Source organism: Streptomyces sp. NBC_01618 (assembly GCF_045209435.1).
GTDB lineage: Bacteria > Actinomycetota > Actinomycetes > Streptomycetales > Streptomycetaceae > Streptomyces.
This window is the reverse complement of sequence record NZ_CP109297.1, coordinates 4,690,095-4,918,130: the sequence shown is the minus strand read 5'-3', so window position 1 is coordinate 4,918,130 and position 228,036 is coordinate 4,690,095. Positions and strand designations below refer to the sequence as shown.

Below are 228,036 nucleotides of genomic sequence, written 5' to 3'. Positions count from 1 at the left end.
GCGGCTGCGGGCCCCGCGGCTCCATCGCCCGGGGCCTCGGCCGGGCCCACGGCGACGCCGCGCAGAACGCGGGCGGCTCGGTCCTCGACATGACCGCGCTGAACCGGATCCGCACCATCGACGCCGGGGCCGGGCTGGCGGTCTGCGACGCCGGGGTCAGCCTGCACCGGCTGATGGAAGTCCTGCTGCCGCTCGGCTGGTTCGTCCCCGTCACGCCGGCCACCCGCCAGGTCACCGTGGGCGGCGCGATCGGCGCCGACGTCCACGGCCGCAACCATCACTTCTCCGGCTCCTTCTCGCGGCACGTCCAGGAGCTGGAGCTGCTGACCGCCGACGGCGAGATCCGTACGGTCCGGCCCGGCACCGATCTCTTCGAAGCGACCACGGGCGGACTGGGCCTGACGGGCGTGATCCTCTCGGCCACGCTGCGGCTCCACCGCGTCACCAGCTCATGGATGTCGGTCGACACCGAACGGGCCGTCGACCTGGACGACCTGCTGGCCAGGCTCTCCGCCGGGGACCACCGCTACCGCTACTCGGCCGCCTGGGTCGATCTCCTCGCCCGCGGCCGGGCGACGGGGCGCTCCGTACTCACCCGGGGGGAGCACGTACCCCGGTACGCGCTCCCGCCGCGCGCTCGGCGCGCACCGCTCGCGTTCCGCCCGGGGCAGCTGCCGGCGGCACCCGCCCTCGTACCGGAGGGGCTGCTCGGCCGCACGTCCGGCGCCCTCTTCAACGAGTTCCGGTACCGCAGCGCCCCCGCGTACCGCATCGGCGAACTCCAGGGACTGTCCACGTTCTTCCACCCCCTGGACGGCCTGCCGCACTGGAACCGGATCCACGGCCGCGGTGGATTCGTGCGGTACCAGTTCGTCGTCGGGCACGGCCAGGAGGAGGCGCTGCGCCGGATCGTGCGCCGGCTCTCGCAGCGGCGCTGCCCGTCGTTCCTCGCCGTCCTCAAGCGGTTCGGCGCGCAGGACCCGGGCTGGCTGTCGTTCCCGATGCCCGGCTGGACGCTCGCGCTCGGTCTGCCCGCCGCGCTGCCCGGCCTGGCCGGGTTCCTGGACTCGCTGGACGAGGAGGTGGCGGGGGCGGGGGGCCGGGTCTGCCTGGCGAAGGACTCCCGGCTGCGGCCTCAGATGCTGGCCGCGATGTATCCGCGGCTGGCCGAATTCCGGTCGCTGCGCGCCGAGTTGGACCCGAACGGGGCGTTCCGCTCGGACCTGTCACGCCGCTTGGAGCTGTGACGGCGGTGCCGCCGCTGTGACCACCGGGACGGCCGCGACCACTGCGGCCGCTGCCGCCTTCTCTGTCTTCCGCCCTCCTGTTCCCTCGTCTTCCCCTGGTCTCCCCTCGTCTTCCCCTCGTCTGCAAGGAGCGTTCCGTGAAGGACGCCTTCGGTGCCCCGCAGTCCCTGCTCGTTCTCGGTGGCACATCCCGGATCGCGCTCGCCACCGCACGCCGGCTGATCGCCCGCCGGACCCGTACGGTCCGGCTCGCCGGCCGCCCCTCCCCCGCCCTCGACTCGGCCGCCGCGGAACTGCGCGCCCGGGGCGCCGACGTCCGTACGGTCGACTTCGACGCCCTCGACTCCGCGTCCCACGAGACCACCCTCGGCAAGATCTTCACCGAGGGTGACATCGACATGGTGCTCCTCGCCTTCGGTATCGCGGGCGACCAGGAGCGCGACGAGGAGGAGCCGCTCTCCGCGGTCCGGGTCGCGCAGACCAACTACACGGGGGCCGTCTCCGCCGGGCTGGTGTGCGCCGGCGCGCTCCAGGCGCAGGGTCACGGCTCGCTGGTGGTGCTGTCCTCGGTGGCCGGTGAACGCGTCCGCCGGGCCGACTTCATCTACGGCTCCAGCAAGGCGGGCCTGGACGCGTTCACGCAGGGTCTGGGGGACGCGCTGCGGGGCACGGGGGTGCATGTGATGGTCGTACGTCCCGGAGTCGTCCGGCCGGCAACGGCGGTCCGCCCCGCGACGCTGCGGCTCGCCGCGGCACGGTTCGCCGCCGCGCCGCTGGAGGCGTCGCCCCTCGTCACGACCCCGGACGAGGTCGCGGCAGCGATCGTGACGGGGCTGCGGCGGCGTTCGGAGACGGTGTGGGCGCCGGGGTCGCTGCGGGTGGTGATGTCGGCACTGCGGCATGTGCCGCGCCCGTTGTTCCGGCGGCTGCCGGTCTGAGCGGGCGGCCGCCGGGGCTCGCGGCGAAAGCGCGGGAGCCCAAGGAGCGGACAGGGCCCGCTCAGGGCTGCAGCGAGGGCTCGTCCACGGAGGAGCCGCCCTGCACGGGCACGGCGGGCGCGTCGTCCCCGGCGCGGAACGGGAACTCGTTGATCTTGCGCCAGACGCTGTCCCGGCCCTGCTCGTACAGCGCGAAGGAACCGCAGGTCCAGGCGGCCTCGTAGTCGGCGAGCTCCTCGTACGCCCGGTCCATCGCCTGCTCGGAGATGTCGTGCGCCACGGTGACATGCGGGTGGTACGGGAACTGGAGTTCGCGCACCAGCGGCCCGGAGTCGTCCCTGACCCGCTTCTGCAGCCACATGCAGGCCGAGGCCCCTTCGACGACCTGGACGAAGACGACCGGCGAGAGGGGGCGGAAGGTCCCCGTGCCGGACAGCCGCATCGGGAAGGGGCGGCCGCCCGTCGCGATCCGGGCGAGGTGCGCCTCGATCGCGGGCAGGTCGGCCGCCACGGCCTCGGTCGGCGGGAGGAGCGTGACGTGGGTGGGAATGCCGTACGCGGCAGGATCCCCGAAGCTCGCGCGCCGCTCCTGGAGCAGGCTGCCGTAGGGCTCCGGGACCGCGATCGAAACGCCGAGCGTTACGGTCCCCACGTCGTTCTCCTCAATCCTCGATGTCGGTGGTCCCCGGTGGTCATGGTCCGGGGGCCGATGGTCCTCGATGATCGATGGCCTGTTCTCGGCCATCCACCGGATGAACTTCCCGTCGCCAGTGTGACGCCTTAGACCGTGAAACCGCCAGGGTCCTTGGACTCAGTGCTTCGCGGGCAGAAAGCCCATCCGGTCGTACGTCCGGGCCAGGGTCTCGGCCGCGACGGAGCGGGCCTTCTCCGCGCCCTTGGCCAGGATCGAGTCCAGGGTCTCCGGGTCGTCCAGGTATTCCTCGGTGCGGGTGCGGAACGGTGTGACGAACTCGACCATGACCTCGGCGAGGTCGGTCTTGAGCGCACCGTAGCCCTTGCCCTCGTACTTCTGCTCCAGATCCGCGATACCGGTGCCGGTGAGCGTGGAGTAGATGGTCAGCAGGTTGCTGACACCGGGCTTCTCGACCCGGTCGAAGCGGATGACCGTGTCGGTGTCGGTGACCGCGCTCTTCACCTTCTTGGCGGTGGCCTTCGGCTCGTCGAGCAGGTTGATCAGGCCCTTCGGGGTGGCCGCCGACTTGCTCATCTTCGCCGACGGGTCCTGCAGGTCGTAGATCTTCGCCGTCTCCTTGAGGATGTACGGGTCCGGCACGGTGAACGTGTCGCCGTAGCTGCCGTTGAACCGCTCGGCGAGGTTACGGGTCAGCTCCAGGTGCTGGCGCTGGTCCTCGCCGACCGGGACCTGGTCGGCCTGGTACAGCAGGATGTCGGCGACCATCAGCATCGGGTACGTGAACAGACCGACCGTGGTGCGGTCGGCGCCCTGCTTGGCGGACTTGTCCTTGAACTGCGTCATCCGGGACGCCTCGCCGAAGCCGGTGAGGCAGTTCATCACCCAGCCGAGCTGGGCATGCTCGGGAACATGGCTCTGGACGAAGAGCGTGCAGTGCTCCGGGTCGAGACCGGCGGCGAGGAGCTGGGCGACGGCGAGCCGGGTGTTCGCGCGCAGCTCCGCGGGGTCCTGCGGAATGGTGATCGCATGCAGGTCCACGACCATGTAGAAGGCGTCGTGGGTTTCCTGCAGCGCCACCCACTGGCGGACCGCACCGAGGTAGTTGCCGAGGTGGAACGAGCCTGCGGTGGGCTGGATTCCGGAGAGCACGCGGGGGCGTTCAGAGGCCATGGGACCCATTGTCTCAGGTACGGAACCGTTCCCCGGCAGCCGGTGGGGAAGGGGTGCCCACGAGGTGGGGAGGGCGGCCGGAGCCGTACCGGGCGGCGGCCGGGGCCATACCGGCGGCGCTCGGATCCGGACCGGGCGGCGGCCGGGGCCATACCGGCGGACGGGCGCGCCGTGATGTGAAGGTTTCCTCGCCAGGGTTGCGACCGACGATACAAAGTGGGCACCATCCCCCGCCCACGCCGCACGACGAACGGAGATCCCGTGTCGATCACGGAAACTGCCATCGCCTCCGCCGAGGCGCACAGCGCGCACAACTACCATCCGCTGCCCGTCGTCGTCGCCACGGCGGACGGAGCCTGGATGACCGATGTCGAGGGCCGGCGCTATCTCGACATGCTCGCCGGATATTCGGCGCTCAATTTCGGTCACGGCAACCGGCGTCTGCTCGACGCGGCCAGGGCCCAGCTGGATCGGGTGACCCTCACCTCGCGCGCCTTCTACCACGACCGGTTCGCCGATTTCTGTACGCAGCTCGCCGAGCTGTGCGGCATGGAGACGGTGCTGCCGATGAACACCGGCGCGGAGGCCGTGGAGACCGCGGTGAAGACCGCCCGCAAGTGGGGCTACCGGGTGAAGGGCGTCCCGGACGGCATGGCGAAGATCATCGTCGCCGCGAACAACTTCCACGGCCGGACGACGACGATCATCAGCTTCTCCACGGACCCGGAGGCGCGGGAGGACTTCGGCCCTTACACGCCGGGGTTCCAGATCGTGCCGTACGGGGATCTGACCGCGCTCGCGGAGGCGATGACCGAGAACACCGTGGCGGTACTGCTGGAGCCGATCCAGGGCGAGGCGGGGGTGCTGGTGCCGCCGCCCGGCTATCTCCCCCGGGTGCGCGAGCTCACCCGCGAGCGGAACGTGCTGTTCATCGCGGACGAGATCCAGTCGGGCCTGGGCCGGACCGGGAAGACCTTCGCCTGTGAGCACGAGGGTGTCGTGCCGGACATGTACGTGCTCGGCAAGGCGCTGGGCGGTGGTGTGGTGCCGGTGTCGGCGGTCGTCTCCTCGCAGGACGTGCTCGGGGTGTACCGGCCCGGTGAGCACGGTTCGACGTTCGGCGGGAATCCCCTCGCGTGCGCGGTCGCGCTGGAGGTCATCGCGATGCTCCGTACCGGCGAATTCCAGCAGCGGGCGACCGAGCTCGGCGAACACCTCCACCAGGAGCTGGGGCTGCTGCTGAGCGGGGGCGCGGTGACGGAGGTACGGGGACGCGGGCTGTGGGCGGGCGTCGACATCGCGCCGAGCCACGGCACCGGCCGGGAGATCTCCGAGAAGCTGATGGACCGTCGGGTGCTGGTCAAGGACACCCATGGCTCGACGATCCGGATCGCCCCGCCGCTGGTGATCAGCAAGGAGGACCTGGACTGGGGGCTGGAGCAGCTCCGCGACGTCCTGCGCGGCTGAGCCCGGCGCCCGGGCCGCCGGGCCGGGGTCTAGAGAGGATGACGTGGGGCAGGAAGTGGGCGTACTCGTCCGTGACCAGCCCCGCCGATTCCCGGATGCCGAGCCCGGCCGCCTCGTCCTGGACGACCCACGCCCCCAGCACCACCCGGTTGCCGTCGTAGTCCGCCAGCGCCGCCAGTTCCTGGTGACAGCACGGCTCGTCCCGCAGCACGGCGGGGCTGCCCGGCTCATGGATCGTGACCCCGGCCCCCTCCCGGCCGAGCAGCGGCTTGGCGACACAGCCCGCGCCCTTCCCCGCACCCGCACCCGTCGCCGCGAGTTCGCGCGGGCCGTCCAGGCAGGCGGGGAGCAGGTCCACCGAACGTCCGAAAGTAGAGTCCTTGATGTGCTCCTCGGGATGATCTGCGCGCTCGGCGCCGCTGTCTGCTTCGGTACGGCCTCCGTCCTGCAGGCCGTCGCCTCGCGGGCCGCCGCCGAGCCGGGGTCGGGCGCGGGGGTCGATCCGGCGCTGCTGCTGCGCGCCCTGCGTCAGTGGCGCTATCTCGCCGGACTCGCCCTCGACGGCTGCGGTTTCATCCTCCAGATCATCGCGCTGCGGTCCCTGCCGATCTACGTCGTGGGCGCCGCCCTGGCGGCGAGTCTCGCGGTGACGGCGGTGGTCGCCGCCCGGCTTCTCGGCGTGCGGCTGAGCGGCGTCGAGTGGACCGCGGTCGGGGTCGTCTGCGCGGGCCTGGGCATGCTGGGGCTCGCCGCCGGCGGCGAGGGCCACGCGGCCGGTCCGGCGGCCCTGAGCTGGTGGATGCTGGGGATCTCGCTGGGCATTCTGCTGATCGGCGCGGGGGCCGGACGCCTCCCGGACAAGCCGCGGGCGCTCGTCCTGGGGCTCGGCGCGGGGTGCGGTTTCGGAGTGGTGGAGGTCGCCGTCCGGCTGATCGACGACCTGTCCCCGACGGCGCTGCTCGCCAATCCCGCGGTGTACGCGCTGCTGCTGGGCGGCGGTTCGGCGTTCCTGCTGCTCACCTCGGCGCTGCAGCGCGGTTCGGTGACGACGGCGACGGCCGGCATGGTGATCGGCGAGACGATCGGCCCGGCGCTGGTGGGCGTCATCTGGCTCGGAGACCGTACGCGTGCGGGCCTCGGCGGACTGGCGGTCGCCGGTTTCGTGGTGGCGGTGGCGGGTGCGCTGGCCCTGACCCGGTTCGGCGAGGCCCCGGCGGACACCGCCGAACCGGACAGGCCGACGGTCCCGCAAAGTCCGTGATGTCCGGGGCGTCGGCGAGCGCATACCAGCGACGGCCAGGACGGGATCGTCATCGCCGTCCGCAGCTGGAGACTGGGGCGCCTACGCCGCCGAAATCAGCCGCCGACCGATAGGGAAGTAGCTCACGTGGACATCCGGCCGTGTTTGGAAGGCGATCTCGAAATCCTGGAGAGGGACGGGACCTCGAACAGGCGGTGAGCCCTGATCACGGATCGACGCCTGGAGCCTGACGGATCTCCGTCCGGCAGGTTGGATGCGCTCATGCATTCGGTAAGACAGACCCTGGCTGGGCTTTGCGGGCGAGCAGTTGAATCTCCTGGAACTGCCGCCGGTCGGTGGGCTGAGGTTCGCGAACCATCCGGGCCACCTCGGCCAACCCGGACCTGCGCAGCATCGCGGCGAGGTGATCAGGCCACCACCGATAGGCCGGCGCGACCGCGTGATCGAAGACCTGCGTCGGGTGAGACGGGTCATCGCTTGCCGAAAAGCCGACCAGAAGGTGGCCGCCAGGTGCCAGCACACGATGGAACTCCGCCAGGATGACGGGGAGTTCCTGCGGCGGAGTGTGGATGATGGACCAACGTGAGAGTACGCCGCCCAGCGCGCCGTCAGCGATGTTCGACGCGGCCATCGAGCCCACGTCGAACCGCAGGCCCGGATAGGCCTGTCGAGCCAACTCGATCATCGCAGGAGAGGCGTCGACGCCGAACGCCGCCAGCCCCAACTCGTCCAGATGAGCGGTGATATGGCCGGGCCCACACCCCAGGTCCGCGACCTGACCGTCCCCACTCGCACGTACGACCTCGGCGAAGGCACCCAAGATCGCGCGGTCCAGGGGACTGTCACGCAGCGTGTCGCGGAACAGCTGCGCATAGGTGGCGGCAGCAGCGTCGTAAGCCTCGCGGGTGGCGCTGAGGGCATCGTGTTCGACCATGCTCGCGACAGTAGTTCCCGGCCCCGGGGCGAGCCGAGAGAATCACGAACTTCCCTCCCGCCCGTTCGCCCACGGCCCCACCGAGAACCCGAGTGCCGGCGGCGCGAGCCGACGCCGGTACCCGCCGGCTGCGAACCCATCACTCGGTGTCGGTGACCAGGCAGACGAGGCTTCCGCGTTCCCGACCGACCTCATGGCAGCACTCGCAACAGTGCCTCCAGCGCGCCCGCCCAGGCGCTGTCGGTCGGCGTCCCGTAGCCGATGACCAGCGCGTCGCGCACCGGCGCCGCGTCCGGGTGCCGGAAGCGCGAGAACCCCTCCAGTGCCAGCCCCTGCCAGGCGGCCGCCCGCAGCACCGACGCCTCGCTGCCCTCCGGGAGTTCGAGCACGGCATGCAGCCCGGCGGCGATACCGCTGATCCGGACACCGGGGGCCTGTTCCGCCAGCGCCGCGACGAGTTGGTCGCGACGCCGGCGGTAGCGCAGCCGCATCGAGCGCACATGACGGTCGTACGCGCCCGACTCGATGAACTCCGCGAGCGTCAGCTGTTCCAGCGCACTCGACGACCAGTCGCTCAGCCCCTTCGCCCCGGCCACCTCCCCCACCAGGTTCGTCGGGAGCACCATCCACCCCAGCCGCAGTCCCGGCGCCAGCGACTTGCTCGTCGTCCCCAGGTGCACGACGTGTTCGGGGTCGAGGCCCTGGAGCGCGCCGACCGGCTGCCGGTCGTAGCGGAACTCGCCGTCGTAGTCGTCCTCCAGGATCAGTCCGCCCGTACCGCGCGCCCAGTCGACCGCCGCGGCCCGCCGGTCGGGGTGGAGCGGCACCCCCGTCGGGAACTGGTGCGCGGGCGTCATCAGGGCCGCGCCCACACCGCGCAGCCCGGCCAGTTCCCCCGTCCGGGCCCCGAGTCCGTCGACCGGCAGACAGGGCATGCGCAGCCCCGCGTCCGCGAGCAGCCGCCAGTGCACGTCCAGTCCGTACGACTCGACGGCCACCTCCCGCACCCGCCGCTTGCGCAGCACCGCCCCCATCAGCTTCAGCGCCTGCACGAAACCGGCGCAGACCACGATGCGCTCCGGTTCCGCGTACACACCGCGGGCGCGGGCCAGGTAGTCGGCGAGTACGGTGCGCAACTCGATGCGCCCGCGCGGATCTCCGTACCCGAAGGCGTCGTTGGGCGCGGCGGTCAGGGCGCGGCGGGCCGCCTTGAGCCAGTCGGCGCGCGGGAACGTCGAGAGGTCGGGCGATCCCGGCAGCAGGTTGTGGGCGGGCCGGGACCGCGCCGGCCGGGACCGCGCCGGCCTCCTGGCCGCCGGGCGCGGCTCGGCCCGCTGCGCCACTCTGGTCCCCGAACCCTGCCGGGCGGTGAGCCAGCCCTCGGCGACCAGCTCCGCGTACGCGTCGGCGACGGTGTTCCGGGCGATGCCGAGGTCGACGGCGAGGCTGCGGGAGGAAGGCAGCCGGGTGCCGGGCGCCAGCCGCCCCGTTCGTACGGCCTCGCGCAGCGCGTCCATCAGCCCGGCCCGCAGCCCTGCCGAGCCGGTCGTTTCGAGATGCAGGTCGGCACCCAAGGTGGCCCAGGAATCCGTCATGGAAATGGACCATACCGATGCGCCACCTGCGCCGTAACGTCGTACCCATGACGACCAACGAACACAGCCACCCGACGTCCGAACTCAACCCCGAGCACACGCCTCGTACGCGCTGGGCCGAGCTCGCCCCCGATGTCTACAAGGCCATGGTCCGGCTGGACGCGGCATCCCGCAGGGGCCTCGACCCGGTGATCGGGGAGCTGGTGAAGATCCGCTCCTCGCAGCTCAACCACTGCGCGTTCTGCCTCGACATGCACACCAAGGACGCGCTCGCGGCGGGCGAGTCCATCGAGCGGATCGTCCAGCTCAGCGCGTGGGAGGAGTCGCGGCACTTCTACACGCCGAAGGAGATCGCGGCCATCGAGCTGACCGAGGCCGTGACCGTGCTGACCGACGGTTTCGTGCCGGACGAGGTGTGGGAGAACGCTGCCAAGCACTTCGACGAGACCGAGCTCGCCCACCTCGTCGCCGCGATCACGACGATCAACGCGTGGAACCGGTTCGCGGTGACCACCCGCATGGTCCCCGGCCACTACAAGCCGGGCGACATCAAGCACTGACCCGACAGGCCCGTACCCACGCCCCGCAACCGCTCGACACCCCCACAGGAGCCCCGCCATGACCGCATCCGTCCTCCGCGCCCTGCACCACGACCGCGCGCCCGGCGACCCGCTGGTCCTCCCCGGCCCGTGGGACGCGGCGAGCGCCCGCGTCTTCGCCGAGGCGGGCTTCCCGGCGCTCGCCACACCCAGCGCCGGAGTCGCGGCCTCGCTCGGCTACGAGGACGGGGCAACGCCCGCCGCCGAGATGTTCGCGGCCGTCGCCCGGATCGTGCGCGCCGTCCCGGCCGGCGTACCCGTCTCGGCGGACATCGAGGGGGGTTACGGACTGGCCCCGAAGGAGCTCGTCGAGCGGCTCCTGGACACCGGGGCCGTCGGCTGCAACCTGGAGGACTCGGCCGGGGGCACCCTCGTCGACGCCCAGCGGCAGGCGGACCGGCTGGCGGAGGTACGGGCGGTCGCGGGCGACCGGCTCTTCGTCAACGCCCGCGTCGACACGTACGTCCACGGCGTGCCCGACGGCACGGACCAGGAGGCGGAGACGGTGCGCCGCGCCCTGCTGTACGTGGCGGCGGGCGCGGACTGCGTCTACCCGATCATGGCCCCGCCCGAGGCCCTGCCCCGGCTGTCCGCCGCCGTCCCGGGCCCGCTCAACGCCCTCGCCCGGGCCGACGGCCCCACCCCGCGCGAGCTCGGCGCACTGGGCGCCACCCGGATCACCTTCGGCCCCGGACTCCAGCGCCGGGCCATGGCGGCCGTACGCGAGATCGCGGACGAGCTGCGGAAGGAATAGGCGCTGCGGGGTTCGGCACGATCGGGCAGCCGCCCGGTGCGGCCGCGCTCGCGGTCGGGCCCGTCTGCCGCCGAAGGCCGCCAGGGTCCGTTCCAGCATCGGCATGGCCCGCACCACGTTGCGGTTGAGCGGCGGGAAGAGCGAGTACTTGATGGGCCAAAACAGCGGGCTGGTCGCCTCGGTCAGTGCTGGAAGGATCATCGTCACGCGCATGACAGCCGAGACTCGGGAAGGGGCGCGGTCGGTTCCCGGCCACGGCCGTACGGACGCCGCCGCCCCCGGCAGCGGCTGCTGACAGGGGCGGCGGGGTACGCGTCGAAGGCGTACGGATCAGATCAGGCTGATCAGATGAGGCCGAGCTCGCGGACCGCGTCGCGCTCCTCGATGAGCTCCTGCACCGACGCGTCGATGCGCGTACGGGAGAACTCGTTGATGTCCAGGCCCTGGACGATCTCGTACTTGCCGTCCTTCGTGGTGACCGGGAAGGACGAGATGATGCCCTCGGGCACGCCGTAGGAGCCGTCCGACGGGATACCCATGGAGGTCCAGTCGCCGGCGGCGGTGCCGTTGACCCAGGTGTGGATGTGGTCGATGGCGGCGTTGGCGGCGGAGGCGGCCGAGGACGCGCCACGGGCCTCGATGATCGCGGCGCCGCGCTTGGCGACGGTCGGGATGAAGGTGTCGGCCAGCCACGTCTCGTCGTTGACGAGCTCGGCGGCGTTCTTGCCGGCGACCTCCGCGTGGAAGATGTCCGGGTACTGGGTCGCCGAGTGGTTGCCCCAGATCGTCAGCTTCTTGATGTCGGAGACGGCGGCACCGGTCTTGGCGGCCAGCTGCGAGATCGCGCGGTTGTGGTCGAGGCGGGTCATCGCGGTGAAGCGGTCGGCCGGTACGTCCGGGGCGGCGGCCTGCGCGATGAGCGCGTTGGTGTTGGCCGGGTTGCCGACGACGAGGACCTTGATGTCGTCCGCGGCGTTGTCGTTGATGGCCTTGCCCTGCGGCTTGAAGATGCCGCCGTTGGCGGAGAGCAGGTCGCCGCGCTCCATGCCCTTCGTACGCGGGCGGGCGCCGACCAGCAGGGCGACGTTGGCGCCGGCGAAGCCGACGTTGGCGTCGTCGGTGATCTCGATGTTGCGCAGCAGCGGGAACGCGCAGTCGTCGAGCTCCATCGCGGTGCCTTCGGCGGCCTTGAGACCCTGCGGGATCTCCAGGAGACGCAGGTTGACCGGCACGTCCGGGCCGAGCAGGTGGCCGGAGGCGATGCGGAAGAGCAGCGCGTAGCCGATCTGACCGGCTGCGCCGGTGACGGTGACATTCACGGGAGTGCGGGTCATGGCGATCTCCGTTAGACAGCTGGCGGTGGGGGCTCCTGGCCCCTGGTGCTGGACGTCTCTGAATCTTGATGTGAAGAGATATCCAGCGATCAGGCTATCCGACCCGGATCCTCCGGGCGGCCCGGCCCCCTGTGGCACCGCACACAACCCGTCACACAGCGCTCACGCGGCCGAATCACGTCACCCGGGAGGCGGTAGCTCGACGGCGAGGCGTTTGCGCCGTTGCAAGGTGGTGGGGACGTTTGCTCCGCTGCCCGGTGGTGAGGCGTTCGCGCCGCATCGGGCCGAGGGTGGGCGCGTTACCGCTGCAGGAGCGTTACATCGTTGCGGAAGCGATCACGCCGTTGCGTAGCGATCACACCGTGGCGGAATGGTCACTTCCGTGCCACAGGCCACAGGGTTCCCTTGTACCGGTCTTCGCCGTCCACAAGGCTGAACGCAGGACGAGGGCAGGGCCGCTCACGTCGTCACGTTCCGGAGCGGCTGCGTTCCGGTGGCCCCGTCCTCGGGTGTCCGTCCCTTCTCGGGGGAGGGGACGGACACCATCCGTCGGCGGCGCGGCCGTACGGGCGGGCTCAGCGGATCGCGAAGTGGACCGCGTCCTCCAGGAACGGGATGTCCAGCCACGGCTTGGGCTGCGCCACCAGCGCGAGCATCACGATGAGGAAGCCGAGCAGTCCGTACGTCACCAGGTCGGTGAAGCGGGAACGGACCGCCAGCATGCCCACCGACGGGACGACGATCCGCAGCACGGCGCCCCCGATGAGGGCCACGCCGATCAGCATCGTGCCGATCCTGAAGGCCTCGGCGAACGGGTCGACGGCCACGATCAGCAGCCCGATCCCGGCCGTGCAGAGCACGGCGAGCAGCGGCCACTGCCGGGCCGGGGCGGGCGCGTTCCCGGACGCGGCCCGGCCACCGCCCTCGGGGCGCGCGGTGTCCCGGGTGAACAACGGGAACCTCCGCGACGGGCGTGCGGCCGGGGCGACCGCCGGGGCGCTGTTACCGGTGCCGGCGTCCGCGTCACCGGCGTCATCACCGGCAGCCGCTGCCGCCTTGCCACGCGCCGCCGCGGCCTCGTCCGCCGTACCGTCACCGGCGTCGGCTCCCGCACCGGCCACGTCCGCCCCCGCCTTCGCGTCCGTGTCCGTTTGCACCTCCGACGGCGCCGGAGGCGTCCGGTCAGCCGCGGCGGCCGGGTCGGCCGGACTCGTACCAGCACCCATGACGTTCCTCCCGGATCGGGTCGGCCGACTCAGACGGCGTCGGCCGCGTTGCGCTCGGCCGCCTCGACCACGTTGACGAGCAGCTGGGCGCGGGTCATCGGGCCGACACCGCCCGGGTTCGGGGAGATCCACGCGGCGACCTCGGCGACGCCCGGGTGGACGTCCCCGACGATCTTGCCGTTCTCGTCCCGGCTGACGCCGACGTCGAGCACGGCCGCGCCCGGCTTCACGTCCTCGGGCTTGATGATGTGCGGCACTCCGGCGGCGGCGACGATGATGTCGGCCTGCTTGAGCTGGGCGGAGAGGTCACGCGTACCGGTGTGGCACTGGGTGACGGTGGCGTTCTCGGACTTACGGGTCAGCAGCAGCGGGATCGAGCGGCCGATGGTGACGCCGCGGCCGACGACCACGACATGCGCGCCGTTGATCTCCACGTCGTGGTGGCGCAGCAGCTGGACGACGCCCTGCGGGGTGCAGGGCAGTGGGCCCGTCTCGTTGAGCACGAGGCGGCCGAGGTTCATCGGGTGGAGGCCATCGGCGTCCTTGGCCGGATCCATCAGTTCCAGGACGCGGTTGGTGTCGATCCCCTTGGGGAGGGGGAGCTGCACGATGTAACCCGTGCACTCAGGGTTGGCGTTGAGCTCCCGTACGACGTCCTCGATCTCCTCCTGGGTGGCGGTGTCGGGGAGTTCGCGCTGGATGGAGCCGATGCCGACCTGCGCGCAGTCTCGGTGCTTGCCGTTCACGTACCACCGGCTGCCCGGGTCGTCCCCGACGAGCAGGGTTCCCAGGCCAGGGGTGATGCCCTGCGCCTTGAGGGCCGCCACGCGGACGGTGAGATCGGACTTGATCGCGGCTGCGGTGGCCTTGCCATCGAGAATCTGGGCAGTCATGTCCCCATACTCGCGGATGACCCCGCCCGCATACCAATTCCGGGTGCCGTGGATGGCCGGCAGATTGCGCTTGCACAACACATTCGGCAATCGGCTGGACAAAAAGCCGATGTCAAGACAACGATGAGCCGCGCAGTACCGCGGACAGTGTCGGGGGGACAGACCGTACTCATTGCGCATGATTCCTCCGCCCGGACCGCATCGTCCCCGCACTTTCGCAACGGAGGAATTTCGCCATGAGCAACGGCGACCCGAACAACCCCTACGGTCAGCAGCCGGGCGGGCAGCCGGGCTACGGCTACCCTCAGCAGACCCCGCAGGGCGTGCCCCAACAGGGCTACGGCTACCCCTCGGCTCCGCCCGTCCCGCAGTTCGGCGCCGCAGGCTTCGGCGGGGGCCCGCTGGAGATGCCGGGCGGCGTCAAGGCCGCCCGCGTCATGCTCTACGTGATCGGCGGCCTGCAGCTCATCGGCGCGATCCTCTTCGTCCTCTCCGCCGTGGCCGTGAACGCCGCCAAGAACGACGCGACGCTCCAGGACGACGTCCAGTTCCAGCAGCTCGCCGACTACTCCGGCGGCGCGCTGTGGGGCCTCTCGGTCCTCGTGCTGCTGTGGGGCGTCCTGGCCGTGTTCCTCGCCGTGAAGTTCGGCAAGGGCGGCAACGGAATCCGCATCACCGCCATTGTCTTCGGTTCGATCACCGCGCTTCTCGGTATCTACCCGTTCATCGTGGTCGGCCTCGTCCACACGGTTCTGTCGATCCTGGTCATCGTCTTCGTGGCGCGCGCCGACGGCAGCGCCTGGTTCAACCGTCAGCAGCAGCCGCAGTACTGAACCTGCCGGTCTGTCGTTCCCGCACGGGAACAGGAAGGCCGTAAACCCGCACGCGCGTGGGTTTACGGCCTTCGGCGTTTTCCGGGTGCCGACCGACCCGCTCCGGGCGCGGCTCCCCGAACGGTCAGCGGTCGGCGCCGAGGGCGCCCCCGGAGACCGGCTCCGGAAGACGCCCTCGGCGTTCGTTCACGCCGCTCGTTCGTTCACGCTGCTCAGTGGAAGAAGTGCCGCGTACCCGTGAAGTACATCGTCACGCCCGCCTTCTTCGCGGCCTCGACGACCAGCTCGTCACGGACCGAACCGCCGGGCTGCGCCACGGCCTTGATGCCGGCCGCGGTCAGGATCTCCAGGCCGTCCGGGAACGGGAAGAACGCGTCCGAAGCGGCGTACGCACCGCGCGCACGCTCCTCACCTGCCCGCTCGACGGCGAGCTTCGCGGAGTCGACGCGGTTGACCTGGCCCATGCCGACGCCGACCGAGGCGCCGCCCTTGGCGAGCAGGATCGCGTTGGACTTGACCGCGCGGCACGCCTTCCACGCGAAGGCGAGCTCCTTGAGCTCGTCGGCACAGAGCGCCTCACCCGTGGCCAGCGTCCAGTTGGCCGGGTCGTCGCCGTCGGCCTGGAGGCGGTCGGTCACCTGAAGCAGCGCGCCGCCGTCGATCGGCTTGACCTCGACCTCGGCGGACGGGGCGTCGGGGCAGCGCAGCACGCGGATGTTCTTCTTGCGGGCGAGCACCTCGACGGCGCCGTCCTCGTACGCCGGGGCGACGATGACCTCGGTGAAGATCTCCGCGACCTGCTCGGCCATGGCCACCGTCACCGGGCGGTTGACGGCGATGACGCCGCCGAACGCCGACAGCGGGTCGCAGGCGTGCGCGTTGCGGTGCGCCTCGGCGACGTCGTCGGCGATCGCGATGCCGCACGGGTTGGCGTGTTTGATGATCGCGACGCACGGCTCGGCGTGGTCGTACGCGGCCCGGCGCGCGGCGTCGGTGTCCGTGTAGTTGTTGTACGACATCTCCTTGCCGTGCAGCTGCTCCGCCTCGGCCAGGCCGCCGGCGCCGGAGGTGTAGAGCGCGGCGGGCTGGTGCGGGTTCTCGCCGTACCGCAGGACGTTCTTGCGCTCGTACGTGGCACCGAAGAAGTCGGGGAAGCCCGAGTCGTCGGCGGCGGCGTAGTCGTCGGCGAACCAGGAGGCCACGGCCACGTCGTACGCGGCGGTGTGCTGGAACGCCTCGGCGGCCAGCCGCTTGCGGGCGGTCAGGTCGAAGCCGCCTGCCTTGACCGCGGCGAGGACGTCGGCGTACCGCTCGGGGCTGGTGACGACGGCCACGGACGGGTGGTTCTTGGCGGCGGCGCGGACCATGGACGGGCCGCCGATGTCGATCTGCTCCACGCACTCGTCGGCGGACGCGCCGGAGGCGACGGTCTCCTTGAACGGGTAGAGGTTCACGACCACCAGGTCGAACGGCTCCACGCCGAGTTCGGCGAGCTGCTCGCGGTGGGCGTCCAGGCGCAGGTCGGCGAGGATGCCGGCGTGTACGCGCGGGTGCAGCGTCTTGACGCGGCCGTCCAGGCACTCGGGGAAGCCGGTGAGCTCCTCGACCTTGGTGACCGGCACTCCGGCGGCGGCGATCCTCCCGGCGGTGGAGCCGGTGGAGACGAGCTCGACACCCGCCTCGTGCAGACCGCGGGCGAGGTCTTCGAGCCCCGTCTTGTCGTAGACACTGACCAGGGCGCGGCGGATGGGCTTATTCACCGACATGACCGAGATGAACCTTTCGTCCCTCAATGCGATAGCCGTCACGGGCGAGCCGCCCCACGGCCTCGACGAGCAGCTTGCGCTCGACTTCCTTGATGCGTTCATGGAGAGCGGCTTCGCCCTCCGTCGTGTCCTCTTCGGTCACCTCGACCACGCCCTGCGCGATGATCGGACCGGTGTCGACGCCGTCGTCGACGAAGTGGACGGTGCACCCGGTGACCTTCACGCCGTACGCGAGTGCGTCACGCACCCCATGGGCACCGGGAAAGCTGGGGAGCAGGGCGGGGTGGGTGTTGATGATCCGGCTGCCGAACCGGGCGAGGAACTCTCTGCCGACGATCTTCATGAATCCCGCGGACACCACGAGGTCCGGGCGGTGCTCGGCCGTCGCGGCCGCGAGGGCCGCGTCCCATTCCTCGCGGGTGGCGTAGTCCTTGACCCGGCACACGAAGGTCGGCAGTCCGGCGCGCTCCGCCCGTTCCAGACCGACGATGCCGGAGCGGTCGGCGCCGACCGCGACGACCTGGGCACCGAAGCCCTCGGGGTCGTCGCCGATGGCGTCGAGCAGGGCCTGAAGGTTCGTACCGGAGCCGGAAACCAGGACGACCAGACGGGCCGGTGCGGGGGAAGGGGGCGGGGAGGCCACGGCTGGGCCCTTTCTCGCGTGCTGAAGCAGAGTGACGCTGATTTGTATGGTCGTACGAAAGAATCGAGCCCCGTGATAGGGGAACTCTACGAACGAGCCGACCGTCAGCAACGATACCGGCACCTCTGGGGACCCCCACGGGACGGGGGTGAGGGGCCATGGGGCGGCCACGGATCGGTTGGGGCCGGTGGCCGATCGGGGTGTGGGTCGGCGGGGCGATCGGCCGGGGACCGACTGCGGAATGCGTGGGAGTGTCCGGGGGACGGGTATCGGCCGCCCGGCGCAGCCGCTCCCAGCTTTCGGCCCCTCCTGGCCGGGAGGTAGCGTCAGGGGACAGGGAACCGTCCGCAGGGCGGAAATGACGAGATGGGGAAGACGTTCACCATATGCAGGACCGACGCCGCCGCACCGCCTTCCGCCACCCGCTGCCCGAGCGGACCTCGCTGCTGCTGCGAGAGCGCCAGTCCCCTACGGGCCCTTCCTCTCCTTCCGGTTCTTCACCTTCCGGTTCTTCATCTTCCGGCGCTCCTTCCGATGACAACCCGTTCGCCGCGCCGCCGGAGAACCGGCCCGATCAGCCCTGGCAGCCCCGCCATCCTTCGAACACCGGCAACGGCGGGAACGGCCGGGGGAACGGAGGCCGGGGCAACGGCGACGGGTCGCCGGAGGACGGTTCCTCCGACGACCGGCCGGTCTGGGGCAGCCAGTGGAGCAGCCGGCAGCCCGGTCGCCAGAGCGGCGGCTTCGGCGGTCGCCCCGGAGGCCCGGGCGGGCCGAACGGCCGGGGCGGGCCGAACGGCCGGGGCGGCCCCGAGGACAAACCCGGCGGACTGCGCTGGGATCCGACCGACCCCGCCCAGCGGCGCGCCCGCTACGCGCTGCTCTCCGGTATGTGGGCCTTCTTCTTCGCGCTCTTCGACTTCCCTGAGATCGCCCTGCTGCTCGGCGTGCTCGCCGTGTACTGGTCGATCAGCTCCCTCCGGGCGAAGCCGAAGGGGGCATCCGCACCGGGCGGCGCCACCAGCGCCCCGGTGGCGGGCGCGGCGTCCGGTGCGCCGGCTGCCGGTCCGCTTCAGGGTTCCGGTTCCGGGCATGTCCCCGCGGCCGGCGCACCCGGCGCGCCCGCTCCGGGCTACGGCAGGCAGCAAACCACGGCCGCGGTCAGCGGGCTGGTGACGGCGCTGCTCGCGCTCTCGATCGTCGCGACGACGTTCACGGTGCAGCTGGTCTACCGCGACTACTACACCTGTGTGAACGACGCCCTGACCAAGTCCGGCCAACTGGCCTGCAACGACCAGCTGCCGAAGCCGCTGGAGCCCTTCTTCGGCGTCAAGAAGTGACACCTCGCGTGATTCACGACGGTCCGGTCTCTTCGGGAGGCCGGACCGTCGTCCGTTCGTGCCAGGGATCGGTCGGCAGGAAGTCGTACGACTCGGAGTCCTCGGCCTTCCCGCCGCCCGCCGCGGCGGGAAGGCCCCCGGGGGCCCATCCGGGGGTGGGCGGCGTTCCCGGCGTGGACACCGGCTCGGCCTTCTCGCCCGCTTCCCCGGGCCCGGACCGTGTCCACCACCGCCGTCGGCCGCCGTCCGTCCGCCCAGGCGCCTGCTCGAGCACCTCCGCAGGCGCCTGGGCGACGGGTGCCTCTTCCGTCGCCCCGTCCGTCGCCCCTTCAGCCGCCTCTGCCGCCGTCCGCTCCGCCGCCTCTGCCGTCTCCTCCTGCGCCGGACCCCGCCGCCACCACCGACCCCCGTCGCCGCCCCGCAGCCGCCAGGCCCGCACCAGGAGCGCCCCGGGGACCCCGAGCAGCGTCGTCCACGCCAGGGCCGCCGCACCGGTCAGCCACCACACCGGGCCGAACTCCGCCAGCGTCCGGGTGCCGAGCGGTCCTCCCGCGGCCGCGGCCAGCACCGCCGTACCCACCCCGCACCCCAGCGCCCCCAGCCCGGCCGTCAGCGCGGTCTCCCGCAGGCCCCACGCCTCGTCCCGTGCGGCGTGGGCGGGCGCGGCCCGCCGCACCGTGAACCAGGCGACCGTCACCCCGGCCGCGACCGGCACCGCCGCGGCCGCCCAGTTCGGGGCCGCCCCCGGACCCTGGTCCGGCACCGCGGCGAGCAACGGGAAGACGGGCAGCGCCGGGCGCCCCGAGAACGCGAGCGGGGTGACCGTGGACGCCGTACCGAGCGCGAAACCCGGCCCGAGTCCGTACGCGGCACCCCACACCGCCGCGTTCGGCACCAGCACCAGCGCGAGCAGCACCACCGAGACCCGGCCCACCCAGTCGCCCGAGAGCTGGACGAACGACTGCTGAGCCGCCGGACCGTGCCAGACCAGTCCCACGGCTACGAGCAACGCCCCGCCGCCCAGCAGCACCGCCACCCCGGCCGCCGCCGACCGGCACACCGTGTCGGCACGCTTCCTGCACCCGTCACGCGCCAGCTCCTCGTGCAGGCGCACCGGCGCCCAGGACGGCGGCCCGATCGGGCGCCCGGATGCCGTCCAGACCCCGGCCGCCGCGGCGCCCGCCACCACAACGGCGGACGGGAAGAACAGCGAGGGCGCGTGCACGGTCAGCGAACCATCCCGCGCGTAGAGCGCCACAGCGGCCCCGACCAGCAGATATCCGCCGACGACCAGGGCGAACGCGGCCGCCGCCGAGGGCGCCGGACGCCCCTCGTCCGGCTCCAGGGCATCCCGGGCCGCCCGGTGCACCAGCCACACCGGCGCGACGGCGAGCAGCAGCGGAACGAGGCCCACCGGAGCGGGAACTCCGCCGAGCGTGTCGGTCCTGATCAGCTCGGCGCCATGGGCGAGCAGCCAGAGCCCGGCCGCCGTGTGGAGGGCGCCGCCGGGGCCGTCGTCGGGGGCCGGAGAGCTGATCCACAGCACCATGACGAGCACGGTGAGTGCACCCAGCCCCAGCCCGGCCGCGAGAACCCCACGCAGGAAGGTGAACGCCAGCACGGCGGACCGGCCCTGCTCTGCCGACAACGACGGGCTTCCTTCGGTCACTTGGGTCACCCCGTCATGCTCCCAACGACACGCGCTTATTCCGTGTAACAGGCGAACAGCCGCTGTGTCGCTCAATATGCGTTTATGTACTTTTTTGCTCAGCGCAGGTCCACGGGGGTTCATTCATGACGCAGAGCTCGACCGATGTGGCCGCCGCCCCTCCGCTCCCCCCCAAGGAGCGCCGCAGACTGCGCGAGGCGAAGTCGCTGAGTGAAGAGCAGGTCGCGATGGCGGTGGGCGTCACCCGGGCCACGGTCCGGTCCTGGGCGACGGGCCGCACCACGCCCCGCGGGCGAAAGGGTGCGGTGTATGCCAGGCTGATCAGCGGCGGCCGGAAGGGTCGGCAGGCCACGCCTTCGAGCGCCCGGACCAAGTCCACCGCGTCGAGCACCCGGCCGAAGGCCGCCGTCAAGCGGGTGGCCCGTCCGGCGATGCCGACGACGGTCGCGAGGCTGTCCAAGCTGTCCAAGCCGGTGACGTCCACGAAACCGCCGTCCCGTCCTCCGACCCCCGTCGAAGCCACCGGGAGCTCCGCCATGGCCCCGACCGAGCCCGGCACCACCCCCGATCTGCCCGGCACCCCCGACGCGTCCGGCGCGAGTGAAGCACCTGGGGCGACAGCACCGGCAGTTGAGGCACCGGCAGAGGCCGCGGTCGAGGCAGAGACAACGCAAGGGACAACGGCGGCTGAGACAGCAGCGGTGGCAGCGGCTGAGGCAGCAGCGGTGGCAGCGGAAGCCGCGGCGATCGAGGGATTCGATGCCTTGTACAAGCACTGCGCTGCCGCCCTTTTCCGGCAGACGTTCCTGCTGACCGGGCGCCGGAGTCTCTCCCAGGAGTCCGTCGCGCGGGCCTTCGCGCTGGCCTGGGACCGCTGGCCCGAGGTCGCGGCGGACCGGGATCCCGTGGGGTGGGTACGGGCGGCTGCGTACGAGTACGCGATGTCGCCCTGGCACCGGCTGCGACGCACGCACCGCGAGCTCGCCCCGCCGCCCGCCGAACCCGGTGCGCGCGTACTGCTCGACGCACTGCTCGACCTGCCGCCGTCGTACCGCCGCACCCTGCTGCTCCACGACGGTGTCGGCCTGGGCCTGCCGGAGACCGCGGCGGAGACCGAGGCCAGCACTCCGGCGACGGCGAGCAGGCTGATGAACGCCCGTGCCGCGGTCGCCGAGCGGCTTACCGAGCTGGCGGAACCGTCGTCCCCCGCCGAGCAGTCGGCGCTTCTGCACCAACAGCTCGGCACGCTCGCCGAGGCCCAGATCCCCGACTCGCTCCCCTCGCCCGACGTGATCCGTACGGACAGCGAGCACCGGGCCCAGCTGTGGACCAGGGCGGCCATCTCCTTCGCGGTGCTGCTCGTCGGGGCGACACTGTTCACCCTGGCGACGGCTCCGACGCGGTACGAGACCCCGGAATCACCCGCCCTGCAGGTCGAGGGGGTGCCGCCACGAAGTGGCCCGCAGAAGCTGACGCCGCAGGACCTGAACCTACGGAACCAGCTGCGCGGCGAAGTCGTACAGGGCCCGGCCCGGCTCCTCCCCCACCCCGGCTGAACACGAAGCGGACCGAGCAGCGGCCGCGGAGAAACGAAACGGCGCGGGCCCGTATCCCTGACCGGGGTACGGGCCCGCGCCGTCTGTGCGGGTGAGGCGATACTGCGGTACTGCTCCGACGCGGTGAAGCGATCAGGCGCCGAGGATCTCGCGCGCCAGCTTGGCGGTCTCGGTCGGCGTCTTGCCGACCTTGACACCGGCGGCCTCCAGGGCCTCCTTCTTCGCCTGCGCGGTGCCGGAGGAGCCGGAGACGATGGCGCCGGCGTGGCCCATGGTCTTGCCCTCGGGGGCGGTGAAGCCCGCGACGTAACCGACGACCGGCTTGCTGACGTTCTTCGCGATGAAGTCCGCCGCACGCTCCTCGGCGTCGCCGCCGATCTCGCCGATCATGACGATCAGGTCGGTCTCGGGGTCGGCCTCGAACGCCGCGAGGGCGTCGATGTGCGTCGTACCGATGACCGGGTCGCCACCGATGCCGACGGCGGAGGAGAAGCCGATGTCACGGAGCTCGTACATCATCTGGTAGGTCAGCGTGCCCGACTTCGACACGAGACCGATGCGGCCGGGCTTGGTGATGTCGCCCGGGATGATGCCGGCGTTGGACTGACCGGGGGTGATCAGGCCGGGGCAGTTCGGGCCGATGATCCGGGTCTTGTTGCCCTTCGAGCCCGCGTACGCCCAGAAGGCGGCGGAGTCGTGGACGGCGATGCCCTCGGTGATCACGACGGCCAGCGGGATCTCGGCGTCGATCGCCTCGACGACAGCGGCCTTGGCGAAGGCCGGCGGCACGAAGAGAACCGACACGTTCGCGCCGGTCTTCTCCATCGCCTCGGCGACGCTCCCGAACACGGGAACCTCGGTGCCGTCGAAGTCGACGGACGTGCCGGCCTTGCGCGGGTTCACGCCGCCGACGATGTTGGTGCCGTCGGCGAGCATGAGCTTGGTGTGCTTCATGCCGGTGGCACCGGTCATCCCCTGGACGATGACCTTGCTGTCCTTGGTGAGGAAGATTGCCATGGTGTTGGAGTCCCTCGTCCTTTACTTCGCAGCCGCGGCGAGCTCGGCGGCCTTGTCGGCCGCGCCGTCCATGGTGTCCACGCGCTGCACGAGCGGGTGGTTGGCGTCGGAAAGGATCTTGCGACCCAGCTCCGCGTTGTTGCCGTCGAGGCGCACGACCAGCGGCTTGGTGACTTCCTCGCCCTTGGACTTGAGCAGCGCAAGCGCCTGGACGATGCCGTTGGCGACCTCGTCGCAGGCGGTGATACCACCGAAGACGTTGACGAAGACGGACTTGACGTCCGGGTCGCCGAGGATGATCTCCAGGCCGTTCGCCATGACCTCGGCGGAGGCACCGCCACCGATGTCGAGGAAGTTGGCGGGCTTCACGTTGCCGTGGTTCTCACCGGCGTACGCGACGACGTCCAGCGTCGACATGACCAGACCGGCACCGTTACCGATGATGCCGACCTCGCCGTCGAGCTTGACGTAGTTGAGGTTCTTGGCCTTGGCGGCAGCCTCGAGCGGGTTGGCTGCGTCCTTGTCCTCGAGGGCCTCGTGGCCGGGCTGACGGAAGTCGGCGTTCTCGTCGAGAGACACCTTGCCGTCCAGCGCCAGGACGTCACCGGAGGCGACCTTGGCGAGCGGGTTGACCTCGACGAGGAGCGCGTCCTCGGCGACGAACGTCTCCCACAGCGTCACCATGACCTCGGCGACCTTCTCGGCCACCTCGGCCGGGAACTTCGCCTGGGCGACGATCTCGCGGGCCTTCTCGATCGTGACACCGGTGTTGGAGTCGACCGGGACCTTCGCGAGGGCCTCGGGGGTCTTCTCCGCGACCTCCTCGATGTCCATGCCGCCCTGCACCGAGGCCATGGCCAGGAAGGTGCGGTTGGTGCGGTCGAGGAGGTACGAGACGTAGTACTCCTCAAGAATCTCCGGCGCGGTCTCGGCGATCATCACCTTGTGGACCGTGTGGCCCTTGATGTCCATGCCGAGAATGTCGGTCGCCCGGGCGACCGCCTCGTCGGGGGTGGCGGCCAGCTTGACGCCGCCGGCCTTGCCGCGGCCGCCGACCTTCACCTGCGCCTTGACGACCGACTTGCCGCCCAGCCGCTCGGTCGCCTCGCGGGCTGCCTCAGGCGTGTCGATGACTTCACCGGCCAGCACCGGTACACCGTGCTTGGCGAAGAGATCCCTCGCCTGGTACTCGAACAGGTCCACGCGCGTCCGTCCCTTAATCAATGGTCTCGCGGTTCGATTTCTGCGTGGGCGTGCCGCGAGGGGCAATGTGACTGCTCTGTCACTAGGAAGGCGCACAGGGTGACCCGGAGTACGCGGCATGTCCATCTCGCAGGTTATCCCCGCGCTCCGCATGACCCTAAATCGCAGGTCACACCTGAGCGGTGATTACGGTCACAGACCAGGCCGGTCACCGGGTCGCAGTGGACAACTCCGCACGGCCGTGGTCCACGGGGACGGCCCCCCGAACAGGCCGGGAACGCCCTCCCCGCGACTCCCGGCCCCGCTCGCGAGCCCCCCTCCCCGACGGGGCTCACTGCTGGGCCTCCTTGTCCGGTACGGGAAGCGGCCTCTTCTCGATCGCCGCGGCCATCACCTCCGGGAAGAGATCCGGGGTGCATGCGAACGCCGGCGCCCCCAGGGCCCCGAGGGCCGCCGCATGGTCACGGTCATAGGCGGGGGCACCCTCGTCGGACAGCGCGAGCAGCGTCACGAACTGCACGCCGGAGGCCTTCATCGCGGCGACCCGCTTCAGCATCTCGTTGCGTATGCCGCCCTCGTACAGGTCGCTGATGAGCACGACGACGGTGTCGGCCGGGCGGGTGATCCGCGACTGGCAGTAGGCGAGCGCGCGGTTGATGTCCGTGCCGCCGCCGAGCTGGGTGCCGAAGAGGACGTCGACGGGGTCGTCGAGCTGGTCGGTGAGGTCGACCACGGCCGTGTCGAAGACGACGAGCCTGGTCCGCAGGGTGCGCATGGAGGCGAGCACCGCGCCGAAGACGGAGGCGTAGACGACGGAGGCGGCCATCGATCCCGACTGGTCTATGCAGAGGATGACGTCCTTCTTCACGGACTGCGCGGCTCTCCCGTAGCCGATGAGGCGCTCGGGGACGACGGTGCCGTACTCCGGGAGGTAATTCTTGAGGTTGGCCCGGATGGTGCGGTTCCAGTCGATGTCGTGGTGGCGGGGGCGGTTGATCTTTGCCGAGCGGTCCAGTGCGCCGGTGAGGGTGGCCCGGGTGCGGGTGGCGAGCCGCTTCTCCAGATCGTCGACGACCTTGCGCACGACCGCTCTCGCGGTCTCCTTCGTCGTCTCCGGCATGGCTTTGTTGAGCGAGAGGAGCGTGCCGACGAGATGGACGTCCGCCTCGACGGCCTCCAGCATCTCCGGTTCGAGGAGGAGGGCGGAGAGGCCGAGCCGGTCGATCGCGTCACGCTGCATGACCTGGACGACGGAGCTGGGGAAGTACGTACGGATGTCGCCGAGCCAGCGGGCCACGGAGGGCGCGGAGGCTCCGAGCCCGGCCGAGCGGTTGTTGCCGCCCCGGCCTCCGGGGCGGCCTCCGCCGCCGTAGAGCGCGGCCAGTGCCGCGTCCATCGCGGCGTCGCGTCCGGTGAGGGTGCAGCCGGTGCTCTCGGCGCTGTCCCCGCCCAGGACCAGGCGCCACCGGCGCAGCCGTTCGCCGTCGGCCGGGCCGGGCGGTGAGCCGTGGGCCGGGTGCGGTGTGGTGTCGGCGGTGTTCGTGGTCATCCCGTTGCCCCCAGCGGTTCCTTGACGTTCTCGGCACGCTCGCCCGGCTCGACGCCTCCCGGGGCCGGATTCGTGTCGTTGCCTGCGCGTGAGCCTGTGCGTGTGCCTGCGTCTGTGCCGATGCCTGCGCCTGCGCCGATGCCGGTGTGGGTGTTGGTGTTGGTGTTGGTGTGGGTGTTGGTGTCCAGGCCGAGCAGGAGGCGCAGTACGGGTACCACCGCGTCGGCCCGGGCCCCGTCGAGTCCGGGGCCGAAGCCGGGTGCCGTGGCCGCGGTGCCGTCCACACCGGCGGCCGGACCCCCGGCGGCCGGACCGCGCCGTACGAGCTCGCCCAGCGTGCGCCGTACGCCCGCTTCGTACACCGAGAAGGTGCGGCGCAGCAGAGGCAGCACATCGGCGAAGGTGTCGGCGGGAACCCTGGTGAGCCAGGCGTCTACCAGGCCGAGCAGTCGCTCGTCGTGGACGAGGAGCATGCCGCCCCCGGCGGCTCCGCCGACGAACCCCTCGATCCAGGCCGCGGCGTCGGTCGGGGGTGTGCCGGGTGAGAGGGCCAGACCCATCAGCCGTGCCGCTTCGTCCTCCGCGAGCCGTCCTTCGTCGAGCAGCAGGCGGGCCGCGCGGCCCCGGATGACGCCCGCGACCGTGTCCCGGGCGGCGAGCTTGTGCAGCACGGCGGTCCAGCGCTCGCGCAGCCCGTCCTTGTCGGCGTCCGTCCGAACAGCCTCGCCGAGCAGGCCGATCGCGGTGTGGACCCCGTCCACCCGGCGGCGGAGTTCGACGGCGCCGTCGGCGTCGAGTCCGGAGCAAGCCGGCGGCAGTCCGACGCAGATCCGCTCGGCGAGTCCGGCCGCGACCCCGCCGAGCGCCGCGGTGTCCGTGGACCGCACGTCGCCATAGCGCAGGGTGCGGGCCAGCGCGGGCAGGGCGTCGGCAAGATGGGCGACGTCGGCGTCGAGCGCGGCACGGTCCGCGAGGGCCTTCATGACCACGGACAGCGCGTCGGGCAGTTCCGCGAGGAGGCACTGCTCGGCCAGCGCGGTGACCTCGGCGAGCCCGGTCGCCGAGGTCGCCTGGAACTCGGCCTTGGCGGTGGCCGCGGAGAGCACGGTGGTGCCCCAGGTCCCGGCCTCGGCGACCTGTACGTACAGCTCGGGTTCCCAGCGCAGCCGCCAGCTCTCCCGGAAGGTGCCGGTGCTCGCCCGGCCGGCCGCGGGCTCGCCCCAGCCGACGGCCAGGATCCGCAGCCGGTGGAGCAGGCGGCTGCGGGCCGCGTCGGTGCCCTTGCGCAGGTCGAGCTCCAACTCCCGCTCCAGCGCCTCCGGTTTGAGCCGGAGCGTGCGCTGCTGTCGGGTGAGGTCGCGTTGCAGGGGTACGGCCGGGGCGGTGTCCGGCACTTCACCGAGTGTCTCGCCGACGATCAGCCGGTCCCGTACGAGCGCGAGCGCCACATCGGAGCCTTCACCCATCACGGCCCTGATCGCGTCGGTCGTCTCGCTCAGCCCGGCGAGCGGGCGGCCGCGCATGGCGGCCAGGGTCTCGGCGAGCCGGACGGCCTCGATGACGTGGGCCGACGAGACGAACCGGTCCTCGTCGCGCAGGAGTCCGGCGACCTTGGTCATCCATCGCTCGATCGGGCGGTCGGCGGCGTCGAAGAGGTGCCCGTACCAGCCGGGCGAGTCGATGCCCGCCCCGTATCCGCTGTGCCGGGCGAGCCGGCGGTGCGACCAGGGCACCCAGGTCAGCTCGGTCTTGACCTTGGGGAGCCCTTTGAGCAGGGCCCGGTCGGCGGCGAGCGTGACCCTCGCGCTGAGCGCGGGCACGTGCCAGGCGCCGCAGACGACGGCGACTTCTTCGCCGAACTCCTTTGCCGCCTTGCGTAGTTGGATGCGCATATACGCCTCGCGGACGGTGTCCCGGGGGTGGCCGCCGTCGCCGTACACCTCACGCAGGGCGGTCATGGCCTCGGCGAGTGCGGCGAACGGTGCCCGCGGGTCGGCGGCCTCGCCGTCCTGAGTGCGGTGTTCGACGACGTCCTCCCACCAGGCCTCCGGGTCGTCGTAACCCGCCGTCTCGGCCAGTACGCCGATGGGGTCGACCAGGGGGCGCTCTCCGTCCCCGTTCCCGTCTTGGCCGTCCTGGTGTTCCGCTTCCCGTGTCATGGCCAGCGAGTTCGCCGCGGGCAGGTCGATGAAACGGACCGGCACGTCGTGAGCCAGCGCCCAGCGGATCGCGACCCATTCGGGGGAGAACGCGGCCAGCGGCCAGAACGCCGCCTGCCCCGGGTCGTCCACGGCATGGGCAAGCAGCGCGACCGGCGGGCGCATCTGCTCGTCGGCAGCCAGCAAAAGGAGCGCGTCACCCTCCGGGGGCCCCTCGATGAGCACGGCCCGCGGGCGGGCGGCATCCAGGGCCGCCCGGACGGCCCGGGCCGAGCCCGGTCCGTGGTGCCGCACCCCCAGCAGCAGCGGTCCGCCGGACGGCGTGGCCCGGGTCATGCGGATACCTCGCGGCAGGCGCGGTAGAAGTCCTTCCACCCGTCCCGCTCCCGGACGACGGTCTCCACGTACTCCTGCCAGACCACCCGGTCGGCAGCGGGGTCGCGGACGACCGCGCCGAGGATGCCCGCCGCCACATCACCAGGACGCAGCACGCCGTCCCCGAAGTGCGCGGCCAGCGCCAGGCCGTTGGTGACGACGGAGATCGCCTCGGCCGTCGACAGCGTCCCCGAGGGGGACTTGAGTTTGGTGCGGCCGTCGACGGTGACGCCGTCACGCAGTTCACGGAAGACGGTGACGACGCGCCGGATCTCGGCCAGGCCGTCGGGCGCGGCCGGGAGGTCGAGCGAGCGCCCGATCTGGTCGACGCGCCGGGAGACGATGTCGACCTCGGCATCGGGGGTCTCCGGCAGCGGCAGCACGACGGTGTTGAACCGGCGGCGCAGCGCGCTGGACAACTCGTTGACCCCGCGGTCGCGGTCGTTGGCGGTGGCGATGACGTTGAAACCGCGGACCGCCTGGACCTCCTGCCCCAGCTCGGGGACGGGGAGCGTCTTCTCCGAGAGGATCGTGATGAGCGAGTCCTGCACATCGGCGGGGATACGGGTGAGTTCCTCGATCCGCGCGGTCATGCCGCCGGACATTGCGCGCATGAGCGGGCTGGGCACGAGGGCGTCGCGGCTGGGCCCGTGCGCGAGCAACTGGGCGTAGTTCCACCCGTAGCGGATGGCTTCCTCCGGGGTGCCTGCCGTGCCTTGGACGAGCAGGGTCGAGTCACCGCTGACGGCGGCCGCGAGATGCTCGGACACCCAGGTCTTGGCGGTGCCGGGGACGCCGAGGAGCAGCAGGGCACGGTCGGTGGCAAGTGTGGTCACGGCGACTTCGACGAGGCGGCGCGGGCCGACGTACTTGGGCGTGATCAACGTGCCGTCCGGCAGTGTGCCGCCGAGCAGGTAGGTGGCGACGGCCCACGGGGACAGTTGCCAACGGGCGGGCCGCGGGCGGTCGTCGGCCGCGGCGAGGGCCTTCAGCTCATGGGCGAAGGCGTCCTCGGCATGCGGGCGCAGGGCCTGAACGCCATCGGTGGCGGTGGTTTCGGACACGGTCATGGATCCCCCTCCAGATCGGTCGACCTGATGTGGTTTCCACCGTGCACCATGGCACTGACAATCGGCCCCGACCGCAGGTCAGGGCCGATTCGGCCGCTACGGACTCGGAGTTCAGCCGGCCACCGGCGAGACGGCGACGCAGCCGCCCGCGGTGATGAGGCCCTCGCCCCTGGCCTCCTTGATGACCTTGCCCTTGTGCGTGATCGAGCAGGCGCCGAGGCCCACGGCGAGGCCGGGGACGAGCGCTGCGGAGGCTGCGGTACGAACCGCACGGACCGCACGAGCCCTGCGAACGGCGCAGAGGTCACGGAAGTTGTGGGAATTACGGAAGTTGCGGGCGGTGTGGCTCATCGGTCGATCCCCCCGGAGCCAGCGGTCAGGAGCTCGCAGCGAATCGCAAAGCGAAAGTAAAGTCAAAGTCTGCCCGGGACGACGAATCAGCAGGTCAGGCCGATTGTCAGTGGCGGGTTCTACCGTCGTTCCCATGCTGCTATCTCACGGGGGAGAACCCTTGCGCACCGCCGACCCGGCGGCGCGCTGGACGGTGGAGCAGGTCCTGGCCCTGGCTCCTGACGAGGCATCACGCAAGGCGGGGAGCAAGCTCGGTTCGACCGGACCTTGGTCGGGCGGTGGATGTGACGATTCGGGGGCGGTGTGGGGGCTGTGCAAGGGAAGCGGAAGCAAGCCGTATCAAACGGTGATCGACACCACCGGCCCTGCGTACAAGTGCAGTTGCCCCAGCAGGAAGTTCCCGTGCAAGCACGCGCTGGGCCTGCTGCTGGTCTGGGCGTCCGGCGAATCGGCCCTGCCCACGGGCGATGTTCCGGACTGGGCCGGTGAGTGGCTGACGGGCCGTCGCAAGCGTGCGGCGGAGAAGGAGGGGAAAAGCGGACCGGCGGCGCCCTCCGGGTCGGCCACGGGCCCGGCCGACCCGGAGGCCGCCCGACGTCGCGCCGAGCGCCGGGCCGAGCGGATCACCGGCGGAGCACAGGAACTCGAGCAGCGGCTGACGGACCTGCTGCGCGGCGGCCTGGCGGCGGCCGATCAATCGGGATACGGGCTGTGGGAGGAGACGGCGGCCCGTATGGTCGATGCCCAGGCGCCCGGACTGGCCGCCCGGGTAAGGGAATTGGGGGCCATACCCGCGTCCGGACCGGGCTGGCCGGTACGGCTGCTGGAGGAGTGCGCGCTGCTGCATCTGCTGGACAGCGCCTGGCTGGGAATCGGCCGACTGCCGGAGTCGTTGGCGGCCACGGTGCGTACCCGGGTGGGGCTGACCGCCTCCGCCGAGGGCCCACCGATCCGCGACAAGTGGCTGGTCCTCGCGCAGTACGACACCACGGACGGCAAGATCGTCACGCGTCGGATCTGGCTCCACGGCAGGGAATCGGGCCGCGCGGCGCTCCTGCTCTCCTTCGGGGCTGCCGGGCGCTCCCCCGGGCAGGCACTGCCAGTGGGTGTCACGATCGACGCCGAGATCACGCCCTATCCGGGCATGGGCCGGCTACGGGCGGAGCTGGGCCGGCAGTTCGGTGTCCCGTCCCCGGCAAGCACGCCACCTCGGGGTGGCTCGGTGGCTACCGCGCTCGCCGCGTACGGGGAGGCCCTGCGGGACGACCCGTGGCTCGACACCTGGCCGGTGACGCTGCACGAGGTCATACCCGTGCCGTCCGGGGACGGCTGGCAACTGGTCGATGCGGCGGGCGAGACGGCCCTGCCCCTCGCTCCGTCGGCCCTGTCCCGGCCCGGGCTTTGGAAACTCGTCGCGCTCTCCGGCGGCTCTCCGGTCACGGTCTTCGGCGAATGCGGCCACCGCGGTTTCGACCCGCTCGCGGCCTGGTCCACGAACGGGGACGACGCCGCAGGCAGTGCGGATATCAGCGGCGCCGATACTGCTTCCGAGACCGTGCGGCTCATCTGACGCCGGGTTCAAAGGATTTGAAGGATTCGAAGGGCTCGTTCGGAGGACTCAAGGGGTTCGAAGGGGTCGAAGTCCAAAGGGGTCGTAGACCGAAAGGTTCGTAGGCCGAAAGGTTCGTAGACCGAAAGGTTCGCAGACCGAAAGGTTCGTAGTCCTAAGGGGGACCAATGCCTCGCACCATCACACCCACGCCGTGGGAAGAGCTCGTCACTACGGCGCTTCTCGGCACCGACCGCCGACCGGCGGAGGGAAACGACGGACCGGCCGGACTGCTGGACGCGGCGGCGCTCCACACCGTGCGGCGCAGAGCGGGGCTGCTGCCCGCCCCCGTCGCCCCCCGGCCCGAGCCGGCGCCCGCCGACCCGAGGCCGCCGCTGCCCACGGCCGCGCGGCGCAGACTGGCCCAGTTGCTCGCGGACCGGTCGGCAGCGGGCGGCTCGGGTGGCCGGCGCGGTACGGCCCCCGATCTCACGGAACTGATCCCGCAGTGGCTGGTCATCGCCAATCAGTACGGCTTCCGGGCCCCGGCCGCGCTGCTCCCGCCCCTGCTCGACGCGGCCAGATCCCGTACCGATCTGCGGCCGCAGGCCCTGGCCTTCGCCGGGCCGCGCGGGCTGTGGCTGGCCGGGCTGAACCCCGAGTGGAAGTTCGCGCTGCGCGGCTCCTCCGGCGGCTCGTTGCTGCCCGACGTCACGGATTCGGAAGCGGTCGCCCGGCTGTGGGAGGAGGGTCTGTTCGCCGAGCGGGTCGCCCTGCTCGGGGCGGTACGGGCGCACGATCCCGCGCAGGCGCTCGCGCTGCTCGCCACCACATGGTCCACCGAGCGTGCCGAAGACCGGCTGATGTTCCTCGACTCCCTGCGCACGGGGCTGTCCGCCGTGGACGAGACCTTCCTGGAACAGGCCCTCTCCGACCGCAGCCGCAATGTCCGCTCGACGGCTGCCGAACTGCTGTCCGCGCTGCCGGAGTCGGCGTTCGCCGGACGGATGGCGGTCCGCGCGATGTCCTGTGTGAGCCCGGACCTCGCGGACGACGACGTCTCCGTCGCCGTGGAGGCCCCGCACGAATGCGACGCCGCGATGGAACGGGACGGCGTGGTGGCAGTGCCGCCGTCCGGGCGGGGCGAACGGTCCTGGTGGTTCGGCCAGTTGGTGGAGGCGACCCCGCTCGGCACCTGGCCGGCGCGGTTCGGCGGGCGCACCGCGCAGGAGATCGTCGCCCTGCCGGTGGCCGACGGCTGGGCCGAGGAACTGCACGCAGCCTGGTGCCGGGCAGCGGTGCGCCAGCGGGATCCGGAGTGGGCCCGCGCACTGCTCGGCGCCCCCTCCGTCCCTCCGTCGAACGGCCCCGGCACGGCATCGCTCGCCGAGCGGTCGAAGCTCCTCGCCATACTTCCCGCGGCCGAACGGGGCGAATGGGTGGCCGATTTCATCGCGGCGCACGGGCTGTCGGAGGCGTTCCAGCTGCTCGGGGTCTGCCCGACGCCCTGGTCCGAGCCGCTCGGCCGCTCGGTCGTCGACGCCCTGGACATCGCCCGGGACGCGGGCAGCTACCCCTGGAGCTTCAGCGGCGTGATGGGCCTGGCAGAACGCTGTCTGAACCCGGCCGAGGCGGACCGCCTGGAGGTCCTCACCACCACCCCGGACGAACCGGAAAACGCCTCACCGGGCGCGAACGGCTACTGGTCGGAGGCCTTCCAACGACTGGTCTCCACACTGCGACTGCGCGCGGCGATGGACCTGGAACTGATACCGGGCTGAGGCACGCGGCACCGGCCGACCGCCCCCGCACGGCCACTCCCACACAGGCACCCCGTGCGGCCGTCCCCGCACAGCCGCCCCCGCACAGCCGCCCCCGGCACACGCCAGGGTCAGTGGTCCAGGCCCGGGTGGGCCAGGCCGGTGCGCCGAGCAGCCAGGCCGGGCAGCCGGGTCGGGGAGCCGCACCCGGCAGGGCCGGTGCCAGGGCCGGGCCCGCCAAGGCCGGTGCCAGGGCCGGTGCCCGGCCCGGCGGCCCGGGCCGCCGGTCGCCCGGGTGGTGAGTGTCAGGCTTCCGCGGGGTGGCGGACGTTTGCGTTGACCCAGTCGACGATCGACGCCGTCGTCGCACCCGGGGTGAAGATCGCCGCGACGCCCTGGTCCTTCAGCGGTGCGATGTCCGCCTCCGGAATGATGCCGCCGCCGAAGACCTTGATGTCCTCCGCCTCGCGCTCCTTCAAGAGCTCGATCACCTTGGCGAAGAGCGTGTTGTGCGCACCGGAGAGGATCGAGAGGCCGATCGCGTCGGCATCCTCCTGAATCGCGGTGTCCACGATCTGCTCGGGCGTCTGGTGAAGCCCGGTGTAGATGACCTCCATACCGGCGTCACGCAGCGCCCGCGCGATCACCTTGGCCCCGCGATCATGGCCGTCCAGGCCCGGCTTGGCCACCACCACACGGATCGGACCGGTCACACCCATCACTGCCTCCACATGCGTCTCCCGTGCCTGAAGGGCCGGGGATGTGAACGAACGTTATCGACAGCATCCCGCAACCCGCCGTTTCGCGGTGGATGGGGAGGGGGAAATCACACGTGGGACATGTTCACCGGGCGCCGTTCCCTTCGATGCGGCACACCTGCCGTGTGGGACCGGCCGCCAGGGGAGCCGCTACGAGGTCGCCGGACCACCGCGCCGCCAGCCGCGCGGCACGGTGGTCCGGACCGCCGGGCCTGTCGGCATCGGGACCGGAGCCGCCTCCCCGCTTGCCGAAGCAGGAGGTCGGCCATGCAGGTCCTGCCTTTCCCCCCGCGACTGCCGCACCAGCCGTTTCCGTGCAGCACCCGGCTGTCATCCGCACTGCTCAAGGCCACCGTGCTCGAGCTGGTGGTGCTTACCGGGCACGTACTCCTGTACCCCACCGGCATCGCCGGGGAGCGGCGGCCCACGCCACGCCCGGCCGGACCACCCACCGGCACCGCGCCCGCCGGGACGTCCGCCCTCCCCGCCGAGGGCAACGAGCGGCCGCCCGTCGTGCTCCTGCACGGCTTCATCGACAACCGTTCGGTCTTCGTCCTGCTCCGCCGCACCCTCGCCCGGCACGGCCGGCGCCATCTGGAGTCGCTCAACTACTCGCCGCTGACCTGCGACATCCGTACGGCGGCCGAGCTGCTCGGGCGGCACGTCGAGGAGATCTGCGCCCGCACCGGACACCACGAGGTCGACATCGTCGGGCACAGCCTCGGCGGCCTGATCGCCCGCTACTACGTGCAGCGGCTGGGCGGTGACCAGCGGGTCCGCACCCTGGTCACGCTAGGCACGCCGCACGGGGGCACGGCCGTCGCCCCGCTCGCCAGCGCTCACCCCATCGTGCGCCAGATGCGTACGGGCTCCGCGCCGATCGAGGAGCTGCGCAGGCCGGCCCCCGGCTGCCGCACCCGGTTCGTGAGCTTCTGGAGCGAGCTGGACCGGGTGATCGTCCCAGCCGAGGCGGCCTGCATCGACCATCCGGATCTCGACGCACTGAACGTACGCGTCAGCGGGATCGGCCATCTCGCGCTCCCGGTCCACCCGACCGTCGCCACCGCGGTCCGGCAGGCGCTGGAATCCGGCGAATCGGCGACCGGCACCGCAGGAACGTCCGGAGCCGAGGGAGATTCCGGGACCGGAGGAGCTGCCTGAGCCGGAGGCGAATAGAACGGGTTTCGAACATAGGGCCAAGGCTGTGTAGACAGTCCGTCGAAAGGCGGCCGATTGCCCGTTTCCTGAGCCGCTCGAACCCGTCGAAGATTGTCGACGTCGCGTACCGCCGGGTACAGTCGCGGCCACTACTCCCCCTGGGATTCGGAATTCCCCCACCGGACCCCAGCACACAGGTCCTGCTGCCGAGGCGAGAGAGAAGTTGGTGAACGACCAGCACCCCCACGCCGGGTTCGCCGGATACGACAGCCAAGCCACCGGCAGCTTCGACAGCGATCCGCTCTTCGGCTCCCTCCCCGGTCATTACGACGGCACGTACGACAGCGGTTACGACACCGCCTACGCCACCGGGCAGGCCGGATCCGGATACAGCGGCCAGTACGACTCCACGCAGTGGGACACGGGCGCGCACCCGACCACCTCGTACGACGCCTACGCCTCGTACGCGGCACAGCCCGAGCAGCAGCAGTACGCCGCAGGCCCGGTGTACGACACCGCGACCACCTGGGCACCCACCGCCACCGCCACCTTCGCCGACATACCGGCACAGGGCGGCGCCCCGGACGTAACGGGCCAGTGGGAGACCAACGGCTGGCACCAGACCGGCCAGTGGGTGACGACCGGCACGGCCGTCTACGACACCGGCGCGTACGACGCCACCGCCTGGAACACCGGCGCCACGCCCGAGCACCAAGAGCAAACCGTGCAAACCACACAATCCGCACAGGTGTTGCACGAGGCGCCGGTGACACACGAGGCGTACGACGCACACCTGCCGTACGACCCGTACGACCCGTACGACCCGTACGACCCGTACGAGGCCCACCGCACCGCTGAGTTCAGCCTCCCCCAGACGGACTTCGACACCGACGGGCAGGAAGCCGGCACCGAAGCCGCAGAATCCGCCGCAGCCATCGAAGCCGGCGACGAGGACAAGACCGCCGCCGAGAACCGCGACACGGCCGACGCCGCCCCCGATGCCCACCGCCCCCTCGGCCGCCCCGCCACCCGCGGCGCCGGCGGTCGCAGTCGGCGGCGTTCTCCCGCGAAGCGTTCCGCGCTCCTCACCGTCGCCGTTCCCTCCGCCTGCGTGATGAGCGTGGCCGGTATCGCCGCGGCCTCCGTCGGCGGACTGGGCGGCGAGGACAAGAAGGACGACAGCACGACCACGATGGCGGCCTCCGACCCCGGTTCGGTCAAGGCGGTCGCCGCCAACAACAAGCTGGACACCCAGCTCGCCAACCTCCGCGCCGACGCCGAGAACTTCGGCGACCGCGTCAGCCGTACCCAGGAACGCATCGATCTGAGGGAGCGGCAGGCCGCCGAGAAGAAGAAGCGCGAGGAAGAGGCCGCCCGCAAGGAGGCGTTGCGCCCCAAGTACGTGATGCCCGTCGCGCAGCACGGCCTCAGCGCGTACTTCGGCCAGGCGGGCGTCAACTGGATGTCCGTGCACACGGGCATCGACTTCCCCGTCTCGTACGGCACGCCCGTGATGGCCGCGACCGACGGCACCGTACGCACCCAGTGGAACAGCGCCTACGGGAGCATGGCCATCGTCACCATGGCCGACGGGACCGAGACCTGGTACTGCCACCTCAGCGGCACCAGGATCCGCTCGGGCACGGTCAAGGCCGGTGACGTCATCGCGTACTCCGGCAACTCCGGGAACTCGACCGGCCCGCACTTGCACTTCGAGGTGCGGCCCGGTGGCGGTGCGGCGATAAACCCACTCCCCTGGCTCCGCAGCCACGGCGTCGACCCGAGCTGAGCCACCGCGCAGAGCGCACCGTGCACACCCGACGGCGGCCGGAGCAACAGCCCCGGCCGCCTGTTCGTCCGCCCTTCCGCCCGGCCTACAGCTTCTCGACCGGCGCGTACCGCAGCAGCAGCTTCTTCGGCCGCTCGTCCCCGAAGTCGACCGTCGCCTTCGCCTGGTCGCCGAAACCCTCGACGGCCGTCACCGTGCCGAGCCCGAACTGGTCGTGCGTGACCCGGTCCCCTACGGTCAGCGTGATCGTCGGCTTGTCCGAGGTCCGCCGGGTCGCGAAGCCCGAGGGGCCGGAGCGCGAACGGGACGACGACAGCGACGAGGTGATCCCCGACGTCGGTCCGGCCGGGGCCGCCATCGGCCCGGTCCGCTTCCACTCCAGGTGCTGGTCCGGGATCTCCTCCAGGAACCGCGACGGCGGGTTGTACGAGGGCTGCCCCCACGCACTGCGCATCGCCGCCCGGGTCAGATAGAGCCGCTCGCGGGCCCGGGTGATGCCCACGTACGCGAGCCGCCGCTCCTCCTCCAGCTCCTTGACCTGGCCGAGCGCCCGCATGTGCGGGAAGACGCCGTCCTCCATGCCGGTCAGGAAGACCACCGGGAATTCGAGGCCCTTCGCGGTGTGCAGCGTCATCAGCGTGATGACGCCGGAGCCGTCCTCGTCCTCGTCGGGGATCTGGTCGGAATCGGCGACGAGCGCGACCCTCTCCAGGAACTCGGCGAGGGTGCCCGCGCCCTCCTCGCCGGCCTCTCCCCGCTCCTGCTCGAATTCGAGGGCGACGGCGGCGAGTTCCTGAAGGTTCTCGATGCGGGTCTCGTCCTGCGGGTCGGTGGACGCCTGGAGCTCGGCGAGATAGCCGGTCCGCTCCAGGACGGCCTCCAGGACCACCGCCGGGCCCGCGCCGGACTCGACGATCGTGCGCAGCTCCTCCATCAGCGTGTTGAACCGCTTGACGGCATTGGCCGACCGGGCCGCCATGCCGTACGCCTCGTCGACCCGGCGCAGCGCCTGCGGGAAGGTGATCTTCTCGCGCATCGACAGCGCGTCGATCATCGCCTCGGCGCGGTCGCCGATGCCGCGCTTGGGCACGTTGAGGATGCGGCGCAGCGGGACGGTGTCCTCGGGGTTGGCGAGGACCCGGAGGTAGGCCAGGACGTCCCGGACCTCCTTGCGCTCGTAGAAGCGCACGCCGCCGACGACCTTGTAGGGCAGGCCGACGCGGATGAAGATCTCTTCGAAGACCCGGGACTGCGCGTTCGTACGGTAGAAGACCGCGACGTCGCCTGCCTTGGCGTCGCCCGCGTCGGTCAGCCGGTCGATCTCGTCTGCGACGAACTGCGCCTCGTCGTGCTCGGTGTCGGCGACATAGCCGGTGATGCGGGCGCCGGTGCCGGCGTTCGTCCAGAGGTTCTTGGGGCGGCGGCTCTCGTTGCGTTCGATGACGGCGTTGGCGGCGGACAGGATCGTCTGCGTGGAGCGGTAGTTCTGTTCCAGCAGGATCGTGGTCGCGTCCGGGTAGTCCTCCTCGAACTGGAGGATGTTGCGGATGGTCGCGCCGCGGAAGGCGTAGATCGACTGGTCCGCGTCACCGACGACGCACAGCTCGGCGGGGGCGTCGGCCTCGCCGGCCGGGCCGACCAGTTCGCGTACGAGGGTGTACTGGGCGTGGTTGGTGTCCTGGTACTCGTCGACGAGGACGTGCCGGAAGCGACGGCGGTAGTGCTCGGCGACGTCGGGGAACGCCTGGAGCAGGTGGACCGTCGTCATGATGATGTCGTCGAAGTCCAGCGCGTTGGCCTCGCGCAGCCGGGACTGGTACATGGCGTAGGCCTGCGCGAGGGTCTTCTCGAACCCGTCGGCGGCCTGACCGGCGAAGGTCTCCTCGTCGATCAGCTCGTTCTTCAGGTTGGAGACCTTGGCCGTGAACGACTTCGGCGGGAAGCGCTTCGGGTCGAGGTCGAGATCGCGGCAGACCAGGGCCATCAGCCGCTTGGAGTCGGCGGCGTCGTAGATCGAGAACGATGACGTGAAGCCGAGCTTCTTCGACTCGCGGCGCAGGATGCGTACGCACGCGCTGTGGAAGGTCATGACCCACATGGCGTTGGCACGCGGTCCGACGAGCTGCTCGACGCGCTCCTTCATCTCGCCCGCGGCCTTGTTGGTGAAGGTGATCGCCAGGATCTGGCCGGGGTGCACGCCGCGCTCGGCGAGGAGGTGGGCGATCCGGTGGGTCAGCACCCGCGTCTTGCCGGAGCCCGCCCCGGCGACGATGAGCAGCGGCGAGCCCGCGTGGACCACGGCGGCGCGCTGCTCGGTGTTCAGCCCGTCGAGGAGCGCCGCGGGGTCGATGACGGGGCGGTGCGCGCCGTCGCGGTAGTACGCCTCCCTGGGCGGCGGGGGCCCGTCGAATACGCCCGCGAAGAGGTCCTCCGGCACCGCTTCGGGTGCGGAGTCCTCGGGGGGCGGCGGGGGCTCTTCCTCCGAGTGCTGGAGGCCGGCCAGGAAGCTGTCGTCAAAGAGGCTGCTCATCGCTTGTCGAGTCTAGGCCGCCGCACCGACACACGACGGCCGCATGCCGAACCGGACCCGGACCGCATGAGCGGCCCCATCCCCCTGCCGGGCACGCAAGGAGAGTGGACAGCCACGCACGGTGAGGAATTCCGGGCCCCCGCCCGCGCCCGCCGCCCCGCTTCGCCAAGGTCACGAAAATGTATCGGGCATATCGAACATCAACCTTCACAGCAGCACCATGGGTTGGCTAGCGTGCTCGTCCGGGCGGCCCGTACCCCCTGAGGCGAACCACGCCGAGCGGGCGCCCACGCCGAATCCGGGCTGCCCTCGCGGGAGTTCGGAACCGGGGACCCACACGCAGCACCGGGGTGAATCGGTCCTTGTCCCCACGCGGACCGTAGGGCAGCCTTCCGTTCCGCCCGAACCCGACAGCTAACCCGGTAGGCGGTCCACGGAAGGAGATGCCGGCCTTGGCGTCGCATCGCAAACCGCGCACCCGGATGCGCACCACCTCACCGGCCGTCGGGCTCACGACGGCGGCACTGGCGTCCGTGACCCTGCTCTCCACGCAGAGCGCGATGGCCGCCCCCGCTCCGAAGCCCGGCATCGAGGACGTCCAGAAGAAGGTCGACGACCTCTACCGGCAGGCGGGCACCGCGACCCAGCAGTACAACCAGGCGAAGGAAGCCGTCGCCACCCAGCGCACCAGGGCCGACGCCCTGCTGGATGATGTCGCCAAGCACGCCGACCAGCTCAACGAGGCCCGCAGGACGCTGGGCACGTACGCAACCGCGCAGTACCGCAGCGGCACCATCACACCGAGCGCCACTTTCTTCCTGGCCGACGACCCGCAGTCGTACTTCGACCAGAACCAGCTGATGGACCGGATGACCAGCCGGCAGCAGAGGGCGATCACTGACTTCCGTACGCAGCAGACCAAGGCGGCGAAGAAGCGTGCCGAAGCGGTGCAGAGCCTGGAGACGCTGACCACGACGCAGACCACGCTGCGCACCAGCAAGCAGGACGTCCAGAAGAAGCTGGGCGAGGCGCGCGCGTTGTTGTCGAAGCTGACCGCCGAGGAGAAGGCGCGGCTCGCGGAGCTGGAGCGGAAGAAGAAGGCGGAGGCCCGGCGCAAGGCGCAGGAACTGGCCGAGCGGCAGGCCGCCGCCAAGGCGGAGGCAGACCGCAAGGCCGCGGAGGCCGCGGAGGCCGCGAAGGAAGCGGATTCCGGCACCGGTACTGGTACGGGCACCGGCACGGGCACCGGCACGGGCACCGGCACCGGCTCGGACAGCAGCGCCACCACCGAGGCGGAGAAGGTCCTCGCCTTCGCCCGCGCCCAGATCGGCAAGCCGTACGTCTGGGGCGCGACCGGCCCGTCCTCGTACGACTGCTCCGGGCTCACCCAGGCCGCCTGGAAGGCCGCGGGTGTCGACATCCCGCGCACCACCTGGGACCAGGTGAAAACAGGCACCCGGGTCGCGACGGCGGATCTGCGCCCGGGCGACCTCGTCTTCTTCTACGACGACATCAGCCACGTCGGCATCTACAAGGGCGACGGGATGATGATCCACGCGCCGAAGCCCGGGGCGAATGTGCGCGAGGAGTCGATCTACTACATGCCGATCTACGGCAGCGTGCGACCGGCGTAGCAGTTCGCGTGACCATCGGCCGGGGCGCGGGCCGGTATGCGCCGGGGCGCGGGCCAGTAGCTGCCGGGGCACGCCCCCGGCCGGCCCGCCTCCGGCTCTCCGGCCTCGGCTCTCAGGTCCAGAGCGTGGCGATGAAGATGTTGGCGAGCGTCAGCCCGCCCACGGCCGCGAAGGCGCCCTTGTCGACCTGCTCCTCGTCCCGCTTGATGTAGACCAGCGCGAGGATGACGACCAGGAGCAGCAGCTTGATCCCGATCTTGATGTTGTTCACGGGGTTGTCGTCGGCCTGGTTGAGCCCGACTAGTGCGACACCGGTGACCAGCATCGTCAGGGCGCCGTGCAGCATCGCCGGGACGAACCGGGCCGTGCCCGCGCCCATCGCCTTCATCTGGGTCAGGAAGCCGCCCAGCAGAGCGGCGATACCGATGATGTGCAGGGCGACGAAGACATGAATGAGTACGTCCATGAGACCGCAGCCTAGCTCCGCCCATATCACCACTCCGCGGGCAGGTGCGGCTTCCTTCCGCTTCACTCGTGTCTGTACCAATTGCCTGACTCTGTTGTCATTTTTCCGATCAAGCAGAGACAGTGCCGCGCCAAAATGAGGCAATAGGCGTCATTACGACTCTTCCCCGTGCCCCGGGTTTAGCGTCCCTGAGCAGGTGACCGTCTTCACCGCCGCTCCGCACCCGGACGGCACACCGGTCACCCCGCCGAGATCCGGCGGCGGGCCGCTCTCCTGTTGGTGACCCGCCGCCGGACCTCCGGCGGGCCCGCCGGTAGTCCCCGACGGGCAGTCGCCAGGAAGGACGCACGCCCCCGTGGCAGCGCACCGGAAACCCAAGCAGCGCCCGTACACCGGCTCTGCTGCCCGCACCGCGGCCACCCTGGCCTTCGCCGGGGCCGCCACCGCTGCCGTGCTACCGGGTTCGGCGCACGCCGACCCTCAGCGAACCCCCGCCCGAATCAAGGCCGAGGTGGACCGGCTCTACCACGACGCGGAGGTCGCCACCGAGCAGTACAACGGCGCGAAGGGGAAGGCGACCGCCGCCGCCGATGCCGTCGACACCCTGCGCGACGAGGCCGCCCGCAGGACCGAGCGCCTCAACGCCTCGCGCAACGCACTGGGTTCGCTCGCCGCCGCGCAGTACCGCACCGGCGGCCTCAACCCGTCCGTACAGCTGGCGCTCTCCTCCGACCCCGACCAGTACCTGGAGCGCGCGTCGTACGTGGACCGGATCGGCGACCGCCAGGCCGCCGAGGTCGACGAGGTGGAGCGGCAGGGCGCCCGGATCGCCCAGCTGCGCTCGCAGGCCAAGGACAAGCTGGCGGCGCTGGCTGCGCGCCAGGCCGAACTGAAGAAGCACAAGGCGACGATCAGGGCCAAACTGGCCGACGCGCAACGACTCCTCACCACCCTGTCCCCGGCCGAGCGCGCCGCCTACGAGGGCTCGGACGGCGTGCGTTCCGCCGGGCACGCCGACCGCGGCACCGCGCGCGGCCCCGTGCTGGCCCCCAACTCCCGCGCCGCCGAGGCCGTCGCGTTCGCGTTCGGGGCGCTCGGCAAGCCGTACGTCTGGGGCGCGACCGGCCCGTCCTCGTTCGACTGCTCCGGGCTCACCCAGGCCGCCTGGCGCTCCGCCGGCGTCTCGCTGCCCCGGACCACGTACACCCAGATCAACGCCGGTCAGCACATCTCGCGCTCCGAACTGGCCCCGGGCGACCTGGTGTTCTTCTACTCGGGCATCAGCCACGTCGGGCTCTATATCGGCAACGGCCAGATGATCCACGCCCCGCGCCCGGGAGCGCCGGTCCGGATCGCGCCCATCGACCAAATGCCCTTCGCCGGAGCGACCCGGGTGGCATAGGCTCCCGGCTCCCGGCTCCCGGCTCCCGGCTCCCGGCCGATCGGCAGGAGGACACCCGCACATGCCCATGGACATCGAGGTCCAGACCCACGCCCGTACGCTCGCCCTGCGCTCCCCCGACCATCTGCGGATCGGCCCGTTCACCGTGCGGTACAACCCGAACTGGTCGATCAAGTACGCCAATTACGCGATACCCGACCAGGACGCCGAGCCGACGGCCGAGGACCTCGACGCCCTGATCGCGGCGTTCCGCGAGCGCGAGCGGCTGCCTCGGCTGGAGTTTCTGCCCGGCTGGGCTCCCGCTGTCGAACCGGCCCTGCTCGCCGCCGGGTTCGCTGTCGAGAACCGGGCCCCGATCCTGGCCTGTGCCCCGGGCGACCTGGTGCCGCCGAAGCCGGTGGACGCCCTCGTGATCGCCGAGCCGGTCACCGGCGCGGAGTTCGACGCCGCCGCGCTCGTCCAGCACCTCGGATACGGCGGGACGGGCGCGCCCGAGGACGGGCAGGCGGCCTGGCTGCGCGCGGCGGCCGGGGGCGGCGGGGTCGCCGCCCTCGCCACGGTCGACGGCGTCCCGGCGGGTGCGGGCGGCTGCTCCGTCCCGGTCGACGGCCTCGGCGAACTGGCCGGCCTCGCCGTCGCCGACACCTTCCGGCGCCGCGGCATCGGCGCGGCGCTCTGTGCCCACCTGACCGCGACCGCCTTCGAGCGGGGCTGCCGGGTGGTGTGGCTGGAGCCGGGCGACGCCGATGTGGAGCGGATCTACGCCGGCATCGGCTACCGCCGGGTCGGCGAGAAACTGAACATCTCGCTCGACCCGGCCTGACGTGCCCGCAGCCCGTCGGCTCAGACCAGCCGTCGCGCCGTCGCCCACCGGGTCAGCTCGTGCCGGTTGGACAGCTGGAGCTTGCGCAGCACCGCCGAGACGTGCGACTCGACCGTCTTCACCGAGATGAACAGCTGCTTGGCGATCTCCTTGTACGCGTAGCCGCGGGCGATCAGCCGCAGCACCTCGCGCTCGCGCTGTGTCAGCCGGTCCAGGTCCTCGTCGACCGGCGGCGCGTCCGTGGAGGCGAAGGCGTCGAGGACGAAGCCGGCCAGCCGGGGCGAGAACACCGCGTCGCCGTCCTGGACCCGGAAGACCGAGTCGACCAGGTCGGTGCCGGTGATCGTCTTGGTGACGTAGCCGCGGGCGCCGCCGCGGATGACGCCGATGACGTCCTCGGCGGCGTCCGAGACGGACAGCGCCAGGAACCGCACCGGGTTCTCCACGGCGCCCATCAGCGGGGCGCAGCGGCGCAGTACCTCGACGCCGCCGCCGCCCGGCAGGTGGACGTCGAGGAGGACGACCTCGGGGCGGGTCGCCGTGATGACGTTGACCGCCTGGTCGACGTCGGCGGCCTCGCCGATCACCTCGACGCCGGTCTCCTCGGTGCGGCCGATCTCGGCCTGGACGCCGGTGCGGAACATCCGGTGGTCGTCGACGAGCACGACCCGTACCCGGCGCTCCGGGCCCCCGGTCGCCTCAGTGGTCTCCGTCATCGCTCGCCCTCTCCATCTCCAGCTCGACTTCCGTGCCCCCGCCGGGCACCGAACGCAGCCGCGCCGTACCGCCGTTGCGCTGCATCCGGCCGATGATTGATTCTCGTACGCCCATTCTGTCCCCCGGTACGGAATCCGGATCGAAACCCGGGCCCCGGTCGCGTACCGAGACGAAGACCGTGCGTCCCTCGACCTCGGCGTAGACCTGCACGGCGCCGCCCTCGCCACCGTACTTGGCGGCGTTGACCATCGCCTCGCGCGCGGCCTGCATCTGCGCGGCCAGTTTCTCGTCCAGCGGGCAGTCGCCGACGACGACGACCTCCAGCGGGACGCCGTGCTTGTCCTCGACCTCGGCGGCGGCGCGTTTGACCGCCTCGGCGAGGGTCTCGGGTTCGTCGTCCTCGTCCTTGCCGGTGCCCTCGGGGTTGTACAGCCAGTTGCGCAGTTCGCGTTCCTGGGCGCGGGCCAGCCTGCGGACCTCGCCCGCGTCCTCCGCGTTGCGCTGGATCAGGGTGAGGGTGTGCAGCACCGAGTCATGGACGTGGGCGGCGACCTCGGCGCGCTCCTGGGCCCGGATGCGCATCGTGCGTTCCTCGGAGAGGTCCTGGGTCATGCGGACGAGGTAGGGGCCGGCCAGCAGCGCGATGCCGGTGAGGACGGCGATCGCGGCGGTGAGGACGTTGCCGAGCTGGGCCGCGGAGCCGCGTACCACCATGAAGACGGCCAGGCCCAGGCCGACCAGAGCGACCCCGGCCAGCGCCCGGGCCAGGTGCAGGACCCGGCGGCGGCTGCCGACCTCCATCCAGCGGGCCCGCCGGGCGTTGTCGGCCTGCCGCCACACCAGCACGGAACCGGCGCCGATCAGCAGCGCGGGCCAGATGTAGCGGTCGGCGCCGCTGCCCATGTCGACGTTGCCGACGAAGATCATGGCGCCGATGAACAGCGCGATGAGGGCGAAGATCTGGCCCCTGTCGGGTTTACGGAGCCGGCGTCTGCCGTCCGGGGCGGTCTCGAAGACGGAGCGCTGCGCCTCCACGCCACCGACACCGAGCGGGACGACGATCCAGAACACGGCGTAGAGCAGCGCGCCGAGGCCGTCCGCGAAGAACAGGCCGAGGAAGACGAACCGTACCCAGACGACGGGCAGCCCGAGATGCCCGGCCAGTCCGCGCGCGACGCCGCCGAGCATCCGTCCGTCGGCGCTGCGGTACAGCTTGCGCAGCGGCGGTTCCTCCGGGTCGGTTCCGGGGGAGCTCGCGGCGGCTCGGGGCGTGGCGGCTGGCATGACCCGATGGTCACATGCCCGTACCGGCGACGGCATCAGGGTCCGCCCCGGACTCGACCCTGAGAGCTCGGCCCAGGGGACGCGAACGTTTCCCCCAGGGGGCGCGGACCAATACCCCGGGGGTCCCGCGGGCCAATACCCCAGGGGTCCCGCGGGCCAATATCAGGGATCGGCCAGGGTCGGCGCGGGTCCCGGACGGGCGCCCGGCCCGTCACCATGGAGCCATGACCGTTCCCCAGGACGCCTCCCCCGGTGTCGCACCGCCCCAGGCCCCGGGACCTCACCTGCGGCGCAGCTCGCGGCAGAAGGTCGTGGCCGGGGTGTGCGGCGGGCTCGGCCGGTACTGCGACGTCGATCCGGTGATCTTCCGGATCGTGCTCGGTGTGCTGTCCGTCACCGGCGGCATCGGGCTGATCTTCTACGGCTTCGCCTGGCTGCTGATCCCCCTGGAGGGGGCGGACGAGAACGAGGCGCGCCGGCTGCTGTCCGGTCGCGTCGAAGGGGCGCCGCTGATCGCGGTGCTCCTCGCGCTGATCGGCTGCGGGCTGTTCCTCTCGATGCTGGGCAACGGCGGCACGCTGGCGTTCTCCGCGATGCTGACGCTCGCGGTCGTCGGCTTCGCCGTCTGGACGCAGAACCGCAGGACCGCGGCGCCCGAGAACCCGCTGCATCCGGCGACCGCGCAGGCGGTGGCGGACGCGCCGCCCGAGGTGAAGGCCCCGCCCAGGCCGGGCAGCCCGTCGTGGTGGCGGGACCCGATCATCAAGGACGGCACCTCGGGTCCGGTGGGCCCCGGCTATCTGTGGGGTCCGGCCGACACGGCGCCCGCCGACCGGGCGGTACGGCCCCGCTGGGCGCCGCCGCAGGACCCGTTCCGCGCGCCCCGGTGGGAGCCCGGCACCACGGGACCGGTCTCGATCGGCGGTCTCGCGTTCCTGTTCGCACTGATCGCGGGCGGGCTGGGCACGGGGCTGAGCTGGGGCTCCCACCCCCTCGGCACGAGTCTGCAGTTCGGTCTGGCCGGTGCGCTCGCGGTGTTCGGGCTGTCCATGCTGGTCAGCGCGTTCCTCGGACGGACCGGGTTCGGCACGGTCATGCTGTCGATGATCACGGCGGCCCTGCTGGCGGGCGCTTCCACGCTGCCCAAGAACATCACCACCCAGTGGGTGCGTGAGGGCTGGCGGCCGGCCTCGGTGGCGGCGATCCGGCCGCACTACGGACTGGGCACCGGGGTGGCGCGGCTGGATCTCACGGAGATCACGGTTCCGCCGGGCGACACCGTCCGTACGGAGGTCAGTGTCGGGGCGGGCCGCGCGGTCGTCGTCGTACCGAAGGCGGTGACGGTGAAGGTGGACGCGCGGGCGAGCCTCGGCGACATCACGCTGCCGCTCAGCCGGCCGAACGGCGCACCGGCCGGCAGTGTGCGCGAGGTGGACGTCAATCCTTCGCAGAACGAGCACAGGACGCTGCCGCCGCCCCCGGGGAGCAAACCGGCCGGCACGGTCGAGCTCACTCTCGAAGTCGGTGTCGGACAAGTGGAGGTCACCCGTGCTGCGTCATGAGATCCGTCCGGGACGGGCGGTGGCGGGCGTGGTCATGCTCGCGCTGGCGGCGGGCTACGCGGCGGACGCGGCGGGGTCCTGGAACGCCCCGTGGGTGTTCTTCTTCCCGCTGTTCTTCGGCGGCCTCTGGCTGGCCGCCACCGCGACCTGGGTGAACTACCTGATCCGGCGCCGTCGGGACGCGAGGAGGGCGTCCACGGAGAACGCCGCGGCCCCGCCGAGCAGCAGCGGCAGCCAGGCCATGAGGTAGGCGAGGTCGTTGCCGAAGTAGTACGGCTCGACCTGCCAGCTCACCGTCAGCCACAGGCTCAGCGCGATCAGTGCCCCGCCGAGCGCTGCGAGACGCGCCCGGAGCCCGATGAGGGTGCCGATGCCGACGAGGAGTTCGCCGATGGCGATGGCGTACCCGAAGGTGCCGGGGTTCTTCAGCGCGAGGTCGACGAGGGCCGGGATCGCGGACGAGTCGCGCACCGCGTGCATCGTCTCGCCGATGGAGCCGGCGCCGCTCGCACGGAAGAAGGAACTGTCCGTCAGTTTGTCGAGCCCGGCGTAGATGAAGGTGACACCGAGAAAGATCCGCAGGGGCAGCAGGGCATGCTCCCGTGCCAGCTCCTTGAGCCCTCTCGGCTCGCCCAGACCGCGTACGGTCGTGTCGTACCCCTGCATTTGGCTTTGCACGCGGCTGCCCGCCTTCCGTAGATCCGTCACCAGACCATACGTACGCGGTGAACGCACTGTTCGCCCGGTGGGACGCCCGATCGGCCGGTATTCATCGGCCGTCCGACCGGCCAATCGGTCCAACCGCCGGTGTTCATCGGCCGGTGTCCGCCCGCCCGGCGGGGCCGTCTCCTGCCGTCAGTCCGTCACATCGATCTCGACCTTGTTCGTCTCGACCCCGGCGGCGGTCACGACCTGCACCTCCACCAGCCCCGGTTCCACCTCCACCGGTACGGGCACGGTGAGCACGCCGTCGGCCGGGTTGGCGAAGCCACCGGCGACCGGGACCAGCGGCACATGCACATGGACCCGGCCGATCCGCACGACCATGCGGGCCAGCCGGTCCGGCGCCCCGGCGCCGGGCGGCACGAAGCCCGCACCCCGGATCTCGATGTCGTCGCCGGTACGGATCGGCGCGTCCAGATCCCCGGCCTCCCGGGACCGGACCACGGAGAGCACCACCGGACGCCCGCCCTCCGCGTACTTCCCGGCGAAGTACGCGAGCGCCGAGACGGTGACCAGCAGCGCGAGCCCCCAGGGCAGATCGGGCAGCTGCTCGGGCCGCCGGGCCAGCCGGACCGCGGCGAACAGCACGGCGACGGTGCTCACGAGCACGTACTGCACATCCGTGAAGCTGCCCCGCCCCGAGTCGTCGGTGAGCAGATCCGCGGCGCGCGGCCGGTCGGCCCGCAGCTTCTGCAGCCGCCCGGACAGGGTGCGTACGGTCACCACCCGGCGTACGACCACGGCGACGGCACACACCAGCGCCAGCACGGTCACCACCCCGGCGCCCCGGGACAGCTCCAGCCCCTCGATCAGTTCGTCGCGCTCGGCATGGCCGGAGGCGCCGGCCAGCTGGAGCGCCAGCACGAGGACGGAGAAGACGGCGATCAGCACCCAGGACGCGGCGACGGCCCGGGAGGTGGAGAGCCGGTTGTCCTCGCCGATCACCGGGGCGAACAGGCCGCCGCGGGCCCGGTGGACGTGGGCGGCGGCGGTCAGCAGGCCCGCGGTGACGAGCCCGGCGACGAGCCCCGCCGTACGGGCGTTGGTCCAGCCCGCACCGATGGCGGTGGTGGCCTCGGCGACGACCAGCACGGCGACGCTCCCCCACACCGCGATCAGGGTGCGCCGCCACACCCGGTACAGCCAGGCGTCGCCCGCCTCCCGGCCCCGTTCGGCCACGGTCCTGGCCGACTGGGTCAGCTCGTCCGAGACCCACTGGCGGGTCGCGGAGGCGGACTGCGCGACCCCGGGCGGCAGCCCCTGGCCCGCGGCGAATTCGTCCCGTTTGACCAGGAAGGCGGCCACCGCGCGCCGGTGGCCCTCGCGTGCCCCGTGCGGGCAGTCGCCGCACGTGCAGCCGCCGCTGTGCGTGCCGCTCGCCCTCGCCTCGTCCAACGCCACGGAGAACGCCGCCCTTTCAAGCCCCGGTACAGCCAACTCGGCTGTGATTGCTGCGAATTGTGCCGTACGGGAGGGCTACGGGCCGCATCGGGGCGGCCCGTCGGCGTGGATCGTCAGAATGTGCGACTGATCCGGCGCCACAGCGGCTGGTAATTGATCCAGGCCACCAGGTCGCTGCCGAGCTGCTCACGGGTGGCGACGGCGTCCCGGTGCTCGATCAGCACCGGCTTCCCGGCCGCCCGCGCGGCCAGTTGCACCTGGCAGGAGCGTTCCAGCGCGATGAACCACCAGGCGGCCGCGTCCACCGAGTCGCCGACGGTCAGCAGCCCGTGGTTGCGCAGCACGATCGCCTTGTGCCCGCCGAGCGCGGCGGCGATCCGGCGCCCTTCCTCCTCGTCGACCACGACGCCCGTGTACGCGTCGTACAGGACATGATCCTCGTAAAAAGCGCAGGATTCCTGGGTGATCGGTTCGATGAGCTCGCCGAGCGCGGAGAGAGCCCGCCCGTGCACGGAGTGGGTGTGCGCGACGGCGACGACGTCCGGACGGGCCCGGTGCACCTGTGCGTGGACGGCGAACGCCGCCTGATTGACGTGGTACCGCCCTTCGACGACCTGCCCGTCCCCGTTGACCAGGATCAGTTCGTCCGGCGCGAGCCCGTCGAAGGGTGCCCCGAAGGGGTTGACCCAGAAGCAGTCGGCGAACTCCGGGTCCCGCGCGGTGAGGTGACCGGACACGCCGTCCTCGTACCCGTACGCGCCGAACAGCCGCAGCGCCCCGGCCAGCCGCTCCTTGCGGTACGCGCGTTCCTCGTCGACCGATTGATGGACGGGCGGCAGCGCGAACTGCAGTTGTTCCACAGGTATCGGTGCGGGCTCGGGCATGGCGGCTCCTCCGGACTCCCAGGGCGTACGGAACCGGAAGTTACCGCCGGTTGCCGCAGGTGACCAGAGCGATCACGCACCGATTCGGGAACAGGGCGGTCGCTCGGCACGCGGCAGCCGAGGCCGAAGCCCCGCAGTAGCCGCTGCGGTAACCGTGGGAGCGAGTGATGCGGGCGCGGCCGCCGACCTTCTACGGGCGACGCCGGTTGATCGCGGTGAGGTCGATCTCGATGGGGAAGGGGACTGTCAGACTGAGCTTGTCGTGGTGGATGCCGGTGGCCACGTACGTCTTGAGCGCCGGGTCGAGCTCGTAGACGTACACGACGGGCAGGCCCTCGTCGGACGCCTCCACCCGCCAGAAGTGCCGGACCCCGGCAGCGGCGTATTTCCGGGGCTTGACCTCGCGGTCGCGCTCCACGGAGTCGTCCGAAACGACCTCGACGGCGAGAACGACGTCCTCGGGTCTGAACCAGGTCTGGCGGAAGCCCGTATTCGCCTCCACAGGAAACACCAGGACATCCGGCTCCGGCCGATTCCTCTGGTCCAGCTTGATCGTCATCTCACGCAGGACGTCCAGGTGATCCGGCGCCTGATCCAGCAGAGCGTTCTCGAACAAACGCATGGCACGCCCATGAAAAGCGGTCTGCGGGCTCATGAAAACGAGACTCCCGTCGATCAGCTCGGTGTGGGGCGGGAGGCCCGGAATCCGGTCTAGATCGTCCGCTGTCCAGCCGCCCTCGGGCGGGATAGGCCACCGGTACCGCTGCTGCGCGAGCTTGGACTCGGGTGCGGCGCTCATGATTGCTCCCATGTATGGAGTCTCGCCTGTACGGGAAGCGTACCCAGCTGGTACGACAATGCCGCCGCCCAAACGAATGAGCGACGGCATCGGCGTTGACCTTGCGAAAAGGTCACTCCCACTCGATGGTGCCCGGCGGCTTGCTCGTCACGTCGAGCACGACGCGGTTGACGTCGGCGACCTCGTTGGTGATGCGGGTCGAGATCTTGGCGAGCGTCTCGTACGGCAGGCGCGACCAGTCGGCCGTCATGGCGTCCTCGGAGGAGACCGGGCGCAGGACGATCGGGTGGCCGTAGGTGCGGCCGTCGCCCTGGACGCCGACCGAGCGGACGTCGGCGAGCAGGACGACCGGGCACTGCCAGATGTCGCGGTCCAGACCGGCCGCGGTCAGCTCCTCGCGGGCGATGGCGTCGGCCTCGCGGAGCAGGTCGAGCCGCTCCTTGGTGACTTCGCCGACGATCCGGATACCGAGGCCGGGGCCGGGGAACGGCTGGCGCTGGACGATCTCCTCGGGCAGACCGAGCTCCTGGCCGACCATCCGGACCTCGTCCTTGAACAGCTGGCGCAGCGGCTCGACGAGCTGGAACTCGATGTCGTCGGGGAGACCGCCGACGTTGTGGTGGGACTTGATGTTGGCGGTGCCGGTGCCGCCGCCGGACTCGACGACGTCCGGGTAGAGCGTGCCCTGGACGAGGAACGCGACGTCCTCGCCGGCCGCGCCCGCCTCGGCGACGAGCTCGGCCTGGGCCTGCTCGAAGACGCGGATGAACTCGCGGCCGATGATCTTCCGCTTCTGCTCGGGGTCACAGACCCCGGCCAGCGCGGTCAGGAACCGCTCCTCGGCGTCGACGACCTTCAGCTGGACGCCGGTGGCGGCCACGAAGTCCTTCTCGACCTGCTCGGTCTCGCCCTTGCGCATCAGGCCGTGGTCGACGTACACGCAGGTCAGCTGGGAGCCGATGGCCTTCTGCACGAGGGCTGCGGCGACCGCGGAGTCGACTCCGCCGGACAGGCCGCAGATGGCGCGCTTGGTGCCGACCTGCTCGCGGATCAGCGCGATCTGCTCGTCGACCACGTTGGTCGTGGTCCAGGTCGGCTCGATGCCGGCGCCGCGGTAGAGGAAGTGCTCCAGGACCTGCTGGCCGTGCGTGGAGTGCAGGACCTCGGGGTGGTACTGGACGCCGTAGAGCTTCTTCTCGTCGTTCTCGAAGGCGGCGACCGGTACGACGTCCGTGGACGCGGTGACGGTGAAGCCCTCGGGGGCGGCGGAGCAGGCGTCGCCGTGCGACATCCAGACCGACTGCTCGGCGGGCGTGCCCTCGAAGAGCGTGGAGCCGGACTTGGAGACGGTGAGCGGGGTACGGCCGTACTCACGGGCACCGTTGTCGTCGACGGTGCCGCCGAGCGTGGTGGCCATCAGCTGGAAGCCGTAGCACATGCCGAAGACCGGGACCCCGGCCTCGAAGATCGCCCGGTCGAGAGAGGGCGCGCCCTCCGCGTACACCGAGGAGGGGCCGCCGGACAGGATGATCGCCCGGGGGTTCTTGGCCAGCATCTCGGCCACCGGCATCGTGGACGGGACGATCTCGCTGTAGACCCGGGCCTCACGGACGCGTCGGGCGATGAGCTGGGCATACTGCGCCCCGAAGTCGACAACGAGGACCACGTCGGTGGCGATGTCGGGGGCGGCGAGGGGTGCTGCTGGCACGGGCGGCCTTCCGGCGGTTAAAGGGGGTCGGTTTTGTCGATTCTACCGGTCTGCTCCACCGTTCTGCCCGGGTGACGGAGTCGGCCGCCGTCCCACCCCGGACCGGGGTGCCGAGTCGGCCGCCGTCCCGCCCGGGACCGGGGGTGCGCGAAGCACGGGCTGCGGAGCGGCCTCCAGGGGGTGTCTCACCATCCGGGCGCCATGTTGGCCCGCCCGGGCGGCCGGGCCATACTGAGTTCATGCGACAGCACACGACCTTCGTCTTTACCTATGGCATCCGGCCCGCCGGCTGCCATGGTCGTGCTGCTTGATCCACTGACAAGCAACGTTCCAGGCGCCCCGGGCCGAAAGGCCCGGGGCGTTCTGACGTTCCGGACCGGTCGGTTTCGGGGGCCGCATCCCACGAGGAGTCACCACCATGGCCGGCACCGCCCCCGCGCAGACCGTCACCGAGCAGACCGCCCCCACGAAGACCGCCGCCGAGAAGACCGGCGCGCACACCGATGAGGCCGCCGCCCTGATCAACGGCGCCAGGTCCCGCATCGACGCCCTCGACGACCGGATCATCGGACTCGTCCAGGAACGGATGGCCGTCTCGGCGGTCATCCAGGAGGCCCGGATCACCTCCGGCGGCCGCCGGATCAACCTCTCCCGCGAGATGGAGATCCTCGGCCAGTACCGGGACGCGCTCGGCAAGCCCGGCACCTCCCTCGCCATGACGCTGCTGGAGCTCTGCCGCGGCCGGGCCTGACGCCCCTGTGCCCGGGGTCCGGGGGTGTGCGGACGTATCCCAGTTCGGGCCGACTCTCACCCGTACGGCGCGTGACCGGGTCTGTCGCGGCTTCGTTGGTCCCGGTGTCCGTGCCAGCCAGGGGCGGCTTTGGAAGAAACCACGCGTGGCTCCGCTGGAGCGTGTGGCGTACTGCAGGTACGCCGTGGGACCGCGCCCCAGCGTGCGTGACCGGTCGGCAGGGGACAGCAGCCCGGTCACTCCAGGAAACGGCCGGCTCCGGGGACGCCCGGAGCCGGCCGTATCCGGTCGAAACGGTTTGCTCGCGGAGCAGCCCGTCCGGCTCGGCGCCGAGGCCGCGTCCGGGTGTTCATACAGCAAGGGGCCCCGTGGACCGCTTCCGGTCCACGGGGCCCTTGCTCATGCGCCGTGCCTCATGCGCCGTGCCTCATGCGCCGTGCCTCATGCGCCGTGCCTCATGCGCCGTGTCACAGCTGCCGTGTCACAGACGACGTGTGACAGACGACGTGTGACAGACGACGTGTGACAGACGACGTGTGACAGGCACCCGGCGAGCACGGATCGGGCGCGGAGGGGTGCGTGATCGGCATCACATAAAGGTTCTGTGAGTAAGCGGACAACCATTGCGGCGGATCACGGGTCAACCATGCGGAACCACCGGCCCCGCTCGTGCCCCCCGCCACGCCGGGCCGGTCCCCTTATCCGTACTGCTCACAGCGGTACGCCGGACTCCTGAGGTCATCATGAAGCTTCGCCGCACCATGGCGCTCGCAGCCGCCACGGCAGTCATCGCTCCCGCCGCGATCCTGGCCGCCCCGGCCGCGTTTGCCGAAACGACGGACGGGACCGCTGTCGTCGAGACCACCGACTCGCCCGCGCCGAGCGCCTCCGAGTCCACGGATGCCGAGGCGACCCCGTCCGCCAGCGCGTCCGTCACCGCTCCCGCCGAGGAGTCCGAGGAGCCCGGCGAGCCCGGCCCGGACAAGACGGCCGACGCACCCGGGGACACCGCCTCGAACGAGGTCGCTCCCAAGCCGAGTGACTCGGCGAGCGTATCCTCCTCCCCGTCCGCGTCCACCTCCGCGCCCTCGTCGGACTCCGAGGACCAGGAGTTGCCGGCGGAGTGCTCCAAGTCCGACCTGGACATCTCCATCAACGGCCTGCCCGGCAAGATCGCCCGGGGCAGCGGCTGGCACCAGTTCAAGATGAACGTCTACAACTCCTCGAAGTCCGTCGTGAAGGAGATCGACTACTTCGCGGGCGCCTCTTCCGACAAGGACGGCTACGACCTCTTCAAGTCGAAGCACGTCAGCCTCCAGGCCCTCGACCAGGACACGAACAAGTGGGAGGACCTCAGCGAGGACGGCCGCGCGGTCGGCTACGTCGGCCAGTCCGACGAGATCCGCCCGGGTTACGAGGTCGACATCCCGCTGCGCATCAACGTGAAGTCGACCGCCCCCATAGGCGCCGGCTTCACCCTCGGCGCAGGCCTGTACGTGGGCGACAAGGACTGCCTGGGCTTCAGCGACGTCGCGTACAAGTTCAAGATCGTGAACTCCGGCGAGAGCGGCTCGACGCCGCAGACCGGCGGCACCGCTCCGGTCCCGACCACGAAGCCGGCCGACAACCCGACGGGCAAGGTCTCCGGCTCCCTCGCGGAGACCGGTTCGTCCTCCGCGGTCCCGGTGTTCGCCACCGCGGGCGGCGCGGCCATTGTGCTCGGCGCGGGCGCGATGTTCATCGTGCGGCGTCGCAGGAACGGTGACGCCGCCGCGTAAGGCGTTTCGTCACCGTAAGCACGGAGGGGCTGCACTCGGAGGGGGGTGCAGCCCCTTCTGCTGTCCCGGTCCGCCGGGGCCCTGCCACCGCTGCTCCGACTGCTCCTGCTACTTCGACTCCTCCGACTGCTCCTGCGGGTTCTTCTTCGGCAAAACCGTCGGCAGCCCGAGGAACGGCAGCTTCAGCGCGCCGAACGCCTCCTTCGGCACGGCCGGGGCCCGCGGCTCGACCGCGGCCAGCCGTTCGTACGCCTCACCCTGCGCGGGGCGCGGGTCCGCCTCGCCCTTGTTGGGCCAGAAGGACATCGCACGCTCGGCCTGTGCGGTGATGGTGAGCGACGGGTTGACGCCGAGGTTCGCGGAAACCGCGGAGCCGTCGACCACAAAGATGCCGGGGTGTCCGTAGAGCCGGTGGTACGGGTCGATCACCCCTTCCTCGGCGCTCGCGCCTATGGGACAGCCGCCGAGGAAGTGCGCGGTGAGCGGGGTGCCCATCAGCTCGCCGACGTTCGAGCCGGCGAAGCCGTTGATCTCGTCGGCGAGCAGCGAGGCGCTGCGCGTCGCCTCCTCGATCTGGGTCGGGTTGGGTGCGCCGTGTCCCTGCCGGGCGGTGAGCAGGCCCTTCCCGATTCCGCCCGGCTTGCGGTACGTCGTCAGGGAGTTGTCCAGCGACTGCATGACGAGCCCGATGATGGTCCGCTCCGACCAACGGCGGTTGGAGAGCGACCGCAGGGCGAGCGTCGGGTGCTTGGCCATGTTGCCGAGCCAGCCCAGCACCCGGCGGCCGCCGTAGGGCACCTGGAGGATGGACAGCGCGCCCATCGCGTTGGAGCCCTTGCCGTAGCGGACCGGCTCGATGTGGGTGTTCTCGTCGGGGTGGATCGAGGACGTGATCGCGACGCCCTGCGTGAAGTCGGCCTTCGCGGTGCCGTGCTTCTTGCGGTAGCGCCGGTCGCTGGTCTGCGAGCCGACGAGTGCCTCGGAGTTGGTACGGGTCAGCTCGCCGAGCCGGTCCGAGAGCCGGGGCAGCAGACCGCGGTCCTTCATGGTGTGCAGCAGGGTCTGCGTTCCGTACGTGCCCGCCGCGACGACCACCTTGCGGGCGCGCAGCCGCGTGGGCTTCGCCTTCTTCCGGCGGTCGGTGGGGACGGTGGTGACGTGGTAGCCGCCCTCCGGGTGGTCCGCGATCGCGACGACGGAGGTCATCGGGTGGATGACCGCTCCGGCCTTCTCGGCGAGGTGGAGGTAGTTCTCGTTGAGGGTGTTCTTCGCGCCGTGACGGCAGCCCGTCATGCATTCGCCGCACTCGGTGCAGGCCTTGCGGGCGGGCCCCGCGCCGCCGAAGTACGGGTCGGCGACCGTGTCGCCGGGCTTCGCCGTGGCCGTGCCGTCGGCGTCCTTGCCGTCGCCGAAGAAGACGCCGACCGGGGCGAGATGGAAGGTGTCACCGACGCCCATGGCCTGCGCGGCCGCCTTCAGATGGACGTCGGACGGGGTCATCGTGGGATTGAGCCGGACCCCTAGCATCCGCTTCGCCTGGTCGTAGTACGGCTTCAGTTCGTCCTGCCAGTCGGTGATGGACGCCCACTGCCGGTCCTCGAAGAACGGCGTGGGGGGCACGTACAGCGTGTTGGCGTAGTTGAGCGAGCCGCCGCCGACGCCCGCACCGGCCAGCACCATCACATTGCCGAGCAGGTGGACGCGCTGGATCCCGTAGAGGCCGAGCGCGGGGGCCCACAGATAGTTCCTGATGTCCCAGGAGTTCTTGGGAAGGGTGCCGGGGCCGAAGCGGCGGCCCGCCTCCAGGACCCCGACCCGGTATCCCTTCTCGGTCAGCCGCAGGGCCGACACCGCGCCGCCGAAGCCCGAGCCGACGACCAGGACGTCGTAGTCGTACGCGGCGTCGTCGTCGGTCCCACCGGCCGGTTCGGCCCGATTCTGGGCAGGGCTGTCCTGGGACATAGCTCTCCTCGGTACGAAAAGGGCGGAACGTGCTGCGGTGTTACGGGGGCAGCGCGGGCAGAACGCCCTGCTACGGAGGTCAGCGCAGGCGGAACGCCTTCATCGCCTTCAGGCTGCGGGTCATGAACGCCGCGTACTTCTCGTCGTCCATGCCGAACGCCGGGGCGAGCGGAATCAGCCGTTGCTGGGCGACGGTCTGCGCCTCCGTGTACTTGAGGATGCCCTCGGAGCCGTGCCGCCGGCCGAGACCGGAGTCCTTCATGCCGCCCATCGGGGACTGCACGCTGCCGTACGCCGGGGCGTAGCCCTCGTTGATGTTGACCGTGCCGGTCCGGAGCCGGGCGGCGACCTGGTGGCCGCGCTTGGCGTCCTTGGTCCAGACGCTCGAATTCAGGCCGTACGGGGTGGCGTTGGCGAGGGCGACGGCCTCGTCCTCGTCGGTGAAGCGGTAGATGGAGACGACCGGGCCGAAGGTCTCCTCGCTGCACACGGCCATCGGTGCCTCGACGCCGTCGAGGATGGTCGGCTCGTAGAAGAGCGGGCCGATGTCCGGGCGGGCGACGCCGCCCGCGACGAGCCGGGCGCCCTTCTCGACGGCCTCCGCGACATGCCGGGTGACGGTCTCCAGCTGGCGCTCGCCGACCAGCGAGCCCATGTCGGCGCCGTAGGCGAGGGAGCTGCCGAGCCGCATGGCCTTCGTACGGGCGGCGAAGCGGGCCACGAAGTCGTCGGCGACCGACTCGTGGACGTACAGCCGCTCGATGGAGATGCAGAGCTGGCCGGCTGAGGAGAAGCAGGCGCGGACGGCACCCGCGGCGGCCTTCTCCACGTCGGCGTCCTTCAGGACCAGCATGGCGTTCTTGCCGCCGAGCTCCAGCGAGACCCCGACGAGCCGGGCCGCCGCGCCCTGCGCGACCTCGCGGCCGGTGCGGGTGGAACCGGTGAACGAGACGTAGTCGGCGTGCTTGACGACCTCGGGGCCGACGACGGGTCCGTCGCCGAGGACCACCTGGAACACCTCGGCGGGCAGCCCGGCCTCGATCAGCAGGTCCCGGGCCCACAGCGCGGTCAGCGCGGTCTCCGTGTCGGGCTTCATCACGACGGCGTTGCCGGAGACGAACGCGGGGAGCGCATCGCCGACGGACAGCTCGAACGGGTAGTTCCACGGCGCGATCTGGCCGATGACGCCGCGCGGCTGGCGCAGCTCGGTGACCTTGGTGAGGGTCGGTACGACTCCGGTGTGGCGCTTCGGCTTCAGGTACGCGGGGGCCTTGCGCCCGTAGTGCCGGGCCGCGACAGCGACGGCCTGAACTTCCTCGTGGGCGTGCAGCCGGGCCTTGCCGGTCTCCAGCTGGATGAGGTCGAGCACCTCGGCCTGGCGGCTGAGCACGAGGTCGTGGAAGCGGAGCAGGACGGCCGCCCTGGCGCGGACGGAGGTCGCGGCCCAGGCCGGCTGGGCGGCCCGGGCCTTCTCGAAGGCCGCCGCCACGTCCTCGGGGGTGGACTCGGGCAGATCGGCCAGCTTCTCCCCCGTGAGGGGGGTGTGGTTGGCCGTACGGCCGGAGCCGGCCACGCCACGGGTCAGCTGGACGATCACCTCGGGTGTCACCACATCGGCGGCGGTGCGCACACCTGCGGGTGCGGCGGCCACGGGGTTGGTGCCGACCGGGGCTGCGGGGGTGGACGTGGAGGCCTGCGAGTCCGTCATGAGGGCGAGAGTACGTCCAGCCGCACGCTTTGGGTACCCGTGAGTAACGGGTTTTCACACTCCCCACAAACAAGCCAGCGATCACTGGCAACAAAGCCCCTGATCAGGACCCCTGCGGTCGCCGGACCCACACGTGACGGGCCCCGGACTGCGGGGTCCCGGTCCGGGCTCGCGGATCTCAGCCGGAGCTGTCGGGCGCCCGCCAGCCGCGCAGCATCGTGTCGAACTGCTCCCGGGTCGTGTCCCAGTCCGCTGCCGGACCCGTCATGTACAACGCGTACTCCGGGCCGCCGTCCTCCCCGAAGTACATCTGGTCGATCGCGTGGCGCGGGCCCGGGTGGTCCTTGGTCTCGGTCCAGGTGAACTCCCAGAGCGAGCCCTCCCGGTCGCGGTACGTGTTGGGGTGCAGGGTCTCGCGGTGGTAGCCGGGGAGCCGTTCGACCAGCTGCTTCTCCAGGTTCAGCATGTGCATGTACGAGTTCTCGAAGTCGGGCGACGGATCGATGCTGATCCGGATGTAGTGCACGCCGTTGTCCGGGGTGTAGTCGATCTGGTTGCGGTCCGCCCGGCGCACCCAGCCGTCGGGCACGATCAGGCTGAAGCCCTCGGGGTCGTTCACCCGCTGCCAGCCGTCGGGCACGCCCTTGCGCGGGGTGTCCGGCTTCGGCGCTTGCGAAGTGCTGGGCTTCGAGGGGGTTTCGGTCGCGTGCGTGCCCGTGCCGCCACGCCCGGCGGCGCTGTCCGTGCGGTCCCCGTACTTCATCGCGGCGACCCCCTCACCACCACCGACCACCGCGGCCGCGGCGATGACCAGGACCGCCGTACGCCACCGGCCCCGGCTGCGCCGGGTCACCGGGGACGACGCCGGGCCGGCGAAGGAACCGGCGGCCGGGTGCGGAAGCCCGGCCGTACCGGGCGCACCCGTCGTACCAGGAACACCGGAAGCCCCCGCCACCCCACCCGCGACCACGCCTGACGCGCCGTCCGGGCCCAGCGTGCGCAGGACCTCGTCGGGGACGCGCTGCGTCGGTACGTACGCCTGCGCGGCCCGGGGCTTGCGGCCCTCCATGGCCTCCAGCAGCATCCGTTCCGCCTCGGCCGCCGACGGCCGGTCCTCGGGCTCCTTGCGGAGCAGCGCGGTGATCACGGGAGCCAGCGGACCCGCCCGCTCCGGCGGCGGCGGCTCCTCGGTGACGACGGCCTGCATGGTGGAGATCGGGGACGTACGGCGGAACGGCGAGCGCCCCTCGACCGCGGTGTAGAGCGTGGCGCCGAGGGACCACAGGTCGGACGCGGGGCCGGGATCACCGCCGCGTACCCGTTCGGGCGCCAGATAGTCGATGGAGCCGACCAGTTCACCGGTCCTGGTGATGGTCGAGTCGCCCTCGATCGCCGCGATCCCGAAGTCGGTGAGCAGCACCTGGCCGTCCCTGGCCAGGAGTACGTTGCCGGGCTTCACGTCCCGGTGCAGCACGCCCGCACCGTGTGCGGCGCGCAGGGCGCCCAGCACGTGGAGGCCGATCCTGGCGGCCTCGCGGGACTCGATCTCGCCGGACTCCTTGGTCGCGTCGGCGAGTGACGGACCGTCGACGTACTGCATGACGATCCAGGGCCGGTTGTCGTACTCGATCACGTCATGGACGGTGACCACGCCCGGGTGCGTGATCCGGGCGGCCGCGCGGGCCTCCTTCTGCGTCCGGGCGTGCAGCACGATCCGGTCGGCCTCGGCGACGTACAGCCCGGCGGTCAGCTCCTTGACGGCGACGGTTCGGTGCAGCACCTCGTCGTGGGCGCGCCAGACCTTGCCCATGCCGCCGCGCCCGAGGACTTCACCGAGCCGGTACCGTCCGGCCAGCACCAGTCCCGCGTCCGTGCCCTGTGATCGATCCACGTGTTCCGCCCCGTTCCCTCGGAGGCCAGATTACGGAGCGGACGCACGGCCACGGAACCTCGAATCCCCCAAGAGACGGCACTGTGATGCTTGTCGCTCCGCCCACTGCCCAGGTGACGTACCGGAATGTTTCAGGGCGTCACGCGGTAGGAGGCGATGGCTTGTTGGTAGATCTCCGAAACCTTGTCGCGCCGGTCCTCCGGGCCGATGACCTGGAGGATGTGGTAGCGGCCGTCGACAATCATCGCGAGGTTGCGGGCGTACACCTCGCGGCCGCCGGCGTCCTGCCAGGTGAACTGGCCCTCGGCCATGGCCTGTCGGCCGACGTCGATCCGGCGCAGCCCGCTCGAACCCGACCAGCTGGAGTCGCGGAACGGCTGCAACTCCAGCTCCTTGTCGGCCTGGTAGGCCAGCGGGTCGTTGCCGTTGGCCTTGACGGTGTCGCGTCCGGGGACGATCAGCAGGCTGAAGCCGTCACTGCCGTACCGGATCTGCCGGTCCGCGTTGGCGGGGCTGCGCTGCCAGCCCTTGAGCACTCCGACCTCGAAGCCCTCGGGGTCCTTGCGCAGGACGTAACCGGGGGCGAGCGCGACGGCGGAGCGGCTGGTCTGCGGCTGCTGCGCGCCGGGGGGCTGCGAGGGTGACAGCCCGTCGGACGCGCCGGTGCTGGGCTCCGGTGAACCGGACGCCGACGACGCCGGGCCCGAGGAGCGGGTGCCGGAGTCGCTGTCCGCCTTGGGCATGAACATCACGGCGTACGCGATGGCCGCGACCAGCGCCAGCAGGATCAGCAGCAGAAGCAGCCGTCCCAGCCGTCGCGGCGCCCGGCCCTCGCCGGGCCGGCGGCCGGGCGGCGGGGTACGCAGCGCCTTGGGGCCCTTGGGTTCGCGCGGCGCCCTGGGCGCCTTCTCCGCCCGGGGTCTGTCGTGCCGGTCGGGCTTCTCCTTCGTGTGGCGGTGGCGGCCGTGGGACGTCCCCTGGCCGAGGCGGCCGCGACGCCTGCGGACCAGCTCGCCCCGGCGGCGGACGACGGGGAGCCGGGCGTTGTCGAGGGAGGGCAGCGGTACGACGTCCAGACCGGCCTCGGGCTCGGGCGCCGACCGTACGAGGGAGCGCAGCCAGCCGCGAAGCTCTTCGAAATCCGGCCGCTCGGTGGGGTCCTGACGCAGCAGGGACTCGACCACGGGGCGCAGCGGACCGCATTCCTCGGCGAAGGCGGGCGGCTCGGCGCAGACCATCTGGACGAGCTCAGCCGCGTTCTCCTCGGGGTACGGGGCGTGGCCCTGGACGGCGCGGTAGAGCAGCGCGCCGAGCGCCCAGAGGTCGGTGGCGGGGCCGATCGGCGGCGCCAGTTGCCAGTTCTCGTGGACGGGTCCGGCCTGCTCGGGCGCCCAGCGCTCGGTGACCGCGCCGACGACGGCGATCCGGGCCTGCCGGGCTCGCTCGGCGGCGAGGGGGGTGGCGGGGCCGCGGTAGACGGCGCCCGTACGGCCGCTCGCCACGAGGTCGTCCCAGCGGGTCGGCTCCTGCCGCTGCTCGGGCGGGCGTGCGGGCAGCGCCGGGGAGTTGCCGTGGCGGCGGGCGTCGGCACGCAGGGCGTCCTCGCCCGAGCCCCCGGCGGACACGGGGCGGCCGGATCCGGGCCCGTCGCTCCAGCTGCCGGTGAGGTGCAGTCGCCGGGCGGGCGGTGACTGGCCGTCGTCTCCGTAGCCGTCGTCGCCCTCGTCGTCCTCGTCGTCGTACGGGTCCTCGGCGGGCCGGCTCCAGGGGCCGGTCGGCTGCGGGCGGCCGCGGTCCGGGCCGGACGGCCCCGCGGGGCGCTGGACGGGGAGGGAGCCGGTGTCCTCCGCGTCCCCCGCCTCGCCCGCCCCGGCCCGGCGCCGGTCCTCGCCGGCCCGGGCGGCGGCGAGGGCGCCCGCGCGGTAGGCCGCGATGGCTCCGGCGCGCTCGGCCCGCGACTGCGCGGCGCTGCCCGGCCGCCGGACGGCCTCCAGCTCGCCCGGCGCACCGGTCTGCGTACCGGTCTGCGCAGCGCCACCGCCGTACGGGCCGCCGTCGCTGTACGGGGCGTGACCGCTGTACGCGTCGCCATCGCCGTACGCATCGTCACCGTGCGGATCGCCGTCGGCCGCGCCATCGGCCTCGATCGCCGCCGGGCCGCGCGAGGCCGGCACCTCGGCCGGAGAGGCGGGAGGGACGGGTGGTGCGTACGGCCCGGACGGGCCCGTCTCGACCGCCGGGCGGCCGAATCCGGTCTCTTCCTCGTCGTCGGGCTGCGGCATCGGTACGTACCCGCAGAGCGCCTCCTCCGCCGCCCCGGCCGCCAGGCCGGTCAGCACGACGCGGCCGTCGTCACAGATCAGCACCGTGCGAACGGTGATGTTCCGGTGGGTCCAGCCATGGGCATGCAGCACCCGCAACGCCGTCAGCACGTCGGAGCCGATCTCGGCGGCCCGGAAGGGATCGAGCGGGCGGTCCGCCAGCAGGGCCGCGAGCGGGCGGGCCATGACCAGTTCGCTCACGATCCACAGCGAACCGGCCTCGGCGAACACGTCGAAAACCTGGTCGAGCCTGGGATGGTCGGGGATCCGGGCCGCCGCCTGCGCCGCCTCGATGGCCCGCCGCACCGCCGGATCCGTGGAGCGCCGCACGGCACGCCCGGTGACCTGCCGGGCCGCCCGTACCGGACCGTCGGCGTCGAGCACCTCGGCGTCCACCACCTCGGGCAACGGCACCTGCCGGACCAGGACTTCCTGTCCGCTGTAGGTGTCGAACGCCCGGGTCTCGACCAGTTCGTACGCGTCGGACGGCGGCAGCGGAAGGCGGTAGCGGTCGGCAAGCACCCGACCCGCATAGTCGTCCACGACGCCTCCCCAGAGCGCGCTGTCCCCCCGGTCACGATGACCGCACAAACCCATCAATTACGGTCACTTACCGTGCAATTGACCCGCCGTTCCGGCTGCGTACGGTCTTCAGGTTCTCACGATACGTGGCAAGTGACGGCCACGCGTCTCAGTCGGCGCATCCCGGCCCTCTTCACCCACGGATCAGTCGGTGGGCTCGAACGTGTCGAACGCGGTCTTGCGGAGCGTCCGGCATTCCTTGCTGTCCCATTCGCTCGCCTTGCAGCTGATCATGATCGCGTAGCCGTGGGTGGCGTCGACCTTGAAGCCCCGGTTCAGCACCCGGACCCGCTGGCCCTGCTGGGTGCGCTCGAACTGCCAGTCGGCGACGGTCGGGTAGCCGTTGTACTGGACCGGTTTCACGCCGAGGTGGTGGTAGCCGTTGCTGCTGGCCGCGACGGCGCCCTTCGCCGCGTTCCAGGCCGCGGCGGCGTCGCCGCCGGGCGAGTCGGTGTAGTCGACCTGGATGCGCGGGAAGCCCCCGTCGACGTTGAAGATCCCGCCGGAGTTGCGGCCGGCCGTGCCGTTGAGCCGGAAGTCCTCGGGCATCGCCATCGTGAAATGGAACCGCTTGTTCTTGATGGTCCGGTATCCGGCGGGCAGCGCGTCATCGGTGCCGTGGTCGTCGCCCTTGGAACCGTCCGAGCCCTTGTCCGCGCCGTCGTCCTTGTCCTTGCCCTGGTCCTGGGCCTTGTCGCCGCCGTTGCCATTGCCGTTGCTGTTGCCGCTGCCGCTGTCGGTGTCGGCGGAGCCGCCGCTCGCCGTCGAGGCACCGGCCGAGGCGGACTTGTCGTCCTTGCCATTGCCGCCGCCCGCGGTGTTCTTGTCGTCCCCGCCGAGCGTGAGCGCGAGGACCGTGCCGATCACGGCGAGCACGATCACGGCCGCGATGATCGCGAGAGTGCGGCGCGGCACCACGTCCGTGATGGACGCGCGGGGCGGTGCGGTCGGCGACGTGGCCGAGCGCGGCGGCGGTACGGCGGCGGAGGCCGTGGCCGGCTTCGCCGGGGCCGAGGTCCCGGCGGACTTCGACGGGCCCGCCGCACCGCCGGCCGACGGCGTGACCGCCGGAGGCGTCGAGGGCGGGGGCGACGCGGTGGCCGCGGCCGCAGCGGTCGCGGCGGCCGGTGTCGCCTTCGCGTTCCGTACGGAGCGCAGCGCACCCCGCAACCGGTCCCGCGTGCCCTCCCCCGGCTCCCCGGACTTCGACGCCGCCTTGGCGGCGGACTTGGCAGGCTTGGCGGGCTCCCCGGGCAGCGCCATGACCTGGGTGGCGTCGGCGGGCGGGGGCACCACCGGGTCCGGCTTCTCGGGGGCGTGGATCACGCCATCGAGCAGGGCGCGCGCGCCCGCGTCGTCGAGCCGCTGATCGGGATCCCTGGCGAGCAGGCCGTAGATGACCTCCACCAGCGGACCGGCGTTCTTCGGCGGGTCGAGCGGCTCGGTCATCACCGCGGTCAGGGTGGCGATGGCCGACCCCTTGTCGTACGGCGGGCTGCCCTCGACGCTGGCGTACAGCAGTCCGCCGAGCGACCACAGGTCGGCGGGCGGTCCCGGCTTGTGTCCGCGGGCGCGCTCCGGGGAGATGTACGAGGGGGCGCCGACGAGCATGCCCGTCGAGGTGACCGACGGGTCGCCCTCGACCTGCGCGATGCCGAAGTCGGTCAGCACGACCCGGCCGTCCTCGGCGATCAGCACGTTGGACGGCTTCACATCACGGTGCAGGATGCCCTCGCGGTGTGCCGAACGCAGCACGTCGAGGATGGCGAGGCCGACCTCGGCGGCACGCTTCGGCGTCAGCACCCCGTCCTCGCGGATGGCCTCGGCGAGGGACTTGCCCTCGATGAGCTCCATCACGATCCACGGCCGGTCGTCCTCGTCGACCACGTCGTAGACCGTCACCGCGCCGTTGTTGCGGATCCTGGCGATCGCCTTCGCCTCGCGCAGCGTGCGCGTGATGAGGCGGCGCTTCTCGTCCTCGTCGATGGCCGAGGGGAACCGCAGCTCCTTGACCGCGACCGTGCGGCCCAGCGTCTCGTCGACGGCACGCCAGACCGTGCCCATACCGCCCCGGCCGAGCACCTCCCCGAGCCGGTAACGCCCCGCAAGGAGACGTCCGTCCTTGTCCCGTTGGGGCTCCCGTGCCTGCTCCGCCTCCGACATGCGTCCCCTCTGCGATCAACCCGCCCTGGCAGAGCGTTCATTGTCCCTCACCCCGGGACCGGTCATGGTGCCGGGTCCGCGGGCCCGTCATGATGTGCCCGGGAGAAGGGAGTCCCTGCCATGCCGACACTCAGGGCGCTGCTCGCCGCCCCGCTGCTGCTGGCGCTGTTCGGCCTGGGAACAGCGACCCTGCCCAGCGAACCACACCTCACGCCCGCAGCCACCTACCTTCCCCGGCTCGTCGCCGAGGGCGGTGCTCCCACGGCGGCACTGCTGGCCCGTCAGACCTCTTCCGCACCGTACGACACCTATCGCTCGACGGGACCCGGTATTCGCAAGGATGACCGGTTCCGGGCCGGCAGCGTCACCAAGACCTTCGTCGCCACCGTCGTGCTCCAACTCGCCCGGGAGGGAAGGCTGCAGCTGTCGGACCCCGTCGACCGGCTGCTGCCCGGCCTGATCCACAGCCACGGCAACGACGGCCGCCGAATCACCCTGCGCGCCCTGCTGAGCCACACCAGCGGCCTCTACGACTACACCGCCGACACTTCCGCCCACCCCGTCTCCGCCGCCGCCGCGGTCCGTGTCGCCCTGGCCCACCGTCCGACGAACTCCCCCGGCCGCTACGCCTACTCCAACACCAATTACGTCGTACTCGGACTCGTCGTCCGACGCGTCACCGGACACGACTACGCCACCGAGATCCGTCGCCGCATCATCACCCCCCTCCGTCTCACCGGTACCTCCCTGCCCGGCTCCCGCACCACGCTGCCCTCCCCGCACGGCCGCGGCTTCACCCGCGACCCGGCCGACGGCAGCCTCCGCGACGTCACCGAACTCGACCCGCGCACGGCGGGCGCGGCCGGGGAGCTGATCTCCACGCTCGCCGATCTGAACCGCTTCTACGCGGCCCTGCTGGGCGGGCGCCTCCTCCCGCCCGCCCAGTTGGCGGCCCTCCTGAACACCGGTGCCACGCACGGCGTCTACGGCCTGGGCATCTATCCGCAGAGGCTCTCCTGCGGGATCATCGTCTGGGGCCACAACGGCCACATAGCGGGCAGTTACGTCCGTACCGCCGCCACGCGCGACGGTCGGCACATCCTGACGTACCGCGTCGACACGGACACCCTGACCGATGCGGAGACGCTCGAACCGGCGCTGCTCGACGCGGAGTTCTGCAGCCACCCGACCCGGCCCTGAAACAACCCGGGGGCCGGCCCTGGACCGTCCTAGATCGGCACGATGTCCGGCGCGCCGAGCCGTGCCGCGTCCGCCGTGAGGTCGTCCGGCTGCCGCTGCGACTCCCGCTCCGCCTGCACCCGCTTCTCGTAGTGCTCGACCTCCCGGTCGATCTGCCCCTCGTCCCAGCCGAGCACCGGCGCCATCAGCTCCGCGCAGGTCCTGGCGCTGCGTGTGCCCCGGTCGAAGGTCTCTATGGAGATCCGGGTGCGGCGGGTCAGCACGTCGTCGAGATGGCGGGCCCCCTCGTGCGAGGCGGCGTAGACGATCTCGGCCTTCAGGTAGTCGTCCGCCGACGGCAGTGGCTCACCCAGCATCGGATCGTCGGCGATCAGTTCGAGCAGTTCCTCGGTCATGGAGCCGTAGCGGTTGAGCAGATGCTCCACCCGGACGACGTGGAGCCCCGTCCGGGCCGCGATTCTCGCCCGGGCGTTCCACAGCGCCCGGTAGCCCTCCGCCCCCAGCAGCGGAATGTCCTCGGTGACGCAGTCCGCCACGCGCTGGTCGAGACCGTGCACCGCCTCGTCCACGGCGTCCTTCGCCATCACCCGGTACGTCGTGTACTTGCCGCCCGCCACGACCACGAGGCCCGGCAGCGGATGCGCCACCGTGTGCTCGCGCGAGAGCTTGCTGGTCGCCTCCGACTCACCGGCCAGCAACGGCCGCAGCCCCGCGTAGACACCCTGGACGTCATCCCTGGTCAGGGGCGTGGCCAGGACCGAGTTGACGTGTTCGAGCAGATAGTCGATGTCTGCGCTGGACGCCGCCGGGTGCGCCTTGTCCAGGTCCCAGTCGGTGTCCGTCGTCCCGACGATCCAGTGCCGTCCCCACGGGATGACGAAGAGGACGGACTTCTCGGTCCGCAGGATCAGGCCGGTCGAGGAGTGGATGCGGTCCTTCGGGACGACCAGGTGGATGCCCTTGGAGGCCCGGACGTGGAACAGCCCGCGCTCCCCGATCAGCGCCTGGGTGTCGTCCGTCCAGACCCCGGTCGCGTTGACCACCTGCTTGGCCCTGACCTCGTACTCACCGCCCGCCTCGACGTCCTCCACGCGGACGCCGACGACCCGCTCGCCCTCCCGGAGGAAGCCGATCACCCGCGCCCGGTTCGCCACCCGGGCGCCGTATCCGGCGGCGGTGCGCACCAGCGTCGCGACATAGCGGGCGTCGTCCATCTGCGCGTCGTAGTACTGCAACGCCCCGACCAGGGCGTCCTTCCTCAGCGCCGGGGCGACCCGCAGGGCTTGGCGGCGGGAGAGATGCCGGTGGACGGGCAGACCGCGGCCGTGGCCCGAGGACACCGACATCGCGTCGTACAGCGCCACTCCGGATCCGGCGTAGAGCCGCTCCCAGCCCTTGTGCTGCAGCGGGTAGAGGAACGGCACCGGCTTCACCAGATGCGGAGCCAGCCGCTCCAGGAGCAGCCCGCGCTCCTTCAGCGCCTCCCGGACCAGCGCGAAGTCGAGCATCTCCAGATACCGCAGCCCGCCATGGATCAGCTTGCTCGACCTGCTGGATGTGCCCGATGCCCAGTCGCGCGCCTCGACCAGGCCGGTCGAGAGACCTCTCGTCACCGCGTCCAACGCCGTACCCGCGCCGACCACACCCGCCCCGACAACCAGCACGTCCAGTTCGCGCTCGGCCATCGCGGCGAGCGCCTCGGCGCGCTCCGCAGGTCCCAGTGTCGCTGTCCTCACCACTGCCTCCCGGATAGATCGGGGCGGTCCGGCACGGGGCGCGGCCCGACCGAGCGGTCGGACGCCCCGTGCCCACCTCTCGATTCTGTCCGCCGTCCACGACATCGGCCACCGCCTGTGGACAACACCAGGACAACGAGAGCCGCACAATGCGACATATAGGTCATATTTACGCCTAGTCTGACATTGCGCTGTCCCCAGCGGTTGCGCTTTCCGCTCTCATGCGTCTTGGGACCGACCGGCAAATAGAGGGTGGCGCCCTCCATCTGCCGGTCGGTCCAAGGGAAGGACGGCCCATCCACATGCCCGCAGACCTCGCAGTCATCGGACTCGGCCACCTCGGCCTGCCCCTCGCCCAAGCCGCCGTCGCCGCCGGTGTCCAGACCGTCGGTTACGACACCGACCCACGCGCCTACGCGGAACTCGCCGCGGGCCGCAACCCCGTCGAGGGATCGCTCACCGCCTCGGACCTCCGCCGGATGCTCTCGGGGGGTTTCCGGCCCACCACCAACCCGGCCGAACTGGGCCGGATCCGTACCGCGGTGATCTGCGCGCCCACCCCGCTCGGCGCCGACCGCACCCTCGACCTCACCGCCGTCGGCGACGCGGCCCGCGCGCTCGCCGCCCGGCTGCGCCCGCACACCACCGTCCTGCTGGAATCGGCCGTACAGCCCGGCACCACCGAGAGCTACGTACTGCCCCTCCTCGAAGAGGGCTCGGGGCTCCGCGCCGGCCGCGACTTCCACCTCGCCTACTCCCCCAGCCGCCTCGACCCCGGCAACAGGACCCACGTCTACGCCAACACCCCCAAGGTCATCGGCGGCCTCACCCCCGCCTGCACCGAATCCGCCGCCGCCTTCTACGGCCGGCTCACCGACAAGGTCGTCCGGGCCCGCGGGCCGCGGGAGGCCGAGATGACCAAGGTCCTGGAGACCAACTTCCGGCACGTCAACATCGCCCTGGTCAACGAGATGGCGGTGCTCTGCCACGATCTCGGCGTCGACCTGTGGGACGTCATCCGGTGCGCCGAGACGAAGCCCTTCGGCTTCCAGCCGTTCCGTCCGGGCCCCGGCGTCGGCGGCCACGGCGCCCCCGTCGACCCGGGCTACCTTCCGTACCACAGCCGCACCCCCGGTCACCCCCTGCGGATGGTCTCGCTCGCCCAGGAGATCAACGACCGGATGCCGCAGTACGTGATCCAGCGCTGCGCCACCCTCCTGAACGAGCACGGCAAGTCGGTACGCGGCGCGCGGGTTCTGCTCCTCGGGGTCACCTACAAGCCGGACCTCGCCGACCAGGAGGCCTCCCCCGCCCGGGAGATCGCGGCCCGGCTGATGGACATGGGCGCCCAGATCGGCTACCACGACCCGCACGTCCTGGACTGGCGGGTCCGTGAACTCCCCGTCCCGCGCGCCGACTCGCTGTACGAGGCGGCATCGAGCGCGGACCTCACCGTGCTGCTCCAGCACCACCGCACGTACGACCTCCAGGGCCTCGCCGTGAAGGCCCAACTGCTCCTGGACACCCGGGGCGCGACCCCGGCGGGGGCCGCACACCGGTTGTGAGAAGCGAGTCCCCCGGGAATTCAGGAGATCCCATGGGTTCCGCAAGGATTTCGGTGGGCGATGTCGTAGGCGACTGCTAGCCTGCGGCGTCACTTCTCGCACAGTCGTGCGCTTCCGTCCCAGGGGGGATCCCACCCATGAGCCAGCCCGTGCCGCCGAACCAGCCACAGCAGCCGTACGACGCACCCCCCGGCGGCGGCAACCCGTACGCGGGCCAGCAGCCCGGTCAGCCCGGTGCCGCGACCGGCAACCCGTACGCGGGCCAGCAGCCCGGCCCGTACGGCCAGCCCGGCGTCCCGTTCGGCGCAGCGCCGTTCGCCCCGGCGGCCCCGACCCGCAACAACCTGGGTCTCGGCCTGCTCACAGCGGTGGTCACGGCGGTCGTCGCGGCCTTCCTGTACGGCGTCATCGTCGGCGCCATCGACCGCGAGATCGGCTACATCGCCGTCGGCGTCGGCTTCCTCGTCGGCTTCGCGGCGAGCAAGGCCGGCGGTCAGAACCCGGTACTGCCTGTCGTGAGCGCCGTTCTGTCGGTGGGCGCCGCCTACCTCGGCCAGCTCGTGGGCATAGCGATCGCCCTGTCCGATCTGATCCACCAGTCCGCGTCCAGCCTCTTTTTCGACCACTTCGACACTCTGACGAAGGCCTGGAACGCGGGATCGGACTTCAAGACCTACCTCTTCCTGCTGCTCGCTGCCGTGGCCGCGATCGGTGGCGCCAAGAAGGCCGCGTAACCGTTCGCCGAACGGACGCGGGCGAGGCCCGGACCGCCGATGCGGTCCGGGCCTCGCCCGCGTCCATCTCTCTGTCTGCTGAAAGCGGTCAGCGGCGGTGCTGGGAGTCCGCCACCGTCACCTCGACGCGCTGGAACTCCTTGAGGTCGCTGTACCCCGTCGTCGCCATCGCGCGGCGCAGCGCACCGAAGATGTTCATCGAACCGTCGGGGGTGTGCGAAGGACCGGTGAGGACCTCCTCGGTCGTGCCGACGGAGCCCAGGTCCACCAGCTTGCCGCGCGGCACGTCCTCGTGGACGGCCTCCATGCCCCAGTGGCGGCCACGGCCCGGCGCGTCCGTCGCACGGGCCAGCGGGGAGCCCATCATCACGGCGTCCGCACCGCAGGCGATGGCCTTGGGCAGGTCGCCGGACCAGCCGACGCCACCGTCCGCGATCACGTGCACGTACCGGCCACCGGACTCGTCCATGTAGTCCCGGCGGGCCCCGGCCACATCGGCGACCGCGGTCGCCATCGGGACCTGGATGCCGAAGACGTTGCGCGTGGTGTGCGCGGCGCCGCCGCCGAAGCCGACGAGGACACCGGCCGCGCCGGTACGCATGAGGTGCAGGGCGGCGGTGTACGTGGCGCAGCCGCCGACGATCACCGGGACGTCCAGCTCGTAGATGAACTGCTTGAGGTTGAGCGGCTCGGCCGCACCCGAGACGTGCTCGGCGGAGACCGTCGTACCGCGGATGACGAAGATGTCCACGCCCGCGTCGACGACGGCCTTGGAGAACTGCGCGGTGCGCTGCGGGGAGAGCGCGGCGGCGGTGACGACACCGGAGTCGCGCACCTCTTTGATGCGCTGCCCGATCAGCTCCTCCTGGATCGGCGCGGAGTAGATCTCCTGAAGACGGCGGGTCGCCGACTCGACGGGCATCTCGGCGATCTCGTCGAGCAGCGGCTGCGGGTCTGCGTGCCGGGTCCACAGGCCCTCGAGGTTGAGGACACCGAGGCCGCCCAGCTCACCGATGCGGATCGCGGTCTGCGGGGAGACCACGGAGTCCATGGGAGCCGCCAGGAACGGCAGCTCGAAACGGTAGGCGTCGATCTGCCAGGCGATCGAGACCTCCTTCGGGTCGCGGGTACGGCGGCTCGGAACGACGGCGATGTCGTCGAATGCGTACGCCCGGCGGCCGCGCTTGCCGCGCCCGATCTCGATCTCAGTCACGATGGTGTGGCCTTTCCCTCTACGTCTGCGCTGTCCAGTATCCCCGACACACGGCTGAGGGGCGGTCCCGGGAACCCCCGACACTGTTGGTCAACAGTGTCCGGGAACCCCCCGGGCCGCCCCTCGGCCGCGCTGATGCGTTACTTCCTGCTGTAGTTCGGCGCTTCGACCGTCATCTGGATGTCGTGCGGGTGGCTCTCCTTGAGACCCGCCGAGGTGATCCGGACGAACCGGCCGTTGGCCTGGAGCTCCGGGACGGTGCGGCCGCCGACGTAGAACATCGACTGGCGCAGACCGCCGGTGAGCTGGTGGACGACCGCGGAGAGCGGGCCGCGGTAGGGGACCTGGCCCTCGATGCCCTCGGGAACCAGCTTCTCGTCGGAGGCGACGCCCTCCTGGAAGTAGCGGTCCTTGGAGAACGACTTGCGGTCGCCTCGGGTCTGCATCGCGGCGAGCGAACCCATGCCGCGGTACGACTTGAACTGCTTGCCGTTGATGAAGAGCAGCTCGCCCGGGGACTCCTCGCAGCCCGCCAGCAGCGAGCCGAGCATCACGGTGTCCGCGCCGGCCACCAGGGCCTTGGCGATGTCGCCGGAGTACTGCAGGCCGCCGTCGCCGATGACCGGGACACCGGCCTCCTTGGCGGCGAGCGAGGCCTCGTAGATCGCGGTGACCTGCGGGACGCCGATGCCGGCGACGACGCGGGTGGTGCAGATGGAACCGGGGCCCACGCCGACCTTGATGCCGTCGACGCCCGCGTCGATCAGCGACTGGGCGCCGTCACGGGTGGCGATGTTGCCGCCGATGACATCGACACCGGAGGCGTTCGACTTGATCTTGGCGACCATGTCGCCGACCAGCCGGGAGTGGCCGTGGGCGGTGTCGACGACGATGAAGTCGACGCCCGCCTCGATCAGTGCCTGGGCCCGCTCGAAGGCGTCGCCCGCGACACCGACGGCCGCGCCGACCAGCAGTCGGCCTTCCTTGTCCTTCGCGGCGTTCGGGTACTTCTCGGCCTTGACGAAGTCCTTGACGGTGATGAGGCCCTTCAGGACCCCCGCGCCGTCGACCAGCGGAAGCTTCTCGATCTTGTGGCGGCGCAGCAGCTCCATGGCGTCCACGCCGGAGATGCCGACCTGGCCGGTGACCAGCGGCATCGGCGTCATGACCTCGCGCACCTGGCGCGTACGGTCCGGCTCGAAAGCCATGTCACGGTTGGTGACGATGCCGAGCAGCTTGCCCGCGGCGTCGGTGACCGGGACACCGCTGATGCGGAACTTGGCACACAGCTCGTCGGCGTCGCGCAGCGTCGCGTCCGGGTGCACCGTGATCGGGTCGCTGACCATGCCGGACTCGGAGCGCTTCACCAGGTCGACCTGATTGGCCTGGTCGGCGATGGAGAGGTTGCGGTGCAGCACACCGGCGCCACCCTGCCGGGCCATGGCGATCGCCATGCGGGCCTCGGTGACCTTGTCCATCGCGGCGGAGAGCAGCGGGATGTTCACCCGCACGTTCTTGGAGATGTACGAGGAGGTGTCGATCTGATCGGGCGCCATGTCCGACGCGCCGGGCAGCAGCAGCACGTCGTCGTATGTCAGCCCGAGCGTCGCGAATTTCTCGGGCACTCCGTCGACGTTTGCAGTCATGACACCTTCCCCAAATAGCCTTGATCGGTGCGGATGTCCATGCTAACGGCCTCCGGGGGTGTCTCATTCCACGAGCAAGATCAACCAGAGGTTCTGTAGCTTCGTACGGACGGAACGCACAGCTTCGTTCGGACCGGGGCAGCCCGCTCGTACAGACCGGGCAGTCGGCTCGTACGGACCCGGAAGGGCCCTGCTCACTGTTCCGCGAGCGCCCGCAGCCTGCTCAGCGCCCGGTGCTGGGCGACCCGGACCGCGCCCGGCGACATGCCGAGCATCTGTCCGGTCTCCTCGGCCGTCAGGCCGACCGCGACCCGTAGAACGAGCAGCTCGCGCTGATTGTCCGGGAGGTTGGCGAGCAGCTTCTTGGCCCAGGCGGCATCGCTGCTGAGCAGCGCACGCTCCTCGGGCCCGAGCGAATCGTCCGGCCGCTCGGGCATCTCGTCGGAGGGCACGGCCGTCGATCCCGGGTGCCGCATGGCGGCGCGCTGGAGATCGGCGACCTTGTGGCCCGCGATGGCGAAGACGAAGGCTTCGAAAGGTCTGCCGGTGTCCTTGTAGCGCGGCAGTGCCATCAGCACCGCGACGCAGACCTCCTGCGCCAGGTCCTCCACGAAGTGGCGAGCATCACCGGGCAGCCGGTTCAGCCGGGACCTGCAGTAGCGCAGCGCGAGGGGGTGGACATGCGCCAGCAGATCATGGGTGGCCTGCGCGTCCCCCTCGACAGCACGGTGCACCAGTGCACCGATCACCGTCGTCTCGTCGTCGCGCATCGGACCATGGTGCCTCGGAGCCGCGTCTTCTGCTCCGCCGCGTCCGTAGTTGTACACCGAAGCGTTATGAGCGGGTGCGCCGGAAGTCATGTCCTGCGCCCTCCCCTTCCGCTCGACCGAATCGTCCCCGAGGAACTCCACATCTCAAGGATGCGGCATCAGCCGGAAAGCGTCACATGCCGTGGGCGCGGAAGGCGCCAGCGGCGGGGTGGGGCCCGCGCCACGCACCCCGGTCACATCGCCCCGTCCGCCGGTGTGCGGACGGGGAATCGATCGACTGCCGGTCATGGCCGGTCCCTCAGCGGACCAGGCCCCAGCGGAAGCCGAGCGCCACGGCGTGCGCCCGGTCCGAGGCGCCGAGCTTCTTGAACAGACGCCTGGCGTGCGTCTTCACCGTGTCCTCGGAGAGGAACAGCTCACGGCCGATCTCGGCGTTCGAGCGGCCGTGACTCATTCCTTCCAGCACCTGGATCTCCCGCGCGGTGAGCGTCGGCGCCGCACCCATCTCGGCCGACCGCAGCCGGCGCGGGGCGAGCCGCCACGTCGGATCGGCCAGCGCCTGGGTCACGGTGGCCCGCAGCTCGGCGCGGGAGGCGTCCTTGTGCAGATAGCCGCGGGCACCGGCGGCGACCGCGAGCGCGACACCGTCCAGGTCCTCGGCGACGGTCAGCATGATGATCCTGGCGCCGGGGTCGGCGGAGAGCAGCCGCCGGACCGTCTCCACACCTCCCAGACCGGGCATGCGTACGTCCATCAGAATCAGATCCGAACGGTCGGCGCCCCAGCGGCGGAGGACTTCCTCGCCGTTGGCCGCCGTCGTCACACGCTCGACGCCGGGCACGGTCGCGACCGCGCGACGGAGCGCTTCTCGGGCAAGCGGGGAGTCGTCGCAGACGAGGACGGATGTCATGACCGTCCTCCGCAGCTGATGCGCGTCACCTTGAGCCTCCAGGCTGTTACAAGTCGTCACCTGAGCGGTTGACGCTCTCGGACATCTGCCCGATCGCTTTTTCTGTCAACCGCCTCCGCCCTCTCAACGATGGTCACTCGAAAGAGTTACGGGTCGGACGGCCGGGTTCGGCACTCTACGTGAGGACTCGCACACGGAGGAGAGCGGCACGAGTTCATCCAACGATCAACGGAAATTTCATATAAATCTATGCCCCATTTAGCGGGTTTTCTTCCCTTTTGCTGGTGTCTGTGGCTAGATTCGCAATCAGTCATATTTACATCTACTTACACCGTAGATGTAATGTCATGGGCACGGTCAAAAATGGATGACAACGACGATTCCGACTCAGCATGGTTTGAGGGGACAAGCAATGGCAGATTTCTCCCGCCTTCCCGGACCCAACGCCGATCTGTGGGACTGGCAACTGCTGGCGGCCTGCCGCGGGGTCGACAGCTCGCTGTTCTTCCACCCGGAGGGTGAACGCGGGGCGGCTCGGAGCGCCCGCGAGAACTCGGCAAAAGAGGTCTGCATGCGATGCCCGGTGCGCGCCGAGTGCGCGGCACACGCGCTGGCCGTACGAGAGCCCTACGGAGTGTGGGGCGGACTGACCGAGGACGAGCGCGAGGAGCTCATGGGACGGGCCCGTAATCGCCTGATCGCGGCAGCGGCGCCGTCGGGCGTTCCGTCCCCGTCGGGGCACGGCTGAACCCGTCCCGCCCGGACGTCAATAGAAAAACGTTTTTGCGCTTCACCCGGCAGCCGAAGGCGGCCGGGTCACAGGCAGGCCCCGTTCAGCGGGCGGCCGCCAGGGACAGCTGCTCCAGGGTGGCCGCCACCGCCGGCACCCGGGCCAGGTCGGGCAGGGTGAGGGCGACGATCTCGCGCTCGATGGCCGGTTCCACCGCGACGGTGCGGGCCCGCTTGGGGCGTACCGACTCGATCGCCAGCTCCGGCAGCACGGCGACGCCCAGTCCGGCGCCGACCAGGCCGACGACCGCCGGGTAGTCGTCGGTCGCGAAGTCGATCCGGGGCGTGAAGCCGGACTCCTCGCAGACCTCCACCAGCTGGCGACGGCAGCGCGTGCAGCCCGCGATCCATGACTCCTCGGCCAGTTCGGCGACGGCGACGGCGTCCGAACCCGCCAGCCGGTGCCCCTCGGGGACCAGGCCGATCAGCCGGTCGGTGAGCAGCGGGCGGACGACCAGGTCGTCCCACTCGGTGCCGGAGGCGCCGTAGCGGAACGCCAGCGCGATGTCGCAGTCGCCCTCGCGCAGCATCTCGACGGAGCGCGGCGGTTCGGCCTCGACCAGGGAGACCCGGGTGCCGGGGTGGGCCGCGCGCAGCGCCGCGAGGGCGCCGGGGACCAGGGTGGAGCTGCCGCTGGGGAACGAGACGAGCCGGACGCGGCCGGCCCGCAGCCCGGCGATCGCGGCGACCTCCTCCTCGGCGGCGACGAGCCCGGCGAGGATGCCGGAGGCATGGCGGACGAGCGCCTCGCCGGCCTGGGTGAGCCGCATCTCGCGTCCCGTGCGGATCAGCAGCGTGGTCCCCGCGGAGGCCTCCAGGGCCTTCATCTGCTGGCTGACCGCGGGCTGGGTGCAGCCCAGTTCACGGGCGGCGGCGGAGAACGAGCCGGTGGCGGCGACGGCGCGCAGGACACGGAGATGACGGGCTTCGATCACCCTTCAACCATAAGCCGCTCTTGGATTGGGCGCGAATTGTTGGCATGCACCTTTGGGGGTGGAATGATTAGCGTTCTCCGCATGAAGCCGATGCAGCCGATGCAGCCGCTGGAGCCGATGCAGCCGATGCAGCCGCTGGAGCCGATGAAGCCGATGGAGCCGATGAAGCTGTTGACCGTGAACGCGGGGCGGCCGGAGGTCGTCGAGTACACCGACGCCGCCGGTGGCGTGACCGGGGTCGGCAAGCTGCCGGTCGACGGCCCCGTGCGCGTCACCGATCCCGGCCCCAAGGGCACCGGCGGCAGTGGCCTGGCCGGGGACGCGGTGTGCGACCTGCGTCATCACGGCGGCTCCGACCAGGCCGTGTACGCCTTCGCCCGCGAGGACCTCGACGACTGGGAGCGAGTGCTCGGCCGCCCGCTCGCCAACGGCGCGTTCGGCGAGAACCTGACGACGGCGGGTCTCGACGTGAACGGCGCGAGGATCGGCGAGCGCTGGCGGATCGGGCCCGATCTGGTGCTGGAGGTCACGTCGAGCCGGATTCCGTGCCGTACGTTCGCCGGTCATCTCGACGAGAAGGGCTGGGTCAGGCGGTTCACGCAGGCGGCCGCCCCGGGGGCGTACCTGCGGGTGATCGAGCCGGGTGAGATCCGCTCCGGTGACCTGGTCGAGATCGTGCACCGGCCCGGTCACGACGTCACCGTGCGGCTGGACTTCCAGGCGTCGACGACGCGAAGGGAATTGCTCCCGAAGCTGCTCACGGCGGGCGACGCGCTGCATCCCGAGTCGTTGCGTGCCGCACTGAAGTACGTGGAGAAGGAGGCCGCGCGCGAGTGATCGCGGTGGTCCGCGGGGCGACGGTGCCCGTCCGGTCGCGGCCGGCGGACAGGCACTAACGTGCCGCGTATGACGACTGCACTGATTACGGGCGCGACCGCGGGCATCGGAGCCGCCTTCGCGCGGCGGCTGGCGGCCGACGGGCACAACCTGGTGCTGGTGGCCCGGGACACCGAGCGGCTGCGCGAGCAGGCGACCGAACTGCACGACCGGCACGGCATCGAAGCCGAGGTACTTACGGCCGATCTGTCGCAGGACAAGGGGATCGCCGCGGTCGAGGACCGGTTGACGGACCGTCACCAGCCGGTCGATCTACTGGTCAACAACGCCGGGTTCGGCAACAAGGGCAGCTACCTGGATGTGCCCATGGCCGATGAGCTGAACATGCTGAAGGTGCACTGCGAGGCGGTGCTGCGGCTGACCTCGGCGGCCGCGGCCGGGATGCGGGAGCGCGGGCGGGGCGGGGTCGTCAACGTGGCCTCGGTGGCGGCGTTCGTACCGCGCGGGACGTACGGCGCGTCCAAGGCGTGGGTCGTGCAGTTCACCCAGGGCGCGGCGAAGGACCTGGCCGGTTCGGGGGTGCGGCTGATGGCGCTGTGCCCCGGTTTCGTACGGACGGAGTTCCACCAGCGGGCCGGGATGGGGACCGGCAACATCCCGGGCTGGATGTGGCTCGACGCGGACAAGCTGGTGGCGACGGCCCTGGCGGACCTGGCCCGCGGCAAGTCCCTCTCCGTCCCGGACCCGCGGTACAAGGCGCTGATGGGGCTCGTGAAGGTGACGCCGCGCGGCCTGCTCGGAGGGGTCACCTCCAAAACAGGCCGCAAGTACGGTCCTCAATGAGTGGTCGGTGGTAGGCGATGCTCGAACACCGCGTTCTGCTTCCGCTGGTACCTCAACAGCCTCCTCTACGCGGGCGGCGGGGCGATCGTCTGCTCGCTGATCTGTGTCGCCGCGGGATACGCCTTCGACAAGTACGAATTCCGGGGCAAGGAGAAGCTGTTCGGCCTCGTGCTGATGGGCGTGCTCGTCCCCACCACGGCGCTCGCCCTGCCGATGTATCTCCTGGCCTCCAAGACCGGCCTGGTCAACACCTACTGGTCCGTGCTGATCCCGGTGCTCGTCAACCCGTTCGGCGTGTATCTCGCCCGGGTGTTCAGCACCGGGTACATACCGAACGAGGCCCTGGAGGCCGCCCGTATCGACGGGGCCGGCGAGCTGCGCGTCTTCTGGTCCATCGGACTGCGCATGGTCATGCCGGGCTTCGTGACCGTCTTCCTCTTCCAGTTCACCGCGATCTGGAACAACTTCTTCCTCCCCCTCGTGATGCTCTCGGACCGCAAGCTGTTCCCGCTGAGCCTCGGTCTGTGCTCCTGGAACACCAACACGCACGGCGAGCCGAGCTTCTATCCACTCGTCGTCACCGGGTCCCTCCTCGCCGTCATCCCCCTGATCGTCGCCTTCGTCTCGCTGCAGCGGCACTGGAAGGCCGGACTGACCGCCGGTAGCGTCAAGTGACCTCACCACGAGCCCTGAGGAGTACGAGTCCCACCATGCCCCACGCCACTGACAACCGGCCGGCCGTCCTGCTCGCGATGGGGCCCGGCATCGCCGCACGCCTCCTCACCGACCACCACCGCACCCGGCTGGCCGCCCTCACCCGCACCGACCCGCACCTCGTCGCCCACGACCTGGCCGACCCGACGCCCGAGGTGGCCGCCGCGCTCGCCGAAGCCGAGGTGCTGTTCACCTGCTGGGGCGCGACGCCGCTCACCGCCGAGGTGCTGACGGCCGCACCCCGGCTGCGGGCCGTGGTCCACGCGGCCGGTTCCGTGAAGCACCACATCACCGACGCCTGCTGGGAGCGCGGCATCGCCGTCACCTCGGCGGCCGGGGCCAACGCGCTTCCGGTCGCCGAATTCACGCTCGCCGCGATCCTGTTCGCGAACAAGCGCGTCCTGTACTCCGCGGACCGCTACCGCGCGCTGCGCACCGAGCACGACTGGCTCGCGGAGCTCGAAGGCACCGGCAATTACCGCCGCACGGTCGGCATCATCGGCGCCTCGCGCATCGGCCGCCGGGTGATCGAGCTGCTGCGCCCCTTCGATCTGGATGTCCTGCTGTACGACCCGTACGTGGACGTTGCGGAGGCGGCACGACTCGGCGTCCGGCTCACCTCGCTCGACGAGCTGTGCGCGAGCAGTTCGGTCGTCTCGGTGCACGCGCCACAGCTCCCCGAGACGCACCACCTGATCGGCGCGGCGCAGCTGTCGGCCATGGCGACCGGGACGACCCTGATCAACACGGCGCGGGGTTCGCTCATCGACGAGGACGCGCTGCTGCCCGAGCTGACGAGCGGGCGGTTGCACGCGGTACTGGATGTGACGGAGCCCGAACTTCCGCCCGCGCACTCGTCGTTGTACGAGTTGCCGAATGTGCTGCTCACTCCGCATGTGGCGGGTTCGCTGGGCAATGAGCTGCACCGGATGGCCGACGAGGCGCTGGACGAGCTGGAGCGGTACGCGGCCGGCCTGCCGTTCGCGGCTCCGGTGCTGGCGGGAGCGCTGCCGCGCTCGGCGTGACGCGGCCGGCGCGCTCAGGCGCGCTCCCCCGCACCGGCGGCACACGCCGGAGGCCCGGTACCCCGCAACGGGGTACCGGGCCTCAGTGGCTGCGTGGAGCTGCGCGTCAGTGCGAGTGGCCGTGGCCGCCGTGACCGGCCTCGGCCTCTTCCTCGGCCGGCTTCTCGACGACGAGCGTCTCGGTCGTGAGCAGCAGCGACGCGATGGACGCGGCGTTCTCCAGCGCGGAGCGGGTGACCTTGACCGGGTCGATGACGCCGGCCTTCACCAGGTCGCCGTACTCGCCGGTCGCGGCGTTGAAGCCCTGGCCCTTGTCGAGCTCGGCGACCTTCGAGGTGATGACGTAGCCCTCGAGGCCGGCGTTCTCGGCGATCCAGCGCAGCGGCTCGACGGCGGCGCGGCGCACGACCGCGACACCCGTGGCCTCGTCGCCGGTCTTGTCGAGGTTGCCCTCCAGGACCTTGACGGCGTGGACCAGAGCGGAGCCACCACCGGAGACGATGCCCTCCTCGACCGCGGCGCGGGTCGCGGAGATGGCGTCCTCCAGACGGTGCTTCTTCTCCTTGAGCTCCACCTCGGTGGCGGCACCGACACGGATCACGCACACGCCGCCGGCCAGCTTCGCGAGGCGCTCCTGGAGCTTCTCGCGGTCCCAGTCGGAGTCCGTGGCCTCGATCTCGGCCTTGATCTGGTTGACCCGGCCCTTGACGTCGCCGGGCTCGCCGCCGCCGTCCACGATCGTCGTGTCGTCCTTGGAGACGGTGACGCGGCGGGCGGTGCCCAGCACGTCCAGACCGGCCTGGTCGAGCTTGAGGCCGACCTCCTCGGCGATGACGGTCGCACCGGTGAGGGTGGCGATGTCGCCGAGCATGGCCTTGCGGCGGTCACCGAAGCCCGGGGCCTTCACCGCGACGGCGTTGAAGGTGCCACGGATCTTGTTGACGACGAGGGTCGACAGCGCCTCGCCCTCGACGTCCTCGGCGATGATCAGCAGCGGCTTGGAGCCACCGGCCTGGATGACCTTCTCCAGCAGCGGGAGCAGCTCCTGGATCGCGCCGATCTTGCCCTGGTGGATCAGGATGTACGGGTCGTCGAGGACGGCCTCCATACGCTCCTGGTCGGTCACCATGTACGGGGACAGGTAGCCCTTGTCGAAGGCCATGCCCTCGGTGAAGTCGAGGTCCAGACCGAAGGTGTTGGACTCCTCGACGGTGATGACACCGTCCTTGCCGACCTTGTCCATCGCCTCGGCGATGAGCTCGCCGACCTGCGGGTCCTGCGCGGAGAGCGCGGCCACGGCGGCGATGTCGGTCTTGTCGTCGATCGGACGGGCGGTCGCGAGGAGCTCGTCGGAGACGGCCTTGACCGCGGCGTCGATGCCCTTCTTCAGGGCGGCCGGGGAAGCACCCGCGGCGACGTTGCGCAGGCCCTCGCGGACGAGCGCCTGGGCCAGCACGGTGGCGGTGGTCGTACCGTCACCCGCGACGTCGTTGGTCTTGGTCGCCACCTCCTTCACCAGCTGGGCACCGAGGTTCTCGTACGGGTCGTCGAGCTCGACCTCGCGCGCGATGGTGACACCGTCATTGGTGATGGTGGGTGCGCCGAACTTCTTGTCGATGACGACGTTGCGGCCCTTGGGGCCGATCGTCACCTTGACCGTGTCGGCAAGCTTGTTGACGCCGCGCTCAAGGGCGCGACGGGCGTCCTCGTCGAACTTCAGGATCTTCGCCATGGCTGCTGAGCTTTCCTCTCGAACGAACTGCGCCCCCGGCCACCCGGCTGGTTGTTCGCAGGGGGCCAGGGGCGCAGAACAGAAGCAAACGTGGGTGAATTACTTCTCGACGATCGCGAGCACGTCGCGGGCCGAGAGGACGAGGTACTCCTCGCCGTTGTACTTCACCTCGGTGCCGCCGTACTTGCTGTAGAGCACGACGTCGCCGGTCTTGACGTCGAGCGGAAGGCGCTCGCCGTTCTCGAAGCGGCCCGGGCCCACGGCCAGGACGACGCCCTCCTGGGGCTTCTCCTTGGCGGTGTCCGGAATGACCAGGCCGGAGGCCGTGGTCTGCTCGGCGTCGAGCGGCTGGACCACAATGCGGTCCTCGAGCGGCTTGATCGCAACCTTGGTGCTGGCGGTCGACACGATCCGGTCTCCCCCTTCGGAGATCTCACGGGGTAACAGTCTTTGGGTGGCGACCAGGTGGATCCGTCGTCGCGGGTGCCGGACCTGCCAGTCGCACAGTACTGCTGGCACTCTCCAGTGGTGAGTGCCAGCACCGAGACTATGACCGCGATTAGCACTCGGTCAAGCGGAGTGCCAATTCACGCGGTCGTGGCGTCCACCGGGGCACCGTCCGGGCACTGTCCGGGCAGCGGTTCGGACAACAGTCCGGACAACACTGGGACAACGGCCGTACGGACCGCGGCGTTCCGTACGACCGTGTGAACATGACCGAATCCCCGTACCGGCCGTCGAACCCGCGGGCCCCGGAGCACCGGCGCGGTTCGCGCGCCGCCGTGAACGGCTGTCTCGATGTGGTGCTGGGTCTGCTGCTGGTGCTCCTGGAGGGGCTGATCTGCGCGGTCGCCGCCTACTCCCTGGCCCTGTCGCGGTGGGACCCCGGCGGTTCAAAGACGGCGGGCCCGCCGCCGATGGACTGGACGCCCGTCCTCGTCTTCGGCGCCATCGCGGCGGCGGTCGCACTGATCGCGGTGGTGCTGATCCGCCAGAACTGGCCCTGGGCGGGGGCGATCCAGATCCCGGTCGCGCTCCTGCTGTGCGTGGCGGCGGTGCAGGTCGGGCACGAGGACTACCGCCGCTCGCACCCGGCGCCGGCCTCCACTCCTTCGGACGATCCCGGCCGGTCCGGCCACCAGTGCCTCAGCGGCGGCGACAACCACGAGTGCCTGGACTCCGGCGGCTGAGGGCACTCGATGACGACCAGCGACCCCGACGCCCCGTGATCGCCATGACCGCCACGGTCACCGCGGCCGCCGCGATCACCCCGGTCGCCGTGCGGATGCTTCTGCGGGCCCGCCGCGGGAGTCGGCCCCGGGTGGGTCACCTTCTGTGCGGCCTTGCGGCCCAGCCGCTCGATCGGGGCGACCGACTGCGCGCACCCGGCGGTGGTGGTCAGGAGCGCACCGACTGCCAGCAGGCCGGCGAGCAGCCGGTACGCCCTTCTCATACGTAGTCCTCCAGCCGGGCCACGGCGTACCCCTTGTCCGTGATGGTCTTCATGACCGCGCGGACCAGGTCGGCCATGCCGGCGCCCCACTCCGCCCGGCCCCGGAAGTGCGTGAGGATGATGTCGCCGGGGTGCAGGTCCTGGTCCCCCTCGCGCCACTCCATGTGGTCCGGGAACGCCTCCGCGTTCCAGAGCGGCACGGCCTTGATGCCGCAGGACTTCGCGATCCGGAGCGTGTCCCCGTTGTAGTTGCCGTACGGCGGACGGAAGAGGACGGGGCGCTTCCCGTACCGCTTCTCGATGACGGCCTGCTGGTCGCAGATCTCGCGCTGCTGCTCGCTGTACGAGAGTCCGGGAAGGTACGGGTGGCTGAGCGTGTGGTTGTTGAGGCCGACGCCCAGCCGCTGCGCCTCCCCGAAGTACCCGTAGTTGTCGCGCACCTCGTCGTCGGTGAGGAAGGCGCTGTACGGGATGTCCAGTTCGTCCATCATCTGGAGCAGTTCGGGGTCCTTCTCGGCACCGTCGTCCATCGTCAGGAAGACGACCCGGTCCTTGGTCGGGACGGTGGTGAAGACCGGCGGCAGCGAGTCGTCGCCGCCCTGCACCTCGAAGCCCTCGCGGGTGGTGATGCGCGGTCTGACGGCGGGTGGCGGGGGTGCGATCAGGGGTGGCCGGTCCAGACCCCATTTCTTGGCGAGGGCCGCCCGTACGGCCGGGCCGAACTTCGCGTTCTCGTAGGGCCCGGCGGGTGCGCGGCCCTGGCCGGCCGGCCGCTCGGGACCCGCCTTCTGCCCGGGGCCGCCCGGGAGTCCCGGACCGCCCGGGAGTCCGGGACCGCCCGGGAGTCCGGCGGAGGGCCGGGTGCGGTGTTCGACGTCGGCGTCGGCCCGGCCGTCGGTCTCGGAGGCGCAGCCGAAGCCGACGGCGGCGATCAGGAGCGCGGCCAGGACCGTACGGGCGGGCCGGTGCCCACCGGAGCCCCGTCCGCGCCCGGACTCGCGCGCACCCGATCCACTCCGATTCACGGCTAATTCTTCCTTTTGTCGTACAAGACGCATGGCGTCGCATCCTGCCAGCAGGGGACGGGCGCCCCTGCCCGACACCGCCGTCGGGTCCGCCGGTCAACCCGGCTGGCTCACAATGGGGCGGGTGAACGCTCTCGACTCCCCCCTCGCCTCCTTCATGGCCCTGCGCACTCCCGAGGGCGCGGCGCTCCTGGACGAGTTGCGGTCGTACGACCCTGCCCAGGAACTCGCCACCGCCACCCGGCTGCGCCGCGACCACCCGGCCCCCCTGGTCTCGGCGGCGCTGGGGCAGGCGCGGCTGCGCCAGCGGGCGGTGGCGAAATTCGGCGCCGAGGACGCGTACCGGATGTTCTTCACGCCGAACGGCGTCGAGCAGGCGACCCGTACGTCGGTGGCCGGCCACCGCGCGCGGCGGTTCGTGGCGGCGGGCGGGGTGCGCAGCGTCGCCGACCTCTGCTGCGGGATCGGCGGCGACGCGATCGCGTTCGCGCGGGCGGGCATCTCCGTCCTCGCCGTGGACCGCGACCCGCTGACCGCCGAGGTGGCCCGGGCCAACGCCGCCGCTCTCGGCCTGGACGGTCTGATCGAAGTGCGGTGCGCCGACGTCACCGGGATCGACACCGCGCCGTACGACGCGGTCTTCGTCGACCCGGCCCGGCGCGGCGGCAGGGGCAGGATCTTCGACCCCGAGGCGTACTCACCGCCGCTCTCCTGGGCGACCGGCGCCGCGCTCGGCGCTCCCCGCGCCGCGCTGAAGATCGCCCCCGGCATCCCGCACGAGGCGATCCCGGCACGGGCGGAGGCCGAGTGGATCTCGGACGGCGGCGACGTGAAGGAGGCGGTGCTCTGGTTCGGCGAGGGCTTCGCGCCCGGTTCGTACCGCGCCACCGTGCTCCCGGCCCGCGCCACCCTGTGGTCCGCGGCCCCTTTGCCCGCCCCGCCCGTGGGACCGGTCGGCCGCTACCTGTACGAGCCGGACGGGGCCGTCATCCGTGCCCATCTGGTCGCCGACATCGTGGCGCGGTGCGAGGGCCGGCTGATCGACGAGACCATCGCGTACGTCACGAGCGACGAGCCGTACGACTCCCCGTACACCACCGGGTACGAGATCACCGACCGGCTGCCGTTCAACATGAAGAAGCTCAAGGCACTGCTGCGGGAGCGGAAGGTCGGCGTCCTGACGGTGAAGAAGCGCGGCTCGGCCGTCGAACCGGAGGAGCTGCGCCGCAGGATGAAGCTCCAGGGGCCGAACGCCGCGACGGTCTTCCTGACCCGGGTGGCCGGAGCCCCGACGATGCTGATCGGTCACCCCGTGCGGCCGAGGACGTCCTAGGCCAGGTCGGTCAGGTCCTCGGCGTACACCTGGGAGAGCGGCTGAGGACCCACGTACTGCTGGCAGTTGCACTGCCCCGGCTCGAAGCGGACTGGCTTCTTCGACTCGTCCCAGGCCGTCGGCACCTCGACCCGCTCATGGCACTTGCCCTGCTTGTCGTGCTTGGCGAGATGGTGTGTGCAGCCGCAGACCGGCTCCGGCGGCCGGTGGGCCGCTTCGACGGCGAGCCGCTCCTGCTTGGCGGCCTCCAGCAGCTCCAGCTTGCGGGTGTGCCGGTTGCGCAGCGCGGTACGGACGTTGTCGACGGCCCACCCGAAGCCGCCCGTCCAGAAGATGATGAGCACCCACCAGTACCACTCCATGTGACACCACTCCCCCTGTGTGGCTCATGTACCAGCCCAGGATAGGTCCGGACTCAGCGGTGCGCGCCGCCCCCGACGGAGAACAGCGGCTCCGGAGCGGGCACCCCGATCAGCACCCGCAGTACCCAACGGCGGTGCGCGGAGGCCTTGACGATGCCGATCAGCCCGATGAGCCAGCCGGTCGTCCCGAGTCCGGTGACCAGCGCGACCAGCCCGAAACTGTCCTGGGCCGCCTCGGCGGTCGCCGGGACGGCGATGCACGCGTACAGCCCGAGTGCGCACAGCGTGAAGGACATCAGCAGCCAGACGAGGCTGACGCCCGGCATCCGCAACTGCGCGTCCCGCACCGGATCGCGGTCCAACTGCCCCCAGGCGTCGAGAAGTCGGCGCACTTCGATGTCGCGGCGCAGGCCGATGACGACGATGACGACCGCCGGCACCGCGCAGCAGGCGCCCATGCCGGCGAGGATCACGGCGAGGAGGGCGCTGAAGATGTCGTACGTCTCCTCGAACGTGATGAGCGCCGCGCCCACCAGCGACCAGCCGAGCGCACAGAGCACTCCCCACAGCCACAGCATCACCAGGCGCCCCGGTGACATATGCGCCCTCACCAACTCCCCGAGCACCACGGCCCGGTCGGCGAGCAGCGCCTCGCGGTCGGGCCAGGTACGTATCTCCACGGGCGGTGGCGGCGGCGGCAGTTGTGCGCGGCGAAACATGGGCCAGACCCTACCGACCGCGCGCCCCCGCCCGGCGGGCGGCACGGTGCGCAGGGGCCGCCTCGGTGCCATGCTGGAAAGGGACACACGGAGGTTCGCGATGGGGTTCTATGCCGAACGGATCGTGCCCCGGATCGCCGATGCCGTCGGCGGGATGAAGCAGGTCGAACCGTTGCGGCGCCGGGTCTGCGAGGGCCTGTACGGCGAGATCATCGAGATCGGGTTCGGTTCCGGACACAACGTTCCGTTCTACCCGGACGCCGTCACCGAAGTGGCCGCGGTCGAGCCGTCCGATCTCGGCTGGAAGCTGGCGCGTGACCGGATCGACGCGGGGCACCCCTTGGTGCGGCGCGCCTGTCTGGACAGCCAGTACCTGCCGTTCGAGGACAACACCTTCGACGGCGCCCTGTCGACGTGGGCGCTGTGCACCATCCCCGACGCCGACGCGGCGCTGCGCGAGGTGCGCCGGGTCCTCAAACCCGGTGCGACCCTGCATTTCCTGGAGCACGGTCTGGCGCCACAGGAGGACGAGAACGTACGCCGCTGGCAACGCCGCCTCGATCCGCTGGAGCGGCGGCTCTTCGCCGGGTGCCGCCTGACCCGGCCGGTCGCCGAGATGCTGACGGCCGCGGGGTTCACGATCGTCGACCTCGACGAGTTCTACGAGAAGGGCGCGCCGAAGGCGATGGCGGCCGAGTCGATGGGCGTGGCCGTGCCGTAGACCGACGCGGCGGTGTGGCGGTGCGGTCCGGTCCGGTGGCCCGGAGCTCATCGGCCGGCGTGGTCCGCGCCTGCCGCGCGGTCCAGGAGCAGCGCGCGCTCCCGTTCGTTGCGGGTCAGTCCCGCCGCCCGTACGAACTCCGCCCGCGCCTCGTCCGTACGTCCCAGCCTGGCCAGCAGATCTCCGCGGACGCTGGGCAGCAGGTGGTAGTCCTTGAGCGCCGGGTCGTCGGCCAGCGCGTCGACGAGCGCGAGACCGGCCGCCGGGCCCCGCGCCATCGAGACCGCCACCGCCCGGTTCAGCTCGACGACCGGGGACGGTGCGATCGCGGCGAGACGGGCGTAGAGGGCGGCGATGGTGGCCCAGTCCGTGTCCTCGTACGTCACTGCCCGGGCGTGGCACGCGGCGATCGCGGCCTGCACGGTGTACGGGCCGAGACCGGCGCCCTCCTCCGTCGCCGCCACGGCCCGTTCCAGGGCCGCGACGCCGCGCCGGATCAGGAGGTGGTCCCAGCGGGCCCGGTTCTGGTCGGCGAGGAGCACCGGCGCACCGTCCGGCCCGGTCCTGGCGGCGGTGCGCGAGGCCTGGAGTTCCAGCAGCGCGGCCAGGCCGTGGACCTCGGGTTCCCGCTCCATCAGGCCCGCGAGGACCCGGGCCAGCCGTAGCGCGTCCTCGCACAGCGCCGGGCGTAGCCAGTCGTCGCCCGCGGTTGCCGCGTACCCCTCGTTGAAGATCAGGTAGATGACTTCGAGCACGGAGTCCAGGCGGGCGGCGCGCTCGGGCCCGTACGGCACCTCGAAGGGGACGCCCTCGCGGCCCAGGGTCCGTTTCGCCCGGACGATGCGCTGGGCGACGGTCGGTTCCGGGGCCAGGAACGCGCGGGCGATCTCCTGAGTGGTGAGCCCGCCGAGCAGCCGCAGGGTGAGGGCGATCCGGGCCGCGGTGGTGAGCACCGGGTGGCAGGCGGTGAAGATCAGCCGGAGCAGATCGTCGTCGATGTCGTCCGTTTCCGGGGGCTCGGGCGGCGGCACGTCCTCCAGGGCCCGTCCCACCTCGGCGAGCTTACGCGCGTACGTCTCCTTGCGGCGTACGAGATCGATCGCGCGGTGTCTGGCGGTGGCCATGAGCCAGGCGCCCGGCCGGTCCGGGACACCTGACTCCGGCCACTGTTCCAGCGCGGCCACCAGGGCGTCCTGCGCGAGTTCCTCGGCGATGCCCACGTCCCGCACGATGCGGGCGACACCTGCGATGATCCGCGCGGACTCGATCCTGAAGACCGCATCGACCGCCGTCTGCGCGCTTACTGCCGTCACGGTCACTCATCAGAGCAGCCGGGCGGGAACGCGGCAAGCGGGGCCCGGTCAGATGCTCGGGGCCTCGTCGATCTGGCGCACCTCGGAGGTGACGGTCCAGCTCTCCGGGTGGATCTGCAGGAACCGCTTGGTCCACTCCAGGGCCTCGGCCTTGTCCTTGGCCTGGAGGATGGCGTACCCGCCGACGACCTCCTTGGTCTCGGTGAACGGGCCGTCGGTGTAACTGAGCTTGCCGCCGGACCAGGTGACCCTGGTCCCCTGGGACGTCGGGGTGAGCCCGGCCGTCTCCAGCATGACTCCGGCCTTGGTGATCTCCTCGAAGAGGGCGCCCATGCGCTTCTCGAACTCGGGGCCCGGGTTCTCGGTGGGAGGGTTCTGCTCATCGATGCGGATCAGCGACATGAAGCGGGGCATGGTGACTCCTCGGTCGGGAGGGCGGGGTCCTTCCCCGCCTCTCACCCTTGCGTCGAACGGGAGACGGCCGGATCGACAGCTCCACCGGAAATTCTTCTGAGAATCTTCCGGGGCGGCCACCGGAGCGGCCGACGAGCCGGCCACCGGGGCTGTCACGGCGGCCGGGGACCCGCACGATCACCGAAGGCCGGCCAGCCGCGGAACCCAACGCGATCACCGAGGGCCGATCAGCCGGGGAAGTCCACGGCCCCCAGCGACTCGAAGCGCCACCGGTGCACCGGGCGAGTGATCAACTCCGGGTCCGGCTCGGGGAGTTCGGGCAGCTCGTCGCCGTACTCCGCCTCCCACCAGGTGAGGACCAGGACCCGGTCCTGCGGGGCGCGCAGCAGCTCGCGTCGCAGCGGTTCGCGGGCCAGCTCGGCCGCACGGGCCCGGGCCCACTCCAGGAGCTCCGGGCCCCGGCCGGCGCCGGCGCGGGCCTCCCACATCAGTGCGACGGTCGTACCGCTCGTGCCGCTCATGAGTAGAGGTTGTCCTTGCTGATCTCGTGCACGTGATCGTGGTCGTGCGTGTGGGCACCGGGGACGTGGGTGTCGGTCACCGGCAGCGACGAGTCCGCGGACAGCTCCAGGTCGGAGGCCGGCCTGTTCCGGGCCACCATCTCCGCGCCCAGCGCGGCGACCATCGCCCCGTTGTCCGTGCACAGCCCCGGCCGCGGCACCCGCAGCCGGATGCCGGCGCGCTCGCACCGCTCCTCGGCCAGCGCCCGCAGCCGCGAGTTGGCCGCGACACCGCCGCCGATCATCAGGTGGTCGACGCCCTCGTCCTTGCAGGCCCGGACGGCCTTACGGGTGAGCACATCCACCACGGCCTCCTGGAAGGACGCCGCCACATCCCGTACCGGCACGTCCTCGCCCGCGGCCCGCTTCGCCTCGATCCAGCGGGCGACGGACGTCTTCAGGCCGGAGAAGGAGAAGTCGTACGCGGGATCGCGCGAGCCGCTCAGTCCGCGCGGGAACGCGATCGCCTTCGGGTCGCCCTCCTTCGCCAGCCGGTCGATGACCGGGCCGCCGGGGAAGCCGAGGTCCAGCACCCGGGCGATCTTGTCGAAGGCCTCGCCCGCCGCGTCGTCGATGGTCGCGCCCAGCGGCCGTACGTCGTTGGTGATGTCCGGCGCGAGGAGCAGCGAGGAGTGGCCGCCGCTGACCAGCAGCGCCATGGTCGGTTCGGGCAGCGGGCCGTGCTCCAGCTGGTCGACGCAGATGTGCGAGGCGAGGTGGTTCACCCCGTAGAGCGGCTTGTTCAGGGCGTACGCGTACGCCTTCGCCGCCGAGACGCCGACGAGCAGCGCGCCCGCGAGCCCGGGACCGGCGGTGACGGAGATGCCGTCGAGGTCGCGGGCGCTGATCCCGGCCTCCTTCAGGGCGCGCTCGATCGTGGGGACCATCGCCTCCAGGTGCGCGCGGGAGGCGATCTCCGGGACGACGCCGCCAAAGCGGGCGTGCGTGTCGACGCTGGACGCGACGGCGTCGGCGAGCAGCGTCGTACCGCGGACGATGCCGACGCCGGTCTCGTCGCAGGAGGTCTCGATGCCGAGTACGAGCGGTTCGTCAGCCATCAGTCAGTCTCTGTCTCTTGTGCGGGCTCTTGCACCGTCAGGCGCATGACGAGTGCGTCGATGTTGCCGGGCTGGTAGTAGCCGCGGCGGAAACCGATCGGTTCGAAGCCGAAGCGTTCGTACAGCTTCTGCGCCCGGGTGTTGTCGACGCGGACTTCGAGGAGCACCTCGGCGCACTCGAAGGCCGTGGCGTGCTTCAGCAGATCGGTGAGGAGTTCGGAGCCGAGGCCGCCGCCCCAGTGGTCGCGGGTGACACCGATCGTCTGCACGTCGGCGAGGTCACCGGCCGCGGCGAGCCCGGCATAGCCGACGATCCGGCCGGAGGCGGGGTCCTCGGCGACGACGTAGCGGCGGGTGGCCCGCGGGCCGCGGGCGTGCGCCAGCTCGGACCAGAACATGCCGGCCGACCAGGCGTCGTCCGGGAACAGCTCGTGTTCGAGCGCCAGCACCGGATCGATGTCCCACCAGCGCATCTCGCGCAGTACGGCAGTCGTGCTCGTCACTTCGGGGTGACCACCTTGTAGTTCTTCGGGACCTGGGCGTCGGGCCTGCGCAGGTAGAGCGGCCGCGGCGGCAGCAGTTCCGCGCCCGCGGCGAGCCGCTCGGCGGCGAGGGCGGCCAGCGCACCGGCGCTGACGTGCTCGGGGCGCCGGGCGTCCGGGAACGCCTCGGGGTAGAGCACGGCGCCCGCCCCGACGACGGGAACTGAGGCGAGCTGCTCGGCGATGTCGGCGGGCCGGTCGACGGCGGGCTCCGTGACGCGCGTACGGCAGTCCTCGTAGCGCGCCCAGTAGACCTCCTTGCGGCGGGCGTCCGTCGCGACGGCGAATGGGCCCTCCAGGCCGGTCTGCCCGGCGGCGTACGCGAGACCGTCCAGGGTGCAGATCCCGTGCACGGGCACGGAGAGTGCGGAGCCGAAGGTCGCGGCCGTGACCAGGCCGACCCGCAGCCCGGTGTACGGTCCGGGGCCGACGCCCACGACCACGTCCGTCACGGCGTCGAGTTTCACCCCGGCCTCGGCGAGGACCCGGTCGACGGCGGGCAGCAGCAGCTCCCCGTGCCTTCGGGCGTCGACCTGGCCGGACTCGGCGACGACGGAGGTTCCGTCGTGAAGGGCGACGGTGACGGCGGGGGTGGCGGTATCCACGGCGAGCAAGAGCACGCAAACAGCCTACGGCTCCTGTGACGGGGGCACGGTGTCCCGTACGGCGTCCCGGTCCGGCCGGCCCCTGCTGCTACCGTCACCGAGAACGCACGCGGGTACGACGTAATCGCTAAACGCTTGTACGACATACAGAGCGAAAGGGGCGCGCACGGTGGCAAGGGGCAGCTCGGGAATCGTGGCCGGGCTCACTGCGGCGGCTCTCGCCGCGGTCGGTTTCCTGGCCTACCAGGCATCGGCGAACGCCCCCGACTCCGTCGCCGCCCCCAAGCCGAAGGTTTCCAGCAGCGCACCCGCCGCCAGGCACGACAAGCCGAAGGAAGAGAAGCCGCCGGCCGCGCTCCCGGCCGGCTCCGGCATCGGCAAGCGTGTGGTGTACGCCCTGGAGGACCGTCAGGTGTGGCTCGTCGACGCGTCCGGCAAGGTGACCAGGACGTTCGAGGTCATGCCGAGCGCGCTGAGCCCGCGGCCCGGGACGTACCAGGTGGGTGCGCCGCGCCAGGGGCCGCCCACCAGGGGCTCGGACGGCGTGATGATCGAGCACGTGGTGCGGTTCGCGATGGTGGACGGCGCGTCCGTCGGATTCAGCGCGGCGGTGGACGGCTCGATGGAGAGCCCGGATCCGTCCCTGAAGACGGGCGGCGTGCGGATGTCCCGGGCCGACGGGGACGCGGTGTGGGAGTTCGCGACGGTACGCACGAAGGTGGTCGTCGTCCCGTAGCCGCCGGGCCCCGGCATCCTCGGCCGGAACAGAACCCGCGCCCCGATCGGGACAGCCGTTCAGCCCGCCCGGCGTTCGAGCCCCGCCTCAGCCCCCTCGGCTTCGGAGTCGGCATCCGTGTCGGGTTCGGAGTCGGAATCGGCGTCCGCGCGCGCCGGGGCCGGGTCGGACGGCGGCGTCGAGACCGCCGTGGCCGCGGCACCGGCCTTCAGCAGGTCACCCATCGATGGCGGCGGCACTTCACGTTCGGCAGACGTCGTCATGGATGCCTCCTGAGGCTCCGCTGGAAGGCCTGGTTAGGCAGACCTAACCCGCTCTCGCCATCCATGTGACCACGCCCGCCCCGCCCGGCGCAACAATTTGCCGACACAGTGTCGGCACACGGTCGGGAAGGGTGGGGAAAGCTGCCGGAAGGCGCGCCGCGCTCAGCCCTCCGGTGCCCCCGCGCTCAGCCCTCCAGCACCTCGCGCGCCCCCCACAGCCCCGCCCAGCGCGCCCCGATCCCCACCAGCGTCACCGAGCGCCGCTCGTCGTCCGTGTCGCCGACCGCACGGTGGATCATCACGTGCAGCCGGTCCTCGGACAGCTCCTCGACCTTGCCGTCGCCCCACTCCACGACCACCACCGACTCCGGCAGCGACACGTCGAGGTCCAGGTCCTCCATCTCGTCGAGGCCGCCGCCCAGCCGGTACGCGTCGACGTGGACCAGCGCGGGGCCACCGGTCAGCGAGGGGTGGACGCGGGCGATCACGAACGTGGGGGACGTGACGGCGCCGCGCACCCCGAGACCCTCGCCGAGCCCCCGGGTCAGCGTCGTCTTCCCGGCGCCGAGCTCCCCGGAGAGCATCACGAGGTCGCCGGGGCGCAGGACAGCGGCGATGCGGCGGCCGAGGGCCTGCATCTGATCGGGGGACTCGACGGCCAGGTCCACGGTGACGGTGCCCGGCGCGGCGCCCGTGCCGGCCTCAGTTGCCAGGCTGTTGTGCGGTGCTTCCATGTCCGCCAACGTTACTTCCCTGCCCGCCGACGTCGGTGGCGGCGGGCACCGCCCCGATACGCACCAGCAGGTCCGCCAGCCGGTCGGTCACCGTCTCCGGGTGTTCCAGCATCACCAGATGACCGGCGTCCGGGACGATGACCAGCTCCGCGTCCGGGAGCTGGTCCGCCATGGCCTCGCTGTGCGAGCTGGGCGTCACCAGGTCCTTGTCGCCCGCCAGGATCAGCACCGGGACGTCACGGAACGCGGGCAGGACGTGGGTCTTGTCGTGCTCGGTGAAGGCCGGGTAGAACTCGGCGACCACATCGATCGGGGTGGATTCGATGAGCCGCTCGGCGAACCGCTCGACTGCCGGGTCGACGTCCCGCGAACCGAACGAGTACCGCTTGATCAGCCCGGCGAAGAGGTCGGCGGTCGCCCGCCGGCCCCGTTCCACCAGTTCGGCCTGGGAGCCGAGCGCCTTGAGCACCCCGGGCAGCACCCGCCGCACCGCGTTCACGCCCGCGACCGGCAGCCCGAAGCTGACCTCGCCGAGCTTCCCGCTCGATGTGCCGACGAAGGCGATCGCGGCGACCCGGTCCCGGACGAGCTGGGGGTACTGCTCGGCGAGCGCCATCATCGTCATGCCGCCCATCGAGTGCCCGACCAGCACCAGCCTGCCCTCGGGAGCCACCGCGTCGATGACCGCCTTCAGGTCACGGCCCAGCTGGTCGATGCCGACCGTCACCCCGTCCGCCTGGGCCCGGCCCCGCTCGGAGCGGCCGTGGCTGCGCTGGTCCCAGTGGACGGTGCGGACCAGGCCGCGCAGCGCCGCCCGCTGGAAGTGCCAGGAGTCCTGGCTGAGGCAGTACCCGTGGCTGAAGACGACGGTGACGGGCGCGGGCGCCTTGCGGCCGAAGAGCCTTCGGCGGCGCGTGCCGACGGTACCGGGGGTGGTCGCACCGCTCCCGGCGGCCCCCGTACCGCCGTCGGGGTCGACCTCGTCGACCTCGTAGTACAGCTCGGTGCCGTCGTCGGCGTTCGCCCGGCCCGGCAGTCCGCGCAGCGAGCCGTACGGTCCCGAGGCGTCCAGCGCCAGCCTGGCCCGCCTGCGCATGCCGCGGCCCACGGTCAGCCGCTCGACGGCGACACCGGCGGCCGCGCCCGCCGCGATCACGCCTATGGCGGCTCCGGCGATCCCCGCCCGGCGCCAGCCGACCGCCGTGGCGGCCGTGGTCACCGCGTCCCCCGCGCTGATCTCGCTCACCGTGCCGCGCTCCTCGTCGGTCGTGTCCGTCAGGTCAGGGCCGGTCTGTTCCGGTCGTGCTCAGATCGTGCCTGGTCAGGGGCGCTTGTTCAGTCAGGACCCGGCCGGGGTCGCATGCAGATGGACGCGGGGCACACGGCTGCCGATCCGGGTGACGATCTCGTACGCGATCGTGTCGGCGGCCTGCGCCCAGTCCTCGGCGCCCGGCTCGCCCCGGTCCCCCGGGCCGAAGAGCACCGCCTCGCTGCCCACCTCGATCCGGTCACCGTCGAGGTCGACGACGAACTGGTCCATGGCCACCCGGCCCGCGATCCGCCGCCACACGCCGCCGACGAGGACGGGGGCGCGGCCGGAGGCATGGCGCGGGATGCCGTCCGCGTAGCCGAGCGGGACCAGGCCCAGGGTGGTCTCGGCGGAGGTCGTGTAGTGGTGTCCGTAGCTGATCCCGTGACCGGCCCGCACCTGCTTGACCAGGGCGATCGACGCGCTGAGTGTCATGACGGGGCGCAGCCCGAAGTCGGCCGGGGTGCCCAGCTCGAGGCTGGGCGAGATGCCGTACATCGCGATCCCGGGCCGTACGAGATCGAAGTGTGCCTCGGGGATCGTCAGCGTCGCCGGGGAGTTCGCCATGTGGCGCACCTCGGGGTCGACGCCCGCCTTCTCCGCGTACGCGACCATGTCGCGGAAGGCGTTCAGCTGGGCGGCGATGGAGGGGTGGCCCGGTTCGTCGGCGCAGGCGAAGTGGGACCAGAGGCCGGTGATCCTGACGGTGCCCGCCTCCTCGGCGGAGCGGGCGGCGGCGACGAGCTCGGGCCAGTCGGCGGGCTGGCAGCCGTTGCGCCCGAGGCCGGTGTCGGCCTTGAGCTGGACACGGGCCGGAATGCCGGCCTCCGTGGCCGCGGCGACGACCTCGCGCAGGGCCCACATCCCGCTCACCGACACATCGATGTCGGCCTCGATCGCCTCGCGCCAGGGCCCGCCCGGCGTCCACAGCCAGCACATCACCCGGCCACCGAGCCCGGCCGCCCGCAGGGCGAGCGCCTCCTGCGGCGTCGCGGTGCCCAGCCAGGTCGCCCCGGCCTCCAGGGCGGCACGGGCGCAGGGCACCGCTCCGTGTCCGTACGCATCGGCTTTGACGACGGCCATGAGTTGCGCGGCGCCCGCCCGAGCGCGCAGTGCACGCACGTTGGCGCGCAATGCGGCGAGGTCGATCTCGGCACGGGCTCTCAAGGACGCTGTCTCGTTCATCGCGCCCAGTCTCTCAGAGGCGTACGGCAAACCCTTCGGGCGGCGGGTCGGGAAAGGCCCCTCCCCAAGGGGATCCGCCGGCCCACGCACGTCCACCTCAGTGGTGGCGCAGCTCGTGTTCCAGGTGGTCGACGAGGACCGGGACGTGGCTGTGCGGTACGTCCTTGACCGCCGTGACCAGCGTGACCGGGCCGCCCTCGCGGACCAGTTCCACCAGCTCGTCGACGGCCGCGGTGTGGACGGGGTCGGCCAGTTCGGCGCGGTAGCGTTCGGCGAACTCGTCGTAGCGGATGCCGGAGCGGTCCTCGTGGTACCACTCGCGGAGCTCGTTCGACGGGGTGATGTCCTTGAGCCACTTGTCGATCGCGGCCCGCTCCTTGGACTCGCCGCGCGGCCAGAGCCGGTCGACGAGGACGCGGGTGCCGTCGTCGGCCTCCTTCGGCTCGTACACCCGGCGTACGCGTACATCGCTGTTGCCCTTGCTGGTACCCACGGTCAACCCTCCTGTCGGCGTCCGTCTGCGCCCAGGATCACTCAGGCCCGTACGTCCCGCCACGCCGCCGGGATCGCCTCCGCGACGTCCTGCGCGGCGACGGGGGCGCCGTCCGAGGCGTGCCGGGCGGCCAGGCCGTGCAGATACGCGCCGGCCGACGCGGCGTCGCGCGGGGCGAGGCCCGCCGCCAGCAGCGAGCCGGTCAGGCCGGAGAGGACGTCACCGCTGCCGGCCGTGGCCAGCCAGGAGGTGCCGGTCGGATTGACCCGTACGGGGGTGGTTCCGGCGTCGCCGGCGACCAGGGTCGTCGACCCCTTGAGCAGGACCGTGGCGCGGAAGCGGGCGGCCAGTTCCCGTACGGCGGCGAGCCGCCCCGCCTCGACCTCCTCACGCGGGACGCCGAGCAGCGCGGCGGCCTCACCGGCGTGCGGCGTGAGGAGGGTCGGGGCGGTGCGCGCGCGTACGGCGGTGGCGTCGAGCAGCCGCAGCCCGTCGGCGTCGACAAGCACCGGAACGTCCGCCTCCAGCACGTCACGGACCGCCTCCACGGCATCCGTACCGTCACCGAGCCCCGGCCCCACGACCCAGGCCTGCACCCGCCCCGCCTTCGACGGCGGCCCCGCGTGGACCAGCGTCTCCGGATGGCGGGCGATCACCGCGCCGGCGCCCGGACCGACGTACCGCACCGCTCCGGCGCCGCCCCGCAGCGCCCCGGAGACGGCCAGCACCGCCGCTCCCGGATACCGCGCCGACCCGGCGACGATGCCGACGACACCGCGCCGGTACTTGTCGCTCTCGCTGCCGGGGACCGGCAGGAGCGCGGCGAGGTCCGCGTACTGCAGCGCCTCCAGGTCGGGCACGTCGGGCAGCTCCGGGCCGAGCCCGATGTCGACGAGGTGCAGTGCGCCCGCCAGGCCGGCTGCCGGGTCGATGAGCAGTCCGGGCTTGTACGTGCCGAAGGTGACGGTCGCGTCGGCCCGCACCGCGTCGCCGAGCACCTCGCCGGTGTCCGCCTCGACGCCGCTCGGCAGGTCGACGGCGACGAAGGCCGCGCCGGTCGCCTCGAAGGCCCGCACCAGCGCGGCGGCCTGCGGACGCAGCCCGCCGCGCCCGCCGATGCCGGTGATCCCGTCCACGACGAGATCGACGTGCCCGCCCCAGGCGGCCGCGAACGGGCCCCCGGCCGTGTCTCCGCCCTCGCCCGTTTCGCCGTCCCCGCCGGTTTCGCCGTCCCCGCCCGTGACTCTGCCCCCGCCCGCCACGCGCCCGCCCGCCGCGAGCAGCGCCGCGAGCCCGCCCTCGTGGGCGCGGCCGGGCGAGGTGAGCACGGCGCGCACGCCCGCGCCGCGCCGGGCCAGCCGGGCGCCCGCGTACAACGCGTCGCCCCCGTTGTCGCCGCTGCCGACGAGCAGGACGACCCGGGCCCCGTACACCCGGCCGCGCCGCCGCAGCACATCGGCGCACGCCGCCGCGAGTCCCGCCGCGGCACGCTGCATCAGGGCGCCGTCCGGCAGCCGGGCCATCAGGGCCCGCTCGGCGGCCCGTACGGTCTGAACGCTGTACGCGGTACGCATGTGCTCAACCCTCCGCGATCACCACGGCCGACGCCACCCCCGCGTCGTGGCTGAGCGACACGTGCCAGTGCCGCACGCCCAGTTCGGCCGCGCGCGCGGCGACCGTGCCGCGGACCCGCAACCGGGGCTGCCCGCTGTCCTCGACGTACACCTCGGCATCCGTCCACAGCAGGCCGCCCGGCGCGCCGAGCGCCTTCGCGATGGCCTCCTTCGCGGCGAACCGCACGGCGAGCGAGGCGACACCGCGCCGCTCGCCGCTGGGCAGCAGCAACTCCTTCTCCAGGAAGAGCCGGTCGGCCAGGTGCGGCGTACGCTTCAGCGCCGCGTCGAACCGTTCGATCTCGGCCACATCGATCCCGACCCCGATGATCACGCGTGTTCCCTCAACTCTCGCTACTCCACGGTCACGGACTTCGCCAGATTGCGCGGCTGGTCCACGTCGTTGCCGCGGGCCGTCGCCAGTTCGCAGGCGAACACCTGCAACGGCACGGTCGACACCAGCGGCTGAAGCAGCGTAGGCGTAACGGGGATCCTGATCAGATGGTCGGCGTACGGGACGACCGCCTCGTCGCCCTCCTCGGCGATGACGATGGTGCGCGCGCCACGGGCCCTGATCTCCTGGATGTTCGACACGATCTTGTCGTGCAGCACCGACCGGCCGCGAGGCGAGGGCACGATCACGACGACGGGCAGACCGTCCTCGATGAGCGCGATCGGCCCGTGCTTGAGCTCGCCCGCGGCGAAGCCCTCGGCGTGCATGTACGCGAGTTCCTTGAGCTTCAGCGCGCCTTCCAGGGCCACGGGGTAGCCGACATGGCGGCCCACGAAGAGCACGGTGTCGTGGTCGGCGAGGGCACGGGCCAGCGCGCGCACGGGTTCCATGGCCGCCAGCACTCGTTCGACCGCCCCGGAGATCTCGGAGAGCTGGCGGATGACGGTCCGGATCTCGTCGCCCCACTTCGTACCGCGGATCTGCCCCAGATAGAGGGCCACGAGATAGCAGGCGACGAGCTGGGTGAGGAACGCCTTCGTGGAGGCGACGGCGACCTCGGGCCCGGCGTGCGTGTAGAGCACGGCGTCGGACTCGCGGGGAATGGTGGAGCCGTTGGTGTTGCAGATGGCGAGGACCTTCGCACCCTGTTCGCGGGCGTGCCGCAGGGCCATCAGGGTGTCCATCGTCTCGCCGGACTGCGAGATCGCGACGACGAGGGTGCGGTGGTCGAGGATCGGATCGCGGTAGCGGAACTCGCTGGCCAGCTCGGTCTCGCAGGCGATCCGGGTCCAGTGCTCGATGGCGTACTTGGCGATCATCCCGGCGTGGAACGCGGTGCCGCACGCGACGATGACGACCTTGTCGACCTCGCGGAGTTCGTGGGGCGGGATCCGTACCTCGTCGAGGTGGAGGGTGCCCGCGCCGTCGATCCGCCCGAGGAGCGTGTCGGCGACGGCCTTGGGCTGGTCCTCGATCTCCTTGAGCATGAAGGAGTCGTGGCCGCCCTTCTCGGCGGCGGAGACGTCCCAGTCCACGTGGTACTCACGGACGTCGGCGGGCCGCCCGTCGAAGTCGGTGACGGTGACGCCCTCCCGGCGCAGCTCCACCACCTGGTCCTGGCCCAGCTCGATCGCCGAGCGGGTGTGCGCGATGAACGCGGCCACATCGGAGGCCAGGAACGATTCGCCCTCCCCCACCCCCACCACGAGCGGTGAGTTGCGCCGGGCCCCGACCACCGTGCCGGGCGCGTCCGCGTGCAGGGCGACGAGGGTGAAGGCCCCCTCCAGCCGCCCGCAGACCTGCCGCATCGCCTCCGCCAGGTCGGCGCAGGACGAGTACGCCTCGGAGAGGAGATGGGCGACGACCTCGGTGTCGGTCTCGGAGGCCAGATCGTGGCCGCGCTCGGCGAGTTCGGCGCGCAGGACGGCGAAGTTCTCGATGATCCCGTTGTGCACGACGGCGACCCGGCCCGCGTTGTCGAGGTGCGGGTGGGCGTTGGTGTCGGTGGGGGCGCCATGGGTGGCCCAGCGGGTGTGTCCGATTCCGGTGGTCCCGGCCGGGAGCGGGGCCTCGGCCAGCGCCTTCTCCAGGTTGACGAGTTTCCCCGCCTTCTTCGCGGCGGCCAGGCCGCCGTCCGCGAGGACGGCGAGGCCCGCCGAGTCGTAGCCCCGGTATTCGAGGCGCTTGAGGCCCGCGACGACGACGTCCTGCGCCGACTGCCCACCAACGTATCCGACGATTCCGCACATACCTTTCCCTTCCTGGTCATCCGCCCTGTTTCTCCGCATCGTCGCAGAAGCCGAACAGGGCGGCAGAAATCAGGCGTGATGCGCCGGCTCGGCCGGAACGGGAGGAAGCCGGGTCGTCGACTTGAAGCCGGGCCGTCGCCCCGAACACGGCCCGGCTCTTCCCGGCAAACCGGTGGTTCAGCGCTTGAGGAACTCCAGGAGGTCCCTGTTGAACTTCTCCTTGTAGCCCGGGACAAGAGCGACGCCGTGGGAGCCGCCCCCGTAGACCTTGAGGGTCGCGTCCGGGATGAGTGCGGCGGACTTGCGGCCCGTGGCGTCGATGGGGACGACCTGGTCGTCGTCACCGTGGACGACCAGCGTCGGAATGTCGAACTTCTTCAGATCCTCGTGGAAGTCCGTGGCCGCGAAGGCGTCGACACAGGCGACACCGCCCTCGATGGTCTCGGCCATGGCCATGTACCAGAAGGCGTCCTTGTTGCCCTGGGTGACCTTGTTGCCGTCGCGGTTCGCGCCGAAGAAGACGACCGCGGTGTCCTTCCAGAACTGCGAACGCTCGGTGAGGATGCCCTTCTTGATGTCGTCGAAGACGGACTGGGGTACGCCCTCGGGGTTGTCGGGGCCCTTGAGCATCAGCGGCACAATCGCCGAGAGCAGGACGGCCGACCTGATCCGGCCTGTGCCGTGGCGGCCGATGTAGCGGGCGAGATCGCCGCCGCCCATCGAGTGCGCGACCAGCGTGACGTCCCGCAGGTCCAGTTGAGTGATCAGGTCGTCGAGGTCGTCCGCAAAGGTGTCGAAGTCGTAGCCGTCCCAGACCGGGGCCGAACGGCCGTGCCCGCGCCGGTCGTGCGCGATGCCGCGGAATCCGTTGTCCGCGACCGCCTTGAGCTGGTCCTGCCAGGCGTCCCCGTTCAGGGGCCAGCCATGGAGGAAGACGACGGGGCGGCCGCGGCCCCAGTCCTTGTAGAAGATGTCGACACCGTCACGCGTGGTCACCGTGGGCATGCGCGCTGTCCTCTCGGGTGTGCTGCCGGGCCCCCTGTCCAGGGTGCGGCCGGGCTCCCGAGCCGCAAATCGGAATCGGGGGACCCGCCGGCCGCGCCCGTCGTTCCGGGCGCGGCACCACGCCGCCTCGGGCAGGGCCGGGCCTCGCGCTCCTGTCGGCGCGGCCGGCTCAGCGCGGCGTGGACCGCCACCAGTCGACGGGCGTCGTCGATCCGCCCCGCGGTCTCCTGCGCGAAATCGAGCACAGCGGACGGGTCCGGGTGGCGGGCCAGGAAATGAACCGCCGGCGCCGGGCACGGTTGGCGTTCTCGGCCTTGTGCGGGGGCCGGCTCGGCAGCCGAACCCACAGTCGGGGTCTGACAGTGAGCCGTGAAGTAGGAACGGCGCAAACTTTGAACCATTCCTACTTCAGGGATGCTGCCCGCCTTTTTACTGAGGAACGCGGGCACGCACCATGAGCGTGCCCACATCCTCAGGGTTCGGTGCCGCCAGGACTTGGGCGTCGACCTCGGCGAAACCGTGGCGCTTCAGCAGGTCAGCCCACCACTGCGGGCTGTAGGACCAGCGCAGCAAGGTCAACTTGCGACCGGAAAGACCGTTTCCGTACATGGGCTGAGGACCGTGAAAGCCTTCGATCGGTTCGGCCTGGGAGAAGGCGAGCACGCCTCCGGGGTTGAGACGTTCGGCGATCAGCGGGATCAGGGTCTCGGGATCGGTGAACCAGATCGCACCCCAAATGGAGAACACAGCGTCGTACGTCGCCTCGGTGTGGGTGAGGTGGTCGACAACCTCCGCCTGGACGAAGGTCAGGTTCGGTTCCTCTCCCCACCATCGGCGGGCCCGCGCGACCTGAGCGGCGGAGAAGTCCAGGGCGACCACATCAACACCTTTGCGGGCGAGGTGGACGGCTTCCCTGCCTTCGGCGGCACCCAGCTCCAGGGCGGTGCGCGGTGCGCCCAAGAACTCCTCTCCCGGCCCGTGGCCGTCGTACTGGGTCCATGCGAACACGTCAGCTTCGGGGGCCGGTTGCTCCCCTTTCCCGCGATGAGGCTTGTAGGTGTCCCAGTACTCGGGGAGGTTCGTGGACTCGCGCGGCATGGCTGGCCTCCTGGGGGTGCCCGACAGGCTGGACACCGTACCCAGGCGCGACGGCCGCTACGTGCCCTTGACGCGTTTTCACCCGGCCGCGCTCTTATGTACACGGGCCAGGCCCGGCTGCCTATCCGCGCAGCCGAGCCCCGCCTCGTCGATGTCAGTGGCAGTTCTCACCGGGGCGGCAGGGGCCGCACTTGGCGTAGTCCCGCTCCCAGAGCTTCCAATCCACCTCGAAGCCATTGGCGGCGATGATCTGCGCGGTCCTCTCCACCGATCCGTCGTACTTGAACTCGACCTCGGGGATGTGCTCCAAGAACCTGCCGTCGAAGTGGTCGGCGCACCACTCACGGTAGTTCCGCGTGTCGAGGATGAAGACGTGCACGGCCGTGTCCACCAGTCGGCCGCAGCACATTTCCAAGCCCTGGCCCCAGTACTCGATCGCGCTGACCAAGTAGGAGATGGCGGCGCCGAAGAGCCGCTCGGCCATGACCTCGTCGAAGGGGTGGTCTCGCATGAGGAGTGCGATCTCTCGGTCCCAGACATCGGGCTTCACGTAGTCGCGCGGGTCTCGCGCCTTGATTTCCACTGCTGCAGCCATGCTGTCCTCCGTGGTCGGCAATCGAGAGTTTCGGCGGAGCGAGCCACGCTGTACGCCGACTGGTCCGGTTCCCCCCTCGTGGCAGCCGCGGCGGCTCGCGAGTTCAGCATCGTGCTCCGCCACCAGGACCAGCCGACCGCCGCGCAACGGCACATCCTCGATGCTGTGACTCGTGTCGAGAGCACCGGCCTGAAGACCGATGCGCAGGCATCCGCGTACGCGCAGATGCTGTGCACGACGTCGTACACAGCGGCACGGGCCGGAAACCGTGGTGACGCCCTGGCGATGATCAGCGAGGCAGGCCGCGCCGCTCGCGACATTCCGGACGAAGCACCTGTAGGCCGCTTGTTCCCCGTTGCACCGGCTGCTGTTCGCCTGTACGCCGTGGGCGTGCACTGGGCGCTGGGTGATGCCGGGGCGGCGCTGGAGGCCGGCCGCGGACTGCGAGCTGGGCAGTTCAAGACACCCGAGAGACAAGCCCGACTGCTCACTGACCTGGGGCGGGCGTTCTGGCAGTGGGGCAAGCCGGAACAAGCCACCCAGCAGTTGTTGCTTGCAGCCCGTATCAGTCACGGTGAAGTCCGCGATCGCCCGGCAATCTCGCGAATCGTCGGCGAGCTCATCTCTCGGCACCCCAGAGTCTCCGGAGTACGGGAACTCGCGGCGGTCGTCGGACCAGGGGCGTTGCTGACAGCATGACCGCCCCGCTACCCCCAAGCGAGCTTTTCACCTGGTACACAGGCACCCTGTCTCCACAGGCTGTCGACGAGAAGTTGAACTACCTCTGCGACGTACTGGACCTGATTCCCGCACAGGCTTGGACTGCTGCCTGAGCCAGGGCTTCGGCGTAGTCGGCGGGTGTCCGTTTCGTGATCACTTGAGCCCGAGCAGGGCGAGCGGGCGGTCCGCGTTTCGGGCGTTGTGCCGCAGAGCGGCGGCGGTGTTGGTCGCGCCGGCCAGCCGCAGGACGCCGATGGCGAGGTTGCGCCAGGTGGCCATCGCCCGGGGCGTGTTGCCGGTTCGCAGCTGCGAGGCGTCTTCGGCGAACGTGGTGTCTCTGACGTGGTGCAGGGCCTCGATCTGCCAGTGGTCACGGATCAGGGTCGCGAGCTGGGCGGGGTCGGTCTGCTCAGCGGTGAGGCTGGTGGCGTAGACGGTCTTGATGGTGGTCTTGCCGGTCTTGCGGTCGGTGCGGCGGCGCTTGATCTGGATGACTTGCCGGGCTCCGGGGAAGAGCAGGCCGTTGACCGTGGCCACCTTGATCCATCGGGTCTCCGAGCGTCCGCGGCCGGTGCCCCTCACGCGGCCCTGCAGCGGGATCCCTGTCCACGGAAGGGATTTGAGCTGCTTGCGGAACTTCTTCTGGTTGCCCTTGACAATCACGGTGTAGTGGGCTTCGCGGCCGAGAAGGTAGTCGGCGCACTCGCGCTGGGTGTGCATGGCGTCGCTGGTGACGACCACCCCGGCCAGGTCGGCCACGGTCTCCAGTAGCGGCTGGAAGCAGGCGATTTCGTTCGTCTTGTCCTGCACGTCCAGCTGGGCCAGGACCAGGCCGGTGGTGTGGTCCAGGGCTGCGAACAGGTGGATCTTGCGGCCGTTGGCCCTGGCCGCCAACGCTGCTCCAGTTCAACTGGGCGCAGCAATCTGCGAGTTCGAGTCCCGATACACTCGTTATGCCGCACATACACCGGGCGACAAACAGGACATCAAAGATCAGTGCTCGCAAACGCGGAATGGCGACCTTGCCCAGTACGCAGCCTCTTGCATAAGATCCAATAATGTTCCAAATTGGAGAGCCTGGAGGGCATTGGTGACTTTCTTCGCGCTCGGCCCAGTCCAAGCCGGGGTGGGCGACCAAAGGTTCCCCATTGGCACACCATCCACGAGGTCAACCCTTATCGCACTTCTCATCGAGGGAGGGCGCCCGGTTCAAACCCCGATATTGATCAATCGCATGTGGGAACATCCGCCGAGATCGGCGGCCAATAACCTTCGATTATATGTATCCAGACTGCGTGAGCAGTTAAATTCGATTGACGCCGACTTAGGCGACAGGATATCGACCATTCGCGGCGGGGGTGGCGAGAGCGGGGGCTACTGCCTGCGCATCGCCCCCGACGAACTCGATATCACGCGCTTTCAGCGGATCACCAGCCGCGGGCTGGATGAACTCCGGTCGGGTCGACTGCATACGGCCAGCGACTCGCTCACCCAGGCATTGGGCCTCTGGCGCGGTGCGATCGGCCAAGGCTGCAGTATTTCCAGCCGGGGCAGGGCCCATTTCGATATGATTGACCAATTACGGACCACCGCCCGGGAAAGCCTCATCGAGGCGCTGCTCGGCCTGGGCCGGTCCACAGAGCTCCTGGCGGAGATCCACATGATTCTCGACCAGGAACCTCATCGGGAGAAATCCTGGGCGAATCTGATTCGCGCCCACTACCTCAGCGGGGACATCACCAACGCGCTCGCGGCCTGGGATGCCGCCGCCCTAACCCTGAGAAGTCACTTCGGGCTGGACTTGTCGCCCGAGCTGCGCAGGCTTCACCTGTCGGTTCTACGCAGGGACGACGGCGCCATTCGGAATTTCGCCGAGGCCGGGTAGTCCGTCTGCGAAAAGCCGAAGATTCACCAGGCGAAATATTCCTGGTGAATCCCTGTCCTGAACCATTCTTCAGTCGGTCGGACCCGTCGGCCGGGGCTGCCGTCGGCGTACGACCCGGCCCAACACTCCGTCGAGCGGGAGATACCCATGGTGCCTCGAATCGATGCTGTCCGCCGCGTTGTCGCCCAGTGCGATGAACGAGCCCTGTGGAACCACCGCTCCCGTCACCCTTCCCAGGACCGAAGGGGGTACGGGCTCGCCAGGCATGGCGGCGACTCGCTTGATCACCCAGGAGTCCCTGCCGCCCGGGGAGAGAGGCGTGTGCGGCTCCCACGCGACCGGCTCGTACGGCCTCCCCTCCATCTTGATCTGCTCCAGGCTGCGGGCCGGGCTGGCCAGGACCACGATGTCCCCGGTCACGATCCGCGACTCGGGCACCCGGCGTGCCAGGACCCTGTCCCCGGGTCTGAAGGTCGGGAGCATGCTGACGCCCGAGATCCTGATCCGGATGACACGCAGGCGCAGCCAGACCAGCGTGGCGGCCGCACACGTCCCCAGGCCGATCGCACCCCAGGTCAACAGCATCACGGCACCTCTGACATCGTGGTCTTGTAACCCTCGGCCTGGACGGTGAACATCCGGGCGTAGAGACCGTCGAGGGCGATGAGTTCGTCGTGGGTTCCGCGCTCGGTAATTTCTCCCTCTTCGAGGACCACCAAGAGGTCCGCCTCGCGGATCGCGCCGAGGCGGTGCGAGATCAACAGGCTGGTTCGGTCCTGCCGGTGCTGCCGCAGACCGACGTGGATCCGGTGCTCGGTCTCCGCGTCCAGGCCGGAGCTCGGCTCGTCGAGAATGAGTAGGTCGCGCGCACCCCGCATGTAGGCACGGGCCAGGGCCATGCGCTGCCACTGCCCACCGGATAGGGTCACCCCGCGGGTTCCGCTGGCCAGGCCCCCCTTGAAGAAGATCCGCGACAGCAGAGTCTCGTAGGCATCGGGCAGCTGCTGGATGATCTCGTGCGCTCCGGCGTTGTCCGCCGCCGCGATCAGGGCCTTCTTGTCGTGTGACCGCGACAGGTCACCCAGCCCGATGTTCTCCGCTGCTGTCAGGTCGTAGTTCATGTAGTCCTGGAAGACGGCACCGATCCGCTCCCGCAGCTCGGCCGGATCCATCTCGCGGATATCGGCGCCATCCCAGTGGATCGATCCCCGGTCGGGGTCGTACATCCGGCACAGCAGCTTGATCAGCGTGCTCTTCCCGGCTCCGTTACGGCCGACCAAGCCCAAGGTCCGGCTGTGGGGAATCGTGAGGCTGACACCACGGAGTACCCAGGGCTGCTCGGCCGAGTACCGGAACCAGACGTTGCGGAACTCGATCCCCTCGCTCAACGGCTCGACCGGGACGGGCTTCCGCGCCACCGGGAGATCCGGTTCGCTGCCGAGGATCTCCCGGAAGTGCTGGAACAGCAGCAGCTTTTGATGCACCTGACCCAGCTCCCGCATCAAAGCGACGCTGGCACTCTGCACGCCGGCAATGGACGCGATTAAGAGCGAGATATCGCCGATGGATATGCTGCCGGCGGCCGCGGCGAGGACCGCCCACATGAGGGCACCACCGGCGAAGAGGGCCGTCGCGAAACCGGTCATCGCCTGGATGGACAGCTCGCGCCGGTCGACCCGGGCGGTCTCGCGGTTGGCAATGCCGCGCTCCATCATCATCCGGTCGCGCAGATGCGCTCCCGTGCCGAACAGCCGTATCTCCTTGGCGGCCTGAACGCTGGTCAGCAGGTCGCGGTAGAAGATCTCCCGGCGTTCCACCGGGCCGAGCTCCCACTGGAGCACGGCGCGCCGCTTCGCCAGCCACAGCTGACCACCGAGGGCGGGAAACGCGGAGAGGACAACCAGCAGGGGCATCCACGGCGAGAGCACGAACAACGAACCCAGGAATCCGAGGACCATGATGGTGGTACGGACGATGGACAGAGCTCCGGCAACCACCGCCCCGGGCGTGGACCCGCCGCTCTGCAACGCGAGCCGCAGGCGGTCGAGGAACTCCGGATCCTCGAATCTCGCCAGTCCGACGAACCGCTCGGTCGCCAGGAACAGCTGATTCTGTGCCAGCAGACCGACCCGGCGCTCGGTCTCCGTGTTCAGGTACACGATGACGTGCGGCAGCAGTCCCGCGACTAGTCCGATTCCTGCGAGTACGGCTCCCAGTACGGCTATGTGGCCGACATCCGCGTTCCCCCGACCGATCACGTCCAGCAAGAGCTTCGTCACCCAGGCCAGCGCGATCGGGACGGCCGCGCTGACGATCGTACAGAGCAAGAACAGACCGACGAGCCACTTGCCGGCTCGCCAGGTCATGTCCAGTGCCTGCAGGATGCTTCGCATGTCAGACGGCCCCGGCAGACGCCATGCTCACGTCTTCAACCATGGTGCCGGCCACCCTGACCACGCCTGACGAGTCCAGAAGGGCGAAGGCGGGAAACCCCTTGACGCCGAGCGCGGCGGCGACCACGCCGCCCTGCTCCTCCGTGACCACCCGGGCCACCGGCGCGAGCCGGTCGCGCTTCTCGCCCACGTTCTCCGCAGGGCCCACGACCACCGCGAAGACGTTGTCCTTGCCGCCGGGGAAGCCCTCCGCGAGAGCGAGGAACGCCGGGAGCCGCTCGTCGCAGGACGAGCATCCGTAGGCAAACGCGCCGAATAGCGTCGTGTCCTTGGTCAGGTCGTCCTGCGACAGCTCCGCGCCCTCGACGGTCACGGCGCTGAAGGCTCCGACCGTCTCGCCCTCACCGAGCATGACCTTGGGGCCGGAACCCTGTACCCGGTTGCTCTGGGTCAGCATTTCGGTGTGCTCACGGAGCCGGCGGACCACGCCGAAGGTGAAGACCAGGTTGAGTATTCCAAGGGCCCCGACCAGAGCGACGAGGGCATATATGTAGGACATGGTGCCAACCTCCCGTTAGGTGGTGGAACGAAACAGCTCGGCAATGTCGTCGGTGCGGAATGTGAGCCAGGCGAGAACGGCGGCGCAGACAGCCGCCGTCACTAGTCCCGCCGGCTCCGCGGGACCCGACGGGCTGACCGTCAGCACCGCTCCGCCGGCCGCACCGACCAGCAGGATGAGATTGCGCAGGATGTGCACCGGCCCCACAGGTGCCGACGAAGTGCCGAAGCACTGGCAGAGAACACGCCGCCTGCGCCGCACCGCCACGAGGATGCCCGTGGTGAAGGCGATCAGGAGGCCGATCGCCACGGCGAAGCCGGCCAGGGCCGTCGCCGGCAGCGCCACGAAGACGACGGTGGCAGCTTCGGCCACCACCACCACCGCGGCCGTGGCCTTCGGCGGCAGCCCGGGTGCCAGCTCTCCCGCCGCCTTGATGAAGTCCGTATACCGCTCCCGCACCCGGACCTTGCCGACGAAGGAGACGAGGAAGACCACACCGACGAAGATCCGGCAGCCTGCGAGCACTGCGGTGGCGATCACCGGGACACCTCCCTGTGCGCGAGAACGAGCGCCGCCACCGGAACAGGCAGTACGGCGAGCCAGACGTGGTGGATCTGATCCCAGCGCGCGCTCCCGGGGTACGGCCAGACCTCCTCGAACCAGGGCACTGTGCTCACCGCGATGCCCAGGAGCACTGCCGCGCCGGCCACCGCCGCGAGCCGCTCGGGTCGCCGCCGTACGACGAAGGCGGTGCATGCCAGTCCGGTCAGGACGCAGACGGCCGCCTCGGTCATCAGTCCGGGTGCTGCCATCTCCGCACCCTCGGCCAGCCGAGTCGACAGGATGAGGAACGTGCCCGCCCAGACAACGGCGGTCGCGGCTGCCACGAGCAGCAGCCGAAGCCACTGCCGCAGCCAGCGGGGTACCGGGACCACCGTCGTGGTGACCTCGGCGGGGTCGACGAGCGCGAAGCTCGAGGCGGCCCCGAGGAGGACTCCGGACATCCTGAGCGTGATCGCGGCATTGTCCGGCTCCACCGCGGAGCCCGGGGTCGTGGCCAGCGCCAGGACGATGGTGACCGCCGCAGCCGTGGCTACGGGAATCCAGTCGATCGCCCGGATCAGCGGTCCGAGCAGGGGTCCGGAAAGGCGGATCACTCGCACGGCGTTCCCTTCGGCTCCGCGGACGCGTTCGAGCGACCGAGGCCCAGGAGCGGCAGCGCTTGATCGACGGTGGTGGTAGGCGCGGTCAGTACGGCCCAGTGCTCCCAGATCCGCTCGCGGGCTGCGGGTTGCGCCAGCAGCTGCTTCGCGTAGCCGAGTTCGGCCTCGCCGTAGTCCACGGACCCGAGGTCGGAGCGCGGCACCTCCAGCGCCGACTGCCCGCCATCGTCCGTACGGATGGACGTCCGCTTGGTGGTGGCGGCGACCGGCTGCTCGACCTGACCGATCAGCCAGAGAGCGACGATGGTCCGGGCCTGACCGCGGGCGTCGCAGCCCTGCGGGCCCCCGCCGCGCTGGGTTCCCCACGGGAGGCCCCCCGCCGCGGCGGCCATCTGCGCGGCGAGGGTGCGCCGGGAGGCACGCTCGGCTCCATTGCGCCCCCACGATGTGGTGGTCAGGATGTTGCCGCCGGTGACCGCCGGATCGAGGACTCCGGTGGCGGCTCGCTGGACGATGCCGGGCAGCCGGTCGCGTGACGCTTCCGGCACCGCCGCCACCACAGGATCGACGGCGCCCTGCCACAGCGGGATCCAGGCCGCATAGGCCGGAAACGCGCAGTATCTGGTGGTGTTCAGTTCGCGGCAGTGTTCAGCGCCCGCCGTGGCGGACCGCGTCGACTGCCGGAGGTCTCCCACCTGCGCGGCAGCCTTCGCCGCCGGGGAGTTCAGGGTCAGTGCTCCGGCCACGACCACGGCGGCCGCACCACTCACCGCCGTGATCACGGGAACAGGACGCCGGCCGTGCCGCAGCAGTGCGACGGACCCGGCGAGCAGGAACAGCGCGGCGACATAGAGCAGGTGCCAGCCCGGCGGCCGGACGGGATCGATGGCCAGCTTGAGTTCAGGAACCACCGGCAGCAGCCAGGTCGAGGGAAACTGGACGAGCGTCCAGAAGAACAGCACGATGCCGATCGGGGCCGCGATCAGGCCCGGAATCCAGCAGCCGGCGGCCACCCCCAGGGCCCCCATCAGGGCGACCAGCAGCAACCCGGTGACAAGCTCCCGCACGTCGACGTGCCCCGTGGGGCGGCTGCCGATCAGCAGGCTGCCCAGCTGGATACCCATGGCTGGCGCGGCGACGAGTACGCCGGCGAGCGGGTAGGCAACGAGCACGGCCAGGGTGCGGGTCTGCGGCCGCACGGGTAGCGCCTCGGTCAGTTCCACGGCATCGGAGCGTGCGTCACGCAGGATCGCCAGATTGCCGGCCAGCATCGCGCCGGCGCCGATCACGAGTGCGGACGTGGCGGTGTTGACCGTCTCCCCCGACCAGTCGGGCATCTCTTTCCAGGTGGTGACGATCCGCCCGGCCACGGTCACCAGCGCCAGGGCCCACAGCAGGGGGCTGCGCAATGCGAGCGTCGATTCCTTCAGGATGAGCGCGGGCAGCGGCCTCTTCATGATCCCGCCCTTGCGCCGGCGCCCAGCAGCTGGAGGTATCCGTCCTCCACGGTGGGGGCCACCGCCGTACCGTCCGAGGGCCGCTCGCCGACCACGCGATAGCTGCCGTCCGCCGTCCGCCAGAAGATCTGTGCCTCCGCCGGCCGGCTGTCGGAAGACCAGACACGGCCCTTCGCCCCATCGGCGAGTTCCCGCGGTGTCCCGTCGAACATCGTGGTTCCCCCGCTGAACACGATGACCCGGTCGCACAGCGCGGCGATGTCCTCGGTCTGGTGCGTCGACAGCAGCACAGTCCGGTTCTCGCCCAGTCGTGAGGTCAGCGTGCGGAACCGCATCCGCTGCTCGGGATCGAGACCGACCGTCGGCTCATCCATGATGAGGAAGTCCGGATCGCCGATGAGCGCCTGCGCGATACCCAGCCGCTGGCGCATGCCCCCGGAGAGCTTGCGGACCTTGATACGGGCGGAGTCCGCCAAGTCCACTTCGGCGAGCACCCGCCGGACCTCGCTCCGGCGTGCGCGTCGATCGGTGATCTCTTTGAGGATCGCGATGTAGTCGACCATGGACGCTGCGGTGAAGTGCGGGTACAGGCCGGGATTCTGCGGCAGATAGCCGATGAGTCTGCGCAGCTTCGTGCGCTGGGAAGAGTCCGCCGGGTCCAGTCCGAGGATGTCGATCCGGCCCGAGTTCGGAGTGAGGGCGGTGGCCAGGCAGCGGAGCAATGTGGTCTTGCCCGCCCCGTTGGGGCCCAGGAGGCCGGTGACGCCCGGTCCGAGTTCCAGATCCAGCTTGCCGATCACCTCCTTGGCACCGTACCGCTTGCTTAATTCCCGTACCGCGACTGTGGCTTCCATGTCCAACATTTCGATAGGTCTTGATCGGATACGCTGGCGACAGGGGTGTCGTGCCCTCTTCGCTAAGGCACGACACCCCCTACCGCACCTATCCGACCAGTGCAGTCATCGAACGTGTGTCAGCAGCCACAGCCGCAGCACTCGTACTCGGTCCAGCTCTTCCCGTCGCTGCAGGTGATGTAGTGCGCACGCCGCCACCACCAGAACGGACAGTTGCCGTCGCAGTAGTTACGAGCCTCGCTGCAAGTAACGGCCGCCGCCTGGACCTCGGGAACAACCAGTCCAACCAGCTTGTCGCTCAACTTGGCAAACACTTCTACCTCCTTCAGTTTGGAACTCTTCGACGTCGAAGTGTTTCGACCTCGTGAAGATTAGCTGCCGATTGCATGCCCTTCGCATATCCTTTGCATGTGCGTCTGGTCAGCGCCAGTGACCCACGCCGGCGCTCTTCCCGGTAGATCCCGAGGTTTAAAGCGAGTTGATCGCGCTTCAGGGGGAACGGGCCGGTCTGGGCTGGGTCTTTCGGTGATCAAGTACGCCAGGGTGCAGTAAGGCTTCGGCGTAGTCGCCGGGCATCCGGTTCATGACGGTCTGCCAGGTTGATCGCCAAGGAGAGCGGAACAGGCACGGCCTCCGAGATCATGGAGTTCTCGACGCCCCGTGACCTGCCCGGAAGACCGTGCCTGCCGAAGCAGCATCGCTGATCCCGCCTGCCCTTGACCAACTCCGCGAGCCTCCCGAGGCCGCGCCGGAAGAAGTGCCGGGACTGCTGGACCGCCTCGCCCAGGTGCCCGATCCGCGTGATCTCCGTGGAGTGCGCCACGCTCTGGTCGGCGTCCTTGCCCTGGCCGCCTGCGCGGTGCTGGCGGGGGCAACGTCGCTGCTGGCGGTCGGCGAATGGATTGCCGACGCTCCGCCCCACGTGTTGGAACACGTCGGTGTACGCCTCGACCCCCTGTTTCCCAAACGGTCTCTACCTGCGGAGACGACGGTTCGACGACTGTTGGCCCGGATCGACGGCGACACGCTGGACCTGGCGGTCGGCCGCTGGCTCGCCGACCGCTGCAACCGCGCCGAGGGCCGGCTGCGCGGCCTGGCGGTCGACGGCAAGAGCCTTCGCGGAGCGGCCAGGGCCAACAGCCGCAAGATCCACCTGCTCGCAGCCCTGGACCACACCACCGGCCTGGTCCTGGCCCAGCTGGACGTGCAGGACAAGACGAACGAAATCACCTGCTTCCAGCCGCTACTGGAGACCGTGGCCGACCTGGCCGGGGTGGTCGTCACCAGCGACGCCATGCACACCCAGCGCGAGCACGCCGACTACCTACGAAACGGACACCCGCCGACTACGCCGAAGCCCTGGCTCAGGCAGCAGTCCAAGCCTGTGCGGGAGTCAGGTCCAGTACGTCGCAGAGGTAGTTCAACTTCTCGTCGAGAGCCTGTGGAGACAGGGTGCCTGTGTACCAGGTGAACAGCTCGTTGTTACGCAACGCGAACGGGGACTTCTTGGCTCGTGGATCCGCGAGTACAAAGGGCACCACGGTATCGCTCAAGACAAAGAATCCCTACCAGAAGCTCCATGACCCATGACTATGGGGGACGTTGAGCAACGTCCTCGCGGCCGTGGTCGACGAACGTGAACAGTGGAGTACCGAACGTCTTCTTCCAGGTCGCGGCGGCGTGCTGCTTCTCGGAGTGCGCCAGAACCAGCACCCCGTCGCCCGAACACACCCGGCTCGGCCCGCAGCATCCCGGCTCGGCCAGACAGTCCCCACCGAGCGCCACCGCAAGCGCCACATCCAGAAAACTTCCTGCTGGACGGCCGGTGACTACCTCGCGCACCGCCTCGCTCCCCAGGAGGAGGGGGAACGGGGCGGGCGTTGGTGGGCGCGGTGGTCAGTTGCCGGAGGCGTACGTGACGAACTCCGCCCAGGCGTTCGGCGCGAAGCCGAGGTGCGGGCCGGGGATGTTCTTGGAGTCGCGTACGTGGATCGCGCTCGCGGTCTCCGCCACTTCGACGCAGTCAGGGCCGTCATTGCTGCTGTAGCTACTCTTGAACCACGTCAGTCCGGAAGTGATTCCGGCCGAGGGTTTGGCACTCATGTCTCTCCCAGCAGTTTCTCGATGAAGGTCCGCGACAACCGAGGCGTGAGCGCCTGGGACCGGATCAGGCCGTACCGCATCTCAAGGATCTGGACCTCCTTGGGATCGGCGATCAGGCGGCTGGTGAGCTGGACCTCGTTGTGCCCCACAGCCGTACCGTCATTCAGCTTAAGCACCCGGTGCGAGCCGGCCAGCCCTGCATGCTCCTCCGTGTCCGTCGGCATGACCTGGATCTCAACGTGCCTCAACGCGCCAAGTTCTAGCAGGTGTTCGAGCTGCCTGCGCAACACCATTTTGCCTCCGATCGGCCGCCTCAGCGTTGCCTCTTCCTGGACGAACGTCAGCAGTGGGGCAGGACGTCGCTCGAAGACCGACTGGCGAGCCATGCGCGCGGCCACCAAGCGGTCCACCTGGTCCTCGGTGTACGCGGGGCGCCGCTCCTTGTACAGGGCACGGGCGTACTCCTCGGTCTGGAGCAGACCGTGCACGACATCGCTGGCGTACGCGCCCATCTCGACCGCGCCCGCCTCCAACTTCGCCAGGTCACGGACCTTCTTCGGGTACCGCGCCTCCGCCACGTCCCTCTTCATCGCGGCGAGCTTGCCGCCCGCGCCCAGGACTTGGTCCGCCTTGTCCAGGAACTCCGGCTTGGGGATGCGTTTCCCGGCCTCCACCTTGTAGACCTGGTTCTCCCCATACCCGATCGCGTCGCCCAACTCCTTCGCGCGCAGTCCTGCCGTCTCACGCCAGAGCCGGATCTGCCGGCCGACCGCCGCGATCACCGCGCCCGAGTCGTCGTCCTCGACATCGAACTCCCAGTCAGGGCCGTCCGCCATGTTGTCTCCGTTGCCCCGGTTGTCCTCGCTCGCCATACGACACCCGCCTCCAACCGTGCCCGCACCGTTTCGCATTGGACGCCGTACCGGATGGACAGACCCGTACAACGGCCGGACAGTCACTGTCCGTACGCACGTCATTGCTGTTCAGAGTAGGCATCTCCGGCCACGCTGAGTGACGTGAACCGAGAAATCACCCAACCGCGCGCCCGCAGCGGCCAATTCGCCGTGCAGCTCTCCGCCACCCGCCGAGGTGCGCGACTCGCCCGGCTCCTCGCGACCGAGCAACTCCGCTCCTGGGGGCTGCCGCTGGACGACGCCGGACATGTCGTCGCCGAGCTGGCCTCCAACGCCGCGCTGCACGGGCACGTGCCGGGGCGGGACTTCCGCATCATGCTGACCGTCACCGGGGACACGCTCCGCATCGAGGTCGCCGACGCTCGCGGGGATGCACTGCCCCGCGTCCCGGAACGGAACGACGAGTCCGAGGCGGGGCGCGGGCTCATGCTCGTCGAGGCGATCGCCATCCGGTGGGGCGTGCGGGTGGGGCCCTTCCCGCGCAAAACCGTCTGGGCAGAGGTAGCCCTCACCGGGACGTGACAGTCGCGACCCGGTCTGTCACGTCCCGGTGAACCGCGACCCGGCGCGCCCCGACGTAAAAGGCTTTTAAGGCTTTGGGAACAAGAAATTTCCCAACCCAACCCCAACCCCTACCCCGGCCTCACGCAGGGGCACACACACGACCCCGTCACTCACACGGGTGAGGATCACCAACTCGACTGGCTTTCTGCTCGGTTGGCAGGCATATGCTCGCCCCACAACCACAGACATGCGTCGGCCCCCGGCCGGGACTCGCAATCCCGATCGAGGGCCTGACCAACGAGGAAGAGAACAGCTTCCCGATGGATACCCAGCAGATTAGCGCGCCCTCGCGCGCCCCGTCTCCCCTTCCCGGAGACGCCACGCCGTGGTCCGGCGTCATGCACATCAACTCCCGCCACACCAGCCGCTTCACCGTGGTCGGCAACCACCTCGCCCAGCACCGCGAGCTCTCCCTCCTCGCGATCGGCCTCGCCACCCACATCCAGTCGCTGCCCACCGGCGCGAAGGTCGGGATCAAAATCCTCACCGAACGCTTCCCGGAAAGCGAAGCCCGCATCGCCGCCGCACTACGCGAACTGGAAGCCCACGGCTACCTGAAACGCACCCGCGAACGCCTCCCCGACGGCCGCGTCATCACCCGCACCTGCTCGTACAACCAGCCGGGCTCCACCAACACCCACCCCGTCCCCGCACCCAAACGACGACCCAAGCCCAGCCACCCAGCACCAGCCCCAGCACCCGTACCCCCGGCACCCGAACCACCCCGCATCCCCGCCCCCACCGCACCCAAACCCCCACCCCCACCACTCCCCCAACCCAACAACCCCCTCCCCCAACGCCACCACGCCGCCATCACCCTCCTCACCGACCTCCACCGCAACACACCCCAACTCACCCTCACCGAACGCAACATCCACGACCTCGCCCCCGCCGTAGCCACCTGGTTCGAACGAGGCGCCACACCCACCGCCATCCGCCACACCCTCACCGACGACCTCCCCCACCCCCTCAAACACCCCGCCAAACTCCTCCGACACCGCCTCACCCACCTCCTCCCGCCCCCGCGCATCCCCGTCCACCAACCCACGCCCCTCCAGAACTGCGACCGCTGCGACCGCGCCTTCCGCTCGCCCACTCCCGGCAACTGCCGCGACTGCGAGAGCGAGCTGTCGCTCACGGAGTAGCTATGGCCGTCGCGTCCGGCGATCGGAGCCAGTCTCCCGTGCGGGCCGTATCGGCTGCGGTGCGCAGCAGGTGGGCGACGGCGGGGCGTTCCGCCCCGACCCTTCTTCAAGGGGCCCGTCCCAGGCCCGGATCGCGCACTTTCAGTTACGGCTCAATCGAGCCCGCCGCAAGGTCCGTGAGGCGCTCGACATGGATCCCTCGTTCACGCCCGACGTCATGGAGCTGACCGTTCCTAGCCAGTGTGCATGAGTGAGTCCTGGACCCACTGATGTGTACTGGGCGCATCCCGAACGGTGTTGGATGCACTCGGTCCCCGCTTTCGCGTCCCGTTCGGCGGCACGCCTCCAGGGGCGTGGTCCGTTGCGGGTGGGCGGGTTCCGTCACGCCCCCGTGCACCTGGCCTGGCCTGGGCGGTCCGATGCCCCGCACGATCACTCCGGTCGTGTGGGGGCGGTGCCGTCCGACGCCGGACCGGGTGTCCGAGGGCGCGTCGTCCGATCGCGATGCCGGCGGCATCATGACGGGACATTCTGCGGTGCTCGGTGGCCAGTGGTCTCTGCCAGTGCTGGGCACCCCACATCGAGGTGTAGGCGGGATCGACCGCGACGATCGCCAAACCCTGCTCGGCGGCCATGGAGACCAGCCGTGCCTTGAGCTTCCCGGTCGGGATCCCGGAGATCAGCTGCCGGAACCGTTTCCTGCGGCCGTGCTTCTCCCGCGTCTTCTCGGTCGTGAAGTCGAGGTCTTCGATAGCGATCGCGGTCACACCGGCCTGCTTGGCCCAGTGCAGCAACTGGTTCAGGGCGTGGCGGATCTGGGCATCGCGATGAGCGGTGGTGCCGGACAGATCGTAGGGGAAACGGCGCGGGTCGCCGACCGGATTGCCATGCTGGTCGAGCTGGTAGGCGGTGAAATGATCAGCGTTGGTATCGACGCCGATCACGCCCCGCGCGCGGGCGGTCTCCAACGGGATGGTCTGGACGACGGGGCGCTGCCAAGAGGCGGTGAGGTACCAGCGGCCACGGTCGGTGTCGAGGTGGATGCGGTAGGCGACGGCCCAGTTCGCGGTGACGCGGTCGGCCCACTCCGTGCCCCGGTGCGCGAACGCCACGGTCGAGGTGAGGGCGTACCGGCCGTGCTTGGCGTTGGCCAGGTACGCGAGCGGGGCGGGCAGTTTGATGCTGACCTCGCCGTCCGGGGTAACGCGGATCGTCTCGTTCCCGAACCGCTTCCCTGACTCGCCGTCGGCGGCGATGAACCAGCGCTCCGCCTCCCAGCGTTCCCGCCACTGCTCCTCGGTGAGGTGGGCGTCGACGAGGTGGTGGCGAGTGTTGAGAAGGCGTTTGCCGCCCCGCACGACCCGGACGCGTCCGGCCTGCCGGTCACGGACCGCGGCAGCATGCCGCGCTTCCAACGCCGCGAGACGGCGGGACTTGTGGAACCACTCACCCTTGGAACGGTAGCCACCGGCCGCCCGCTTGGTGCCCCTCGCGCCGATGGGGAGGGACAGGCGGTGCCGCAGCATCCCGATCCCGGCCTCCAGCGTCCGAATGTGCGCCGCCTGACAACGGCGCGCCAGCGCCCACTGATCGTGCGTGGCCTTGGTGATCGCACCCGCGATTCGCGACGACGACAGCGGCGTCAGGTCCCGCTTACGCGACGCCCAGGTGTCCGCACTGTGCTCCAGACCATCCGCACAACGGGCCCTGAGATCACGGGAAGCCAGACGGCCCTGATGCTCACCGACCGCACGCAGAACCTTCTCGTCCTGGGGTGTGAGGTGCTTGAGACGGTCCCGGATCGCCACCCCGCAAGGCCCGGGCGCCACGAAGGGCGCGGCCAGCTCCCGTACACCACCCACCACAACACCCCCCTCCCACGAGACCGGACACCCGCTACCCAGTCCAACGAGCACCAGCCGCCAAGGTCACCCATTCGGCCCCAGAACTCCCGTTCCCACCCCATGAAGCCGCCGACAGGACCCACTCCTGCTCACTAAAACTCACTTCAACTCAGCAAACCGACAGCAGCTCACAACCCCGTCATGGACGAAATGACCCGGCTGCGCGAGCTGCGCGCGGACGCGCCCGTACCCGACCGTTCCGCACTCGCCCCGGGCCGGCATCGGCTCGCTCAGGCCGTCGCCTCGGGCCGCCGTACCCGCCGGCTGAGGGCCGACTGGCGGATCGCGTCGGTCGGCGCGGCCGCGGCGATCACCGTGGCTGCCGTGCTCGGCACCCACCTCGTCGACGCCGCTGCCCCCGACCGCTCCGGACCCGCCTCGACGACCGGCACCCTGCGTCTGGACAGCCCCGCCGAGGTGCCGAACCGGGCCGCCGACGCACTGGAGAAGCAGCAGGTCGCCCCGGAGCCGCGCGACGACCAGTGGATCTACACGAAGACGGTGATGGCCCGGCCGGACAACCTGTCCATCGGCAGCTTCACGTACGACCCCGACAACTGGGTCCCGTACGACAACTCCGCCGCGGCCAAGAACGGGAAGGACGACGACTACCGCACGTCCCGTCAGGTCTACCGGGCCGCCAATGAGCTGCCCGACGACCCCGCACGGCTGCTGGCGAAGGTCCGCTCGTTCTACCCGACCGGCAACACCGCCGAGAACCCGCCCGAGGCCGAGGCCCAGCACAGCTTCCGCGCGATGGGTCTGATGGTCGAGGCGTACCCGATCGCACCGGCCGCCCTCGCTCGGATCTACCGGGCCCTGGCCACCGTCCCCGGTGTCCAGGTCACCGACTGAAGGACGCCGCCGGACGCGAGGTCATCGCCATCACCCGGAAGGAGGACGGCAGTCACGCACAGCGGGAGATCCTCCTCGACCCGCACGACTTCAGGTACGCCGGGATGCGCTTCGTGGTCACCGAGGACTACGAGTACGCGTCCTCCGCGGGCAAGGTGCAGTTTCCGACGGAGAAGTTCAAGGCCGGGCAGATCATGATGAGCCAAGCCCGGGTCAAGGCCGCCGTCGTCGACGCCAAGGGCGAGAAGCCCTGAGACGCCACCAGTAGCCGCGAACCGGGGCCGGTGTCCGCCACAGGGGTGCGGACACCGGCTCCTGCCGGTCCCCCACGTGACCGAGCCCACCCCCCGCTCCGTCAAAACTCCCGCAACAATGAACCTGTGATCACTTCGCCGCCACGAAGCAGCACCTCCCGACGCGCCGAGCACGCGGCGACGCCGTACGTCGATCTGTCGCGCGCCGAATGGAGCGCCCTGCGCGACAAGACGCCGTTGCCGCTGACCGCCGACGAGGTGGAGCAGCTGCGCGGGCTCGGGGACGTCATCGACCTCGACGAGGTACGGGACGTCTATCTGCCGCTCTCCCGGCTCCTCAACCTCTACGTCCAAGCCACCTCGGGCCTGCGCGGCGCCCTGAACACCTTCCTCGGGAACGCCGGCAACGGGCACGGCGCGCAGCGCGGCACCCCGTTCGTCATAGGGGTCGCGGGCAGTGTCGCGGTCGGCAAGTCCACCAGTGCCCGCATCCTCCAGGCGCTGCTGGCCCGCTGGCCCGAGCACCCCCGGGTCGAACTCGTCACCACCGACGGGTTCCTGTTGCCGATGAAGGAGCTCCAGGCGCGCGGGCTGATGTCGCGCAAGGGGTTCCCCGAGTCGTACGACCGGCGGGCCCTGACCCGTTTCGTCGCCGACATCAAGGCCGGCAAGGACGAGGTGACGGCACCCGTCTACTCGCACCTGATCTACGACATCGTGCCGGGCGAGCGGCTCACCGTACGGCGCCCCGACATCCTGATCGTCGAGGGGCTGAACGTGCTGCAGCCCGCGATGCCCGGCAAGGACGGCCGGACCAGGGTCGGGCTCGCCGACTACTTCGACTTCAGTGTGTACGTGGACGCGCGGACCGAGGACATCGAGACCTGGTATCTCAACCGGTTCCGGAAGCTGCGCGAGACGGCGTTCCAGAACCCGTTCTCGTACTTCCGCAAGTACACCCAGGTCTCCGAGGTGGAGGCCATGGAGTACGCCGCGACGATGTGGCGGACCATCAACAAGCCCAATCTGGTGGAGAATGTCGCGCCGACCCGGGGTCGTGCCACTCTGGTGCTGCGCAAGGGGCCGGACCACAAGGTCCAGCGGCTGTCCCTGCGCAAACTCTGATTCTCCGAGCCTCCTGGGAGTGGCCGCGTGCTGCATCTGCGCCTGATCGTCCCCGCCGGCCGTACGGACGAGGTGGTGCACCTGCTGGAGAGCACCGTCGGTACGGCGCATCTCGTGGTGATGCCCGGGGTCGCCCGCGACCCGGCGGGTGACGTGGTGCTGTGCGATGTGGCCCGGGAGGCGGGCGAGGAGGCGATCTCGGCGCTGCGCGGGCTAGGCATCGACAAGTCCGGTTCGATCACCGTCGAGAACATGGACCTGACGCTCTCCGCGCACGCCGACAAAGCCGAGGAGGAGGCGCCGGGCGAGGGCGCGGACGCGGTGTTGTGGGAGGAGCTGACGGAGGCGACCCACGAGGAGTCGACGTTCAGCGTCACCTATGTGGCGTTCCTCGCGGTAGCGACGATGCTCGCCGCCTGCGGTGTGATGCTCGACAACGCGATCCTGATCGTGGGCGCGATGGCGGTCGGCCCGGAGTTCGGGCCGCTGGCCGGGATCTCCACGGCCCTGGTGCAGCGGGCCCCGCGGCTGGTGTGGCGGTCGCTGGTGGCGCTGATCGGCGGCTTCGCCGTCGCGATGGTACTGACGGCCGGGTTCGCCTGGATGATGGACGCCTTGGGGCAGTTCACGTACGCGATGATCGAGGCCGGCCGGCCCAATACGTCGTTCATCTGGAAGCCGGACCCGCTGTCGTTCGTGGTGGCGTTCCTGGCCGGGATCGCTGGGACGCTCTCGCTCACGTCGGCGAAGTCCGGGGCGCTGATCGGGGTCGCCATCTCGGTCACCACCGTGCCGGCCGCGGCCAACGCGGCGGTGGCGTTCAGCTACAGCGACTACGGCCAGATGTGGGGCTCCACGGCCCAGCTGCTGGCGAACCTCAGCGGAATCGTGGCGGCGGGGACGCTGACGCTCCTGGTCCAGAAGGCCCTCTGGGCGCACCACCGCCGCCGGACGGGCCCCGTCGCGAGCCCGTCCGGCCAATAACGCGAACCGCACGGGCCGGGCCCGCCCGGCGACCGACGGAGCGCCCCCGATCAGGGCCGGACACTGCTCAGGACGCTCCGGAGCCCGTCCGGCCCGACCCGAACGAAAGACCTCAGGGCCTCTCGTTTGGATCATGCCGGGCTCGACCCGGACGAAAGCCCCTAGCCGAGTTCCGACTTCACCACGTCGGCCAGCCGCTCGGCGATCGTCCGCGCCTGCTCGATGTCGGCCGCCTCGACCATGACCCGTACCAGCGGCTCCGTGCCCGACTGGCGCAGCAGTACGCGTCCGGTGGAGCCCAGCTCGCGCTCGGCCTTCGAGACCGCCGCGGCCAGCTCCGGGGAGGTGTCGACCCGGGACTTGTCGACGTCGCGGACGTTGATCAGCAGCTGCGGCAGCCGCTGCATGACCCCGGCCAGCTCGGCGAGCGTACGGCCGGTGGCGGCGATCCGGGCCGCCAGCAGCAGGCCGGTCAGCGTGCCGTCACCGGTCGTGGCGTGGTCCAGGACGATGACGTGGCCGGACTGCTCGCCGCCCAGGGCATACCCCTCGGCCTTCATCGACTCCAGCACGTAACGGTCGCCGACGGCGGTCTGGACGAGCTGGATGCCCTCCCGCTCCATCGCGATCTTGAAGCCGAGGTTGGACATGACCGTACCGACCACGGTGTCCTTGCTCAGCTTCCCCGCCTCGCGCATGGCGAGGGCGAGCACGGCGAGGATCTGGTCGCCGTCGACCTCCTCGCCGGTGCCGTCCACGGCGAGGCAGCGGTCGGCATCGCCGTCGTGCGCGATGCCGAGATCGGCACCGTGCTCGACGACGGCGGCCTTCAGCAGCTCCAGGTGGGTGGAGCCGCAGCCGTCGTTGATGTTCAGACCGTCCGGGTCGGCGCCGATCGTGATCACCTCGGCACCGGCTCGCGCGAAGGCCTCGGGCGAGACCCGGGAGGCCGCGCCGTGCGCCTCGTCGAGGACGACCTTCAGCCCGTCGAGCCGGTTCGGGAGGACGGTGATCAGGTGGGCGACGTACCGGTCGAAGCCCTCGGCGTAGTCGGTGACCCGGCCCACACCGGCGCCCGTGGGCCGCGCCCAGGGCTCACCGGTACGGTGCTGCTCGTAGACCGTCTCGATCCGGTCCTCCAGCTCGTCGGCGAGCTTGTGGCCGCCACGGGCGAAGAACTTGACGCCGTTGTCCGGCATGGCGTTGTGGCTGGCGGAGAGCATCACGCCGAGGTCGGCGCCCAACGCGCCGGTGAGGTGCGCCACCGCGGGGGTGGGCAGCACACCGACCCGCAGGACGTCCACGCCCGCGCTGGCGAGGCCCGCCACGACGGCGGCCTCCAGGAACTCTCCGGACGCACGGGGGTCACGTCCCACCACCGCTGTCGGCCGGTGCCCCTCGAAGGTGCCCGCCTCGGCAAGCACATGCGCCGCAGCGACCGACAGACCGAGCGCCAGCTCGGCCGTCAGATCCGCGTTGGCGACACCGCGCACACCGTCCGTGCCGAAGAGTCGTCCCACTGATGTCCTCCGAAGATGCTCCGAAAACGCAAAACAAAACAAACAAGTCAAAGCCAAGCAAAACGAAAGCAAGGCGAACCAGCACCGCAGCACTGCACACGCACGTACACACGTACGTACACGCGCACGCACGTGGGCAAGCAAGTAGGCGTATGAACGTCTTATGCCGTTATACGCCCGAGGGTGCCAATAGACGAACGCCCCGGCAAGCACGAGATGTGCCGCCGGGGCGAACGTGTAACGCGGATGAGCAGGCGGTTTAGCGCTTGCTGTACTGCGGGGCCTTACGGGCCTTCTTGAGACCGGCCTTCTTGCGCTCGACCGCACGGTCGTCGCGGGAGAGGAAGCCGGCCTTCTTCAGCGGGGCGCGGTTGTTGTCCACGTCCGCCTCGTTCAGCGCGCGGGCCACGCCGAGGCGCAGGGCGCCGGCCTGACCGGAGACGCCGCCACCCGAGATGCGGGCGATGACGTCGTAGCGGTTGTCGAGCTCGAGCACCTTGAAGGGCTCGTTGACTTCCTGCTGGTGCACCTTGTTGGGGAAGTAGTCCTCAAGGGTGCGACCGTTGATCTTCCACTTGCCGGTTCCCGGAACGATCCGGACGCGGGCAATGGCGTTCTTCCGACGGCCAAGGCCGGCGGCAGGCTGCGGCTCGCCGAAGCGGGACGCCAGCGACTCGCTGGTGTACTCGCCCTCGACGGGAACCTCGGACTCGAAGGTGGTCACCTCGGCGAAAACCTCTTCGCCCTCGACGCCCTCGACGGGGTTCTCAACAGTGGTCTCGGCCACGATTCTCCTCAGATCTTTCTTTTGGTCTTAGGGGGAGGCCGGAACTACTGCGCGACCTGGGTGATCTCGAACGGGACCGGCTGCTGAGCAGCGTGCGGGTGCTGGTCGCCCGCGTAGACCTTGAGCTTCGAGAGCATCTGACGGCCCAGGGTGTTCTTGGGGATCATGCCCTTGATGGCCTTCTCGACGGCCTTCTCGGGGCTCTTCGAGAGCAGCTCGTCGTAACGGACGGAGCGGAGACCACCCGGGAACCCGGAGTGGCGGTACGCCATCTTCTGGGTCTTCTTGTTGCCGGAGAGGTGAACCTTCTCGGCGTTGATGATGATGACGAAGTCGCCCATGTCCATGTGGGGGGCGTAGATCGCCTTGTGCTTGCCGCGGAGGAGGTTCGCAGCCGTGGTGGCAAGACGACCCAGGACGATGTCCTGCGCGTCAATGATGTGCCACTGGCGCGTCACATCGCCGGGCTTGGGGCTGTACGTACGCACTTCGTAGCCTTCGCTTCTTCAGTGGATGAGGTCCAGACACATGGCACCCCTGAAGCGATCATGCAGCTGGGGCCCACAATGCCGGGAACGCTGTCCGTATGCGAGCCACTGGTAACTGCTCCAGAGAACCTACGTAAGGGCTCTTCGCGTGAGAACGACGAAGCCGATACGTATAACAACCCCCGACAGTACCCGCCCCGCCTGGGACGGGTCAAAACGCGCCGGCCCTACCGCGCCCGCTCCACCCGCCGCTCGTCCCACACCGGCTCCGCCGTCTCCCGTACGACACCGTCCGAGCCGAACACCAGATACCGGTCGAAGGACTTCGCGAACCACCGGTCGTGCGTGACGGCCAGCACCGTCCCGTCGTACGCCTCGAGACCGTCCTGCAGGGCCTCGGCCGACTCCAGGTCCAGGTTGTCCGTCGGCTCGTCCAGCAGCAGCGCGGTCGTGCCCGCCAGCTCCAGGAGCAGGATCTGGAACCGCGCCTGCTGCCCGCCGGACAGCTTCTCGAACGGCTGGTCGCCCTGGCGCTCCAGCTCGTACCGGCGCAGCACGGACATCGCCCCGCCCCGGTCCTTGGCGTGCTCGGTCCACAGGATCTCGACGAGCGTGTGGCCGAGCAGCTCCGGATGGGCGTGCGTCTGCGCGAAGTGCCCCGGTACGACACGCGCCCCGAGCTTCCACTCCCCCGCGTGCGCAACCGGCTCGCCCGCCAGCAGCCGCAGGAAGTGCGACTTCCCCGATCCGTTCGAGCCGAGGACGGCGACCCGTTCCCCGTAGAAGATCTCCAGGTCGAACGGTTTCATCAGCCCGGTCAGCTCCAGGCCCTTGCAGGTCACCGCCCGTACCCCGGTCCGGCCGCCGCGCAGCCGCATCCTGATGTCCTGCTCGCGCGGCGGCTCCGGCGGGGGCCCGGCGTCCTCGAACTTCTTGAAGCGGGTCTGCATCGCCCGGTAGCGGGACGCCATGTCGGGGCTGATCGCCGCCTGCTGCCGCAGCCGGTGGACCAGCGCCTTCAGCCGGGCGTGCTCCTCCTCCCAGCGCCGCAGCAGCTCCTCGAACCGGGCGAACCGGTCCTTGCGGGCCTGGTGGTACGTGTCGAAACCGGCGCCGTGCACCCACACGTCGCTGCCCGCCGGACTCGGCTCCACGCTGACGATCTTCTCGGCGGCCCTGGACAGCAGCTCCCGGTCGTGGGACACGAAGAGGACCGTCTTACGGGTCTCCTTCAGCTTCTCCTCCAGCCACCGCTTCCCGGGGACGTCGAGATAGTTGTCCGGCTCGTCGAGCAGCAGCACCTCGTCCGGCCCGCGCAGCAGCGCCTCCAGCACCAGCCGCTTCTGCTCACCACCGGACAGCGTGCGCACCTCGCGCCACTGCGCCTTCTCGTACGGGACACCGAGCGCGGCCATCGTGCACATGTCCCACATGGTCTCGGCCTCGTACCCGCGGGCCTCCGCCCAGTCGCTCAGGGCCTGCGCGTACGTCATCTGCGCGGCCTCGTCGTCGACTGTGAGGATCAGTTCCTCGGCCTTGTCGACCGCCAGGGCCGCCTCCCGGATCCGGGGCTGGGCGACGGAGACCAGCAGATCCCGGACCGTACGCTCGTCCCGCACGGAGCCCACGAACTGCCGCATCACCCCGAGCCCGCCACTCACCGATACCGAACCGCCGTGCGGCTGAAGCTCCCCGGCGAGCAGCCTCAGCAACGTGGTCTTCCCGGCGCCGTTCGCCCCCACGAGGGCGACCACGGCCCCGTCCGCGACCCGGAACGAAGCATCGCCGAGCAGCACCCGCCCGTCCGGTAGGTAGTACTCCAGATGGCCCGCTTCAAGATGTCCCATGCCCAGCATTGTCACGGACCGCGAAGCCCTGGCCCAACCGGTTTGTGTTCCGTCCGGTGCCGTGACCGGCAAGGTTTGCCCGGAAGGAGCGTCGTCCAGTGCGTGCGATCGCAAGGCGGCCGGAAGTTTTGGTAGCGGAGCTACCAGGGCTTTTGGCCAACGCCGCGAGCGTGCGTGCTGGGCGGCGCGACGGGGCAAAAATTGCCGGGAGGGGCACTAGGATTCGCCGCATGAGCTTTGGGCAAGGGGGGCCCTCCTGGGGGCCCGGGGGCACACAGACTCCGGACTGGGCAGCGCTGGCCGACGAGTCCGCCGCGCGCAACCGCCGCAAGAAGTGGCTGCTGATCGGCGGCGGCGTGCTCGCCACCGCGGTGGTCGGCGCGATCGTCGCGACGGCGGTCGTCTCGACCAGCAACCACAGCTCCCCCGGCACCGGCAAGAACGCGAGCGAGCTCCCGGCACCGACCGACCTGCCGAGCAGCACCGCCGAGCCCGAGCCGTCCTTCTCCTCGGTGGCACCGCCGCCCCCGCCGGACCCGAAGGACTACATATCCGACGTCAAGAAGGACCGGGCGCCGATCACCGTCGACGCGTTCTTCCCCGGCAAGAAGCTGACGATGGGCGACCGCGGCTACATCAAGGGCGCGACCCAGCAGACGAAGAGCTGCGCCACGACCACCAAGGGCGCGCTCGGTTCGGTCCTCGTCAACAACGGCTGCGACCAGGTCGTCCGGGCCACGTACAGCAGGGACGGCATCGCCGTCACCGTCGGCCTCGCGGTCTTCGAGACCCAGGCCCAGGCCAAGAGGGCCGCCGAGCAGGCCGGCGGCAGCATCGCCCCCCTGAGCGGCGCGGGTGTCCCGGCCTTCTGTCCCCCCGGATCGGTGTGCCGCCGTACCGCCAACTCCTACGGCCGCTACGCCTACTTCGCCATCACCGGGTACACCAGCGGCAAGAACGTCACCACGGCCGACAAGGACGCCTACGCCACCGGGGACGACCTGACGAACTTCACGTTCCGTCAGATCCGCCACCGCGGCGAGCTCCAGGCCTCGGCCGCGGCCACCGCACCCGTCGGCTGACCCGCCCGGGGTGTCTCGTGCGTCTTCCGTTCCTGTTCACCCTGCCCCGGGTGCTGCGCCACAGCGCGGCCATCGGCGCCGATCTGCCGCCGGACGAGGCCGTCGTCCTCGACGCCCCGGACGCCGCGCTCCGCACCGCCCTGACCTCGGCCGCCGAGGGCGACCACGGCCCCGCCCGCGAGCTGCTCGCCGCGACCCGTGAGCACACCCAGTGGGAGCTGCGGGACGGTTACGTGTCCCGGCTCGCCGAGGCCGCCCTGCACAACCCCGGCTGGCTGGACACCTGGCTGGCCGAATCCCCCGCGGACCCGGACGCGGCTCTGGTCCGGGCGGACCTCTGTACCGACCGGGCCTGGGAGATCCGTACGGCGGAACGCGCCGGACATGTCTCGCGCGACCAGTTCCAGGCCTTCTTCGCGCTACTGGAGGACGCGGCGCCGGTGATCGGGCGGGCGGCCGAACTCAACCCCGCCGACCCCGTGCCGTGGCGCATCGCCCTGATCCACGCGGTCGGCAGCCAGGCCCCGCGCGAGGTCTTCGACGGTTACTGGGCGCAGGCCCTGGCGCGCGACCCGCACCACTTCGGATGCCATGCCGCGGCCCTGCAGTACCTGTGCGCCAAGTGGCACGGCTCGCACGAGGAGATGTTCGGCTTCGCCGAGAGCGCGGCCGATACGGCCCCGCCCGGTTCGAAACTGCACGCGCTGCCCCTGTTCGCGGCGCTGGAATACGCGGTCCTGTCCCCCTCCCCCTCCCCCGGCGCACCGCCCGGCCCCGACCCGTACGCACCCCGCGTCGCGGCGGCGGTCACCCGCGCCCTGGACCTCTCGGCGGCGTACGAACCGGGCAGCCACGAGGCGGCGGGCTTCCGCAACCACCTGGCCCTGATGCTGCTGCGCACGGAGCGCTGGGACGAAGGGCTGGAAGTCTTCCGCGGCATCGGCGTCCATGCCACGAAGTACCCCTGGGCGTACTTCGGCGACGACCCGCGCCAGGAGTTCCTGGAGATCCGTTCGGGCGTCCGTATCCACGTGGCGACCCGGACCCCGTTCTTCGGCCGCCCCCCGCAGCCCCGCACGAGCCCCGCCTGGGCGCCGGGCGCCCCGTGCGCGGTCGCGATAGCGGCGGCCCGCCCGGCGGACGTGGCGCAGGCCGCCCTGATGTGCGGCGTCTCGCTCCGCACCGCCCCGGCGACCGCCACGCACACCTACGTCGAGGCCGTCCCGGAGACCCGGCCCGCCAAGCGCTCGGTCCTGTCCACGGAGGACCCGCTGACCACGGCGGCGGACAACTTCACCACGGGCGAGAAGTGGCCCACGCTGGTCCTGCGCCGCACGCCCGAACGCTGTGGGTTCACCCTGTTCCTCAAGGGCAGACCGCTGGCCGCCCACGAGTGGAACGCCACGTCCCCGGCCCCCGACCACACCGCGGTCACCACCACGGCCGAAGCCCTGTCCCGCACCTTCGCGCTCACGGACCCCCGCCCGCTGGTCCACATCCTCCGGTCCACGGGCAACCCGCCCCGCCACCAGTCGGACCTCCTGGCGGCCCTGTCCCTGCCCCCGCTGCCCCCGGGCTTCGGCGACCGCCCGGAGGTCCTCGACACCCTCCCCGACGCCCGGCTCCTGACCCGCCGCGGCCTGCTGGCCGGCATGCGCTCCACCATGACCACCCAGGACGGCGAACACCCCTCGGCCCCGGACGGCCACGAGCCCCGCTCACCGCGCTGGTGGCTGGTCCGCGTCCTCGCCCTGCTGCTGTTCACGGCGTCCGCGGTCCGCGGCTGGCTGGGCCCCGACGTCAGCCCGGCCGGCGCGACGACGGTCACGATCTCGGCCCTGTACGTGGCGGCCCGGCTGACGGGTGCCTGGCGACAGCGGCGCCGGACCGTCGGCACAGCGGCACCGGCCCCCGAGTGAACGGGGGTCCCGCCCGCGGCTCTCAGCAGCAGCCGCCCCCGGGAAGCGTGCGCATGTTGCGCGCCTCCTTGGAGCGTGCGGCCAGCAACTCGTCGGCGGGGTAGGCCACTTCCTCCAGCGTCAGCCCGTGCGGCCGCACCACGTGCACGCCGGGATCCCGCACCCGTGCCGCCAGCACCTGCGCGGGCCACTCGGCCGGGCGCCGCCCGTCCCCGACGAACAGCGCCGCTCCGATCAGCGCCCGCACCATGTTGTGGCAGAACGCGTCGGCCTGCACGGTCGCCGTCATGATCCCGGAAGCCTCGTCCCGTACCCAGCCGAGCTTCTGCAGCGTGCGGATGGTCGTCGCGCCCTCGCGCTTCTTGCAGTACGCGGCGAAGTCGTGCTCCCCGACCATCCGGGCCGCCGCCTCGTTCATCGCGTCGACGTCCAACGGCCGGTCGTGCCACAGCACATGACCGCGCAACAGCGGATCCACCCCACCGGGACGGTCGGCGACACGGTACGCGTAACGGCGCCACAGCGCCGAGAACCGGGCATTGAACCCGGCCGGCGCCTCGGTGATCCGCCAGATCCGCACATCGGGCGCCATCCGCCCGGCCATCCGCCGCAGCAGCTTGTCCGCGTGCTCGGCCCACACCTCACCCGGCAGATCGACATGGGCGACCTGTCCCCTGGCGTGCACCCCGGCGTCCGTACGCCCGGCCACGGTCAGGTCGTACGTCCGTGAGGACCGCGTCACGGTCCGCAGCGCGTCCTCGATCTCCCCCTGGACGGTCCGCCTGCCGGTCTGCTTGGCCCAGCCGGAGAAGTCCTTGCCGTCGTACGCCAGGTCCAGCCGCAGCCGCACGGAGCCGGGCTCCACTTCGTCACTCACCGAAGGATCCTTTTCTGCCAGTACATACGGAACGGGCCCGCACCGCCCCGAAGGGTGATGCGGGCCCGTCCAGTGGTCTCAGAACGCTCAGGCGTCCTTGGACTCCACGTCGGCCGCTTCCGCGGCGGGCACGTCGGCCTCGGCCGGCTTGGCGTCCTCGACGACCTCGGCCGGAGCCTCGTCCTTCTTGAGGGCGTCTTCCTTGACCGCACGCTTCGTGGCGGCCTCGGCCTCACCGGTGGCCTGCTGGGCCACGGTCAGCGCCTCGACCAACTCGATGACCGCCATCGGGGCGTTGTCGCCACGACGGTTGCCGATCTTGGTGATGCGGGTGTAACCACCGGGGCGGTTCTCGTACCGCGGGGCGATCTCGGTGAAGAGCGTGTGCACGATGCCCTTGTCCGTGATCGACTGCAGCACCAGGCGACGGTTGTGGATGTCGCCCTTCTTCGCCTTGGTGATGAAACGCTCCGCGACCGGACGCAGGCGGCGGGCCTTGGCCTCGGTCGTGGTGATGCGGCCGTGCTCGAACAGCGCCTTCGCGAGGTTGATGAGAAGAAGCTTCTCGTGCGCAGCGCTGCCGCCCAGACGGGCACCCTTGGCGGGCTTCGGCATGGTTTTTCTCCTTGTGTGCTGCACCGGCCGTATCAGGTACCGGTGTCAGTTCCCGCGCGGCGGACGCCACACGGAAGATCAAGAGCCGACCGAGCAAATCAAGCCCGTCCGACGATTGAGGACAAAGCCTTCGCGTACGAGCCAAACTCGAGCCCGTCCGGCGATCGAGGACACCCCCCTCACGCCCGAGCCCGAACCCAAGCCCGTCCGACGATTGAGGACAAAGCCCTCGCGTACGAGCCAAACTCGAGCCCGTCCGGCGATCGAGGACACCCCCCTCACGCCCGAGCCCGAACCCAAGCCCGTCCGACGATTGAGGACAAAGCCCTCGCGTACGAGCCGAAATCAAGCCCGTCCGGCGATTGAGGACAAAGCCTCACCCCGGCCCGGGGCACCCGACAAAACCCAGGCACCCCAGCCGGAGGCGAATCAGTACTGCTCGGTCTCCACGAAACCGGCGTCCGCGTCGTCATCCGCCCCGAAGGCGTCCGCGGCGGCGGTCGGGTCGAAGCCGGGAGGCGAGTCCTTCAGCGCGAGACCCATACCGGCCAGCTTCGCCTTGACCTCGTCGATCGACTTCGCACCGAAGTTGCGGATGTCGAGCAAGTCGGCCTCGGAACGAGCCACGAGCTCACCCACGGAGTGGATGCCCTCACGCTTGAGGCAGTTGTACGAACGGACCGTGAGCTCCAGCTCCTCGATCGGCAGCGCCAGATCGGCGGCGAGCGCGGCGTCCGTCGGGGACGGGCCCATGTCGATGCCCTCGGCGTCGATGTTGAGCTCTCGCGCCAGACCGAACAGCTCGACCAGGGTCTTACCGGCCGAAGCCATGGCGTCACGCGGACGCATGGCCTGCTTGGTCTCGACGTCGACGATCAGCTTGTCGAAGTCGGTGCGCTGCTCGACACGGGTCGCCTCGACCTTGTACGTGACCTTGAGCACCGGCGAGTAGATGGAGTCGACCGGGATACGGCCGATCTCCTGGCCCACCTGCTTGTTCTGGACGGCGGAGACGTAGCCGCGACCGCGCTCGACGGTCAGCTCCATCTCCAGCTTGCCCTTGCCGTTCAGCGTGGCCAGGACCAGGTCCGGGTTGTGGACCTCGACACCGGCCGGCGGGGCGATGTCAGCAGCGGTGACCAGGCCGGGACCCTGCTTACGCAGGTACATCACGACCGGCTCGTCGTGCTCCGAGGAGACGACCAGCTGCTTGATGTTGAGGATGAGGTCGGTGACGTCCTCCTTGACGCCCGGCACGGTGGTGAACTCGTGCAGGACACCGTCGATCCGGATGCTGGTGACAGCGGCACCGGGGATCGAGGAGAGGAGCGTACGGCGAAGAGAGTTGCCGAGGGTGTAGCCGAAGCCCGGCTCCAGCGGCTCGATGACGAACCGGGAGCGGAACTCGTCAACGACCTCTTCGGTCAGCGACGGACGCTGAGCGATAAGCATGTTGGTTCCTTCAGTCGTGGGCGCCCACTATTTGACGCCCCCAGATACTGACAAGGGTACGGGCGGCACGACCCGAAAGAGCCGTACCGCCCGGACCCACGAGCCGCTACTTGGAGTAGAGCTCGACGATCAGCTGCTCCTGCACCTGGGTGTCGATCACCTGGCGCTCGGGCAGCGAGTGCACGAGAATCCGCATCGTCGACGGCACGGCTTCGAGCCACGCCGGTACGGTGCGCTCGCCGGCCTCGGCCTGGGCCACCTGGAAGGGGGTCAGGGCCTTGGACTTCTGGCGAACCTCGATCACGTCGTTCACGGCGACGCGGGCCGACGGGATGTCGGTCTTCGTGCCGTTCACGGCGATGTGTCCGTGACGCACCAGCTGACGGGCGTGGTCGCGGGACTTGGCGAAGCCTGCCCGGTAGACCACGTTGTCGAGGCGGGTCTCAAGGATGCGCAGAAGGTTCTCACCGGTCTTGCCGGTCTTCTGGTTCGCTTCCTTGTAATAGTTCACGAACTGCCGCTCAAGAACACCGTAGATCCGCGAGCACTTCTGCTTCTCACGAAGCTGAAGAAGGTACTCGCTGTCCTTGGTGCGCCCGCGTCCGTGCTCACCCGGGGGGTAAGGACGGATCTCGATCGGGCACTTCGCGCTCTCGCACTTGCTGCCCTTGAGGAACAGCTTCTGCTTCTCCCGACGGCAACGCTTGCAGTCGGCCCCGGTGTATCGCGCCATTTTCCAGTTGTCTCCGTTGCTTCAGACGGATCAGACGCGACGGCGCTTGGGCGGCCGGCATCCGTTGTGCGGAGTGGGGGTGACGTCCTGGATCGAGCCGACCTCCAGGCCGGTGGCCTGGAGCGAACGGATCGCGGTCTCGCGGCCGGAGCCCGGACCCTTGACGAAGACGTCAACCTTGCGCATGCCGTGCTCCTGCGCGCGGCGGGCGGCCGACTCGGCGGCCATCTGCGCGGCGAAGGGGGTGGACTTGCGCGAGCCCTTGAAGCCGACGTGGCCGGCGGAGGCCCAGGAGATCACGTTGCCCGCGGGGTCCGTGATCGAGACGATCGTGTTGTTGAACGTGCTCTTGATGTGCGCGTGGCCGTGAGCGACGTTCTTCTTTTCCTTGCGACGCACCTTCTTGGCTGCGCCCTGACGACCCTTGGGGGGCATGTCTTGACTCCAGATGGAGAGGGGAGGTGATCGGTCCTACAGCGAAGACCGCTGGTTGCTGCGGATGACCGGTGGCCCGGAGATGCGCAGTGCGTCCGCTGAGGACTACTTCTTGCCCGGCTTCTTCTTACCGGCGATCGCGCGACGCGGGCCCTTGCGGGTACGAGCGTTCGTGCTGGTGCGCTGGCCGTGGACCGGCAGACCGCGGCGGTGACGCAGGCCCTGGTAGCAGCCGATCTCGACCTTGCGGCGGATGTCGGCCTGGATCTCGCGACGGAGGTCACCCTCGGTGCGGAGGTTGGCGTCCACGTACTCGCGGATCTTGACCAGGTCCTCTTCGGCCAGGTCACGAACGCGGGTGTTCGGGTTCACGCCCGTGGTGGCGAGAATCTCCTTGGACCGGGTACGCCCGATACCGAAGACGTAGGTGAGGGCAACCTCCACGCGCTTTTCGCGCGGGATGTCAACACCTGAAACGCGTGCCATTCAATGGCTCCAGTTGTTATTTCGGGGGTCTTCCGCAGTGCCGCTCCCGACCGCCGACCTCTCGTGACGAGAGGTGGTACGCCCGGGTCCCCGGCCCCCGCCGGAGGTGTCGTCAGCCGAAGCTTGGACGGACTCTGCGTATGTACGTTTTACGTGCGTCGCGCGAAGTACTGCGAGATGCAGGTGGTCGAGCGTCAGCCCTGGCGCTGCTTGTGGCGCAGGTTGTCGCAGATGACCATGACCCGACCGTGACGGCGGATCACCTTGCACTTGTCGCAGATCTTCTTGACGCTCGGCTTGACCTTCATGGGATGTCAGGTTCTCCGGGTCAGTGCCGTCACCGCGCCGAAGCGGGGTGCAGGCAAGATCTACTTGTAGCGGTAGACGATCCGGCCACGCGTCAGGTCGTACGGGGAGAGCTCCACGACGACCCGGTCATCCGGAAGGATTCGGATGTAGTGCATCCGCATCTTGCCGCTGATGTGCGCGAGGACCTTGTGACCGTTCTGGAGTTCCACCTTGAACATGGCGTTCGGGAGGGACTCGATCACGGTGCCCTCAATTTCGATGGCACCTTGCTTCTTGGCCACGCTTCGCCTTTCGAATCGGCTACCTTGATCGACTCTCCGCGCCGTATGCGGACACACGGATGCACGAGAGCCGACGAGTCAGTCTACGTCAGCGGACCCCAAAAGACGAATCCGTCAAGTTTGCCCACCCGGGGAGATCCTTAGACCTCCACAAGGGGGTCATATCAGCCGAGGGGGTCCGGCGCCGCCTCGGCTGCCGACACCTCCCACACGCAGCCCTCGCGAGCTCGGCGCCGGGGCGCCTCGCAGGCTTCGGGCAGCTGCGCCGGGCTCCGCCCGCCGGGGAACAGTCAGGCCAGGGGGTCCGGCGCCGCCTCGATGCCGTACTGGGCCAGCTTCGCCTTCCCGCAGTCGGGGGCGGTCAGGACCAGGGGTCCCTGCTCGGTGAGGGCGATCGAGTGTTCCCAGTGGGAGGACCAGGTGCCGTCCGTCGTGATCACGGTCCAGTCGTCCTGGAGCACCTCGGTCTGCGGCGTACCGAGGGAGACCATCGGCTCGATCGCCAGGCAGACGCCGGGGACGAGCTTGATGCCCTTGCCGCGCTTGCGGGCGACGTAGTTCAGCAGATGCGGGTCCATGTGCATCTCGGTACCGATGCCGTGGCCGCCGTAGTCCTCGATGATCCCGTACTTGCCGGTGGCGGGGCGGGGCTGGCGGCGGATGTAGGACTCGATCGCCTTCGAGATGTCGACGAGGCGGTTGTTCACCTTCATCGCGGCGATACCGGCCCACATGGACTCCTCGGTCACCCGCGACAGCTCGATCAGCTCCGGAGCATGACCGGTGCCCACGAAGGCCGTGTACGCGGCGTCGCCGTGCCAGCCGTCGACGATCGCGCCGGCGTCGATGGAGATGATGTCGCCGTCCTTGAGGACGGTCTTGTCGTCCGGGATGCCGTGGACGACGACCTCGTTGACCGAGGTGCAGATGGTCGCGGGGAAACCGCCGTAACCGAGGAAGTTCGACTTCGCACCGTGGTCGGCGATCACCTTGCGGGCGACCCGGTCCAGGTCCAGCGTGGTGGCGCCGGGCACCGCCGCCTCGCGGGTGGCCGCATGAATGGCAGCGACCACCAGCCCCGCCTCACGCATCTTCGCGATCTGCTCGGGGGTCTTGATCTGCACCATTGCACGGCGCCTCTCTGCATCGGACTGCATCGAACGGTGATGTCTGCGGCGTACTCAAACAACGATACGGCGCAAACAGTCGGCCGCGGCGCCCATGGACGCCGCGGCCGACTGCACAAGTACTGCGGGTTCTGCGCTCAGCCCTGGTCGGACTTGAGAGCCTCCATCGCCCGCTCGGTCACATCGGTGACCTTGCCGAGCGCGGAGATGGTGACCACCAGGTTCTGGGCCCGGTAGTAGTCGATGATCGGCTCGGTCTGCGTGTGGTAGACCTCCAGCCGGGTGCGCACCGTGTCCTCGGTGTCGTCGTCGCGCTGGTACAGCTCGCCGCCGCAGACGTCGCAGACGCCCTCGGCCTTCGGCGGGTTGTACGTCACGTGGAAGACGTGCGAGCCGTCGTTCCGGCAGATCCGGCGGCCGGCGATGCGCTTGACCACCTCGTCCTCGGGGACCTCGAGGTCCAGGACCGCGTCCAGCTTGGTGCCCTCGTCCTTGAGCATGGCGTCAAGGGCCTCGGCCTGGCCCACGTTGCGCGGGAAGCCGTCCAGCAGGAAGCCGCTCTCGGCGTCGGGCTGGGACATGCGGTCCTTGGCCATTCCGATGGTGACCTCGTCCGGTACCAACTGCCCCGCGTCCATGTAGGCGCGGGCCTGCTTGCCAAGGTCGGTGCCCCGGCTGATGTTGGCGCGGAAGAGATCGCCCGTGGAGATCTGTGGAATCGACAGGTTCTTGGCAAGGTACGCAGCCTGCGTTCCCTTGCCGGCACCGGGCGGCCCGACGAGGACGATTCGCATCAGCGGAGGAACCCTTCGTAATTGCGCTGCTGGAGCTGACTCTCGATCTGCTTCACGGTCTCCAGACCCACACCCACGATGATGAGGATGCTTGTCCCGCCGAAGGGGAAGTTCTGATTAGCGCCGCCGAAGCCTGCCAACGCCATCGTCGGCACAAGAGCGATCAGACCCAGGTACAGCGAGCCCGGCCAGGTGATCCTGTTGAGCACGTAGCTCAGGTACTCAGCAGTAGGTCGACCGGCCCGGATACCGGGGATGAAGCCACCATACTTCTTCATGTTGTCGGCGACTTCCTCGGGGTTGAACGAAATCGCCACATAGAAGAAGGCGAAGAAGACGATCAACAGGAAGTACGCCGTGATGTAGTACGGGTGGTCGCCCTTGACGAAGTGGTCCTTGATCCAGGTGGCCCAGCCCGCAGTGGAGTTGGAGAACTGGACGATCAGGGCCGGGATGTAGAGCAGCGAAGAAGCGAAGATGACGGGAATCACACCCGCCTGATTCACCTTCAGCGGAATGTACGTCGAGGTACCGCCGTACGACCTGCGGCCGATCATGCGCTTCGCGTACTGCACCGGAATGCGGCGCTGGGCCTGCTCGACGAAGACGACGAGGCCCACCATCACGAAGCCGATCAGGATGACGGTGCCGAACTCGATCCAGCCGTCGGCCAGCTTGCCGCTGGTCTTGATGGCCCACAGGGCGCCGGGGAAGCTGGCGGCGATCGAGATGAACATCAGGATCGACATGCCATTGCCGATGCCGCGGTCGGTGATGAGCTCACCGAGCCACATGACGGCCGCGGTGCCCGCGGTCATCGTGACGACCATGACGATGGTCGTGAAGATCGACTGGTTCGGCACGATCTGGTCGGCGACCGGGCAGCCGCTGAACAGCGCGCCACTGGTGGCGGTGGCCACCAGGCCGGTGCCCTGGAGGATGGCGAGCGCGACGGTCAGATAACGCGTGTACTGCGTGATCTTGGCCTGGCCGGACTGCCCCTCCTTCTTGAGCGCCTCGAGTCGGGGAATCACCACGGTCAGCAGCTGAAGAATGATGCTGGCCGTGATGTACGGCATGATGCCGAGCGCGAAGATCGTGATCTGCAGCAGTGCACCACCGCTGAACATGTTCACCAGGCCGAAGAGGCTGTTGTTGCCCTTGCTGGCCTGATCAACACAGGTCTGGACGTTCTCGTAGCTCACTCCCGGTACGGGGATGTGTGCCCCGAGCCGGTAGATCACGATGATGCCGAGCGTGAAGAGCAGCTTCTTGCGCAGGTCGGGCGTCTTGAACGCCCGGGCGAACGCGGTGAGCACGGTGCCTCCTGCGACCCCCCGCGCAAAGCGTAGAGGTGACGGTATTGAGGATCGACGAATACTTAACAGTCAAAGGTCCCCAGGCGGGTGCCCAGGGGGATACCACACAACAACGGACGCCACCTTACCGGCGACCATGCCCACCTAGGAACGACCAACCGGGGATGCCCCAAATGAGAGGCATCCCCGGTCGGATGTTCAGGCCATCGAGTCGTCTCAGACGAGCTCGGTGACGGTGCCGCCGGCGGCGGCAATCTTCTCCTTGGCGGAGCCGGAGACGGCGTCAACCGAAACCTGCAGCGCCACGGAGATCTCGCCCTGTCCGAGGACCTTGACGAGGTGGTTGTTGCGCACCGCACCCTTGGCGACCAGGTCGGCCACGGTGACCTCTCCACCCTCGGGGTAGAGCGTCGCGAGCTTGTCCAGGTTCACGACCTGGTACTCGGTGCGGAACGGGTTCTTGAAGCCCTTGAGCTTCGGGAGACGCATGTGGAGGGGCATCTGCCCACCCTCGAAGCGCTCCGGAACCTGGTAACGGGCCTTGGTGCCCTTGGTGCCACGACCGGCGGTCTTACCCTTGGACGCCTCACCACGACCCACACGGGTCTTGGCGGTCTTGGCGCCCGGGGCGGGCCGGAGGTCATGGGCCTTCAGCGGCTTGTTCTCCGCCATGTCAGTCGACCTCCTCAACCGTCACGAGGTGGCGGACGGTGTGAGCCATGCCGCGGAACTCGGGACGGTCCTCCTTGACAACCACGTCGTTCAGGCGCTTGAGCCCGAGCGAACGCAGGGTGTCGCGGTGGTTCTGCTTGCTGCCGATGTACGACTTCGTCTGCGTGATCTTGAGGCGAGCCATTACGCACCCGCTCCCGCACGTGCACGAAGCAGAGCCGCGGGGGCGACGTCCTCGAGCGGCAGACCACGGCGAGCCGCGATCTCCTCGGGACGCTGCAGGCCCTTGAGGGCTGCCACGGTCGCGTGCACGATGTTGATCGCGTTGTCGGAGCCGAGCGACTTCGACAGGATGTCGTGAACGCCGGCGCACTCCAGAACGGCGCGCACCGGGCCACCGGCGATAACACCGGTACCGGGGGAAGCAGGCTTCAGCAGGACGACGCCCGCAGCCTTCTCGCCCTGGATCGGGTGAGGAATGGTGCCCTGGATACGCGGAACCTTGAAGAAGTTCTTCTTGGCTTCTTCCACGCCCTTGGCGATGGCCGCGGGAACTTCCTTGGCCTTGCCGTAACCGACACCGACGGTGCCGTCACCATCGCCCACCACGACCAGCGCGGTGAAGCTGAAGCGACGACCACCCTTCACAACCTTGGCGACGCGGTTGATCGCGACAACGCGCTCAACGTACGCGGTCTTCTCGGCGGCAGCTGCGCCGCCGTCACGGCCCTTCCGGTCCCGCCGCTCGCCGCCACCGGCACCGCTTCCGCGGCGCTGGGGTCCAGCCATTGGATTTACCTCTCTCTGTTACGTCCGCTGTGCGTAGGAACCGGGGCTTAGAACTTCAGCCCGGCTTCACGGGCGGCGTCAGCCAGAGCGGCAATCCGCCCGGCGTACTGGTTACCACCGCGGTCAAACACGACGGCCTCGACGCCTGCGGCCTTGGCACGCTCAGCGACCAGGGCGCCGACCTGCTTGGCCTGGGTGCTCTTGTCGCCCTCGCCACCACGGATGGAAACGTCCAGGGTCGACGCCGACGCGAGCGTGTGGCCCGCGATGTCGTCGATGACCTGAGCGACCATGTGGCGGTTGGACCGCGTCACGACCAAGCGGGGACGCTCCGGCGAACCGGAGATGTGCTTGCGGATGCGGATGTGGCGACGCTTGAGGGCGGCACGCTTGTAGGCGTCGCCCTTGGCGATCTTCACGCCGTATGCCATGGCTACTTACCAGCCTTTCCGACCTTGCGGCGGATGACCTCGCCGGCGTACTTGACGCCCTTGGCCTTGTACGGGTCAGGCTTCCGCAGCTTGCGGATCTTGGCCGCGGTCTCGCCGACCTTCTGCTTGTCGATGCCCTCGACGGAGAACTTCGTGGGGGACTCCACCTTGAAGGTGATGCCCTCCGGGGCCTCGATCAGGATCGGGTGGCTGTAGCCCAGGGCGAACTCCAGGTTGGAGCCCTTCGCCTGGACGCGGTAACCGACACCACTGATCTCGAGCGCCTTGGTGTATCCCTGGGTCACACCGGTGATCATGTTCGCCACCAGCGTGCGGGACAGGCCGTGGAGGGCCTTGTTCTGACGCTCGTCGTTCGGGCGGATGACGCTGAGGAAGCCGTCCTCACCCTTGGTGACCTCGATCGGCGACGCGACGGTGTGCGTGAGGGTGCCCTTGGGGCCCTTCACCGCGACCGTGCGGCCATCGATGGTGACGTCCACACCGGCGGGAACCTGGATGGGGAGCTTGCCGATTCGCGACATGAGCTATTCCTCCGTTCCCGACTACCAGACGTAGGCGAGGACTTCCCCACCTACGCCCTTCTTGCTGGCCTGCTGGCCGGTCAGGAGACCGTGGGACGTGGAGATGATCGCCACGCCCAGGCCGCCGAGGACCTTCGGCAGGTTGGTGGACTTTGCGTATACACGCAGACCCGGCTTCGAGATTCGCTTGATGCCGGCGATCGAGCGCTCGCGGTTCGGGCCGAACTTCAGCTCGAGGACGAGGTTCTTGCCGACCTCGGCGTCCTCGACCTTCCAGCCGGTGATGAAGCCCTCCTGCTGGAGGATCTCCGCGATGTGCGACTTGATCTTGCTGTGCGGCATCACGACGTCGTCGTGGTACGCCGAGTTCGCGTTACGCAGACGCGTGAGCATGTCTGCGATGGGATCAGTCATGGTCATGAATTGGCCTTCGGCCTCTCTCGCCGGGGTTTCCTGTATGCGCCATCCCTCTCCCCACTCAGTGGCGGGACGGGTGCGGTGCGGGGACCTACGGCGTAGTAAGTCGGTCTTGGGCGGCAGGCGCCCAACCCCACAAGCCTACGGCATGTGAGGGCGGGCTCCTGCCGACCAGATGCTTACCGAGAGCTTCCGTCAATTCCCAACGCCCGGAGGGCGAAGGAGAATTACCAGGAGCTCTTGGTCACGCCCGGCAGCTCGCCACGGTGGGCCATCTCACGAAGGCACACGCGGCACAGGCCGAACTTGCGGTAGACGGAGTGGGGCCGGCCGCAGCGCTGGCAGCGGGTGTACCCGCGAACGCCGAACTTCGGCTTACGGGCGGCCTTAGCGATCAGAGCCTTCTTCGCCACGGTCAGTTCTCCTTGAACGGGAAGCCGAGGTGACGAAGGAGGGCACGACCCTCGTCGTCATTGGTCGCCGTGGTGACCACGGTGATGTCCATGCCCCGGACCCGGTCGATCTTGTCCTGGTCGATCTCGTGGAACATGACCTGCTCCGTGAGACCGAAGGTGTAGTTGCCACGGCCGTCGAACTGCTTCGGCGACAGGCCACGGAAGTCACGGATACGCGGCAGCGCGAGCGACAGCGTACGGTCCAGGAACTCCCACATGCGGTCACCGCGGAGGGTGACGTGGCAGCCGATCGGCTGGCCCTCGCGCAGCTTGAACTGCGCGATGGACTTGCGGGCCTTGGTGACGGCCGGCTTCTGGCCGGTGATCGTGGTGAGGTCGCGCACGGCGCCGTCGATCAGCTTGGAGTCGCGGGCGGCGTCGCCCACACCCATGTTGACCACGATCTTGACCAGACCGGGGATCTGCATGACGTTCTCGAACGAGAACTCCTCACGCAGCTTGCCGGCGATTTCCTCGCGGTACTTCGTCTTCAGACGCGGAGTGGTGGTGGTAGCCATCAGATGTCCTCACCCGTCCGCTTGGCAACGCGGATCTTGTTGCCTTCGTCGTCGAAGCGGTAACCGACGCGCGTGACGACCTTGTTGCCGTCCTTCTCCACGACGAGCTGAACGTTGCTCACGTGAATGGGGGCCTCGGTCGTGACGATGCCACCGGTCTGCGAACCGCGAGCGGTCTGACCGGCCTTGGTGTGCTTCTTGACCCGGTTGACACCCTCGACGAGGACGCGGTCCTGAGCGGGGTAGGCCACGACGACCTTGCCCTGCTTGCCCTTGTCCTTACCGGTGATGACCTGAACCAGGTCGCCCTTCTTGATCTTCATGCTTACAGCACCTCCGGCGCGAGCGAGATGATCTTCATGAACTTCTTCTCGCGCAGCTCACGGCCCACCGGGCCGAAGATACGGGTGCCGCGGGGGTCGCCGTCGTTCTTCAGAATGACGGCGGCGTTCTCGTCGAAGCGGATGTACGAGCCATCCTGGCGACGACGCTCCTTGACGGTGCGAACGATGACGGCCTTGACGACGTCACCCTTCTTCACGTTGCCACCGGGGATCGCGTCCTTGACGGTGGCGACGATGACGTCACCGATGCCCGCGTAGCGGCGACCCGAACCACCGAGAACACGGATGGTGAGGATTTCCTTCGCACCCGTGTTGTCGGCGACGCGAAGTCGCGACTCCTGCTGGATCACGTCTATCTCCTGATCGTCTGCCGGTTCCCGGCGGGGGCCACTCCGTTACCGGAGCGGACCCCCACCGAGCCTGGCGGAACCTGCCTGAGGGGAATGCCCCTCAGGAATTACTTGGCCTTCTCGAGGATCTCGACGATGCGCCACCGCTTCGTGGCGGACAGCGGCCGGGTCTCCATCAGGAGGACGCGGTCGCCGACGCCTGCGGCGTTCTGCTCGTCGTGCGCCTTGAGCTTGTTCGTACGGCGGATGACCTTGCCGTACAGCGCGTGCTTGACACGGTCCTCGACAGCGACGACGACGGTCTTGTCCATCTTGTCGCTGACGACCAGGCCCTCACGGGTCTTGCGGAAACCGCGGTCAGTGTTCGTCTCAGTCACAGTCTTCTCGCTCATCAGGCGCTCTCCACCGTCTCGATGCCCAGCTCGCGCTCGCGCATCAGGGTGTAGATCCGGGCGATGTCCTTACGGACGGACTTGAGCCGGCCGTGGTTCTCGAGCTGCCCGGTCGCCGCCTGGAAGCGGAGGTTGAACAGCTCTTCCTTGGCCTCGCGGAGCTTGTTGAGGAGCTCCTCGTTGCCCAGCTCGCGCAGCTCGGACGCCTTGGTACCGGCCGACATCACGACTCACCTGCCTCGCGCCGAACGATCCGGCACTTCATCGGAAGCTTGTGAGCAGCGCGGGTAAGCGCCTCACGAGCAATCTTCTCGTTCGGGTAGGACAGCTCGAACATCACCCGACCCGGCTTGACGTTCGCGATCCACCACTCGGGAGAACCCTTACCGGAACCCATGCGGGTCTCGGCAGGCTTCTTCGTCAGGGGACGGTCCGGGTAGATGTTGATCCAGACCTTGCCGCCACGCTTGATGTGGCGGGTCATCGCGATACGAGCTGCCTCGATCTGGCGGTTCGTCACGTACGCCGGGGTCAGCGCCTGGATGCCGTACTCGCCGAACGCAACCTGCGTGCCACCCTTGGACATACCGCTGCGCTTCGGGTGGTGCTGCTTGCGGTGCTTGACCCTACGGGGGATCAGCATTTCGGTCAGGCCTCCGTTCCGGTGCTCTCGGCAGCCGGAGCGGCAGCGGCGGGAGCCTCGGCCTTGGGGGCCTCGGCAGCCGGAGCCGACTGCTGCTGCGGCTTGCGACCGCGACCGCCACGCTCGCCACCGCGGCCACCGCGGCCGGCCGGGCGGTCAGCGCCGCCACGGGCCGGACGGTTGCCGGCGCGGGCAGCGGCGTTCTCGGCGCGGACCTCGGCGATGTTCTTGACGTCGCCCTTGTAGATCCAGACCTTCACACCGATGCGGCCGAAGGTCGTCTTGGCCTCGAAGAAGCCGTAGTCGACGTTCGCGCGGAGCGTGTGCAGGGGCACACGGCCCTCGCGGTAGAACTCCGAGCGGGACATCTCGGCGCCGCCGAGGCGGCCACCGCACTGGATCTTGATGCCCTTGGCGCCGGCCTTCATCGAGCTCTGCATGCTCTTGCGCATGGCACGACGGAAGGAGACGCGGGAGGAGAGCTGCTCGGCGACGGCCTGGGCCACCAGCTGAGCGTCCACCTCGGGGTTCTTGACCTCGAGGATGTTCAGCTGGACCTGCTTGCCGGTCAGCTTCTCCAGCTCGCCACGGATGCGGTCGGCCTCGGCGCCGCGGCGGCCGATGACGATGCCCGGGCGGGCAGTGTGGATGTCAACGCGGACGCGGTCGCGGGTGCGCTCGATCTCGACCTTCGAGATGCCGGCCCGCTCCATGCCCTTCGTCATCATGCGACGAATGGCGACGTCTTCCTTGACGTAGTCCTTGTACAGCTTGTCGGCGTACCAACGGGACTTGAAGTCCGTGGTGATGCCGAGCCGGAACCCGTGCGGGTTTACCTTCTGGCCCATTACCGGGTTCCTTCCTTGCTGCTGACGACCACGGTGATGTGGCTGGTCCGCTTACGGATCCGGTAGGCACGGCCCTGAGCACGCGGACGGAACCGCTTCAGGGTCGGGCCCTCGTCCACGTACGCCTCGCTGATGACCAGCGAAGAGGCGTCGGTGTGGTCGTAGTTGTGTGCAGCGTTGGCAATGGCGCTGTCCAGCACCTTGCCAACCGGCACGCTCGCGGCCTGCGGGGCGAAACGCAGGACCGCCTGAGCCTCCGTGGCATCCATGCCACGGATGAGGTCCACCACGCGGCGGGCCTTCATGGGCGTGACGCGGATGTACCGCGCCTGGGCCCTGGCTTCCATGGTTGTCCCTTCGGTGTGAGTCATAGTCGTTTCCACCCCGCGGTTAGCGGCGCTTCGACTTCCGGTCGTCCTTGACGTGGCCGCGGAAGGTGCGAGTCGGCGAGAACTCGCCGAGCTTGTGGCCGACCATCGACTCGGTGACGAACACCGGGACGTGGATCTTGCCGTTGTGCACCGCGATGGTGTGACCCAGCATGGCCGGGACGATCATCGAGCGACGGGACCAGGTCTTGATGACGTTTTTGGTGCCTGCCTCGTTCTGTACGTCCACCTTCTTGATGAGGTGGCCGTCGACGAAGGGCCCCTTCTTGAGACTGCGCGGCATCTAAACCCGCTCCTAGCGCTTCTTGTTCGTCTTGCGGCGGCGGACGATGTACTTGCTCGATGCCTTCTTCGGCGAGCGAGTACGACCCTCCTTCTGACCCCACGGCGAGACCGGGTGGCGACCACCGGAGGTCTTGCCCTCACCACCACCGTGCGGGTGGTCAACCGGGTTCATCGCGACACCGCGGACGGTCGGGCGGACGCCCTTCCAGCGCATGCGGCCGGCCTTGCCCCAGTTGATGTTCGACTGCTCGGCGTTGCCGACCTCGCCGATCGTGGCGCGGCAGCGGGCGTCGACCAGGCGGATCTCACCCGACGGCATACGAAGGTGGGCCATGGTGCCCTCCTTCGCCAGCAGCTGCACGGAGGCACCCGCGGAACGGGCGAACTTCGCGCCGCCGCCGGGCCGCAGCTCGATGGCATGGAGCGTCGTACCGACCGGGATGTTGCGCAGCGCCAGGTTGTTGCCCGGCTTGATGTCTGCGGCCGGACCGTTCTCGACGCGGTCACCCTGAACCAGGCCACGCGGGGCGAGGATGTAACGCTTCTCGCCGTCCGCGTAGTGGAGCAGCGCGATGCGCGCGGTGCGGTTCGGGTCGTACTCGATGTGCGCGACCTTGGCCGGCACGCCGTCCTTGTCGTGACGACGGAAGTCGATCACTCGGTAGGCGCGCTTGTGGCCACCGCCCTGGTGGCGAACGGTCACACGACCGGCGTTGTTACGGCCGCCCTTGCTGTGCAGGGGGCGGACCAGCGACTTCTCCGGCGTGGACCGCGTGATCTCGACAAAGTCGGCGACGCTGGAGCCACGACGGCCCGGGGTCGTCGGCTTGTACTTGCGGATACCCATTTCTCAGTCCTCGTCCGATTCCGGACGACTCGACCTCCGTCAGGAGGTCGGGCCGCCGAAGATGTCGATACGGTCGCCCTCGGCGAGGGTCACGATGGCGCGCTTGGTGTCAGCGCGCTTGCCGAAACCGGTCTTGGTGCGCTTGCGCTTACCCTGCCGGTTGATCGTGTTGACCCCGGTGACCTTGACCGAGAAGACCGCTTCCACGGCCTGCTTGATCTGGGTCTTGTTGGAGCCGGGCGCGACGATGAACGTGTACTTGTTCTCGTCGAGCAGCGCGTAGCTCTTCTCGGAAACAACCGGCTTGACGAGAACGTCGCGCGGGTCCGAGTAGGTCTTGCTGGTAACGGTCGCCTCGCTCATCAGGCGTCGCTCCCTTCGGTCTCAGCGGTCTGGGGGCCAGACACGAAGGACTCGAAGGCGGCCTGGGTGAAGACCACGTCGTCAGAGACGATCACGTCGTACGTGTTCAGCTGGCCCGGCTCCAGGATGTGCACCTGGGGCAGGTTGCGGGCGGACAGCCACGCGGCCTCGTCGGCGCGGTCGACGACCAGGAGCAGGTTCTTGCGCTCCGAGATCTTACCGAACAGCGTCTTGGCGGCCTTCGTGGACACCGCACCGTCGACCACGCCGGTGACGACGTGGATACGGGAGTGACGGGCCCGGTCCGAGAGGGCACCGCGCAGGGCGGCGGCCTTCATCTTCTTCGGGGTCCGCTGCGAGTAGTCACGCGGCTGCGGGCCGTGGACGACGCCACCGCCGGCGAACTGCGGCGCACGGGTCGAACCCTGGCGCGCGCGGCCGGTGCCCTTCTGGCGGTACGGCTTGCGGCCACCGCCACGGACCTCGGCGCGGGTCTTGGTCTTGTGCGTGCCCTGACGGGCAGCTGCCAGCTGCGCGACAACGACCTGGTGGATCAGCGGAACGCTGGTCTTGGCGTCGAAGATCTCCGCGGGGAGCTCGACGGTACCGGCCTTGTCGCCTGCCGGCGAAAGGATGTCAATGGTGCTCATTACCTCAAGCCCCCTTGGCCGCGGTACGGACCAGGACGAGGCCGCCGTTCGGACCGGGGACCGCGCCCTTGATGAGGAGCAGACCCTTCTCCGCGTCAACCGCGTGGATGGTCAGGTTCTGGGTGGTGACACGCTCGTTGCCCATGCGACCCGCCATGCGCATGCCCTTGAAGACACGGCCGGGGGTGGCACAGCCACCGATGGAGCCGGGCATGCGGTGCACACGGTGGGCACCGTGGGACGCCTTGCCGCCCTTGAAGTTGTGACGCTTCATGACACCGGCGAAGCCCTTGCCCTTGCTCTTGCCCGTGACGTCGACCTTGACGCCGGACTCGAACACCTCGGCGGTGACCTCCTGGCCCAGCGTGTACTCGCCGGCGTCAGGGGTGCGGAGCTCCACCAGGTGGCGGCGCGGGGTCACGTCGGCCTTGGCGAAGTGGCCCTTGAGGGGCTTGTTCACCTTGCGCGGGTCGATCTCGCCGAAGGCGAGCTGAACCGACTCGTAACCGTCGCGGTCGTTGGTGCGGACCTGGGTGACGACACAGGGCCCGGCCTTGACGACGGTCACCGGGACGACCCGGTTGTTCTCGTCCCAGACCTGGGTCATGCCGAGCTTCTCGCCCAGGACGCCCTTAATGTTCTTAGCCATCTCGCGCGTCACCTCAGAGCTTGATCTCGATGTCGACGCCCGCCGGCAGGTCGAGACGCATCAGCGAGTCAACCGTCTTCGGCGTGGGGTCGAGGATGTCGATGAGGCGCTTGTGCGTGCGCATCTCGAAGTGCTCGCGCGAGTCCTTGTACTTGTGCGGCGACTTGATGACGCAGTACACGTTCTTCTCAGTGGGCAGCGGCACCGGGCCCGCGACCGACGCACCAGTGCGGGTCACCGTCTCGACGATCTTCTTCGCCGAGGAGTCGATGACCTCGTGGTCGTAGGCCTTGAGCCGGATGCGGATCTTCTGTCCCGCCATGGCTACTAGTAGTCCTGTCTCTCGTAACGCTCTGGAACCCGAGGGCTCTGGTAACTCCGTCTCCGACCCACGCGGTCGGGCGTGTCGCATCCCCTCTACGCAGATCTCCCGAAGGATTTCCCAACCAAGGGGGTGCGGGCCCGAGGACCGCGAGACCGGGGGCGGAACACCCACCGGGTGCCTGGCCGGTACCCCACTGACGCTTCCCGGAAGATTCCCGTACGTCCGACCCGCAGGGGGTCGACGAGTACTGTGGGACTCGCTTCCGGTCCTCCCGGCGGGAGGCGCGCAGCATTGACACTCAACCGAGCAACCTGAGCAGTGTGCCATACGGGGCGCGAGCCTGGCCAATCGGGCGGGGGATCTTACCCCGCGCGTTCCGTTGGTCAAACGCGGGCGCGCAGCCGGAGCCCTGCCGGGCGCCGTTCTCCCCGTAATTCGGTCGAGTGTCCCGCACCCCCGCCCTACAGCTACCGGCCGGGCACGCCGTCGTCATCCTCGGCGCCCTGCGTGCGGCGGACGCGGATGTCATCGCCCTCCAGGAGGCCGAACCCGCCCTGCAGCCGGACGCTCTACGACCGGCACGGGCTCACCGAGGAACGGCAGGACCCGACCGACGTGTTCATGGTGCGCACTCCCGCACGCTAGGCCGTGCGGGTTCTTGTCGCACACCCGTAGAAACCCAGGCAACCCGCCCCGGGGAATCTCCGTCTATCCCCCCGCAGTAGCGGCTCGACCCCCGCCGTCTGCACGGATTCGGCACGCAGCGCAGGGCCCGTACAGCCGCCCGCTGCGAGGCAAGTGGACGGAGCACGGTGTGACGGACGAACCTGCGCTGGGCGCAGCTCGCACGGGAGTGCCGCGGCGCACCCTGATGACGGCGGCGGCCGGGGCGATGAGCCTGGCCGCCCTCAGCGCCTGCACCGCGCCCGCGTCGCTCCGCCGCAGCGACCCCACCGCGGACCCGATGCCCGGCCTGCCGATCAGCACCTCGCACCCGGCCCTGATGATGCAGATCCTCGCCCACCCGGACGACGACCTGTACTTCATGAACCCGGACACCCAGCAGGCGTTCTACGGGGGGACGCCGCTGGTCTGCGTCTATCTGACCGGCGGCGAGGCCACCGGCATCAATCGCATGCCCGGCGGGCCCCTGCCCACCCCCGACAAGGCCGCGTACTCCTCCTCCCGTCACCAGGGGCTCCGCCAGGCGTACGCGACGCTGCTCGGACTCGGCCGGTTCGCCCAGTGGCAGAAGTCCGTCATCACCCTGCAGGGCAACCACCGGGCCGAGATCAACCACCTCGGCAACGCCGGCCGCAAGGTCGAGCTGATCTTCATCAACACCGCCATGCACACCACGTACGGGCGGCTCGGGCTACCCGGTCTCTGGCAGGACCGGCGGCTCGTCCTGCCCACCGTCGTCGCCGAGAACTCGCCGCTGCAGCAGGTGGGCTCGTACACGTACGACGGACTGATCGACGTCCTGGTCGGGCTGTTCGACCGGTACCGGCCCAGCATCGTGCACACCATGGACCCGGACCCCGACATCCAGCACAGCAGTGAGCTCGTCCGGCGACGGGACAGCGAGCAGAAGGGTTACTCCGACCATCCCGACCACACCGCGACCGCGCTGTTCACCTGGACGGCGCTGATCCGCTGGGTGGCGCTGGCCACCCGCGGCGGCGACGGGGTGCCGCGCTTCGCCACCACGGCGTTCCGCGGCTACTACAACCGGCACTGGCCCAAGAATCTGCCGCCCGCCGTGCTGGCCGAGAAGGCGTCGCTCCTGGTGTCGTACGGGGGATCGGCCGACTGGCACTGCGGCAACTCCGCGGGCTGCGGTGACTACGGCGTCGGCGGCAACCGGCCGCTGACCAACCGGAAGGGCTGGGTACGGTCCACCCATTACCGCTACCCGGGCCCCCGCCCGGCCGTCACCACCGACCCGGACGGCCGGCTCGTCGCGTACGGGGTGCTGGGGCTGCGGGCGGTCCGCTGGCGCGAGAGCGCGCCGGGCAGCGCGACGTGGGACTCTCCGGACGACCTCGGCGGCGGTCCGCTCGCGTCGGTCCTGGGCTGCGCGACCCTGCCGGACGGGCGGCAGCTGCTCTTCGGGCTTCGGTTCGCCGCGCTCGGCGGGCGCGGGGCGGACAACGAGCGCGAGATCGTCGCGCTGGAGCAGCGCTCCCCCGGCGGCGGCTTCCGTGCCTGGCAGGGGCTGGGCAACCCGGTGCGGGATCACGACGGCGGACGCCGGATCGGCGTCCCGGTCGCGATCGCCGCCCCCGACGGGCGGGTCCACCTCTTCGTACGGAACGCGGAGAAGGGCCTCAGCACCCGGGTCCGGGACACGGCAGGCCGATGGAGCGGTTGGCGGGACACGGGCGGCGGCGAGATCCAGGACGGGCTGAATGCCGTGGTGGACGACGCCGGGTGCGTCCATGTCTTCGCGGCGGGCCGGTTCGCGGTGCATCACTGGACGCAGGACGCGCCCGGCGACCCGGTCACCGCGCGCACCCAGATCAGCGGGGTGCCGGTGCCCGGGGACGGCCCGGCCGCACTGCCCGGGGCGGACGGGACCGTCGAGCTGTTCTACCGCGCGGCGGCGAAGGCCGCTCTGACGACCGTACGGACCGGGGAGGCGGCGGCGGAGACCGGCATCGACGGCTACGGGCGGCTGATCGAGGACCGGGTGGGCTTCGACGGGTACGGGCCGGTGTCCGCCGCGCGGTCGCCGCGCGGCCCGGTGCTGCTCGGCCGCACCGAGAAGGGTCTGATCCAGCTCCGTACCGCCCAGGGGGTCTCCGTACGCAAGCACGGGCCGGTGGCGCTGGACGGGCCCGCGCTGCATGTCGGCAGGGACGGGCGGCCGACGGCGGTGGCCCTGGGACCCGACGCCCACCCCTGGCTCTGGCGCCCCCAACAGGCCTGACGACGCAGGTGGGCACGTGCCCAGCGGTCCCCGACTGGGATCCTCTGATCATGCTCATCAAGGTGCTGATCGCCGAAGACATGACGGTCGTACGGGAGGGACTGGTCTCCGTGCTGGCGCGCGAACCCGGTATCGAGGTCGTGGCCCAGGCCGCCCGCGGGGACGAGGTACTCGCCGCCGCGCTGGCCGCCCGGCCCGACGTGGCGGTGCTGGATGTCGCCATGCCCGGCCAGGACGGCATCACCACGGCTCGCGAACTCGCCGAACGACTGCCGACATGCCGCACCCTCATCCTGACCGTGCTCGACCGGCCAGGCCATCTGCGGGCGGCCAGGGCAGCGGGCGTCGCCGGCTACCTGCTGAAGTCGACCTCGGCCAGGCAGGTACTGGCCGCGATCCGCACGGTAACGGCAGGCGGCACGGTGTACGACTCCGGTCTGCTCGCCGAGGAGGGAAACGCCGGCGCCTCCCCGCTCACCCCACGCGAAACCGACATCCTGCGCCTGGCCGCCCAGGGCATGAGCGCCACCGAGACGGCGGTCGAGCTGTTCCTCTCCGTACGCACCGTCCGCAACCACCTCTCCCTCGCCACGGGCAAACTGCACGCGCGCACCCTCGTCGACGCGGTGCGCATCGGGGAGCGGCACGGGTGGATCTGACGGTCCCGACCGCCAGATCAACCGGTTCCCCATCATTTACTGACGCATAGCCCCATTTCGGTCGTCGACGGGGTACTTACTCACGGGCCGGCTTTGCGCTCCCCCTCCTCGCGTCTGCGCTTCAGCCCCTCCCGGATCTCACCGATCGCGCCCACCGAGATCGCGACACCGAGTGCCACTTCCAGCACGCCCCATATCAGCGACCAGCCAGAATCTTTGATTCTGCTGATCCCGCTTCCCAGCATGGAGGGGACGAAAACCAGGAGAAACGTCAACTTGTATCGGTGCATCGGTCCTTCTTCTCATGGGCTGAACTTCGGTCACCGGCAGCTGGACTTTCCTGTGGAATTCCTGCAGACCGAACGACGGCCGTCATTCGTCAATGAGCTCTTCCCGTCATCCCGGCATCGGCGATCGGCGTCCCGGTTCCGGAAATCGCGCACCGCGGTCTGCCCGGCCCGGCACCGTGGAGGAACCTGCCGCCGGACTCGAAGCACCGCCGCACCGTTCTGAGTGTTCGGCTGGACAGCCGAGGCCGACAGCCGTCAAACATGCTCAGGAGACGGTCGTTCAGACGCGCGGCACGCGACGCGGCGGTCAATCGCCTCGGCAGACATCGGGCCGTCGTTCGTCCAGAACCGCCCTTCGGGCAGCTGGGCCGAGGAGGCGGTAAAATCTGCTGGTGCGGGTCTGAGCTCGATCCAGGTGGGTGCCGCCGGACCGCCGCGAGGCGTATGTCAGCCCTTCAGTCGCCTTTACTCCGCAACCTCTTGGTTTTGATGGATTCCTTGACGTCCTGAAAAAGCAGGATGAGCCAGCCGACGGTGACGATTCCCGGAAGTACGGCCCACCAGGAACCCCAAGAGGAGAAGGTGAATATCAAACCTCCCAGGATGAAGACTACTTTCCCAGAGGGCTCTTCTGTCCATTTCTTTTGCATGTTAGTCATTTCTCCGGGGTGGGGCTTACGGGAGGGCTGACCATCTTGAGCCCTCCCGTAAGCCCAGGACTCAAACTAACGACGTCGGCAGCCCGATGCTCTGGATCCAGGTCCGCACCAAACGTATTTCTTAAACCACTTCGCCGGGCGCGTCCGCCACAGAGAGTCGACAGATCGCGTGTAGTTGTTGTACTGCGATCTCAGGTCGGCCGTGAAACCGATCGCCGAGCCGGCACACTCAAGGCCGTTGGCTCGACTCCTGAAGCATCCCTTTGCCCTCTTCACAGTCTTGCGCGGGGACTTGACGGCTCGCCACACCTGGCGAGCGTTTCTGTACCTGGAGAAGGGGGAGGCGATAAACCCAACCGTGAGGGTGACTCGGGCGCTCCAGTAGGTGGTGCGCCAGAGAGCATTTCTTCCGATCCGATCGTTCCAAGCCCATTTGCCGTCCAGGTCGTAACTGTTGATGGGATCGGCAGGGTAGGTATAGGCGTTTGCGTTGCCGCCATATACGGGATCAAGAGTGAGGAAGCGCCCCGTCTGCGCATTGTAGAGGCGGACGCCCATGAGGGTGAGACCGGTGAGGGTCTCCGCCGAGCGCTGCTTGCCGCCGAGCCAGCCATATCGCACCGGCAGCTGCCCGGCCCGCGGATTGCCGTACTCGTCGCTGTCGAACGCGACGATGTCTTCCCCCTCCGCGAGCGGGAGGGCGAGCATCACGTCCCCGTGGACGTTGGTGAGTTGCAGGACGGTGCTTCCACCCGCCGAACCCGTCGTCGCGGCGAGGTCGCCCGACGCGGACTCGACATTGCGGCTCACCGCGCCGCTCGTCCCCGCGGCCGTGTCCTCCTCCGTCCAGCGGGGGCTGTCCCCGTCACCGTCGTAGTGGTTGCGCTTGGACGCCGACCGGGCCCAGGTACCGTCGATGTCGGTCTCGACAGTGAAGGACCGGAATCGGCGCGCCGCCTCCAGCGTCCAGGTCTGGCGCTGGTCGTCCGTGATCTGGGCCTGGACCAGATCGTTGGCGTAGTACGCGAAGGACGAGCCCGGCATGGCCGTGGTGCGGCCGAACGCGTCGTACGCGTACCCCGCGTCGACCAGTCGGTCGCCGCTGTCGTAGGCGTGCGACGTCGTCGTGACCGTGCCCGTGCTCGTGCAGTCGGCGCCCTCCGCCGCGGCCGACGACGTCAGCCGGGTGCGGTTGGTGCGCTTGTCGAAGGTGTAGGCGCGGCGCGTGCACACCTCGCCCACCGTGTCGTCGACCGACGTCAGCCGGCCCGCCTTGTCGTACCCGTACTCCTGCGCCGACCAGCCGGTGTGCGACGTGACCTGCCCGTGGACGGACTCGGAGACCATGTCCGAGGCCACCATTACGCCATCGCTGTCCCGCGTGTAGGTGCGGCCCACCGTGGTGCCGGTGGTGTCCTGGTCCACGGTGAGGGTGTAGCCGCCGGGCAGCCGCTCGGTAGCGACCCCGCCGTCCGCGTCGTACGCGGTCGTGAAGGCTCCCGCCACCGAGTCCACCGTCTTCGTGGCCAGGCCGCGCGGCTCGGCACTGTGGTCGTAGGTGTACGTCACCGTCGACGGGACGGAGTCCGTGACCTTCGTCCGGCGGCCGAGCAGGTCGTACTCGGTGGTGGTCACCCCGCCGTCCGCGTCCGTGTAGGACACCTCACGGCCCAGCTCGTCGAACGCCTTGGTGATCGTGCCGCCGGTCGTGGAGACCGTGCGGACTGCCTGACCGGTCTTCGGGTCGTACTCGGTCGTGGCGTCCGGCACCGCCGCCCCGACGCCGCCCGTCGTCGCCGTCCTGAGGGCACGCCCGGCGTCGTCGTACGTGGTCGTCGTGGTGCGGGTGACGCCGTTCGCGGTCTCGGTCGCCTTGGCCGGCGTCCCGTGCCAGCCGTACTCGGTTGTGGTCACCGGCAGGCCGCTCGGGTTGCTCCCGCCGCCCGTGACGGCCCCGGCGGGTCCGGTGGTGCAGACCAGGTCCGCCCACTCGGGGCGCCCGGCGCAGGTGCCGGTACCGGTCGCCGACCAGTACGTCGTGACGCGGGTGGCAGCATCCGTTCCGGTGGCGCCGGGCAGCAGCTCCTTGGTGATACGGCCCTGGGTGTCGTACTCCTTGGTGGTGGTCAGGGCGAGGCCGGACGGGTCGGTGATCGTCTTCGTCGGCAGGCCCTTGACCCAGTCGTAGACCGTCTGGGTCACCCGCTGCTCGGCATGGATCGCCGGGAAGTCCAGGAGCTGGGCTCCGGTGACGACCTTGGTGATCTGGTTCTCCACCGTCGCCGTTCCGTCGGTGGGACGGCCCTCGTCGTAGGTGTTCTTCGTCCAGGTGCGGGCCACCACCGACTCACCTGCCGGAAGCGTGGTCGAACCGGCGGTGACTGACGTGGTCAGGTCGACGCGGCGGACCGGGCCGAACTCCTCCAGTTCCTTGGTGCCCTTGTCGTCGTAGACGGTGCGGGTGGCGAGCAGTTCGGCGCGCGCCGCCGAGGACAGTCCGTCGAGGCCGAGGCCGGCCAGGGTCTCCTTCGCCGCCGCTGTCCTGCCCACGGCGATCTCCCGGTTGCGGGCGGTCAGCTCGCGCACGGTGTTGCCGTACTGGTCGTAATCGGTGGCGGACAGATGCCCGCCGGGCTGCGCGGTGTTGACCTGGCGGCCGGAGGCGTCGGTGTAGGTGACGGTGGCCCGCTTGTAGTCGCCCGCGCCGAGCCCCGAACCCGCGTTGGAGGCGGGGACGGCGTCGGCGGGGAAGACGGCGGTCGCGTCGGTCGGCGCCGCGCCCTGGCCCCAGGCCGCGGTGTCCGAGGTGCCCAGTGTGTACGGGGCCTTGGTTCCGCTCAGCGGCACGTCGTAGACGAGGCTCGTGGTCGCCGTGCCCTCGGGCGTGGCGGTCGTGCCCGGCTTGAGGGCGGCACGCGACACTTTCAGGAGCATGCCGTCACCGGCGGTCGCCGCGTTGCCCGCCTTGCCGTACGTCATGGTCCACGGCAGCTCGCCCGGCGGCGTCACCTGGGTGATCCGGCCCGCGTCGTCGTACGCGTACTCCGTCTTCAGAGCGGGCGAGATCTGCGGGTCCCAGGCCTGACGCAGCCGGCCCGCGCTGTCGTAGCCGAACGTCTGCACGGCCTTCGACGTGGCCGCCGACGCACCCGGCGCCGTGGCCCAGAGGCGGATCTCACGCAGTTGGTCCTTGAAGTCGCCCGGCGTGCTCCCTGTGGCGGTGGTGGACGTCGCGTAGACGAACTCCAGTGAGCGGCAGCCCTTGGTGGACGGCGTCGCCGTGCAGGTGCTCGCGGACACGGCCGAGGTGGGTGCGATGACGCGGGCGGGGCGGACCAGCTTGTCCGTTCCCACGGTCAGCGTCTCGGAGACCACGGTGGTGGTGGAGTTGGTGAGGCCGTCCATGGCGGAGGAGGCGACCTGCCAGGTGGTGGCGCCCGACGGCTTGGTGAAGACCGTGACCGTGCCTTCGGTGTCCTTCAGCGTGAACGACCCGGTCAGCGAACCGGTCAGGGTGAACTCATCGGCGCCGGGCTCCGGCTTCCAGCCACCGTTGTTGAGCTTGGTGAAGCCCAACTCCTCGCCGTCGACGTCCACCAGGGCAACCGAGGTCGTGGTGGACTGCTTGAGGTACGACCAGTCGGACTCGGTCAGCTCCGCGACCGTGCCCGCGCTCCACTCCTTGCCGTAGATCGGGAACTGCCCGCTCTGCTTCGCCCCGGCATCGGACTTCCGCGAGGAGGCGGTGCGCGTGACGGACAAGTCGAAGGCGGAGGCGTCGGTCTCGGAGAGGGTGAAGTCGCCGGTCAGCAGGTTCACCGTGCCGGGGCCCACCGATTCGCTCGGCGCGGTCCCCGCGTTGCGGTCGACCGTCACGGTCGCCACCGGGGAGTAGCGGGTCACCGAGCCGTCCGTGAAGGCTGCCCGGACGTCGACCGGGCCGTCCTCGGCGAGGCTGTCGGTGATGTTCCACGTCAGCTTCGGCGGGCTGCCCGCGGTGGTGGCCAAAGGCCAGCCGGTCACCTTCGATCCGTCGGCGTCCTTGGTGACGGCGGCGGAGGGAACGTTGGCCCAGGTGTCCGTCTCTCCCCGTCGGTACTGGTACGTGACACCGGTGTAGGTGGGCTTGCCTTTCGCACCGAGGCTCAGCCGCCGGGCCGGCCGGTCGCCGTCACGAGGCGTCAGGAGGGCCGCGCCGTCCCCGACGCCGAACTCGTACGCGGTGGTGGCGTTGGACAGATTGCCGCCCGAGTCGATCGTCCGCGCGTAGAGGGTGTGCCAACCGTCGTCCGGCTTGAGGGTGACGGTCAGCGGGATGCCGCCGCTGCCCTTGACCGTGTCGTCGATCCGCTTCGGGGTGGCCGGGTCGTTCAGACCGTACAGATACCCCTGGCCGTCGGTGGAGGTGGTGGAGAAGGTGCACTGGGCACCGTCGGCGTTCTTCTCCGTCCAGGTGTCCTTGGTGTACGGGACACAACTGACGCCGGGCGCGGCGGGCTTCGCCGTGTTCAGCACGAAGGTGGTGTAGCCGGTCCACGCCCCGTACAGCGAGCCGTCATAGCCCCGCACCCGGTAGCGCAGGTGCGAGCCGGACGGGAAGGCGTTCGCCGCCGGGACCGTGATCTTCGCGGTTCCGCCGGAGGCGACACCGGCACTCGTGGCGGTGTACGCGTAACCCGCCCCGTCGGTGTACTGGGGGTCCGGAGTGATCTCGAATTGCCCCTTGACCGTGTCGCCGTCCGCGTCGGTCACCTTGGCCGAGAGCTGCGGGGTGAGGGAGGTGACATACCGCTTGCCGTTGTAGGCGTTCACCTGTGACGGCGCGATGGCCACCGACGTCGGCTTCGCGGGGTACGAGTTGTACTTCACGGTGAGGTGCGGTTCCACCGCGTTGTCACCGGCGGCGTACTTGGACGAGCGGTATCGGCGCCAGGTGGAGGAGTCCGTCTCGGTGACACCACTCACCTGCACGCCGTAGTTGGCAGCCCCGTCCGCCCATGCCTGAACGATGCCCGCGACGTTGAAGTTGACGGTTCCCGCCGGGCAGGCCGACGAGAATCCGAGCGCCTTGGTGCTGATGACCGCCCCGGTCGCAGTGGTGGACGGCTGGGCTCCCCAGGTCAGTCCGGAGTTCGTCCACGACGAGGTGACCCGGCGTATCTGCGTACCGGAGCCACTGGTGGAGCAGGTCGCGGACCAGTACGAGTACAGCGACAGGTTCGCCGAAAGGATCTTCTGCCCACCGAACTTGGCGACGTCGAACTTCAGGTACGACCGTGCCTTCGTCGAACCCGCGTCGTATGTCCCGGACTTCAGCTCCTTGGACGACGATTGCGAGTCGGGGTAGTTGGTCGCCACCCAGGTGTCGGTGGACGCCGCCAGTGTCGAGGTCGGGTCGACGGTCACGGGGTAGGTGAGCCCGGACGCCCGGAAGTACTCCGGGTCGGGCTTGAGCACCAGCGTCTGCGCGCCGTCCTTCTCCGTCTCGATGCTGGTGTCCACCTGGGCGAGATGCCGGGACTCGCCCGACGCGGGATCGGTGGACGAGTCCCACATCACCGGCGCCGGCGCCTCGGCGGTCAGCTTGCCCGCCGCGTCCTTGAGCAGCAGCCGTCCGGTCTCGTCGTCCCTGAACAGCACAAGACCCTTCAGCCGCAACGGAATCCGGTAGACGGGGGGCTGCTCCGGTGCCTTGTCGAGGACGACGTTCTGCTCGAACCCGTCGGCCAGTGCCCGTACCGTCAGGGTCTGGCTGCCGCCCAGGTCGTAGGAAGCGGTGTCACCGTCGACCTCGGCCTTGGGGAGCGCCTCCTGCCAGCCCATGCCGAACGACTTCGCGCCGCGCTCGACGGAGGCCAGCAGTCCGGGCTCGGTGGTCCCTCCGCCGGTCACCGTGATGTCGGCGAGTGCCGTACGCGGCTCGTAGTCCCGGCCGACCCGCTTCAGCTCGGTGTCGATGTCGGCCCACGCACCATTGCTCTCGCGCATGCGTACCGGTGCCTGGAACAACTCGGCCGACAGGGTCCCGTCCGGCTCCGCGTACGTGGTCGAGGTCTCGGTCCGCTCGGACAGGACCTCCACGCGGTTGCCCGAGAGCCGGGCCGCGACCCGCGCCGCGTTCACGTCGGCGGCCTCGGTGACCTTCTTCGCGGGCGCGGGAGTGGTGCGGGACAGTGCCTCCCCCCTACCGGCGGGCAGGCCGACGGCCTCGCCGGTCGTGGCCGCGGTGACAGCCACCTCCGCAACCAGCAGGCCCGCCAGGGTCAGGGCGATCCGGGGCAGGACCCGTCTCTTCCTGGCCGCATTCGGGGCTCTTTTCGTGTTCCACTCGATTTTCACCGGAGGTGACTCCCTCGTCCGACGATCACAACGCCGACGAGTCAAATCTCCGCACCACGGGTAGTGAAGTGACCACGTCACTAATACGGCTTCACATCCGGATCACCACAGGCCATGACGGACCCCGGCCCGACCCGACGTCAACCGCTACGGGGCGCGGGCAGGAAGCGATCAGCCCCGGGGTACGCACGACAGCCTCTTTCCCGGCATCGGTCGCCGGCCGGTCGTACAACCCTCCGCACCCCTCCCAAGTCGTGGAAGTCGATGCTCCGTTTACGTCGCCCTGTCTCTCGCCACGCCCTCACCGCCGGCCCCGCACTTGTTCTCCTGGTCGGCGGGACCGTCGCGCTGCTCGCACTGGACCTCGTCACGCTCCCGCTGAGCCGCCGGTCGGCCGTGACCGCCCTGCTCCTGCTGATCCTCCTGCCCGCAGTGCTCCTCGGGCAGTACGCGCCCCCGCCGTACCGCCTGGGCTACCGGGCCCGATGGGTTCTCCTGATCCTCCAGGCCGGACTCACCTACGGACCGGTGCTGCTGCTCAAGCTGCCCTGGCTGAGTCTGCTGGGCTTCCTGGCCGGGGCCGTCCTGCTGACCCTTCCGCGCCCCGCCTCCTTGATCGTCGCGGTGGCAGTCTGTGTCAGCGGGCCGCTCCTGGTCAGCGGTCTTGAGTTCGAGAACCGCAGCGGGCTCGGCGTCCTGTTAGCCACACTGACCACGGCGGGCAGTGTCTACGGCATCGCCCAGCTCGCCCTGTTGGTCGCCCGGTTGCACGCCGCCCAGAACCACGCCGCCCACGCGGCCGTACAGACCGAACGCGACCGGATCGCCCGCGATCTGCACGACGTCCTCGGCTCCGCGCTCGCCCTGATCGCTATCCGCGCCTCCCAGCGCACGAAGGACGACGAGCCCGCCGCCGCACTCGACGAGATCGCCGCCATCGCCCGGCGCACCCTCGCCGAGGTTCGTGCCGTCTCCCGCGACAACGTCACCCTGTCACTGGCCACGGAGCTCGCCCAGGCGGTCCATGTCCTCGCCACCGCCGGGATCACCGTGCGCAGCGACATCGCGCCGATCACCGCCGAACTGCCCCGGGCCGTCGACCACTGCCTCGCGGTGGTCGCGCGGGAGGCCGTCGCCAACGTCCTGCATCACTCCAGCGCGACCCACTGCTCGATCTCCCTGAGCGTCGTCCACAAGACACCCACCGACCACCGATCCGTCGAACTCTCCGTGGGCAACGACGCCGCCGACTCCCCCGGTACCACCGCTCCCGGCACCGGCCTCACCAACCTCACCGCCCGCGCGGCCGCACTCGGCGGAACCGTGACCGCCCAGCGACCGTCACCGGGACACTTCCGTCTGCTGGTGCGGCTGCCACTGCCGGGCAGCAGCCGCACCACGGGCCCGGCCCGCCACCCGGACAGGCCACGGCGCCCCGCACCTCAACGCGACTGCGTGGGCTGACACGGGGGCCCCGCACGACACCGGCAGACGCCGAAGGGCCCCGGTCCACCGCTTGCGCGGCGGGCCGGGGCCCTTCTCGGTGCTCTGTGCGGAGCAACCAGGTCAGACAGTCAGGTAATTACTTGACGATCTTGGTGACCTGGCCGGCGCCCACGGTCCGGCCACCCTCACGGATGGCGAACTTCAGGCCCTCTTCCATGGCGACCGGCTGGATCAGCGCGACGTTCATGACGGTGTTGTCGCCCGGCATGACCATCTCGGTGCCCTCGGGAAGGGTCACAACGCCCGTCACGTCCGTGGTACGGAAGTAGAACTGCGGGCGGTAGTTGTTGAAGAAGGGGGTGTGACGGCCACCCTCGTCCTTCGACAGGATGTAGGCCTGGGCCTCGAACTCGGTGTGCGGCGTGACCGAACCGGGCTTGATGATGACCTGGCCGCGCTCGACGTCCTCGCGCTTGATGCCACGGAGGAGCAGACCGACGTTCTCACCGGCCTGGCCCTCGTCGAGCAGCTTGCGGAACATCTCGATGCCGGTGACCGTGGTGGTGGTCTTGTTCTCCTTGATACCGACGATGTCGACGGTCTCGTTGACCTTCAGGACACCACGCTCGATACGACCGGTGACGACGGTGCCACGACCGGTGATCGTGAAGACGTCCTCGATCGGCATCAGGAACGGCTTGTCGACGTCACGCTCGGGCTGCGGGATCGCCTCGTCGACGGCCTTCATCAGGTCGAGGACGGACTGGCCCCACTCCTTGTCGCCCTCGAGCGCCTTGAGCGCCGAGACCTTGACGACCGGAACGTCGTCGCCCGGGAACTCGTACTCGGAGAGGAGCTCACGGACCTCGAGCTCGACGAGCTCCAGGATCTCCTCGTCGTCCACCATGTCGGCCTTGTTCAGGGCGACGACGATGTACGGAACGCCGACCTGGCGGGCCAGGAGCACGTGCTCCTTGGTCTGCGGCATCGGGCCGTCGGTGGCGGCGACCACGAGGATGGCGCCGTCCATCTGCGCCGCACCCGTGATCATGTTCTTGATGTAGTCCGCGTGACCCGGGCAGTCGACGTGCGCGTAGTGACGCGACTCCGTCTGGTACTCGACGTGCGAGATCGAGATCGTGATACCGCGCTGGCGCTCCTCGGGAGCCTTGTCGATCTGGTCGAAGGCCGAGGCCTCGTTCAGTTCCGGGTACGCGTCGTGCAGCACCTTGGTAATGGCGGCCGTGAGGGTCGTCTTACCGTGGTCGATGTGACCGATGGTGCCGATGTTGACGTGCGGCTTAGTCCGCTCGAACTTCGCCTTCGCCACTGGGTCCTCCTGTGGAGTGGTTCTGTACGCCTTGCTTCATCGGCGCCAGGTGATCTTTGCTGGGATGCCGGTGCCGGGGGCATTCACCGCATTGCTTGCGCTCCGCGACGAATGCCCCACGAGGCTCCGGTGACAAGCCTAAAGCGTGAGCTCGGGTGAGTTACTCGCCCTTGGCCTTCGCGATGATCTCCTCGGCGACGTTCCGCGGAACCTCGGCGTAGGAGTCGAACTGCATCGAGTAGCTTGCGCGACCCGAGGTCTTGCTGCGGAGGTCTCCGACGTAGCCGAACATCTCCGAGAGGGGCACGAGGCCCTTCACGACGCGAGCGCCGCTGCGCTCCTCCATGGCCTGGATCTGGCCACGGCGGGAGTTGAGGTCGCCGATGACATCGCCCATGTAGTCCTCGGGCGTGGTGACCTCGACGGCCATCATCGGCTCCAGGAGCACGGGGGACGCCTTGCGAGCACCCTCCTTGAACGCCTGCGAACCGGCGATCTTGAAGGCGAGCTCGGAGGAGTCGACCTCGTGGTAGCCACCGTCGAGAAGGGTGACGCGGACGCCCACCATCTCGTAGCCGGCCAGGATGCCGAACTGCATGGCTTCCTGCGCACCCGCGTCCACCGAGGGGATGTACTCACGGGGGATGCGGCCACCGGTGACCTTGTTGACGAACTCGTAGGACGCGTCGCCACCCTCGATGGGCTCAAGGGCGATCTGCACCTTCGCGAACTGGCCGGTACCACCAGTCTGCTTCTTGTGCGTGTAGTCGATGCGCTCGACGGCCTTGCGGATCGTCTCGCGGTACGCGACCTGCGGCTTGCCGACGTTCGCCTCGACGCGGAACTCGCGCTTCATGCGGTCGACGAGCACATCGAGGTGAAGCTCGCCCATACCACCGATGATGGTCTGGCCGGTCTCCTCGTCGGAGTGCACCTGGAAGGACGGGTCCTCCTCGGAGAGGCGCTGGATGGCGACACCCAGCTTCTCCTGGTCGCCCTTGGACTTGGGCTCGATGGCGACCTGAATGACCGGCGCCGGGAAGTCCATGGACTCCAGGATGACCGGGTTCTTGTCGTCACACAGCGTCTCACCGGTGGTGGTCTGCTTCAGGCCCATGACGGCGATGATGTCGCCGGCGCCCACCGACGCGATCTCCTCACGCTTGTTCGCGTGCATGCGGTAGATCTTGCCGATGCGCTCCTTCTTGCCCTTGACCGAGTTCAGCACCGCGGTGCCGGCCTCGAGGCGACCGGAGTAGATCCGGACGAAGGTGAGCTTGCCGAGGTGCGGGTCGCTCGCGATCTTGAACGCCAGGCCGGAGAACGGCTCGTCGTCCGAGGGCTTGCGCTTGACGACAACCTCGGGGTCCTTGACGTCGTGGCCCTCGATGGCCTCGACGTCCAGGGGGGAGGGCAGGTAACGGACGACCGCGTCGAGCAGGGGCTGTACGCCCTTGTTCTTGAACGCCGTGCCACAGAACACCGGGGTGACGGTGACGGAGCCGGCGCCGCCCTTCGATGCGAGGGTGATCCGACGGATCGCCTCGTGCAGCTGCTCCTCGGTGGGCTCGACGCCCTCCAGGTACAGCTCCATCATCTGGTCGTCGTTCTCGGAGACGGCCTCGAGCAGCTTGCCGCGCCACTCCTGAGCCGCTTCGATGTGGGTGTCCGGGATGTCAACGGTGTTGTACATCTCGCCCTTGGCGGCCTCTTCCGGCCACACGAAGGCCTTCATCGACACGAGGTCGACGACGCCCTTGAAGTCGGCCTCGGCGCCGATGGGGAGCTGCATGACCAGCGGAACCGCACCGAGGCGGTCGACGATCATGTCGACGCAGCGGAGGAACTCGGCGCCGGTGCGGTCGAGCTTGTTGACGAAGCAGATACGCGGCACGCCGTAGCGGTCCGCCTGACGCCAGACGGTCTCGGACTGCGGCTCGACGCCCGCCACACCGTCGAACACGGTGACGGCGCCGTCGAGGACACGGAGCGAACGCTCCACCTCGACGGTGAAGTCGACGTGACCGGGGGTGTCGATGATGTTGATGGTGTGGTCAACATCATTGAGCGGCCAGTGACAGGTCGTCGCGGCGGACGTGATCGTGATGCCGCGCTCCTGCTCCTGCTCCATCCAGTCCATCGTGGCGGAGCCTTCGTGCGTCTCACCGATCTTGTAGCTGACGCCGGTGTAGAACAGGATCCGCTCGGTGGTGGTCGTCTTCCCCGCGTCGATGTGGGCCATGATCCCGATGTTGCGGACCTTGGCCAGGTCAAGCGAAGTGGTGGCCATAAGGCTCAGTCTTCTCTCGGTCTCGATGTGGGAAGCGACTACCAGCGGTAGTGCGCGAAGGCCTTGTTGGACTCGGCCATCTTGTGGGTGTCCTCGCGCTTCTTGACGGCAGCGCCAAGACCGTTGGAGGCGTCGAGCAGCTCGTTCATGAGACGCTCGGTCATGGTCTTCTCGCGGCGGGCGCGGGAGTAACCCACGAGCCAGCGCAGCGCGAGGGTGGAGGCGCGACCGGGCTTGACCTCGATCGGCACCTGGTAGGTGGCGCCACCGACACGGCGGGACTTGACCTCGAGCGAGGGCTTGACGTTCTCAAGCGCGCGCTTCAGCGTGATGACCGGGTCGTTGCCGGTCTTCTCGCGGAGGCCTTCCATGGCGCCGTACACGATCCGCTCGGCAGTGGAACGCTTGCCGTTGAGCAGGATCTTGTTGATCAGCGAGGTGACAAGAGGAGAACCGTAGACCGGGTCGATGATGACCGGGCGCTTCGGGGCGGGGCCCTTACGAGGCATTCTTACTTCTCCTTCTTGGCGCCGTAGCGGCTGCGGGCCTGCTTGCGGTTCTTGACACCCTGGGTGTCGAGCGAGCCGCGGATGATCTTGTAACGAACACCCGGCAGGTCCTTCACACGGCCACCACGCACGAGCACGATGGAGTGCTCCTGCAGGTTGTGTCCCTCACCCGGGATGTAGGCCGTGACCTCGATACCGGAGGTCAGACGCACACGCGCGACCTTACGGAGTGCCGAGTTCGGCTTCTTCGGGGTGGTCGTGAACACACGCGTGCAGACGCCGCGGCGCTGGGGCGAACCCTCGAGTGCGGGCGTCTTGTTCTTCTCGACCTTGTCCTGCCGGCCCTTCCGGACCAGCTGCTGGATCGTAGGCACTACTTCTCCGGTTTCTGTGTGCCGTTCGTGAAACTAACCTGGAACGTCACCGACCCACGCGGTCGGGTGTGTCGAATGCTGCGGGCCACTGCCCCGAGGGCGGTGGAAGCGCAGATCACGGTGGCCAAAGACGGACTCGCCGTGCGGTTGAGGACACGCACACGAGCCCAGACACACCCCAGGCACAAGGTCTGAGCGTACCTACCGCACGGACCTGGGTCAAAACAAATGCCCTGAAGGCGGCCACCCCTCTCGGGGTCCCCGCCGAAGGCCGGGCGAACCCGCCCGCGAACCCGGCCCCGCGTCACAGGGACTCACCGTCGGGAGCGACAGGGGCCGTGCCTCCCGCCGGCCGGCGCGGCGGAGGGCGCAGCCGCGGGATCGTGGGCACCCGGGAGCTGCGGCTCTTGGGGACCAGGGCGGGGGCGGGAGACCTGTCCCCTCGCTCGGCGCCGGCCGCCGGTCCGGTCCGGGCGGGCCGCTCGTCCGTGGCGTCGCCCTCCCGGCCCCGGTCGCCCGTGCGGCGGTCGGTCGCGTTGCGGCCCTGCTGCCGGAAAGGAATCACCGCCGCCTGCCCGGATGCCCCCCTCACCAGCCGTAACATACGTCCGTCGGCGGCCCTCGCCTCCTGGAGCGCGGGTTCGTAGTGGGCAGCGGCATCGCGCCAGCCGCTGGAGTAGGCGCGCAGTTCCCGTCGCTCCATCTCCTCCCGCAGCAGCACCATGACCTCGTCCAGTGTGTGGCTCTCCAAATGGCCGCCGAGTACGGCGAGGAGCCCGGACAGCGTGTCCGGCCCGTCGGCGGAGTCGCTGACGGGCGATGCCGCTCCGTCCGCCCGGTGGTCGGCTGGAGCGAGGTCCTCGGCGAGTGGGCCTGCGGGCGCTGCGGCTCCGGTCGTGGCGTCCGCGGCGGAGTCTGCGGGGGAATCCCGCGTGGCGGGCTCTTCGGCCGGAACCCGGGGTCGCCCGTTACGCCCGGCCACGCGCACCCCCATTTCCGTCCAGCCCGGACCGCACACACCGGCGGAGGCATGCGTATGCGTCGCGTCACCGCTGCGTGTATGCCTGCTGGAGCGGGGGGACAGGCCGACCCAGCTTACGGGCCGACTCCGAAGACGGCTCCCGCGGGGACGCCTCATGATCCACATAGGGGATCGCGAGTTGGTGCAGCGGCGGAGCTGCGCCCACCTTCCCTCCAGGGCGCGGCTCCGCCGTTCCCGTACCCGTACGCCCGTCGGGTGACGGACTACCTCCTGGCCGCCGCCGTGGACCATCTGGCCGCGGCCAACTGGATGTTCGCCTCGGTCAACACGGACGAGGACTCCGATCTGCCGGAGCCGCCGGTCCCGGTCCCCAGGCCGGGGGACGCGGCCGCCGACGGCCCGGCGGACGTACCCGAGGCGCCCAGCCCGGGCGAGCTCTCCCGCTTCTTCTCCTGACAGGCGGCTCTTCTCCTGACCGGTGACGGCCACTGGATCACGGTTCTGTCCGCGCGTGCACCTGCCCTCGATGAGCAAGGCATCGGTGAGACCCGCCGACTCGCGCAGGCCCGGGTAACCGCCTGGACGGGCGCCGCGGTCACACCTGCCCGACGCCATTGAAGAAGAAGATCGCCGACAGGATGAGACAACCGGCGGCGAACCCGTAGGACCCGATCCCTGTAGCGACACCGTTCACCAGGGCATTCGCCTTTCCGTCGGGGTCATAAGTCACCTGCGCAGTACCCCCGACCGGAACAGGTGTGGATGCCTGGGCCCGTGACCACACCAGGCGTCGGCACCCTTCCTTGTCGACATAACGAATACCGCTCGCGACCAATCCGCCGGATGTCCATCTGAGGGTGGCACAGGTCCCTTTTGCGACCTCCGCTCGCCCACTCCGAATAAATGTGTCATGCCGCAACCGGAGATACCCGATGTACGCACCGTAGGTGGCCAGACCAAGTGCCGCGAGAAAGAAAAGCACCGCCAGTAAAATCACGGCCGCAGGATAGCCTCACCAGCGCTCCACGTCAAGGAATGTCCGAGAATGGCCCCGGAGTCGAAAAGGGAGAGTACATGACCACCCCTTACCCACCTGGATGGCCCGAGGAATACAAATTCGAGGGCCTTGCCAAAAGCGTCGCGGAAGCCCTGCTGAAGACGGGTGGCGGCGCCGTCGATTCCGTCAAGCAGATCGCAACGGACGTCGTCACGGGCGAGGCGCTGGAAAAGATAGCCGTATCACTCGGGGCCGATCCCGAAGCCAGCAGCTCAGCGCGTCGAGTCAGACCCTGTACTACAGCACAGAGAGCTTCAAATTCGACCCCACGTTCCTCACCTTCGCCCCGGACGCGATCCCGGTCTCCCCGAAAGGCATAGAGATTCTCGGAGTGAACGTGACTCCGGACTGGACGAAGAAATTCGAGGATTTCGTTCACAACCTGACGCCCTGGAATTCGGAGGCACCCGATCAAGCCGGCGAGGCCGTGGCGAACGTCAGTAAAAGACTGAAGAACACCAACATTCGTGTCAACACCCGGTCGAAGAACATGCAGAAGGCCCTCAAGGTCGCCTTCGACGCGATCAAGAAGGTCATCAGCTCAGTCATGAAGGTCGTCGGGCCGATCTGCAGAAGGACGGCGCGCTGACGGAGCGCTGAACTCCTTGCGCGGCGGGCTCGGGACGGCCGCCCGGTCCGTCCGTACCGCCGTCCAGGGCATCGGCAAGGCCGGTTCCGCCGTCGACCGGATCAAGGGCGCCGCCGACTCCGCCGGCACCCGGCTCCGGCAGTTCAAGACCAAGGCGGCGTCGTCCAGCCCCCACAGGCCACGCGACAGCGCCGTCGCCCAGGAACTCCAGGGCGACGGCGCCGAATGGACGGTGACGGACTACCTCCTGGCCGCCGCCGTCGACCACCTCGCCGCCGCGAACAGGATGTTCGCCACAGTCAACTCCGACGAGGACTCCGAACAGCCGGAGCCACCCCTCCCGGTCCCCAGGCCGGGGGACGCGGCCGCCGCCGAAGAACCGGTGGAAGCGCCGGAGACGCCCGACCCGAGCGCGCTCGCCCGCTTCTTCTCCTGACCCGCGACAGTCGCCGGACCGCAGTCCTGTCCGGCGAAGACACCTGCCCGCGACCCATACGGCGGCGGTGAACCCCACCGGACCGCACGGACCGGCCAAGGAATTTCAGCTACCGAGCATCCAGAAAAGGAGTCCGATTCCCGGAACAACGGTGATCAGCGACAGAATTGACAAAGCATATGCCACCCCATATTTGACCGGGTACACCTCTGCATTCTTCGGATGGCGCGGGTCGTAAATCACGTCTATCGAATCCCCCACACGCGCGCACGCAACCGCCGCCGCCGGACTCAGACATCTGAAGGTTTCACCTGATACCGTCTGAAATTTCGCAACCACAGCTACGCCGTTCTTGGCGTATGTGTGCTTGACGCAGACTCCACGAACCCGGACGCCCCTGACGCGCAAGGCGAACATCCGCCAGGCAAAGAAACCCAGGATTCCGGAGATGCCCAGCGACAACAGAGCATGCGGGACGAAGTAGGCCGAGCCGGAAGCAGCCAGGTGCACATATGTCATACGCCCATCTAAGTGGGCGTCGATCACGAAGGGAAGGCCCTCATGGTCAACGATGGAGGCTACAACCCCTACGGCCCGCCAAGCCCGGCATTCGAGGACTGGAAGTCGGCCTACGACGCCGTGGCACAGGAGGTCACCGAACTCCGGGAAAAGTACCAAAATTTCGCTGACCATTTCGCCCATAAAATGGTCAGCGCGTCCAACCAGATGGAGTATTTCAGCAATCAGCTCTTCAAGTGGGACATGGAAGCGATCGCTGTCACTCCCACGGGAATCACGATCGCGGGGGCAGAGGTTTACAGGTTCCCCTGGGTCGCGAAACTGGAGGCCACGCGTCTCGGCGTCGTAGGTCGGGCCCGCCGCGCAGGCGCCATGGCGGGCGATGACGAGGAGGGTGCGGGCGAAAGCGGCGCCGGGGCCGCGGGCGGGACGGCGGACATGGAGCGGGCGCTGCGCAGCCAGGCCCTCAAGATCACCAATCTCCAACGGGCCGGCACGCTGACGCGCCGCACACTCACCACCCATGGGCTGAAGATCCGCCAGCTCGCCGCAGGCCAGAGTGCCTCCGCCCGCCACACCGCGACGTCCGTCGCACGACAGGCGAGCCGTGCCGAGCAGCGCGCGCAGCGATCGTTCGCCACCCCGGCCCAGCGCCGGTCCGCGCACCGAGCATCGCCACCTGGCGCCGCCGAAAAGTCACAGCCCTTAACCGGACCACACGCTCCGCACGATCCAGACGATGGCCGCCAAGCACGCTACGCCACTCGCCAGAATCACCGGGACCGCCACCGCCATGTAGATCGCGTTCGGAACGAGTGAGCGAACCGGCCAGAGGCCGGCGACTTTCGGATCGCGCGGGAGGTAGACGATCTCCACCGCGCCACCCGGTTCCGGGAGTACGCCCCGCCACCCGGTGGCGACCATTCGGTTTGACTTGCCGGACGCATCCGTGAACTCGACGACGACGCCACTTCCGTAACGGCTGCTCGTATACCCCGCACATGCTCCCCGGGCACGCACACCCCGGGTGCTCAGACGGAACTTGTCGAAAAAAAGCGCCAGCAGGACTCGGACGCCTAGGTAAATAAGAAAGGAAAGGCCGCCGAGCGCCACAACGGCGACAAACGCCAGGATTTGCAACGGATGTCCAATGCTTTCGGGACAGGACACCGCAAACTTTATCGCGCACTCGCCCGGCCGTCAATAACGCATACCGAAAAGAAAGCAGGAACAGTGAGCGACAGGTGCGAACAGATGGAGCGCGAGATACAGGAAGCCCGGACGAATATATCGAATTTCACGGATTCACTGACCCGCGCACGAAATCGAATAAAGGCCCTTGAAGAGGCGAACGAGAAGGAGGCTGCCGAAGCCGCCGCCGCGCACGTGGACTGGTCGAAAGAGACACTCAGTAAGATCGACGAAAAATGGATGGAAGACCACGCGGCCGTCGCGGACCAGGTGCTCTACTGGAGCACTCAAACATTCAATTTCGACCCGGCAGCGGTTACGACCGCACCGGAGATCGCCTCCTTCTCCCCCCAGATGTTCGAAGTGGATGCCAATGGTATCGATGTCGCCGAAGTGCAGGTCATCGACTTCTTCGACCAGAAGAAATTCGCAAACGGAATCAGAAGCGCGCTAGGACTCTCCACCGACGACGGCGGAACCTCGCCCGTGAATGGGTCGGGAGGTACCTCCACAGCCGGATCCGATCAGGTCCGAACGGCAGCATCACAGAACCGGGAGGTATTCCAGTACAGGGAGGAGTCGGCTGGCTACCTCCGCCAGATAAAACAAACCCACACGGAGGCCAAAGCATTCGCACTCGACATCCGCAACAGAACGACACAGGCTCGGAACGAATTCGTGCAAATCATCAGAACGATCGATGAGGCACTCGGTCATTGACCCCCGTTCTTGGGATCAACCGGACGATTGGATAAGAAATGCCTCTGGTGCGCTCCCTCAACCGGGCATCGACAGCGTTGAGTGACTTCAAGGCAAAGGCCGACACCGCCGCGCGGGCGGCGAGCGGTCTGCAGAACAAGGCCACGGCCGGTGAACGCGAACTCAAGAAGCTCAAGAGCTCCGCCCAGGGCTCCGCCCGCGAACTCGCCAAGATCCAGCAGTCCGCCGACAAGGCCGAGCGCTCGATGGCCAAGGCCGGCAAGACCGGCCAGACGAGCGGCACCCAGGTCGGGAAGTTCAAATCCGGGGCCGACAAGGCGTCCAAGGGCATGAAGGGGCTCAACAAGTCGATGAAGGGCAATCTCATCGGCCAGTTGCTCTCCCTGCTCGCCCCGCTGATCGAGAAGGTGGTCGAGATGGCCACCCGGTCGAAGACCATGCAGAAGGTCCTCAAGGTCGCCTTCGACGCGATCAAGAAGGTCATCAGCTCGGTCATGAAGGTCGTCGGGCCGATCATGCAGAAGGCCGGCGCGCTGATCAAGAAGGTCTGGGACGGCATCAAGAAGGCGATCTCGGTCGTCATCAAGGCCGTCGCCTCGGTCATCACGACCTACTTCAACGCCTGGAAGAAGCTGATCACGACGGTGATGAACGCCGTCAAGAGCGTGATCTCCAGTGTGTGGAACGGCATCAAGAAGGTCATCACACCCGTCGTCAACTGGATCCGGGACGTCGTCCCCCAGGCATTCAGCAGGGTCAAGGAGAAACTGTCCAGCATCTGGGGCGGGCTCCAGGGCATCGCGAAACGGGCCTTCGACAAGATCACGGGCGCCGTGAAGGGCCCGATCAACTCGGTGATCCGGCTCATCAACTCCGCGATCGACAAGCTCAACCGCATCCAGGTCTCGATCCCCGGCTGGGTCCCGGGCGTCGGCGGCAAGAGCTTCGGTATCAGCCTGCCGAAGATCCCGCAGCTGGCGGCCGGCGGCATCGTGGCCCCGCGCAACGGCGGTGTGCACGCGATCGTCGCCGAGGCCGGTGAGGCCGAGGCCGTGCTGCCGCTGTCCAAGCTGGACCGGCTGCTGCGTCACACCGCCCGCCGGGCCAGGGCCGACTCCGTCAACGCCACGGCGGGCGCGGTGTCCGGGTTCCAGATCGAGAACTACTACGAGGCGTCCTCCGCCGACCGGATCAAGGGCGCCGCCGACTCCGCCGGCACCCAGCTCCGGCAGCTCAAGACCAAGGCGGACGCCGCCGGGAGATCCCTCACCAGGACCGGCCAGGCCGCCGGCCGTACGGCGACCCAGCTCCGCACCGGCAGCACCAAGGCCCGTGCCGCCGTCGCCCCCCTCACCTCCCTCGCCACCGGTGGCGGTCTGTTCGGCACGGTGGTCGGCGCGCTGGGCAAGGGCTCGGGCACGGTGTCCAAGCTCATGGGACTCTTCGGCGGCGCGCTCACCGTGGCCTCCGGAGCGATGACCGCCGTCAACGTCGCCATGCGCGCCAACCCGCTGGGGTTCGTCCTCGGCCTGCTGGCCCCCCTGGTCGGCTATCTCATCGAATACGCCCTGAACTCGCAGACCGGGCAGAAGATCATGAAGCAGGTCTTCGACCAGGTCCTCAAGGTGTTCCAGACGATCGGGAAGTTCCTCGGCCCCGTCCTGACGGCGTACGCCACCGTGATCTCGGCCGCCTTCAAGGCCGCCGCCAAGATCATCGGCTCCGTCCTGTCCGTCGTGGGCGGCGCGCTGTCCAAGGGGTTCAACGGCACCCGGAGCGCCGTCACCTCCGCCACCAACGCCGTGACCGGCCTCATCAGGCGGGCCTGGAGCGGCTTCCGCACCGTCATCCAGCCCGTCCTGGACTGGATCACCTCGAAGATCCCCGGCATGTTCACCCGGGTCAAGGACTCCATGTCCAGGACCCTCGACGGCATCGGCCGCTTCCTCAGCACCGGCATGCAGGGCGTCATGGCGGCCGTCACCGGGCCGGTCAAGGCACTGATCCACTTCGCCAACTGGGTCATCGACGGCCTGAACAAGCTCAGCTTCAGCTTCTTCGGCAAGAAGTTCGGCGTCGACCTGCCCAAGATCCCCCAGCTCGCCGAAGGCGGCGTCGTCCAGCCCGCCGGGCCGGGCACCGCCTCCCCCGTGCTGCCGCTGTCCGCGTTCAGCCGGCTGCGCCCCGCCGAAGCCCCGCCCCGAAGCACACGCCCCGCCGGCTCGCCGGACCGCGCCCGGCTGCGCTCGTACCACGCCACCGAGGGCAACGGCCCGCTCGCCGTCGCCACCGACCTGCTCTTCCTGCACGAGGCAGCGGCATGAGCACCCACCCGCCCCACGACTGAAGCGAGGTGACGGCCCCTCATGGCCGAGACCACAACCACATATCCCCAGGAGACCGCACCCGGCTCACTGATCACCCGCGACGGGCAGATCCAGTGGGCCGGACTGCTGATGGGCCCCGGTACGCCGTACGAGATCGACCGCACCGGCATCACCGGCTGGGACGACCTGCCGGTGCTCGACACCGGCGACATCTCCCGCCCCGACCAGCACGGCGCCTGGCCGGGCGCCCGCTGGGCGCAGCCTCGGCTCGTCGGCGCGTCCGTCTGGCTGCTGCCCCGGACCACCGGGCAGGCGCACGGCGTCATCGCCGCCTTCCGCGCCGCCACCGGCGCGGACGGCGGCGAGCAGTGGCTGGCCGTGCGGCTGCACGGCGAGACGCTGGCCGTGCGGGCCCGGGTCAGCCGCCGGGTCGTACCGCAGGACCGTTCCTTCGTGGTGCACGGCGCGTCCAGGACCAGCCTCCAGTGGACCGCCACCGATCCGCGCCGGTTCGGGACCGTTCTGCGGGAGGCGCGGGCCTCGCTGCCCGTCATGGAACCGGGCCTGGACTGGCCGGACGAGCCCGGGGCCGCCGGGATGGGACTCGAATGGCCGCTGGAGTGGGGGACGACCGGCACCGCCGGCACCTGCACCGCCGTCAACGAGGGCGCGGCGGCGGTCCACCCGGTGATCGAGTTCCGCGGCCCGCTCCGGCGCCCCGCGCTGACCCGGCTCAGCGACGGCCGGCAGCTCCAGTACGACATCGTTCTGGGCCCCCAGGACGTGCTGACGGTGGTCACCGAGTCCGGCACGGTGCTGCTCAACGCCACCGCTTCCCGGCTCTACACCTCGTCCCCCGCCTAGGTACCCGAGCAGCTTTTCCAGCTGCCGCCGGGCACCACGGAGCTCGCCTTCCGCTCCGACGACGCTACCCCCGATCCCCGGGCCTCCGTCTCCCTGCGCTGGCGTGACGCCCACTGGTGACCCCCGCGGGGCACGACCCGACACCCCCATTACTTCTCAGGAGGACAACATGCCCGTACGCAGTGCCTGGCTGATCAACCGCACCGAGACCGCGACCGGTCAGTCCCGGGCCGACACCCGGCTCTCCCCGGTCGGCACCATGACCCCGAGCGGAGCGCTGACCAGCACCAGCGGGGTGATCCCGGGCTCCGCCGACGGCAAGTACCTGATGTCCGGTCTCTACGTCTTCGGCGAGAGCGCCGGAATGAAGGCCACCGTCGCACCGGGCCGCGCGGTGATCCAGGGCCAGGGGTCGGCCGGCGCCTACCCGGTCGTCCTCACCGACTACACCGACGTGACCTTCGGCGACGGAGACGCCTCCAATCCGCGCATCGACCTGGTCGTCCTGCGCGTGTACGACACCCAGCTCGACGGCGGCGGCCGTACGGAAGCCGTACTGGAGGTCGTCGTGGGCAAGGCGGAGGCCACCCCCGAGCCACCGCTGCTCCCGGACGCCTCGCTTCCGCTCGCCCGTGTCACCGTGCCCGCGGGCGCCTCGGTGGGTACGGGGGGCATCGCGTGGGCCGACGCCGTGTACGACATGCGTGTGTCGACGGTGGCCGTCGGCGGCATCCTCGCCGACTCCTGGAACCGCGACACCGCCGGTGGCTACCCGGGGCAGTACCGCGACACCTCCAGCGTCCTCCAGCGCTGGGACGGGACCCACTGGGCGAGCTACCCCCGCCAGACCGGCGGTATCGCCCCGCAGGGCGCGCTCGCCACCGGCGAGTACACCGGCCAGTACCGCGACGAGGCCGGGCGGCTCCAGCGCTGGGACGGCTCCGTCTGGCGGCCGGCCGTCCCGTCCTGCGCCTACGCGGTCAACACCGACGGCGGCTACTGCACCTCCACCGCCTGGGTCGAGACGGTGACCGACACGGACGGCCCCACGATCACCGCCACCTTCACCGCCCCGGTGACGGGCGCGGTCCTGGTGACCGTCGGCTTCATGGGGAACACCGGGGTCGACGGACAGTGGTGCCGCATGAGCACCAACATCCGCAAGGAGGGCGCCCTGGTCCTCGAAGCGCACGAGACGCGCTCGGCCGCAGTCGGGTCGAAGGCCCTGACCTCGGTGTCCGCCACGTTCCGCGTCACGGGACTCCAGGCCGGCGCGGCCTACACGGCGGTCTCCGCCTACTGCACGTCGGCGACCAGCAACAAGAGCTGGATCGACAACCGTTTCGTCCGCGTCGACCCGCTCGTGTGAGGCAGCCGATGACCGCGTCCGTCACCACGCCCGTCTACCTGGCACTCTTCTGCGACCTGCGCACGGACCGCCTGCTGGACGTGCTGCCGCTCACGGAGACCAAGTTCGACGACTACATAGGCAAGCCCGGATCGCTCACCGCCAGCATCCCCCTGCCTGGGGGCGCACTGGCCGCCCGGGCACGGGCGGCGCTCCAGCCCGGCCGCACCGCGGTCTGGCTGGAGCGCGACGGCGATATCTGGTGGGGCGGGATCCTCTGGACCTGCACACCGGTCTCGGACGAGCAGGGCCGGCTCATGGTGCAGGGTGTCCGGGGCTGCCGTCCACACGGTCAGGGCGAGGGAGCCGTCGTCGCGGCGTACGACGAAGCAGATCCTCGACCGCCGGGGCAACGTGGTCGTCGCCGACGACGCCGCCCACGGCGGTCTGGCCCGCCCCTACATCCCGTACCCGCTGCCCGGCCCGGCCGACGCGGCCCGCTCCCAGACCGCCCCGGGCAGTCCCCCCTCATCCCTCATCGCACGCGCACGTTGGGCCTCAGGGGCCCCAGCACCACCGCCCCGACGGCCTCTGGCGGACGCACAACCCCCACACCTCCAACCGTCCTCCCGTCATTCAGGAGCACCACGTGCAGGTAGTGTCCCGTCCCGTCGTCGCCACCCTCGTCACCGCGGGAGTGTTGCTGCTCGGCTCAGTCTGCGGCAGCCAGAGCGCCGACGACGGTGGCCCGCCGTGCCCGGTCGCGGGGCAGGAATCTTCCTGCACGTCAACGCCAGCGGAGCCACCGCGAGCTGCGTCTGGGTCCCCCGCGCCACCATGGACCGGATCACGGCCTGGATCAGCCCGTCCGCCCACCCGCGGACAGCCATCGGCTGAGAGCCTGTCGGGTGACCTCCGACCGGGACGCCACGCCCCGGCACGCACGCTTCCCGCGTTGTCGTCGGTCGCCGACGCTCCGCGTCGACTCCCTCCTCCGCCTCAAAATCACACGCACCGGACCGCCTCCGCCATCCGATCGGAGGTCGCCCGACAGGCTCCGAACCACGGCATGCAGAAGGGCGCCCACCCCGTACGCGACGGGATGGGCGCCCTTCTCACTCACTGCTACTGGTTGTACGGACCGTAGTCGTAGTCCTCCAGCGGAACGGCCTGGCCGGAGCCCGTGCCGAACGGCGAGTAGTCGATGTCGTCGTAGCCGACGGCCGAGTACATCGCGGCCTTGGCCTCCTCGGTCGGCTCGACCCGGATGTTGCGGTAGCGGGACAGGCCCGTACCGGCCGGGATGAGCTTACCGATGATGACGTTCTCCTTGAGGCCGATCAGGGAGTCCGACTTGGCGTTGATCGCCGCGTCGGTCAGAACCCTGGTCGTCTCCTGGAAGGACGCCGCCGACAGCCACGACTCGGTGGCGAGCGAGGCCTTGGTGATACCCATCAGCTGCGGACGGCCGGAGGCGGGGTGACCGCCCTCGGTGACCACACGACGGTTCTCGGTCTCGAACTTCGAGCGCTCGACGAGCTCGCCCGGCAGCAGCTCCGCGTCGCCGGACTCGATGATCGTCACCCGGCGCAGCATCTGCCGGATGATGATCTCGATGTGCTTGTCGTGGATCGACACACCCTGCGAGTTGTAGACCTTCTGGACCTCGCCGACCAGGTGGACCTGGACCGCGCGCTGACCGAGGATCCGCAGCACGTCGTGCGGGTTGGTGGCACCCACGGTGAGCTTCTGGCCCACCTCGACGTGGTCGCCCTCGCCCACCAGCAGACGGGCACGCTTCGAGATCGGGAACGCCGTCTCGTCGCTGCCGTCGTCCGGGGTGACGACGAGCTTCTTGGTCTTCTCCGTCTCCTCGATACGGACGCGGCCGGCCGCCTCCGAGATCGGGGCGACACCCTTGGGCGTACGGGCTTCGAAGAGCTCGACGACACGAGGCAGACCCTGGGTGATGTCGTCACCGGCCACACCACCGGTGTGGAAGGTACGCATCGTCAGCTGGGTACCGGGCTCACCGATGGACTGGGCGGCGATGATGCCGACCGCTTCACCGATGTCGACCAGCTTGCCGGTGGCGAGCGAGCGTCCGTAGCAGAAGGCACAGGTGCCGACCGCGGACTCACAGGTCAGGACCGAACGGGTCTTGACCTCCTGGACGCCGGCGCCCACCAGGGCGTCGATCAGGACGTCACCGAGGTCGACGTTGGCAGGCGCGATGACCTTGCCGTCGACGACGACGTCCTCGGCGAGCATGCGGGCGTAGACCGAGGTCTCGACGTCCTCCGTCTTGCGGAGCACACCGTCCGCACCCTTGACGGCGATCTTCAGCTTGAGGCCGCGGTCGGTGCCGCAGTCCTCCTCGCGAATGATCACGTCCTGCGAGACGTCCACCAGACGACGGGTCAGGTAACCCGAGTCGGCGGTACGCAGGGCGGTGTCCGCCAGACCCTTACGGGCACCGTGCGTGGAGATGAAGTACTCCAGAACGGTGAGGCCCTCACGGAAGGACGCCTTGATGGGACGCGGGATCGTCTCGTTCTTGGCGTTGGACACCAGACCACGCATACCGGCGATCTGACGCATCTGCATCATGTTTCCTCGGGCACCCGAGTCAACCATCATGAAGATGGGGTTCGTCTTGGGGAAGTTCGCGTTCATCGCCTCGGCGACCTCGTTGGTCGCCTTGGTCCAGATCGCGATGAGTTCCTGCGTGCGCTCGTCCTTGGTGATCAGACCGCGCTCGTACTGCTTCTGGACCTTCTCGTCCTGCGCCTCGTAGCCGGCGACGATCGCCTTCTTGGCCTCGGGGACCACGACGTCGGAGATGGCCACGGTGACACCGGAACGGGTCGCCCAGTAGAAGCCCGCCGCCTTCAGGTTGTCGAGCGTCGCCGCCACGATGACCTTGGGGTAGCGCTCGGCGAGGTCGTTGACGATCTCGGAGAGCTGCTTCTTGCCGACGGAGTAGTCGACGAACGGGTAGTCCTCGGGCAGCAGCTCGTTGAAGAGCGCGCGGCCCAGGGACGTACGCAGCCGGAACGTGTCGCCCTGCTGGTACTCCTGCTCGCCCTCCTCGGCGACCGGCGGCACCCAGCCGCGCGGCGGGATGGTGCCCACCGGGAAGCGGATGTCGACCTTCGCCTGGAGCGACAGCTCGCGGGCGTCGAAGGCCATGATCGCCTCGGCCGTGGAACCGAAGGAACGGCCCTGGCCGACGACCTTGCGCTCCTCCTCGTCCGTGGTGAGGAAGAACAGGCCCAGCACCATGTCCTGGGTCGGCATGGTGACGGGACGACCGTCGGCCGGCTTCAGGATGTTGTTCGAGGACAGCATCAGGATGCGGGCCTCGGCCTGCGCCTCCGCGGAGAGCGGCAGGTGCACGGCCATCTGGTCACCGTCGAAGTCCGCGTTGAACGCGGTGCAGACGAGCGGGTGGATCTGAATGGCCTTGCCCTCGACCAGCTGCGGCTCGAAGGCCTGGATGCCGAGGCGGTGCAGCGTCGGTGCACGGTTCAGCAGCACCGGGTGCTCGGCGATGACCTCTTCGAGGACGTCGTACACCACGGTGCGGCCGCGCTCGACCATGCGCTTGGCCGACTTGATGTTCTGCGCGTGGTTCAGGTCGACCAGGCGCTTCATCACGAACGGCTTGAAGAGCTCCAGCGCCATGGCCTTCGGCAGACCGCACTGGTGCAGCTTGAGCTGCGGGCCGACGACGATCACGGAACGCGCGGAGTAGTCCACACGCTTACCGAGAAGGTTCTGACGGAATCGACCCTGCTTGCCCTTCAGCATGTCGCTGAGGGACTTGAGCGGGCGGTTGCCGGGACCGGTGACCGGGCGACCGCGGCGGCCGTTGTCGAACAGCGCGTCGACGGCCTCCTGCAGCATCCGCTTCTCGTTGTTCACGATGATCTCGGGGGCACCGAGGTCGAGGAGACGCTTGAGGCGGTTGTTGCGGTTGATCACACGGCGGTACAGGTCGTTCAGGTCGGAGGTCGCGAAGCGGCCACCGTCCAGCTGCACCATCGGACGCAGGTCCGGCGGGATGACCGGCACGCAGTCGAGCACCATGCCCTTGGGCTTGTTGCTGGTCTGCAGGAACGCGGAGACGACCTTGAGGCGCTTGAGCGCACGGGTCTTCTTCTGGCCCTTGCCGGTACGGATGATCTCGCGGAGGCGCTCGGCCTCCTCGTCGAGGTCGAACGACTCCAGGCGCTTCTGCAGAGCGGCGGCGCCCATGCAGCCGTCGAAGTACGTGCCGAAGCGGTCACGCAGCTCGCGGTAGAGCAGCTCGTCGCCCTCCAGGTCCTGGACCTTGAGGTTCTTGAAGCGGCTCCACACCTCGTCGAGGCGGTCGATCTCGCGCTGCGCACGGTCGCGCAGCTGCTTCATCTCGCGCTCGGCACCCTCGCGCACCTTGCGGCGCACGTCGGCCTTGGCGCCCTCGGCCTCCAGCTCGGCCAGGTCGGTCTCGAGCTTCTTGGCGCGGGCCTCGAGGTCGGCGTCGCGACGGTTCTCGACCTGCTGACGCTCGACGGAGACGTGCGCCTCCAGCGAGGGCAGGTCGCGCGTACGGCGCTCCTCGTCCACGAACGTGATCATGTACGCGGCGAAGTAGATGACCTTCTCGAGGTCCTTCGGCGCGAGGTCCAGCAGGTAGCCCAGGCGCGACGGGACGCCCTTGAAGTACCAGATGTGGGTGACGGGGGCGGCAAGCTCAATGTGCCCCATGCGCTCACGGCGCACCTTGGCGCGCGTGACCTCGACGCCACAGCGCTCACAGATGATGCCCTTGAAGCGGACACGCTTGTACTTGCCGCAGTAGCACTCCCAGTCCCGGGTCGGACCGAAGATCTTCTCGCAGAAGAGTCCGTCCTTTTCGGGCTTGAGCGTGCGGTAGTTGATGGTCTCCGGCTTCTTCACTTCGCCGTGGGACCAGGTCCGGATGTCGTCCGCGGTGGCAAGGCCGATCCGCAGCTCGTCGAAGAAGTTGACGTCGAGCACTTGTCGTCAATCCCTCTTTCGGGGGTTCGAGCCCCCTCGCGTCACGCGAGAAATCGGGGCACTTCAGCAATGGTCTGAACGGGTCCGGGGAGAGCCGGCCGGATCACGGGGATCCGGCCGGCCAACCCGTCAGACCTCTTCGACGCTGCTCGGCTCGCGCCGGGACAGGTCGATACCGAGCTCCTCCGCCGCGCGGAAGACGTCCTCGTCCGTGTCGCGCATCTCGATGGACATGCCGTCCGAGGACAGCACCTCCACGTTGAGGCAGAGCGACTGCATTTCCTTGATGAGCACCTTGAAGGACTCGGGAATGCCGGGCTCGGGGATGTTCTCGCCCTTGACGATCGCCTCGTAGACCTTCACGCGGCCGGTCACGTCGTCGGACTTGATCGTCAGCAGTTCCTGGAGGGCGTATGCGGCGCCGTAAGCCTCAAGGGCCCACACCTCCATCTCACCGAAGCGCTGACCACCGAACTGGGCCTTACCACCCAGCGGCTGCTGGGTGATCATGGAGTACGGGCCCGTCGAACGAGCGTGCAGCTTGTCGTCGACGAGGTGGTGCAGCTTGAGGATGTACATGTACCCGACCGAGACCGGGTCCGGGAACGGCTCGCCGGAGCGGCCGTCGAACAGCTTGGCCTTGCCGGAGGGCTGCACCAGGCGGTCGCCGTCGCGGTTCGGGATCGTGGCCTCGAAGAGACCGGAGATCTCGTCCTCGCGCGCACCGTCGAAGACGGGGGTGGCGACGTTGGTGCCGGGGGCGACCTGGTCGGCGCCGATGGCCTGCAGGCGCTTGGCCCAGTCCTCACCGAGACCGGAGACGTCCCAGCCGCGGCTGGCGAGCCAGCCGAGGTGGATCTCCAGGACCTGTCCCGGGTTCATTCGGGACGGGACACCCAGCGGGTTGAGGATGATGTCGACCGGGGTGCCGTCCTCCAGGAACGGCATGTCCTCGATCGGGAGGATCTTCGAGATGACGCCCTTGTTGCCGTGACGGCCAGCGAGCTTGTCACCGTCGGTGATCTTGCGCTTCTGCGCGACGTAGACGCGGACCAGCTGGTTCACGCCCGGCGGCAGCTCGTCGCCCTCTTCGCGGTCGAAGACGCGGACGCCGATGACCTTGCCGATCTCACCGTGCGGCACCTTCAGCGAGGTGTCGCGCACCTCGCGCGCCTTCTCACCGAAGATCGCGCGGAGCAGGCGCTCCTCGGGGGTCAGCTCGGTCTCGCCCTTGGGCGTGACCTTGCCGACGAGGATGTCGCCGGCGACGACCTCGGCACCGATACGGATGATGCCGCGCTCGTCGAGGTCGGCGAGGACCTCCTCGGAGACGTTCGGGATGTCCCGGGTGATCTCCTCCGGGCCGAGCTTGGTGTCACGGGCGTCGACCTCGTGCTCCTCGATGTGGATCGAGGAGAGGACGTCGTCCTGCACGAGGCGCTGCGACAGGATGATCGCGTCCTCGTAGTTGTGACCCTCCCACGGCATGAACGCCACGAGCAGGTTCTTACCGAGGGCCATCTCACCGTTCTCGGTGGCCGGACCGTCGGCGAGCACCTGGTCGGCGACGACCCGGTCGCCCTCGGAGACGACAACCTTCTGGTTGACCGAGGTGCCCTGGTTGGAGCGCATGAACTTGGCGATGCGGTACGTGGTGTACGTGCCGTCGTCGTTGGTCACGGTGATGTAGTCCGCGGAGACCTCCTGGACCACACCGTCCTTCTCGGCCTTGAGCACGTCACCGGCGTCGGTGGCGCAGCGGTACTCCATGCCGGTGCCGACGAGCGGGGCCTCCGACTTGATCAGCGGCACCGCCTGACGCATCATGTTCGCGCCCATGAGGGCACGGTTGGCGTCGTCGTGCTCCAGGAAGGGGATCATCGCGGTGGCGACGGACACCATCTGGCGCGGCGAGACGTCCATGTAGTCGACGTCCGCGCCGGGCACGTAGTCGACCTCGCCACCACGGCGGCGGACCAGCACGCGGGGCTCGACGAACCGGAGCTCGTCGGTCAGCGGCGCGTTTGCCTGCGCGATGACGAAGCGGTCCTCCTCGTCGGCGGTCAGGTAGTCGACCTCGTCGGTGACCTGGCCCTCGACGACCTTGCGGTACGGCGTCTCGATGAAGCCGAACGCGTTGATGCGGCCGTACGAAGCCAGCGAACCGATCAGACCGATGTTCGGGCCTTCGGGCGTCTCGATCGGGCACATGCGTCCGTAGTGCGACGGGTGCACGTCACGGACCTCGAAGCCGGCCCGCTCACGGGAGAGACCACCCGGGCCCAGCGCGTTGAGACGACGCTTGTGCGTCAGGCCCGACAGCGGGTTGTTCTGGTCCATGAACTGGGACAGCTGGCTGGTGCCGAAGAATTCCTTGATGGAGGCGACGACCGGCCGGATGTTGATCAGGGTCTGCGGCGTGATCGCCTCGACGTCCTGGGTGGTCATGCGCTCGCGCACGACGCGCTCCATACGGGCGAGACCCGTACGGACCTGGTTCTGGATCAGCTCACCGACGTTACGGATACGACGGTTGCCGAAGTGGTCGATGTCGTCGGTCTCGACCATGATCGAACGACCGGACTCGCCGACCGTCTCGGTCTCACCGGCGTGCAGCTTCACCAGGTACTTGATGGTGGCGATGACGTCGTCGGAGGTGAGCACGCCGGCGTCCAGCGGCTCGTTCGCGCCGAGCTTCTTGTTCACCTTGTAGCGGCCGACCTTCGCCAGGTCGTAGCGCTTCGGGTTGAAGTAGAGGTTCTCCAGCAGCGTCTGCGCGGCCTCACGGGTCGGGGGCTCGCCCGGACGCAGCTTGCGGTAGATGTCGAGCAGCGCGTCGTCCTGACCCTGGGTGTGGTCCTTCTCCAGGGTGGCGCGCATGGACTCGTACTCGCCGAACTCCTCAAGGATCTGCTCGGTCGTCCAACCGAGAGCCTTGAGCAGGACGGTCACGGACTGCTTGCGCTTGCGGTCGATACGGACACCGACCATGTCGCGCTTGTCGATCTCCATCTCCAGCCAGGCACCCCGGGACGGGATGATCTTGGCGGAGAAGATGTCCTTGTCGGACGTCTTGTCGATGGAGGAATCGAAGTAGACACCCGGCGAGCGGACCAGCTGCGACACGACGACACGCTCGGTGCCGTTGATGACGAAGGTGCCCTTGTTGGTCATGAGCGGGAAGTCGCCCATGAAGACCGTCTGGGACTTGATCTCGCCGGTCTCGTTGTTGGTGAACTCGGCCGTGACGAAGAGCGGGGCGGCGAACGTGAAGTCGCGCTCCTTGCACTCGTCGATCGAGTTCTTCGAGGGCTCGAAGCGGTGGTCGCGGAACGTAAGCGACATCGACCCGGAGAAGTCCTCGATCGGTGAAATCTCCTCGAAGATTTCCTCCAGGCCGGACTTGGTGGGGACGTCTTGTCCACTGTCCAGAGCAGCCTCGACGCGAGCCTTCCAGGCGGCATTGCCGAGGAGCCAGTCAAAGCTCTCGGTCTGCAGCGCGAGGAGGTTCGGAACCTCGAGGGGCTCCTTGATCTTTGCAAAGGAGATGCGCAGCGGGGCGGTGCTGGCACCGTTGTTCGTATTCGCGGTCGAGGCGTTGCGCGAGGCGGCCAAGAGGGGGTCCTTCCGAGGGCTCGGACTCACTACGCGCGTACCGGTCCCAAGCTGGACACAGAGACGGTCTGTTCCTGATTCGGCCGAAGACGGCCAGGTCAGAGACGGTCGGTCATGGGTGCTCAAGCGTGGGCATGCCTCTGGTGACGGGCAGGAGGCAGCTAACAGGCAGCGCAAAGGGTCAGTGTAGCCAAACGGCACACTGATGTCCAGTCGGGGTTCTCAGAGACCCACGTAGCTCTCAACAGCTGTTCTCAACACCTATGACTAGCCGGTGCGCGCGGTGCGCTCTTCTTTACTGCCCTCTTCGTCCACGATCCATGCCTCGGATTCGGATCGATGTGACGACGCGTCCTGAGAATTGCGCGCCTCGTGCCGTTCGTCAAGGCCCCCCATGCCGGGACAACGCCCCGGTGCCATCACCCGGCTACCTCTCGGCGCCGGCCGGCCGGCCCCGAGAGGCAACGGCGATGATCACCATACTCGTCGCCGCCGGAAGAGCAAGGCAGCCGTCGCGGGTACGCCGAAGGGCGACCACCCGGATGGGTGATCGCCCTTCGTCATTTGACGCCCGTGCCGTGCGGCACGGGCAGTCAGGAGGAGTCAGCGGACTCCTTGAGTCACTTGACCTCGACGGAAGCGCCGGCGGCCTTGAGGGACTCGGCAGCCTTCTCGGCGGCCTCCTTGGCGACCTTCTCGAGGACCGGCTTCGGGGTGCCGTCGACGAGGTCCTTGGCCTCCTTCAGACCCAGCGAGGTCAGCTCACGCACGACCTTGATGACCTGGATCTTCTTCTCGCCGGCGCCGGTGAGGATGACGTCGAACTCGTCCTGCTCCTCGACGGCCTCAGCGGCGGCACCGGGGGCACCCGGGGCGGCAACGGCGACCGCAGCGGCGGCGGTGACGTCGAACTTCGCCTCGAAGGCCTTCACGAACTCGGAGAGCTCGATGAGGGTCATCTCTTCGAACTGCGCGAGCAGGTCGTCCTGGGACAGCTTCGCCATGATGGCGTCCTTCCACTAATTCGGCAGGTGCCGGAGTTACATGTAGGCGGGCGTACGTTCGGCCCGCTGCGACCGTCGCCCTAGGGAGCGACGATCATTGCGCGAGCCGAATTACTCGGCACCGCCCTGCTCGGCCTGCTTGGCACGAAGCGCCTCCGCGGTGCGGACGAACTTCGACGGGAGCGCCTGGAAGACCTGAGCAGCCTGAGTCTGCTTGCCCTTCATGGCGCCCGCCAGCTTGGCGAGCAGAACCTCGCGGGACTCGAGGTCCGCGAGCTTCTTGATCTCATCCGCGGTCAGCGCCTTACCATCAAGGACACCGCCCTTGATGATGAGGTTGGGGTTCTCCTTGGCGAAGTCACGAAGACCCTTCGCCGACTCCACCGGGTCACCGGTGATGAAGGCAACCGCCGTCGGACCAGTGAACTGGTCGTCCAGCGAAGTGATCCCGGCCTCGTTGGCCGCAATCTTGGTCAGCGTGTTCTTCACCACGGCGTACTGGGCGTTCTCACCGAGCGAACGACGCAGCGTCTTGAGCTGCGCCACGGTGAGACCCCGGTACTCGGTCAGCACGGCGGCGTTCGAGCTGCGGAACTGGTCCGTCAGCTCGGCTACCGCGGCAGCCTTGTCGGGCCTTGCCATGAGCGTCGGCCTCCTTCCGGGTGATGAGGACCGCTCAGAAGGGGCCGGGAAAGACGAACGCCCCGGCGCAGGCGCCAGGGCGTAGCTCGACCGAACGAAGTCCGGGAGCTTTCCACAGTCACCTGCGCGGGTCGCCCGTACTCGACGGATCCTTCGGTTGCTGTTCCCTCTTGCGAGAGCGCAGCAACGACCAGCGGTCTTTGGCTTCTGTAGGAGAATACGCGACCGATGTCGCGCCGGGCAAATCCGGCTCCCCTCGGAGGTTTGGGCCGTCCGGCGACCGGGGAACTGCGTCGCCCCGGTCGCCGGACGGTCTCAGCCGGCTCCCCCGGCGGCTCCCTGCTGCTGCTTCACGAGGTCGGTGAAGTCGACCGTGTCATCGGCCGGGGGCTTCTCGACCGAGACCTTCGTGCCGTAGTCGCTGTAGTACACCGTCGAATTCAGTTCGCCGGTCTTCATCTGGCCGCGCTCGGTCTTCTTGACCAGCAGATCGTTCTCGTCGACCCAGATGTCGACCTTCTCCGTGGTGATCCCGGCGTCGCTCAGCTGCTTCTTCAGCTGGTCGAGCTGGTCGGCGTCGAGCTTGGAGTTCTTCGCGGTCAGCGCGGCGACGTCGACGGTGCCGGAGTAGTGCGTGGTGGAGACGCCGCGGACGTCCTCCTGGCCGACCTTCTTCACGTCACCGGAGGCCAGCAGCGACTTCACACCCTGGTCAGGGGTGGTGTTCTGCATCTGCTGCTTCATCGCCTCGCCGGAGGCGCCGGCGAGCTTGGCGAGGTCGGCGTAGCCGTAGTTGATCCAGTGCTTGCCGCCGGCCTGCTTGGCGAAGGCCTCACCCATGTTGACGGCGTAGCCGTCCTTGAAGTAGCGGGCCTGCATGGCGCCCGTACCACCGTTCTGCTTCATGGCATCCGCCATGGTGCCGCCGGTGTAGGTGATCTCCATGGTGCCGGTGAGGCCGTCGGTCCAGTCGATGGTCCCGCTCTGCTTCATGGACATGGTGGTGCCCATCTGCGTGGTGCCCTCGACCTTCGCCGAGCTCTCCCCGCCGGTCTTCTTCTGTACATCGAGCAACGCGGCTATCGGGTCGACCTTCACCACGGCCCCGCCGCGGTTGTCGCCGCCCTTGTCGTCCGATCCGCCGCAGGCCGCGACCGACGTCAAGGCCGCCGCCACCGCCACCGACAGACCCACGTGTCGCACGGTACTGGTCCTCATGTCCGCTTCCACCCCTCGTTCGGCTCTCGGAGCCACACGCTAACGCACGGCTCCGACACAGCCACCGGCTACATACGGATACGAGGACGGGCCCCGCACCTCGAAAGGTTGCGGGGCCCGTCAATGTCACACGTGACGCGGCCTGCTGCCGAGCGCTGAGGCTCAGACGGCGGCCGGGTCCTCCTCGACGAGGAGGTTACGGGTGCGGTTGGCGTCCAGCGGGATGCCGGGGCCCATCGTGGTGGCCAGGGTGGCCTTCTTGATGTAGCGGCCCTTGGCGGCGGACGGCTTCAGACGGAGGATCTCCTCCAGCGCCGCTGCGTAGTTCTCCACCAGCTTGGTGTCGTCGAACGAGACCTTGCCGATGATGAAGTGCAGGTTCGAGTGCTTGTCGACGCGGAACTCGATCTTGCCGCCCTTGATGTCGTTGACAGCCTTCGCGACATCGGGGGTGACGGTGCCGGTCTTCGGGTTCGGCATCAGACCACGCGGACCGAGCACCCGGCCGAGGCGGCCGACCTTGCCCATGAGGTCCGGGGTGGCGACGACGGCGTCGAAGTCCAGACGGCCCTTCGCCACCTCGTCGATGAGCTCGTCGGCGCCGACGATGTCGGCGCCCGCGGCTTCCGCGGCCGCAGCACGGTCACCGGTCGCGAAGACCAGGACCCGGGCGGTCTTGCCGGTGCCGTGCGGGAGGTTCACGGTGCCGCGGACCATCTGGTCGGCCTTGCGAGGGTCGACACCCAGGCAGAACGCGACCTCGACGGTGCCGTCGAACTTGGTGGAGGCGGTCTCCTTGGCGAGACGGACGGCCTCGAGCGGGGCGTAGTTGCGCGCCCGGTCGACCTTGGCGTCCGCAGCGCGGAGGTTCTTGCTGCGCTTCACTTCTGCTCCTGTGGTTTCAGGGTGTGGAGTCGTGGTGCGGGCCAGCGCTTGGCCCTACCACTGAGGACGTGAGGGGCTGAATCAGCCTTCGACCGTGACGCCCATGGAACGGGCGGTGCCAGCGATGATCTTCGACGCGGCGTCGAGGTCGTTGGCGTTCAGGTCGGGGAGCTTCGTCGTGGCGATCTCACGGACCTGGGCAGCCGTCAGCTTGGCGACCTTGGTCTTGTGCGGCTCGCCGGAGCCCTTCTCCACGCCCGCGGCCTTGAGGATCAGCTTCGCGGCCGGCGGAGTCTTGGTGACGAAGGTGAAGGAGCGGTCCTCATAGACCGTGATCTCCACCGGCACGACCATGCCACGCTGCGACTCGGTCGCGGCGTTGTAGGCCTTGCAGAACTCCATGATGTTGACGCCGTGCTGGCCGAGCGCGGGGCCGACCGGCGGGGCCGGGTTGGCCGCACCGGCGTTGATCTGGAGCTTGATAAGCCCCGTGACCTTCTTCTTCTTGGGAGGCATTGCTCTCTCCGGGTCCTAGTGAGAGTGTTTCGCCGCCGTCCGGTCATCCGGATGGAGGCATACCGCACAACGATAACGGGTATGGCTGCGCGACCAAAAACCGAGCAGGTCAGACCGGCCGTGGAGCCGGTCTGACCTGCTGGGTAGGCATGTGTCCAGAATCTGGCGGAAAGCCGCTAGTTCTTCTGGATCTGGTCGAAGCTGAGCTCGACCGGAGTCTCGCGACCGAAGATCTCGACGAGACCCTTGACCTTCTTCGAGTCGGCGTTGATCTCGTTGATCGTCGCCTGCAGAGTCGCGAACGGGCCGTCGGTGACGGTGACCGAGTCGCCCACCTCGAAGTCGAGCACCTGCACCTCGACCTTGCGGGACGGAACCGGCTTGCCCTCGGCCTCGGCGGCCTCACGGGCGGCCTTCTCCTCGGCCTCCGGGGCGAGCATCTTGACGATCTCGTCGAGCGTCAGCGGGTACGGGTCGTAGGCGTTGCCCACGAAGCCGGTGACGCCGGGGGTGTTGCGGACGACGCCCCAGGACTCGTTCGTCAGATCCATGCGCACCAGGACGTAGCCCGGCAGCTTGTTCTGGCGAACGTTCTTGCGCTCGCCGTTCTTGATCTGGACGATCTCTTCCTCGGGCACTTCGGCCTGGTAGATGAATTCCTCGACGTTGAGCGAGACGGCGCGCTGCTCCAGGTTGGCCTTCACACGCTTCTCGTAACCGGCGTACGTGTGGATGACGTACCACTCGCCGGGAAGGCCGCGCAGTTCCTCGCGCAGAGCCGTGACGGCGTCGACGGGGGCGGCCGGCTCCGCCTCCGCCGCCGCTTCCTCGTCGGCCTCGGCGGGCTCGTCGTCGTTCGCGTCGCCCTCGGAACCGGTCTCGGCCTCGGCGGCCTCGTCGTCGTCCTCGGTGTGCAGGGCCGCCTGCTCGGCGGGCTCACCTGCGGCGGCGTCGGCAGCTTCAGCCTGGTCCGGCTCCTCGGCGTCCGCCGCCTCGACGATGTCGAGCTCGTCCTCGGCGGACTCGAAGGCGCCCGCCGTCGGCTCGACGGCGTCGTTCAGGTTCGGGTCAGACACGGTGGCTGCTTCTTCCTGGATACAAATGGGTGGAACATGCGAAAGGGGCGCCCATGAGGCGCCCTCCGCGGGATCAGCCGAAGACGTACTTCACGACCCGCTGGAACCCGAAGTCAATCACGGTCACCAGACCGATCATGACGACGACGAAGACAATCACCACGCTGGTGTATGTCGTCAGCTGATTACGAGTCGGCCAGACAACCTTGCGCAACTCGGCGACGATCTGGCGGTAGAACAGCGCGAAGCGACCCAGAGGGCCCTTCTTTCCGCGCTTGCCGCCCTTCCGAGCCTTCTTCTTCGACTCGGGTACTTCATCCTCGGCATCAGGCATGTCGATGGAGCCCACGGCGTCCGTCACGCTACTCACCTGATTCCGGGTCATGGCCGTGCCGCGCCCGGTGGAGCCGCACGGCGGTGCATTGAAGTACGTACATGCGCACACTCCTGGCGAAGGAATGTGTAGCAGGGCCGGAGGGACTTGAACCCCCAACCGCTGGTTTTGGAGACCAGTGCTCTACCAATTGAGCTACGACCCTTTGTGGTTTCCACCAACCTACCGCATCTTCCCGGATGCTCCGGGTGCGAGAACGGTGTGACTGGTGAAGGCCAACGACAGGTGAGTGTACGTGCTCAGCGGCCCGGCGTCGAACAGATAGCTCCCGACAACTCCTGATCGCATGTTGTCCGCATGCTGTCCGAGTCCTGTCCGGTCCCTGAAACCCCTGTGCCGACAGGGAACGCGGTCTGGGACCATGGGGGCCATGAGCGCTGCAACTTCTCCGTCCGAGCGCCGGGTCTCCGCCCGCATCGGTGCAATCTCCGAGTCCGCCACCCTCGCCGTCGACGCCAAGGCCAAGGCCCTCAAGGCCGCCGGCCGCCCGGTGATCGGCTTCGGTGCCGGTGAGCCCGACTTCCCGACCCCCGGTTACATCGTCGAGGCCGCGGTCGAGGCCTGCCGCAACCCGAAGTACCACCGCTACACCCCGGCGGGAGGGCTTCCGGAGCTCAAGGCCGCCATTGCGGAGAAGACGCTGCGCGACTCCGGCTATGAGGTCGACGCCTCCCAGATCCTGGTGACCAACGGCGGCAAGCAGGCCATCTACGAGGCGTTCGCCGCGATCCTCGACCCGGGCGACGAGGTCATCGTCCCGGCCCCGTACTGGACCACCTACCCCGAGTCGATCCGGCTGGCCGGCGGTGTCCCGGTCGAGGTCGTGGCCGACGAGACCACCGGCTACCGGGTCTCCGTCGAGCAGCTGGAGGCCGCGCGCACCGAGCGCACGAAGGTCGTCCTGTTCGTCTCCCCGTCGAACCCGACCGGTGCGGTGTACAGCGAGGCCGACGCTAAGGCGATCGGCGAGTGGGCCGTCGAGCACGGCCTGTGGGTGCTGACCGACGAGATCTACGAGCACCTGGTCTACGGCGACGCGAAGTTCACCTCGCTGCCCGCGCTCGTTCCCGCCCTGCGCGACAAGTGCATCGTGGTCAACGGCGTCGCCAAGACGTACGCGATGACCGGCTGGCGCGTGGGCTGGCTCATCGGCCCGAAGGACGTGGTCAAGGCCGCGACCAACCTGCAGTCGCACGCCACGTCCAACGTCTCCAACGTCGCCCAGGTCGCCGCGCTGGCCGCCGTCTCCGGGGACCTGGACGCGGTCGCCGAGATGCGGACCGCCTTCGACCGGCGCCGGCAGACCATCGTCCGGATGCTCAACGAGATCGACGGCGTGCTGTGCCCTGAGCCCGAGGGCGCGTTCTACGCGTACCCCTCGGTCAAGGAGCTGCTCGGCAAGGAGATCCGCGGCAAGCGCCCGGCCACCTCGGTCGAGCTGGCCGCGCTGATCCTGGACGAGGCCGAGGTCGCGGTCGTACCGGGCGAGGCCTTCGGTACGCCGGGCTACCTGCGGCTCTCGTACGCCCTGGGCGACGACGACCTCGTCGAGGGCGTCTCGCGGCTCCAGAAGCTGCTGGGCGAGGCCAAGGCCTGACGTTCCGTGTGGCGCATGAGTGGGCTCCCGGCTGAGCCGGGAGCCCACTCATGCGTTCAGGCAAGCGCTCGTTCGATGAATCCGGCTGCCTGGGCCGAGATCCTTGCGGCAGGATCTCCCAGTGACTCCTCCCCCAACAACAGGGGACTTCTCATTCGGCCTGATGATCGGCCTCGTGACGGACAAGCCCTGCCCGATGCCTTTCGGCACAGTGCGGAGCGTAGCAGCTACAGAAGGTGATCGGACATGGATCGTGACGTCCGGCTGTTGCCCAAGGCCCACCTGCACCTGCATTTCACCGGGTCGATGCGGCCCACGACCCTGCTCGAACTCGCCGACAAGTACGGCGTGCACCTGCCGGAGGCGCTGACCGGCGGCGAGCCGCCCCGGCTGCGGGCGACGGACGAGCGCGGCTGGTTCCGCTTCCAGCGGCTCTACGACATCGCCCGATCCTGTCTGAGGGCCCCCGAGGACATCCGGCGGCTCGTGCGCGAGACGGCCCAGGAGGACGTCGCGGACGGCTCCGGCTGGCTGGAGATCCAGGTCGACCCCACCTCGTACGCCCCGCTGCTCGGCGGGCTGATCCCGGCGATCGAGATCATCCTGGACGCGGTGGACAGCGCTTCGCGCGAGACCGGTCTGCCGATCCGGGTGGTGATCGCGGCGAACCGGATGAAGCACCCGCTGGACGCCCGCACCCTGGCCCGGCTCGCGGTGCGGTACGCGGACCGGGGCGTGGTCGGATTCGGGCTCTCCAACGACGAGCGGCGCGGGATGGCCCGGGACTTCGACCGGGCCTTCGCCATCGCCCGCGACGGCGGCCTGCTGGCGGCCCCGCACGGCGGCGAGCTGGCCGGCCCGTCGAGCGTGCGGGACTGTCTGGACGATCTCGACGCGGCCCGGATCGGGCACGGCGTACGGGCCGCCGAGGATCCTCGGCTGTTGCGCAGGCTGGCGGAGCGGGGAGTGACCTGCGAGGTGTGCCCGGCGTCGAACGTGGCGCTGGGCGTCTACGAGAAGCCCGCCGACGTACCCCTGCGCACTCTGTTCGAGGCCGGGGTGCCGATGGCGCTGGGCGCGGACGATCCGCTGCTCTTCGGTTCCCGGCTGGCCGCGCAGTACGACCTTGTACGGCGCCACCACGCGTTCACGGACGAGGAGCTCGCGGAACTGGCCCGGCAGTCGGTGCGGGGCTCTGCGGCTCCCGCCGCGATTCGGGCAGAGCTCCTGGCCGGCATCGACGCCTGGCTGTCGAAGCCGGTGGGCTGAGACCGACCGGCGCCGGGGGCGGTCTACGCCGCGAGCCCCCGTATCAGCGCCCTGGCCACGGACGCGGCGAACGCGTCGAGGGACTGCGGCGGCCCCCCGCCCTCCGTGGCCTCGTAGGCGAAGGCCCGCTGCGCGCAGGCGCCCAGGAGCAGCGAGGCGGCCGCGTAGGTGTCCGCGTCGGCCCGCACCCGGCCGGCGGCCTGTTCGGAGCGCAGGTACGCGTCGAGGCCGCGGATGGGCATGTGGGGGCCGGTGCCCAGCTCCCTCATCGCCTCGTTGTGGCGTTCCTTGAGCCTGGGCTCGGCATACAGCGAGGCGGCGATCGGGAAGCTCTGTTCGTAGAAGAGGGCGGCCTGGCGGGCGATCTCCGTGAGGTTCTGCTCGACGGTCCGCTCCCCCGCCCCCGGTGACACGATGAGCCGCTTCGGCAGCGGGTTGAGCTTGGGCAGCCGTTCCTTGAGCACGGCCACGAACAGCTCCTCCTTGCTCGGGAAGTGCTTGTAGAGCGCGGCCTCCGAGCAGCCTGCGGCTCGGGCGATCTCCTTGGTGGTGGCGCGGGCCAGGCCGATGGTGAGCATCAGCTGGTGGGCGGCGTCGACGATGCGGACGCGGGCCGGCTTCTGCTCCATGTGCACTCCAATGAGGCTTGACGGGGTGGTGAGTATTCACTCACGGTAGGGGTGAGTGAATACTTACCCACCCCAGGAGGGTGCGCAATGAGGATCACAGTGTTCGGTGCGACGGGCGGTGTCGGCCAGGAGATCGTCCGCCAGGCGGTGGCGGCGGGCCACGAGGTGACGGCGGTGGTCCGCGATCCGGCGCGACTACCCGTCCCGCTCTCCGATGTACAGGTCCACACCGCGGCGCGCATCGACGATCCGGAGGCGCTGCGCGAGGCGGTCGCGGGCCGGGACGCGGTGCTCTCCGGGCTCGGCTCGCGCGGCCGGAAGGCGGACGGTGTCGCCGAGCGGCTGACCCGGTCGGTGCTGCAGGCGATGGAGGCCGAGGGGACGCGACGGCTGCTCGTGGTCAGCGCGGCCCCGGTCGGTCCCCGGCCGGCCGACGACCCGCCGGTGGACCGGATGGTCCGCAAGCTGGTCGGGGCGATCCTCAAGGAGGTCTACACGGACCTGACGCGGATGGAGGCCGCGCTGGCCCGGAGTGCGACGGACTGGACGTCCGTACGGCCGCCGAAGCTCACCAACGGGCCGCTGACGGGAAAGTACCGGATGGCCTTCGGCAGCAGCCCCCGCAGCGGCCGGACCATCTCACGGGCCGATGTGGCACACGCGATGCTGGCACTGATCAACGATCCGGCCGCGGTGAAGCAGGGCGTGGGCGTGGCGTACTGAGCCAGGGTCTTCCGGTCGGATCAGGCCGGATCAGGGAGCGGGGTACGCAAGCCCGGCATGATCCGACCGAGAGGCCGCAGGCGCCTTCTACAGGCTCACGCCGACCGTCACCGGTTCGTTGACGAGCGTGACACCGAATGCCTCGTGCACCCCGACGACGACCTCACGGGCGAGCGCGAGGAGGTCCTCGGTGGTCGCGCCGCCGCGGTTGGTGAGCGCGAGGGTGTGCTTGGTGGAGATGCGGGCCGGCCCTGTGCCGTAGCCCTTGGTGAAACCGGCCTTGTCGATGAGCCAGGCCGCGGAGGTCTTGGTGCGTCCCCCGTCCGCGGGGAAGGCGGGGGGCGTGACCTCGGGGCCGAGCCGGTTCCTGGCGCGGGCGAGGAACGCCTCGTACTCCGCCTCCTCCAGGATCGGGTTGGTGAAGAAGGAGCCGGCTGACCAGGAGTCGTGGTCCTCCGGGTCCAGCACCATGCCCTTGCCGGCACGGAGCCTGAGCACCGTTTCGCGGGCGGCCGCGGCGGGCACGCGCTCGCCCTGCTCGACACCCATGGCGCGGGCCGTTTCGGGGTACTTCAGGGGGGCGGACAGACCGCCCGCGTCTTCCAGCTCGAAGCGGACACGCAGCACCACGAAGCGGTCGGGTTCGGCCTTGAAGCGACTGTGCCGGTACGAGAATGCGCACGCGGCGTTCGGGATGGTGACCGTTTCGCGGGTGTACCGGTCGTAGGCGACGACCTCCGTGATGGTGGAGGAGACCTCCTGGCCGTAGGCGCCGACATTCTGGATCGGCGTCGCACCGGCGGAGCCCGGAATTCCGGCCAGGCATTCGATGCCCGCGAGACCGGCGTCGACGGTGCGGGCGACGGCGTCCGTCCAGACCTCTCCGGCGGCCAGTTCCAGCGTCGTACGGTCCAGCGCGAAGCCCTTGGTCGCGATGCGCAGGGCGGTGCCGTCGAAGCCCTTGTCGCCGATGACGAGGTTGCTGCCGCCGCCGATGACGAGGAGCGGGGTGCCGCTCTCGTCGGCCTCGCGCACGGCTTCGACCACCTCGGCGTCGGTCGTCGCCGTAAGGAGGCGGGCGGCGGGGCCGCCGAGCCGGAAGGTGGTCAGGGGGGCGAGGGGCGCATCGTGGAGTTCCTGCACGGGGACAAGAGTACGGTCCGTGCTCCGGCCGTTCGGGCGGGACCACGGACCGTACGCACGGGGCCGCGTCTCAGGCGGCGCCGGACACACTTCTCCGCCGTTCCGTCCGCCGTCTGCGGCGCCGGGGCCGAGGCGTGGCGGCGGCCCGGGGATGAGCAGGGCGACGAGGGCGGCCGGCGCCACCACGCCGGCGCCTGCCCATACCGCCGGAACGGTCCCGTCGGTGAAGGTCCGCGCGGATCCGTACCCGCCCTGCGAGGAGAAGACCGTGGCGAGCACGGCGACCCCGAGGGCTCCGCCGACCTCGCACAGGGCGTTGCCGGCGCCGGAGGCGATGCCCTGCTCGGCGGGGCGGACGCTGGACATCACGAGGCCGGCGGCGGGTGCGAAGTACATGGCCATGCCGACGCCGCCGACGATCAGACCGGGCAGATGCGCGGCGTACGAGGCGTCGGGGCCGATGACCAGCGCAAAGAGGGCGAGGTCGGCTGCCTGACTCAATCACTGACTTCGGCAACCGGTACGCCGGGAAGGGCATGCCCAAAAACGCGTAGGGCCTGCCCGGCGGATCACGGCCGGACAGGCCCCAGCGGATCGGGGCCGGACAGGCCCTGAAGGCACCGCCCTATGGACGGTGCCCTTACGCCGCGCTCAACGGCCTCAGCCGAGCCGCACCACGGCGCGGGACATGCCCAGCACCTTCTTGCCGTCACTCATGGCCGTCAGGTCCACCCGCACCTGCTTGTCGTCCAGCAGGGCGGCCACCTTGGCGCTGACCTCGATCAGGGCGCCCTTGTCGTCGTTCGGCACGACGACCGGCTTGGTGAACCGCACTCCGTACTCGACAATCGCACCCGGGTCGCCGACCCAGTCCGTAACCACCCGGATCGCCTCGGCCATGGTGAACATGCCGTGCGCGATCACGTCCGGCAGTCCGACCTCGCGGGCGAACTTCTCGTTCCAGTGGATCGGGTTGAAGTCACCGGAAGCGCCCGCGTACTGCACCAGCGCCGCCCGGGTCACCGGGAAGGACTGCGCCGGCAGCTCCGTACCGACCTCGACCGACTCGTACGCCACCTTCGCCGTCATCACGCCTCCTCGGCGGCGCGCGCCACCAGCTTCGTCCACGCGGTCGCGACATGCTCGCCGGACTCGTCGTGGACCTCACCGCGGATGTCCAGGACGTCATTGCCCGCCAGGGACTTGATGCCCTCGATCGTCGACGTGACCGTCAGCCGGTCCCCCGCCCGCACGGGACGCACGTAGCTGAACTTCTGGTCACCGTGCACCACGCGGCTGTAGTCGAGGCCCAGCTGCGGGTCCCGGACCACCTGACCGGCGGCCTTGAAGGTGATCGAGAAGACGAACGTCGGCGGCGCGATCACATCGCTGTGGCCGACCGCCTTGGCCGCCTCGGGGTCGACATACACCGGATTGGTGTCGCCCACCGCCTCGGCGAACTCGCGGATCTTCTCCCGGCCGACCTCGTACGGCGGGGTGGGCGGATAGGACCGCCCCACGAAGGACTGGTCGAGCGCCATGGGCTCGCTACCTCCTGGTGAAAGATGAAAAGGCCGAAGAACAGCCCCCATACAACGACACGAGGCCGCCCCCAGCGGGGACGGCCTCGTGTACGAGCCTGTTTCAGCGGGTTTCGCGGTGCGCAGTGTGCGAGTTGCAGCGCGGGCAGTGCTTCTTCATCTCAAGACGGTCCGGGTTGTTACGCCGGTTCTTCTTGGTGATGTAGTTCCGCTCCTTGCACTCCACGCAGGCCAGCGTGATCTTCGGGCGGACGTCGGTGGCAGCCACGTGAGTGCTCCTTGGACGGACGGATGGACGGATGAACGCAAAAAAGAGTAGCCGATCGAAGGACCGACCCCACAATCGGCTACCGTAAGTAGCGGTGACCGGACTTGAACCGGTGACACAGCGATTATGAGCCGCTTGCTCTACCGACTGAGCTACACCGCTTTGATGACGAGTCCCCCCGCCGAAGCGGGGTTTCCCGATCACCAGAGCCCCAATGCGGAATCGAACCGCAGACCTTCTCCTTACCATGGAGACGCTCTACCGACTGAGCTATTGGGGCGAGCGATGAAGACATTACACGGTCGGTCGCCGATCGCCCAAATCCGTTTCGAAGCCCCATCCGGCGCCCTTGATCGACGCCCCGCCGATCCCTTGATCAGCGGCCTTACGCCCGTCCGTCGGCCGCGCTCCGGCCCGCCCATCAGCGGCCTTCCGGTCCACCTCCAGCAGCTCGGTCAGCGCCTCGGCCGCCGCACGGGCCACTACGCCCCCGCCGTACACCCGTGCCCCGGATACCTCTCAGGGCCACACCGGTACGACTATTTCGCTCCTCCTCGAACCGGGCCGAACACGCCCCTAGGCTCGTCTCACTCTGCGTGATCTTGTACCCCTTCCCAGGAGCGCGATGCCCGACAGCCAGCCGCGGCAGCCGGACGACCATGCCGCCGACGCGGCCGATGCGACCAGCAGCCAGGACCCCGCCGCCACCGCCGAGACCGACGCCCTGGTGCTCTGCGACGCCCGTCTCACCGACGGCCGCATCGTGGACGTACGGCTCGGCGGCGGCCGCATCGAGGCCGTCGGCACCGCGGGCAGTCTGACCGCCCCCGGCCCACGGGTGGATCTGCGCGGCTATCTGCTGCTCCCCGCCCCGGCCGAACCCCACGCCCACAGCGACACCGCGCTCACCGCCGACGGTGCGGGCCCCGACACCGCCCCGGGACCCGTGTCGCACCGCCCCGAGGACATCCAGCGCCGCGCCACCGAGGCCGCCCTGCTGCAGCTCGGCCACGGCGCCACCGCACTGCGCACACACGTGCGGATCGGCTCCGTCCAGGGCCTCGCCTCCCTCGAAGCCGTGTTGCAGGCACGCAGTTCGCTGCGCGGACTCGTCGAACTGACCCCGGTCGCCGTACCCGGCCTGCTCACCGGCGTCGCGGGCGCCGACAACCTGGCCATGCTGCGCGACGCGGTGAAGATGGGGGCCGGCGCGGTCGGCGGCTGTCCCGACCTCGATCCGGACCCGGCGGGATACGCGGAAGCCGTCCTGGAGATCGCCGCCGAACAGGGCTGTCCCGTCGATCTGCACACGGACGGCGCCGATCCGGCCCGGCTCGGCCGGCTGGCCGCCATGGCCGGCGGGCTGCGGTCCGGCGTCTCCGTCGGCCCGTGCGCCGGCCTCTCCCGGCTCCCGGCCCAGGCCGCGGCCCGGGCCGCCGACCAGCTCGCCGCGGCCGGGGTGACGGTCATCTGCCTCCCCCAGGGCGGCTGTTGCGGGATGGAAGGCCGGGGCACCGCCCCCGTGGGTCTGCTGCGTGCGGCCGGTGTGCGGATCGCGGCGGGCAGCGGGGCGCTGCGGGACATCGCGAACCCGGTGGGGCGCGGGGATCCGCTGGAGGCCGCCTACCTGCTGGCCTCGCAGAGCGGGATGCGCGCCGACAAGGCGTACGAGGCGGTGTCGTCGGTCGCGCGGAAGGCGATGGGGCTGCCCGGGATCCGGGTCGAGGCGGGCTTCCCGGCCGAGCTGCTCGCCGTACGCGGGGAGCAGCTCTCGGGCGTGCTGTCGCTCGCCTACAGCCGGATCGTGGTGCATCGCGGCCGAGTGGTGGCGCGGACGAGCGCGGTGCGCGAGTACTGCGACTCGGAGACCGTCTGGGCCCTCGGCCTGCCCCGTCAGGGACGGCCGGATTCCGGTCCCTGCGGCGGGCCTTGAGCGCGGTGGGCCGCTGCGGCGTACGGTCGTGACCATGCGCATTGTCATCGCAGGTGGACATGGTCAGATCGCGCTGCGGCTGGAGCGGTTGCTCGCCGCGTGCGGGTACGAGGCCGTGGGCGTCATCCGAAATCCGGAACAGAGCGAGGACCTCCGGGCGGCGGGCGCGGAGCCGGTCGTCCTGGATCTCGAATCGGCCTCCGTGGAGGATGTGGCGGAGGTACTGAACGGCGCCGACGCGGCGGTCTTCGCGGCCGGTGCGGGCCCGAACAGCGGCTCGGCACGCAAGGAGACGGTGGACCGCGGCGCGGCGGTGCTGTTCGCCGACGCGGCCGAACGGGCGGGCGTACGGCGCTACGTGGTGGTCTCGTCGATGGGCGCCGACCCCGATCACCCCGGCGACGAGGTCTTCGACGCGTACCTGCGGGCGAAGGGTGCCGCGGACGCGTACGTGCGCTCCAGGACCGCACTCGACTGGACGATCCTGCGCCCCGGGATGCTGACGAACGACGCGGGTACGGGGATGGTCCTGCTGACCGCCTCGACCGGCCGCGGACCGGTGCCGCGCGACGATGTGGCGGCGGCGCTGCTGGAGCTGCTGGAGACCCCGGCGACGGCGGGGCTGACGCTGGAGCTCATCTCGGGGAACGTGCCGGTGTCGGTCGCCGTGAAGGACGTGGCGGGGAACTGAGCCGTTCCGGGTGGGGCGGTCCCTTTGCGGTCACGGCAGGGGCCGCCGCCCCCGGTCAGCCGCGCGGTGCCGGGCGGACCGTGATGCCGTGGCGTTCCAGCAGGGCGGCGGTGACGCCGTCGCCCACGCGGAGCTCGCCCGTGAACGTACCGTCATAGACCGTGCCACGCCCGCAGGAAGGGCTGCGTGGCATCAGCAGCGCCTCCGCGCACCCGGCCCGGCGTGCGGCGTCCAGCGCCCGCCGGGCGCCGTCCACGAACTCCTCCGTCACGTCGTGCCCGGTGTCGTCGACGACGCGGGCGCGGCCGTCCAGCACATCGTGGCCGTCGCCGCCGACGATCTCGGCGGGACGTCGCGGGGTGGGCAGTCCGGCGGCCACCTCGGGACAGAAGGCGACGGGGTGGCGGTCTCCGATGGCCTCGGCCACTGCGGTGGAGGCCTTGCCGCGGCCGTCGAAGCGGCAGGGCACACCGTGCAGACAGGCGCTGATCAGCACAGGTTCCATGTTCACGACCTTCGCAGCCCAAACCGCGGCACAAGCCGCAGCAGAAACAAAGAAGGCCCCTGTCCTAGGACAGGGGCCTTGCCATGTGGCGGCGCCAGGGTTCGAACCTGGGTAGGCTGAGCCGGCAGATTTACAGTCTGCTCCCTTTGGCCACTCGGGCACACCGCCAGGGATTGCTGCCGTGAGAACCGCTTTTCGGCGGTGCTCCCTGGCAACGACGTAAACGATACCCGATGCCCGGGGGTGCTACGCCACTGGATTGATCAGCGGCCCGATCCGGCGTGGGTGGCTAGGCTTTGACCGGCGGCGCGGCGCCGACAGGCCCGCGACCGCCCGCATGCACCCCGTTTCCCAGCACCCCGATACAAGGAGCCACACGTCATGGCCGACTCCAGTTTCGACATCGTCTCGAAGGTCGAGCGGCAGGAGGTCGACAACGCCCTCAACCAGGCCGCCAAGGAAATCTCGCAGCGTTACGACTTCAAGGGCACCGACGCCTCGATCTCCTGGTCCGGCGAGAAGATCCTGATGGAGGCGAACGGCGAGGAGCGCGTCAAGGCGATCCTCGACATCTTCCAGTCCAAGCTGATCAAGCGCGGCATCTCACTGAAGTCGCTGGACGCGGGCGAGCCGCAGCTGTCCGGCAAGGAGTACAAGATCTTCGCCACGATCGAGGAAGGCATCTCCCAGGAGAACGCCAAGAAGGTGGCGAAGATCATTCGCGATGAGGGCCCCAAGGGCGTCAAGGCGCAGGTCCAGGGCGATGAGCTGCGGGTCAGCTCGAAGAGCCGGGACGATCTGCAGGCCGTGCAGGCGCTGCTGAAGGGCAAGGACTTCGACTTCGCCGTGCAGTTCGTGAACTACCGGTAGGTCCGCGGTGGGTCCTGCGTCTCCCGGTCGCGCTCCTTACGGGTGCGGGGGGAGGCGCAAGGCCCGGACGTGATGTCCGAATACCGCCGGTCGCGGCGGCGCGGGGGAAGCAGACTTGTCCGTGCCGGACGACGATCCCGTCGATTTCCGACAGAACGGGCAAGGAGACAGTCGTGACCATGTACGCAACGGTCGACAGCCCGCTGGGTGAACTGCTGCTGGTCGGCGAGGCAGCCTCCGGCGGGGTCGCGCTCGTTTCGCTCTCACTGCCCGGCCAGAAGGGTGCCGCGGTCGTCCAGGACGGGTGGACCCACGCGCCGGAGGCCTTCACGGGCATCACCGCACAGCTGCGGGAGTACTTCGCGGGGCGGCTGACCCGTTTCGACATCGTGTACGCGGACGACCGGGGCACCGACTTCCAGCGCCGGGTCTGGGCGGCTCTGGACACCGTCCCGTACGGGGAGACGGTCTCGTACGGGCAGATCGCCGAACGTGTCGGTGCGCCCGGGGCCGGCGTGCGGGCCGTGGGGACGGCGATCGGGCGCAATCCGCTGCTGGTCGTGCGGCCGTGCCACCGGGTGATCGGCGCGGACGGCGCCCTGCGGGGTTACGCGGGTGGCCTGGAGCGCAAGGAGCAGCTTCTGGGGCTGGAAGGCGCCCTGGCGGTGCGCTGACATGTCCGGGCTCTTTCCGAGGCCGCGGGCCGTCGTCGCGCCGGGGGCCGTGCACGTGCCCGAGTGGCTGCCGCCGGAGCGCCAACGGGAGTTGGTGGCCGCCTGCCGGGAGTGGGCGCGGGGGCCCGTGCCTCTGCGGCACACGGTGCTGCCGGGCGGCGGGGTGATGTCCGTGCAGACGGTCTGCCTGGGGTGGCACTGGCAGCCGTACCGGTACTCGCGTACGGCCGACGACGTGAACGGTGCCAGGGTCGCCGAATTTCCCGACTGGCTGGCGGAGTTGGGGCGTCAGGCGCTGGCCGACGCGTACGGGGACGGGAGGGCGGTCCGGACGTATGCGCCGGACACCGCCCTCATCAACTTCTACGACGCCGCGGCGCGGATGGGCATGCACCAGGACAAGGAGGAGCGGTCCGGTGCTCCGGTGGTGTCGCTCAGCATCGGCGACACCTGCGTCTTCCGCTTCGGGAACACGGAGCACCGAGGACAGCCGTACACAGATGTGGAGTTGACCTCCGGCGACCTGTTCGTCTTCGGCGGGCCTTCGCGCTTCGCGTTCCACTGTGTGCCGAAGATCTTCCCCGGGACGGCGGATCCGGCGACAGGCATGCGTCGTGGCCGGCTCAATCTGACGCTGCGCGAGACCGGGCTGGACGCGCCGGGCCCCGGGCGCTGACGGTCGTCAGCGACGTTCGCGGGAGTTTCCGAAGAGCAGCCGGTAGGCGATCAGCAGGACCAGCGAACCGCCGATGGCCGCGACCCAAGTGGCCGTGTCGTAGAAGTCGTTGGATATGGGGCGGTCGAGGAATCGCGACGATATCCAGCCGCCGAGGAAGGCGCCGATGATCCCGATGAGGGTGGTGCCGACCAGGCCGCCCGGGTCGCGGCCCGGTAGCAGGACCTTGGCGATGGCGCCGGCAAGCAGCCCGAGAATGATCCAACCAATAATGCTCATGCGTGCGAACCTACCCGTCACTCGTTCCTGAAATCCAAGACGTTCCTGCCGGTCGGGCGGTTGCGTGCGCGATCCGGGGTCCGCGGTGGCGGACGGGCCCCCCGCTCGCCCATGAGTCACACGCGAGCGCTGAATTCCGGCCAGGGCGCCATCTCGGCCCCTTCGTCCTCGGACTCCTCGCAGTACCACGCGGTGCCGTCCAGCCAGCTGCGGAGCCACTGGGCGAGGTCGGGCTGGTCCACGTACCAGGCGCGCTCCGGCTCGTCGGCGTTCGGCTCGAAGAGCAGCACCGTGGTGTGTTCACTGCGGCAGTCCACGCAGGAGTACATCCCGCAACCCAGGCTGCATATCGGCAGTACGCCCTCCGGCCACGGCCACCCGCCCTCGTCGGTCGCGGCCCTGCGGTGCGCGAGGTACTGCGCGACGGCGGACTCCTCCCCGTCCGGGCCGCGGTCGCCGATCAGCGGCATCAGGCCGTACTCCGGTCCGAAGCCGCCGTTGGCGATCCGGGTGTACAGCGCGGTGAGCAGCGGCGGCAGGGTGAAGCCGAGGGCCGCTTCGGCCCGCTCGACGGCCTCGGCGGGCAGCGGGGCGGGGAGGGGGTACTTGTCCCGGCGCGGGGCGGTGTGTGCGGTCTTCTCCACGGCTGCCAGCAACTGCTCGGTGTCGTTCATGGGTTCATGGTGGAGGACGGCACTGACAATCGCCGTCGGCGCGTGAATCGGGGCCACGATCGCCCCTCCTGCTTCACTCCGGTTCCGGCTCCGGGCGCCTGGGCCCGATACTGGGCACTGAGCAGGGCCGACGGACGAGCGAGACGGAGCACGGAGATCATGAAACCTCTTCAGCTGATCCTCAACATCCTGTGGGTGGTGTTCTGCGGCTTCTGGATGGCCCTCGGCTACGCGGTCGCGGCACTCATCTGCTTCATCCTCATTGTGACCATCCCCTTCGGCATTGCCTCTCTGAGGATCGCGGGCTTCGTCCTGTGGCCTTTCGGCCGGACCACCGTGGAACGGCCCGACGCGGGGGCACCCTCGTGCGTGGGCAACGTGATCTGGCTCGTCTTCGCCGGCTGGTGGCTCGCGCTGGGGCACCTGCTCACGAGCATCCCGCTGTTCGTATCGATCATCGGCATCCCCTTCGGCTGGGCGAACCTGAAGATGATCCCCATCTCCCTCATGCCGCTGGGGCGAGAGGTGGTCTCGACCGACGAGGCGTTCGGAGCCCGGTGACGGCGCAGTTCTCGCGCCTGTGGGGCACAGGGCCTCTCTCGTTCGGATCATGAGGGGCTCGCGGGGCCCGGCACCGCTTACGCCGCAGCCGTCCACTTCACCGACTTCGGGGACCTCACCGGCGTCACGTCGATCCTGGCCCGGGTTGCGAGCGCGGTCGTCGCGATCGGCTCCGGGGCCGGCCTGTGGATGACGGGGAGCAAGGAAGCCGCGTAGGCCCTTGTGCTGCGGGCTCTCGGCTGGAGCGACGGCTCACGGCGGTCCGCCGCAAAGGCGACTGTCCTCCGCACGGCTCCCGGGCCGTCCTCATCAGGGGCGATGCCCTGCCATCTGTTCCAGCCGGGCGATGCGCTCCGCCATCGGCGGGTGTGTCGAGAACATCTTGGACATGCCCTGGCCGGGGCGGAAGGGGTTCGCGATCATCATGTGGCTCGCGGTCTCGATCCTCGGCTCGGGGGGCAGCGGGAGTTGTTTCGTTCCTGCGTCCAGCTTCCGCAGGGCGCTGGCGAGGGCCAACGGGTCGCCGGTCATCTGGGCCCCCGAGGCGTCCGCCTGGTATTCGCGGGAGCGGCTGACGGCCAGTTGGATGACGGAGGCGGCCAGCGGGCCGAGGATCATGATCAACAGCATGCCCAGGATGCCCGGGCCCTCGTCGTCGTTGGACCGGCCCACCGGAATCAGCCAGGCGAAGTTGACCAGGAACATGACCACGGAGGCGAGCGCCCCGGCGACGGACGAGATCAGGATGTCGCGGTTGTAGACATGGCTCAGCTCGTGGCCGAGGACGCCGCGCAGCTCCCGCTCGTCCAGGATCTGCAGGATGCCTTCTGTGCAGCAGACCGCCGCGTTGCGCGGATTGCGGCCCGTCGCGAAGGCGTTGGGTGCCTGCGTCGGGGAGATGTAGAGCCGGGGCATGGGCTGGCGGGCGGCCGTCGAGAGCTCGCGGACCATGCGGTAGAGCTGGGGCGCCTCGAATTCGCTGACGGGGCGGGCGCGCATGGCCCTGAGCGCCAGCTTGTCGCTGTTCCAGTACGCGTAGGCGTTGGTGCCGACGGCTACGAAGAGCGCGACGATCAGGCCCGTACGTCCGAAGAAGCTTCCGATGACGATGATGAGTGCGGACAGGCCCCCGAGGAGTACGGCGGTTCTCAGCCCGTTGTGCCGGCGGTGCACGGTACGCCCTCCAAGTGGTGCGGCAGGGGAACCCTTTGCTTAGTGGTCTCCACTCCCCCAGTGGAGCCTCCCGTACAGGTCAACGCCAGGCGAAGAGAGCTAGTTCCCTTGTACCTGCGGCCGCGAGACAGGGCCCGTCCCGCGCTTTCGGCCCGGCGCCGGGCTCTGGACCGAACGGGTCAGGGCCTGTCCGGCCGTGAAGGGCCGGACAGGCCCTGAGGGGCCGTGCCCATGTCGATCCGTTGTCGATCCGTGCCGGAGCTCAGCGCTGGGCGGGGAGACCGGCGAGTGCGAGGGCCTCGGGGTCCGGCTTGATCTCGCTGGTGCAGTGGGCGCAGCGGGAGGCGATGGCCGGGATCTCTGTGTAGCAGCGGGGGCAGTCGCGCAGGGCAGCCTTGATGTCGACCTTCTCCTCCGCCTTGGAGAAGCGGTTCTGGACCTTCGTCATGGGGACGACGACGCCGAAGTAGAGCACCGCCGCGGTGATCAGGAAGGCGATGGCGGCGGCCAGGAACTTCCCGTACGGGAAGTCCGCGCCGTCAACGGTGAACTTCGCGGCGCTGAAGTCGCCGACGGAGCCGGTGGCGAGGCCGATCAGCGGGGTGATGAAGGCCGTGCTGAATCCGGTGACGACTGCGGTGAACGCCGCTCCGACGGCCAGCCCGATGGCCATGGAGATGACGTTTCCGCGCAGGATGAAGTCCTTGAACCCGTTCAGCACTGCTCTTGCTCCTCTGGGACCTGGGTGTGTGAGGATGTGCGGCCATGACCTTGCCCTGTGCGGACCGTTCCGGGCAAACCGATCTTGGGTACTTCAGAAGAGATTGACGGCGGCGAATCTGAGGACCGTCTGCGGAGCACCGGAGAGGACGATTCCGGCGACGCCGGTGAGAGCGATCGCGAGGGTGACGGGCGTCGGGGCGCGGTGCCTGGCGGGAGCGGGTACGGCCGCAGGTGCGGCCTCCTCCGCCGGGGCCTGGGCCGGGGCCTCTTCGGGGGCGCGGAAGAGCGCCGCGGTCCACTGGAGGTAGTAGTAGAGCGCGATCACGACGTTGACGGCCATGACGACCGCGAGCCAGCCGAGTCCCGCGTCGACGGCCGCGGAGAACACCGTGACCTTGGCGAAGAGGCCGACGATGCCGGGCGGCAGGCCGGCCAGGCAGAGCAGGAAGAAGGCCATCGCGAGGGCGGCGAGGGGGCGGGTGGCGTACAGGCCGCGGTAGTCGGAGAGCCGGTTCCCGGGGTTCGTACGGGCGACGAGGGCGGCGACCGCGAAGGCGCCGAGGTTCACGACGGCGTACATGAGGGCGTACGCGACCGTCGAGCCGATGTGCTCGTCGCTGGAGTACGCGGCGGCGGCGATCGGCACCAGGAGGTAGCCGGCCTGGGCGACGGACGACCAGGCGAGCAGGCGTACGGCGCTGCGGACGCGGGTGGCGCTCTGGCGCAGAGCGGCGACGTTGCCGATGGTCATCGTGAGCGCGGCGAGGACGGCGAGGGCCGGGCCCCAGACGTCCGCGTACGCCGGGAACGCGATCACGGTGACGAGGATGAGGCCGGAGAAGCCGACCGCTTTGCCGACAACTGAGAGATAGGCGGCGACCGGCAGGGGCGCGCCGACGTAGGTGTCGGGCACCCAGAAGTGGAAGGGCGCGGCGGCCGTCTTGAACGCAAAGCCGACCAGGGTGAGGACGACGCCCGCCTGAGCGAGGGTGTCCAGCTGTCCCGGTACGTCGTCGAGCCGGGCGGCGATCTCCGTGAGGTGCAGGGTGCCGGTGGTGGCGTACACGAAGCTGACGCCGAGCAGCATGACGGCGGTGGCGACGACGGAGGAGAGGAAGAATTTCAGCGCGGCTTCGGAGGACCGCCGGTCGCCGCGCTTGATGCCGACGAGGGCGAAGGCGGGGAGCGAGGCGACTTCGAGGGCGACGACGAGGGTGGCGAGGTCGCGGGCGGCGGGCAGGAGTGCGGCGCCCGACGCGGAGGACAGCAGCAGGAACCAGAACTCGCCCGCGGGGAGTCTGCGGATGTCGCCGAGGGAGAGCAGGGCGGTCAGCAGGGCGCCGCCGAGTACGAGTGCCTGGATGACGAGGGCGAAGTGGTCGGCGGTGTAGCTGCAGGCACCGGGGGCACCGGTGCCGGTGGTTGCCGCGGTGAGGCAGAAGGTGGAGTGGTCGCCGTCGCGCAGGGGGACGAGGAGGGCGAGTGCGGCGACGAGTCCGGCCATGGTGACCCAGCCCAGGAGCTGCTTGCGCTCCGCGGGGAGGAAGAGGTCGGCGACCAGGACGATCAGAGCGACGGCCGCGACGACGACCGGGGGCGCGATCGCGAGCCAGTCGACGGACTGGACGAGGCTGGTGGTGCTGTCGGCCGCTGTGGTGACGACGCCCGGGGTGACGACGGCTGTGGTCACGACTTGCCTCCTGCGAGGAGCTTCTGCACGGCCGGGTCGGTGAGGCCGAGGAGGGCGGCGGGCCACAGGCCGGCGAGGACGGTGAGGGCGACGAGCGGGGTCCAGGCGGCGAATTCGTACGTCTGGACGTCGGCGAGCTGCTGCGGCTCTGCCCGCTTCTCACCCATGCAGACGCGGCGTACGACGATCAGCATGTACGCGGCGGTGAGCAGGGTGCCGAACGCGGCGATCGACATGAAGGTGAGGAAGGCGGGGCGGCTGAGTCCGTCGGCGGGGTCGAAGGAGCCGAACAGGGCGAGCATCTCGCCCCAGAATCCGGCGAGCCCGGGCAGACCGAGGGAGGCGACGGCGGCGAAGGCGAGGAGGCCGCCGAGGCGGGGTGCGCGGCCGTAGAGGGCGGCTCCGGTGGCGCCGGAGAGGGTGTCGAGGTCGGCGGTGCCGTACCGGTCCTTGACCGCGCCGACCAGGAAGAACAGCAAGCCTGTGATGAGGCCGTGGGCGATGTTGGCGAAGAGCGCGCCGTTGACTCCGGTGGGGGTCATGCTCGCGATGCCGAGGAGTACGAAGCCCATGTGTCCGACGGAGGAGTACGCGATCAGGCGCTTGAGGTCGCCCTTGGAGCCGGGACGGGCCAGCGCCAGGCAGGCGAGCGATCCGTAGACGATGCCGACCACCGCGAAGGCGGCGAGATAGGGCGCGAAGGTGTGCATCCCGTCGGGGGTGATGGGCAGCAGGATGCGGACGAACCCGTACGTACCCATCTTCAGCAGGACGCCCGCGAGCAGGACCGAGCCGACGGTCGGGGCTGCGGTGTGGGCGTCCGGGAGCCAGCTGTGCAGCGGCCACATCGGAGTCTTCACCGCGAGCCCGATGCCGATCGCCAGAACCGCGATGACCTGCACGGACGAGGTGAGCCCACGTCCGTTGTCAGTGGCGAGTGCCACCATGTCGAAGGTGCCGCTCTTCAGTCCGATGAGGAGCAGGCCCAGCAGCATGATCACCGAGCCGAGCAGTGTGTAGAGGATGAACTTCCAGGCGGCGGCCCGCTTCTGCGCACCGCCCCAGCGGGCGATGAGGAAGTACATCGGGATGAGCACCATCTCGAACGCCAGGAAGAACAGCAGCAGATCGAGGACGGCGAAGGTCGCGAGGGTGCCGGACTCCAGGACGAGGACGAGTGCGACGAAGGCCTTCGGGGAGGGGCCGGCAGGCATTTTGAAGTAGCTGTACAGCGCGCAGAGGAAGGTCAGCAGCGCGGTCAGTACCAGAAGGGGGAGCGAGATGCCGTCGATGCCGAGATGGATGCGGACGTCGAGCGCCGGGATCCAGCTGATGTCGGTGGTGGCCTGCATCTTCGACGGGTGGTCGTGGTCGAAGCCGGCGGCCAGCACGATCGCGGCGATGAGGACCGCTCCGGTGACGGTCACGCCGTGGCGGAGCACGGCCTGGTCGGGGCTGGTTCCCTTCAGCCCGGGCGGGGCCGGCAGGAGAGCGGCCACGGCGCCGATGAGCGGGACGACCACGATGAACGCGAGAAGGAACTGCATCACGGATTCACTGATATCGATCACGGCTCACGACCCGGCGTTGACGTTGGCAAAGACGACGGCGGCGATCGCCAGGACCAGGGAGCCGGCGAGCAGCGCGCCGAGGTAGGTCTGCACGTTGCCGGTCTGGGCGCGGCGGACGGCGGTGCCGAGCCAGCGTGCGCCGGTGCCGGAGCCGCGTACGTAGGTATCGACGACCTCGCGGTCCAGGAAGCGGACGAGACTCGCCGCGCCCTGGACGGGGCGGACGAACAGGGTCGTGTACAGGGCGTCGAGGTGGAAGCCCGCGGCGGCGTGGCGGTGGAGTGGGCCGAGCAGCAGGCGGCCGGGGTCGGCCGGGTCGGGGACGTCCCCGTCGGTGCCGTACGCGGCGGTGTGCGCCGAGATGGCCTGGGCCTCGACGAGGGCGGGTTCGGCGTCGGGGTGGGCGACGACGGTGCCGACGGTGGTGCGGGCGGCGAGCGCCGAGGTGTGGCGCCAGGCACCGTAGGTGACGAGGCCGCCGACGAGGCCGACGCCCGTGGAGAGAACGGCGGTGGTCAGGGACGGGGTGAGGCTGTGGCCGTCGAACCAGTCGGTGATCACGCCGACGGTCAGTCCGAAGGCGATGGTGGGGGCGGCGAGGACCCACAGGACGGTGGTCATCGCGACGGGCTGCCTGCCGTGGTCGGGGGCCTCGGCGCCGCGGCCCCGGAAGGCGAGGAGCCACAGGCGAGTGGCGTACGCGGCGGTGAGGACGGCGGCGAGCAGTCCGGCGACGAGGACGGTCCAGCCTGCGGCGGCCGGGGCGACATGCCGTTCCCCGAGTGCGGTGTGCTCGGCGGCGACGAGGACGGCTTCCTTGGAGAAGAAGCCGGCGAACGGCGGGATGGCGGCGAGCGCGAGGAGGGCGACGGTCATCGTCCAGTAGGCGTCCGGGATGCGCTTGGCCAGTCCGCCCATGCGGGACATGGCGGCCAGTGAGTTGGTCCCGGCGGCGTGGATGACGACGCCCGCCGCGAGGAAGAGGACGGCCTTGAACGCTCCGTGGGAGAGGAGGTGGAAGACGGCGGCACCGCGGTCGCCGACGGCCAGGGCACCGGACATGTAGCCGAGCTGGCCGATCGTCGAGTAGGCGAGGACGCGTTTGATGTCGTCCTGGGCGAGGGCGGCGAGTCCCGAGCCGATCATCGTGACCGCGGCCATCACTGCGAGGACGACGAGGGCCGCGCCGGACTGGGCGAAGACGGGCAGGAGCCGGGCCACGAAGTAGATGCCGGCGGCGACCATCGTCGCGGCGTGGATCAGCGCGGAGACGGGGGTGGGGCCGGCCATCGCGTCGGGCAGCCAGGTGTGCAGGGGGAACTGCGCGGACTTGCCCGCGACACCCGCGAGGAGCAGCAGGGCGATGAGGGTGGGGTGGTCCAGTCCGCCGTTCGCGACGGCGCCCAGGATGCGGGTGATGCGGAACGAGCCGGTGTCGGCGGCGAGTGCGAACAGACCGATCAGGAAGGGGACGTCGCCGAGCTTGGTGACCAGGAAGGCCTTGAGGGAGGCGGCGCGGGCTTCGGGCGTCTCCCAGTAGTGGCCGACGAGGAAGTACGAGCAGATACCCATGATCTCCCAGCCGACCAGGAGCACCATCAGGTCGCCGGAGTAGACGACGAGCAGCATCGCGGAGGTGAAGAGGGAGACGAGGGCCGCGTACGACGGGTAGCGGGGGTCGTCGCGCAGATACGCGGTCGAGTAGATCTGCACACAGGTCGCGACGAGCCCGACCAGGACGGCGACGAGGACCGCGAAGCCGTCGAGGTGCAGGGCGAGGTCGACGGGGACCGAGCCGGTGGGGGTGAGCCGGGTCGCGGCGTCGATGGCCGGGCCGCCGCCCTGGCGCGAGGCGACGACGACGGCGAGCACGAAGGCGGTGAGGGTGGGCAGTACGGCGAGGGGGCGTACATAGCCGGGGGCGCGGCGTCCAAGTAGGAGACCGGCCGCGGCGCCCAGGAACGGAAGGAGGGGGACGAGGACGGCGAGGGTCGTGGTGGTCACGTGGTGGCCTCTGCCTTCTTTGCCTTCCCTGCCGGAGCAGCGGCCTGGTCTTCGGTGTCGGCGGCCTCGTCGCCGGGGAGGGTTTCGGCGGCGTCGGTCTCGGCGGTGTCGCGCAGGCGGTCGACGTCGGAGCTGCCGCGGTTGCGGTACACGGCGAGGACGATGGCGAGGCCGATGCCGATCTCCGCCGCCGCGATGGCGATGGTGAAGAGGGTGAGGGCCTGGCCGGAGTGCAGGGCGTCGCGGAGCCAGACGTCGAAGGCGACCAGGTTGAGGTTGACGGCGTTGAGCATCAGCTCGACGGACATCAGGACCAGGATCGCGTTGCGGCGGGCGAGCACTCCGTACAGCCCGGTGCAGAAGAGGAGGACGGCGAGCACGGCGGGATAGGCGAGGTGCATCAGCTCTGCTCCTTACCGCGCTTGCGGGACAGGACGATCGCGCCGACGAGCGCGGCGAGCAGCAGGACGGAGAGCGCCTCGAACGGCAGCACCCAGTGCCGGAAGAGGAAGGCGCCGGTCACCTCGGTGGAACCTTGGGCGGGTCCGTCCAGGTCGATCCAGGTGGCGCGGAAGGCGTCGACGACGACCCAGACGAGCGTGCCGGCGGCGGCGACCGCCACGCCCAGGGCCGCCCAGCGGTTGCCCGAGTCGGCGTCCGGGGAGCGGCCGATGGGGGCCTTGGTGAGCATCAGCCCGAAGAGAAGGAGGACGACCACGGAACCGACGTAGATCAGTACCTGCACCCAGGCGATGAACTCCGCTGTGAGCAGGAGGTACTCGACGGCGAGTCCACCGAGCGCCACAACCAGCCAGAGGGCGGCGTGCACCAGCTGCTTGGTCGTGACGGTGACTAGGGCCGCGCCGAGGGTGGCGATACCGACGAGGACGAAGGCGATCTCGATGCCGGTCGGGGAGAGGAAACCGGAGTGGGCGGAGTCGGCTGCGAGGGCGGAGTGCGCTGCGGCGGCTGCGAGTGTCACTCCTCCCCCTCTTCCTTCTGATCCTGCTGGGTCGCTCGGGCTTGCTGGGCTTCCTGGTTCTGCTGGGTTTCCTGTGCCTGCTGGGCTTCCTGCGCCTCCTTGGCGCGCTGGGCTTCGAGTTTCTCGGCCGTCTTACGGGCGGCGGCGACCTCCTTGGGCTCCTCAGCACCGGGGTCGAGCGCGGGCGGTTCCGGCACCGTCCACATCCATGCGCGGAGCTTGTCGCGCTCATGGGTGAGTTCGAGGATGTCCGTCTCCGCGTACTCGAACTCGGGCGACCAGAACAGTGCGTCGAAGGGACACACCTCGATACAGATACCGCAGTACATGCAGAGCGAGAAGTCGATCGCGAAGCGGTCGAGGACGTTTCGGCTGCGTTCGCGTCCGCCCGGGGTGGCGGCGGGCACCGTCTCCTTGTGGGAGTCGATGTAGATGCACCAGTCCGGGCACTCACGGGCGCAGAGCATGCAGACCGTGCAGTTCTCCTCGAACAGCGCGATGACGCCGCGGGAGCGGGGCGGGAGCTCGGGCTGGACGTCCGGGTACTGGGCGGTGACCGTCTTCCTCGTCATCGTCCGCAGGGTGACGGCCAGGCCCTTGGCCAGACCGGATCCGGGGATGCGGGGCCGGGAGGGCGGGAGCGGCGCAGCCATCAGTTGATCGCCACCTTCACGATGCCGGTGAGCGCGATCTGCGCGAGAGCGAGCGGGATGAGCGTGGTCCAGGCGAGCTTCTGCAGCTGGTCCTCGCGGAGCCGGGGATAGCTCACGCGCAGCCAGATGACGACGAAGGCGAGGACCGCGATCTTGAGGAGAGTCCAGACCCAGCCGAGTCCGTCGGCGCCGAACGGGCCGTGCCAGCCACCGAGGAAGAGGACGGTGGTCAGTCCGCACAGCACGACGATGCCGGCGTACTCGGCGAGCAGGAACAGCGCGAAGCGCAGGCCGGTGTACTCGGTGTACGCGCCGAAGATGATCTCCGAGTCGGCGACCGGCATGTCGAACGGCGGGCGCTGCAGTTCGGCGAGTCCGGCCACGAAGAAGACCAGGGCGCCGACGATCTGCCAGGGCAGCCACCACCACTCGAAGGCGTCGAGGATGCCCGGGAGGGAGACGGTGCCGGCCGCCATCGCGACGGAGGCGGCAGCGAGCAGCATCGGCAGTTCGTACGCGAGCAGCTGGGCGGCGGTACGGAGGCCCCCGAGGAGGGAGAACTTGTTGGCGGACGCCCAGCCCGCCATCAGCGAGCCGAGCACGCCGACGCCCATCACGGCGAGCACGAAGAAGATGCCCGCGTCGACGACCTGGCCGACCGCGCTCTCGCCGGGGCCGATCGGGATGGCGACAAGCACGAGGAGGTACGGGAGCAGTGCGACGGCCGGTGCGAGCTGGAAGATACGGCGGTCGGCCTCGGCCGGGACGATGTCTTCCTTCTGCGCGAACTTCACGCCGTCGGCGACGAGCTGGGCCCAGCCGTGGAAGCCGCCCGCGTACATGGGTCCGAGGCGGCCCTGCATATGGGCCATCACCTTGTGCTCGGTCTGTCCCACGACGAGGGGGAGGACCATGAACACGGCGAAGACGATGACGAGCCGGAGGGCGACGTCGAGTACGTCGTTCACGCGGTATCGCCTCCGTCGGTGCGGTCGGGGGTTTCGGTTTCGGGCTGCTCGGGTTTGGCGGGGGACGAGGACGGGGTCCCGGGCCGGTTCGGAGTGTCCGGGTTGTCCTCCGTCGTGCCCTGCGGCTGCGACGTCCCCGGCCCAGAGGACGGTTCGGGGGTGGTGTCGAAGGCCGGGCGGGCGTGGTGCCAGGGCGCGTCGGCGCTTCCCTGGGTCGGCTGCGCCGGCCCGGCACCGGCGCCCGTTGCCGGCTTCGTCGGCCCGGCACCGGCGCCCGTTGCTGGCTTCGTCGGCCCGGCACCGGCGCCCGTTGCCGGCTGCGTTGCTCCCGTTGCCGGCTCCGGCGCCGGCTTCGTTGCTCCTGTTGCCGGCTCCGTTGCCTCGCGCTGTTGGCTCGCCGAGCCCTGGGAGGCGCTGCGGGTGCGGCGCGGGGGCGCGGCGGGAGTGCTCTCGGCTCCGGCCGCCGGTGCGGCTGTCTCCTGCCGCTGGCCGGCCGAGCCCTCGCTCACGCTGCGGGTGCGGCGTACCGGACGGTCGCCGGCCGCGCGTGCGGCGCGCGCCGGGCGGGACGGGGCGGGCGGGAGCTGGCCCTTCAGGGGGCCCCATTCGTTCGGGTCGGGGACGCCGGGCGGCAGCATCGTGCGCCGCTTCGGGCCGCCGTGCTCCGACTCGCCCGGCTCCTTCGCACCCGGCCAGGCCTTCGCGACGCGTGCCGCCAGCACGAAGTCCTTGCGCAACGGATGCCCCTCGAAGCCCTCGGGCAGCAGCAGCGGCACCAGATGCGGGTGGCCCTCGAAGCCGATGCCGAACATCTCGTGTGTCTCGCGCTCGTGCCAGGCGGCGCCCGCGTAGACGTCGATGGCGGTGGGAAGGACGGCCGCCTCGTGCGGAACGGTCGTGCGGATCAGGAGACGGCGGACCCTGCCCTCGGACAGGGCCGCGACGTGGGCGCAGACCCGGAAGCCGGTGCCCGGTTCGTCGACCGCGCTCAGCCAGTCGAAATAGGTGCAGCCGAGCCGGTCGCGGGCCGTTTCGAGGGCGGCGGTCCAGGAGGCGGCCGGTACGTCGACGGTCAGCAGGTCGTACGCGTACGCAGCCGTCGCCTCCTCGCCGAAGAACTCGGCAGCTCCATCCGGCAGGCGGTCGTAGCCCTCGGCGGCGGCGTCAGGGGTGCTGGTCATCGCGGTCCTCCCCCGGGGCCGGCGGGGCGGCGACCAGGCCGCTGCGCAGTGCGGTCGTGGAGGGACGGCTGCCGCCGCCCGTCGCGTACCGCTCGCCCAGCGACTCGCGGGCGATCTTCTCCTGGAGCTTGAGGATCCCCTGGAGGAGCGCCTCGGGCCGGGGCGGGCAGCCGGGTACGTAGACATCGACCGGAATGATCTGGTCGACGCCCTTCGTCACGGAGTACGAGTCCCAGTAGGGGCCCCCGCAGTTGGAGCAGGCGCCGAAGGAGATGACGTACTTGGGCTCGGGCATCTGCTCGTACAGCCGCTTCACGGCCGGGGCCATCTTGTCCGTCACCGTGCCGGAGACGATCATGAGGTCGGCCTGGCGCGGGCCCGGGGCGAACGGGATCACGCCGAGCCGGATGAAGTCGTGCCGGGCCATGGACGCGGCGATGAATTCGATGGCGCAGCAGGCGAGCCCGAAGTTGAAGACCCAGAGGCTGTAACGGCGGCCCCAGTTCAGGACCACCTTCATCGGCTCGGGGGCCAGGCGCGACAGGACGCCGAGCCGCTTGGGCTCCGGCAGGAACGTCGGAACGGCCTGCGGTTCGGAGCCCGTCCGGGGGTCCGGTCCCGGCTGCGTCGCGGGCCGGTGCTCGGGGGGCGGCGTGCTCGTCACGTCCATTCGAGGACGCCCTTCTTCCATGCGTAGAGCAGTCCTACGGCCAGGAAACCGAGGAAGATGAACATCTCCACCAGGGTCGTCGCCCCGTATCCGGGTGCGGCGAATACGGTCGCCCACGGAAACAGGAAGATCGAGTCGACGGCGAAGATCACGTACAGGAAGGCATAGACGTAATAACGGACCTGGGTATGTGCCCATCCTTCACCCACCGGGTCCACGCCGCACTCGTACGTGAGGAGCTTCTCCGGCGTGGGAACCACGGGCCGCAGCAGCCGCCCCGCCCCGAAGGCGACGGCGACGAACAGCACGCCGATCACGGCGAGCAGTCCGACCACGGAATAGCCGTGGAAGTAGTCCGACGCGAGAACGGTCGATTCCGGCAGTTCCGTCACGTCCGCCCCTCGCTCCCTCAAACCCGTTCGACGATCTGTACGCAGGGGAGTCTAGGCCCTGCCGAAGAGCCCTGTTAAAGAGAGGGTAAGCAGCCGCCTCGGCCTACGGGTGGGGTTATCCCTACTTCACCCCACCCACGGGCCCCATGGCGTCCGCAGACCCCGCCCGGCAGGCTGGGGCGTATGACCATGAGCCCCCTGGTGCCCGACAACGACTGTCCACCGCCCGCCCGCTTCGCCCTCGACCGGTGGACATGGAAGGAGATCGGCTACCTCCTCGCCAACCTCCCCATGGCCCTGGCCGGGTTTGTTTACACGCTGTTGATGATCGGCGTCGGCGTGGGGCTCGCGGTCACGGTGGTCGGTCTGCCCCTGCTCGCCGCCGGGCTGCACGGGGCGCGGCTGATCGGCAAGGCCGAGCGGGGCCGGGCGCGGGCGATGCTCGGGCTGCGGATCGACGAGCCCAGTCCGATGGTGCTGTCCCGCCGGGCACAGGGCTTCTTCCCCTGGCTGTGGTCGAGCCTCAAGGACCCGGTGGGCTGGCGGGCGGTGCTGTACTCCTTCATTCGGCTGCCCTGGGGCGTGCTCACCTTCACCGTGACGTTCGTGAGCCTCTTCGTGCTGTGGCCGGTGCTCCCCTTTGTCGCGCGGCTCCTCACCCATGCCGACCGGGCGATGGCGCGCGGGCTGCTCTCCCCCTCCGACGAGCTGGAGCGCAGGATCGCCGAGCTGGAGTCGGACCGCGGGGTGGTCGTCGACACGGCCGCCGCCGACCTGCGCCGCATCGAGCGCGACCTGCACGACGGCGCACAGGCCCGGCTCGTCGCCCTCGCCATGGGCCTGGGCCTGGCGAAGGAGAAGCTGACCGACGACCCCGAGGCCGCCGCCCGCATGGTCGACGAGGCCCACGGCGAGGTCAAGGTCGCCCTCCAGGAACTCCGCGACCTCGCCCGCGGCATCCACCCCGCCGTCCTCACCGACCGCGGACTCGACGCCGCACTCTCCGCCATCGCCTCCCGCTGCACCGTCCCCGTGACGGTGGGGGTGGACCTGGCGTCCCGGCCCGCCCAGGCCATCGAGGGGATCGCGTACTTCACGGTCTCGGAGCTGCTGCAGAACGTGAGCAAGCACAGCGGGGCACGTTCGGCGACCGTGGAGGTGTGGCGGTCGGCGGACCGGATGCTGATCCAGGTCACCGACGACGGGCGCGGCGGGGCCCGGATGGACGGCGGTACGGGCATGGCCGGGCTGGCCGAACGGCTGGGCGCCGTCGACGGGCTGTTCGTCCTCGACTCGCCGGCCGGCGGCCCCACGACCGTCACCGCGGAACTGCCCTGGCGGGACCGGGACGAGGGCAGGGATCGGGACAAGGGCCGGGACCTTGACAAGGGCCGGGTCAGGTAGGGCCAAGTCAGCAGGGCCGGGAAGCCGAGCACTCCCGGATCCCCTCGCGGGGTGGGGAAAACCCCCGGTCGAAGAGGGATACCGCCCTCATGGTGCGCGTGCCCACGACCCAGCACCCTTGATGTACCAGCGGAGAAACCGGCTCCCCGAGACGAAACGGACAGCATCCATGGCCACGGCATACGGACCGGACACTCGGGACCACCAGCGGTCCGGAGCCGGTTTCGGGGACCATCCCCCGGTGAAGCACTTCTTCCCGGCCGCGCTGCGCGCGCCTTTCGAGGGCAGGACCTGGCGCGAGTTCGGCTATCTGCTGCTGAGCCTGCCGATCAGCGTGGTCCTGTTCAGCCTCTCGATCACCCTGACGTCCCTGGGCGTCGGCATGCTGATCACCTTCCTCGGCGTCCCGATCCTGGCCGGCACGCTCGCGATGTGCCGCGGTTTCGGCGCGCTGGAGCGGGTCCGGGCGCGCGGGCTGCTGGGGCTGGACGTGGCCGAGCCGGCGCCGGGGCGCGGCAGGACCGGCGGCCTGATGTCCTGGGTGGGCGCGGTCCTGAAGAGCGGGGTGTCCTGGCGGCATCTGCTCTACGCGCTGCTGCACTTCCCGTGGGCGGTCTTCGCCTTCACGGTTTCGCTGACGTTCTGGTCGTGCGGGTGGGCCACCTTCACCTACCCGCTGTGGCACTGGGTCTTCCCGTCGTACGTGGGGGTCGACGGCATCCAGGTGTACGGCGACAGCTCCCATCGGGCGATCTACCTCGACTCCCCCTTCGAGCTGGCCGCGACCAGCGTCTGCGGCCTGGTCGTCGTCCTCGTCACCCCGTGGATCATCCGTGGTCTGGTGACCGTGGACCGGGTGATGGTGGCCGGGCTGCTCGGGCCGTCCCGGCTGGCGACGCGCGTCTCGGAGCTGGAGTCGGACCGCGGGGTGGTCGTCGACACGGCCGCCGCCGACCTGCGCCGCATCGAGCGCGACCTGCACGACGGCGCACAGGCCCGGCTCGTCGCCCTCGCCATGGATCTGGGCCTGGCGAAGGAGAAACTCGACGAGGACCCCGAGGCCGCCGCCCGCATGGTCGACGAGGCCCACGGCGAGGTCAAGGTCGCCCTCCAGGAACTCCGCGACCTCGCCCGCGGCATCCACCCCGCCGTCCTCACCGACCGCGGACTCGACGCCGCACTCTCCGCCATCGCCTCCCGCTGCACCGTCCCCGTGACGGTCGAGGTGGACCTGGCGTCCCGGCCCGCCCAGGCCATCGAGGGGATCGCGTACTTCACGGTCTCGGAGCTGCTGCAGAACGTGAGCAAGCACGCACACGCGACCCGGGCGTCGGTCGATGTGTGGCGCACCGCGAACCGGCTGATGCTCCAGGTCACCGACAACGGCCGCGGCGGCGCCGAGGTGTCGTCGGGCAGCGGGCTGGCCGGGCTGACCGAGCGACTGGACGCGGTGGACGGCGTCCTCGTCGTGGATTCCCCGCAGGGCGGTCCGACGCGGATCACGGCCGAGCTGCCGTGGCGCGGCTGAGCGCGTCCGTCCGGTGCCGTGACCGGAACCCCCAGGTCCACGGCCCCTTCCGGTCCCCTCGTCCCCGGCCGGGGAACTGGCTCGAAATCGAGCCGGTACGGCGGCCGGGGACAGAGCGCTGCCGATACTGGGATGCTGGAGCCCGTACGGGCGGGACCAGCGAACAGTGGGGGATAGGGCGTCATGGTGGAGGACAGGGTGCGGGTAGTCATCGCCGAGGATTCGGTACTGCTTCGGGAGGGCCTCACCCGGCTGCTGACCGATCTCGGGCATGACGTCGTCGCCGGGGTCGGGGACGCCGAGGCGCTGGTCAAGACGGTGCACGAGCTCGCGGATCAGGACGCGCTGCCCGATGTGGTGGTCGCCGACGTGCGGATGCCGCCCACCCACACCGACGAGGGCGTGCGGGCGGCGGTGCGGCTGCGCAAGGACTACCCGGGAATCGGGGTCCTGGTTCTTTCGCAGTACGTCGAGGAGCAGTACGCCACCGAGCTGCTGGCCGGATCCAGCCGGGGCGTGGGGTATCTGCTGAAGGACCGGGTCGCCGAGGTCCGGGAATTCGTGGACGCCGTGGTCCGGGTGGCGCAGGGCGGCACGGCGCTGGATCCGGAAGTGGTGGCCCAGCTGCTGGGCCGGAGCCGTAAGCAGGACGTCCTGGCCGGGCTGACGCCGCGCGAGCGCGAGGTGCTCGGCCTGATGGCGGAGGGCCGGACGAATTCCGCGGTGGCCAAGCAGCTGGTGGTGAGCGACGGCGCCGTGGAGAAGCACGTCAGCAACATCTTCCTGAAGCTGGGTCTGTCCCCCAGTGACGGGGATCACCGCCGGGTACTGGCAGTGCTGACCTACCTGAACTCCTGATTAGCTGACACCCTGTCAGATTCCTGGTGGGAGCCGGTCCGGGCCGGTGTGCGTCGCGGGCTCCGGTCGGCCGCCGAGGCGGCCGGCCGGAGCCCTAGAACCAAAGAATGAGTACACAGCGTCTTCATCGAACGACTGGGGGGCTTGCCAAACATGACAAACCGGTATCAAATCGCGTCTCAAAACGACGTCCACCATATGATCGGTCCAGGGAAGGCGACCCTTACCGACGTAGGGTGGACCTTGGGACCGCCGGCGGGCCGGCCGGTCCCGAGCCGCCGCCCCGAGGGAGGTCCAGTTCAGTGACCAGCCAGGTCAGTAGCCCAGCCGAACAGGCCGATGAGGCCAGCGAGGCGCTCGTCGGGGGACAGCGTGCCCCCCATCCCGATCATGCGGGCGCCGGCGAGAAGGAGATCCGCCGTCTGGACCGGGTGATCATCCGTTTCGCGGGTGACTCCGGGGACGGTATGCAGCTCACGGGTGACCGGTTCACCTCGGAGACCGCGTCGTTCGGGAACGATCTCTCCACGCTGCCGAACTTCCCCGCCGAGATCCGCGCCCCCGCAGGCACCCTGCCGGGGGTTTCGTCGTTCCAGCTGCATTTCGCCGATCACGACATCCTCACCCCGGGTGACGCGCCGAATGTTCTGGTCGCGATGAACCCGGCCGCGTTGAAGGCGAACATCGGTGATGTGCCGCGCGGCGCCGAAATCATCGTGAACACCGATGAGTTCACCAAGCGCCCGATGGCGAAGGTCGGCTACGAGACCAGTCCGCTGGAGGACGGGTCGCTGGAGGCGTACAGCGTTCATCCGGTGCCGCTGACGACGCTGACGATCGAGGCGCTGAAGGAGTTCGGGCTCTCACGCAAGGAGGCCGAGCGCTCGAAGAACATGTTCGCGCTCGGGCTTCTGTCCTGGATGTATCACCGGCCGACGGAGGGGACCGAGGCGTTCCTGCGGGCGAAGTTCGCCAAGAAGCCGCAGATCGCCGAGGCGAACGTGGCCGCGTTCCGGGCGGGGTGGAATTTCGGGGAGACGACGGAGGACTTCGCCGTCAGCTACGAGGTGGCACCCGCCTCGCAGGCCTTCCCCGCGGGCACGTACCGCAACATCTCGGGGAATCTCGCGCTGTCCTACGGGCTGATCGCCGCGTCCCAGCAGGCAGACCTGCCGCTCTACCTGGGCTCGTACCCGATCACCCCGGCCTCGGACATTCTGCACGAGCTGAGCCGGCACAAGAATTTCGGTGTGCGTACGTTCCAGGCCGAGGACGAGATCGCGGGGATCGGGGCGGCGCTGGGCGCCGCGTTCGGCGGGTCGCTCGCGGTGACGACGACGTCCGGGCCCGGGGTGGCGCTGAAGTCGGAGACGATCGGGCTGGCGGTCTCCCTCGAACTGCCGCTGATCGTCATCGACATCCAGCGTGGCGGCCCGTCCACGGGCCTGCCGACCAAGACCGAGCAGGCCGACCTCCTCCAGGCGATGTACGGGCGCAACGGCGAGGCCCCGGTCCCGATCGTGGCGCCCCGGACCCCGGCGGACTGCTTCGACGCCGCGCTCGACGCCGCCCGGATCGCCCTGACGTACCGCACCCCGGTCTTCCTCCTCTCCGACGGGTACCTCGCCAACGGCTCCGAGCCGTGGAAGATCCCCGACATCGACGAGCTCCCGGATCTGCGGGTCCGGTTCGCGACCGGCCCGAACCATGAACTGGCCGACGGCACCGAGGTGTTCTGGCCCTACAAGCGCGACCCGCAGACCCTGGCCCGCCCCTGGGCCCTGCCCGGCACCCCCGGTCTCGAACACCGTATCGGCGGGATCGAGAAGCAGGACGGCAGCGGCAACATCTCCTACGACCCCGCCAACCACGACTTCATGGTCCGCACCCGGCAGGCCAAGACCGACGGCATCGAGGTCCCCGACATCGAGGTCGACGACCCCGACCAGGCACGCACCCTCGTCCTGGGCTGGGGCTCCACCTACGGCCCCATCACCGCCGCCGTCCGCCGTCTGCGCGCCGCCGGGCAGCCGATCGCACAGGCCCACCTGCGCCACCTCAACCCCTTCCCCGCCAATCTCGGCGAGGTGCTGAAGCACTACGACAAGGTGATCGTGCCCGAGATGAACCTCGGCCAGCTCGCCACCCTCATCCGGGCCAAATACCTCGTCGACGCGCACAGCTACAACCAGGTCAACGGTATGCCGTTCAAGGCCGAACAGCTCGCCACGGCACTGAAGGAGGCCATCGATGCCTGACACCAACCCCCTCCTCCACCTGGTGCCCAAGGCCGAAGCCAAGCAGTCCATGAAGGACTTCAAGTCCGACCAGGAAGTCCGCTGGTGCCCCGGCTGCGGCGACTACGCCGTCCTCGCCGCCGTCCAGGGCTTCATGCCCGAACTCGGCCTGGCCAAAGAGAACATCGTCTTCGTCTCCGGCATCGGCTGCTCCTCCCGCTTCCCGTACTACATGAACACCTACGGGATGCACTCCATCCACGGCCGCGCCCCCGCGATCGCCACCGGACTCGCCACCTCCCGCCGCGACCTGTCCGTCTGGGTCGTCACCGGCGACGGCGACGCCCTGTCCATCGGCGGCAACCACCTCATCCACGCCCTGCGCCGCAACGTCAACCTCAAGATCCTGCTCTTCAACAACCGGATCTACGGACTCACCAAGGGCCAGTACTCCCCCACCTCCGAAATCGGCAAGATCACCAAATCGACCCCGATGGGCTCCCTGGACGCCCCGTTCAACCCGGTGTCCCTGGCCCTCGGCGCGGAGGCGTCGTTCGTCGCCCGCACCATCGACTCCGACCGCAAACACCTCACCGGTGTCCTGCGCGCCGCGGCCGACCACCCGGGCACGGCACTGGTGGAGATCTACCAGAACTGCAACATCTTCAACGACGGCGCCTTCGAGGTCCTCAAGGACAAGGACCAGGCACAGAACGCCGTCATCCGCCTGGAACACGGACAGCCGATCCTCTTCGGCACGGACAACTCCAAGGGCGTCGTACGCGACCCCGCCACCGGCGACCTGTCGGTCGTCACGGTCACCGACGACAACAAGTCCCAGGTCCTCGTCCACGACGCCCATGCCGCCAGCCCCACCACGGCCTTCGCCCTGTCCCGCCTCGCCGACCCCGACACCCTCCACCAGACCCCCATCGGAGTCCTGCGCGACGTCGACCGGCCCGTATACGACACACAAATGGCCGAACAGCTCGACACCGCCGTCGAACAGGACGGCAAGGGCGACCTGACCGCGCTCCTCGCGGGCAACGACAACTGGACCGTCGTCGGCTGACGGTTTCCTTCATCACCACCTGCCGTCGCCGGACGGGCTGAATTTCGGCCCGTCCGGCGATTGCGTCCAGGGGTGCGCCCGGCCACCGCGCACCATGTGGCCATGACCCTGGACCGCCCCGCCTACCGCATCAAGCGGCGTCTGCTCGGCAGAGCTCTCACCACCGAGCGCATCAGCGAGGAGAAGCTGAACAACCGGACGGCGCTCGGGGTGCTCGCCTCCGACTGCGTCAGTTCGACCGCGTACGGCTCCGAGGAGATGCTCCGGGTCCTCGTACCCGTCGTCGGTGCCGCCGCCTTCACACTGCTCATGCCGGTGACCGGCGCGATCCTGCTGGTGCTGCTGCTCCTGACGCTCTGCTACAGCGATGTCGTGATGATCTACACCCGGGCCGGCGGTTCGTACGTCGTCGCCCGGGAGAACTTCGGGCCGAACATCGCGCAGATCGCCGCCGTGGCACTGCTCGTCGACTACATCGTCACCGTGGCCGTGCAGGTCTCGGCCGGTACCAACGCCCTGATCTCGCTCGCCCATCTGGTCGGCGGCAACTTCACCGGCCTGGACCATCTCCAGCTCCCGGTCTCCGTCGCCGTCATCGTGCTGCTCGCGTACGGGAATCTGCGCGGGGTCCGCGAGGCGGGCCGGGCCTTCGCGCTGCCCGCGTACCTCTTCATGGCCGCCATCGGCCTCGTCCTCCTCGTCGCCGCGCTGCGCGGGATCTTCGGCGAGCTGCCGCACGCCGATCTGCACGCCGCCGGGGTCGTGCCGCTCGGCACCCCGGGCAACGGCTGGCTCTACGGCGCCTCCCTCTTCATCGTGCTGCGCTCGTTCGCCAACGGCGGCTCGTCCCTCACCGGGCTCGAAGCGATCTCCAACGGCATCTCCGCGTTCCGTGAACCCCAGGGCCGCAACGCCCGCCGCACCCTCATCACCATGAGCGCGGTGCTCGGCACCCTCGTGCTGGGCGTGTCCACGCTGGCGCACTTCACCCACGCGGTGCCGTACAAGGACGGCACCCCGACCGTGATCGCGCAGGAGGCCCACCTCGCGTTCGGCAGCGGGCCGGCCGGTACGGCCGGGCTCGTCTTCGTACAGCTGGCGACCGCGCTGATCCTCTACACCGGCGCCAACACCCCGTTCACCGGCTTCCCGTACCTCGCCAGTTTCGTCGCCGAGGACCGGTTCCTGCCGCGCCTGCTGACCCGGCGCGGGCACCGGCTGGCGTTCTCCAACGGCATCATCGCGCTGACCATCGTCTCGCTGGCGCTGCTGCTGGCCACCGGCGCCAGCGTGGACAGGCTGGTGGCGCTGTACGCGATCGGTGTGTTCACCGCCTTCACCATGGCCGGGGCCGGCCTCACCGCGTACCACCTGCGGCGCCGGGAGCCGCGTCGCACACTGAAGATCGCGGTCAACGGGCTCACCGCGTTCATCTCGGCCGCCATCGTGCTGATCTTCGCGGTCACCAAGTTCACCGAGGGCGCCTGGCTGGTCGTGGTCGTCTTCCCGCTCGGGGTCTGGGCGCTGATGCGGATCAACCGCGAGTACCGGCACGAGGCGGCCGCGCTGCAGAGCATCACGGCTCCGGGCGCCGACCGTGCCCGGGCCCGCCGCCATCTGGTCTTCGTACTCGTCGAGTCGCTCGACCTGGCGACGCTGAAGGCCCTGCGGTACGCCCATGAGCTGCGTCCGGACGAGATCCGGGCGGTGCACTTCGCGATCGACGAGGCGCACGGCAGACGGCTGGCCGCCCGGTGGGAGGCGACGGCCGCCACGTCCGTGTCCCTGGAGCTGGTGGCGTGCCCGGACCGGCGGCTGCGCAATGCGATGCGGCAGCTGGCGGTCCGCACCACGGAGGACGGGAACACCTGGCTGACGGTGCTGGTCCCCCGGCGCACGTACCGCAATGTGCTCGGGAAGCTGCTGCACCGGGGCACGGGTGAGCAGATGGCGAAGACGCTGGCGCCGCTGCCGCACGTGGCGGTGACGATCCTGCCGTTCGACGTCTCGCGGGCGCTGCGGACGCTGGAGGAGGGGCGATCGCCTCAGCCGGACTGACCGCCGCCTTCCCGCTGCTTCCGGGCGGCCCTACGCGTCGTACGCCTTCCGCGCGTCGTACGTCTCGCGCGCCGCGTACACGGCGTCCAGGCGCCGCTCCGTCCAGCGGGCCAGCGCCCATACCTGCTCGGCGGCCTCCCGGCCCAGCCCGGTGAGCGAGTAGTCGACCCGGGGCGGGATGACCGGCTTTGCGTCCCGGTGCACGAAACCGTCCCGCTCCAGGGTCTGGAGGGTCTGGGCCAGCATCTTCTCGCTGACCCCGCCGACCTCGCGGCGCAGTTCGCTGAAACGGTACGAGCGCTCCAGCAGCGCGGCGAGGACCAGGACGCCCCAGCGGCTGGTGACGTGTTCGAGCACCAGCCGGGAAGGACACATCTGCCGGTTCACATCGGGCTTCCGGCTCAGGCTCGCGTCCGGGTCAAGGTCACTCACGCTCATGCAAGTACCTTACTTCAAAGTGGGTACTTTCTTCTGGTTAGTGCACCCCGTACGGTGAGTTCAAGAGCCCGAACGAGGACCAGCGCCACCGAAAGAGGAGAAAACCATGAGCATCGTCGTCACCGGAGCCACCGGAGAGCTCGGCCGTCTCGTCATCGACCAGCTGCTCACCACCGTGCCCGCGAGCGGGATCACCGCCGTCGTCCGCGACGAGGCGAAGGCCGCCCCGCTCGCCGCGCGCGGCGTCGAGCTCCGCGTCGCCGACTACGACCGCCCGGAGTCCCTCAAGGACGCCTTCCGGGCCGGTGACCGCGTCCTGCTCATCTCCGGCAGCGAGGTCGGCAGGCGCGTCCCGCAGCACACCGCCGTGATCGACGCGGCCAAGGCGGCGGGCGTCGCGCAGTTCGCGTACACGGGCGTACTGGGCGGTCCCGACGCGGACTTCACACTCGCCGACGAGCACAAGGTCACCGAGCAGCTGATCCTCGACGCCGGACTGCCGTACACCTTCCTGCGCAACGGCTGGTACACCGAGAACTACACCGCCAACCTCGCCCCCGTCCTGGAGCACGGCGCCGTCGTCGCCAACGCGGGCGACGGACGGGTCGCCTCCGCCACCCGCGCCGACTACGCCGCCGCGGCGGCCGCCGCGCTGACCGGCGAGGGCCACATCGGCGCGGTCTACGAGCTGAGCGGCGATGCCGCCTGGTCGTTCGCCGAGTACGCGGCCGAGGTCGCCAGGGCCACCGGCAAGGAGATCGCCCACAAGAACGTCCCGGCGGCCGTCCACCAGGAGATCCTGGTCGGCGCCGGCGTGCCCGAGGGTTTCGCGGCGATCCTCGTCGACGTGGACGCCGCGATCGAGCGCGGGCTGCTCGCCGGTACGAGCGGTGACCTGGCCCGGCTGATCGGCCGGCCGACGACGCCGCTCGCCGAGACGGTGGCCGCGGCGGTGGCCAGGGTGTAACTCCGCCTCCCGCACCCCAGGGGCCTCACGTCATGACCGTATGACGATACGGCTATGACATGAGGCCCTTCCAGCGCTACCGTCATGCAGTCGACGGCCGGTCGACACGGAGCAGCTGACACAGACACGCCGGGAGGGTCCGTGAAGGGGACGACCAACCAACGGGCCGGACTGCTGTCCGGTATCAGCGCATACGCCCTATGGGGCATCGTTCCCCTGTTCTGGCCGCTGCTGAAGCCCGCCGGCGCGATCGAGATCCTCGCCCACCGCATGGTCTGGTCCCTCGGCGTCGTCGGCATCGCGCTGCTGGTGCTTCGCCGCTGGTCCTGGATCGGCGAGCTGATACGGCAGCCGAGGAAACTCGGCCTGATAGCGGTCGCCTCAGCCGTGATCACGGTCAACTGGGGTCTGTACATCTGGTCCGTGAACAACGGCCATGTCGTGGAGGCGTCGCTCGGCTACTTCATCAATCCGCTGGTCACCATAGCCATGGGCGTCCTGTTCCTCGGCGAACGGCTGCGTCCCGTGCAGTGGGTGGCAGTCGGCACCAGTGTCGCGGCAGTGCTCGTGCTGGCCATCGGTTACGGGCGGCCGCCGTGGATCTCGTTGTCGCTGGCGTTCTCCTTCGCGACGTACGGCCTGGTGAAGAAGAAGGTCAACATGGGTGGCCTGGAGTCGCTCACCGCCGAGACCGGCGTGCTGTTCGTGCCGGCGCTCGCCTATCTGCTGTGGCTGGGCGCACAGGGCGATTCGACGTTCACCTCCGAGGGCCCCGGCCATGCGGCGCTGCTGGCCGCGGCGGGCGTCGTCACGGCCATACCGCTCATCCTGTTCGGGGCGGCGGCGATCCGCGTACCGCTCTCCACGCTGGGCCTGCTGCAGTATCTGGCACCGGTCTTCCAGTTCATCCTCGGCATCCTGTACTTCCACGAGGAGATGCCGCCGGAGCGGTGGGCCGGGTTCGCCCTGGTGTGGCTGGCGCTCGCCCTGCTGACCTGGGACGCGTTCCGGACGGCACGGCGGACGAGGGCGCAGGCGCAGGCCGTCGCTGCGCAGCTGGCGGCGCAGCCGGCACAGCAGACGCCGCCGGCCGGGGATTCCGCGTCACCCCCCTCGGCCGCGGCCCCGACCCGGTGACCGGACATCCACTTTAGTTACCGAGTTGCCTTTTTAACCAGGTTACGTTTTTCTGGGCTTCCGCGGACCTACGACCGAGGAGCCCCGCATGCCCATGCCCACCACCCAGGTACTGATCGTCGGCTCGGGCCCCACCGGCCTGACCCTGGCCTGCGATCTGGCACGGCGTTCCGTCGCCGTACGGATCATCGACAAGTCCCCCGAGTTTCCGCGCAGCTCGCGGGCCAAGGGCCCCAACCCCCGTTCCCTGGAGGTCCTGGAGGACCTCGGGATCGTGGACCGGGTGCTGGCTGCGGGCTCGACGCCGCCACCCATGCGGAAGTACCGCAACGGGCTGCCGATCACCGACACCGACCCGTTCGAGGCGTCGCACCCGACGCCGGACACCCCGTACGACCGGCCGTGGATGATCGCCCAGTGGCGGCTGGAGGAGATCCTGCGGGACCGCCTGGCGGAGTACGGCGTACACGTGGAACTCGACGCGGAAGCAACCGGGTTGGCGGCAGGA

Annotated in this window: 216 protein-coding genes, 4 tRNA genes, 8 pseudogenes and 1 riboswitch (2 of these 229 running past the window's edge); of the genes and pseudogenes, 75 read left to right on the top strand and 153 right to left on the bottom strand. The window is 69.8% G+C overall.

From position 1 onward, the window contains the following. A protein-coding gene (locus OH735_RS23000; protein WP_406383396.1) for an FAD-binding protein crosses the window boundary here: on the top strand, window positions 1-1,247 show its 3' portion. It extends 103 nt beyond the left edge of the window; 1,247 of the gene's 1,350 nt are visible here — the last part of the coding sequence; its start codon lies off the left edge, out of view; it ends in the stop codon at window positions 1,245-1,247. 137 nt (window positions 1,248-1,384) lie between these two features. Continuing rightward, a complete protein-coding gene (locus tag OH735_RS22995) occupies window positions 1,385-2,185 on the top strand; it encodes a decaprenylphospho-beta-D-erythro-pentofuranosid-2-ulose 2-reductase (protein ID WP_406383395.1) in 801 nt (266 codons plus the stop codon). A 61-nt stretch (window positions 2,186-2,246) separates the two neighbouring features. On the opposite strand, the gene OH735_RS22990 is transcribed toward OH735_RS22995, so the two are convergent. Together OH735_RS22990 and trpS are read right to left on the bottom strand one after the other, a co-directional pair. After that, a complete protein-coding gene (locus OH735_RS22990) occupies window positions 2,247-2,837 on the bottom strand; it encodes a 2'-5' RNA ligase family protein (protein ID WP_406383394.1) in 591 nt (196 codons plus the stop codon). Window positions 2,838-2,996: 159 nt separating this feature from the next. Beyond that, window positions 2,997-4,019 carry a tryptophan--tRNA ligase gene (gene trpS, locus OH735_RS22985; protein WP_406383393.1) on the bottom strand — a complete coding sequence of 341 codons (1,023 nt, stop codon included), beginning with the start codon at window positions 4,017-4,019 and terminating at the stop codon, window positions 2,997-2,999. Window positions 4,020-4,271: 252 nt separating this feature from the next. Here trpS and rocD point away from each other — a divergent pair, with 252 nt between their 5' ends. Next, complete coding sequence (rocD, locus tag OH735_RS22980; protein ID WP_406383392.1) at window positions 4,272-5,477, top strand: ornithine--oxo-acid transaminase; 1,206 nt, start codon at window positions 4,272-4,274, stop codon at window positions 5,475-5,477. A 34-nt stretch (window positions 5,478-5,511) separates the two neighbouring features. Here rocD and OH735_RS22975 read toward each other — a convergent pair. Continuing rightward, a pseudogene (locus OH735_RS22975) lies at window positions 5,512-5,832 on the bottom strand (glutathionylspermidine synthase family protein); the annotation flags it as partial. A gap of 42 nt (window positions 5,833-5,874) precedes the next feature. Between OH735_RS22975 and OH735_RS22970 the strand changes: the two are divergent. Beyond that, complete coding sequence (locus tag OH735_RS22970; RefSeq protein WP_406386690.1) at window positions 5,875-6,738, top strand: hypothetical protein; 864 nt, start codon at window positions 5,875-5,877, stop codon at window positions 6,736-6,738. 259 nt (window positions 6,739-6,997) lie between these two features. Here the strand turns inward: OH735_RS22970 and OH735_RS22965 are convergent, their stop codons facing one another. Continuing rightward, window positions 6,998-7,672, bottom strand: coding sequence for a class I SAM-dependent methyltransferase (locus OH735_RS22965; RefSeq protein WP_406383391.1), 675 nt, complete (start codon window positions 7,670-7,672; stop codon window positions 6,998-7,000). A gap of 191 nt (window positions 7,673-7,863) precedes the next feature. After that, window positions 7,864-9,267, bottom strand: a complete 1,404-nt coding sequence (locus OH735_RS22960) for a PLP-dependent aminotransferase family protein (RefSeq protein WP_406383390.1) — start codon at window positions 9,265-9,267, stop codon at window positions 7,864-7,866. 47 nt (window positions 9,268-9,314) lie between these two features. On the opposite strand from OH735_RS22960, the gene OH735_RS22955 reads away from it, so the two are divergent. From OH735_RS22955 to OH735_RS22945, 3 genes are all read left to right on the top strand, one after another. Further along, window positions 9,315-9,827: a carboxymuconolactone decarboxylase family protein gene (locus OH735_RS22955; RefSeq protein ID WP_406383389.1), complete on the top strand. Its 513-nt coding sequence runs from the start codon at window positions 9,315-9,317 to the stop codon at window positions 9,825-9,827. 58 nt (window positions 9,828-9,885) lie between these two features. Then, a complete protein-coding gene (locus OH735_RS22950) occupies window positions 9,886-10,620 on the top strand; it encodes an isocitrate lyase/phosphoenolpyruvate mutase family protein (RefSeq protein ID WP_406383388.1) in 735 nt (244 codons plus the stop codon). A 103-nt stretch (window positions 10,621-10,723) separates the two neighbouring features. Then, window positions 10,724-10,915 (top strand): hypothetical protein, encoded by a 192-nt coding sequence (locus OH735_RS22945; protein ID WP_406383387.1) that lies wholly within the window; start codon window positions 10,724-10,726, stop codon window positions 10,913-10,915. A 49-nt stretch (window positions 10,916-10,964) separates the two neighbouring features. Here the strand turns inward: OH735_RS22945 and OH735_RS22940 are convergent, their stop codons facing one another. From OH735_RS22940 to OH735_RS22930, 3 genes are all read right to left on the bottom strand, one after another. Next, window positions 10,965-11,954, bottom strand: a complete 990-nt coding sequence (locus OH735_RS22940) for a malate dehydrogenase (RefSeq protein WP_406383386.1) — start codon at window positions 11,952-11,954, stop codon at window positions 10,965-10,967. 575 nt (window positions 11,955-12,529) lie between these two features. Next, complete coding sequence (locus OH735_RS22935; RefSeq protein WP_406383385.1) at window positions 12,530-13,180, bottom strand: DUF3017 domain-containing protein; 651 nt, start codon at window positions 13,178-13,180, stop codon at window positions 12,530-12,532. A gap of 29 nt (window positions 13,181-13,209) precedes the next feature. Next, entirely contained in the window at window positions 13,210-14,073 is an 864-nt protein-coding gene (locus OH735_RS22930) for a bifunctional methylenetetrahydrofolate dehydrogenase/methenyltetrahydrofolate cyclohydrolase (RefSeq protein ID WP_093900214.1), read from the bottom strand. Between the two features lie 236 nt (window positions 14,074-14,309). Between OH735_RS22930 and OH735_RS22925 the strand changes: the two genes are divergently transcribed. Next, window positions 14,310-14,906 carry a hypothetical protein gene (locus OH735_RS22925; protein WP_406383383.1) on the top strand — a complete coding sequence of 199 codons (597 nt, stop codon included), beginning with the start codon at window positions 14,310-14,312 and terminating at the stop codon, window positions 14,904-14,906. 212 nt (window positions 14,907-15,118) lie between these two features. On the opposite strand, the gene purH is transcribed toward OH735_RS22925, so the two are convergent. Both purH and purN read right to left on the bottom strand, forming a co-directional pair. Beyond that, window positions 15,119-16,672: a bifunctional phosphoribosylaminoimidazolecarboxamide formyltransferase/IMP cyclohydrolase gene (gene purH, locus OH735_RS22920; protein ID WP_406383382.1), complete on the bottom strand. Its 1,554-nt coding sequence runs from the start codon at window positions 16,670-16,672 to the stop codon at window positions 15,119-15,121. Continuing rightward, window positions 16,659-17,315: a phosphoribosylglycinamide formyltransferase gene (gene purN / locus OH735_RS22915; RefSeq protein WP_406383381.1), complete on the bottom strand. Its 657-nt coding sequence runs from the start codon at window positions 17,313-17,315 to the stop codon at window positions 16,659-16,661. The genes purH and purN overlap by 14 nt, the downstream gene beginning before the upstream one ends. 386 nt (window positions 17,316-17,701) lie before the next feature. Here purN and OH735_RS22910 point away from each other — a divergent pair, with 386 nt between their 5' ends. Beyond that, complete coding sequence (locus OH735_RS22910) at window positions 17,702-18,655, top strand: hypothetical protein (protein ID WP_406383380.1); 954 nt, start codon at window positions 17,702-17,704, stop codon at window positions 18,653-18,655. Window positions 18,656-18,668: 13 nt separating this feature from the next. Here the strand turns inward: OH735_RS22910 and OH735_RS22905 are convergent, their stop codons facing one another. Then, window positions 18,669-20,324 (bottom strand): DUF6350 family protein, encoded by a 1,656-nt coding sequence (locus OH735_RS22905; protein ID WP_406383379.1) that lies wholly within the window; start codon window positions 20,322-20,324, stop codon window positions 18,669-18,671. A 125-nt stretch (window positions 20,325-20,449) separates the two neighbouring features. Here OH735_RS22905 and OH735_RS22900 point away from each other — a divergent pair, with 125 nt between their 5' ends. Then, window positions 20,450-21,880, top strand: a complete 1,431-nt coding sequence (locus tag OH735_RS22900; RefSeq protein ID WP_406383378.1) for a helix-turn-helix domain-containing protein — start codon at window positions 20,450-20,452, stop codon at window positions 21,878-21,880. Between the two features lie 132 nt (window positions 21,881-22,012). Here OH735_RS22900 and sucD read toward each other — a convergent pair whose 3' ends face one another. The 6 genes from sucD to OH735_RS22870 all read right to left on the bottom strand — a co-directional run bounded on the left by sucD (window position 22,013) and on the right by OH735_RS22870 (window position 29,604). Continuing rightward, the gene (gene sucD / locus OH735_RS22895; protein WP_406383377.1) at window positions 22,013-22,897 is read right to left on the bottom strand and encodes a succinate--CoA ligase subunit alpha; all 885 of its coding nucleotides are present in this window, start codon (window positions 22,895-22,897) and stop codon (window positions 22,013-22,015) included. Between the two features lie 21 nt (window positions 22,898-22,918). Next, window positions 22,919-24,100 carry an ADP-forming succinate--CoA ligase subunit beta gene (gene sucC / locus OH735_RS22890; RefSeq protein WP_345515068.1) on the bottom strand — a complete coding sequence of 394 codons (1,182 nt, stop codon included), beginning with the start codon at window positions 24,098-24,100 and terminating at the stop codon, window positions 22,919-22,921. A gap of 331 nt (window positions 24,101-24,431) precedes the next feature. Next, window positions 24,432-25,649 (bottom strand): vWA domain-containing protein, encoded by a 1,218-nt coding sequence (locus tag OH735_RS22885; RefSeq protein WP_406383376.1) that lies wholly within the window; start codon window positions 25,647-25,649, stop codon window positions 24,432-24,434. Next, window positions 25,646-28,144: a DUF5682 family protein gene (locus tag OH735_RS22880; protein WP_406383375.1), complete on the bottom strand. Its 2,499-nt coding sequence runs from the start codon at window positions 28,142-28,144 to the stop codon at window positions 25,646-25,648. Before OH735_RS22880 ends, OH735_RS22885 begins: the two co-directional genes overlap by 4 nt. Further along, a complete protein-coding gene (locus OH735_RS22875) occupies window positions 28,141-29,253 on the bottom strand; it encodes an AAA family ATPase (RefSeq protein WP_406383374.1) in 1,113 nt (370 codons plus the stop codon). The genes OH735_RS22880 and OH735_RS22875 overlap by 4 nt, the downstream gene beginning before the upstream one ends. A gap of 111 nt (window positions 29,254-29,364) precedes the next feature. Beyond that, window positions 29,365-29,604 carry a hypothetical protein gene (locus tag OH735_RS22870; RefSeq protein WP_406386968.1) on the bottom strand — a complete coding sequence of 80 codons (240 nt, stop codon included), beginning with the start codon at window positions 29,602-29,604 and terminating at the stop codon, window positions 29,365-29,367. Between the two features lie 133 nt (window positions 29,605-29,737). Between OH735_RS22870 and OH735_RS22865 the strand changes: the two genes are divergently transcribed. Both OH735_RS22865 and OH735_RS22860 read left to right on the top strand, forming a co-directional pair. Beyond that, a complete protein-coding gene (locus OH735_RS22865) occupies window positions 29,738-31,174 on the top strand; it encodes an SWIM zinc finger family protein (protein WP_406383372.1) in 1,437 nt (478 codons plus the stop codon). Window positions 31,175-31,341: 167 nt separating this feature from the next. Next, window positions 31,342-32,934: a DUF5691 domain-containing protein gene (locus tag OH735_RS22860; RefSeq protein WP_406383371.1), complete on the top strand. Its 1,593-nt coding sequence runs from the start codon at window positions 31,342-31,344 to the stop codon at window positions 32,932-32,934. A gap of 284 nt (window positions 32,935-33,218) precedes the next feature. Here OH735_RS22860 and OH735_RS22855 read toward each other — a convergent pair whose 3' ends face one another. Beyond that, the gene (locus OH735_RS22855; protein WP_384457612.1) at window positions 33,219-33,632 is read right to left on the bottom strand and encodes a cobalamin B12-binding domain-containing protein; all 414 of its coding nucleotides are present in this window, start codon (window positions 33,630-33,632) and stop codon (window positions 33,219-33,221) included. A gap of 306 nt (window positions 33,633-33,938) precedes the next feature. On the opposite strand from OH735_RS22855, the gene OH735_RS22850 reads away from it, so the two are divergent. Beyond that, window positions 33,939-34,832: an esterase/lipase family protein gene (locus OH735_RS22850; RefSeq protein WP_406383370.1), complete on the top strand. Its 894-nt coding sequence runs from the start codon at window positions 33,939-33,941 to the stop codon at window positions 34,830-34,832. Window positions 34,833-35,055: 223 nt separating this feature from the next. After that, complete coding sequence (locus OH735_RS22845; protein WP_406383369.1) at window positions 35,056-36,618, top strand: M23 family metallopeptidase; 1,563 nt, start codon at window positions 35,056-35,058, stop codon at window positions 36,616-36,618. Between the two features lie 85 nt (window positions 36,619-36,703). On the opposite strand, the gene pcrA is transcribed toward OH735_RS22845, so the two are convergent. Then, a complete protein-coding gene (gene pcrA / locus OH735_RS22840; RefSeq protein ID WP_266748041.1) occupies window positions 36,704-39,148 on the bottom strand; it encodes a DNA helicase PcrA in 2,445 nt (814 codons plus the stop codon). A gap of 280 nt (window positions 39,149-39,428) precedes the next feature. Further along, a riboswitch (cyclic di-AMP (ydaO/yuaA leader) is annotated at window positions 39,429-39,593 on the top strand. Here pcrA and OH735_RS22835 point away from each other — a divergent pair. Further along, window positions 39,592-40,782: an NlpC/P60 family protein gene (locus OH735_RS22835; RefSeq protein WP_406383368.1), complete on the top strand. Its 1,191-nt coding sequence runs from the start codon at window positions 39,592-39,594 to the stop codon at window positions 40,780-40,782. It overlaps the preceding riboswitch by 2 nt. Window positions 40,783-40,894: 112 nt before the next feature. Here the strand turns inward: OH735_RS22835 and OH735_RS22830 are convergent, their stop codons facing one another. Continuing rightward, window positions 40,895-41,248 (bottom strand): hypothetical protein, encoded by a 354-nt coding sequence (locus tag OH735_RS22830; protein WP_406383367.1) that lies wholly within the window; start codon window positions 41,246-41,248, stop codon window positions 40,895-40,897. A gap of 355 nt (window positions 41,249-41,603) precedes the next feature. Here OH735_RS22830 and OH735_RS22825 point away from each other — a divergent pair, with 355 nt between their 5' ends. Then, a complete protein-coding gene (locus OH735_RS22825) occupies window positions 41,604-42,650 on the top strand; it encodes a C40 family peptidase (RefSeq protein WP_406383366.1) in 1,047 nt (348 codons plus the stop codon). Between the two features lie 61 nt (window positions 42,651-42,711). Continuing rightward, window positions 42,712-43,473 (top strand): GNAT family N-acetyltransferase, encoded by a 762-nt coding sequence (locus OH735_RS22820; protein WP_406383365.1) that lies wholly within the window; start codon window positions 42,712-42,714, stop codon window positions 43,471-43,473. Between the two features lie 20 nt (window positions 43,474-43,493). Here OH735_RS22820 and OH735_RS22815 read toward each other — a convergent pair whose 3' ends face one another. Together OH735_RS22815 and OH735_RS22810 are read right to left on the bottom strand one after the other, a co-directional pair. After that, on the bottom strand, window positions 43,494-44,189 hold the full coding sequence (locus tag OH735_RS22815) for a LuxR C-terminal-related transcriptional regulator (RefSeq protein ID WP_406383363.1): 696 nt from the start codon (window positions 44,187-44,189) through the stop codon (window positions 43,494-43,496). Further along, on the bottom strand, window positions 44,173-45,474 hold the full coding sequence (locus OH735_RS22810; RefSeq protein ID WP_406383362.1) for a PspC domain-containing protein: 1,302 nt from the start codon (window positions 45,472-45,474) through the stop codon (window positions 44,173-44,175). The genes OH735_RS22815 and OH735_RS22810 overlap by 17 nt, the downstream gene beginning before the upstream one ends. A gap of 224 nt (window positions 45,475-45,698) precedes the next feature. Here OH735_RS22810 and OH735_RS22805 point away from each other — a divergent pair, with 224 nt between their 5' ends. Then, window positions 45,699-47,036: a PspC domain-containing protein gene (locus OH735_RS22805; RefSeq protein ID WP_406383360.1), complete on the top strand. Its 1,338-nt coding sequence runs from the start codon at window positions 45,699-45,701 to the stop codon at window positions 47,034-47,036. Between the two features lie 156 nt (window positions 47,037-47,192). Here OH735_RS22805 and OH735_RS22800 read toward each other — a convergent pair whose 3' ends face one another. The 5 genes from OH735_RS22800 to guaA all read right to left on the bottom strand — a co-directional run bounded on the left by OH735_RS22800 (window position 47,193) and on the right by guaA (window position 52,551). After that, complete coding sequence (locus tag OH735_RS22800) at window positions 47,193-47,702, bottom strand: DoxX family protein (RefSeq protein WP_406386689.1); 510 nt, start codon at window positions 47,700-47,702, stop codon at window positions 47,193-47,195. A 189-nt stretch (window positions 47,703-47,891) separates the two neighbouring features. Then, on the bottom strand, window positions 47,892-49,160 hold the full coding sequence (locus tag OH735_RS22795; protein WP_406383359.1) for a hypothetical protein: 1,269 nt from the start codon (window positions 49,158-49,160) through the stop codon (window positions 47,892-47,894). A 113-nt stretch (window positions 49,161-49,273) separates the two neighbouring features. After that, complete coding sequence (locus tag OH735_RS22790) at window positions 49,274-50,044, bottom strand: class II aldolase/adducin family protein (protein ID WP_406383358.1); 771 nt, start codon at window positions 50,042-50,044, stop codon at window positions 49,274-49,276. A gap of 190 nt (window positions 50,045-50,234) precedes the next feature. Then, on the bottom strand, window positions 50,235-50,843 hold the full coding sequence (locus OH735_RS22785; protein ID WP_406383357.1) for a Uma2 family endonuclease: 609 nt from the start codon (window positions 50,841-50,843) through the stop codon (window positions 50,235-50,237). Between the two features lie 112 nt (window positions 50,844-50,955). Beyond that, complete coding sequence (gene guaA, locus OH735_RS22780; protein WP_406383356.1) at window positions 50,956-52,551, bottom strand: glutamine-hydrolyzing GMP synthase; 1,596 nt, start codon at window positions 52,549-52,551, stop codon at window positions 50,956-50,958. A 418-nt stretch (window positions 52,552-52,969) separates the two neighbouring features. Between guaA and OH735_RS22775 the strand changes: the two genes are divergently transcribed. Both OH735_RS22775 and OH735_RS22770 read left to right on the top strand, forming a co-directional pair. Further along, complete coding sequence (locus OH735_RS22775; protein WP_406383355.1) at window positions 52,970-53,302, top strand: chorismate mutase; 333 nt, start codon at window positions 52,970-52,972, stop codon at window positions 53,300-53,302. 743 nt (window positions 53,303-54,045) lie between these two features. Then, window positions 54,046-55,080 (top strand): LAETG motif-containing sortase-dependent surface protein, encoded by a 1,035-nt coding sequence (locus tag OH735_RS22770; RefSeq protein WP_406383354.1) that lies wholly within the window; start codon window positions 54,046-54,048, stop codon window positions 55,078-55,080. 108 nt (window positions 55,081-55,188) lie between these two features. Here the strand turns inward: OH735_RS22770 and OH735_RS22765 are convergent, their stop codons facing one another. From OH735_RS22765 to OH735_RS22745, 5 genes are all read right to left on the bottom strand, one after another. Continuing rightward, window positions 55,189-57,042 (bottom strand): GMC oxidoreductase, encoded by a 1,854-nt coding sequence (locus tag OH735_RS22765; RefSeq protein ID WP_406383352.1) that lies wholly within the window; start codon window positions 57,040-57,042, stop codon window positions 55,189-55,191. Window positions 57,043-57,121: 79 nt separating this feature from the next. After that, window positions 57,122-58,750, bottom strand: coding sequence for a succinic semialdehyde dehydrogenase (locus OH735_RS22760; RefSeq protein WP_406383351.1), 1,629 nt, complete (start codon window positions 58,748-58,750; stop codon window positions 57,122-57,124). Between the two features lie 178 nt (window positions 58,751-58,928). Then, the gene (locus OH735_RS22755) at window positions 58,929-60,641 is read right to left on the bottom strand and encodes a serine/threonine-protein kinase (protein ID WP_406383349.1); all 1,713 of its coding nucleotides are present in this window, start codon (window positions 60,639-60,641) and stop codon (window positions 58,929-58,931) included. A gap of 131 nt (window positions 60,642-60,772) precedes the next feature. Beyond that, window positions 60,773-63,505 (bottom strand): serine/threonine protein kinase, encoded by a 2,733-nt coding sequence (locus tag OH735_RS22750; RefSeq protein WP_406383348.1) that lies wholly within the window; start codon window positions 63,503-63,505, stop codon window positions 60,773-60,775. A 183-nt stretch (window positions 63,506-63,688) separates the two neighbouring features. After that, the gene (locus OH735_RS22745; protein WP_406383347.1) at window positions 63,689-65,707 is read right to left on the bottom strand and encodes a serine/threonine-protein kinase; all 2,019 of its coding nucleotides are present in this window, start codon (window positions 65,705-65,707) and stop codon (window positions 63,689-63,691) included. A gap of 120 nt (window positions 65,708-65,827) precedes the next feature. On the opposite strand from OH735_RS22745, the gene OH735_RS22740 reads away from it, so the two are divergent. Then, window positions 65,828-66,907 (top strand): serine hydrolase domain-containing protein, encoded by a 1,080-nt coding sequence (locus OH735_RS22740; protein ID WP_406383346.1) that lies wholly within the window; start codon window positions 65,828-65,830, stop codon window positions 66,905-66,907. 29 nt (window positions 66,908-66,936) lie between these two features. On the opposite strand, the gene OH735_RS22735 is transcribed toward OH735_RS22740, so the two are convergent. Further along, window positions 66,937-68,643 carry a glycerol-3-phosphate dehydrogenase/oxidase gene (locus OH735_RS22735; RefSeq protein WP_406383345.1) on the bottom strand — a complete coding sequence of 569 codons (1,707 nt, stop codon included), beginning with the start codon at window positions 68,641-68,643 and terminating at the stop codon, window positions 66,937-66,939. Between the two features lie 302 nt (window positions 68,644-68,945). Between OH735_RS22735 and OH735_RS22730 the strand changes: the two genes are divergently transcribed. Both OH735_RS22730 and OH735_RS22725 read left to right on the top strand, forming a co-directional pair. Then, the gene (locus OH735_RS22730; RefSeq protein WP_406383344.1) at window positions 68,946-70,208 is read left to right on the top strand and encodes a nucleotide sugar dehydrogenase; all 1,263 of its coding nucleotides are present in this window, start codon (window positions 68,946-68,948) and stop codon (window positions 70,206-70,208) included. A 137-nt stretch (window positions 70,209-70,345) separates the two neighbouring features. Continuing rightward, window positions 70,346-70,942: a hypothetical protein gene (locus tag OH735_RS22725; RefSeq protein WP_406383343.1), complete on the top strand. Its 597-nt coding sequence runs from the start codon at window positions 70,346-70,348 to the stop codon at window positions 70,940-70,942. An 88-nt stretch (window positions 70,943-71,030) separates the two neighbouring features. Here OH735_RS22725 and OH735_RS22720 read toward each other — a convergent pair whose 3' ends face one another. The 4 genes from OH735_RS22720 to OH735_RS22705 form a co-directional block, all read right to left on the bottom strand. Next, complete coding sequence (locus OH735_RS22720; protein WP_072486665.1) at window positions 71,031-72,155, bottom strand: GuaB3 family IMP dehydrogenase-related protein; 1,125 nt, start codon at window positions 72,153-72,155, stop codon at window positions 71,031-71,033. 140 nt (window positions 72,156-72,295) lie between these two features. Continuing rightward, a complete protein-coding gene (guaB, locus tag OH735_RS22715) occupies window positions 72,296-73,801 on the bottom strand; it encodes an IMP dehydrogenase (protein ID WP_406383342.1) in 1,506 nt (501 codons plus the stop codon). 194 nt (window positions 73,802-73,995) lie between these two features. Continuing rightward, the gene (locus tag OH735_RS22710; protein ID WP_093893485.1) at window positions 73,996-74,571 is read right to left on the bottom strand and encodes a sigma-70 family RNA polymerase sigma factor; all 576 of its coding nucleotides are present in this window, start codon (window positions 74,569-74,571) and stop codon (window positions 73,996-73,998) included. A 298-nt stretch (window positions 74,572-74,869) separates the two neighbouring features. Next, window positions 74,870-75,481 carry a response regulator transcription factor gene (locus tag OH735_RS22705; RefSeq protein WP_003948568.1) on the bottom strand — a complete coding sequence of 204 codons (612 nt, stop codon included), beginning with the start codon at window positions 75,479-75,481 and terminating at the stop codon, window positions 74,870-74,872. Between the two features lie 412 nt (window positions 75,482-75,893). On the opposite strand from OH735_RS22705, the gene OH735_RS22700 reads away from it, so the two are divergent. Further along, window positions 75,894-76,229 (top strand): WhiB family transcriptional regulator, encoded by a 336-nt coding sequence (locus OH735_RS22700; RefSeq protein WP_266748016.1) that lies wholly within the window; start codon window positions 75,894-75,896, stop codon window positions 76,227-76,229. A gap of 85 nt (window positions 76,230-76,314) precedes the next feature. On the opposite strand, the gene OH735_RS22695 is transcribed toward OH735_RS22700, so the two are convergent. After that, window positions 76,315-77,205: a LysR family transcriptional regulator gene (locus OH735_RS22695; RefSeq protein WP_406383341.1), complete on the bottom strand. Its 891-nt coding sequence runs from the start codon at window positions 77,203-77,205 to the stop codon at window positions 76,315-76,317. Window positions 77,206-77,367: 162 nt separating this feature from the next. On the opposite strand from OH735_RS22695, the gene OH735_RS22690 reads away from it, so the two are divergent. The 4 genes from OH735_RS22690 to OH735_RS22675 all read left to right on the top strand — a co-directional run bounded on the left by OH735_RS22690 (window position 77,368) and on the right by OH735_RS22675 (window position 80,624). Next, window positions 77,368-78,042 (top strand): MOSC domain-containing protein, encoded by a 675-nt coding sequence (locus OH735_RS22690; RefSeq protein ID WP_406386687.1) that lies wholly within the window; start codon window positions 77,368-77,370, stop codon window positions 78,040-78,042. A 69-nt stretch (window positions 78,043-78,111) separates the two neighbouring features. After that, a complete protein-coding gene (locus OH735_RS22685) occupies window positions 78,112-78,885 on the top strand; it encodes an SDR family NAD(P)-dependent oxidoreductase (RefSeq protein WP_406383340.1) in 774 nt (257 codons plus the stop codon). Further along, window positions 78,886-79,560 (top strand): carbohydrate ABC transporter permease, encoded by a 675-nt coding sequence (locus OH735_RS22680; RefSeq protein WP_406383339.1) that lies wholly within the window; start codon window positions 78,886-78,888, stop codon window positions 79,558-79,560. It begins immediately after the preceding gene. Window positions 79,561-79,595: 35 nt separating this feature from the next. After that, the gene (locus tag OH735_RS22675) at window positions 79,596-80,624 is read left to right on the top strand and encodes a hydroxyacid dehydrogenase (RefSeq protein ID WP_406383337.1); all 1,029 of its coding nucleotides are present in this window, start codon (window positions 79,596-79,598) and stop codon (window positions 80,622-80,624) included. Between the two features lie 106 nt (window positions 80,625-80,730). On the opposite strand, the gene groL is transcribed toward OH735_RS22675, so the two are convergent. Both groL and groES read right to left on the bottom strand, forming a co-directional pair. Beyond that, the gene (gene groL / locus OH735_RS22670) at window positions 80,731-82,356 is read right to left on the bottom strand and encodes a chaperonin GroEL (protein ID WP_384457713.1); all 1,626 of its coding nucleotides are present in this window, start codon (window positions 82,354-82,356) and stop codon (window positions 80,731-80,733) included. A gap of 99 nt (window positions 82,357-82,455) precedes the next feature. Further along, on the bottom strand, window positions 82,456-82,764 hold the full coding sequence (gene groES, locus OH735_RS22665) for a co-chaperone GroES (protein ID WP_124716902.1): 309 nt from the start codon (window positions 82,762-82,764) through the stop codon (window positions 82,456-82,458). 305 nt (window positions 82,765-83,069) lie between these two features. Here groES and OH735_RS22660 point away from each other — a divergent pair, with 305 nt between their 5' ends. After that, a complete protein-coding gene (locus tag OH735_RS22660; RefSeq protein WP_406383336.1) occupies window positions 83,070-83,546 on the top strand; it encodes a DUF6234 family protein in 477 nt (158 codons plus the stop codon). 44 nt (window positions 83,547-83,590) lie between these two features. Continuing rightward, the gene (locus OH735_RS22655; protein ID WP_406383335.1) at window positions 83,591-83,815 is read left to right on the top strand and encodes a hypothetical protein; all 225 of its coding nucleotides are present in this window, start codon (window positions 83,591-83,593) and stop codon (window positions 83,813-83,815) included. On the opposite strand, the gene OH735_RS22650 is transcribed toward OH735_RS22655, so the two are convergent. Continuing rightward, window positions 83,806-84,867, bottom strand: a complete 1,062-nt coding sequence (locus OH735_RS22650) for a polysaccharide deacetylase family protein (protein ID WP_406383334.1) — start codon at window positions 84,865-84,867, stop codon at window positions 83,806-83,808. The genes OH735_RS22655 and OH735_RS22650 overlap by 10 nt on opposite strands. 82 nt (window positions 84,868-84,949) lie before the next feature. On the opposite strand from OH735_RS22650, the gene OH735_RS22645 reads away from it, so the two are divergent. After that, window positions 84,950-86,167, top strand: a complete 1,218-nt coding sequence (locus OH735_RS22645) for a THUMP-like domain-containing protein (RefSeq protein ID WP_406386686.1) — start codon at window positions 84,950-84,952, stop codon at window positions 86,165-86,167. Here the strand turns inward: OH735_RS22645 and OH735_RS22640 are convergent. Then, window positions 86,164-86,529: a hypothetical protein gene (locus OH735_RS22640; protein ID WP_406383333.1), complete on the bottom strand. Its 366-nt coding sequence runs from the start codon at window positions 86,527-86,529 to the stop codon at window positions 86,164-86,166. The two genes, OH735_RS22645 and OH735_RS22640, sit on opposite strands and share 4 nt — an antisense overlap. Before the next feature lie 53 nt (window positions 86,530-86,582). Continuing rightward, window positions 86,583-87,248, bottom strand: coding sequence for a hypothetical protein (locus OH735_RS22635; protein WP_406383332.1), 666 nt, complete (start codon window positions 87,246-87,248; stop codon window positions 86,583-86,585). Between the two features lie 100 nt (window positions 87,249-87,348). Here OH735_RS22635 and OH735_RS22630 point away from each other — a divergent pair, with 100 nt between their 5' ends. Further along, window positions 87,349-87,969 carry a class I SAM-dependent methyltransferase gene (locus OH735_RS22630; RefSeq protein ID WP_406383331.1) on the top strand — a complete coding sequence of 207 codons (621 nt, stop codon included), beginning with the start codon at window positions 87,349-87,351 and terminating at the stop codon, window positions 87,967-87,969. A 47-nt stretch (window positions 87,970-88,016) separates the two neighbouring features. Here the strand turns inward: OH735_RS22630 and OH735_RS22625 are convergent, their stop codons facing one another. From OH735_RS22625 to tsaB, 6 genes are all read right to left on the bottom strand, one after another. Beyond that, a complete protein-coding gene (locus tag OH735_RS22625) occupies window positions 88,017-89,288 on the bottom strand; it encodes an RNA polymerase sigma factor (RefSeq protein ID WP_406383330.1) in 1,272 nt (423 codons plus the stop codon). Between the two features lie 42 nt (window positions 89,289-89,330). Then, the gene (locus OH735_RS22620) at window positions 89,331-89,696 is read right to left on the bottom strand and encodes a YciI family protein (RefSeq protein ID WP_406383329.1); all 366 of its coding nucleotides are present in this window, start codon (window positions 89,694-89,696) and stop codon (window positions 89,331-89,333) included. Window positions 89,697-89,923: 227 nt separating this feature from the next. Continuing rightward, window positions 89,924-90,217 (bottom strand): hypothetical protein, encoded by a 294-nt coding sequence (locus OH735_RS22615; RefSeq protein WP_406383328.1) that lies wholly within the window; start codon window positions 90,215-90,217, stop codon window positions 89,924-89,926. Then, entirely contained in the window at window positions 90,214-91,314 is a 1,101-nt protein-coding gene (gene tsaD, locus OH735_RS22610) for a tRNA (adenosine(37)-N6)-threonylcarbamoyltransferase complex transferase subunit TsaD (protein WP_406383327.1), read from the bottom strand. The genes OH735_RS22615 and tsaD overlap by 4 nt, the downstream gene beginning before the upstream one ends. Then, on the bottom strand, window positions 91,314-91,817 hold the full coding sequence (gene rimI / locus OH735_RS22605; RefSeq protein ID WP_406383326.1) for a ribosomal protein S18-alanine N-acetyltransferase: 504 nt from the start codon (window positions 91,815-91,817) through the stop codon (window positions 91,314-91,316). The genes tsaD and rimI overlap by 1 nt, the downstream gene beginning before the upstream one ends. Next, window positions 91,814-92,476 carry a tRNA (adenosine(37)-N6)-threonylcarbamoyltransferase complex dimerization subunit type 1 TsaB gene (gene tsaB / locus OH735_RS22600; protein ID WP_406383325.1) on the bottom strand — a complete coding sequence of 221 codons (663 nt, stop codon included), beginning with the start codon at window positions 92,474-92,476 and terminating at the stop codon, window positions 91,814-91,816. The genes rimI and tsaB overlap by 4 nt, the downstream gene beginning before the upstream one ends. Window positions 92,477-92,630: 154 nt before the next feature. Between tsaB and OH735_RS22595 the strand changes: the two genes are divergently transcribed. After that, on the top strand, window positions 92,631-93,197 hold the full coding sequence (locus tag OH735_RS22595; protein WP_406383324.1) for a hypothetical protein: 567 nt from the start codon (window positions 92,631-92,633) through the stop codon (window positions 93,195-93,197). Between the two features lie 59 nt (window positions 93,198-93,256). On the opposite strand, the gene OH735_RS22590 is transcribed toward OH735_RS22595, so the two are convergent. The 12 genes and pseudogenes from OH735_RS22590 to OH735_RS22535 all read right to left on the bottom strand — a co-directional run bounded on the left by OH735_RS22590 (window position 93,257) and on the right by OH735_RS22535 (window position 103,694). Continuing rightward, window positions 93,257-93,460, bottom strand: coding sequence for a hypothetical protein (locus tag OH735_RS22590; protein WP_406383322.1), 204 nt, complete (start codon window positions 93,458-93,460; stop codon window positions 93,257-93,259). A 185-nt stretch (window positions 93,461-93,645) separates the two neighbouring features. Further along, window positions 93,646-94,194: a tRNA (adenosine(37)-N6)-threonylcarbamoyltransferase complex ATPase subunit type 1 TsaE gene (gene tsaE, locus OH735_RS22585; protein ID WP_406383321.1), complete on the bottom strand. Its 549-nt coding sequence runs from the start codon at window positions 94,192-94,194 to the stop codon at window positions 93,646-93,648. Continuing rightward, a complete protein-coding gene (locus OH735_RS22580) occupies window positions 94,163-95,440 on the bottom strand; it encodes an alpha/beta fold hydrolase (protein WP_406383320.1) in 1,278 nt (425 codons plus the stop codon). The genes tsaE and OH735_RS22580 overlap by 32 nt, the downstream gene beginning before the upstream one ends. A gap of 93 nt (window positions 95,441-95,533) precedes the next feature. Continuing rightward, complete coding sequence (gene alr / locus OH735_RS22575) at window positions 95,534-96,688, bottom strand: alanine racemase (protein WP_406383319.1); 1,155 nt, start codon at window positions 96,686-96,688, stop codon at window positions 95,534-95,536. Between the two features lie 97 nt (window positions 96,689-96,785). Next, entirely contained in the window at window positions 96,786-97,181 is a 396-nt protein-coding gene (locus OH735_RS22570) for a DUF488 domain-containing protein (RefSeq protein WP_406383318.1), read from the bottom strand. Window positions 97,182-97,222: 41 nt separating this feature from the next. Then, window positions 97,223-98,755, bottom strand: coding sequence for an NAD(P)H-hydrate dehydratase (locus OH735_RS22565; protein ID WP_406383317.1), 1,533 nt, complete (start codon window positions 98,753-98,755; stop codon window positions 97,223-97,225). Between the two features lie 4 nt (window positions 98,756-98,759). After that, window positions 98,760-99,128: a holo-ACP synthase gene (locus OH735_RS22560; RefSeq protein ID WP_406383316.1), complete on the bottom strand. Its 369-nt coding sequence runs from the start codon at window positions 99,126-99,128 to the stop codon at window positions 98,760-98,762. Between the two features lie 20 nt (window positions 99,129-99,148). Continuing rightward, on the bottom strand, window positions 99,149-100,996 hold the full coding sequence (glmS, locus tag OH735_RS22555; RefSeq protein WP_406383315.1) for a glutamine--fructose-6-phosphate transaminase (isomerizing): 1,848 nt from the start codon (window positions 100,994-100,996) through the stop codon (window positions 99,149-99,151). A 177-nt stretch (window positions 100,997-101,173) separates the two neighbouring features. Next, window positions 101,174-102,001 carry an alpha/beta fold hydrolase gene (locus OH735_RS22550; RefSeq protein WP_406383314.1) on the bottom strand — a complete coding sequence of 276 codons (828 nt, stop codon included), beginning with the start codon at window positions 101,999-102,001 and terminating at the stop codon, window positions 101,174-101,176. 143 nt (window positions 102,002-102,144) lie between these two features. Further along, window positions 102,145-102,320, bottom strand: a pseudogene (locus OH735_RS22545) (RNA polymerase sigma factor); the annotation flags it as partial. A gap of 110 nt (window positions 102,321-102,430) precedes the next feature. Next, window positions 102,431-103,099, bottom strand: a complete 669-nt coding sequence (locus OH735_RS22540; RefSeq protein WP_406383313.1) for a class I SAM-dependent methyltransferase — start codon at window positions 103,097-103,099, stop codon at window positions 102,431-102,433. Between the two features lie 154 nt (window positions 103,100-103,253). Then, on the bottom strand, window positions 103,254-103,694 hold the full coding sequence (locus OH735_RS22535; protein ID WP_406383312.1) for a hypothetical protein: 441 nt from the start codon (window positions 103,692-103,694) through the stop codon (window positions 103,254-103,256). Window positions 103,695-103,712: 18 nt separating this feature from the next. Between OH735_RS22535 and OH735_RS22530 the strand changes: the two are divergent. Then, window positions 103,713-104,393: pseudogene (locus OH735_RS22530) on the top strand (transcriptional regulator); the annotation flags it as partial. Between the two features lie 174 nt (window positions 104,394-104,567). On the opposite strand, the gene OH735_RS22525 reads toward OH735_RS22530, so the two are convergent. Beyond that, entirely contained in the window at window positions 104,568-105,308 is a 741-nt protein-coding gene (locus OH735_RS22525) for an ISAs1 family transposase (RefSeq protein ID WP_406383311.1), read from the bottom strand. On the opposite strand from OH735_RS22525, the gene OH735_RS22520 reads away from it, so the two are divergent. Next, window positions 105,250-106,299 carry a BTAD domain-containing putative transcriptional regulator gene (locus OH735_RS22520; RefSeq protein WP_406383310.1) on the top strand — a complete coding sequence of 350 codons (1,050 nt, stop codon included), beginning with the start codon at window positions 105,250-105,252 and terminating at the stop codon, window positions 106,297-106,299. The two genes, OH735_RS22525 and OH735_RS22520, sit on opposite strands and share 59 nt — an antisense overlap. Window positions 106,300-106,368: 69 nt before the next feature. Here the strand turns inward: OH735_RS22520 and OH735_RS22515 are convergent, their stop codons facing one another. The 8 genes from OH735_RS22515 to OH735_RS22480 all read right to left on the bottom strand — a co-directional run bounded on the left by OH735_RS22515 (window position 106,369) and on the right by OH735_RS22480 (window position 113,039). After that, a complete protein-coding gene (locus OH735_RS22515; RefSeq protein ID WP_406383309.1) occupies window positions 106,369-106,884 on the bottom strand; it encodes a S26 family signal peptidase in 516 nt (171 codons plus the stop codon). Then, window positions 106,884-108,692, bottom strand: a complete 1,809-nt coding sequence (locus tag OH735_RS22510; protein WP_406383307.1) for an ABC transporter ATP-binding protein — start codon at window positions 108,690-108,692, stop codon at window positions 106,884-106,886. The genes OH735_RS22515 and OH735_RS22510 overlap by 1 nt, the downstream gene beginning before the upstream one ends. A 1-nt stretch (window position 108,693) precedes the next feature. After that, entirely contained in the window at window positions 108,694-109,251 is a 558-nt protein-coding gene (locus OH735_RS22505; RefSeq protein WP_406383306.1) for a TlpA family protein disulfide reductase, read from the bottom strand. A gap of 15 nt (window positions 109,252-109,266) precedes the next feature. Continuing rightward, window positions 109,267-109,791 carry a MauE/DoxX family redox-associated membrane protein gene (locus tag OH735_RS22500; protein WP_406383305.1) on the bottom strand — a complete coding sequence of 175 codons (525 nt, stop codon included), beginning with the start codon at window positions 109,789-109,791 and terminating at the stop codon, window positions 109,267-109,269. After that, entirely contained in the window at window positions 109,788-110,408 is a 621-nt protein-coding gene (locus tag OH735_RS22495) for a hypothetical protein (RefSeq protein WP_266751730.1), read from the bottom strand. Before OH735_RS22495 ends, OH735_RS22500 begins: the two co-directional genes overlap by 4 nt. Beyond that, window positions 110,405-111,871 carry a hypothetical protein gene (locus OH735_RS22490; protein WP_406383303.1) on the bottom strand — a complete coding sequence of 489 codons (1,467 nt, stop codon included), beginning with the start codon at window positions 111,869-111,871 and terminating at the stop codon, window positions 110,405-110,407. Before OH735_RS22490 ends, OH735_RS22495 begins: the two co-directional genes overlap by 4 nt. Next, complete coding sequence (locus OH735_RS22485) at window positions 111,868-112,725, bottom strand: ATP-binding cassette domain-containing protein (RefSeq protein ID WP_406383302.1); 858 nt, start codon at window positions 112,723-112,725, stop codon at window positions 111,868-111,870. The genes OH735_RS22490 and OH735_RS22485 overlap by 4 nt, the downstream gene beginning before the upstream one ends. 119 nt (window positions 112,726-112,844) lie before the next feature. Further along, window positions 112,845-113,039 (bottom strand): hypothetical protein, encoded by a 195-nt coding sequence (locus OH735_RS22480; protein WP_406383301.1) that lies wholly within the window; start codon window positions 113,037-113,039, stop codon window positions 112,845-112,847. A gap of 365 nt (window positions 113,040-113,404) precedes the next feature. Between OH735_RS22480 and OH735_RS22475 the strand changes: the two genes are divergently transcribed. Next, window positions 113,405-114,196: an ISAs1 family transposase gene (locus OH735_RS22475; RefSeq protein ID WP_406383300.1), complete on the top strand. Its 792-nt coding sequence runs from the start codon at window positions 113,405-113,407 to the stop codon at window positions 114,194-114,196. A 149-nt stretch (window positions 114,197-114,345) separates the two neighbouring features. On the opposite strand, the pseudogene OH735_RS22470 reads toward OH735_RS22475, so the two are convergent. From OH735_RS22470 to OH735_RS22460, 3 genes and pseudogenes are all read right to left on the bottom strand, one after another. Next, a pseudogene (locus tag OH735_RS22470) lies at window positions 114,346-114,543 on the bottom strand (IS1380 family transposase); the annotation flags it as partial. 78 nt (window positions 114,544-114,621) lie between these two features. Next, the gene (locus OH735_RS22465) at window positions 114,622-114,828 is read right to left on the bottom strand and encodes a DUF397 domain-containing protein (RefSeq protein WP_406383299.1); all 207 of its coding nucleotides are present in this window, start codon (window positions 114,826-114,828) and stop codon (window positions 114,622-114,624) included. Then, window positions 114,825-115,664 (bottom strand): helix-turn-helix domain-containing protein, encoded by an 840-nt coding sequence (locus OH735_RS22460; protein ID WP_406386685.1) that lies wholly within the window; start codon window positions 115,662-115,664, stop codon window positions 114,825-114,827. The genes OH735_RS22465 and OH735_RS22460 overlap by 4 nt, the downstream gene beginning before the upstream one ends. Before the next feature lie 180 nt (window positions 115,665-115,844). Between OH735_RS22460 and OH735_RS22455 the strand changes: the two genes are divergently transcribed. Then, window positions 115,845-116,264, top strand: a complete 420-nt coding sequence (locus tag OH735_RS22455) for an ATP-binding protein (protein ID WP_406383298.1) — start codon at window positions 115,845-115,847, stop codon at window positions 116,262-116,264. Between the two features lie 302 nt (window positions 116,265-116,566). Next, window positions 116,567-117,451: a helix-turn-helix domain-containing protein gene (locus OH735_RS22450; protein ID WP_406383297.1), complete on the top strand. Its 885-nt coding sequence runs from the start codon at window positions 116,567-116,569 to the stop codon at window positions 117,449-117,451. Between the two features lie 233 nt (window positions 117,452-117,684). Here OH735_RS22450 and OH735_RS22445 read toward each other — a convergent pair whose 3' ends face one another. Beyond that, a complete protein-coding gene (locus tag OH735_RS22445) occupies window positions 117,685-119,313 on the bottom strand; it encodes an IS200/IS605 family accessory protein TnpB-related protein (protein ID WP_406383296.1) in 1,629 nt (542 codons plus the stop codon). Between the two features lie 183 nt (window positions 119,314-119,496). On the opposite strand from OH735_RS22445, the gene OH735_RS22440 reads away from it, so the two are divergent. From OH735_RS22440 to OH735_RS22425, 4 genes are all read left to right on the top strand, one after another. After that, window positions 119,497-120,210: a CU044_5270 family protein gene (locus OH735_RS22440; protein ID WP_406383295.1), complete on the top strand. Its 714-nt coding sequence runs from the start codon at window positions 119,497-119,499 to the stop codon at window positions 120,208-120,210. Window positions 120,211-120,314: 104 nt separating this feature from the next. Continuing rightward, entirely contained in the window at window positions 120,315-120,464 is a 150-nt protein-coding gene (locus OH735_RS22435) for a hypothetical protein (protein ID WP_406383294.1), read from the top strand. Window positions 120,465-120,590: 126 nt separating this feature from the next. After that, window positions 120,591-121,589: a type I pantothenate kinase gene (gene coaA, locus OH735_RS22430; RefSeq protein ID WP_406383293.1), complete on the top strand. Its 999-nt coding sequence runs from the start codon at window positions 120,591-120,593 to the stop codon at window positions 121,587-121,589. Window positions 121,590-121,616: 27 nt separating this feature from the next. Next, window positions 121,617-122,573 carry a DUF389 domain-containing protein gene (locus tag OH735_RS22425; RefSeq protein WP_406383292.1) on the top strand — a complete coding sequence of 319 codons (957 nt, stop codon included), beginning with the start codon at window positions 121,617-121,619 and terminating at the stop codon, window positions 122,571-122,573. A 161-nt stretch (window positions 122,574-122,734) separates the two neighbouring features. On the opposite strand, the gene glmM is transcribed toward OH735_RS22425, so the two are convergent. From glmM to OH735_RS22405, 4 genes are all read right to left on the bottom strand, one after another. Continuing rightward, a complete protein-coding gene (glmM, locus tag OH735_RS22420) occupies window positions 122,735-124,093 on the bottom strand; it encodes a phosphoglucosamine mutase (RefSeq protein ID WP_406383291.1) in 1,359 nt (452 codons plus the stop codon). A gap of 259 nt (window positions 124,094-124,352) precedes the next feature. Then, window positions 124,353-124,880, bottom strand: a complete 528-nt coding sequence (gene rpsI, locus OH735_RS22415; protein ID WP_266747971.1) for a 30S ribosomal protein S9 — start codon at window positions 124,878-124,880, stop codon at window positions 124,353-124,355. Between the two features lie 44 nt (window positions 124,881-124,924). Beyond that, a complete protein-coding gene (gene rplM, locus OH735_RS22410) occupies window positions 124,925-125,368 on the bottom strand; it encodes a 50S ribosomal protein L13 (protein WP_124269622.1) in 444 nt (147 codons plus the stop codon). A 227-nt stretch (window positions 125,369-125,595) separates the two neighbouring features. Then, window positions 125,596-127,215, bottom strand: a complete 1,620-nt coding sequence (locus OH735_RS22405; RefSeq protein ID WP_406383290.1) for an ABC-F family ATP-binding cassette domain-containing protein — start codon at window positions 127,213-127,215, stop codon at window positions 125,596-125,598. A gap of 230 nt (window positions 127,216-127,445) precedes the next feature. Here OH735_RS22405 and OH735_RS22400 point away from each other — a divergent pair, with 230 nt between their 5' ends. Beyond that, complete coding sequence (locus OH735_RS22400) at window positions 127,446-128,297, top strand: hypothetical protein (protein WP_406383289.1); 852 nt, start codon at window positions 127,446-127,448, stop codon at window positions 128,295-128,297. Between the two features lie 17 nt (window positions 128,298-128,314). Then, window positions 128,315-130,216 (top strand): hypothetical protein, encoded by a 1,902-nt coding sequence (locus OH735_RS22395; RefSeq protein WP_406383288.1) that lies wholly within the window; start codon window positions 128,315-128,317, stop codon window positions 130,214-130,216. A 22-nt stretch (window positions 130,217-130,238) separates the two neighbouring features. On the opposite strand, the gene truA is transcribed toward OH735_RS22395, so the two are convergent. The 32 genes from truA to rpsJ all read right to left on the bottom strand — a co-directional run bounded on the left by truA (window position 130,239) and on the right by rpsJ (window position 148,550). Next, window positions 130,239-131,093, bottom strand: a complete 855-nt coding sequence (truA, locus tag OH735_RS22390; protein WP_406383287.1) for a tRNA pseudouridine(38-40) synthase TruA — start codon at window positions 131,091-131,093, stop codon at window positions 130,239-130,241. 87 nt (window positions 131,094-131,180) lie between these two features. Beyond that, the gene (gene rplQ, locus OH735_RS22385) at window positions 131,181-131,708 is read right to left on the bottom strand and encodes a 50S ribosomal protein L17 (protein WP_406383286.1); all 528 of its coding nucleotides are present in this window, start codon (window positions 131,706-131,708) and stop codon (window positions 131,181-131,183) included. 429 nt (window positions 131,709-132,137) lie between these two features. Next, window positions 132,138-133,160, bottom strand: coding sequence for a DNA-directed RNA polymerase subunit alpha (locus tag OH735_RS22380; protein ID WP_003966937.1), 1,023 nt, complete (start codon window positions 133,158-133,160; stop codon window positions 132,138-132,140). A gap of 106 nt (window positions 133,161-133,266) precedes the next feature. After that, entirely contained in the window at window positions 133,267-133,893 is a 627-nt protein-coding gene (gene rpsD / locus OH735_RS22375) for a 30S ribosomal protein S4 (protein ID WP_093897256.1), read from the bottom strand. Between the two features lie 30 nt (window positions 133,894-133,923). Beyond that, a complete protein-coding gene (rpsK, locus tag OH735_RS22370) occupies window positions 133,924-134,328 on the bottom strand; it encodes a 30S ribosomal protein S11 (RefSeq protein ID WP_006376016.1) in 405 nt (134 codons plus the stop codon). Between the two features lie 105 nt (window positions 134,329-134,433). After that, complete coding sequence (gene rpsM, locus OH735_RS22365; RefSeq protein WP_018519286.1) at window positions 134,434-134,814, bottom strand: 30S ribosomal protein S13; 381 nt, start codon at window positions 134,812-134,814, stop codon at window positions 134,434-134,436. A gap of 194 nt (window positions 134,815-135,008) precedes the next feature. After that, window positions 135,009-135,122 (bottom strand): 50S ribosomal protein L36, encoded by a 114-nt coding sequence (gene rpmJ, locus OH735_RS22360; RefSeq protein ID WP_003956441.1) that lies wholly within the window; start codon window positions 135,120-135,122, stop codon window positions 135,009-135,011. A 60-nt stretch (window positions 135,123-135,182) separates the two neighbouring features. Then, window positions 135,183-135,404, bottom strand: coding sequence for a translation initiation factor IF-1 (infA, locus tag OH735_RS22355; RefSeq protein WP_003956442.1), 222 nt, complete (start codon window positions 135,402-135,404; stop codon window positions 135,183-135,185). Between the two features lie 290 nt (window positions 135,405-135,694). After that, complete coding sequence (gene map / locus OH735_RS22350; RefSeq protein ID WP_406383285.1) at window positions 135,695-136,531, bottom strand: type I methionyl aminopeptidase; 837 nt, start codon at window positions 136,529-136,531, stop codon at window positions 135,695-135,697. Between the two features lie 137 nt (window positions 136,532-136,668). Next, a complete protein-coding gene (locus tag OH735_RS22345; protein ID WP_406383284.1) occupies window positions 136,669-137,325 on the bottom strand; it encodes an adenylate kinase in 657 nt (218 codons plus the stop codon). Beyond that, a complete protein-coding gene (gene secY, locus OH735_RS22340; RefSeq protein WP_406383283.1) occupies window positions 137,325-138,644 on the bottom strand; it encodes a preprotein translocase subunit SecY in 1,320 nt (439 codons plus the stop codon). Before secY ends, OH735_RS22345 begins: the two co-directional genes overlap by 1 nt. Window positions 138,645-138,860: 216 nt before the next feature. Further along, a complete protein-coding gene (gene rplO, locus OH735_RS22335; protein WP_018550610.1) occupies window positions 138,861-139,316 on the bottom strand; it encodes a 50S ribosomal protein L15 in 456 nt (151 codons plus the stop codon). 1 nt (window position 139,317) lies between these two features. Further along, window positions 139,318-139,500 (bottom strand): 50S ribosomal protein L30, encoded by a 183-nt coding sequence (gene rpmD, locus OH735_RS22330; protein WP_030914154.1) that lies wholly within the window; start codon window positions 139,498-139,500, stop codon window positions 139,318-139,320. Further along, window positions 139,500-140,105 (bottom strand): 30S ribosomal protein S5, encoded by a 606-nt coding sequence (rpsE, locus tag OH735_RS22325; RefSeq protein ID WP_030914151.1) that lies wholly within the window; start codon window positions 140,103-140,105, stop codon window positions 139,500-139,502. Before rpsE ends, rpmD begins: the two co-directional genes overlap by 1 nt. A gap of 47 nt (window positions 140,106-140,152) precedes the next feature. After that, the gene (rplR, locus tag OH735_RS22320; protein WP_384452137.1) at window positions 140,153-140,536 is read right to left on the bottom strand and encodes a 50S ribosomal protein L18; all 384 of its coding nucleotides are present in this window, start codon (window positions 140,534-140,536) and stop codon (window positions 140,153-140,155) included. Window positions 140,537-140,538: 2 nt separating this feature from the next. After that, on the bottom strand, window positions 140,539-141,078 hold the full coding sequence (rplF, locus tag OH735_RS22315) for a 50S ribosomal protein L6 (protein ID WP_406383282.1): 540 nt from the start codon (window positions 141,076-141,078) through the stop codon (window positions 140,539-140,541). Between the two features lie 21 nt (window positions 141,079-141,099). Further along, window positions 141,100-141,498: a 30S ribosomal protein S8 gene (rpsH, locus tag OH735_RS22310; RefSeq protein WP_030351444.1), complete on the bottom strand. Its 399-nt coding sequence runs from the start codon at window positions 141,496-141,498 to the stop codon at window positions 141,100-141,102. Between the two features lie 224 nt (window positions 141,499-141,722). Beyond that, window positions 141,723-141,908, bottom strand: coding sequence for a type Z 30S ribosomal protein S14 (locus OH735_RS22305; protein WP_003948630.1), 186 nt, complete (start codon window positions 141,906-141,908; stop codon window positions 141,723-141,725). A gap of 2 nt (window positions 141,909-141,910) precedes the next feature. Further along, complete coding sequence (gene rplE, locus OH735_RS22300) at window positions 141,911-142,468, bottom strand: 50S ribosomal protein L5 (RefSeq protein WP_093897251.1); 558 nt, start codon at window positions 142,466-142,468, stop codon at window positions 141,911-141,913. Continuing rightward, window positions 142,468-142,791 carry a 50S ribosomal protein L24 gene (gene rplX, locus OH735_RS22295; protein ID WP_398632662.1) on the bottom strand — a complete coding sequence of 108 codons (324 nt, stop codon included), beginning with the start codon at window positions 142,789-142,791 and terminating at the stop codon, window positions 142,468-142,470. The genes rplE and rplX overlap by 1 nt, the downstream gene beginning before the upstream one ends. Before the next feature lie 2 nt (window positions 142,792-142,793). After that, on the bottom strand, window positions 142,794-143,162 hold the full coding sequence (gene rplN, locus OH735_RS22290; protein WP_003966950.1) for a 50S ribosomal protein L14: 369 nt from the start codon (window positions 143,160-143,162) through the stop codon (window positions 142,794-142,796). 107 nt (window positions 143,163-143,269) lie between these two features. Continuing rightward, entirely contained in the window at window positions 143,270-143,554 is a 285-nt protein-coding gene (gene rpsQ, locus OH735_RS22285) for a 30S ribosomal protein S17 (RefSeq protein ID WP_073786784.1), read from the bottom strand. After that, entirely contained in the window at window positions 143,554-143,778 is a 225-nt protein-coding gene (gene rpmC / locus OH735_RS22280) for a 50S ribosomal protein L29 (RefSeq protein WP_015035581.1), read from the bottom strand. The genes rpsQ and rpmC overlap by 1 nt, the downstream gene beginning before the upstream one ends. Then, a complete protein-coding gene (gene rplP, locus OH735_RS22275; RefSeq protein ID WP_014047785.1) occupies window positions 143,778-144,197 on the bottom strand; it encodes a 50S ribosomal protein L16 in 420 nt (139 codons plus the stop codon). The genes rpmC and rplP overlap by 1 nt, the downstream gene beginning before the upstream one ends. A gap of 5 nt (window positions 144,198-144,202) precedes the next feature. Then, window positions 144,203-145,045, bottom strand: a complete 843-nt coding sequence (gene rpsC / locus OH735_RS22270) for a 30S ribosomal protein S3 (protein WP_093540760.1) — start codon at window positions 145,043-145,045, stop codon at window positions 144,203-144,205. Next, window positions 145,045-145,392, bottom strand: coding sequence for a 50S ribosomal protein L22 (rplV, locus tag OH735_RS22265; protein ID WP_004571827.1), 348 nt, complete (start codon window positions 145,390-145,392; stop codon window positions 145,045-145,047). Before rplV ends, rpsC begins: the two co-directional genes overlap by 1 nt. A gap of 43 nt (window positions 145,393-145,435) precedes the next feature. Continuing rightward, window positions 145,436-145,717: a 30S ribosomal protein S19 gene (rpsS, locus tag OH735_RS22260; protein ID WP_003966956.1), complete on the bottom strand. Its 282-nt coding sequence runs from the start codon at window positions 145,715-145,717 to the stop codon at window positions 145,436-145,438. A 12-nt stretch (window positions 145,718-145,729) separates the two neighbouring features. Continuing rightward, window positions 145,730-146,566 carry a 50S ribosomal protein L2 gene (gene rplB / locus OH735_RS22255; RefSeq protein ID WP_406383281.1) on the bottom strand — a complete coding sequence of 279 codons (837 nt, stop codon included), beginning with the start codon at window positions 146,564-146,566 and terminating at the stop codon, window positions 145,730-145,732. 39 nt (window positions 146,567-146,605) lie between these two features. Then, a complete protein-coding gene (gene rplW / locus OH735_RS22250; protein ID WP_014154589.1) occupies window positions 146,606-146,929 on the bottom strand; it encodes a 50S ribosomal protein L23 in 324 nt (107 codons plus the stop codon). Further along, on the bottom strand, window positions 146,929-147,579 hold the full coding sequence (rplD, locus tag OH735_RS22245; RefSeq protein ID WP_406383280.1) for a 50S ribosomal protein L4: 651 nt from the start codon (window positions 147,577-147,579) through the stop codon (window positions 146,929-146,931). The genes rplW and rplD overlap by 1 nt, the downstream gene beginning before the upstream one ends. 4 nt (window positions 147,580-147,583) lie before the next feature. Then, a complete protein-coding gene (gene rplC / locus OH735_RS22240) occupies window positions 147,584-148,228 on the bottom strand; it encodes a 50S ribosomal protein L3 (RefSeq protein ID WP_266747960.1) in 645 nt (214 codons plus the stop codon). Window positions 148,229-148,241: 13 nt separating this feature from the next. After that, complete coding sequence (gene rpsJ / locus OH735_RS22235) at window positions 148,242-148,550, bottom strand: 30S ribosomal protein S10 (RefSeq protein WP_003948644.1); 309 nt, start codon at window positions 148,548-148,550, stop codon at window positions 148,242-148,244. Window positions 148,551-149,424: 874 nt separating this feature from the next. Here rpsJ and OH735_RS22230 point away from each other — a divergent pair. After that, window positions 149,425-151,485 (top strand): PIG-L family deacetylase, encoded by a 2,061-nt coding sequence (locus OH735_RS22230; RefSeq protein ID WP_406386683.1) that lies wholly within the window; start codon window positions 149,425-149,427, stop codon window positions 151,483-151,485. Window positions 151,486-151,535: 50 nt separating this feature from the next. Beyond that, window positions 151,536-152,144, top strand: coding sequence for a response regulator (locus OH735_RS22225; RefSeq protein WP_406383279.1), 609 nt, complete (start codon window positions 151,536-151,538; stop codon window positions 152,142-152,144). Window positions 152,145-152,224: 80 nt separating this feature from the next. Here OH735_RS22225 and OH735_RS22220 read toward each other — a convergent pair whose 3' ends face one another. After that, window positions 152,225-152,434: a hypothetical protein gene (locus OH735_RS22220; RefSeq protein ID WP_406383278.1), complete on the bottom strand. Its 210-nt coding sequence runs from the start codon at window positions 152,432-152,434 to the stop codon at window positions 152,225-152,227. Between the two features lie 725 nt (window positions 152,435-153,159). Then, the gene (locus OH735_RS22215) at window positions 153,160-159,432 is read right to left on the bottom strand and encodes a DNRLRE domain-containing protein (protein WP_406383277.1); all 6,273 of its coding nucleotides are present in this window, start codon (window positions 159,430-159,432) and stop codon (window positions 153,160-153,162) included. 264 nt (window positions 159,433-159,696) lie between these two features. Between OH735_RS22215 and OH735_RS22210 the strand changes: the two genes are divergently transcribed. Then, window positions 159,697-160,896: a sensor histidine kinase gene (locus OH735_RS22210; protein ID WP_406383276.1), complete on the top strand. Its 1,200-nt coding sequence runs from the start codon at window positions 159,697-159,699 to the stop codon at window positions 160,894-160,896. 118 nt (window positions 160,897-161,014) lie between these two features. Here OH735_RS22210 and tuf read toward each other — a convergent pair whose 3' ends face one another. From tuf to OH735_RS22185, 5 genes are all read right to left on the bottom strand, one after another. After that, window positions 161,015-162,208 (bottom strand): elongation factor Tu, encoded by a 1,194-nt coding sequence (gene tuf, locus OH735_RS22205; protein WP_406383275.1) that lies wholly within the window; start codon window positions 162,206-162,208, stop codon window positions 161,015-161,017. Between the two features lie 160 nt (window positions 162,209-162,368). Next, window positions 162,369-164,498: an elongation factor G gene (fusA, locus tag OH735_RS22200; protein WP_406383274.1), complete on the bottom strand. Its 2,130-nt coding sequence runs from the start codon at window positions 164,496-164,498 to the stop codon at window positions 162,369-162,371. Window positions 164,499-164,536: 38 nt separating this feature from the next. Further along, on the bottom strand, window positions 164,537-165,007 hold the full coding sequence (rpsG, locus tag OH735_RS22195) for a 30S ribosomal protein S7 (protein ID WP_093897234.1): 471 nt from the start codon (window positions 165,005-165,007) through the stop codon (window positions 164,537-164,539). 2 nt (window positions 165,008-165,009) lie between these two features. Further along, complete coding sequence (gene rpsL / locus OH735_RS22190; RefSeq protein ID WP_003948652.1) at window positions 165,010-165,381, bottom strand: 30S ribosomal protein S12; 372 nt, start codon at window positions 165,379-165,381, stop codon at window positions 165,010-165,012. A gap of 304 nt (window positions 165,382-165,685) precedes the next feature. Next, window positions 165,686-166,363: a hypothetical protein gene (locus OH735_RS22185; RefSeq protein ID WP_406383273.1), complete on the bottom strand. Its 678-nt coding sequence runs from the start codon at window positions 166,361-166,363 to the stop codon at window positions 165,686-165,688. Window positions 166,364-166,618: 255 nt separating this feature from the next. Between OH735_RS22185 and OH735_RS22180 the strand changes: the two are divergent. Then, window positions 166,619-166,819, top strand: a pseudogene (locus OH735_RS22180) (hypothetical protein); the annotation flags it as partial. A 139-nt stretch (window positions 166,820-166,958) separates the two neighbouring features. Here OH735_RS22180 and OH735_RS22175 read toward each other — a convergent pair. Beyond that, window positions 166,959-167,360, bottom strand: a complete 402-nt coding sequence (locus OH735_RS22175) for a hypothetical protein (protein ID WP_406383271.1) — start codon at window positions 167,358-167,360, stop codon at window positions 166,959-166,961. A 391-nt stretch (window positions 167,361-167,751) separates the two neighbouring features. On the opposite strand from OH735_RS22175, the gene OH735_RS22170 reads away from it, so the two are divergent. Further along, window positions 167,752-168,009, top strand: coding sequence for a hypothetical protein (locus OH735_RS22170; RefSeq protein WP_406383270.1), 258 nt, complete (start codon window positions 167,752-167,754; stop codon window positions 168,007-168,009). Window positions 168,010-168,025: 16 nt separating this feature from the next. Continuing rightward, window positions 168,026-168,445 carry a hypothetical protein gene (locus OH735_RS22165; protein ID WP_406383269.1) on the top strand — a complete coding sequence of 140 codons (420 nt, stop codon included), beginning with the start codon at window positions 168,026-168,028 and terminating at the stop codon, window positions 168,443-168,445. Window positions 168,446-168,550: 105 nt separating this feature from the next. On the opposite strand, the gene OH735_RS22160 is transcribed toward OH735_RS22165, so the two are convergent. Beyond that, window positions 168,551-168,991 carry a DUF3592 domain-containing protein gene (locus OH735_RS22160; RefSeq protein ID WP_406383268.1) on the bottom strand — a complete coding sequence of 147 codons (441 nt, stop codon included), beginning with the start codon at window positions 168,989-168,991 and terminating at the stop codon, window positions 168,551-168,553. On the opposite strand from OH735_RS22160, the gene OH735_RS22155 reads away from it, so the two are divergent. The 7 genes and pseudogenes from OH735_RS22155 (at window position 168,977) to OH735_RS22125 (ending at window position 176,311) form a co-directional block, all read left to right on the top strand. Next, entirely contained in the window at window positions 168,977-169,783 is an 807-nt protein-coding gene (locus OH735_RS22155) for a hypothetical protein (RefSeq protein ID WP_406383267.1), read from the top strand. The genes OH735_RS22160 and OH735_RS22155 overlap by 15 nt on opposite strands. A gap of 435 nt (window positions 169,784-170,218) precedes the next feature. Continuing rightward, window positions 170,219-170,875 carry a hypothetical protein gene (locus OH735_RS22150; protein ID WP_406383266.1) on the top strand — a complete coding sequence of 219 codons (657 nt, stop codon included), beginning with the start codon at window positions 170,219-170,221 and terminating at the stop codon, window positions 170,873-170,875. A gap of 38 nt (window positions 170,876-170,913) precedes the next feature. Continuing rightward, a pseudogene (locus tag OH735_RS22145) lies at window positions 170,914-172,062 on the top strand (phage tail protein); the annotation flags it as partial. Between the two features lie 1,179 nt (window positions 172,063-173,241). Beyond that, window positions 173,242-174,186, top strand: a pseudogene (locus tag OH735_RS22140) (phage tail protein). A gap of 49 nt (window positions 174,187-174,235) precedes the next feature. Continuing rightward, a complete protein-coding gene (locus OH735_RS22135; RefSeq protein ID WP_406383265.1) occupies window positions 174,236-175,435 on the top strand; it encodes a hypothetical protein in 1,200 nt (399 codons plus the stop codon). Between the two features lie 8 nt (window positions 175,436-175,443). Beyond that, a pseudogene (locus OH735_RS22130) lies at window positions 175,444-175,740 on the top strand (hypothetical protein); the annotation flags it as partial. A gap of 427 nt (window positions 175,741-176,167) precedes the next feature. Next, the gene (locus OH735_RS22125; protein WP_406386966.1) at window positions 176,168-176,311 is read left to right on the top strand and encodes a hypothetical protein; all 144 of its coding nucleotides are present in this window, start codon (window positions 176,168-176,170) and stop codon (window positions 176,309-176,311) included. 228 nt (window positions 176,312-176,539) lie between these two features. Here the strand turns inward: OH735_RS22125 and OH735_RS22120 are convergent, their stop codons facing one another. From OH735_RS22120 to OH735_RS22075, 10 genes are all read right to left on the bottom strand, one after another. Next, window positions 176,540-180,439 (bottom strand): DNA-directed RNA polymerase subunit beta', encoded by a 3,900-nt coding sequence (locus OH735_RS22120; protein ID WP_406383264.1) that lies wholly within the window; start codon window positions 180,437-180,439, stop codon window positions 176,540-176,542. A 129-nt stretch (window positions 180,440-180,568) separates the two neighbouring features. Next, a complete protein-coding gene (gene rpoB, locus OH735_RS22115) occupies window positions 180,569-184,054 on the bottom strand; it encodes a DNA-directed RNA polymerase subunit beta (protein ID WP_406383263.1) in 3,486 nt (1,161 codons plus the stop codon). A gap of 620 nt (window positions 184,055-184,674) precedes the next feature. Then, the gene (rplL, locus tag OH735_RS22110) at window positions 184,675-185,058 is read right to left on the bottom strand and encodes a 50S ribosomal protein L7/L12 (protein ID WP_362440680.1); all 384 of its coding nucleotides are present in this window, start codon (window positions 185,056-185,058) and stop codon (window positions 184,675-184,677) included. Between the two features lie 111 nt (window positions 185,059-185,169). Next, a complete protein-coding gene (gene rplJ, locus OH735_RS22105) occupies window positions 185,170-185,700 on the bottom strand; it encodes a 50S ribosomal protein L10 (protein WP_266415516.1) in 531 nt (176 codons plus the stop codon). Window positions 185,701-186,015: 315 nt separating this feature from the next. Then, window positions 186,016-186,918, bottom strand: a complete 903-nt coding sequence (locus OH735_RS22100) for a hypothetical protein (protein ID WP_406383261.1) — start codon at window positions 186,916-186,918, stop codon at window positions 186,016-186,018. Between the two features lie 162 nt (window positions 186,919-187,080). Next, window positions 187,081-187,803 carry a 50S ribosomal protein L1 gene (rplA, locus tag OH735_RS22095; protein ID WP_406383260.1) on the bottom strand — a complete coding sequence of 241 codons (723 nt, stop codon included), beginning with the start codon at window positions 187,801-187,803 and terminating at the stop codon, window positions 187,081-187,083. 81 nt (window positions 187,804-187,884) lie between these two features. Further along, complete coding sequence (gene rplK, locus OH735_RS22090) at window positions 187,885-188,319, bottom strand: 50S ribosomal protein L11 (RefSeq protein ID WP_351786129.1); 435 nt, start codon at window positions 188,317-188,319, stop codon at window positions 187,885-187,887. A 176-nt stretch (window positions 188,320-188,495) separates the two neighbouring features. Then, on the bottom strand, window positions 188,496-189,395 hold the full coding sequence (gene nusG / locus OH735_RS22085) for a transcription termination/antitermination protein NusG (protein WP_406383259.1): 900 nt from the start codon (window positions 189,393-189,395) through the stop codon (window positions 188,496-188,498). Window positions 189,396-189,468: 73 nt separating this feature from the next. After that, window positions 189,469-189,756, bottom strand: a complete 288-nt coding sequence (secE, locus tag OH735_RS22080) for a preprotein translocase subunit SecE (RefSeq protein WP_406383258.1) — start codon at window positions 189,754-189,756, stop codon at window positions 189,469-189,471. A 105-nt stretch (window positions 189,757-189,861) separates the two neighbouring features. Next, window positions 189,862-189,934 (bottom strand) — tRNA-Trp (locus OH735_RS22075). Window positions 189,935-190,159: 225 nt separating this feature from the next. Here OH735_RS22075 and OH735_RS22070 point away from each other — a divergent pair. Then, window positions 190,160-191,386, top strand: a complete 1,227-nt coding sequence (locus OH735_RS22070) for a pyridoxal phosphate-dependent aminotransferase (RefSeq protein WP_406383257.1) — start codon at window positions 190,160-190,162, stop codon at window positions 191,384-191,386. A 246-nt stretch (window positions 191,387-191,632) separates the two neighbouring features. Further along, the gene (locus tag OH735_RS22065) at window positions 191,633-192,655 is read left to right on the top strand and encodes an adenosine deaminase (protein WP_406383256.1); all 1,023 of its coding nucleotides are present in this window, start codon (window positions 191,633-191,635) and stop codon (window positions 192,653-192,655) included. Window positions 192,656-192,678: 23 nt separating this feature from the next. Here the strand turns inward: OH735_RS22065 and OH735_RS22060 are convergent, their stop codons facing one another. Further along, window positions 192,679-193,284: a TetR/AcrR family transcriptional regulator gene (locus tag OH735_RS22060; protein ID WP_406383254.1), complete on the bottom strand. Its 606-nt coding sequence runs from the start codon at window positions 193,282-193,284 to the stop codon at window positions 192,679-192,681. Between the two features lie 87 nt (window positions 193,285-193,371). Between OH735_RS22060 and OH735_RS22055 the strand changes: the two genes are divergently transcribed. Beyond that, window positions 193,372-194,007 (top strand): NAD(P)-dependent oxidoreductase, encoded by a 636-nt coding sequence (locus tag OH735_RS22055; RefSeq protein WP_406383253.1) that lies wholly within the window; start codon window positions 193,372-193,374, stop codon window positions 194,005-194,007. Window positions 194,008-194,094: 87 nt separating this feature from the next. On the opposite strand, the gene OH735_RS22050 is transcribed toward OH735_RS22055, so the two are convergent. From OH735_RS22050 to OH735_RS22025, 6 genes are all read right to left on the bottom strand, one after another. After that, the gene (locus OH735_RS22050; RefSeq protein WP_406386682.1) at window positions 194,095-195,240 is read right to left on the bottom strand and encodes a UDP-N-acetylmuramate dehydrogenase; all 1,146 of its coding nucleotides are present in this window, start codon (window positions 195,238-195,240) and stop codon (window positions 194,095-194,097) included. A 570-nt stretch (window positions 195,241-195,810) separates the two neighbouring features. After that, window positions 195,811-196,239: a MaoC family dehydratase gene (locus tag OH735_RS22045; RefSeq protein ID WP_384451983.1), complete on the bottom strand. Its 429-nt coding sequence runs from the start codon at window positions 196,237-196,239 to the stop codon at window positions 195,811-195,813. Further along, window positions 196,239-196,691, bottom strand: a complete 453-nt coding sequence (locus OH735_RS22040) for a MaoC family dehydratase N-terminal domain-containing protein (protein WP_406383252.1) — start codon at window positions 196,689-196,691, stop codon at window positions 196,239-196,241. Before OH735_RS22040 ends, OH735_RS22045 begins: the two co-directional genes overlap by 1 nt. A gap of 103 nt (window positions 196,692-196,794) precedes the next feature. Beyond that, window positions 196,795-196,959 carry a 50S ribosomal protein L33 gene (gene rpmG, locus OH735_RS22035; RefSeq protein WP_003956487.1) on the bottom strand — a complete coding sequence of 55 codons (165 nt, stop codon included), beginning with the start codon at window positions 196,957-196,959 and terminating at the stop codon, window positions 196,795-196,797. 89 nt (window positions 196,960-197,048) lie between these two features. Further along, a tRNA-Met gene (locus OH735_RS22030) sits at window positions 197,049-197,121 on the bottom strand. Window positions 197,122-197,166: 45 nt separating this feature from the next. Then, window positions 197,167-197,239, bottom strand: a tRNA-Thr gene (locus OH735_RS22025). 345 nt (window positions 197,240-197,584) lie between these two features. On the opposite strand from OH735_RS22025, the gene OH735_RS22020 reads away from it, so the two are divergent. Continuing rightward, the gene (locus tag OH735_RS22020) at window positions 197,585-198,892 is read left to right on the top strand and encodes an amidohydrolase family protein (protein ID WP_406383251.1); all 1,308 of its coding nucleotides are present in this window, start codon (window positions 197,585-197,587) and stop codon (window positions 198,890-198,892) included. A 34-nt stretch (window positions 198,893-198,926) separates the two neighbouring features. Further along, window positions 198,927-199,583 carry an SDR family oxidoreductase gene (locus OH735_RS22015; protein WP_406383250.1) on the top strand — a complete coding sequence of 219 codons (657 nt, stop codon included), beginning with the start codon at window positions 198,927-198,929 and terminating at the stop codon, window positions 199,581-199,583. Between the two features lie 55 nt (window positions 199,584-199,638). Here the strand turns inward: OH735_RS22015 and OH735_RS22010 are convergent, their stop codons facing one another. Continuing rightward, a complete protein-coding gene (locus OH735_RS22010; protein WP_406383249.1) occupies window positions 199,639-200,088 on the bottom strand; it encodes a DUF523 domain-containing protein in 450 nt (149 codons plus the stop codon). 86 nt (window positions 200,089-200,174) lie between these two features. Next, window positions 200,175-200,256 (bottom strand) — tRNA-Tyr (locus OH735_RS22005). 213 nt (window positions 200,257-200,469) lie between these two features. Here OH735_RS22005 and OH735_RS22000 point away from each other — a divergent pair. From OH735_RS22000 to OH735_RS21990, 3 genes are all read left to right on the top strand, one after another. Then, entirely contained in the window at window positions 200,470-200,958 is a 489-nt protein-coding gene (locus OH735_RS22000; protein ID WP_406383248.1) for a YajQ family cyclic di-GMP-binding protein, read from the top strand. Between the two features lie 179 nt (window positions 200,959-201,137). Next, complete coding sequence (locus OH735_RS21995; RefSeq protein WP_406386681.1) at window positions 201,138-201,632, top strand: methylated-DNA--[protein]-cysteine S-methyltransferase; 495 nt, start codon at window positions 201,138-201,140, stop codon at window positions 201,630-201,632. Between the two features lies 1 nt (window position 201,633). Next, a complete protein-coding gene (locus tag OH735_RS21990; protein WP_406383247.1) occupies window positions 201,634-202,308 on the top strand; it encodes an alpha-ketoglutarate-dependent dioxygenase AlkB family protein in 675 nt (224 codons plus the stop codon). Window positions 202,309-202,314: 6 nt separating this feature from the next. On the opposite strand, the gene OH735_RS21985 is transcribed toward OH735_RS21990, so the two are convergent. Next, the gene (locus OH735_RS21985) at window positions 202,315-202,587 is read right to left on the bottom strand and encodes a GlsB/YeaQ/YmgE family stress response membrane protein (protein ID WP_383847047.1); all 273 of its coding nucleotides are present in this window, start codon (window positions 202,585-202,587) and stop codon (window positions 202,315-202,317) included. Window positions 202,588-202,703: 116 nt separating this feature from the next. Next, complete coding sequence (locus tag OH735_RS21980; protein ID WP_406383246.1) at window positions 202,704-203,261, bottom strand: SMI1/KNR4 family protein; 558 nt, start codon at window positions 203,259-203,261, stop codon at window positions 202,704-202,706. Between the two features lie 159 nt (window positions 203,262-203,420). On the opposite strand from OH735_RS21980, the gene OH735_RS21975 reads away from it, so the two are divergent. Continuing rightward, window positions 203,421-203,822 (top strand): YccF domain-containing protein, encoded by a 402-nt coding sequence (locus tag OH735_RS21975; protein ID WP_406383245.1) that lies wholly within the window; start codon window positions 203,421-203,423, stop codon window positions 203,820-203,822. 309 nt (window positions 203,823-204,131) lie between these two features. Here OH735_RS21975 and htpX read toward each other — a convergent pair whose 3' ends face one another. The 12 genes from htpX to OH735_RS21915 form a co-directional block, all read right to left on the bottom strand. Next, window positions 204,132-204,995 (bottom strand): zinc metalloprotease HtpX, encoded by an 864-nt coding sequence (htpX, locus tag OH735_RS21970; RefSeq protein ID WP_406383244.1) that lies wholly within the window; start codon window positions 204,993-204,995, stop codon window positions 204,132-204,134. A 262-nt stretch (window positions 204,996-205,257) separates the two neighbouring features. Beyond that, window positions 205,258-205,716, bottom strand: a complete 459-nt coding sequence (gene mscL / locus OH735_RS21965) for a large conductance mechanosensitive channel protein MscL (protein ID WP_406383243.1) — start codon at window positions 205,714-205,716, stop codon at window positions 205,258-205,260. A 93-nt stretch (window positions 205,717-205,809) separates the two neighbouring features. Continuing rightward, a complete protein-coding gene (locus OH735_RS21960; RefSeq protein WP_406383242.1) occupies window positions 205,810-207,408 on the bottom strand; it encodes an NADH-quinone oxidoreductase subunit N in 1,599 nt (532 codons plus the stop codon). Then, window positions 207,405-208,955 (bottom strand): NuoM family protein, encoded by a 1,551-nt coding sequence (locus OH735_RS21955; RefSeq protein WP_406386679.1) that lies wholly within the window; start codon window positions 208,953-208,955, stop codon window positions 207,405-207,407. Before OH735_RS21955 ends, OH735_RS21960 begins: the two co-directional genes overlap by 4 nt. A 27-nt stretch (window positions 208,956-208,982) precedes the next feature. Then, the gene (locus OH735_RS21950) at window positions 208,983-210,983 is read right to left on the bottom strand and encodes an NADH-quinone oxidoreductase subunit L (RefSeq protein ID WP_406383241.1); all 2,001 of its coding nucleotides are present in this window, start codon (window positions 210,981-210,983) and stop codon (window positions 208,983-208,985) included. Continuing rightward, window positions 210,980-211,384: an NADH-quinone oxidoreductase subunit NuoK gene (gene nuoK / locus OH735_RS21945; protein ID WP_406383240.1), complete on the bottom strand. Its 405-nt coding sequence runs from the start codon at window positions 211,382-211,384 to the stop codon at window positions 210,980-210,982. The genes OH735_RS21950 and nuoK overlap by 4 nt, the downstream gene beginning before the upstream one ends. Beyond that, a complete protein-coding gene (locus OH735_RS21940) occupies window positions 211,384-211,965 on the bottom strand; it encodes an NADH-quinone oxidoreductase subunit J (RefSeq protein WP_406383239.1) in 582 nt (193 codons plus the stop codon). Before OH735_RS21940 ends, nuoK begins: the two co-directional genes overlap by 1 nt. Continuing rightward, the gene (locus tag OH735_RS21935; protein ID WP_406383238.1) at window positions 211,962-212,618 is read right to left on the bottom strand and encodes a NuoI/complex I 23 kDa subunit family protein; all 657 of its coding nucleotides are present in this window, start codon (window positions 212,616-212,618) and stop codon (window positions 211,962-211,964) included. The genes OH735_RS21940 and OH735_RS21935 overlap by 4 nt, the downstream gene beginning before the upstream one ends. Further along, entirely contained in the window at window positions 212,618-213,586 is a 969-nt protein-coding gene (locus tag OH735_RS21930) for a complex I subunit 1 family protein (RefSeq protein ID WP_266747923.1), read from the bottom strand. Before OH735_RS21930 ends, OH735_RS21935 begins: the two co-directional genes overlap by 1 nt. Next, window positions 213,583-214,767 (bottom strand): NADH-quinone oxidoreductase subunit C, encoded by a 1,185-nt coding sequence (locus OH735_RS21925; RefSeq protein ID WP_406383237.1) that lies wholly within the window; start codon window positions 214,765-214,767, stop codon window positions 213,583-213,585. Before OH735_RS21925 ends, OH735_RS21930 begins: the two co-directional genes overlap by 4 nt. Beyond that, complete coding sequence (locus OH735_RS21920; RefSeq protein WP_406383236.1) at window positions 214,751-215,437, bottom strand: NADH-quinone oxidoreductase subunit B; 687 nt, start codon at window positions 215,435-215,437, stop codon at window positions 214,751-214,753. Before OH735_RS21920 ends, OH735_RS21925 begins: the two co-directional genes overlap by 17 nt. Then, window positions 215,428-215,829 carry an NADH-quinone oxidoreductase subunit A gene (locus OH735_RS21915; protein ID WP_266747920.1) on the bottom strand — a complete coding sequence of 134 codons (402 nt, stop codon included), beginning with the start codon at window positions 215,827-215,829 and terminating at the stop codon, window positions 215,428-215,430. The genes OH735_RS21920 and OH735_RS21915 overlap by 10 nt, the downstream gene beginning before the upstream one ends. Window positions 215,830-216,012: 183 nt before the next feature. On the opposite strand from OH735_RS21915, the gene OH735_RS21910 reads away from it, so the two are divergent. From OH735_RS21910 to OH735_RS21885, 6 genes are all read left to right on the top strand, one after another. Then, window positions 216,013-217,233 carry a sensor histidine kinase gene (locus OH735_RS21910; protein ID WP_406383235.1) on the top strand — a complete coding sequence of 407 codons (1,221 nt, stop codon included), beginning with the start codon at window positions 216,013-216,015 and terminating at the stop codon, window positions 217,231-217,233. A 169-nt stretch (window positions 217,234-217,402) separates the two neighbouring features. After that, a complete protein-coding gene (locus tag OH735_RS21905; RefSeq protein ID WP_406383234.1) occupies window positions 217,403-218,761 on the top strand; it encodes a sensor histidine kinase in 1,359 nt (452 codons plus the stop codon). 183 nt (window positions 218,762-218,944) lie between these two features. Then, window positions 218,945-219,619, top strand: coding sequence for a response regulator (locus OH735_RS21900; RefSeq protein ID WP_406383233.1), 675 nt, complete (start codon window positions 218,945-218,947; stop codon window positions 219,617-219,619). Between the two features lie 302 nt (window positions 219,620-219,921). Continuing rightward, window positions 219,922-221,877: a 2-oxoacid:acceptor oxidoreductase subunit alpha gene (locus tag OH735_RS21895; RefSeq protein ID WP_406383232.1), complete on the top strand. Its 1,956-nt coding sequence runs from the start codon at window positions 219,922-219,924 to the stop codon at window positions 221,875-221,877. Further along, window positions 221,870-222,928, top strand: coding sequence for a 2-oxoacid:ferredoxin oxidoreductase subunit beta (locus OH735_RS21890; RefSeq protein WP_406383231.1), 1,059 nt, complete (start codon window positions 221,870-221,872; stop codon window positions 222,926-222,928). Before OH735_RS21895 ends, OH735_RS21890 begins: the two co-directional genes overlap by 8 nt. A gap of 102 nt (window positions 222,929-223,030) precedes the next feature. Beyond that, complete coding sequence (locus tag OH735_RS21885; RefSeq protein ID WP_406383229.1) at window positions 223,031-224,986, top strand: APC family permease; 1,956 nt, start codon at window positions 223,031-223,033, stop codon at window positions 224,984-224,986. Window positions 224,987-225,016: 30 nt separating this feature from the next. Here the strand turns inward: OH735_RS21885 and OH735_RS21880 are convergent, their stop codons facing one another. Further along, complete coding sequence (locus tag OH735_RS21880; protein WP_406383228.1) at window positions 225,017-225,424, bottom strand: winged helix-turn-helix transcriptional regulator; 408 nt, start codon at window positions 225,422-225,424, stop codon at window positions 225,017-225,019. A 106-nt stretch (window positions 225,425-225,530) separates the two neighbouring features. Here OH735_RS21880 and OH735_RS21875 point away from each other — a divergent pair, with 106 nt between their 5' ends. The 3 genes from OH735_RS21875 to OH735_RS21865 all read left to right on the top strand — a co-directional run. Next, complete coding sequence (locus tag OH735_RS21875; RefSeq protein ID WP_406383227.1) at window positions 225,531-226,391, top strand: SDR family oxidoreductase; 861 nt, start codon at window positions 225,531-225,533, stop codon at window positions 226,389-226,391. 141 nt (window positions 226,392-226,532) lie between these two features. Continuing rightward, complete coding sequence (gene rarD, locus OH735_RS21870) at window positions 226,533-227,528, top strand: EamA family transporter RarD (RefSeq protein ID WP_406383226.1); 996 nt, start codon at window positions 226,533-226,535, stop codon at window positions 227,526-227,528. Between the two features lie 94 nt (window positions 227,529-227,622). Beyond that, window positions 227,623-228,036 carry the 5' portion of an FAD-dependent monooxygenase gene (locus tag OH735_RS21865; RefSeq protein WP_406386678.1) on the top strand. 1,140 nt of this gene lie beyond the right edge of the window, so only the first 414 of its 1,554 coding nucleotides appear in the window; it begins with the start codon at window positions 227,623-227,625; its stop codon lies beyond the right edge, outside the window.

Coding starts and splice junctions, on each gene's coding strand:
- trpS (WP_406383393.1), bottom strand. CDS start 4,019: ATGGGTCCCATGGCCTCTGAACGCCCCCGCGTGCTCTCCGGAATCCAG.
- OH735_RS22970 (WP_406386690.1), top strand. CDS start 5,875: ATGATCTGCGCGCTCGGCGCCGCTGTCTGCTTCGGTACGGCCTCCGTC.
- OH735_RS22965 (WP_406383391.1), bottom strand. CDS start 7,672: ATGGTCGAACACGATGCCCTCAGCGCCACCCGCGAGGCTTACGACGCT.
- OH735_RS22960 (WP_406383390.1), bottom strand. CDS start 9,267: ATGACGGATTCCTGGGCCACCTTGGGTGCCGACCTGCATCTCGAAACG.
- OH735_RS22955 (WP_406383389.1), top strand. CDS start 9,315: ATGACGACCAACGAACACAGCCACCCGACGTCCGAACTCAACCCCGAG.
- OH735_RS22950 (WP_406383388.1), top strand. CDS start 9,886: ATGACCGCATCCGTCCTCCGCGCCCTGCACCACGACCGCGCGCCCGGC.
- OH735_RS22945 (WP_406383387.1), top strand. CDS start 10,724: ATGGCCCGCACCACGTTGCGGTTGAGCGGCGGGAAGAGCGAGTACTTG.
- OH735_RS22940 (WP_406383386.1), bottom strand. CDS start 11,954: ATGACCCGCACTCCCGTGAATGTCACCGTCACCGGCGCAGCCGGTCAG.
- OH735_RS22935 (WP_406383385.1), bottom strand. CDS start 13,180: ATGGGTGCTGGTACGAGTCCGGCCGACCCGGCCGCCGCGGCTGACCGG.
- OH735_RS22930 (WP_093900214.1), bottom strand. CDS start 14,073: ATGACTGCCCAGATTCTCGATGGCAAGGCCACCGCAGCCGCGATCAAG.
- OH735_RS22925 (WP_406383383.1), top strand. CDS start 14,310: ATGAGCAACGGCGACCCGAACAACCCCTACGGTCAGCAGCCGGGCGGG.
- purH (WP_406383382.1), bottom strand. CDS start 16,672: ATGTCGGTGAATAAGCCCATCCGCCGCGCCCTGGTCAGTGTCTACGAC.
- OH735_RS22910 (WP_406383380.1), top strand. CDS start 17,702: ATGCAGGACCGACGCCGCCGCACCGCCTTCCGCCACCCGCTGCCCGAG.
- OH735_RS22900 (WP_406383378.1), top strand. CDS start 20,450: ATGACGCAGAGCTCGACCGATGTGGCCGCCGCCCCTCCGCTCCCCCCC.
- sucD (WP_406383377.1), bottom strand. CDS start 22,897: ATGGCAATCTTCCTCACCAAGGACAGCAAGGTCATCGTCCAGGGGATG.
- OH735_RS22885 (WP_406383376.1), bottom strand. CDS start 25,649: ATGACCACGAACACCGCCGACACCACACCGCACCCGGCCCACGGCTCA.
- OH735_RS22880 (WP_406383375.1), bottom strand. CDS start 28,144: ATGACCCGGGCCACGCCGTCCGGCGGACCGCTGCTGCTGGGGGTGCGG.
- OH735_RS22875 (WP_406383374.1), bottom strand. CDS start 29,253: ATGACCGTGTCCGAAACCACCGCCACCGATGGCGTTCAGGCCCTGCGC.
- OH735_RS22870 (WP_406386968.1), bottom strand. CDS start 29,604: ATGAGCCACACCGCCCGCAACTTCCGTAATTCCCACAACTTCCGTGAC.
- OH735_RS22865 (WP_406383372.1), top strand. CDS start 29,738: ATGCTGCTATCTCACGGGGGAGAACCCTTGCGCACCGCCGACCCGGCG.
- OH735_RS22860 (WP_406383371.1), top strand. CDS start 31,342: ATGCCTCGCACCATCACACCCACGCCGTGGGAAGAGCTCGTCACTACG.
- OH735_RS22855 (WP_384457612.1), bottom strand. CDS start 33,632: ATGGGTGTGACCGGTCCGATCCGTGTGGTGGTGGCCAAGCCGGGCCTG.
- OH735_RS22850 (WP_406383370.1), top strand. CDS start 33,939: ATGCAGGTCCTGCCTTTCCCCCCGCGACTGCCGCACCAGCCGTTTCCG.
- pcrA (WP_266748041.1), bottom strand. CDS start 39,148: ATGAGCAGCCTCTTTGACGACAGCTTCCTGGCCGGCCTCCAGCACTCG.
- OH735_RS22835 (WP_406383368.1), top strand. CDS start 39,592: ATGCCGGCCTTGGCGTCGCATCGCAAACCGCGCACCCGGATGCGCACC.
- OH735_RS22830 (WP_406383367.1), bottom strand. CDS start 41,248: ATGGACGTACTCATTCATGTCTTCGTCGCCCTGCACATCATCGGTATC.
- OH735_RS22820 (WP_406383365.1), top strand. CDS start 42,712: ATGCCCATGGACATCGAGGTCCAGACCCACGCCCGTACGCTCGCCCTG.
- OH735_RS22815 (WP_406383363.1), bottom strand. CDS start 44,189: ATGACGGAGACCACTGAGGCGACCGGGGGCCCGGAGCGCCGGGTACGG.
- OH735_RS22810 (WP_406383362.1), bottom strand. CDS start 45,474: ATGCCAGCCGCCACGCCCCGAGCCGCCGCGAGCTCCCCCGGAACCGAC.
- OH735_RS22805 (WP_406383360.1), top strand. CDS start 45,699: ATGACCGTTCCCCAGGACGCCTCCCCCGGTGTCGCACCGCCCCAGGCC.
- OH735_RS22800 (WP_406386689.1), bottom strand. CDS start 47,702: ATGCAGGGGTACGACACGACCGTACGCGGTCTGGGCGAGCCGAGAGGG.
- OH735_RS22790 (WP_406383358.1), bottom strand. CDS start 50,044: ATGCCCGAGCCCGCACCGATACCTGTGGAACAACTGCAGTTCGCGCTG.
- OH735_RS22785 (WP_406383357.1), bottom strand. CDS start 50,843: ATGAGCGCCGCACCCGAGTCCAAGCTCGCGCAGCAGCGGTACCGGTGG.
- OH735_RS22775 (WP_406383355.1), top strand. CDS start 52,970: ATGGCCGGCACCGCCCCCGCGCAGACCGTCACCGAGCAGACCGCCCCC.
- OH735_RS22770 (WP_406383354.1), top strand. CDS start 54,046: ATGAAGCTTCGCCGCACCATGGCGCTCGCAGCCGCCACGGCAGTCATC.
- OH735_RS22765 (WP_406383352.1), bottom strand. CDS start 57,042: ATGTCCCAGGACAGCCCTGCCCAGAATCGGGCCGAACCGGCCGGTGGG.
- OH735_RS22760 (WP_406383351.1), bottom strand. CDS start 58,750: ATGACGGACTCGCAGGCCTCCACGTCCACCCCCGCAGCCCCGGTCGGC.
- OH735_RS22745 (WP_406383347.1), bottom strand. CDS start 65,707: ATGTCGGAGGCGGAGCAGGCACGGGAGCCCCAACGGGACAAGGACGGA.
- OH735_RS22740 (WP_406383346.1), top strand. CDS start 65,828: ATGCCGACACTCAGGGCGCTGCTCGCCGCCCCGCTGCTGCTGGCGCTG.
- OH735_RS22730 (WP_406383344.1), top strand. CDS start 68,946: ATGCCCGCAGACCTCGCAGTCATCGGACTCGGCCACCTCGGCCTGCCC.
- OH735_RS22725 (WP_406383343.1), top strand. CDS start 70,346: ATGAGCCAGCCCGTGCCGCCGAACCAGCCACAGCAGCCGTACGACGCA.
- guaB (WP_406383342.1), bottom strand. CDS start 73,801: ATGACTGCAAACGTCGACGGAGTGCCCGAGAAATTCGCGACGCTCGGG.
- OH735_RS22710 (WP_093893485.1), bottom strand. CDS start 74,571: ATGCGCGACGACGAGACGACGGTGATCGGTGCACTGGTGCACCGTGCT.
- OH735_RS22705 (WP_003948568.1), bottom strand. CDS start 75,481: ATGACATCCGTCCTCGTCTGCGACGACTCCCCGCTTGCCCGAGAAGCG.
- OH735_RS22700 (WP_266748016.1), top strand. CDS start 75,894: ATGGCAGATTTCTCCCGCCTTCCCGGACCCAACGCCGATCTGTGGGAC.
- OH735_RS22690 (WP_406386687.1), top strand. CDS start 77,368: ATGAAGCTGTTGACCGTGAACGCGGGGCGGCCGGAGGTCGTCGAGTAC.
- OH735_RS22685 (WP_406383340.1), top strand. CDS start 78,112: ATGACGACTGCACTGATTACGGGCGCGACCGCGGGCATCGGAGCCGCC.
- OH735_RS22675 (WP_406383337.1), top strand. CDS start 79,596: ATGCCCCACGCCACTGACAACCGGCCGGCCGTCCTGCTCGCGATGGGG.
- groL (WP_384457713.1), bottom strand. CDS start 82,356: ATGGCGAAGATCCTGAAGTTCGACGAGGACGCCCGTCGCGCCCTTGAG.
- OH735_RS22660 (WP_406383336.1), top strand. CDS start 83,070: ATGACCGAATCCCCGTACCGGCCGTCGAACCCGCGGGCCCCGGAGCAC.
- OH735_RS22655 (WP_406383335.1), top strand. CDS start 83,591: ATGACCGCCACGGTCACCGCGGCCGCCGCGATCACCCCGGTCGCCGTG.
- OH735_RS22650 (WP_406383334.1), bottom strand. CDS start 84,867: ATGCGTCTTGTACGACAAAAGGAAGAATTAGCCGTGAATCGGAGTGGA.
- OH735_RS22645 (WP_406386686.1), top strand. CDS start 84,950: ATGGGGCGGGTGAACGCTCTCGACTCCCCCCTCGCCTCCTTCATGGCC.
- OH735_RS22640 (WP_406383333.1), bottom strand. CDS start 86,529: ATGGAGTGGTACTGGTGGGTGCTCATCATCTTCTGGACGGGCGGCTTC.
- OH735_RS22635 (WP_406383332.1), bottom strand. CDS start 87,248: ATGTTTCGCCGCGCACAACTGCCGCCGCCGCCACCGCCCGTGGAGATA.
- OH735_RS22630 (WP_406383331.1), top strand. CDS start 87,349: ATGGGGTTCTATGCCGAACGGATCGTGCCCCGGATCGCCGATGCCGTC.
- OH735_RS22620 (WP_406383329.1), bottom strand. CDS start 89,696: ATGCCCCGCTTCATGTCGCTGATCCGCATCGATGAGCAGAACCCTCCC.
- OH735_RS22615 (WP_406383328.1), bottom strand. CDS start 90,217: ATGAGCGGCACGAGCGGTACGACCGTCGCACTGATGTGGGAGGCCCGC.
- tsaD (WP_406383327.1), bottom strand. CDS start 91,314: ATGGCTGACGAACCGCTCGTACTCGGCATCGAGACCTCCTGCGACGAG.
- OH735_RS22590 (WP_406383322.1), bottom strand. CDS start 93,460: ATGACGACGTCTGCCGAACGTGAAGTGCCGCCGCCATCGATGGGTGAC.
- tsaE (WP_406383321.1), bottom strand. CDS start 94,194: ATGGAAGCACCGCACAACAGCCTGGCAACTGAGGCCGGCACGGGCGCC.
- alr (WP_406383319.1), bottom strand. CDS start 96,688: ATGAACGAGACAGCGTCCTTGAGAGCCCGTGCCGAGATCGACCTCGCC.
- OH735_RS22565 (WP_406383317.1), bottom strand. CDS start 98,755: ATGCGTACCGCGTACAGCGTTCAGACCGTACGGGCCGCCGAGCGGGCC.
- glmS (WP_406383315.1), bottom strand. CDS start 100,996: ATGTGCGGAATCGTCGGATACGTTGGTGGGCAGTCGGCGCAGGACGTC.
- OH735_RS22550 (WP_406383314.1), bottom strand. CDS start 102,001: ATGCCCACGGTGACCACGCGTGACGGTGTCGACATCTTCTACAAGGAC.
- OH735_RS22540 (WP_406383313.1), bottom strand. CDS start 103,099: ATGCCGCGCGAGTCCACGAACCTCCCCGAGTACTGGGACACCTACAAG.
- OH735_RS22535 (WP_406383312.1), bottom strand. CDS start 103,694: ATGGCTGCAGCAGTGGAAATCAAGGCGCGAGACCCGCGCGACTACGTG.
- OH735_RS22515 (WP_406383309.1), bottom strand. CDS start 106,884: ATGCTGTTGACCTGGGGTGCGATCGGCCTGGGGACGTGTGCGGCCGCC.
- OH735_RS22510 (WP_406383307.1), bottom strand. CDS start 108,692: ATGCGAAGCATCCTGCAGGCACTGGACATGACCTGGCGAGCCGGCAAG.
- OH735_RS22505 (WP_406383306.1), bottom strand. CDS start 109,251: ATGTCCTACATATATGCCCTCGTCGCTCTGGTCGGGGCCCTTGGAATA.
- OH735_RS22490 (WP_406383303.1), bottom strand. CDS start 111,871: ATGAAGAGGCCGCTGCCCGCGCTCATCCTGAAGGAATCGACGCTCGCA.
- OH735_RS22485 (WP_406383302.1), bottom strand. CDS start 112,725: ATGGAAGCCACAGTCGCGGTACGGGAATTAAGCAAGCGGTACGGTGCC.
- OH735_RS22465 (WP_406383299.1), bottom strand. CDS start 114,828: ATGAGTGCCAAACCCTCGGCCGGAATCACTTCCGGACTGACGTGGTTC.
- OH735_RS22460 (WP_406386685.1), bottom strand. CDS start 115,664: ATGGCGGACGGCCCTGACTGGGAGTTCGATGTCGAGGACGACGACTCG.
- OH735_RS22450 (WP_406383297.1), top strand. CDS start 116,567: ATGGATACCCAGCAGATTAGCGCGCCCTCGCGCGCCCCGTCTCCCCTT.
- OH735_RS22440 (WP_406383295.1), top strand. CDS start 119,497: ATGGACGAAATGACCCGGCTGCGCGAGCTGCGCGCGGACGCGCCCGTA.
- OH735_RS22435 (WP_406383294.1), top strand. CDS start 120,315: ATGCGCTTCGTGGTCACCGAGGACTACGAGTACGCGTCCTCCGCGGGC.
- OH735_RS22405 (WP_406383290.1), bottom strand. CDS start 127,215: ATGGGACATCTTGAAGCGGGCCATCTGGAGTACTACCTACCGGACGGG.
- OH735_RS22400 (WP_406383289.1), top strand. CDS start 127,446: ATGAGCTTTGGGCAAGGGGGGCCCTCCTGGGGGCCCGGGGGCACACAG.
- rplQ (WP_406383286.1), bottom strand. CDS start 131,708: ATGCCGAAGCCCGCCAAGGGTGCCCGTCTGGGCGGCAGCGCTGCGCAC.
- OH735_RS22380 (WP_003966937.1), bottom strand. CDS start 133,160: ATGCTTATCGCTCAGCGTCCGTCGCTGACCGAAGAGGTCGTTGACGAG.
- rpsD (WP_093897256.1), bottom strand. CDS start 133,893: ATGGCGCGATACACCGGGGCCGACTGCAAGCGTTGCCGTCGGGAGAAG.
- rpsK (WP_006376016.1), bottom strand. CDS start 134,328: ATGCCCCCCAAGGGTCGTCAGGGCGCAGCCAAGAAGGTGCGTCGCAAG.
- rpsM (WP_018519286.1), bottom strand. CDS start 134,814: ATGGCACGCGTTTCAGGTGTTGACATCCCGCGCGAAAAGCGCGTGGAG.
- rpmJ (WP_003956441.1), bottom strand. CDS start 135,122: ATGAAGGTCAAGCCGAGCGTCAAGAAGATCTGCGACAAGTGCAAGGTG.
- map (WP_406383285.1), bottom strand. CDS start 136,531: ATGGTGCAGATCAAGACCCCCGAGCAGATCGCGAAGATGCGTGAGGCG.
- OH735_RS22345 (WP_406383284.1), bottom strand. CDS start 137,325: ATGCGAATCGTCCTCGTCGGGCCGCCCGGTGCCGGCAAGGGAACGCAG.
- rplO (WP_018550610.1), bottom strand. CDS start 139,316: ATGGCGGAGAACAAGCCGCTGAAGGCCCATGACCTCCGGCCCGCCCCG.
- rpmD (WP_030914154.1), bottom strand. CDS start 139,500: ATGGCTCGCCTCAAGATCACGCAGACGAAGTCGTACATCGGCAGCAAG.
- rpsE (WP_030914151.1), bottom strand. CDS start 140,105: ATGGCTGGACCCCAGCGCCGCGGAAGCGGTGCCGGTGGCGGCGAGCGG.
- rplR (WP_384452137.1), bottom strand. CDS start 140,536: ATGGCATACGGCGTGAAGATCGCCAAGGGCGACGCCTACAAGCGTGCC.
- rplF (WP_406383282.1), bottom strand. CDS start 141,078: ATGTCGCGAATCGGCAAGCTCCCCATCCAGGTTCCCGCCGGTGTGGAC.
- rpsH (WP_030351444.1), bottom strand. CDS start 141,498: ATGACCATGACTGATCCCATCGCAGACATGCTCACGCGTCTGCGTAAC.
- rplE (WP_093897251.1), bottom strand. CDS start 142,468: ATGGCTACCACCACCACTCCGCGTCTGAAGACGAAGTACCGCGAGGAA.
- rplX (WP_398632662.1), bottom strand. CDS start 142,791: ATGAAGATCAAGAAGGGCGACCTGGTTCAGGTCATCACCGGTAAGGAC.
- rpsQ (WP_073786784.1), bottom strand. CDS start 143,554: ATGAGCGAGAAGACTGTGACTGAGACGAACACTGACCGCGGTTTCCGC.
- rpmC (WP_015035581.1), bottom strand. CDS start 143,778: ATGTCGGCCGGTACCAAGGCGTCCGAGCTGCGCGAGCTGGGCAACGAG.
- rplP (WP_014047785.1), bottom strand. CDS start 144,197: ATGCTGATCCCCCGTAGGGTCAAGCACCGCAAGCAGCACCACCCGAAG.
- rpsC (WP_093540760.1), bottom strand. CDS start 145,045: ATGGGCCAGAAGGTAAACCCGCACGGGTTCCGGCTCGGCATCACCACG.
- rplV (WP_004571827.1), bottom strand. CDS start 145,392: ATGGAAGCCAGGGCCCAGGCGCGGTACATCCGCGTCACGCCCATGAAG.
- rpsS (WP_003966956.1), bottom strand. CDS start 145,717: ATGCCGCGCAGTCTCAAGAAGGGGCCCTTCGTCGACGGCCACCTCATC.
- rplB (WP_406383281.1), bottom strand. CDS start 146,566: ATGGGTATCCGCAAGTACAAGCCGACGACCCCGGGCCGTCGTGGCTCC.
- rplW (WP_014154589.1), bottom strand. CDS start 146,929: ATGAGCGAGGCGACCGTTACCAGCAAGACCTACTCGGACCCGCGCGAC.
- rplD (WP_406383280.1), bottom strand. CDS start 147,579: ATGAGCACCATTGACATCCTTTCGCCGGCAGGCGACAAGGCCGGTACC.
- rplC (WP_266747960.1), bottom strand. CDS start 148,228: ATGGCTAAGAACATTAAGGGCGTCCTGGGCGAGAAGCTCGGCATGACC.
- rpsJ (WP_003948644.1), bottom strand. CDS start 148,550: ATGGCGGGACAGAAGATCCGCATCCGGCTCAAGGCCTACGACCACGAG.
- OH735_RS22230 (WP_406386683.1), top strand. CDS start 149,425: ATGACGGCGGCGGCCGGGGCGATGAGCCTGGCCGCCCTCAGCGCCTGC.
- OH735_RS22225 (WP_406383279.1), top strand. CDS start 151,536: ATGCTCATCAAGGTGCTGATCGCCGAAGACATGACGGTCGTACGGGAG.
- OH735_RS22220 (WP_406383278.1), bottom strand. CDS start 152,434: ATGCACCGATACAAGTTGACGTTTCTCCTGGTTTTCGTCCCCTCCATG.
- OH735_RS22210 (WP_406383276.1), top strand. CDS start 159,697: ATGCTCCGTTTACGTCGCCCTGTCTCTCGCCACGCCCTCACCGCCGGC.
- fusA (WP_406383274.1), bottom strand. CDS start 164,498: ATGGCCACCACTTCGCTTGACCTGGCCAAGGTCCGCAACATCGGGATC.
- rpsG (WP_093897234.1), bottom strand. CDS start 165,007: ATGCCTCGTAAGGGCCCCGCCCCGAAGCGCCCGGTCATCATCGACCCG.
- OH735_RS22150 (WP_406383266.1), top strand. CDS start 170,219: ATGGAGCGCGAGATACAGGAAGCCCGGACGAATATATCGAATTTCACG.
- OH735_RS22135 (WP_406383265.1), top strand. CDS start 174,236: ATGCCCGTACGCAGTGCCTGGCTGATCAACCGCACCGAGACCGCGACC.
- rplL (WP_362440680.1), bottom strand. CDS start 185,058: ATGGCGAAGCTGTCCCAGGACGACCTGCTCGCGCAGTTCGAAGAGATG.
- rplJ (WP_266415516.1), bottom strand. CDS start 185,700: ATGGCAAGGCCCGACAAGGCTGCCGCGGTAGCCGAGCTGACGGACCAG.
- OH735_RS22100 (WP_406383261.1), bottom strand. CDS start 186,918: ATGAGGACCAGTACCGTGCGACACGTGGGTCTGTCGGTGGCGGTGGCG.
- rplK (WP_351786129.1), bottom strand. CDS start 188,319: ATGCCTCCCAAGAAGAAGAAGGTCACGGGGCTTATCAAGCTCCAGATC.
- OH735_RS22070 (WP_406383257.1), top strand. CDS start 190,160: ATGAGCGCTGCAACTTCTCCGTCCGAGCGCCGGGTCTCCGCCCGCATC.
- OH735_RS22065 (WP_406383256.1), top strand. CDS start 191,633: ATGGATCGTGACGTCCGGCTGTTGCCCAAGGCCCACCTGCACCTGCAT.
- OH735_RS22060 (WP_406383254.1), bottom strand. CDS start 193,284: ATGGAGCAGAAGCCGGCCCGCGTCCGCATCGTCGACGCCGCCCACCAG.
- OH735_RS22055 (WP_406383253.1), top strand. CDS start 193,372: ATGAGGATCACAGTGTTCGGTGCGACGGGCGGTGTCGGCCAGGAGATC.
- OH735_RS22045 (WP_384451983.1), bottom strand. CDS start 196,239: ATGACGGCGAAGGTGGCGTACGAGTCGGTCGAGGTCGGTACGGAGCTG.
- OH735_RS22040 (WP_406383252.1), bottom strand. CDS start 196,691: ATGGCGCTCGACCAGTCCTTCGTGGGGCGGTCCTATCCGCCCACCCCG.
- OH735_RS22020 (WP_406383251.1), top strand. CDS start 197,585: ATGCCCGACAGCCAGCCGCGGCAGCCGGACGACCATGCCGCCGACGCG.
- OH735_RS22015 (WP_406383250.1), top strand. CDS start 198,927: ATGCGCATTGTCATCGCAGGTGGACATGGTCAGATCGCGCTGCGGCTG.
- OH735_RS22010 (WP_406383249.1), bottom strand. CDS start 200,088: ATGGAACCTGTGCTGATCAGCGCCTGTCTGCACGGTGTGCCCTGCCGC.
- OH735_RS22000 (WP_406383248.1), top strand. CDS start 200,470: ATGGCCGACTCCAGTTTCGACATCGTCTCGAAGGTCGAGCGGCAGGAG.
- OH735_RS21995 (WP_406386681.1), top strand. CDS start 201,138: ATGTACGCAACGGTCGACAGCCCGCTGGGTGAACTGCTGCTGGTCGGC.
- OH735_RS21990 (WP_406383247.1), top strand. CDS start 201,634: ATGTCCGGGCTCTTTCCGAGGCCGCGGGCCGTCGTCGCGCCGGGGGCC.
- OH735_RS21985 (WP_383847047.1), bottom strand. CDS start 202,587: ATGAGCATTATTGGTTGGATCATTCTCGGGCTGCTTGCCGGCGCCATC.
- OH735_RS21980 (WP_406383246.1), bottom strand. CDS start 203,261: ATGAACGACACCGAGCAGTTGCTGGCAGCCGTGGAGAAGACCGCACAC.
- OH735_RS21975 (WP_406383245.1), top strand. CDS start 203,421: ATGAAACCTCTTCAGCTGATCCTCAACATCCTGTGGGTGGTGTTCTGC.
- OH735_RS21955 (WP_406386679.1), bottom strand. CDS start 208,955: ATGCAGTTCCTTCTCGCGTTCATCGTGGTCGTCCCGCTCATCGGCGCC.
- nuoK (WP_406383240.1), bottom strand. CDS start 211,384: ATGCACCTCGCCTATCCCGCCGTGCTCGCCGTCCTCCTCTTCTGCACC.
- OH735_RS21935 (WP_406383238.1), bottom strand. CDS start 212,618: ATGGCTGCGCCGCTCCCGCCCTCCCGGCCCCGCATCCCCGGATCCGGT.
- OH735_RS21925 (WP_406383237.1), bottom strand. CDS start 214,767: ATGACCAGCACCCCTGACGCCGCCGCCGAGGGCTACGACCGCCTGCCG.
- OH735_RS21920 (WP_406383236.1), bottom strand. CDS start 215,437: ATGGACGTGACGAGCACGCCGCCCCCCGAGCACCGGCCCGCGACGCAG.
- OH735_RS21910 (WP_406383235.1), top strand. CDS start 216,013: ATGACCATGAGCCCCCTGGTGCCCGACAACGACTGTCCACCGCCCGCC.
- OH735_RS21905 (WP_406383234.1), top strand. CDS start 217,403: ATGGCCACGGCATACGGACCGGACACTCGGGACCACCAGCGGTCCGGA.
- OH735_RS21900 (WP_406383233.1), top strand. CDS start 218,945: ATGGTGGAGGACAGGGTGCGGGTAGTCATCGCCGAGGATTCGGTACTG.
- OH735_RS21890 (WP_406383231.1), top strand. CDS start 221,870: ATGCCTGACACCAACCCCCTCCTCCACCTGGTGCCCAAGGCCGAAGCC.
- OH735_RS21885 (WP_406383229.1), top strand. CDS start 223,031: ATGACCCTGGACCGCCCCGCCTACCGCATCAAGCGGCGTCTGCTCGGC.
- OH735_RS21880 (WP_406383228.1), bottom strand. CDS start 225,424: ATGAGCGTGAGTGACCTTGACCCGGACGCGAGCCTGAGCCGGAAGCCC.
- OH735_RS21875 (WP_406383227.1), top strand. CDS start 225,531: ATGAGCATCGTCGTCACCGGAGCCACCGGAGAGCTCGGCCGTCTCGTC.